281 protein-coding genes, 1 other RNA gene, 20 pseudogenes and 1 riboswitch (2 of these 303 running past the window's edge) are annotated in these 223,261 nt (G+C 39.5%); of the genes and pseudogenes, 218 read left to right on the top strand and 84 right to left on the bottom strand.

Annotated elements, in window-relative coordinates:
* The 18 genes from trpE to RUW00_RS05685 all read left to right on the top strand — a co-directional run.
* A protein-coding gene (gene trpE, locus RUW00_RS05770) for an anthranilate synthase component I (protein ID WP_095272877.1) crosses the window boundary here: on the top strand, window positions 1-670 show its 3' end. The gene continues 878 nt to the left of window position 1, outside the view; only the last 670 of its 1,548 coding nucleotides appear in the window; its start codon lies off the left edge, out of view; the stop codon is at window positions 668-670.
* Window positions 642-1,658: an anthranilate phosphoribosyltransferase gene (trpD, locus tag RUW00_RS05765; RefSeq protein ID WP_017418038.1), complete on the top strand. Its 1,017-nt coding sequence runs from the start codon at window positions 642-644 to the stop codon at window positions 1,656-1,658. The genes trpE and trpD overlap by 29 nt, the downstream gene beginning before the upstream one ends.
* Window positions 1,651-2,403: an indole-3-glycerol phosphate synthase TrpC gene (gene trpC, locus RUW00_RS05760; RefSeq protein ID WP_007612237.1), complete on the top strand. Its 753-nt coding sequence runs from the start codon at window positions 1,651-1,653 to the stop codon at window positions 2,401-2,403. Before trpD ends, trpC begins: the two co-directional genes overlap by 8 nt.
* A gap of 4 nt (window positions 2,404-2,407) precedes the next feature.
* On the top strand, window positions 2,408-3,061 hold the full coding sequence (locus RUW00_RS05755; RefSeq protein ID WP_280145279.1) for a phosphoribosylanthranilate isomerase: 654 nt from the start codon (window positions 2,408-2,410) through the stop codon (window positions 3,059-3,061).
* Window positions 3,042-4,244, top strand: a complete 1,203-nt coding sequence (gene trpB / locus RUW00_RS05750; RefSeq protein WP_095272873.1) for a tryptophan synthase subunit beta — start codon at window positions 3,042-3,044, stop codon at window positions 4,242-4,244. Before RUW00_RS05755 ends, trpB begins: the two co-directional genes overlap by 20 nt.
* Complete coding sequence (gene trpA / locus RUW00_RS05745; protein ID WP_095272871.1) at window positions 4,237-5,034, top strand: tryptophan synthase subunit alpha; 798 nt, start codon at window positions 4,237-4,239, stop codon at window positions 5,032-5,034. Before trpB ends, trpA begins: the two co-directional genes overlap by 8 nt.
* 11 nt (window positions 5,035-5,045) lie before the next feature.
* The gene (gene hisC / locus RUW00_RS05740) at window positions 5,046-6,128 is read left to right on the top strand and encodes a histidinol-phosphate transaminase (protein WP_029973647.1); all 1,083 of its coding nucleotides are present in this window, start codon (window positions 5,046-5,048) and stop codon (window positions 6,126-6,128) included.
* Window positions 6,129-6,179: 51 nt separating this feature from the next.
* Entirely contained in the window at window positions 6,180-7,295 is a 1,116-nt protein-coding gene (locus RUW00_RS05735; RefSeq protein WP_025649795.1) for a prephenate dehydrogenase, read from the top strand.
* A gap of 11 nt (window positions 7,296-7,306) precedes the next feature.
* Complete coding sequence (gene aroA / locus RUW00_RS05730; protein ID WP_060562784.1) at window positions 7,307-8,593, top strand: 3-phosphoshikimate 1-carboxyvinyltransferase; 1,287 nt, start codon at window positions 7,307-7,309, stop codon at window positions 8,591-8,593.
* 317 nt (window positions 8,594-8,910) lie between these two features.
* Window positions 8,911-10,182 carry a tetratricopeptide repeat protein gene (locus RUW00_RS05725; protein ID WP_014418250.1) on the top strand — a complete coding sequence of 424 codons (1,272 nt, stop codon included), beginning with the start codon at window positions 8,911-8,913 and terminating at the stop codon, window positions 10,180-10,182.
* A 73-nt stretch (window positions 10,183-10,255) separates the two neighbouring features.
* Window positions 10,256-10,795: a ReoY family proteolytic degradation factor gene (locus RUW00_RS05720; protein ID WP_003153482.1), complete on the top strand. Its 540-nt coding sequence runs from the start codon at window positions 10,256-10,258 to the stop codon at window positions 10,793-10,795.
* A gap of 54 nt (window positions 10,796-10,849) precedes the next feature.
* Window positions 10,850-11,296 (top strand): YpiF family protein, encoded by a 447-nt coding sequence (locus RUW00_RS05715; RefSeq protein ID WP_003153483.1) that lies wholly within the window; start codon window positions 10,850-10,852, stop codon window positions 11,294-11,296.
* Window positions 11,297-11,433: 137 nt separating this feature from the next.
* Window positions 11,434-11,937, top strand: coding sequence for a Rieske (2Fe-2S) protein (locus RUW00_RS05710; RefSeq protein ID WP_003153484.1), 504 nt, complete (start codon window positions 11,434-11,436; stop codon window positions 11,935-11,937).
* Between the two features lies 1 nt (window position 11,938).
* Complete coding sequence (gene qcrB, locus RUW00_RS05705) at window positions 11,939-12,613, top strand: menaquinol-cytochrome c reductase cytochrome b subunit (RefSeq protein WP_003153485.1); 675 nt, start codon at window positions 11,939-11,941, stop codon at window positions 12,611-12,613.
* A 31-nt stretch (window positions 12,614-12,644) separates the two neighbouring features.
* On the top strand, window positions 12,645-13,412 hold the full coding sequence (locus RUW00_RS05700; protein WP_007409471.1) for a menaquinol-cytochrome c reductase cytochrome b/c subunit: 768 nt from the start codon (window positions 12,645-12,647) through the stop codon (window positions 13,410-13,412).
* A gap of 107 nt (window positions 13,413-13,519) precedes the next feature.
* Window positions 13,520-14,116, top strand: coding sequence for a lipoprotein heptaprenylglyceryl N-acetyltransferase LhaT (gene lhaT, locus RUW00_RS05695; protein ID WP_280145278.1), 597 nt, complete (start codon window positions 13,520-13,522; stop codon window positions 14,114-14,116).
* A 64-nt stretch (window positions 14,117-14,180) separates the two neighbouring features.
* Entirely contained in the window at window positions 14,181-14,963 is a 783-nt protein-coding gene (gene ypjB, locus RUW00_RS05690; protein WP_021494234.1) for a sporulation protein YpjB, read from the top strand.
* 29 nt (window positions 14,964-14,992) lie between these two features.
* Window positions 14,993-16,168: an oxalate decarboxylase family bicupin gene (locus RUW00_RS05685; protein ID WP_022553036.1), complete on the top strand. Its 1,176-nt coding sequence runs from the start codon at window positions 14,993-14,995 to the stop codon at window positions 16,166-16,168.
* Window positions 16,169-16,191: 23 nt separating this feature from the next.
* On the opposite strand, the gene RUW00_RS05680 is transcribed toward RUW00_RS05685, so the two are convergent.
* On the bottom strand, window positions 16,192-17,064 hold the full coding sequence (locus RUW00_RS05680; RefSeq protein ID WP_280145277.1) for a YitT family protein: 873 nt from the start codon (window positions 17,062-17,064) through the stop codon (window positions 16,192-16,194).
* 142 nt (window positions 17,065-17,206) lie between these two features.
* On the opposite strand from RUW00_RS05680, the gene RUW00_RS05675 reads away from it, so the two are divergent.
* The 18 genes from RUW00_RS05675 (at window position 17,207) to RUW00_RS05590 (ending at window position 33,422) form a co-directional block, all read left to right on the top strand.
* The gene (locus RUW00_RS05675) at window positions 17,207-17,542 is read left to right on the top strand and encodes a nucleotide pyrophosphohydrolase (RefSeq protein ID WP_003153495.1); all 336 of its coding nucleotides are present in this window, start codon (window positions 17,207-17,209) and stop codon (window positions 17,540-17,542) included.
* An 8-nt stretch (window positions 17,543-17,550) separates the two neighbouring features.
* Window positions 17,551-18,354 carry a 4-hydroxy-tetrahydrodipicolinate reductase gene (gene dapB, locus RUW00_RS05670; RefSeq protein ID WP_003153497.1) on the top strand — a complete coding sequence of 268 codons (804 nt, stop codon included), beginning with the start codon at window positions 17,551-17,553 and terminating at the stop codon, window positions 18,352-18,354.
* Window positions 18,355-18,377: 23 nt separating this feature from the next.
* Window positions 18,378-18,791, top strand: a complete 414-nt coding sequence (gene mgsA, locus RUW00_RS05665) for a methylglyoxal synthase (protein ID WP_003153499.1) — start codon at window positions 18,378-18,380, stop codon at window positions 18,789-18,791.
* Window positions 18,784-19,497 carry a bacillithiol biosynthesis deacetylase BshB1 gene (bshB1, locus tag RUW00_RS05660; protein WP_280145276.1) on the top strand — a complete coding sequence of 238 codons (714 nt, stop codon included), beginning with the start codon at window positions 18,784-18,786 and terminating at the stop codon, window positions 19,495-19,497. The genes mgsA and bshB1 overlap by 8 nt, the downstream gene beginning before the upstream one ends.
* Window positions 19,494-20,627, top strand: coding sequence for an N-acetyl-alpha-D-glucosaminyl L-malate synthase BshA (gene bshA, locus RUW00_RS05655; protein ID WP_015240093.1), 1,134 nt, complete (start codon window positions 19,494-19,496; stop codon window positions 20,625-20,627). The genes bshB1 and bshA overlap by 4 nt, the downstream gene beginning before the upstream one ends.
* A gap of 4 nt (window positions 20,628-20,631) precedes the next feature.
* The gene (locus RUW00_RS05650; RefSeq protein ID WP_014418242.1) at window positions 20,632-21,822 is read left to right on the top strand and encodes a CCA tRNA nucleotidyltransferase; all 1,191 of its coding nucleotides are present in this window, start codon (window positions 20,632-20,634) and stop codon (window positions 21,820-21,822) included.
* The gene (locus RUW00_RS05645; RefSeq protein WP_017418026.1) at window positions 21,807-22,784 is read left to right on the top strand and encodes a bifunctional biotin--[acetyl-CoA-carboxylase] synthetase/biotin operon repressor; all 978 of its coding nucleotides are present in this window, start codon (window positions 21,807-21,809) and stop codon (window positions 22,782-22,784) included. The genes RUW00_RS05650 and RUW00_RS05645 overlap by 16 nt, the downstream gene beginning before the upstream one ends.
* Window positions 22,785-23,028: 244 nt before the next feature.
* Entirely contained in the window at window positions 23,029-23,862 is an 834-nt protein-coding gene (gene panB, locus RUW00_RS05640) for a 3-methyl-2-oxobutanoate hydroxymethyltransferase (protein WP_280145275.1), read from the top strand.
* Between the two features lie 3 nt (window positions 23,863-23,865).
* On the top strand, window positions 23,866-24,726 hold the full coding sequence (gene panC, locus RUW00_RS05635) for a pantoate--beta-alanine ligase (RefSeq protein ID WP_061862322.1): 861 nt from the start codon (window positions 23,866-23,868) through the stop codon (window positions 24,724-24,726).
* Between the two features lies 1 nt (window position 24,727).
* Complete coding sequence (panD, locus tag RUW00_RS05630) at window positions 24,728-25,111, top strand: aspartate 1-decarboxylase (protein WP_003153510.1); 384 nt, start codon at window positions 24,728-24,730, stop codon at window positions 25,109-25,111.
* Between the two features lie 121 nt (window positions 25,112-25,232).
* Window positions 25,233-28,019 (top strand): ATP-dependent DNA helicase DinG, encoded by a 2,787-nt coding sequence (gene dinG / locus RUW00_RS05625; protein WP_280145274.1) that lies wholly within the window; start codon window positions 25,233-25,235, stop codon window positions 28,017-28,019.
* Between the two features lie 147 nt (window positions 28,020-28,166).
* Window positions 28,167-28,337 (top strand): YpmA family protein, encoded by a 171-nt coding sequence (locus RUW00_RS05620; RefSeq protein WP_003153512.1) that lies wholly within the window; start codon window positions 28,167-28,169, stop codon window positions 28,335-28,337.
* A gap of 9 nt (window positions 28,338-28,346) precedes the next feature.
* Entirely contained in the window at window positions 28,347-28,832 is a 486-nt protein-coding gene (tseB, locus tag RUW00_RS05615; RefSeq protein WP_007409483.1) for a cell wall elongation/penicillin-binding protein regulator TseB, read from the top strand.
* A 22-nt stretch (window positions 28,833-28,854) separates the two neighbouring features.
* Complete coding sequence (locus tag RUW00_RS05610) at window positions 28,855-30,036, top strand: pyridoxal phosphate-dependent aminotransferase (protein ID WP_007612190.1); 1,182 nt, start codon at window positions 28,855-28,857, stop codon at window positions 30,034-30,036.
* 134 nt (window positions 30,037-30,170) lie between these two features.
* Complete coding sequence (asnS, locus tag RUW00_RS05605; RefSeq protein ID WP_003153515.1) at window positions 30,171-31,463, top strand: asparagine--tRNA ligase; 1,293 nt, start codon at window positions 30,171-30,173, stop codon at window positions 31,461-31,463.
* 94 nt (window positions 31,464-31,557) lie between these two features.
* Complete coding sequence (gene dnaD / locus RUW00_RS05600; RefSeq protein WP_003153516.1) at window positions 31,558-32,256, top strand: DNA replication protein DnaD; 699 nt, start codon at window positions 31,558-31,560, stop codon at window positions 32,254-32,256.
* 18 nt (window positions 32,257-32,274) lie between these two features.
* Complete coding sequence (gene nth / locus RUW00_RS05595; RefSeq protein WP_007612187.1) at window positions 32,275-32,934, top strand: endonuclease III; 660 nt, start codon at window positions 32,275-32,277, stop codon at window positions 32,932-32,934.
* A complete protein-coding gene (locus RUW00_RS05590) occupies window positions 32,931-33,422 on the top strand; it encodes a YpoC family protein (RefSeq protein WP_280145273.1) in 492 nt (163 codons plus the stop codon). The genes nth and RUW00_RS05590 overlap by 4 nt, the downstream gene beginning before the upstream one ends.
* Before the next feature lie 79 nt (window positions 33,423-33,501).
* On the opposite strand, the gene RUW00_RS05585 is transcribed toward RUW00_RS05590, so the two are convergent.
* The gene (locus RUW00_RS05585; protein ID WP_280145272.1) at window positions 33,502-36,285 is read right to left on the bottom strand and encodes a PBP1A family penicillin-binding protein; all 2,784 of its coding nucleotides are present in this window, start codon (window positions 36,283-36,285) and stop codon (window positions 33,502-33,504) included.
* Between the two features lie 38 nt (window positions 36,286-36,323).
* Window positions 36,324-36,932, bottom strand: a complete 609-nt coding sequence (gene recU / locus RUW00_RS05580; protein WP_012117837.1) for a Holliday junction resolvase RecU — start codon at window positions 36,930-36,932, stop codon at window positions 36,324-36,326.
* A gap of 41 nt (window positions 36,933-36,973) precedes the next feature.
* On the opposite strand from recU, the gene RUW00_RS05575 reads away from it, so the two are divergent.
* Window positions 36,974-37,936 carry a DUF2515 domain-containing protein gene (locus RUW00_RS05575; protein ID WP_115940592.1) on the top strand — a complete coding sequence of 321 codons (963 nt, stop codon included), beginning with the start codon at window positions 36,974-36,976 and terminating at the stop codon, window positions 37,934-37,936.
* Between the two features lie 43 nt (window positions 37,937-37,979).
* Here RUW00_RS05575 and sspM read toward each other — a convergent pair whose 3' ends face one another.
* Window positions 37,980-38,084, bottom strand: coding sequence for an acid-soluble spore protein SspM (sspM, locus tag RUW00_RS05570; protein ID WP_003153525.1), 105 nt, complete (start codon window positions 38,082-38,084; stop codon window positions 37,980-37,982).
* 205 nt (window positions 38,085-38,289) lie between these two features.
* Here sspM and RUW00_RS05565 point away from each other — a divergent pair, with 205 nt between their 5' ends.
* Both RUW00_RS05565 and RUW00_RS05560 read left to right on the top strand, forming a co-directional pair.
* The gene (locus RUW00_RS05565) at window positions 38,290-38,535 is read left to right on the top strand and encodes a DUF5446 family protein (protein WP_280145271.1); all 246 of its coding nucleotides are present in this window, start codon (window positions 38,290-38,292) and stop codon (window positions 38,533-38,535) included.
* 45 nt (window positions 38,536-38,580) lie between these two features.
* On the top strand, window positions 38,581-38,949 hold the full coding sequence (locus RUW00_RS05560) for a YppE family protein (protein WP_072177164.1): 369 nt from the start codon (window positions 38,581-38,583) through the stop codon (window positions 38,947-38,949).
* 38 nt (window positions 38,950-38,987) lie between these two features.
* On the opposite strand, the gene RUW00_RS05555 is transcribed toward RUW00_RS05560, so the two are convergent.
* Window positions 38,988-39,170: a YppF family protein gene (locus RUW00_RS05555; protein WP_003153532.1), complete on the bottom strand. Its 183-nt coding sequence runs from the start codon at window positions 39,168-39,170 to the stop codon at window positions 38,988-38,990.
* A gap of 186 nt (window positions 39,171-39,356) precedes the next feature.
* Here RUW00_RS05555 and RUW00_RS05550 point away from each other — a divergent pair, with 186 nt between their 5' ends.
* A complete protein-coding gene (locus tag RUW00_RS05550) occupies window positions 39,357-39,824 on the top strand; it encodes a YppG family protein (RefSeq protein ID WP_280145270.1) in 468 nt (155 codons plus the stop codon).
* A 29-nt stretch (window positions 39,825-39,853) separates the two neighbouring features.
* Here RUW00_RS05550 and RUW00_RS05545 read toward each other — a convergent pair whose 3' ends face one another.
* Complete coding sequence (locus RUW00_RS05545) at window positions 39,854-40,267, bottom strand: Hsp20/alpha crystallin family protein (RefSeq protein ID WP_029973660.1); 414 nt, start codon at window positions 40,265-40,267, stop codon at window positions 39,854-39,856.
* A gap of 138 nt (window positions 40,268-40,405) precedes the next feature.
* Here RUW00_RS05545 and RUW00_RS05540 point away from each other — a divergent pair, with 138 nt between their 5' ends.
* The 9 genes and pseudogenes from RUW00_RS05540 (at window position 40,406) to RUW00_RS05500 (ending at window position 47,780) form a co-directional block, all read left to right on the top strand.
* Entirely contained in the window at window positions 40,406-40,912 is a 507-nt protein-coding gene (locus RUW00_RS05540) for a PTS sugar transporter subunit IIA (RefSeq protein ID WP_012117833.1), read from the top strand.
* Window positions 40,913-41,010: 98 nt separating this feature from the next.
* Window positions 41,011-43,257, top strand: a complete 2,247-nt coding sequence (locus RUW00_RS05535) for a DEAD/DEAH box helicase (RefSeq protein ID WP_280145269.1) — start codon at window positions 41,011-41,013, stop codon at window positions 43,255-43,257.
* A 19-nt stretch (window positions 43,258-43,276) separates the two neighbouring features.
* Complete coding sequence (locus RUW00_RS05530; RefSeq protein ID WP_095272851.1) at window positions 43,277-44,515, top strand: ribonuclease H-like domain-containing protein; 1,239 nt, start codon at window positions 43,277-43,279, stop codon at window positions 44,513-44,515.
* Between the two features lie 121 nt (window positions 44,516-44,636).
* Window positions 44,637-44,744: pseudogene (locus RUW00_RS05525) on the top strand (hypothetical protein); the annotation flags it as partial.
* Between the two features lie 83 nt (window positions 44,745-44,827).
* A complete protein-coding gene (gene cotD / locus RUW00_RS05520) occupies window positions 44,828-45,064 on the top strand; it encodes a spore coat protein CotD (protein WP_003153539.1) in 237 nt (78 codons plus the stop codon).
* An 88-nt stretch (window positions 45,065-45,152) separates the two neighbouring features.
* A complete protein-coding gene (locus RUW00_RS05515; RefSeq protein ID WP_007409499.1) occupies window positions 45,153-45,701 on the top strand; it encodes an SLOG family protein in 549 nt (182 codons plus the stop codon).
* 79 nt (window positions 45,702-45,780) lie between these two features.
* Window positions 45,781-46,080, top strand: coding sequence for a cell division regulator GpsB (gpsB, locus tag RUW00_RS05510; RefSeq protein WP_003153541.1), 300 nt, complete (start codon window positions 45,781-45,783; stop codon window positions 46,078-46,080).
* Between the two features lie 55 nt (window positions 46,081-46,135).
* Window positions 46,136-46,517, top strand: an RNA gene (gene rnpB / locus RUW00_RS05505) — RNase P RNA component class B.
* 96 nt (window positions 46,518-46,613) lie between these two features.
* Window positions 46,614-47,780, top strand: a complete 1,167-nt coding sequence (locus RUW00_RS05500) for a THUMP domain-containing class I SAM-dependent RNA methyltransferase (protein ID WP_014418227.1) — start codon at window positions 46,614-46,616, stop codon at window positions 47,778-47,780.
* 40 nt (window positions 47,781-47,820) lie between these two features.
* Here RUW00_RS05500 and RUW00_RS05495 read toward each other — a convergent pair whose 3' ends face one another.
* A complete protein-coding gene (locus tag RUW00_RS05495; protein ID WP_003153548.1) occupies window positions 47,821-47,973 on the bottom strand; it encodes a YpzG family protein in 153 nt (50 codons plus the stop codon).
* 166 nt (window positions 47,974-48,139) lie between these two features.
* Between RUW00_RS05495 and RUW00_RS05490 the strand changes: the two genes are divergently transcribed.
* The 5 genes and pseudogenes from RUW00_RS05490 to RUW00_RS05470 all read left to right on the top strand — a co-directional run.
* Window positions 48,140-48,331 (top strand): hypothetical protein, encoded by a 192-nt coding sequence (locus RUW00_RS05490; protein ID WP_100261871.1) that lies wholly within the window; start codon window positions 48,140-48,142, stop codon window positions 48,329-48,331.
* A gap of 103 nt (window positions 48,332-48,434) precedes the next feature.
* Window positions 48,435-50,354 (top strand): ATP-dependent DNA helicase, encoded by a 1,920-nt coding sequence (locus tag RUW00_RS05485; protein WP_280145268.1) that lies wholly within the window; start codon window positions 48,435-48,437, stop codon window positions 50,352-50,354.
* 111 nt (window positions 50,355-50,465) lie between these two features.
* On the top strand, window positions 50,466-51,968 hold the full coding sequence (locus RUW00_RS05480; RefSeq protein ID WP_280145267.1) for a carboxypeptidase M32: 1,503 nt from the start codon (window positions 50,466-50,468) through the stop codon (window positions 51,966-51,968).
* Window positions 51,969-52,101: 133 nt separating this feature from the next.
* A riboswitch (purine riboswitch) is annotated at window positions 52,102-52,201 on the top strand.
* Between the two features lie 99 nt (window positions 52,202-52,300).
* Entirely contained in the window at window positions 52,301-52,885 is a 585-nt protein-coding gene (xpt, locus tag RUW00_RS05475) for a xanthine phosphoribosyltransferase (RefSeq protein WP_003153553.1), read from the top strand.
* Window positions 52,882-53,280, top strand: a pseudogene (locus RUW00_RS05470) (solute carrier family 23 protein); the annotation flags it as partial. The gene xpt and the pseudogene RUW00_RS05470, both read left to right, overlap by 4 nt.
* Window positions 53,281-53,299: 19 nt before the next feature.
* Here RUW00_RS05470 and RUW00_RS05465 read toward each other — a convergent pair.
* The 3 genes and pseudogenes from RUW00_RS05465 to RUW00_RS22970 all read right to left on the bottom strand — a co-directional run.
* Window positions 53,300-54,841, bottom strand: a complete 1,542-nt coding sequence (locus RUW00_RS05465) for a recombinase family protein (protein WP_280145266.1) — start codon at window positions 54,839-54,841, stop codon at window positions 53,300-53,302.
* 248 nt (window positions 54,842-55,089) lie between these two features.
* A pseudogene (locus tag RUW00_RS22975) lies at window positions 55,090-55,194 on the bottom strand (excalibur calcium-binding domain-containing protein); the annotation flags it as partial.
* A gap of 183 nt (window positions 55,195-55,377) precedes the next feature.
* Window positions 55,378-55,833, bottom strand: a pseudogene (locus RUW00_RS22970) (thermonuclease family protein); the annotation flags it as partial.
* Window positions 55,834-56,246: 413 nt separating this feature from the next.
* Here RUW00_RS22970 and RUW00_RS05455 point away from each other — a divergent pair.
* From RUW00_RS05455 to RUW00_RS05440, 4 genes are read left to right on the top strand one after another with little or no spacing between them, the layout of a single operon-like run.
* Window positions 56,247-58,133 (top strand): T7SS effector LXG polymorphic toxin, encoded by a 1,887-nt coding sequence (locus RUW00_RS05455; RefSeq protein ID WP_280145264.1) that lies wholly within the window; start codon window positions 56,247-56,249, stop codon window positions 58,131-58,133.
* Window positions 58,134-58,145: 12 nt separating this feature from the next.
* Entirely contained in the window at window positions 58,146-58,604 is a 459-nt protein-coding gene (locus RUW00_RS05450) for a YrhA family protein (protein WP_280145263.1), read from the top strand.
* A 25-nt stretch (window positions 58,605-58,629) separates the two neighbouring features.
* Window positions 58,630-59,118 carry an SMI1/KNR4 family protein gene (locus tag RUW00_RS05445; RefSeq protein ID WP_280145262.1) on the top strand — a complete coding sequence of 163 codons (489 nt, stop codon included), beginning with the start codon at window positions 58,630-58,632 and terminating at the stop codon, window positions 59,116-59,118.
* A complete protein-coding gene (locus tag RUW00_RS05440; protein ID WP_280145444.1) occupies window positions 59,108-59,596 on the top strand; it encodes an antitoxin YezG family protein in 489 nt (162 codons plus the stop codon). Before RUW00_RS05445 ends, RUW00_RS05440 begins: the two co-directional genes overlap by 11 nt.
* Before the next feature lie 278 nt (window positions 59,597-59,874).
* On the opposite strand, the gene RUW00_RS05435 is transcribed toward RUW00_RS05440, so the two are convergent.
* Window positions 59,875-59,964, bottom strand: coding sequence for a putative holin-like toxin (locus RUW00_RS05435; RefSeq protein ID WP_072692678.1), 90 nt, complete (start codon window positions 59,962-59,964; stop codon window positions 59,875-59,877).
* Between the two features lie 401 nt (window positions 59,965-60,365).
* On the opposite strand from RUW00_RS05435, the gene RUW00_RS05430 reads away from it, so the two are divergent.
* The 3 genes and pseudogenes from RUW00_RS05430 to RUW00_RS05420 form a co-directional block, all read left to right on the top strand.
* A complete protein-coding gene (locus RUW00_RS05430) occupies window positions 60,366-61,208 on the top strand; it encodes a DUF5677 domain-containing protein (protein WP_280145261.1) in 843 nt (280 codons plus the stop codon).
* A gap of 124 nt (window positions 61,209-61,332) precedes the next feature.
* Window positions 61,333-61,665, top strand: coding sequence for a YolD-like family protein (locus tag RUW00_RS05425; RefSeq protein WP_224988058.1), 333 nt, complete (start codon window positions 61,333-61,335; stop codon window positions 61,663-61,665).
* Window positions 61,658-61,999: pseudogene (locus RUW00_RS05420) on the top strand (Y-family DNA polymerase); the annotation flags it as partial. The gene RUW00_RS05425 and the pseudogene RUW00_RS05420, both read left to right, overlap by 8 nt.
* Here the strand turns inward: RUW00_RS05420 and RUW00_RS05415 are convergent.
* A complete protein-coding gene (locus RUW00_RS05415; protein WP_315956539.1) occupies window positions 61,957-62,484 on the bottom strand; it encodes an ATP-dependent nuclease in 528 nt (175 codons plus the stop codon). The pseudogene RUW00_RS05420 and the gene RUW00_RS05415 sit on opposite strands and share 43 nt — an antisense overlap.
* A 205-nt stretch (window positions 62,485-62,689) precedes the next feature.
* Between RUW00_RS05415 and RUW00_RS05410 the strand changes: the two genes are divergently transcribed.
* Entirely contained in the window at window positions 62,690-63,922 is a 1,233-nt protein-coding gene (locus tag RUW00_RS05410; RefSeq protein ID WP_315956538.1) for a DNA polymerase IV, read from the top strand.
* Window positions 63,923-64,382: 460 nt separating this feature from the next.
* Window positions 64,383-65,330, top strand: coding sequence for a DinB/UmuC family translesion DNA polymerase (locus RUW00_RS05405; RefSeq protein WP_326255204.1), 948 nt, complete (start codon window positions 64,383-64,385; stop codon window positions 65,328-65,330).
* A 33-nt stretch (window positions 65,331-65,363) separates the two neighbouring features.
* Here RUW00_RS05405 and RUW00_RS05400 read toward each other — a convergent pair whose 3' ends face one another.
* The 41 genes and pseudogenes from RUW00_RS05400 to RUW00_RS05210 all read right to left on the bottom strand — a co-directional run bounded on the left by RUW00_RS05400 (window position 65,364) and on the right by RUW00_RS05210 (window position 104,923).
* Entirely contained in the window at window positions 65,364-65,546 is a 183-nt protein-coding gene (locus RUW00_RS05400; RefSeq protein WP_029974898.1) for a hypothetical protein, read from the bottom strand.
* Window positions 65,536-66,672, bottom strand: a complete 1,137-nt coding sequence (locus RUW00_RS05395; protein ID WP_315956537.1) for a response regulator aspartate phosphatase — start codon at window positions 66,670-66,672, stop codon at window positions 65,536-65,538. Before RUW00_RS05395 ends, RUW00_RS05400 begins: the two co-directional genes overlap by 11 nt.
* Window positions 66,673-66,813: 141 nt before the next feature.
* Window positions 66,814-67,065 (bottom strand): hypothetical protein, encoded by a 252-nt coding sequence (locus tag RUW00_RS05390; protein ID WP_315956536.1) that lies wholly within the window; start codon window positions 67,063-67,065, stop codon window positions 66,814-66,816.
* Between the two features lie 339 nt (window positions 67,066-67,404).
* Complete coding sequence (locus RUW00_RS05385) at window positions 67,405-67,656, bottom strand: phage holin (RefSeq protein ID WP_046559825.1); 252 nt, start codon at window positions 67,654-67,656, stop codon at window positions 67,405-67,407.
* Between the two features lie 20 nt (window positions 67,657-67,676).
* The gene (locus RUW00_RS05380) at window positions 67,677-68,069 is read right to left on the bottom strand and encodes a hypothetical protein (protein ID WP_014417852.1); all 393 of its coding nucleotides are present in this window, start codon (window positions 68,067-68,069) and stop codon (window positions 67,677-67,679) included.
* 114 nt (window positions 68,070-68,183) lie between these two features.
* A pseudogene (locus RUW00_RS22965) lies at window positions 68,184-68,453 on the bottom strand (N-acetylmuramoyl-L-alanine amidase family protein); the annotation flags it as partial.
* A 231-nt stretch (window positions 68,454-68,684) separates the two neighbouring features.
* A pseudogene (locus RUW00_RS23095) lies at window positions 68,685-68,987 on the bottom strand (SH3 domain-containing protein); the annotation flags it as partial.
* Between the two features lie 132 nt (window positions 68,988-69,119).
* Window positions 69,120-69,566, bottom strand: a pseudogene (locus tag RUW00_RS22960) (peptidoglycan recognition protein family protein); the annotation flags it as partial.
* A gap of 172 nt (window positions 69,567-69,738) precedes the next feature.
* Window positions 69,739-72,288, bottom strand: coding sequence for a peptidase G2 autoproteolytic cleavage domain-containing protein (locus RUW00_RS05370; RefSeq protein ID WP_315956534.1), 2,550 nt, complete (start codon window positions 72,286-72,288; stop codon window positions 69,739-69,741).
* 13 nt (window positions 72,289-72,301) lie between these two features.
* Window positions 72,302-73,117, bottom strand: a complete 816-nt coding sequence (locus RUW00_RS05365; protein ID WP_315956533.1) for a hypothetical protein — start codon at window positions 73,115-73,117, stop codon at window positions 72,302-72,304.
* A 573-nt stretch (window positions 73,118-73,690) separates the two neighbouring features.
* Window positions 73,691-76,324: a DUF7359 domain-containing protein gene (locus RUW00_RS05360; RefSeq protein ID WP_315956532.1), complete on the bottom strand. Its 2,634-nt coding sequence runs from the start codon at window positions 76,322-76,324 to the stop codon at window positions 73,691-73,693.
* A 14-nt stretch (window positions 76,325-76,338) separates the two neighbouring features.
* A complete protein-coding gene (locus RUW00_RS05355; RefSeq protein WP_315956531.1) occupies window positions 76,339-77,100 on the bottom strand; it encodes a phage tail domain-containing protein in 762 nt (253 codons plus the stop codon).
* Window positions 77,101-77,144: 44 nt separating this feature from the next.
* Window positions 77,145-84,035, bottom strand: a complete 6,891-nt coding sequence (locus tag RUW00_RS05350; RefSeq protein ID WP_315956530.1) for a phage tail tape measure protein — start codon at window positions 84,033-84,035, stop codon at window positions 77,145-77,147.
* Window positions 84,036-84,093: 58 nt separating this feature from the next.
* Entirely contained in the window at window positions 84,094-84,774 is a 681-nt protein-coding gene (locus RUW00_RS05345; RefSeq protein ID WP_315956529.1) for an immunity protein, read from the bottom strand.
* Between the two features lie 73 nt (window positions 84,775-84,847).
* The gene (locus RUW00_RS05340) at window positions 84,848-85,261 is read right to left on the bottom strand and encodes a hypothetical protein (RefSeq protein ID WP_041481759.1); all 414 of its coding nucleotides are present in this window, start codon (window positions 85,259-85,261) and stop codon (window positions 84,848-84,850) included.
* A gap of 112 nt (window positions 85,262-85,373) precedes the next feature.
* Window positions 85,374-86,351 (bottom strand): tyrosine-type recombinase/integrase, encoded by a 978-nt coding sequence (locus RUW00_RS05335; RefSeq protein WP_315956528.1) that lies wholly within the window; start codon window positions 86,349-86,351, stop codon window positions 85,374-85,376.
* Window positions 86,352-86,364: 13 nt separating this feature from the next.
* Entirely contained in the window at window positions 86,365-86,781 is a 417-nt protein-coding gene (locus tag RUW00_RS05330) for a hypothetical protein (RefSeq protein WP_315956527.1), read from the bottom strand.
* Window positions 86,744-87,265, bottom strand: coding sequence for a hypothetical protein (locus RUW00_RS05325; protein WP_315956526.1), 522 nt, complete (start codon window positions 87,263-87,265; stop codon window positions 86,744-86,746). Before RUW00_RS05325 ends, RUW00_RS05330 begins: the two co-directional genes overlap by 38 nt.
* 82 nt (window positions 87,266-87,347) lie before the next feature.
* Window positions 87,348-88,196, bottom strand: coding sequence for a glycerophosphodiester phosphodiesterase family protein (locus RUW00_RS05320; protein ID WP_021493613.1), 849 nt, complete (start codon window positions 88,194-88,196; stop codon window positions 87,348-87,350).
* 18 nt (window positions 88,197-88,214) lie between these two features.
* Entirely contained in the window at window positions 88,215-88,367 is a 153-nt protein-coding gene (locus tag RUW00_RS05315; protein WP_014470095.1) for an XkdX family protein, read from the bottom strand.
* Window positions 88,368-88,643: a hypothetical protein gene (locus tag RUW00_RS05310; RefSeq protein WP_021493612.1), complete on the bottom strand. Its 276-nt coding sequence runs from the start codon at window positions 88,641-88,643 to the stop codon at window positions 88,368-88,370.
* Window positions 88,644-88,656: 13 nt separating this feature from the next.
* Complete coding sequence (locus RUW00_RS05305; protein ID WP_062623493.1) at window positions 88,657-89,988, bottom strand: pyocin knob domain-containing protein; 1,332 nt, start codon at window positions 89,986-89,988, stop codon at window positions 88,657-88,659.
* Window positions 89,988-90,344 (bottom strand): hypothetical protein, encoded by a 357-nt coding sequence (locus RUW00_RS05300; protein ID WP_062623492.1) that lies wholly within the window; start codon window positions 90,342-90,344, stop codon window positions 89,988-89,990. Before RUW00_RS05300 ends, RUW00_RS05305 begins: the two co-directional genes overlap by 1 nt.
* Before the next feature lie 71 nt (window positions 90,345-90,415).
* Window positions 90,416-90,883, bottom strand: coding sequence for a hypothetical protein (locus tag RUW00_RS05295; protein WP_315956523.1), 468 nt, complete (start codon window positions 90,881-90,883; stop codon window positions 90,416-90,418).
* 20 nt (window positions 90,884-90,903) lie between these two features.
* Complete coding sequence (locus tag RUW00_RS05290) at window positions 90,904-91,701, bottom strand: hypothetical protein (protein WP_315956522.1); 798 nt, start codon at window positions 91,699-91,701, stop codon at window positions 90,904-90,906.
* Between the two features lie 39 nt (window positions 91,702-91,740).
* Complete coding sequence (locus tag RUW00_RS05285; RefSeq protein ID WP_169539230.1) at window positions 91,741-92,466, bottom strand: hypothetical protein; 726 nt, start codon at window positions 92,464-92,466, stop codon at window positions 91,741-91,743.
* Entirely contained in the window at window positions 92,463-92,969 is a 507-nt protein-coding gene (locus RUW00_RS05280) for a hypothetical protein (protein ID WP_315956520.1), read from the bottom strand. The genes RUW00_RS05285 and RUW00_RS05280 overlap by 4 nt, the downstream gene beginning before the upstream one ends.
* Complete coding sequence (locus tag RUW00_RS05275; RefSeq protein WP_014417870.1) at window positions 92,966-93,631, bottom strand: hypothetical protein; 666 nt, start codon at window positions 93,629-93,631, stop codon at window positions 92,966-92,968. The genes RUW00_RS05280 and RUW00_RS05275 overlap by 4 nt, the downstream gene beginning before the upstream one ends.
* On the bottom strand, window positions 93,628-93,948 hold the full coding sequence (locus tag RUW00_RS05270) for a hypothetical protein (protein ID WP_041481761.1): 321 nt from the start codon (window positions 93,946-93,948) through the stop codon (window positions 93,628-93,630). Before RUW00_RS05270 ends, RUW00_RS05275 begins: the two co-directional genes overlap by 4 nt.
* Complete coding sequence (locus tag RUW00_RS05265; RefSeq protein ID WP_315956519.1) at window positions 93,945-94,376, bottom strand: hypothetical protein; 432 nt, start codon at window positions 94,374-94,376, stop codon at window positions 93,945-93,947. The genes RUW00_RS05270 and RUW00_RS05265 overlap by 4 nt, the downstream gene beginning before the upstream one ends.
* Window positions 94,377-94,388: 12 nt before the next feature.
* Window positions 94,389-94,922 carry a hypothetical protein gene (locus tag RUW00_RS05260; protein ID WP_197200340.1) on the bottom strand — a complete coding sequence of 178 codons (534 nt, stop codon included), beginning with the start codon at window positions 94,920-94,922 and terminating at the stop codon, window positions 94,389-94,391.
* 52 nt (window positions 94,923-94,974) lie between these two features.
* The gene (locus RUW00_RS05255) at window positions 94,975-95,967 is read right to left on the bottom strand and encodes a hypothetical protein (RefSeq protein WP_014417872.1); all 993 of its coding nucleotides are present in this window, start codon (window positions 95,965-95,967) and stop codon (window positions 94,975-94,977) included.
* A 24-nt stretch (window positions 95,968-95,991) separates the two neighbouring features.
* The gene (locus RUW00_RS05250; RefSeq protein ID WP_014417873.1) at window positions 95,992-96,534 is read right to left on the bottom strand and encodes a hypothetical protein; all 543 of its coding nucleotides are present in this window, start codon (window positions 96,532-96,534) and stop codon (window positions 95,992-95,994) included.
* A 24-nt stretch (window positions 96,535-96,558) separates the two neighbouring features.
* Window positions 96,559-98,040 carry a hypothetical protein gene (locus RUW00_RS05245; protein ID WP_315956518.1) on the bottom strand — a complete coding sequence of 494 codons (1,482 nt, stop codon included), beginning with the start codon at window positions 98,038-98,040 and terminating at the stop codon, window positions 96,559-96,561.
* Window positions 98,041-98,069: 29 nt separating this feature from the next.
* Window positions 98,070-99,512: a hypothetical protein gene (locus RUW00_RS05240; RefSeq protein ID WP_115997305.1), complete on the bottom strand. Its 1,443-nt coding sequence runs from the start codon at window positions 99,510-99,512 to the stop codon at window positions 98,070-98,072.
* A gap of 26 nt (window positions 99,513-99,538) precedes the next feature.
* Entirely contained in the window at window positions 99,539-101,353 is a 1,815-nt protein-coding gene (locus RUW00_RS05235; RefSeq protein ID WP_102421749.1) for a terminase, read from the bottom strand.
* Window positions 101,346-102,395, bottom strand: coding sequence for a hypothetical protein (locus tag RUW00_RS05230; RefSeq protein ID WP_103526806.1), 1,050 nt, complete (start codon window positions 102,393-102,395; stop codon window positions 101,346-101,348). Before RUW00_RS05230 ends, RUW00_RS05235 begins: the two co-directional genes overlap by 8 nt.
* Before the next feature lie 212 nt (window positions 102,396-102,607).
* Entirely contained in the window at window positions 102,608-102,805 is a 198-nt protein-coding gene (locus RUW00_RS05225; protein WP_102421747.1) for a hypothetical protein, read from the bottom strand.
* 38 nt (window positions 102,806-102,843) lie between these two features.
* Window positions 102,844-103,299, bottom strand: coding sequence for a hypothetical protein (locus RUW00_RS05220; protein ID WP_021493596.1), 456 nt, complete (start codon window positions 103,297-103,299; stop codon window positions 102,844-102,846).
* Window positions 103,300-103,514: 215 nt separating this feature from the next.
* Window positions 103,515-104,726: a metallophosphoesterase family protein gene (locus RUW00_RS05215; RefSeq protein ID WP_021493595.1), complete on the bottom strand. Its 1,212-nt coding sequence runs from the start codon at window positions 104,724-104,726 to the stop codon at window positions 103,515-103,517.
* An 11-nt stretch (window positions 104,727-104,737) separates the two neighbouring features.
* On the bottom strand, window positions 104,738-104,923 hold the full coding sequence (locus RUW00_RS05210) for a YonK family protein (RefSeq protein ID WP_019712268.1): 186 nt from the start codon (window positions 104,921-104,923) through the stop codon (window positions 104,738-104,740).
* 159 nt (window positions 104,924-105,082) lie between these two features.
* On the opposite strand from RUW00_RS05210, the gene RUW00_RS05205 reads away from it, so the two are divergent.
* Window positions 105,083-105,205, top strand: a complete 123-nt coding sequence (locus tag RUW00_RS05205) for a hypothetical protein (RefSeq protein WP_268865328.1) — start codon at window positions 105,083-105,085, stop codon at window positions 105,203-105,205.
* Here RUW00_RS05205 and RUW00_RS05200 read toward each other — a convergent pair.
* The 9 genes and pseudogenes from RUW00_RS05200 to RUW00_RS05160 all read right to left on the bottom strand — a co-directional run bounded on the left by RUW00_RS05200 (window position 105,188) and on the right by RUW00_RS05160 (window position 112,070).
* Entirely contained in the window at window positions 105,188-105,418 is a 231-nt protein-coding gene (locus RUW00_RS05200) for a hypothetical protein (protein ID WP_154817522.1), read from the bottom strand. The two genes, RUW00_RS05205 and RUW00_RS05200, sit on opposite strands and share 18 nt — an antisense overlap.
* Before the next feature lie 646 nt (window positions 105,419-106,064).
* Window positions 106,065-106,220 (bottom strand): annotated as a pseudogene (locus RUW00_RS05195) (hypothetical protein); the annotation flags it as partial.
* 187 nt (window positions 106,221-106,407) lie between these two features.
* Window positions 106,408-106,554, bottom strand: a complete 147-nt coding sequence (locus RUW00_RS05190) for a hypothetical protein (RefSeq protein ID WP_180997904.1) — start codon at window positions 106,552-106,554, stop codon at window positions 106,408-106,410.
* Between the two features lie 588 nt (window positions 106,555-107,142).
* Window positions 107,143-107,418, bottom strand: a complete 276-nt coding sequence (locus RUW00_RS05185) for an HU family DNA-binding protein (RefSeq protein ID WP_169061562.1) — start codon at window positions 107,416-107,418, stop codon at window positions 107,143-107,145.
* Window positions 107,419-107,675: 257 nt separating this feature from the next.
* Window positions 107,676-108,305 (bottom strand): hypothetical protein, encoded by a 630-nt coding sequence (locus RUW00_RS05180; RefSeq protein ID WP_396334715.1) that lies wholly within the window; start codon window positions 108,303-108,305, stop codon window positions 107,676-107,678.
* 221 nt (window positions 108,306-108,526) lie between these two features.
* Window positions 108,527-109,429 (bottom strand): NUMOD3 domain-containing DNA-binding protein, encoded by a 903-nt coding sequence (locus RUW00_RS05175; RefSeq protein ID WP_053574268.1) that lies wholly within the window; start codon window positions 109,427-109,429, stop codon window positions 108,527-108,529.
* A gap of 185 nt (window positions 109,430-109,614) precedes the next feature.
* Window positions 109,615-111,489, bottom strand: a pseudogene (locus RUW00_RS05170) (hypothetical protein); the annotation flags it as partial.
* Window positions 111,490-111,534: 45 nt separating this feature from the next.
* A complete protein-coding gene (locus RUW00_RS05165) occupies window positions 111,535-111,714 on the bottom strand; it encodes a hypothetical protein (protein WP_014417885.1) in 180 nt (59 codons plus the stop codon).
* Between the two features lie 119 nt (window positions 111,715-111,833).
* Complete coding sequence (locus RUW00_RS05160) at window positions 111,834-112,070, bottom strand: helix-turn-helix domain-containing protein (protein WP_021493593.1); 237 nt, start codon at window positions 112,068-112,070, stop codon at window positions 111,834-111,836.
* 178 nt (window positions 112,071-112,248) lie between these two features.
* Between RUW00_RS05160 and RUW00_RS05155 the strand changes: the two genes are divergently transcribed.
* The 14 genes and pseudogenes from RUW00_RS05155 (at window position 112,249) to RUW00_RS05090 (ending at window position 123,541) form a co-directional block, all read left to right on the top strand.
* Window positions 112,249-112,533, top strand: a complete 285-nt coding sequence (locus tag RUW00_RS05155) for a hypothetical protein (protein ID WP_021493592.1) — start codon at window positions 112,249-112,251, stop codon at window positions 112,531-112,533.
* Window positions 112,533-113,645, top strand: a complete 1,113-nt coding sequence (locus RUW00_RS05150) for an FtsZ/tubulin family protein (protein WP_280145249.1) — start codon at window positions 112,533-112,535, stop codon at window positions 113,643-113,645. The genes RUW00_RS05155 and RUW00_RS05150 overlap by 1 nt, the downstream gene beginning before the upstream one ends.
* A 982-nt stretch (window positions 113,646-114,627) precedes the next feature.
* Window positions 114,628-114,807: a type I TA system toxin YonT gene (gene yonT, locus RUW00_RS05145; RefSeq protein ID WP_021493591.1), complete on the top strand. Its 180-nt coding sequence runs from the start codon at window positions 114,628-114,630 to the stop codon at window positions 114,805-114,807.
* A gap of 302 nt (window positions 114,808-115,109) precedes the next feature.
* Complete coding sequence (locus RUW00_RS05140; protein ID WP_060964968.1) at window positions 115,110-115,349, top strand: hypothetical protein; 240 nt, start codon at window positions 115,110-115,112, stop codon at window positions 115,347-115,349.
* Between the two features lie 80 nt (window positions 115,350-115,429).
* Complete coding sequence (locus RUW00_RS05135) at window positions 115,430-116,647, top strand: hypothetical protein (RefSeq protein WP_315956517.1); 1,218 nt, start codon at window positions 115,430-115,432, stop codon at window positions 116,645-116,647.
* 340 nt (window positions 116,648-116,987) lie between these two features.
* Window positions 116,988-117,842, top strand: coding sequence for a hypothetical protein (locus RUW00_RS05130; protein WP_315956516.1), 855 nt, complete (start codon window positions 116,988-116,990; stop codon window positions 117,840-117,842).
* 5 nt (window positions 117,843-117,847) lie between these two features.
* Complete coding sequence (locus RUW00_RS05125; RefSeq protein WP_315956515.1) at window positions 117,848-118,765, top strand: hypothetical protein; 918 nt, start codon at window positions 117,848-117,850, stop codon at window positions 118,763-118,765.
* A 1-nt stretch (window position 118,766) separates the two neighbouring features.
* Window positions 118,767-119,369 carry a hypothetical protein gene (locus RUW00_RS05120; RefSeq protein WP_014472015.1) on the top strand — a complete coding sequence of 201 codons (603 nt, stop codon included), beginning with the start codon at window positions 118,767-118,769 and terminating at the stop codon, window positions 119,367-119,369.
* Between the two features lies 1 nt (window position 119,370).
* The gene (locus RUW00_RS05115) at window positions 119,371-121,167 is read left to right on the top strand and encodes an ATP-dependent helicase (RefSeq protein ID WP_315956514.1); all 1,797 of its coding nucleotides are present in this window, start codon (window positions 119,371-119,373) and stop codon (window positions 121,165-121,167) included.
* An 8-nt stretch (window positions 121,168-121,175) separates the two neighbouring features.
* Window positions 121,176-121,463 (top strand): annotated as a pseudogene (locus tag RUW00_RS05110) (hypothetical protein); the annotation flags it as partial.
* A 294-nt stretch (window positions 121,464-121,757) separates the two neighbouring features.
* Window positions 121,758-122,264: a hypothetical protein gene (locus RUW00_RS05105; protein ID WP_033885295.1), complete on the top strand. Its 507-nt coding sequence runs from the start codon at window positions 121,758-121,760 to the stop codon at window positions 122,262-122,264.
* 145 nt (window positions 122,265-122,409) lie between these two features.
* Window positions 122,410-122,583, top strand: coding sequence for a hypothetical protein (locus tag RUW00_RS05100; protein ID WP_224988263.1), 174 nt, complete (start codon window positions 122,410-122,412; stop codon window positions 122,581-122,583).
* Window positions 122,584-122,619: 36 nt separating this feature from the next.
* Window positions 122,620-123,042 carry a hypothetical protein gene (locus RUW00_RS05095; RefSeq protein WP_280145248.1) on the top strand — a complete coding sequence of 141 codons (423 nt, stop codon included), beginning with the start codon at window positions 122,620-122,622 and terminating at the stop codon, window positions 123,040-123,042.
* 349 nt (window positions 123,043-123,391) lie between these two features.
* Complete coding sequence (locus tag RUW00_RS05090; RefSeq protein ID WP_280145247.1) at window positions 123,392-123,541, top strand: hypothetical protein; 150 nt, start codon at window positions 123,392-123,394, stop codon at window positions 123,539-123,541.
* A 79-nt stretch (window positions 123,542-123,620) separates the two neighbouring features.
* Here RUW00_RS05090 and RUW00_RS05085 read toward each other — a convergent pair whose 3' ends face one another.
* Window positions 123,621-124,715: an acyltransferase family protein gene (locus tag RUW00_RS05085; RefSeq protein WP_280145246.1), complete on the bottom strand. Its 1,095-nt coding sequence runs from the start codon at window positions 124,713-124,715 to the stop codon at window positions 123,621-123,623.
* A 304-nt stretch (window positions 124,716-125,019) separates the two neighbouring features.
* Between RUW00_RS05085 and RUW00_RS05080 the strand changes: the two genes are divergently transcribed.
* The 11 genes from RUW00_RS05080 (at window position 125,020) to RUW00_RS05030 (ending at window position 129,201) form a co-directional block, all read left to right on the top strand.
* Complete coding sequence (locus RUW00_RS05080; protein ID WP_021493573.1) at window positions 125,020-125,457, top strand: hypothetical protein; 438 nt, start codon at window positions 125,020-125,022, stop codon at window positions 125,455-125,457.
* Window positions 125,458-125,550: 93 nt separating this feature from the next.
* Entirely contained in the window at window positions 125,551-125,763 is a 213-nt protein-coding gene (locus tag RUW00_RS05075; protein WP_280145245.1) for a helix-turn-helix domain-containing protein, read from the top strand.
* A gap of 59 nt (window positions 125,764-125,822) precedes the next feature.
* Complete coding sequence (locus RUW00_RS05070) at window positions 125,823-126,038, top strand: helix-turn-helix domain-containing protein (protein ID WP_280145244.1); 216 nt, start codon at window positions 125,823-125,825, stop codon at window positions 126,036-126,038.
* 108 nt (window positions 126,039-126,146) lie between these two features.
* Window positions 126,147-126,428, top strand: a complete 282-nt coding sequence (locus RUW00_RS05065) for a hypothetical protein (RefSeq protein ID WP_280145243.1) — start codon at window positions 126,147-126,149, stop codon at window positions 126,426-126,428.
* A 131-nt stretch (window positions 126,429-126,559) separates the two neighbouring features.
* Window positions 126,560-126,982 carry an NUMOD3 domain-containing DNA-binding protein gene (locus RUW00_RS05060; protein ID WP_280145242.1) on the top strand — a complete coding sequence of 141 codons (423 nt, stop codon included), beginning with the start codon at window positions 126,560-126,562 and terminating at the stop codon, window positions 126,980-126,982.
* 70 nt (window positions 126,983-127,052) lie between these two features.
* Window positions 127,053-127,268, top strand: coding sequence for a hypothetical protein (locus RUW00_RS05055; RefSeq protein ID WP_280145241.1), 216 nt, complete (start codon window positions 127,053-127,055; stop codon window positions 127,266-127,268).
* Between the two features lie 87 nt (window positions 127,269-127,355).
* Entirely contained in the window at window positions 127,356-127,730 is a 375-nt protein-coding gene (locus RUW00_RS05050; RefSeq protein WP_280145240.1) for a hypothetical protein, read from the top strand.
* Window positions 127,731-127,758: 28 nt separating this feature from the next.
* Complete coding sequence (locus tag RUW00_RS05045; protein ID WP_045207928.1) at window positions 127,759-128,148, top strand: hypothetical protein; 390 nt, start codon at window positions 127,759-127,761, stop codon at window positions 128,146-128,148.
* Window positions 128,149-128,195: 47 nt separating this feature from the next.
* Window positions 128,196-128,693, top strand: a complete 498-nt coding sequence (locus RUW00_RS05040; protein WP_280145239.1) for a hypothetical protein — start codon at window positions 128,196-128,198, stop codon at window positions 128,691-128,693.
* 31 nt (window positions 128,694-128,724) lie between these two features.
* Entirely contained in the window at window positions 128,725-128,952 is a 228-nt protein-coding gene (locus RUW00_RS05035; protein WP_280145238.1) for a hypothetical protein, read from the top strand.
* Window positions 128,953-128,976: 24 nt separating this feature from the next.
* On the top strand, window positions 128,977-129,201 hold the full coding sequence (locus tag RUW00_RS05030) for a hypothetical protein (RefSeq protein WP_280145237.1): 225 nt from the start codon (window positions 128,977-128,979) through the stop codon (window positions 129,199-129,201).
* A gap of 14 nt (window positions 129,202-129,215) precedes the next feature.
* Here the strand turns inward: RUW00_RS05030 and RUW00_RS05025 are convergent, their stop codons facing one another.
* The gene (locus RUW00_RS05025; protein WP_280145236.1) at window positions 129,216-129,404 is read right to left on the bottom strand and encodes a DUF8096 family protein; all 189 of its coding nucleotides are present in this window, start codon (window positions 129,402-129,404) and stop codon (window positions 129,216-129,218) included.
* A gap of 70 nt (window positions 129,405-129,474) precedes the next feature.
* Here RUW00_RS05025 and RUW00_RS05020 point away from each other — a divergent pair, with 70 nt between their 5' ends.
* The 13 genes from RUW00_RS05020 to RUW00_RS04960 all read left to right on the top strand — a co-directional run bounded on the left by RUW00_RS05020 (window position 129,475) and on the right by RUW00_RS04960 (window position 137,417).
* Window positions 129,475-129,726 (top strand): hypothetical protein, encoded by a 252-nt coding sequence (locus tag RUW00_RS05020; RefSeq protein ID WP_280145235.1) that lies wholly within the window; start codon window positions 129,475-129,477, stop codon window positions 129,724-129,726.
* A 219-nt stretch (window positions 129,727-129,945) separates the two neighbouring features.
* On the top strand, window positions 129,946-130,077 hold the full coding sequence (locus RUW00_RS05015) for a hypothetical protein (RefSeq protein ID WP_222893561.1): 132 nt from the start codon (window positions 129,946-129,948) through the stop codon (window positions 130,075-130,077).
* A gap of 156 nt (window positions 130,078-130,233) precedes the next feature.
* Window positions 130,234-130,842: a hypothetical protein gene (locus RUW00_RS05010; protein WP_280145234.1), complete on the top strand. Its 609-nt coding sequence runs from the start codon at window positions 130,234-130,236 to the stop codon at window positions 130,840-130,842.
* Between the two features lie 103 nt (window positions 130,843-130,945).
* On the top strand, window positions 130,946-131,356 hold the full coding sequence (locus RUW00_RS05005) for a type II toxin-antitoxin system HicB family antitoxin (protein WP_079005080.1): 411 nt from the start codon (window positions 130,946-130,948) through the stop codon (window positions 131,354-131,356).
* 161 nt (window positions 131,357-131,517) lie between these two features.
* Window positions 131,518-132,663: an AimR family lysis-lysogeny pheromone receptor gene (locus RUW00_RS05000; RefSeq protein WP_103527272.1), complete on the top strand. Its 1,146-nt coding sequence runs from the start codon at window positions 131,518-131,520 to the stop codon at window positions 132,661-132,663.
* Between the two features lie 29 nt (window positions 132,664-132,692).
* The gene (locus RUW00_RS04995; RefSeq protein WP_141137945.1) at window positions 132,693-132,824 is read left to right on the top strand and encodes a lysogeny pheromone AimP family peptide; all 132 of its coding nucleotides are present in this window, start codon (window positions 132,693-132,695) and stop codon (window positions 132,822-132,824) included.
* 130 nt (window positions 132,825-132,954) lie between these two features.
* Window positions 132,955-133,110 (top strand): hypothetical protein, encoded by a 156-nt coding sequence (locus tag RUW00_RS04990; protein ID WP_172798707.1) that lies wholly within the window; start codon window positions 132,955-132,957, stop codon window positions 133,108-133,110.
* Between the two features lie 149 nt (window positions 133,111-133,259).
* A complete protein-coding gene (locus tag RUW00_RS04985) occupies window positions 133,260-133,472 on the top strand; it encodes a hypothetical protein (protein ID WP_014472000.1) in 213 nt (70 codons plus the stop codon).
* A 14-nt stretch (window positions 133,473-133,486) separates the two neighbouring features.
* The gene (locus RUW00_RS04980; RefSeq protein WP_014471999.1) at window positions 133,487-133,717 is read left to right on the top strand and encodes a hypothetical protein; all 231 of its coding nucleotides are present in this window, start codon (window positions 133,487-133,489) and stop codon (window positions 133,715-133,717) included.
* Between the two features lie 38 nt (window positions 133,718-133,755).
* Window positions 133,756-133,920, top strand: coding sequence for a hypothetical protein (locus tag RUW00_RS04975; protein ID WP_180997915.1), 165 nt, complete (start codon window positions 133,756-133,758; stop codon window positions 133,918-133,920).
* A gap of 9 nt (window positions 133,921-133,929) precedes the next feature.
* Complete coding sequence (locus RUW00_RS04970) at window positions 133,930-134,988, top strand: tyrosine-type recombinase/integrase (RefSeq protein WP_280145233.1); 1,059 nt, start codon at window positions 133,930-133,932, stop codon at window positions 134,986-134,988.
* 76 nt (window positions 134,989-135,064) lie between these two features.
* Entirely contained in the window at window positions 135,065-136,414 is a 1,350-nt protein-coding gene (locus RUW00_RS04965) for a DNA sulfur modification protein DndB (RefSeq protein WP_280145232.1), read from the top strand.
* A 19-nt stretch (window positions 136,415-136,433) separates the two neighbouring features.
* On the top strand, window positions 136,434-137,417 hold the full coding sequence (locus RUW00_RS04960; RefSeq protein WP_022553113.1) for a phage lytic cycle repressor MrpR family protein: 984 nt from the start codon (window positions 136,434-136,436) through the stop codon (window positions 137,415-137,417).
* Between the two features lie 220 nt (window positions 137,418-137,637).
* Here the strand turns inward: RUW00_RS04960 and RUW00_RS04955 are convergent, their stop codons facing one another.
* Window positions 137,638-137,859 carry a helix-turn-helix domain-containing protein gene (locus RUW00_RS04955; RefSeq protein WP_041482535.1) on the bottom strand — a complete coding sequence of 74 codons (222 nt, stop codon included), beginning with the start codon at window positions 137,857-137,859 and terminating at the stop codon, window positions 137,638-137,640.
* Window positions 137,860-138,024: 165 nt separating this feature from the next.
* On the opposite strand from RUW00_RS04955, the gene RUW00_RS04950 reads away from it, so the two are divergent.
* The 13 genes and pseudogenes from RUW00_RS04950 (at window position 138,025) to RUW00_RS04890 (ending at window position 142,505) form a co-directional block, all read left to right on the top strand.
* Entirely contained in the window at window positions 138,025-138,324 is a 300-nt protein-coding gene (locus tag RUW00_RS04950; RefSeq protein ID WP_022553114.1) for a hypothetical protein, read from the top strand.
* A gap of 74 nt (window positions 138,325-138,398) precedes the next feature.
* The gene (locus tag RUW00_RS04945) at window positions 138,399-138,644 is read left to right on the top strand and encodes a hypothetical protein (RefSeq protein WP_020954128.1); all 246 of its coding nucleotides are present in this window, start codon (window positions 138,399-138,401) and stop codon (window positions 138,642-138,644) included.
* Between the two features lie 109 nt (window positions 138,645-138,753).
* Window positions 138,754-138,978, top strand: coding sequence for a hypothetical protein (locus RUW00_RS04940; protein WP_041482536.1), 225 nt, complete (start codon window positions 138,754-138,756; stop codon window positions 138,976-138,978).
* 32 nt (window positions 138,979-139,010) lie between these two features.
* Complete coding sequence (locus tag RUW00_RS04935; protein ID WP_280145231.1) at window positions 139,011-139,427, top strand: hypothetical protein; 417 nt, start codon at window positions 139,011-139,013, stop codon at window positions 139,425-139,427.
* A complete protein-coding gene (locus RUW00_RS04930) occupies window positions 139,424-139,654 on the top strand; it encodes a hypothetical protein (protein WP_280145230.1) in 231 nt (76 codons plus the stop codon). Before RUW00_RS04935 ends, RUW00_RS04930 begins: the two co-directional genes overlap by 4 nt.
* The gene (locus tag RUW00_RS04925) at window positions 139,651-139,869 is read left to right on the top strand and encodes a hypothetical protein (RefSeq protein ID WP_280145229.1); all 219 of its coding nucleotides are present in this window, start codon (window positions 139,651-139,653) and stop codon (window positions 139,867-139,869) included. The genes RUW00_RS04930 and RUW00_RS04925 overlap by 4 nt, the downstream gene beginning before the upstream one ends.
* Before the next feature lie 172 nt (window positions 139,870-140,041).
* Window positions 140,042-140,448, top strand: a pseudogene (locus tag RUW00_RS04920) (hypothetical protein).
* Between the two features lie 47 nt (window positions 140,449-140,495).
* Complete coding sequence (locus tag RUW00_RS04915) at window positions 140,496-140,732, top strand: hypothetical protein (protein WP_280145228.1); 237 nt, start codon at window positions 140,496-140,498, stop codon at window positions 140,730-140,732.
* A 34-nt stretch (window positions 140,733-140,766) separates the two neighbouring features.
* A complete protein-coding gene (locus RUW00_RS04910; RefSeq protein WP_280145227.1) occupies window positions 140,767-141,015 on the top strand; it encodes a hypothetical protein in 249 nt (82 codons plus the stop codon).
* A 115-nt stretch (window positions 141,016-141,130) separates the two neighbouring features.
* Window positions 141,131-141,328, top strand: a complete 198-nt coding sequence (locus RUW00_RS04905) for a hypothetical protein (RefSeq protein ID WP_280145226.1) — start codon at window positions 141,131-141,133, stop codon at window positions 141,326-141,328.
* A gap of 76 nt (window positions 141,329-141,404) precedes the next feature.
* Complete coding sequence (locus RUW00_RS04900; RefSeq protein ID WP_280145225.1) at window positions 141,405-141,854, top strand: hypothetical protein; 450 nt, start codon at window positions 141,405-141,407, stop codon at window positions 141,852-141,854.
* A gap of 70 nt (window positions 141,855-141,924) precedes the next feature.
* Window positions 141,925-142,104, top strand: coding sequence for a hypothetical protein (locus RUW00_RS04895; protein ID WP_237728753.1), 180 nt, complete (start codon window positions 141,925-141,927; stop codon window positions 142,102-142,104).
* Between the two features lie 185 nt (window positions 142,105-142,289).
* Window positions 142,290-142,505, top strand: coding sequence for a hypothetical protein (locus tag RUW00_RS04890; protein WP_029974429.1), 216 nt, complete (start codon window positions 142,290-142,292; stop codon window positions 142,503-142,505).
* 13 nt (window positions 142,506-142,518) lie between these two features.
* Here the strand turns inward: RUW00_RS04890 and RUW00_RS04885 are convergent, their stop codons facing one another.
* On the bottom strand, window positions 142,519-142,893 hold the full coding sequence (locus RUW00_RS04885) for a YoqO family protein (RefSeq protein ID WP_029974427.1): 375 nt from the start codon (window positions 142,891-142,893) through the stop codon (window positions 142,519-142,521).
* A gap of 114 nt (window positions 142,894-143,007) precedes the next feature.
* Between RUW00_RS04885 and RUW00_RS04880 the strand changes: the two genes are divergently transcribed.
* The 4 genes from RUW00_RS04880 (at window position 143,008) to RUW00_RS04865 (ending at window position 144,606) form a co-directional block, all read left to right on the top strand.
* Window positions 143,008-143,172, top strand: coding sequence for a hypothetical protein (locus tag RUW00_RS04880; protein ID WP_165882051.1), 165 nt, complete (start codon window positions 143,008-143,010; stop codon window positions 143,170-143,172).
* A 342-nt stretch (window positions 143,173-143,514) separates the two neighbouring features.
* Window positions 143,515-143,706, top strand: a complete 192-nt coding sequence (locus RUW00_RS04875; protein WP_029974423.1) for a hypothetical protein — start codon at window positions 143,515-143,517, stop codon at window positions 143,704-143,706.
* A gap of 226 nt (window positions 143,707-143,932) precedes the next feature.
* Window positions 143,933-144,154: a hypothetical protein gene (locus RUW00_RS04870; protein ID WP_315956513.1), complete on the top strand. Its 222-nt coding sequence runs from the start codon at window positions 143,933-143,935 to the stop codon at window positions 144,152-144,154.
* A gap of 41 nt (window positions 144,155-144,195) precedes the next feature.
* Window positions 144,196-144,606, top strand: a complete 411-nt coding sequence (locus RUW00_RS04865) for a hypothetical protein (protein WP_280145221.1) — start codon at window positions 144,196-144,198, stop codon at window positions 144,604-144,606.
* Window positions 144,607-144,693: 87 nt separating this feature from the next.
* Here the strand turns inward: RUW00_RS04865 and RUW00_RS04860 are convergent, their stop codons facing one another.
* Window positions 144,694-144,846, bottom strand: a complete 153-nt coding sequence (locus RUW00_RS04860) for a hypothetical protein (RefSeq protein ID WP_173391191.1) — start codon at window positions 144,844-144,846, stop codon at window positions 144,694-144,696.
* Window positions 144,847-145,515: 669 nt separating this feature from the next.
* On the opposite strand from RUW00_RS04860, the gene RUW00_RS04855 reads away from it, so the two are divergent.
* On the top strand, window positions 145,516-145,923 hold the full coding sequence (locus tag RUW00_RS04855) for a hypothetical protein (protein WP_259429512.1): 408 nt from the start codon (window positions 145,516-145,518) through the stop codon (window positions 145,921-145,923).
* A 73-nt stretch (window positions 145,924-145,996) separates the two neighbouring features.
* On the opposite strand, the gene RUW00_RS04850 is transcribed toward RUW00_RS04855, so the two are convergent.
* Together RUW00_RS04850 and RUW00_RS04845 are read right to left on the bottom strand one after the other, a co-directional pair.
* Complete coding sequence (locus RUW00_RS04850; protein ID WP_259429511.1) at window positions 145,997-146,809, bottom strand: ATP-dependent DNA ligase; 813 nt, start codon at window positions 146,807-146,809, stop codon at window positions 145,997-145,999.
* A 69-nt stretch (window positions 146,810-146,878) separates the two neighbouring features.
* On the bottom strand, window positions 146,879-147,553 hold the full coding sequence (locus RUW00_RS04845; protein ID WP_280145220.1) for an SOS response-associated peptidase: 675 nt from the start codon (window positions 147,551-147,553) through the stop codon (window positions 146,879-146,881).
* Window positions 147,554-147,623: 70 nt separating this feature from the next.
* Here RUW00_RS04845 and RUW00_RS04840 point away from each other — a divergent pair, with 70 nt between their 5' ends.
* The 68 genes and pseudogenes from RUW00_RS04840 to RUW00_RS04505 all read left to right on the top strand — a co-directional run bounded on the left by RUW00_RS04840 (window position 147,624) and on the right by RUW00_RS04505 (window position 189,921).
* The gene (locus tag RUW00_RS04840; protein WP_215601691.1) at window positions 147,624-147,842 is read left to right on the top strand and encodes a hypothetical protein; all 219 of its coding nucleotides are present in this window, start codon (window positions 147,624-147,626) and stop codon (window positions 147,840-147,842) included.
* Between the two features lie 358 nt (window positions 147,843-148,200).
* The gene (locus RUW00_RS04835) at window positions 148,201-149,088 is read left to right on the top strand and encodes a hypothetical protein (RefSeq protein ID WP_280145219.1); all 888 of its coding nucleotides are present in this window, start codon (window positions 148,201-148,203) and stop codon (window positions 149,086-149,088) included.
* Window positions 149,078-149,350, top strand: a complete 273-nt coding sequence (locus RUW00_RS04830; RefSeq protein ID WP_069322676.1) for a hypothetical protein — start codon at window positions 149,078-149,080, stop codon at window positions 149,348-149,350. The genes RUW00_RS04835 and RUW00_RS04830 overlap by 11 nt, the downstream gene beginning before the upstream one ends.
* Window positions 149,351-149,424: 74 nt before the next feature.
* Complete coding sequence (locus RUW00_RS04825) at window positions 149,425-149,643, top strand: hypothetical protein (protein WP_280145218.1); 219 nt, start codon at window positions 149,425-149,427, stop codon at window positions 149,641-149,643.
* Between the two features lie 110 nt (window positions 149,644-149,753).
* Window positions 149,754-150,575, top strand: coding sequence for a poly-gamma-glutamate hydrolase family protein (locus tag RUW00_RS04820; RefSeq protein WP_280145217.1), 822 nt, complete (start codon window positions 149,754-149,756; stop codon window positions 150,573-150,575).
* Window positions 150,572-152,314 carry a right-handed parallel beta-helix repeat-containing protein gene (locus RUW00_RS04815; RefSeq protein WP_280145216.1) on the top strand — a complete coding sequence of 581 codons (1,743 nt, stop codon included), beginning with the start codon at window positions 150,572-150,574 and terminating at the stop codon, window positions 152,312-152,314. The genes RUW00_RS04820 and RUW00_RS04815 overlap by 4 nt, the downstream gene beginning before the upstream one ends.
* Window positions 152,315-152,352: 38 nt before the next feature.
* Window positions 152,353-153,069 carry a metallophosphoesterase family protein gene (locus RUW00_RS04810; RefSeq protein ID WP_280145215.1) on the top strand — a complete coding sequence of 239 codons (717 nt, stop codon included), beginning with the start codon at window positions 152,353-152,355 and terminating at the stop codon, window positions 153,067-153,069.
* Window positions 153,070-153,091: 22 nt separating this feature from the next.
* Window positions 153,092-153,469 carry a hypothetical protein gene (locus tag RUW00_RS04805; protein WP_266055123.1) on the top strand — a complete coding sequence of 126 codons (378 nt, stop codon included), beginning with the start codon at window positions 153,092-153,094 and terminating at the stop codon, window positions 153,467-153,469.
* Window positions 153,470-153,574: 105 nt separating this feature from the next.
* The gene (locus tag RUW00_RS04800; RefSeq protein WP_173363126.1) at window positions 153,575-153,742 is read left to right on the top strand and encodes a hypothetical protein; all 168 of its coding nucleotides are present in this window, start codon (window positions 153,575-153,577) and stop codon (window positions 153,740-153,742) included.
* 256 nt (window positions 153,743-153,998) lie between these two features.
* Entirely contained in the window at window positions 153,999-154,373 is a 375-nt protein-coding gene (locus RUW00_RS04795) for a hypothetical protein (protein ID WP_280145214.1), read from the top strand.
* 19 nt (window positions 154,374-154,392) lie between these two features.
* Window positions 154,393-155,634 (top strand): hypothetical protein, encoded by a 1,242-nt coding sequence (locus RUW00_RS04790; RefSeq protein WP_280145213.1) that lies wholly within the window; start codon window positions 154,393-154,395, stop codon window positions 155,632-155,634.
* Window positions 155,635-155,689: 55 nt separating this feature from the next.
* On the top strand, window positions 155,690-156,805 hold the full coding sequence (locus RUW00_RS04785) for an AAA family ATPase (RefSeq protein ID WP_053574344.1): 1,116 nt from the start codon (window positions 155,690-155,692) through the stop codon (window positions 156,803-156,805).
* 47 nt (window positions 156,806-156,852) lie between these two features.
* Window positions 156,853-157,404, top strand: coding sequence for a hypothetical protein (locus tag RUW00_RS04780; protein WP_079005103.1), 552 nt, complete (start codon window positions 156,853-156,855; stop codon window positions 157,402-157,404).
* Complete coding sequence (locus RUW00_RS04775) at window positions 157,401-158,882, top strand: DnaB-like helicase C-terminal domain-containing protein (RefSeq protein WP_029974388.1); 1,482 nt, start codon at window positions 157,401-157,403, stop codon at window positions 158,880-158,882. The genes RUW00_RS04780 and RUW00_RS04775 overlap by 4 nt, the downstream gene beginning before the upstream one ends.
* A gap of 21 nt (window positions 158,883-158,903) precedes the next feature.
* The gene (locus RUW00_RS04770) at window positions 158,904-159,920 is read left to right on the top strand and encodes a hypothetical protein (RefSeq protein WP_029974386.1); all 1,017 of its coding nucleotides are present in this window, start codon (window positions 158,904-158,906) and stop codon (window positions 159,918-159,920) included.
* A gap of 15 nt (window positions 159,921-159,935) precedes the next feature.
* A complete protein-coding gene (locus RUW00_RS04765; protein WP_280145212.1) occupies window positions 159,936-161,003 on the top strand; it encodes a PD-(D/E)XK nuclease family protein in 1,068 nt (355 codons plus the stop codon).
* 6 nt (window positions 161,004-161,009) lie between these two features.
* A complete protein-coding gene (locus tag RUW00_RS04760; RefSeq protein WP_208557756.1) occupies window positions 161,010-162,734 on the top strand; it encodes a DNA polymerase domain-containing protein in 1,725 nt (574 codons plus the stop codon).
* Entirely contained in the window at window positions 162,731-163,450 is a 720-nt protein-coding gene (locus RUW00_RS04755; protein ID WP_280145211.1) for a 3D domain-containing protein, read from the top strand. The genes RUW00_RS04760 and RUW00_RS04755 overlap by 4 nt, the downstream gene beginning before the upstream one ends.
* A gap of 11 nt (window positions 163,451-163,461) precedes the next feature.
* Entirely contained in the window at window positions 163,462-163,665 is a 204-nt protein-coding gene (locus tag RUW00_RS04750) for a YorP family protein (RefSeq protein WP_014417936.1), read from the top strand.
* Between the two features lie 4 nt (window positions 163,666-163,669).
* The gene (locus tag RUW00_RS04745) at window positions 163,670-163,828 is read left to right on the top strand and encodes a hypothetical protein (protein ID WP_094032728.1); all 159 of its coding nucleotides are present in this window, start codon (window positions 163,670-163,672) and stop codon (window positions 163,826-163,828) included.
* On the top strand, window positions 163,825-164,322 hold the full coding sequence (locus RUW00_RS04740; RefSeq protein WP_110124783.1) for an ATP-binding protein: 498 nt from the start codon (window positions 163,825-163,827) through the stop codon (window positions 164,320-164,322). The genes RUW00_RS04745 and RUW00_RS04740 overlap by 4 nt, the downstream gene beginning before the upstream one ends.
* A gap of 38 nt (window positions 164,323-164,360) precedes the next feature.
* Window positions 164,361-165,200: pseudogene (locus RUW00_RS04735) on the top strand (ribose-phosphate pyrophosphokinase); the annotation flags it as partial.
* Window positions 165,201-165,246: 46 nt separating this feature from the next.
* Window positions 165,247-166,725, top strand: coding sequence for a nicotinate phosphoribosyltransferase (locus RUW00_RS04730; protein ID WP_315956512.1), 1,479 nt, complete (start codon window positions 165,247-165,249; stop codon window positions 166,723-166,725).
* 53 nt (window positions 166,726-166,778) lie between these two features.
* On the top strand, window positions 166,779-166,994 hold the full coding sequence (locus RUW00_RS04725) for a hypothetical protein (protein WP_280145208.1): 216 nt from the start codon (window positions 166,779-166,781) through the stop codon (window positions 166,992-166,994).
* 770 nt (window positions 166,995-167,764) lie between these two features.
* A complete protein-coding gene (locus RUW00_RS04720; RefSeq protein WP_280145207.1) occupies window positions 167,765-167,938 on the top strand; it encodes a hypothetical protein in 174 nt (57 codons plus the stop codon).
* A 98-nt stretch (window positions 167,939-168,036) separates the two neighbouring features.
* Window positions 168,037-168,510 (top strand): hypothetical protein, encoded by a 474-nt coding sequence (locus RUW00_RS04715; RefSeq protein ID WP_079005113.1) that lies wholly within the window; start codon window positions 168,037-168,039, stop codon window positions 168,508-168,510.
* A gap of 31 nt (window positions 168,511-168,541) precedes the next feature.
* A complete protein-coding gene (locus RUW00_RS04710) occupies window positions 168,542-168,667 on the top strand; it encodes a hypothetical protein (RefSeq protein WP_014470220.1) in 126 nt (41 codons plus the stop codon).
* Entirely contained in the window at window positions 168,664-168,984 is a 321-nt protein-coding gene (locus RUW00_RS04705) for a hypothetical protein (protein WP_053574326.1), read from the top strand. Before RUW00_RS04710 ends, RUW00_RS04705 begins: the two co-directional genes overlap by 4 nt.
* A gap of 66 nt (window positions 168,985-169,050) precedes the next feature.
* Entirely contained in the window at window positions 169,051-169,422 is a 372-nt protein-coding gene (locus RUW00_RS04700) for a hypothetical protein (protein ID WP_396334717.1), read from the top strand.
* Complete coding sequence (locus RUW00_RS04695; protein ID WP_017697095.1) at window positions 169,419-169,766, top strand: hypothetical protein; 348 nt, start codon at window positions 169,419-169,421, stop codon at window positions 169,764-169,766. Before RUW00_RS04700 ends, RUW00_RS04695 begins: the two co-directional genes overlap by 4 nt.
* Before the next feature lie 44 nt (window positions 169,767-169,810).
* The gene (locus tag RUW00_RS04690) at window positions 169,811-170,110 is read left to right on the top strand and encodes a hypothetical protein (RefSeq protein WP_017697096.1); all 300 of its coding nucleotides are present in this window, start codon (window positions 169,811-169,813) and stop codon (window positions 170,108-170,110) included.
* A 26-nt stretch (window positions 170,111-170,136) separates the two neighbouring features.
* Window positions 170,137-170,508 carry a YopX family protein gene (locus RUW00_RS04685; RefSeq protein WP_017697097.1) on the top strand — a complete coding sequence of 124 codons (372 nt, stop codon included), beginning with the start codon at window positions 170,137-170,139 and terminating at the stop codon, window positions 170,506-170,508.
* A 39-nt stretch (window positions 170,509-170,547) separates the two neighbouring features.
* Entirely contained in the window at window positions 170,548-170,820 is a 273-nt protein-coding gene (locus RUW00_RS04680; protein WP_038458560.1) for a hypothetical protein, read from the top strand.
* A gap of 36 nt (window positions 170,821-170,856) precedes the next feature.
* The gene (locus RUW00_RS04675; protein WP_280145205.1) at window positions 170,857-171,213 is read left to right on the top strand and encodes a hypothetical protein; all 357 of its coding nucleotides are present in this window, start codon (window positions 170,857-170,859) and stop codon (window positions 171,211-171,213) included.
* Window positions 171,214-171,248: 35 nt separating this feature from the next.
* A complete protein-coding gene (locus RUW00_RS04670) occupies window positions 171,249-171,440 on the top strand; it encodes a hypothetical protein (protein WP_232489662.1) in 192 nt (63 codons plus the stop codon).
* A gap of 15 nt (window positions 171,441-171,455) precedes the next feature.
* Window positions 171,456-171,833 (top strand): hypothetical protein, encoded by a 378-nt coding sequence (locus RUW00_RS04665; RefSeq protein ID WP_232489663.1) that lies wholly within the window; start codon window positions 171,456-171,458, stop codon window positions 171,831-171,833.
* 6 nt (window positions 171,834-171,839) lie between these two features.
* Window positions 171,840-172,052, top strand: coding sequence for a DUF1653 domain-containing protein (locus tag RUW00_RS04660; RefSeq protein WP_232489664.1), 213 nt, complete (start codon window positions 171,840-171,842; stop codon window positions 172,050-172,052).
* Window positions 172,053-172,065: 13 nt separating this feature from the next.
* A complete protein-coding gene (locus tag RUW00_RS04655) occupies window positions 172,066-172,338 on the top strand; it encodes a hypothetical protein (RefSeq protein ID WP_232489665.1) in 273 nt (90 codons plus the stop codon).
* Between the two features lie 46 nt (window positions 172,339-172,384).
* A complete protein-coding gene (locus tag RUW00_RS04650) occupies window positions 172,385-172,534 on the top strand; it encodes a hypothetical protein (RefSeq protein ID WP_156524413.1) in 150 nt (49 codons plus the stop codon).
* Window positions 172,535-172,552: 18 nt separating this feature from the next.
* Entirely contained in the window at window positions 172,553-172,918 is a 366-nt protein-coding gene (locus tag RUW00_RS04645) for a hypothetical protein (RefSeq protein WP_104679053.1), read from the top strand.
* On the top strand, window positions 172,915-173,310 hold the full coding sequence (gene nrdI, locus RUW00_RS04640) for a class Ib ribonucleoside-diphosphate reductase assembly flavoprotein NrdI (protein ID WP_280145204.1): 396 nt from the start codon (window positions 172,915-172,917) through the stop codon (window positions 173,308-173,310). Before RUW00_RS04645 ends, nrdI begins: the two co-directional genes overlap by 4 nt.
* Window positions 173,273-173,992, top strand: a pseudogene (locus tag RUW00_RS04635) (ribonucleotide reductase N-terminal alpha domain-containing protein); the annotation flags it as partial. The gene nrdI and the pseudogene RUW00_RS04635, both read left to right, overlap by 38 nt.
* A 106-nt stretch (window positions 173,993-174,098) precedes the next feature.
* Complete coding sequence (locus RUW00_RS04630) at window positions 174,099-174,782, top strand: HNH endonuclease (RefSeq protein ID WP_280145203.1); 684 nt, start codon at window positions 174,099-174,101, stop codon at window positions 174,780-174,782.
* A 153-nt stretch (window positions 174,783-174,935) separates the two neighbouring features.
* A pseudogene (gene nrdE / locus RUW00_RS04625) lies at window positions 174,936-176,315 on the top strand (class 1b ribonucleoside-diphosphate reductase subunit alpha); the annotation flags it as partial.
* Between the two features lie 230 nt (window positions 176,316-176,545).
* Window positions 176,546-177,154, top strand: a pseudogene (locus RUW00_RS04620) (ribonucleotide-diphosphate reductase subunit beta); the annotation flags it as partial.
* Between the two features lie 125 nt (window positions 177,155-177,279).
* Window positions 177,280-177,918: a GIY-YIG nuclease family protein gene (locus RUW00_RS04615; RefSeq protein ID WP_021493480.1), complete on the top strand. Its 639-nt coding sequence runs from the start codon at window positions 177,280-177,282 to the stop codon at window positions 177,916-177,918.
* A gap of 206 nt (window positions 177,919-178,124) precedes the next feature.
* Window positions 178,125-178,532 (top strand): annotated as a pseudogene (locus RUW00_RS04610) (ribonucleotide-diphosphate reductase subunit beta); the annotation flags it as partial.
* Window positions 178,529-178,768 carry a thioredoxin family protein gene (locus RUW00_RS04605; protein ID WP_021493478.1) on the top strand — a complete coding sequence of 80 codons (240 nt, stop codon included), beginning with the start codon at window positions 178,529-178,531 and terminating at the stop codon, window positions 178,766-178,768. The pseudogene RUW00_RS04610 and the gene RUW00_RS04605, both read left to right, overlap by 4 nt.
* Before the next feature lie 260 nt (window positions 178,769-179,028).
* The gene (locus tag RUW00_RS04600; RefSeq protein WP_021493477.1) at window positions 179,029-179,457 is read left to right on the top strand and encodes a dUTP diphosphatase; all 429 of its coding nucleotides are present in this window, start codon (window positions 179,029-179,031) and stop codon (window positions 179,455-179,457) included.
* A gap of 197 nt (window positions 179,458-179,654) precedes the next feature.
* Entirely contained in the window at window positions 179,655-180,053 is a 399-nt protein-coding gene (locus RUW00_RS04595) for a hypothetical protein (protein WP_280145202.1), read from the top strand.
* A 58-nt stretch (window positions 180,054-180,111) separates the two neighbouring features.
* Window positions 180,112-180,375, top strand: a complete 264-nt coding sequence (locus tag RUW00_RS04590) for a hypothetical protein (RefSeq protein WP_280145201.1) — start codon at window positions 180,112-180,114, stop codon at window positions 180,373-180,375.
* Window positions 180,368-180,667 carry a hypothetical protein gene (locus RUW00_RS04585; RefSeq protein ID WP_280145200.1) on the top strand — a complete coding sequence of 100 codons (300 nt, stop codon included), beginning with the start codon at window positions 180,368-180,370 and terminating at the stop codon, window positions 180,665-180,667. Before RUW00_RS04590 ends, RUW00_RS04585 begins: the two co-directional genes overlap by 8 nt.
* 471 nt (window positions 180,668-181,138) lie before the next feature.
* Window positions 181,139-181,978, top strand: coding sequence for a thymidylate synthase (locus RUW00_RS04580; protein WP_315956508.1), 840 nt, complete (start codon window positions 181,139-181,141; stop codon window positions 181,976-181,978).
* Window positions 181,978-182,484 carry a dihydrofolate reductase gene (locus RUW00_RS04575; protein ID WP_280145198.1) on the top strand — a complete coding sequence of 169 codons (507 nt, stop codon included), beginning with the start codon at window positions 181,978-181,980 and terminating at the stop codon, window positions 182,482-182,484. Before RUW00_RS04580 ends, RUW00_RS04575 begins: the two co-directional genes overlap by 1 nt.
* A gap of 128 nt (window positions 182,485-182,612) precedes the next feature.
* Window positions 182,613-182,978 (top strand): hypothetical protein, encoded by a 366-nt coding sequence (locus tag RUW00_RS04570; protein WP_280145197.1) that lies wholly within the window; start codon window positions 182,613-182,615, stop codon window positions 182,976-182,978.
* Between the two features lie 59 nt (window positions 182,979-183,037).
* Window positions 183,038-183,385, top strand: a complete 348-nt coding sequence (locus RUW00_RS04565) for a hypothetical protein (RefSeq protein ID WP_280145196.1) — start codon at window positions 183,038-183,040, stop codon at window positions 183,383-183,385.
* Window positions 183,382-184,116 carry a hypothetical protein gene (locus tag RUW00_RS04560; RefSeq protein ID WP_280145195.1) on the top strand — a complete coding sequence of 245 codons (735 nt, stop codon included), beginning with the start codon at window positions 183,382-183,384 and terminating at the stop codon, window positions 184,114-184,116. The genes RUW00_RS04565 and RUW00_RS04560 overlap by 4 nt, the downstream gene beginning before the upstream one ends.
* Window positions 184,113-184,406 carry a hypothetical protein gene (locus RUW00_RS04555; RefSeq protein ID WP_280145194.1) on the top strand — a complete coding sequence of 98 codons (294 nt, stop codon included), beginning with the start codon at window positions 184,113-184,115 and terminating at the stop codon, window positions 184,404-184,406. Before RUW00_RS04560 ends, RUW00_RS04555 begins: the two co-directional genes overlap by 4 nt.
* A gap of 656 nt (window positions 184,407-185,062) precedes the next feature.
* Window positions 185,063-185,890 (top strand): HNH endonuclease, encoded by an 828-nt coding sequence (locus tag RUW00_RS04550; protein ID WP_021493462.1) that lies wholly within the window; start codon window positions 185,063-185,065, stop codon window positions 185,888-185,890.
* A gap of 1 nt (window position 185,891) precedes the next feature.
* Window positions 185,892-186,719, top strand: a complete 828-nt coding sequence (locus tag RUW00_RS04545) for a metallophosphoesterase family protein (protein ID WP_315956507.1) — start codon at window positions 185,892-185,894, stop codon at window positions 186,717-186,719.
* A gap of 9 nt (window positions 186,720-186,728) precedes the next feature.
* Window positions 186,729-186,950 carry a hypothetical protein gene (locus RUW00_RS04540; RefSeq protein WP_103526862.1) on the top strand — a complete coding sequence of 74 codons (222 nt, stop codon included), beginning with the start codon at window positions 186,729-186,731 and terminating at the stop codon, window positions 186,948-186,950.
* A 48-nt stretch (window positions 186,951-186,998) separates the two neighbouring features.
* Window positions 186,999-187,187 carry a hypothetical protein gene (locus tag RUW00_RS04535; protein ID WP_280145191.1) on the top strand — a complete coding sequence of 63 codons (189 nt, stop codon included), beginning with the start codon at window positions 186,999-187,001 and terminating at the stop codon, window positions 187,185-187,187.
* A gap of 44 nt (window positions 187,188-187,231) precedes the next feature.
* Window positions 187,232-187,591: a hypothetical protein gene (locus tag RUW00_RS04530; RefSeq protein ID WP_216593169.1), complete on the top strand. Its 360-nt coding sequence runs from the start codon at window positions 187,232-187,234 to the stop codon at window positions 187,589-187,591.
* Between the two features lie 42 nt (window positions 187,592-187,633).
* Window positions 187,634-187,873, top strand: a complete 240-nt coding sequence (locus tag RUW00_RS04525; protein ID WP_045207787.1) for a hypothetical protein — start codon at window positions 187,634-187,636, stop codon at window positions 187,871-187,873.
* A gap of 160 nt (window positions 187,874-188,033) precedes the next feature.
* Entirely contained in the window at window positions 188,034-188,654 is a 621-nt protein-coding gene (locus RUW00_RS04520; RefSeq protein ID WP_045207785.1) for a beta clamp domain-containing protein, read from the top strand.
* Window positions 188,655-188,690: 36 nt separating this feature from the next.
* A pseudogene (locus RUW00_RS04515) lies at window positions 188,691-188,795 on the top strand (hypothetical protein); the annotation flags it as partial.
* A 3-nt stretch (window positions 188,796-188,798) separates the two neighbouring features.
* Window positions 188,799-189,476 carry a hypothetical protein gene (locus tag RUW00_RS04510; RefSeq protein ID WP_280145190.1) on the top strand — a complete coding sequence of 226 codons (678 nt, stop codon included), beginning with the start codon at window positions 188,799-188,801 and terminating at the stop codon, window positions 189,474-189,476.
* Window positions 189,469-189,921: a macro domain-containing protein gene (locus tag RUW00_RS04505; protein ID WP_280145189.1), complete on the top strand. Its 453-nt coding sequence runs from the start codon at window positions 189,469-189,471 to the stop codon at window positions 189,919-189,921. The genes RUW00_RS04510 and RUW00_RS04505 overlap by 8 nt, the downstream gene beginning before the upstream one ends.
* 224 nt (window positions 189,922-190,145) lie before the next feature.
* Here the strand turns inward: RUW00_RS04505 and RUW00_RS04500 are convergent, their stop codons facing one another.
* Window positions 190,146-190,385: a helix-turn-helix domain-containing protein gene (locus tag RUW00_RS04500; RefSeq protein WP_014470254.1), complete on the bottom strand. Its 240-nt coding sequence runs from the start codon at window positions 190,383-190,385 to the stop codon at window positions 190,146-190,148.
* 97 nt (window positions 190,386-190,482) lie between these two features.
* Here RUW00_RS04500 and RUW00_RS04495 point away from each other — a divergent pair, with 97 nt between their 5' ends.
* The 3 genes and pseudogenes from RUW00_RS04495 to pbuX form a co-directional block, all read left to right on the top strand.
* Window positions 190,483-191,037 (top strand): Holliday junction resolvase RecU, encoded by a 555-nt coding sequence (locus RUW00_RS04495; RefSeq protein ID WP_161619930.1) that lies wholly within the window; start codon window positions 190,483-190,485, stop codon window positions 191,035-191,037.
* Window positions 191,034-191,198 (top strand): hypothetical protein, encoded by a 165-nt coding sequence (locus RUW00_RS04490; protein ID WP_020954050.1) that lies wholly within the window; start codon window positions 191,034-191,036, stop codon window positions 191,196-191,198. Before RUW00_RS04495 ends, RUW00_RS04490 begins: the two co-directional genes overlap by 4 nt.
* 36 nt (window positions 191,199-191,234) lie before the next feature.
* Window positions 191,235-192,155 (top strand): annotated as a pseudogene (gene pbuX / locus RUW00_RS04485) (xanthine permease PbuX); the annotation flags it as partial.
* A 236-nt stretch (window positions 192,156-192,391) separates the two neighbouring features.
* Here the strand turns inward: pbuX and RUW00_RS04480 are convergent.
* A complete protein-coding gene (locus RUW00_RS04480; protein ID WP_095272844.1) occupies window positions 192,392-192,667 on the bottom strand; it encodes a hypothetical protein in 276 nt (91 codons plus the stop codon).
* Window positions 192,668-193,013: 346 nt separating this feature from the next.
* Here RUW00_RS04480 and RUW00_RS04475 point away from each other — a divergent pair, with 346 nt between their 5' ends.
* Window positions 193,014-193,577 (top strand): cysteine hydrolase family protein, encoded by a 564-nt coding sequence (locus tag RUW00_RS04475; RefSeq protein ID WP_021494221.1) that lies wholly within the window; start codon window positions 193,014-193,016, stop codon window positions 193,575-193,577.
* A 207-nt stretch (window positions 193,578-193,784) separates the two neighbouring features.
* Here the strand turns inward: RUW00_RS04475 and RUW00_RS04470 are convergent, their stop codons facing one another.
* Both RUW00_RS04470 and RUW00_RS04465 read right to left on the bottom strand, forming a co-directional pair.
* Window positions 193,785-194,369, bottom strand: coding sequence for a DUF421 domain-containing protein (locus tag RUW00_RS04470; protein ID WP_095272842.1), 585 nt, complete (start codon window positions 194,367-194,369; stop codon window positions 193,785-193,787).
* A gap of 474 nt (window positions 194,370-194,843) precedes the next feature.
* Window positions 194,844-195,113 (bottom strand): hypothetical protein, encoded by a 270-nt coding sequence (locus RUW00_RS04465; protein ID WP_007409508.1) that lies wholly within the window; start codon window positions 195,111-195,113, stop codon window positions 194,844-194,846.
* A 231-nt stretch (window positions 195,114-195,344) separates the two neighbouring features.
* Here RUW00_RS04465 and RUW00_RS04460 point away from each other — a divergent pair, with 231 nt between their 5' ends.
* The gene (locus RUW00_RS04460; RefSeq protein ID WP_015417691.1) at window positions 195,345-195,653 is read left to right on the top strand and encodes an MGMT family protein; all 309 of its coding nucleotides are present in this window, start codon (window positions 195,345-195,347) and stop codon (window positions 195,651-195,653) included.
* A gap of 28 nt (window positions 195,654-195,681) precedes the next feature.
* Here RUW00_RS04460 and RUW00_RS04455 read toward each other — a convergent pair whose 3' ends face one another.
* A complete protein-coding gene (locus RUW00_RS04455) occupies window positions 195,682-196,290 on the bottom strand; it encodes a GNAT family N-acetyltransferase (RefSeq protein ID WP_095272839.1) in 609 nt (202 codons plus the stop codon).
* A gap of 166 nt (window positions 196,291-196,456) precedes the next feature.
* Between RUW00_RS04455 and RUW00_RS04450 the strand changes: the two genes are divergently transcribed.
* The 7 genes from RUW00_RS04450 (at window position 196,457) to RUW00_RS04420 (ending at window position 203,519) form a co-directional block, all read left to right on the top strand.
* Window positions 196,457-197,557: a type III polyketide synthase gene (locus tag RUW00_RS04450; RefSeq protein WP_280145188.1), complete on the top strand. Its 1,101-nt coding sequence runs from the start codon at window positions 196,457-196,459 to the stop codon at window positions 197,555-197,557.
* The gene (locus RUW00_RS04445; RefSeq protein WP_003153565.1) at window positions 197,557-198,063 is read left to right on the top strand and encodes an isoprenylcysteine carboxyl methyltransferase family protein; all 507 of its coding nucleotides are present in this window, start codon (window positions 197,557-197,559) and stop codon (window positions 198,061-198,063) included. Before RUW00_RS04450 ends, RUW00_RS04445 begins: the two co-directional genes overlap by 1 nt.
* Before the next feature lie 72 nt (window positions 198,064-198,135).
* A complete protein-coding gene (gene fbpC / locus RUW00_RS04440; protein WP_025284905.1) occupies window positions 198,136-198,231 on the top strand; it encodes a Fur-regulated basic protein FbpC in 96 nt (31 codons plus the stop codon).
* 182 nt (window positions 198,232-198,413) lie between these two features.
* A complete protein-coding gene (gene dynA / locus RUW00_RS04435; protein WP_280145187.1) occupies window positions 198,414-201,992 on the top strand; it encodes a dynamin GTPase in 3,579 nt (1,192 codons plus the stop codon).
* Window positions 201,993-202,060: 68 nt separating this feature from the next.
* Complete coding sequence (locus RUW00_RS04430) at window positions 202,061-202,318, top strand: YpbS family protein (RefSeq protein WP_012117818.1); 258 nt, start codon at window positions 202,061-202,063, stop codon at window positions 202,316-202,318.
* Window positions 202,319-202,394: 76 nt separating this feature from the next.
* Window positions 202,395-202,538 (top strand): hypothetical protein, encoded by a 144-nt coding sequence (locus RUW00_RS04425; RefSeq protein WP_014418168.1) that lies wholly within the window; start codon window positions 202,395-202,397, stop codon window positions 202,536-202,538.
* A 93-nt stretch (window positions 202,539-202,631) separates the two neighbouring features.
* Complete coding sequence (locus RUW00_RS04420; protein ID WP_014418167.1) at window positions 202,632-203,519, top strand: 5'-3' exonuclease; 888 nt, start codon at window positions 202,632-202,634, stop codon at window positions 203,517-203,519.
* Window positions 203,520-203,524: 5 nt separating this feature from the next.
* Here RUW00_RS04420 and sspL read toward each other — a convergent pair whose 3' ends face one another.
* From sspL to RUW00_RS04405, 3 genes are read right to left on the bottom strand one after another with little or no spacing between them, the layout of a single operon-like run.
* Window positions 203,525-203,653 (bottom strand): small, acid-soluble spore protein L, encoded by a 129-nt coding sequence (gene sspL, locus RUW00_RS04415; RefSeq protein WP_003153575.1) that lies wholly within the window; start codon window positions 203,651-203,653, stop codon window positions 203,525-203,527.
* A gap of 51 nt (window positions 203,654-203,704) precedes the next feature.
* Window positions 203,705-204,097 carry a reverse transcriptase-like protein gene (locus RUW00_RS04410; RefSeq protein ID WP_082998882.1) on the bottom strand — a complete coding sequence of 131 codons (393 nt, stop codon included), beginning with the start codon at window positions 204,095-204,097 and terminating at the stop codon, window positions 203,705-203,707.
* A gap of 6 nt (window positions 204,098-204,103) precedes the next feature.
* Window positions 204,104-204,784: a queuosine precursor transporter gene (locus tag RUW00_RS04405; protein WP_012117815.1), complete on the bottom strand. Its 681-nt coding sequence runs from the start codon at window positions 204,782-204,784 to the stop codon at window positions 204,104-204,106.
* Between the two features lie 81 nt (window positions 204,785-204,865).
* Here RUW00_RS04405 and RUW00_RS04400 point away from each other — a divergent pair, with 81 nt between their 5' ends.
* On the top strand, window positions 204,866-205,537 hold the full coding sequence (locus tag RUW00_RS04400) for a ribonuclease H family protein (RefSeq protein ID WP_014418166.1): 672 nt from the start codon (window positions 204,866-204,868) through the stop codon (window positions 205,535-205,537).
* Window positions 205,538-205,539: 2 nt separating this feature from the next.
* Window positions 205,540-205,722: a zinc-finger domain-containing protein gene (locus RUW00_RS04395; protein ID WP_003153581.1), complete on the top strand. Its 183-nt coding sequence runs from the start codon at window positions 205,540-205,542 to the stop codon at window positions 205,720-205,722.
* Between the two features lie 26 nt (window positions 205,723-205,748).
* Here the strand turns inward: RUW00_RS04395 and RUW00_RS04390 are convergent, their stop codons facing one another.
* Complete coding sequence (locus RUW00_RS04390; RefSeq protein ID WP_014418165.1) at window positions 205,749-206,006, bottom strand: DUF2564 family protein; 258 nt, start codon at window positions 206,004-206,006, stop codon at window positions 205,749-205,751.
* Window positions 206,007-206,167: 161 nt separating this feature from the next.
* On the opposite strand from RUW00_RS04390, the gene RUW00_RS04385 reads away from it, so the two are divergent.
* Entirely contained in the window at window positions 206,168-206,350 is a 183-nt protein-coding gene (locus tag RUW00_RS04385; RefSeq protein ID WP_012117812.1) for a hypothetical protein, read from the top strand.
* A gap of 51 nt (window positions 206,351-206,401) precedes the next feature.
* Here the strand turns inward: RUW00_RS04385 and cspD are convergent, their stop codons facing one another.
* The 4 genes and pseudogenes from cspD to metA form a co-directional block, all read right to left on the bottom strand.
* Window positions 206,402-206,602: a cold-shock protein CspD gene (gene cspD, locus RUW00_RS04380; RefSeq protein WP_003153604.1), complete on the bottom strand. Its 201-nt coding sequence runs from the start codon at window positions 206,600-206,602 to the stop codon at window positions 206,402-206,404.
* Window positions 206,603-206,617: 15 nt separating this feature from the next.
* Window positions 206,618-206,729: pseudogene (locus tag RUW00_RS04375) on the bottom strand (hypothetical protein); the annotation flags it as partial.
* Between the two features lie 94 nt (window positions 206,730-206,823).
* Window positions 206,824-207,966 carry a diglucosyl diacylglycerol synthase gene (locus tag RUW00_RS04370; RefSeq protein ID WP_007409520.1) on the bottom strand — a complete coding sequence of 381 codons (1,143 nt, stop codon included), beginning with the start codon at window positions 207,964-207,966 and terminating at the stop codon, window positions 206,824-206,826.
* 224 nt (window positions 207,967-208,190) lie between these two features.
* A complete protein-coding gene (gene metA / locus RUW00_RS04365) occupies window positions 208,191-209,096 on the bottom strand; it encodes a homoserine O-acetyltransferase MetA (RefSeq protein WP_003153608.1) in 906 nt (301 codons plus the stop codon).
* 283 nt (window positions 209,097-209,379) lie between these two features.
* Here metA and RUW00_RS04360 point away from each other — a divergent pair, with 283 nt between their 5' ends.
* The 10 genes from RUW00_RS04360 to RUW00_RS04315 all read left to right on the top strand — a co-directional run bounded on the left by RUW00_RS04360 (window position 209,380) and on the right by RUW00_RS04315 (window position 217,831).
* Window positions 209,380-209,862, top strand: coding sequence for a glutathione peroxidase (locus tag RUW00_RS04360; RefSeq protein WP_095272831.1), 483 nt, complete (start codon window positions 209,380-209,382; stop codon window positions 209,860-209,862).
* Between the two features lie 11 nt (window positions 209,863-209,873).
* Window positions 209,874-210,482: an HD domain-containing protein gene (locus RUW00_RS04355; protein ID WP_021494211.1), complete on the top strand. Its 609-nt coding sequence runs from the start codon at window positions 209,874-209,876 to the stop codon at window positions 210,480-210,482.
* A 68-nt stretch (window positions 210,483-210,550) separates the two neighbouring features.
* Window positions 210,551-211,684, top strand: coding sequence for a conserved virulence factor C family protein (locus RUW00_RS04350; protein ID WP_095272828.1), 1,134 nt, complete (start codon window positions 210,551-210,553; stop codon window positions 211,682-211,684).
* Window positions 211,685-211,936: 252 nt separating this feature from the next.
* On the top strand, window positions 211,937-213,613 hold the full coding sequence (gene ilvD / locus RUW00_RS04345; RefSeq protein ID WP_007409524.1) for a dihydroxy-acid dehydratase: 1,677 nt from the start codon (window positions 211,937-211,939) through the stop codon (window positions 213,611-213,613).
* Between the two features lie 81 nt (window positions 213,614-213,694).
* Window positions 213,695-214,129 carry a BrxA/BrxB family bacilliredoxin gene (locus RUW00_RS04340; protein ID WP_003153619.1) on the top strand — a complete coding sequence of 145 codons (435 nt, stop codon included), beginning with the start codon at window positions 213,695-213,697 and terminating at the stop codon, window positions 214,127-214,129.
* A 39-nt stretch (window positions 214,130-214,168) separates the two neighbouring features.
* Complete coding sequence (locus RUW00_RS04335) at window positions 214,169-214,939, top strand: class I SAM-dependent methyltransferase (protein ID WP_007409525.1); 771 nt, start codon at window positions 214,169-214,171, stop codon at window positions 214,937-214,939.
* 262 nt (window positions 214,940-215,201) lie between these two features.
* On the top strand, window positions 215,202-215,810 hold the full coding sequence (locus tag RUW00_RS04330; protein WP_007409526.1) for a YpjP family protein: 609 nt from the start codon (window positions 215,202-215,204) through the stop codon (window positions 215,808-215,810).
* 99 nt (window positions 215,811-215,909) lie between these two features.
* Window positions 215,910-216,704 carry a thymidylate synthase gene (locus RUW00_RS04325; protein WP_003153622.1) on the top strand — a complete coding sequence of 265 codons (795 nt, stop codon included), beginning with the start codon at window positions 215,910-215,912 and terminating at the stop codon, window positions 216,702-216,704.
* Window positions 216,701-217,186, top strand: a complete 486-nt coding sequence (locus RUW00_RS04320) for a dihydrofolate reductase (RefSeq protein WP_007409527.1) — start codon at window positions 216,701-216,703, stop codon at window positions 217,184-217,186. The genes RUW00_RS04325 and RUW00_RS04320 overlap by 4 nt, the downstream gene beginning before the upstream one ends.
* Before the next feature lie 21 nt (window positions 217,187-217,207).
* Window positions 217,208-217,831, top strand: a complete 624-nt coding sequence (locus RUW00_RS04315) for a lysophospholipid acyltransferase family protein (RefSeq protein ID WP_017418002.1) — start codon at window positions 217,208-217,210, stop codon at window positions 217,829-217,831.
* Between the two features lie 40 nt (window positions 217,832-217,871).
* Here the strand turns inward: RUW00_RS04315 and trhA are convergent, their stop codons facing one another.
* On the bottom strand, window positions 217,872-218,510 hold the full coding sequence (gene trhA, locus RUW00_RS04310; RefSeq protein ID WP_095272824.1) for a PAQR family membrane homeostasis protein TrhA: 639 nt from the start codon (window positions 218,508-218,510) through the stop codon (window positions 217,872-217,874).
* 16 nt (window positions 218,511-218,526) lie between these two features.
* Window positions 218,527-219,519: a sigma-54-dependent transcriptional regulator gene (locus RUW00_RS04305; protein WP_110124213.1), complete on the bottom strand. Its 993-nt coding sequence runs from the start codon at window positions 219,517-219,519 to the stop codon at window positions 218,527-218,529.
* 184 nt (window positions 219,520-219,703) lie between these two features.
* Here RUW00_RS04305 and ilvA point away from each other — a divergent pair, with 184 nt between their 5' ends.
* The 5 genes from ilvA to RUW00_RS04280 form a co-directional block, all read left to right on the top strand.
* Complete coding sequence (gene ilvA, locus RUW00_RS04300; RefSeq protein WP_007612085.1) at window positions 219,704-220,972, top strand: threonine ammonia-lyase IlvA; 1,269 nt, start codon at window positions 219,704-219,706, stop codon at window positions 220,970-220,972.
* 92 nt (window positions 220,973-221,064) lie between these two features.
* A complete protein-coding gene (locus tag RUW00_RS04295) occupies window positions 221,065-221,316 on the top strand; it encodes a DUF2535 family protein (RefSeq protein ID WP_007409532.1) in 252 nt (83 codons plus the stop codon).
* A 98-nt stretch (window positions 221,317-221,414) separates the two neighbouring features.
* Window positions 221,415-221,996 carry an SCO family protein gene (locus tag RUW00_RS04290; protein ID WP_061862632.1) on the top strand — a complete coding sequence of 194 codons (582 nt, stop codon included), beginning with the start codon at window positions 221,415-221,417 and terminating at the stop codon, window positions 221,994-221,996.
* A gap of 77 nt (window positions 221,997-222,073) precedes the next feature.
* The gene (locus RUW00_RS04285; RefSeq protein ID WP_003153635.1) at window positions 222,074-222,829 is read left to right on the top strand and encodes an SGNH/GDSL hydrolase family protein; all 756 of its coding nucleotides are present in this window, start codon (window positions 222,074-222,076) and stop codon (window positions 222,827-222,829) included.
* A 9-nt stretch (window positions 222,830-222,838) separates the two neighbouring features.
* Window positions 222,839-223,261 carry the 5' portion of a YpmS family protein gene (locus tag RUW00_RS04280; RefSeq protein ID WP_280145443.1) on the top strand. The gene runs 141 nt beyond the window's last position, so the window shows 423 of its 564 coding nt (coding positions 1-423); the start codon lies at window positions 222,839-222,841; its stop codon lies beyond the right edge, outside the window.

The raw sequence follows: 223,261 nt of genomic DNA, 5'->3' as shown, positions 1-223,261 counted from the left end.
TGTCGGGAGTTCGCCTGAACGTCTGATCCGCGTGCATGACAGGCACCTGGAAATTCATCCGATTGCCGGAACGAGAAGAAGGGGCGCCGGAAAAAAAGAAGATGAACGCCTGAAAAAAGAGCTGATGAATGACGAAAAAGAAAAAGCTGAACATTACATGCTCGTCGATCTTGCGCGCAATGACATCGGCAGAGTTGCGGAGTACGGTTCCGTAGCCGTTCCGGAATTCACAAAGGTCGTTTCTTTTTCACATGTGATGCACATCATCTCTGTTGTAACCGGCCGTTTAAAACAGGGCGTCCATCCCGTTGACGCGCTGATGTCAGCATTCCCGGCAGGAACACTCACGGGCGCTCCGAAAATCCGCGCGATGCAGCTTTTAAATGAATTAGAACCGACTTCCAGAGAAACCTACGGCGGATGTATCGCTTATATCGGGTTTGACGGGTCAATTGATTCGTGTATTACCATCCGCACCATGAGTGTCAAAAACGGTACGGCGTCGGTGCAGGCGGGCGCGGGAATAGTCGCCGATTCCGTCCCGGAAGCCGAATATGAAGAAAGCTGTAACAAAGCGGGGGCGCTTTTAAAAACGATTCAAATCGCAGAAGACATCTTTTCTGGCGGGGAGGAGAAGACGGATGAACAAATTTCTGCAATCGTGCGTTAATGGCCGTACGCTGAAAATTGGAGAAGCCGAAAAGCTGATGGAGATGATGATGAACGGGGACATGTCGCAGTCTGAGATCGGCGGGATTTTATCGGTATTAGCCCACCGGGGTGAAACGGCGGAGGAGCTTGCCGGATTTGTAAAAGTGATGCGGGCGCGGGCACAGACATCAGGTGGCTTGGCGGATGTCGTTGATACGTGCGGAACAGGCGGAGACGGGATTTCTACGTTTAACATATCCACGGCAGCGGCGATTACAGCTTCTGCCGCCGGAGCTAAAGTTGCCAAGCACGGAAATCGCTCCGTTTCGTCTAAAAGCGGCAGCGCGGATGTGCTGGAAAAGCTGGGGGTTTCCATTCAAGCCACTCCAGAAAGCGTTAAACGCAGCATTGAAATGAAACAAATGGGGTTTTTGTTTGCGCCGCTGTTTCATTCGTCAATGAAGCACGTCGCCGCCGCAAGAAAAGAGCTTGGCTTCCGAACCGTATTTAATCTGCTGGGCCCGCTCAGCAACCCGCTGCAGGTGAAGCGGCAGGTGATCGGCGTCTATTCATTTGATAAAGCGCGCCTGATGGCAAGCGCTTTGGAACAATTTGATGTCAGACACGTCATGCTTGTCTCTGCCCGTGACGGATTAGATGAATTGTCCATCTCAGCACCGACCGATATCATTGAACTGAAAAACGGTGAACGTCTGGAATATTCCGTTTCACCTGAACAATTCGGTTTTGCAGAAGGTTCATTGAAGGATATTCAAGTGAGTTCATCGGAAGAAAGCGCGCTCCTCATTCAGAATATTTTTGCAAATAAAGCTCCGTCATCCGCTCTGCATATTACCGCCTTAAATGCGGGCGCGGCCATTTATACGGCAGGTCTTGCAAACGATCTGAAAGAAGGAACGAAAACCGCCTTAGAAGCGATTCAAAACGGAGATGCCAAAAGGCAGCTCGAACGTCTGAAACAGAAAGAGGAAGAAATGTATGCTTGATCAAATCATTCAGCAGAAAAAAGAAGAAATCAAATCCATCGTGCTGCCGGAAACCTGTCAAATTGAACGGAGATCCTTTAAAAAAGCGCTCCTGAACCCGAACCGTTTTATCGGGCTGATTGCCGAAGTGAAAAAAGCTTCGCCGTCTAAAGGATTGATTAAAGAGCATTTTGTTCCGGAAACGATTGCGGCGGATTATGAAGCGGCTAAAGCCGACGCCCTTTCAGTTCTCACGGATACCCGTTTTTTTCAGGGGAGAAATCAATTTCTGACAGATGTTAAACAAACCGTGTCTCTTCCCGTGCTGAGAAAAGATTTTATTATTGATTCCCTTCAGGTGGAGGAATCGTTCAGGATCGGCGCCGATGCCATTTTGCTGATCGGGGAAGCGCTGGAACCTTCAGAGCTTCATGAGCTTTATCTGGAAGCCCGCGAGAAGGGCATGGACGTTCTCGTTGAAGTCCATGATGAAACTGTGCTTGAACGGATTTTACAAGTGTTTCAGCCGGACATTCTCGGCATAAACAACCGGGACTTAAAAACGTTCCGTACTTCTGTTTCGCAAACGGAAAAAATAGCGCAGCTTGTACCGGACGGCTGCCTGCTGGTCAGCGAAAGCGGCATCGGTTCTTTGGCTGACCTGCAATTCGTCAACAAGCACGGGGCGCAGGCTGTATTGGTCGGAGAATCCTTAATGAGAGAGGATTCGCAGCAAAAGGCGATCCGCGGACTGTTCGGGGAGTGACGATATGAAAAAGCCTGAGTTAAAGTACTGCGGAATACGATCGAAGCGTGATTATGAACTTGCGGCAGCTTCAGAAGCGGATTATCTGGGATTTATTTTTGCCGCAAGCAAACGGAGAGTAACGCCGGATGAGGTCCGGAAATGGAAAGAGCAGGTCCGGACAGACAAGAAACATGTCGGAGTATTTGTAAATGAAACGATAGAAAACATCGCGCAAATCGCCTCTGATCTGGCACTTGACGTCGTCCAGCTTCACGGTGATGAATCGCCTGAGGATGCCCTCCGCCTCCGTCCGCTTGTGCGCTCGGAGATATGGAAAGCGCTCCATCACGGGGAAGGGACGCTCCGTCAGATGGCTCAATTTGCACCTGCTGTCGACGGCTATGTCATTGATTCTTCAGTAAAAGGAATGAGAGGCGGCACGGGAATCGCGTTTTCATGGGCCCGTGTCCCCTTGTACCGAAAGCAGGCTCAAAATGCAAACAAGCGCTGTTTTATCGCGGGCGGCGTTAATCCTGAAACGATTACCGGCTTACTGAGATCGCGTCCGTGCGGTATAGATCTTGCCAGCGGAATTGAAAAAAACGGACAAAAGGATCAAACGCTGATCCGGATTTTAGAAGAAAGGATGAATCACTATGTATCCATATCCAAATGAAATCGGAAGATACGGCGAATTCGGCGGCAAATTTGTCCCTGAAACATTGATGCGGCCCCTTGAGGAAATCGAAACGGCTTTCACAGAATTAAAGAATGATCCCGTTTTTCATGCCGAATATAAAAAACTATTGTTTGATTACTCCGGAAGACCGACCGCATTAACGTTCGCAGACAGGGTGTCAGAGTATTTGGGAGGGGCGAAAATCTATCTGAAAAGAGAAGATTTAAACCATACCGGCTCTCATAAAATTAACAACGCGCTAGGCCAGATTCTGCTTGCCAAAAAGATGGGCAAAACGAAAATCATCGCCGAAACCGGTGCGGGACAGCACGGTGTGGCTGCCGCGACAGCCGCCGCAAAATTCGGTTTTAAGTGTACGGTTTTTATGGGTGAAGAAGACGTTGCGCGCCAGTCGCTGAACGTATTCCGGATGAAACTGCTCGGCGCGGAAGTGGTGCCGGTCACAAGCGGCAACGGCACGCTGAAAGATGCGACGAATGAGGCAATCAGGTATTGGGTCCAGCATTGTGAAGATCATTTCTACCTTATCGGTTCTGTAGTGGGGCCGCACCCGTATCCGTATATCGTTCGCGAATTTCAGAAAATCATCGGCGAGGAAGCGAAAGAACAGCTCCGCCGGGTTGAAGGAACGCTCCCGGATAAGGTTGTTGCATGTGTCGGCGGCGGAAGCAATGCGATGGGCATTTTTCATGCCTTTTTAGACGAAGATACTGAGCTGATCGGCGCCGAGGCGGCCGGAAAAGGAATTGATACGCCGCTGCATGCGGCAACGATCGCAAAAGGGACGCTCGGGGTGATTCACGGTTCAATGACCTATTTAATACAAGATGAATACGGGCAGATAATCGAACCGTACTCCATTTCAGCAGGCCTTGATTACCCGGGGATCGGCCCTGAGCACGCCTATCTGCATAAAAGCGGCCGTGTAACGTACGAAAGCGTGACAGACGATGAAGCGATTGCCGCGTTACGTCTGCTTTCTGAAACAGAGGGTATTCTTCCGGCTATTGAATCTGCCCACGCTCTGGCAAAAGCGTTTGAAATGGCAAAAGACATGGATAAAGATAAAATCATTCTCGTCAGTTTATCGGGAAGAGGAGATAAAGACGTTCATACGCTGATGAATGTTTTGGAAAACGGGGTGGAGACACATGTTTAATCTGCGAGATTCTGAAAAATTATTTATCCCTTTTATTACAGCTGGCGATCCGCTTCCTGACATTTCTATTGAGCTGGCAATATCATTGCAGAATGCAGGCGCTTCTGCCCTTGAAATCGGCGTTCCTTACACAGATCCGCTCGCGGACGGACCCGTCATACAACGGGCTTCAAAACGGGCTCTGGAAAACGGAATGAATATCGTAAAAGCAATTGAACTTGGCGGCAAAATGAAAAAAAACGGCGTTCATATTCCAATTATCCTCTTTACGTATTATAATCCTGTGTTACAATTAGAAAAAGAATACTTTTTCGCTTTACTGCGGGAAAACGACATAGACGGTCTGCTTGTACCCGACCTTCCATTAGAGGAAAGCGCCCTTTTGCAAATGACATGCAAAAAGGAGAACATCGCTTATATCTCACTGGTTGCGCCGACAAGTGAAGACCGTTTGAAAATAATTACTGAACAGGCCTGCGGCTTTGTGTATTGTGTATCCTCTTTAGGAGTGACGGGCGTACGCAGCGAATTCGATCCGTCTGTATACTCTTTCATTCGTAAGGTGAAAGAATTCAGCTCTGTTCCGGTGGCGGTCGGTTTTGGCATTTCAAACCGCAAACAGGTTGACAGGATGAATGAAATATCTGACGGTGTCGTTGTCGGCAGCGCGCTTGTCAAAAAAGTTGAAGAGCTTAAAACAAAGCTTGTGAATCCCGGCACAAGAGCTGATGCGCTTCTTGAATTTGAAGAATACGCAAAGACGTTCGGACGACTGTACAGTGTAAAATGAGGTGACTGGATTTGCAGATTAAAGAACAGCTGCGGCAGCTGAAACCGTATCAGCCGGGCAAACCAATAGAAGAAGTGAAAATGGAATACGGGCTTGAGAAAGTAGTAAAACTCGCTTCTAACGAAAATCCGTTCGGCTGTTCACAGGCCGTTAAAGATGCGCTGCATCAGGAGATTGAGCAGCTTGCGCTGTATCCCGACGGTTACAGTGCCGCTTTGAGAACGCGGCTCAGTGAGCATCTGCAGGTCAGTGAATCTTCGATCATTTTTGGCAACGGCTCTGATGAGCTTGTGCAGATTATCTGCCGTTCTTTATTAAATGATCAGGCAAACACGATTACCGCCGCCCCGACTTTCCCGCAATACAGACACAATGCGGTGATTGAAGGCGCTGAGGTGCGCGAGGTGCCGCTCCGCAGTGACGGCGCTCATGATTTGGACCGGATGCTGGAAGCAATTGACGGCAAGACGAAAGTCATATGGGTATGCAACCCCAATAATCCGACGGGGACATATACTTCTGAGCAAGAGCTAATTGCCTTTTTAAACAGAGTTCCCGAGCATATACTCGTTGTACTTGATGAAGCGTACTACGAGTATGTCACGGCGGAAGATTACCCAGAAAGCATTCCGCTTTTAAAGCAATATGCGAATGTCATGATCCTCCGCACCTTCTCTAAAGCGTACGGACTTGCCGCGCTGCGTGTCGGATACGGCATTGCGGACGAAGCGCTGATCCGCCAGATTGAACCGGCGAGAGAGCCGTTCAATACGAGCAGAATCGGTCAGGCTTCGGCACTGGCAGCGCTTGATGACCAGACATTTATTCAGGAATGCGTCGAGAAAAATAAAGCAGGCCTTAAGCAGTATTATGATTTTGCAGAAACTCACGGATTAACTTGTTATCCTTCACAAACCAACTTTGTGCTCATTGATTTTAACCGCCCGGCGGATGAACTGTTCCAAGCCCTGTTGGAAAAAGGATATATCGTCCGCTCAGGACAGGCGCTCGGATTTCCGACAGCGTTAAGGATTACGGTCGGTACGAAAGAGCAGAATGAGGAAATTCTCACAATTTTAGCTGCAATATTATAAGAGGTGATCAGGCATCACCTCTTTGCTCTATTAAAATAGTTGAAAAAGGAAATGAGTGAAATGAAGGATACTATATTGCTTGCGGGGATCGGGCTGATCGGCGGATCGATCGCATTGGCCATCAAAAAGGAGCATCCGCATAAACGGATTATCGGTGTGGATATTTCGGAAGAACAGCTCACTGCCGCGCTGAAGCTCGGAATTATTGACGAGCGGGCCGGCTCATTTACGGAAGGGGCGCAGCAAGCGTCTGTTGTCATTATCGCCACGCCTGTCGCCCAAACGCTGAAAATGCTCGATGTGCTGGCCGAATCAGACATCACCCATGAACTCCTGATTACGGATGTGGGCAGCACGAAACAGAAAGTCGTCAGCTACGCCGACAAAGTGCTTCCGGCTCACTATCAATTTGTCGGCGGCCATCCGATGGCGGGATCTCATAAATCCGGGGCCGCTGCTGCGAAAGAATTTTTATTCGAAAATGCGTTTTACATTTTAACACCCGGAAAATCAACTTCTAAAGAGTCAGTAACGCATCTGAAGGAACTTTTGAAAGCGGCAAACGCCCACTTTGTGGAGATGACTCCCGAGGAGCATGACGGCGTAACGAGCGTCATCAGCCATTTCCCTCATATCGTTGCTGCAAGCCTCGTACATCAGGCTCATCATGCTGAAGAAGATTATCCGTTTTTGAAACGTTTCGCAGCCGGCGGTTTTCGGGACATCACCAGGATCGCCTCAAGCAGTCCGGCGATGTGGAGGGACATACTTCTTCATAACAAAGATAAGCTGCTTGACCGCTTCAAAGAATGGAAACGGGAGATTGACACGATCGAATCTTATGTAGAAAATGAAGATGCGGACAGCCTGTTCGGATATTTTAAAAAAGCGAAAGATTATCGCGACGGTCTGCCGCTCCGTCAAAAAGGAGCGATCCCGTCCTTTTATGACCTTTATGTCGATGTTCCCGATCATCCGGGGGTCATTTCGGAAATTACGGCGATATTGGCAGAAGAAAAAATCAGTATCACCAACATCCGCATTATCGAAACAAGAGAAGATATTAACGGAATTCTCAGAATCAGTTTCCAGACTGATGATGACAGGAAGCGGGCGGAAACCTGCATTCAATCCCGCGCTAAATATGACACATTTTACGCTGACTGAGGTGGAAAACATTGAAAAGAGAAAAAGTGACGTCTTTAAACGGTGAAATTCATATTCCGGGGGATAAATCCATCTCCCACCGTTCTGTTATGTTCGGAGCGCTTGCGGAAGGAACGACAACGGTAAAAAACTTTTTGCCCGGAGCCGATTGTCTGAGCACCATTGCCTGCTTCAGAAAAATGGGTGTCTCCATTGAACAAAACGGAAGTGATGTAACGATATACGGGAAGGGCATTGACGCACTTTGTGAGCCTGACAGCCTTCTTGATGTCGGAAATTCCGGCACGACCATCCGCCTGATGCTCGGCATTTTAGCCGGACGCCCATTTCACAGTACGGTAGCGGGGGACGAAAGTATTGCAAAGCGCCCGATGAAGAGGGTGACGGAGCCTTTAAAACAGATGGGAGCCGCGATTGACGGAAGAGCGGACGGAGGATTTACGCCTTTATCCGTAAGAGGCGGACAATTGAAAGGCATTGATTACGTCTCCCCTGTTGCAAGCGCGCAGATCAAATCCGCCGTGCTGCTTGCCGGATTGCAGGCTGAAGGGACGACGACCGTCACTGAGCCTCATAAATCAAGAGACCATACGGAACGGATGCTGAACGCTTTTGGCGCCGAGCTTGCGGAAACGGAGACGAGCGCTTCCGTAACGGGCGGTCAGAAGCTTCGGGGAGCTGATATTTTCGTGCCCGGCGATATTTCTTCAGCGGCCTTTTTCCTCGCCGCAGGTGCTGTCGTTCCCGGAAGCCGGATTGTGCTGAAAAATGTCGGCCTGAATCCGACACGCACGGGAATGATTGATGTCTTAAAGCAAATGGGGGCTTCACTTGAAGTGATTCCTTCAGAAGCGGACAGCGCGGAGCCTTACGGAGACCTGGTTATTGAAACTTCAGATCTGAAAGCGGCAGAAATCGGCGGAGAAATCATTCCCCGTTTAATTGACGAGATCCCGATTATCGCCCTTTTGGCAACGCAGGCTGAAGGCACAACTGTCATTAAAGACGCTGCGGAGCTGAAGGTGAAGGAAACGAACCGGATCGACACCGTCGTATCAGAGCTCCGGAAAATCGGTGCAGACATTGAACCGACTGAAGACGGCATGAAAATACACGGCAAAAAAACGCTTGCGGGCGGAGCCGATGTGTCAAGCCACGGCGACCACCGCATCGGCATGATGCTCGGTATCGCTTCATGCCTGACAGAAGAGCCGATTGACATCCGTGATACTGAGGCGATCCATGTCTCATATCCGTCATTTTTTGAGCATTTAGATCAATTAGCCAAAAAAGCCTGAAGACGATTCTTCGGGCTTTTTTCTTCATGAGTCATAAAATCTTGGGCTTTGACATAGCTTGTCTTAAACAGAAAAATAAAAGAAAGGGGGAATGCGTTTTCGTTACAGAAACAGCCGGAACAAATTGCGCTGTTTGCGTATAAAGATGCCGTCCCCTTTTTTGCCGTTTTCCTCTTAACTATTTTCTGATAAACTATAATGCCGGGTGAAGCATCTTATTTGCGGGCAGGCCCTGTCTGAATTATGATAAGAATAACCCGAATAAAAACCCTTTTCATTGGTTGATGAGGTATAGGAAAAGAAAGGACCGGTCTGATTTGAATACATTGATTCAAGAAGCCATAAAATTAGTTGAAGCAGGTGAAACCGAAAAGGGACTCAAAGCGCTTTCAAAAGCTGAAACGCAGCTTCATGACGAAGACAAAGCCATTGCAGCCCAGCTCTACTATGAATGGGGAAACGCCGAAAAAGCGTTAGCGCTGATCAGTGATCTGCATGACCTTTATCCGGATGAGTCTGAGCTGACGAATTTTTACGCCGAATTGTTAATAGATATTGATGAAGAAGAAAAAGCTCTTGAGGTGCTGGAGACGATTTCTCCGGAAGACCCGTCTTACGCGGAAAGCCTTCTTTTAATGGCTGATCTGTATCAGATGCAGGGCTTATTTGAAGTAAGTGAGCAAAAGCTGTTACAGGCGAAAGCGATGTTACAAGATGAACCTGTTATTGATTTCGCTCTGGGGGAATTATACTTCACTCAGGGGTCATACGCAAAAGCCGTTCCGTACTATGAAGAGACGGCAAAAGAACGGCACGAAATCGGCGGCGTAAATGTTCATCAGAGGCTGGCTGAGTCATTGAGCGCGGCGGGTGAATTTGAGGAAGCGATTTCATGGTATGAAAAAGCGGCGGCAGAACATACAGAACCGAATACGATTTTCGGGTACGGGTTCACAGCCTATCAGGCGGGAATGGTCAAAACAGCCATCAAGCAGCTGTCTGATTTAAAAGGGCTTGATCCTTCCTATTCATCGCTTTATATGCCGCTTGCAAAAAGCTACGAGGCAGAAGGCATGTATGAAGATGCATTAAAAACCGCTAAAGAAGGTATTACTTACGATGAATACAATAAAGAGCTTTTTCTCTATGCGGCGAAAATGGCGTTAAAGCTCGGCAACGAAGAGGAAGGCAAAAAGCTTCTTCAGGAAGCGCTGGCGCTCGATCCGGGTTACGTGGAAGCGCTCCATACGCTTTTAGCCGTCTATCATAAAGAAGAAAGCTTTGAAGAGATTATTGATCTGATTCAGGAAGTCCGCGGCTACGGAGAAGAAGATCCGAAATACAATTGGTATTTGGCGGGTGCCTATACAGGCCTTGAGCAATACGCTGAAGCGAAAAAAAGCTTCGAAGCTGCGTATCTCCATTATCAGGATGATCGGGATTTCTTATATGAATACGCTCACTTCTTATTGGAAGAGGGCCTCCAGAAAGAAGCGCTGCCGCTTTTAAAACAAGTGCTTTCAATGGATGGAACAAACGAAGAGCTTGAAGAAACAATCTTACGGATAGAGGATGAATTTTTAAGATAAGCAGGATTTTGGACCATGCTTGCTGAATGTATAAGTGATGTCAGATTATACGATCGATAGAGGAGGGAATTACATGCAGACCCCTGTTTCTGTCAATGAAAAAAAGGATTTTATCCGTTGGTTTTTAAATCATTATCAGCTTAAACGCCGGGAGTGCGTCTGGATTTTAAATTATTTAATGAGTCATGATTCATTAATGGAAAAAGTCCATTTTGTAGAACAAGCCGAATTTTGCCCGAGAGGCATTATCATGTCTACTCATTGCGTTGATGAGGTGCCGTTTAGGTTTTACAAAGAAAATGTCATGACCACGGACGCGGAAAAATCTTTTCACGACATCCGGTTAAATAAACAGCAGGATTTATTTATCCAGCTGAATTTCCGTTCGGCCTACAGCTCACCGGAATATGCCGCTGTTCTTGAATCAAATCCGCATCTGCCGAAAGACCTGTTTGAAAATAAACAGGATCAGGGGATGGCTGAAAAAATATTAGAACATGCCATTTCCACTTTCCAGCGGGAAAAGCTGCTTAAAGATATCGACGAGGCGCTGGACCGCCACGACAAAGAAACATTTGAAAAGCTTTCCCGCCAATTGAATCAGCTCACATAAATGACAGCCTTGCAGAGTATGCAAGGCTTGTTGCGTAAAGAGGAGGAACGAGACATGAGATGGAGGGCCGCTGATGCCGATGCCTATTTACAATCTGCGGATTACATTGATACCGCTGTCATTCCGTTAATTTCCATAACATCTTCAGGAGGCTTAAAAGAGGCCGTTGAACAGGGGGAAAGCACCCAATTGCTTTCTGAAGAGCTTGAGCGCCAATTGAAGGGACGGGTATATTTATTCCCCTCTTATACATATGTTGATATAGATCAATCACAAATCGCCCTGCTTCAAAAACTCAAAGAAGAGGTGATGACCAACTTCCGGCACGCCTTGTTCCTGACGGCAGACGAAAAATGGAAGGATTCTGAAATAGGGTCTGATGTCATATACATACCTGCCGTTCCGTTTGAACATATGAAAGACTCTTTAAAGAGAAAAATAGCGGATGACAAGTGCGGAGAAATTTTGAACGTTTTGTTACAGAAGTGGAACAATTCTTAAAAACTCCATACATCCCGCAAAACACCCGTTTTGCCTCTGTTGACCTTGCTGAAAGATTCATATATTATGAGGGTGTCAAATCTCTGAATTATTTTCTATTTTAGTTAATTTTTGGTCAATCTTTAGGGGGGGAAGAGATGGGCGGAAAACAAGATATATCAAGAAGACAATTTTTAAACTATGCGCTCACCGGCGTGGGGGGATTTATGGCCGCCAGTGCGCTTATGCCCATGGTCCGTTTTGCGCTGGACCCGGTATTAAAACCGACGGGAGATCAAAAAATGGTGCAGGTTGTCAGTGTGGATGAGCTGACGAAGGAGCCGAAGCGGTTTGACTTTAAAATTCATCAAGTCGACGCCTGGTACGAATCGGAAGAATCCAGGTCAGCCTGGGTTTACAAGCACGGGGATGAAATTATAGCGCTTTCTCCGATCTGTAAACATTTGGGCTGCACCGTAAACTGGAACAATGATCCTAAAAATCCGAACAAATTCTTTTGTCCCTGCCATTACGGGCTGTATGAAAAAGACGGCACGAACGTTCCGGGCACGCCGCCGCTCGCGCCTCTTGACCGTTATGAGCAAAAAGTAAAGGACGGCTTTTTGTATCTTGGAAAAGCAAAGCCTAGGGGGGAAGGGTGACATGCTGAATAAAATTTATGACTGGGTGGATGAACGTCTCGATATTACGCCGATGTGGCGGGATATCGCCGACCATGAAGTGCCGGAACATGTAAATCCCGCTCACCATTTCTCGGCTTTTGTCTATTGTTTCGGCGGTTTGACGTTTTTTGTAACCGTTATCCAAGTGCTGTCCGGGATGTTTTTAACGATGTATTATGTGCCGGATATAAAAAACGCGTGGGAATCTGTGTATTATTTGCAGAATGAAGTCGCTTTCGGGCAGATTGTAAGGGGTATGCACCATTGGGGCGCAAGTTTAGTCATTGTGATGATGTTTTTACATACGCTGCGGGTTTTCTTTCAGGGAGCTTATAAAAAGCCTCGGGAATTGAACTGGATCGTCGGTGTTCTGATCTTTTTTGTGATGCTCGGTCTCGGTTTTACAGGGTATCTGCTTCCGTGGGATATGAAGGCGCTGTTTGCGACAAAGGTAGGTCTTCAGATTGCGGAGGCGACGCCATTGATCGGAGCGCAGGTGAAAACTCTTCTTGCCGGCCACCACGATATTGTCGGCGCCCAAACGCTGACGAGATTTTTTGCGATTCACGTATTTTTTCTCCCTGCCGCTTTGTTTGCGCTCATGGGCGCCCACTTTGTCATGATCCGCAAGCAGGGAATTTCAGGACCGCTTTAATACAAATCTGATATAAAAGGGAGGGGATGACATGCACCGGGGGAAAGGAATGAAGTTTGTAGGAGATTCAAGGATACCGGCTGAAAAAAAACCGAATATACCGAAAGACTATTCAGAGTATCCTGGAAAGACAGAGGCGTTTTGGCCGAACTTCCTGCTGAAAGAATGGATGGTCGGGGCCGTTTTCCTCGTCGGATTTCTCGTTTTAACGATTGTGCACGAGCCGCCTTTGGAACGGGTGGCGGACCCGACGGATACAGGGTATATTCCGCTGCCGGATTGGTATTTTCTATTTTTATACCAGCTATTAAAATATGAATATGCCGCAGGGAGCTACACCGTTATCGGCGCGATGATTATACCGGGTCTTGCCTTCGGGTCGCTGCTTTTGGCTCCGTTTCTCGACAGGGGGTCTGAAAGAAGGCCGTGGAAGCGTCCGGTTGCGGTCGGGATGATGCTTTTGGCGCTTTGCGCTACGGTCTTTTTGACGTGGCAGTCAGTCGCGACGCATGACTGGGCGAAGGCGGAGGAGCAAGGGAAAATCAAAAAAGAAGCCGCCATTGATACTGAATCAGACGGTTATAAGGTATTTAAAGAACAAGGCTGTATTTCCTGTCACGGGGATAATCTTCAAGGCGGAAGCGCCGGTCCGTCCCTGGTCGATAACGGGCTGAGCCCGGAAGAAATTAAAAAAATCGCCGTCAAAGGGAAAGGGCAGATGCCAGCCGGCATTTTTAAAGGGAATGACAAACAGCTTGATCAGCTGGCGAAGTTCATTTCTGAAACGACAGCGAAATAACGTATTGTGAAGCAGACAATAGCAGGATATACTTTTATGAAAAGAGCTGACCGGATGTCAGCTTTTTTTGCATGATACATACTTTTTACGGACTGAGAGTTGATGGTATGAGGTGGATTTCTTATCTTTTAGGGTTGCGCGGCATGCTTCTGCTTGTTCTTGCCGTTAATTTTATCGGTACGGTGTACGGCTATTATTGGTATGTGCCGCAGCTTGCGGACACGCCGTTCCGATTTCTGATATTTGTGCCTGACAGCCCGACGGCGACGTTTTTCTTCCTGTTCGTGCTTCTGGCATTTCTCATGAAAAGAAACGCGCCGCTGTTTGAAGCGCTGGCTCTTGTAACCCTTGTAAAATACGGGCTGTGGGCGGTCGGAATGAATGTCTTTGTGCTGGCCAAAATGGGGCAGATGCCTTGGGAAGGGTACATGCTGATTGCTTCACATTTTGCCATGGCCGTTCAAGGCGTTTTATACAGCCCGTATTTTCGGTTCCGGTTATGGCATCTTGCCGCTGCCGCTGTTTGGACGCTTCATAATGATGTCATTGATTATCTTTTCGGCATGATGCCCCGCTACTCAATGCTCAATGACTATATGCAAGAGATCGGCTATGCTACATTCTGGCTGAGCATATTTTCACTCGGCCTTGCATACTATTTGGTGATTTCCAAAAGACGGATAAAGCTTGACTTACACTGGTAGAATCTTGGTCTAACCTTGTCCCGCTCCTCATATTCTGTAAAGAGAAGGAGTGGGAGGGACCTCTATGAAACGAAAGCTGACGATCTGTCTTTTACTTGCTCTTATGTGTTTCATCACAACTGCCAAAGCTGAAGATGAGGGCGGTCTCAAGGAACTGAACGACCTTTCGGATACCGTTTTCCAAATGACGCGGCATTCGCAGTATGATGAGGCTCTGCAAGTGCTTGGCTACTTTAAGAAAAAAATGACACACGTAAACTCACTGAGCGGCGCCGAAGTCAGGCAGGTGACTCTGGGTTTCAATGATTTAGTGCGCGTTCTGAAACAGGCAGACGCCTCAGATAACGAAAAAATCCGGGCAGCCGCCCAGTTCAGGTTGGTAATGGATGCGATGGAAGACCACTCCGATCCGCTGTGGGGTTCGCTTGAAAGACCGATTATGGCGACATTCAGCGCCTTAAAAGAAGATGTCAGCGGAAACGGAAGTGAAAATTTCAATGAAAAGTGGAATGAATTTATATCATTATATGATTTAATTTATCCCAGCCTGACAATGGATGTGTCTGCCGGCCAGCTTGATACGGTGGCGAAACATATCGAGGTGATTGAGCAGGAAGGGTTTCAGCAGATGACAAAAGGAACAAAGCTTGAGCGTCTGACGCTCCTGCAGCAGGATTTAAAGCGGGTTTTTGACAAGGTGGAGCGGGATGACGCTGATCCTTCGCTGCTCTGGGTCATTCTGACAACAGGCGGTATCATTATTACTGCGCTGACATATGTCGGCTACCGAAAATACAGAGCGGAAAAAAAGAAAGAGAAAAAGCGTGAGTATCCTAAGTCTAAATAAACACAAATTGCTGTAAAGGAGCTAAGCCAGTGAAAAAACTCATCCAGCAATTGGCTTCAAAACACCTCCCGCAGCCGATCAGAGGCAGAAAAGGGGCGACTGACGAAGGACCGCGAAACCTCGCGCGTGACTTCCAGAATCCTGACATGCTCGTTCCGCCTTCAACGGATGCAGGAACGGTTCAAAACTTGAAATTCTCATTTTCTGATACGCATATGAGGCTTGAAGACGGCGGATGGTCCAGAGAGGTGACGGTCAGGGAACTGCCGGTATCCAAAAACATCGCGGCGGTGAACATGAGACTGAAGCCGGGAGCTGTGCGGGAGCTTCATTGGCATAAAGAAGCCGAATGGGGATATGTGATTAACGGAGGAGTCCGTTTAACTGCGGTCGATCAAAATGGGCGGAATTTTATTGATAATGTCAGTGAAGGGGATCTTTGGTATTTTCCTTCCGGCATTCCTCATTCCATTCAAGGATTAGAGCAGGGAAGTGAGTTTTTGCTCGTCTTTGATGACGGCTCTTTTTCAGAAAACAGCACCTTTTCAGTAACGGACTGGTTTGCCCACACCCCGCGCAGCGTGCTGGAGGCGAACTTCGGTGTTCCCGGATATGAGTTGGCTTATATTCACAAGAAAGAGCGTTACATGTTCCAGTTGGAACCGCCTCCCCCTATTGAGCAGGCTGCAGTTTCTTCCCCGGAAGGCACCGTTTTGGAGCCGTTCAGCTACAAACTTTCCCGGCAGGAGCCCCTTGTTACCAGCGGGGGAAGAGTAAAGATTGTCGATTCAAAAACGTTTAAGGTGTCAAAAACGATTGCCGCAGCTCTTGTGGAGGTCGAACCCGGGGGCATGAGAGAATTGCATTGGCATCCGAATACGGACGAGTGGCAGTATTATCTTTCAGGAGAAGCGAAAATGACGGTGTTTGCGGCGGAGGGAAGAGCGCGGACATTTAACTATCAAGCGGGTGACGTAGGATATGTTCCTTTTGCAATGGGACATTATGTTCAGAATACCGGTGACACCGTGCTTCGCTTTCTGGAAATCTTCAAAAGCGACCGTTTCGAAGACGTCTCTTTAAACCAATGGCTGGCACTGACGCCGCAGCGCTTCGTCGAGCAGACGCTCAATGTCAGTCCGGCATTCGCCCGCCGATTGAAAAAGAAAAAATCACCGGTTGTCAAATGGAAACACGAACAGTAAAGGCGGCAAAAGCCGCCTTTTTATTATCGTCTGATCGGATTTTTATTTTCATCAAGCGTAAATCCTTCGCCGAGCACATCATGGACGTCGCTTACTGCAACAAAGGCGTGCGGGTCAACGGAAGTGATGACGCTTTTCAAAAGCACAATTTCGTTTTTCGGAACGACGCAGTAAAGAACGTCCCTGTCTTCTTTTGTATATGATCCCTGTCCTTTCAAAACGGTGACGCCGCGCTCCATCTCTTCAATGATTTTTTGCTGGATCAAATCGTTTTTCGAAGAAATAACCGTTGCCCCTTTTGCGGCATAGCCGCCTTCCTGTATAAAATCAATCAATCTCGCAGCGACAAAAACGGCTACAAGCGTGTACATCGCTTCCTTGTAAGAAAGATACGTAAACAAAGAAAGAAGAATGACACAGGCGTCAAAGGCAAACATCGTCCGGCCCATCGGGATTCCGAAAAATTTGTTGATCAGCCTGGCGATGATATCGACCCCGCCCGTCGTGCCGCCGTATTTAAAAATAATGCCGAGACCCGCGCCGATAAATACACCGGCGAACAAGGCGGCCAGCGCTAAATCATGCGACAGCGGCATATGAATTTCGTAGCGCTGAAAAACACTCAGAAAAACAGAAAGAGAGACGGTGCCGATCAGGGTATAGACAAACATCGTCCGGCCGAGCATACGCCAGCCGATGAAAAAGATAGGAATGTTCAATACCAGGTTGGAAATAGAAGGGCTGATGTGGAATAACGCATATAAAAGCAGCGTAATGCCGGTAAATCCGCCTTCCGCCAAATTGTTCTGCATATTAAAGTGAACCAGTCCGAATGAAAAAACAGCGGCGCCGATTAAAATAAAGCAAATGTTTTTGATTCTGATTTCTCCAAGCATTGCATCAAACCCCTTTTCCTTCCATAAGATTGCGTAAATATTATAGTGGATACAAAAGAAAACAGCAAACTGCCGTTTTTAACATTTGTCAAATGTACTTGAATTAGCTAACATGGAAGAGATGACAGGAGGTATTCGCACAGTGAGTGACAAAACGATGAAAGACTTACAAGCTGAGGTCGATGAATATATCGGCCAATTCAAAGAAGGCTATTTCAGCCCGCTTGCCATGATGGCCCGTCTCACGGAAGAACTGGGCGAACTTGCAAGAGAAGTCAACCATTATTATGGGGAAAAGCCGAAGAAAACGACGGAAAATGAGAAAAGCATGGAAGAGGAAATGGGTGATGTGCTGTTCGTCCTGATCTGCCTCGCCAACTCCCTTGATATTTCATTGGAGGAAGCTCATAACCGCGTCATGCATAAATTTAATACACGTGATAAAGACCGCTGGACTAGAAAAGAAGAAGGAAAGTAGGAGAAACCATGTCAAATGAAACCATTAAAGTCGTCATTGCCGGACCGAGAGGCAGAATGGGCCAGGAGGCCGTAAAACTTGCCGTCCGCACGCCTCATTTTGAGCTTGTCGGCGCCATTGACCATACATACGATCAGCAAACATTGCGGGAAGTGATGTCAGCTGATTCAGACGCTCTTATTTATACGGATATCCGCGCATGTTTCCAAGAAACAAAACCGGATGTGCTGATCGATTTGACAACGCCTGAAATCGGCAAAAAACATACGAAAGCCGCTCTTGAACACGGCGTCCGCCCCGTTGTGGGAACGACCGGATTTTCTGAAGCGGATTTAGAGGAGCTTCAAGCTTTGACTGAAGAAAAAGGAATCGGCGCCATCATCGCTCCGAACTTTGCATTGGGCGCGGTGCTGATGATGAAGTTCTCACAAATGGCCGCCAACTATTTTGAAGATGTAGAAATCATTGAGCTTCATCATGATCAAAAGCTGGATGCCCCGAGCGGAACGGCGCTGAAAACAGCGGAAATGATCTCAAGCGTCCGTACAGAAAAGCAGCAGGGCCATCCTGATGAAAAAGAAATTCTGCCGGGCGCCCGCGGTGCTGAATTAAACGGCATCCGCCTTCACAGCGTGCGTCTGCCGGGCCTTATCGCCCACCAGGAAGTCATGTTCGGCATGGACGGCCAGACGCTGAAACTGCGCCATGACTCCTATAACCGGGCTTCCTTTATGTCAGGAGTGAAGCTGTCAGTGGAGCAAGTGATGAAAATCGACCAGCTTGTATACGGACTCGAAAATATTATCGACTGAATCGGCAAGGGGGAGAACATCAAATGAAAATTGCTTTGATTGCTCACGATAAAAAAAAGCAGGATATGGTTCAGTTTACGACCGCATATAAAGATATACTGAGCCATCATGAGTTATACGCGACAGGTACGACGGGCCTGAAAATCCAGGAAGCGACCGGATTGTCTGTTGAACGTTTTCAATCCGGCCCGCTCGGCGGAGATCAGCAAATCGGCGCATTGATTGCAGCAAATGCCCTGGATCTCGTCATTTTTCTGCGCGATCCGTTAACTGCGCAGCCTCACGAACCGGATGTCTCGGCGCTGATCCGGCTGTGTGACGTATACGCGATCCCGCTCGCCACAAATATGGGAACAGCGGAAATCCTCGTCCGGACGCTGGATGGCGGGGCATTTGATTTCCGCAATCTTGTGCGCGGAGGAGAGCCGAATGTCTGAACACGTTGATATTCTGGCGTTCGGCGCCCATAGTGATGATGTCGAGATCGGTATGGGCGGCACGATCGCAAAATTTACGGCTCAAGGAAAAAACGCGGTGATATGCGATTTGACCGAGGCCGAACTATCATCTAACGGAACGGTAGGGATAAGAAAAGAAGAAGCGGCAAAGGCGGCCCGAATTCTCGGCGTAAAAGAGAGAATCCAGCTTACGCTTCCCGACCGCGGGCTTTTGAAAAGTGAGGACGGCATCCGCCGGATTGTCAGTGTCATCAGAGCCTGCCGGCCGAAAACCGTTTTCATGCCTTATCCGAAAGACCGTCATCCTGACCACGGCAATGCGGCGGCTTTGGTCGAAGAAGCGGTGTTCTCGGCGGGAATTCATAAATACAGAGATCACCAGGAACTGCCGGCTCATAAGGCTCAGCGCGTATACTATTATATGATCAACGGGTTTCACCGTCCGGACTTTGTAATCGACATAACGGAAACCATCGATCTGAAAAAAGAAAGCCTGCACGCCTATCAAAGCCAGTTTATTCCTACGGCGCAGTCAGTGAACACACCGCTGACCAACGGTTATATCGAAATGGTGGAAGCGAGGGAAAGACTGTATGGCAAAGAAGCCGGGACGGGGTATGCCGAAGGTTTCTTTTCAAAACAGCTTCCCGTTTTGAATGATGATGTTTTTGGGGGCGGACAATGAGACCATTAAAAATAGGGATTACATGCTACCCGAGTGTCGGAGGCTCGGGTATTATTGCGACGGAACTCGGCAAGCTGCTTGCGGAAAAAGGGCACCAGGTTCATTTCATCACATCAAGCATCCCGTTCAGATTAAATACATATCATCCGAATATTCATTTTCATGAGGTGGAAGTCAACCAATACGCGGTATTTAAATATCCGCCTTATGACCTTACGCTGGCGAGCAAAATCGCCGAGGTTGCCGCGAGGGAAAATCTTGATATCATCCACGCGCATTATGCGCTGCCGCATGCGGTATGCGCTTATCTCGCCAAACAGATGCTCAAGCGTGACATCGGCATCGTGACGACACTTCACGGTACGGACATCACCGTTTTAGGATATGATCCGTCATTAAAGGATTTAATCCGTTTTGCCATCGAAGCGTCCGACAGAGTGACGGCGGTATCAACCGCGCTTGCCGGAGAAACATATGACTTAATCAAGCCGGATAAAAAAATTGAGACCATCTACAACTTTATTGATGAACGTGTTTATCTTAAGAAAAATACAGAGAGTATAAAAGAGAAACATGGCATTTTGCCGGATGAAAAGGTCGTCATCCATGTTTCGAACTTCAGAAAAGTAAAACGTGTTAAAGACGTCATCCGCGTTTTCCGTAATATCGCAGCCAAAACAAAGGCGAAGCTCCTGCTTGTCGGCGACGGGCCGGAAAAGTGCGTCGCTTGGCAGCTTGTCGAAAAATACGGACTGCAGGATCAAGTGCTGCTCCTCGGAAATCAGGACAGAGTGGAAGAGCTGTATTCCATCAGCGATCTTAAGCTTCTTCTGTCTGAAAAAGAAAGTTTCGGACTCGTCCTCCTTGAAGCGATGGCCTGCGGCGTGCCGTGCATCGGAACAAATATCGGCGGAATCCCGGAAGTGATTAAAGATCAAGTAAGCGGTTTTCTGGTGGAAGTCGGAGATATTCAGGCGGCATCTGAAAAAGCGCTTGCCGTTTTAGAAGATAAACAGCTCAGCAAACGATTGACTGACCATGCGCTGAAAATGGTGGAGACCGCCTTTTCTTCGCAAAGAATCGTCAGTCAGTATGAACGGATTTATGACGAATTGGCAGGACCGGAGTGATCTTATGGAACAGGAATTTGTCAAAGCCCTCCCCATCCTTCATCATCTGATGAAGGCGGGCCATCAGGCGTACTTTGTCGGGGGAGCCGTCAGAGACAGCTATATGAAACGGAAAATAGGTGATGTGGACATCGCAACCAGCGCTTCGCCGAATGAGGTGGAGCGCCTCTTTAAGCGGACTGTCGATGTAGGAAAAGAGCACGGCACCGTAATCGTCTTGTGGGAAGATGAAACCTATGAAGTCACCACTTTTCGCGCCGAATCAGAATATAAGGACTACCGGCGCCCTGAAGCTGTGCGGTTCATTACTTCCTTATCAGAAGACTTAAAGCGGAGAGACTTAACGATAAATGCGATGGCGATGTCTGCCGAGGGAGAGCTGCTTGATTATTTCGGAGGCGCGCATGATATCGGTCAAAAGCTGATCCGTACGGTGGGTAATCCTGAAGACCGTTTTCGGGAAGACGCTCTGCGGATGATGAGAGCCGTCCGCTTTATGAGTCAGCTCGGCTTTCTGTTAGAAAAAGAAACAAGAGAGGCCGTCATAAAAGACAGGGAGCTTTTGGCACATGTATCAGTAGAACGAAAGACCGTCGAATTTGAAAAGCTGCTGCAGGGCGCTTCCTCACAAGAAGCGATCCAAACGATGGTGCAAACAGGTCTGATACAAGAGCTGCCCGGCCTTTCCGGTTATGAGCAGCAAATGCTTGAAGCGAGCGGATTTCCGTTTTCTTCTTTAGATGCACGCGAAGAACGCTGGGCAGCGCTGTTATTGTTTCTCGGTCTTTGTCCGAAAAGCGCCGAGGCGTTTTTAAAACAATGGAAACTGCCGGGAAAAGTCATAAAAAAAGCGGTGCAGATCATAAGCGTTTATCCGGCGCAGCTGGAAGCGGAAGCGATGTACCGGGCGGGAGAGGCGCTGTTTTCAGCCGTTAAAATCGGGATGCTGAAAAAGCATAAGACGATTGATGAACAAAAGCTGAAAGAGGTTCAGAGCCTGTATGAGCAGCTGCCGATCAAAAGCCTTCGAGACCTCGACATTTCAGGCGCTGATCTGATGGAGCTCAGAAACCGCCGCGCGGGTAAATGGGTGGCCGAGGAACTTCGCCGGATCGAAGAAGCGGTATTGGCAGGGAAGCTCCCTAACCGAAAACATGACATAAAGGAGTGGCTCGCATCATGGGATCAACATTAAGAACCCGATTAATTGATTTATTTTCTGAGGCGGGTGACGGCTTTATCTCCGGGCAGAAAATAAGTGACGCGCTCGGCTGCTCGAGAACCGCAGTTTGGAAACATATAGAGGAGCTCCGCAAAGAGGGCTATGAGGTTGAGGCGGTCAGACGAAAAGGGTACAGGCTCATTAAAAAACCGGGGAAACTCAGTGAATCCGAAATCCGTTTCGGGCTGAAAACAGAGGTTTTGGGCAAACAGCTTCATTACCGGGACGTCCTGCCGTCCACCCAAAAAACCGCTCATGAACTTGCCAATGACGGTGCGCCGGAAGGGACGCTCGTAGTCGCCGATAAACAAACGGCAGGCAGAGGAAGAATGGCCAGAGTGTGGCATTCACAGGAGGGAAACGGGATTTGGATGAGCCTCATTCTGAGACCCGACGTTCCTTTGCAAAAAACGCCGCAGCTCACCCTGTTATCCGCTGTTGCGGTCGTTCAGGCCATCGAGGCCTTTACAGGAGTACAGCCCGCCATTAAATGGCCGAATGATTTAATGATTCACGGCAAAAAAGCCGTCGGGATTTTAACTGAGCTGCAGGCAGAAGAAAACCATGTCCGTTCGGTTATTCTCGGGATCGGCATCAACGTGAACCAGCAGGAAGCCGATTTTCCCGGCGAGCTTCAGGACATTGCGACGAGCCTGAGCATGGAAGCTGGCGAAAAAATTGACAGAGCGGGTCTGATACAAGAGATTTTGCTGACTTTTGAAAAACGCTATCAGGATTACTTGAACCACGGCTTTACACCGATCAAGCTGCTATGGGAAAGCTATGCGGTCGGACTGGGGAACGAGCTCAGAGCGAGAACGCTGCAAGGAACGTTTTACGGGAAATCGCTCGGCATTGATGATGAGGGAGTTCTTCTCCTGGAAACGAGAGACGGTATAAAGAAGATCTATTCTGCCGATATTGAGCTCAATTAATCTTAGTTGGTACAAGCCTCGTGAATTTGGTATACTTCCTATGGGCAGTATCATAATGAACTGCACCTGATCAGCAGAACAGAGATTACGAAAAGTCTGCCTTGATCCAAAAAAGGACTGGGACAGAGGGATGACATTCGCCGAACGTTAAACAAGTGGGAATCCTTCTTATTTTACAGAAGGCTTTTTTGCTTGCGAAGAATTGGCGGCTCATCTCCTCACCGTTTAGAGGAGGAGAAACAGAATGAAAACAAAACTGGATTTCATGAAAATGAAGGAAAACGGAGAGCCGATCGTGATGCTGACCGCTTACGATTATCCGCAGGCAAAGCTTGCGGAACAGGCGGGAGTCGACATGATTTTAGTCGGGGATTCGCTCGGAATGGTCGTGCTCGGACTCGATTCAACAGTCGGCGTAACGGTCAGTGACATGATTCACCATACAAAAGCGGTAAAACGCGGTGCGAAAAATACGTTTATCGTAACTGACATGCCGTTTATGTCTTACCACCTTTCAAAAGAGGATACATTGAAAAACGCCGCGGCCATTATTCAGGAAAGCGGCGCGGACGCGTTAAAGCTGGAAGGCGGAGACGGCGTTTTCAAATCCATCCGTGCGCTGACTCTCGGCGGAATTCCCGTCGTCAGCCATTTAGGCCTCACACCGCAGTCTGTCGGCGTATTAGGCGGATATAAAGTGCAGGGAAAAGATGAGCAAAGCGCGAAAAAGCTCATTGAAGACAGCATCAAATGCGAGCAGGCGGGAGCGATGATGCTCGTGCTTGAATGCGTGCCTGCTGAACTGACTGCTAAAATAAAAGAAGAAGTATCCATTCCCGTCATCGGAATCGGAGCCGGTTCAAAAGCGGACGGCCAAGTCCTTGTCTATCATGACGTCGTTGGCCACGGCGTGGACAGAACACCGAAGTTCGTGAAGCAATACGCCAAAATCGACGGCACGATTGAGTCGGCCCTCAGCGATTATATCCGTGATGTGAAAGAACGGGTTTTCCCGGAAGAAAAGCATTCCTTTCAGATAAACCAAACTGTGCTGCAAGGCTTGTACGGAGGAAAGTAAGCGATGAAACAACTGACAGAAACTCAACAGCTGAAAGAATTAATTGCACAATACCGCTCAGAAGGCCGGACGATCGGATTCGTCCCGACAATGGGTTTTCTTCATGAAGGACATCTGACGCTGGTTGAAAAAGCAAGCAAAGAAAACGATATTGTCGTGATGAGCATCTTTGTCAATCCGACTCAATTCGGACCGGGCGAGGATTACGAAGCATATCCGCGGGATTTAAAGCGCGATGCCCGGCTTGCAGAACAGGCGGGGGCAAATGTTTTGTTTACGCCGTCTCCAAGTGACATGTATAAAGGCGAGCAAAATGTTGCCGTGCAAGTGAAAAGGAGAACTGACGTGTTGTGCGGCGCCTCCCGCGTCGGCCATTTTGACGGAGTGGCCACTGTCCTGACGAAGTTTTTCAATCTCGTTAAACCGACCCGCGCCTACTTCGGCCTGAAAGATGCCCAGCAGGCAGCGGTTGTGGACGGATTGATTGAGGATTTCTTTATGGATATCGAATTGGTTGCAGTGGACACGGTCAGAGAAGAAGACGGACTTGCCAAAAGCTCTCGCAACGTCTATCTGACAGAGCAGGAACGCAAAGAAGCGCCGATGATCTATAAAGCATTGCAGCAAGGTGCCGAACTGATCAGAGACGGTGAAAGAAATCCGGAAACCGTCATAAAAACCGTCACCGATATCATCGAAAACACAAGCGGCGTCATTGATTATGCCGAACTGTACGCTTATCCGGAGCTGACTCCGCTTAAAACATTAAACGGCAAGGTCATTCTGGCCTGCGCCGTCCAATTTTCTAAAGCCAGACTGATTGATAATATCATTATTGATATTGATGAATGGGAGAGATCATAATATGTACCGCACTATGATGGCCGGAAAACTGCACCGCGCTACCGTGACGGAAGCCAATTTAAACTATGTCGGCAGCATTACGATTGATGAAGATCTTTTAGATGCCGTCGGAATGCTCGCTAATGAAAAAGTTCAGATTGTGAATAATAATAACGGAGCGAGACTTGAAACGTATATTATTCCCGGTAAGCGGGGGAGCGGCGTCATCTGTTTAAATGGAGCTGCCGCCCGTCTCGTCCAAGAAGGAGATAAAGTCATTATTATTTCTTATCAAATGATGTCTGATCAGGAAGCAAAAAGCCATCAGCCGAAGGTGGCCGTTCTGGATGATCAGAATAAAATCGAGCAGATGCTGGGCCAGGAGCCGGCACACACGATTTTGTAAAAGAGCCCCCTTCATGGGGGTTTTCTTTTAAGATTTAGGGGCAAAAGCTGTTTTTCCGCTCCATTTCTCAACAAAACGTGTTACACTTTTCTCGTATGCAAGAATTGAGGTGTCCATTTTAATGAACAAACAACGGTTCGTTGTCATAGATGTCGAAACAACAGGAAATTCGCCGAAAAAGGGCGATAAAATCATTCAAATCGCAGCGGTTGTCATTGAAAATGGACAAATAACTGAGCGGTTTTCAAAATATATCAATCCGAATCAGGCCATCCCGCCGTTTATTGAACAGCTGACCGGAATTTCGTCCGGAATGGTTGAAAATGAACTGCCGTTTGAAGCGGTCGCAGAGGAGATTTTTCATCTGCTTGACGGCGCGTATTTTGTTGCCCACAATATTCATTTCGACCTCGGATTTGTCCGGCATGAACTGAGCGAAGCGGGCTATGAGCTGCCGGATTGTGAAGTGCTTGATACGGTTGAGCTTTCGCGTATTGTTTTCCCGGGGTTTGAAGGATATAAGCTCGGTGAGTTGTGCGCGGAGCTGAATATTGTTCATGACCGCCCTCACCGCGCAGACAGCGATGCGGAGGTTACGGGACTGGTCTTTTTAGACATTTTACATAAACTGAAACATTTGCCTTTACCGACGTTAAAGCAGCTTAGAAGGCTTTCACAGCATTTTATCAGCGATTTGACGCTGCTTTTGGATTCTTTTATACATGAAAGCAGGCCGGCGGAAGAAAAGAGCTGCATTCCATACGCCTCTTTTTCAATTAAAGAGCCCGATCACATTCCGGTTTCCCGTCCGGTGAATGCGGCCATTGACCTTGAAAAGTGGAACGAAGAAAAAGAACAGATCTTATCCGATATCATCCCCCGCTATGAAAAGCGGAAAGGGCAGCTTTCGATGATGGATGAAGTGCTTGGCGCCTTCCGCAATCGGGAGCATGCGCTGATTGAAGCGGCGCCCGGCATCGGAAAAACGATCGGTTATCTCGTTCCGGCTGTTTTATTTGCCAAAGCGGAACAAACTCCCGTCATTATCAGCACGTACTCTACTCTTTTGCAGCAGCAGATCATGTCTAAAGATCTTCCGCTTTTGGAGCATATGTTTCCTTGGCCGGTCAAAGCCGCTATTTTAAAAGGGAAATCACATTATCTGTGCCTGCCTAAGTTTGAACATATTCTGCATGAGGAAGATGACAACTATGATGCGGTTTTGACGAAAGCGCAGCTTCTCGTCTGGCTGACGGAGACTGAAACGGGCGACGCCGCTGAGCTGAATCTTCCATCAGGCGGCAGATTGCTGTGGGAGCGCATGGCTTACGATGAGAATTCTTTTTTGAAAAAAGGGAAGGACTCGGCTGCCGGGTTTTATGAACGGGCTAAAGAAAAAGCGCAGGCCGCAGATCTGATTATCACAAACCATGCTTTGCTGTTTTCAGATCAAAGCAGTGAAACGAAAAAACTGCCTGCAAGCGGAACGGTCATCATTGATGAAGCGCATCATTTCGAACGCGCTGCCAGCGAGCACCTGGGGAAGAGAGCTTCATACATCGGACTGCACACAAAGCTCAGCCGAATCGGAACTTTAAAGGAACACGGACTGTTAAAGCGGATGAGAAAACTGTTTTATACGTATGAACTGCCGGCGGAAAGTTTTTTTGACGCCGATGAGTGGATGAAGCATATTCAATCGGAAAGCGACGCATTTTTCAGTTCAGTGCATTCTTTTGTCAAACGAAGAAAACCTAAAGACGATCTGAACCGTCTCGTCTATAGTCTCAATCATAAAAGCCAGGATAAAGGGTTTCACATGATAACGGACGGAGCGGAGCGGCTTTGTGCGATGCTGGATCAGCTGCTTGACATGTTTTCAGTACAGGAGAAACTGTTACATCAAAAGCTTGAACAGATGAAAAGCGGAGCGGCTTTTTTAGCGGCTGAATATGTAAAGTGTATCAGGGGGCTGAAAGAATATCGCGATACGTTCAGCAGGCTGCTGTTTGAAAATGATGAGAAAGAAGCCGTTTGGGTTGAAATTGACGCGAAAGGCGCAAAAAATGCCGTCAGCATCTATGCGCAGCCTTTGGAGCCCGGTGAAATGCTGGCAGACCAGTTTTTCGCCCGCAAAAAAAGCGTTGTGCTCACATCAGCGACCTTAATGGTGGAGCAGTCTTTTCAATTTATGATTGAAAGGCTCGGACTTGCGGATTTTTATCCGCGCACCAAAAGCATCCCGTCTCCTTTTTCTTATGATGATCAGATGAACGTCATCATTCCGAAAGAGATGAAATCCGTTAAATATGACGGGGAGCGGGAAGTCATTGAGCATATTGCCAAGTATGCAGAAATCATGTCAAAGGGCAAACAGCCGAAGATCCTTGTCCTGTTTACGTCTCATGATATGCTGAAAAAAGTGTATCAGGAACTGAAACTCAGTATGGAGATCTCAGGCATTCAGCTTCTCGCCCAAGGTATTTCGGGCGGGAGTCCCGGTAAATTAATGAAAACCTTTAAAACGGCAAGCCGGGCGATTTTGCTCGGGACGAATCATTTCTGGGAAGGCGTTGATTTTCCGGGGGATGAATTGTCAACCGTCATGATCGCAAGGCTTCCTTTCAGGGCGCCTGATAATCCGCTTCATGCCGCAAAATGCGAATTTGCCAAGAAGCAGGGGAAAAATCCGTTTCAGACGATTTCCCTGCCTGAGGCCGTGTTAACGTTCAGACAGGGGATCGGGCGCCTGCTCCGTACGGCGGGAGACAAGGGAACAATCGTTCTTTTAGATCAGCGTGTAAAGACGGCGGGATACGGACGGCTGTTTCTTGAAGCGCTCCCGACTTCATCCCTTTTGGAGCTGACGGATGCCGAACTCGGGGCTTATGTCAGCCAAACGGAATAAAAGCCGCATAAACGCGGCTTTCGTGGTGTGGGATGAGGAATTGTTTTTATAGTAAAAGCGGGTTCATGCCGCCTTGTGATTTTATTATGCCGCGGGCGCATCCCGTTATGACTAACAAAATTTGTTCGACCGATGGAGGGTATAAAAATGGAAAGCAAAATTGAAATTCTGTCAACGATTAATGTGGAGCATTCAGATGATTTATATAAAATCGTCGATACATTAAACCGGACTTTGAAACGGGATAATCTGATGTTCGGCCTTGCGCTCGACGAAGAAAATCAAAATGAAGCGGTCTTCACCATTTATCGTACATAGGTGAAAAAGATGAGAAAAAAAGCATTAATATTTACAGCCGTATTTGGTATTATTTTTTTAGCAGTTCTTTTATTTTCGGCCAGCATTTTTAAATCTGCAATGGCTCAAAAAGAAGAAGGCCACGAAACAGCTGCCGCAGCGGCTAAAGAAAAAACGGATCTGACAGATGCTGAGAAAGTGGAGACCTTTGTCGGCAAACAGAAATATTATGTTGTTACCGGAACGGATAAACATGGAAAAGATATGTATGTATGGGTTCCGGCCGACAAAAAAGCAAAAATTCTCTCAAAAAAAGCCAGTGACGGCATTTCAAGCGGCAAGGCTGCCAAGATCGTTCGGGACGAAGGGCTTGTTTCCAAGCTGAATGGCGTTCACCCGGCGAGAGAAAACAATGTTCCGTTATGGGAAGTGACCTATATCAACAAAAGCGGGCAGTATAGCTTTAGCTATGTGGACTTTACAAGCGGCAAGATTCTCAAAAACATCACACCGTGAGACGTATTAGGGGGAGTTCAAGTTGAAATTGGCAAAAAGAGTATCCGCATTAACACCGTCTGCAACACTTGCAATTACTGCAAAAGCGAAAGAACTGAAAGCAGAAGGCCATGATGTCATCGGCCTCGGAGCAGGAGAACCGGATTTTAATACGCCTCAGCACATTATAGATGCCGCGGTGCGTTCCATGAATGAAGGCCATACGAAATATACGCCTTCAGGCGGTCTGCCGGCGCTGAAAGACAGTATCGCAAAAAAATTCAAAAACGATCAGGGGATTGAATATAAGCCGTCAGAAATCATTGTCTGCACCGGAGCGAAACACGCTCTGTATACATTATTTCAGGTCATTCTTGATGAAGGGGACGAAGTGATTATACCGACTCCTTACTGGGTCAGCTACCCTGAGCAGGTGAAACTGGCAGGGGGGCGTCCCGTCTATGCAGAAGGGCTGGAATCCAATCAGTTTAAAATTTCACCGGAGCAGCTGAAGCAGGCCATCACCGAGAAAACAAAAGCGCTCATTATCAATTCACCGAGCAACCCGACAGGTGTTATGTATACGAAAGAAGAGCTTGCGGAACTCGGAAAAGTGTGTCTGGAGCATGGCATTCTGATCGTTTCTGACGAGATTTATGAGAAGCTTACATACGGAGGAAAAAAACACGTCTCAATCGCACAGCTTTCAGATGAATTGAAAGAGCAGACGATCATCATTAACGGCGTTTCGAAATCTCACAGCATGACGGGCTGGAGGATCGGCTATGCGGCGGGTTCGGAGACGATTATTAAAGCGATGACGAGCCTTGCGAGCCACAGCACATCAAATCCGACGTCCATCGCTCAATACGGCGCCATTGCGGCCTATAACGGTCCGGCTGAGCCGCTGGAAGAGATGAGACAGGCATTTGAGCACAGACTGAACACCATTTACGCTCAGCTCAGTGAAATTCCCGGATTCACCTGTGTCAAGCCTGAAGGGGCGTTTTACTTGTTCCCTAACGCCAAAGCGGCCGCAGAAAACTGCGGATTCAAAGATGTCGATGAATACGTCAAGGCGCTTCTGGAAGAAGAAAAAGTCGCCATCGTGCCGGGCTCGGGTTTCGGTTCACCGGACAACGTCCGCTTATCTTACGCAACGTCACTTGATCTTTTAGAAGAAGCGGTCGAAAGAATCCGCCGCTTCACGGAAAAACACAGCTGATTCTGAAAAAGCGGCTTTTAAAGCCGCTTTTCACTTGCATTGACCCCGTTAGAGTAGAACGGGTATAATAAAGTGATGAAAAAAGAGATTCAGGCAGATTCCTGAATGTCTTTCTTGTTCTGGAGGGAAAGAGTTTGAAAACAACAATCAACCAAGTGTATAAACACACAGGCGAGGAAGTAACGATTGGAGCTTGGGTCGCTAATAAACGCTCAAGCGGTAAAATCGCATTTTTACAGCTGAGAGACGGTACCGGCTTCATTCAGGGAGTTGTCGTCAAAGCTGAAGTAGAAGAAGACATCTTCCAAATCGCGAAATCAGTGACGCAGGAAACGTCACTTTATGTAAAAGGAATTGTGAAAGAGGACGAGCGTTCACCGCTTGGCTATGAGCTTGCTGTTACATCCATTGAAGTCATTCACGAAGCGACTGATTATCCGATTACGCCTAAAGAGCACGGTACGGAATTCTTAATGGATCACAGACATTTATGGCTCCGTTCGAAACGCCAGCACGCAATTATGAAAATCCGCAACGAAATCATCCGTGCGACTTATGAATTTTTCAACAAAGAAGGCTTCGTGAAAGTTGATCCGCCGATTTTGACGGGAAGCGCTCCGGAAGGCACGACTGAGCTGTTCGCGACGAAATATTTTGATGAAGACGCCTTCTTGTCTCAAAGCGGCCAGCTGTATATGGAAGCAGCTGCAATGGCGCTCGGAAAAGTATTCTCTTTCGGACCGACGTTCAGAGCGGAAAAATCGAAAACGAAACGCCATCTCATCGAATTCTGGATGATTGAGCCTGAAATGGCATTTGTTGAATTTGAAGAAAACCTTGAAGTTCAGGAGAATTATGTTGCATACATCGTGCAAAGCGTGCTGGAACATTGTAAGATCGAGCTGAACACATTAGGAAGAGACACATCGAAGCTTGAACAAATCAAAGCGCCATTCCCGCGCATTACGTACGATAAAGCGATCGAATTCCTGAAAGAAAAAGGCTTTGACGATATTGAGTGGGGAGATGACTTCGGTGCGCCGCATGAAACAGCGATCGCAGAAAGCTATGACAAACCGGTGTTTATCACTCATTACCCGACGTCATTAAAACCATTTTATATGCAGCCTGCCAAAGATCGTGACGATGTCGTGTTATGTGCCGACTTAATCGCTCCGGAAGGCTACGGGGAAATCATCGGCGGTTCAGAACGCGTTCATGATATGGATTTATTGGAAGAAAGATTAAAAGAACACGGTCTGGATTCAGATGCTTACAAATGGTATGCTGAACTCAGACAATACGGTTCTGTTCCGCACTCCGGCTTCGGCCTTGGACTTGAGCGGACAGTGGCTTGGATCAGCGGAGCGCCTCACGTGCGTGAAACGATTCCGTTCCCGAGACTTCTGAACCGTCTGTATCCGTAATAGTTATGAAAAACGAAGTCTCCTGCAAGGGAGACTTTTTCTAAGTAAAGGGGAAAGCTCCCGGAGATAACCTTTTACAGTAAGAGGTGTAAGGATGAAAAAACAGCAATTTATAGATATGCAGGAACTCGGCATTTCAAGCATTCCCAACCTGCTGCTGACACATTACCGGCAGCTCGGGCTGAATGAAACCGAATTGATCCTGCTTTTGAAGATTAAAATGCATTTGGAAAAAGGCTCTTATTTTCCGACGCCGTTTGAACTTCAATCAGGCATGTCCATCTCTGCTGAAGAATGTACAAGCTGCCTGAGAATGTTTATTCAAAAAGGTTTTCTGTTTATTGAAGAATGTGAAGACCATAACGGCATAAAGTTTGAAAAATATTCTCTGCAGCCGTTATGGGCGAAGCTGTATGATTACATGCAGCATTCACAAAACGAAACGCAGGAAAGAACGTCAGAAAGAGAACAAAAAAGCCTGTATACCATCTTTGAAGAAGAGTTCGGAAGACCGCTGTCGCCGCTTGAATGCGAGACGCTGGCCATATGGCAGGATCAGGATCAGCATGATGCGATTTTGATTAAACACGCCTTAAAAGAAGCCGTTTTATCAGGGAAACTCAGTTTTCGCTATATTGACCGGATTTTATTTGAATGGAAAAAGAACGGCTTCAAAACGGTTGAGCAGGCGAAGGCGCACAGCCAAAAATTCCGGCGTGTTCAAACGAAACAAAATGATCCGCAAAAAGAGTATACGAGGCAGGTGCCTTTTTACAATTGGCTGGAACAATAACATGAGAAGGGGAGAAACGTGTTAAATTTAAAGCAGATTGAATATTGTCTTGAAAAAATCGGCGATATGTTTCCGCACGCAGAATGTGAACTTGTCCATTCAAATCCTTTCGAATTGGTTGTGGCAGTCGCATTATCCGCGCAATGTACGGATGCTCTCGTCAACAGAGTGACAAAAACGCTATTTCAAAAATATAAACGGCCCGAAGATTATCTTGCCGTATCGCTGGAAGAACTCCAGCAGGATATTAAATCAATCGGCCTGTACCGTAATAAAGCCAAAAATATTCAAAAGCTGAGCAAAATGATCATCGAAGAGTACGGCGGAGAAGTGCCGAAAGACCGGGATGAGCTTGTGAATCTGCCGGGTGTCGGACGGAAAACGGCAAATGTGGTCGTGTCTGTTGCTTTCGGCGTACCTGCGATTGCAGTAGACACTCATGTGGAGCGGGTCTCTAAACGGCTCGGTATCTGCCGCTGGAAGGACTCTGTTTTGGAAGTAGAGAAAACATTAATGAAAAAAGTGCCGAAAGAGGATTGGTCTGTTACGCACCACAGATTAATATTTTTCGGCAGGTATCATTGTAAAGCGCAATCTCCCCGCTGTGCGGAATGTCCTTTGCTTCCGCTATGCAGAGAAGGGCAGAAGCGTGACAAAAAAGGGCTGGTGAAACGGTGACGGCGATTGACATTCTGGCAGGCTATGAAACATACCTGCGCAGCATTACGGACTTGGAAAGGCTCGAGATCAAAACGGCGCTGCGCCGCCATCCGCTGTATATGGATTTCAGCGGTCAGCCAACAGTGCAGCCATGGAGGGAAAGGGGCGAATATGTCCCGTTTCTGTTTCAGATCTGGAACGAAACGAAAGAAACGCTGCTTCCCGTTTTTCAAACAAGAAAATCGAGATGTGATCAAAATGACATGCTGAAGGGAATTGCCTGTCTGATTGCCGCTTTTCACTGGACGGCAGGGGAGCGGGTTACATCACTCGACTGGACTGTGCTTGAAACAAAGCATTTTCCCGCCGAACCGATCAATTGGGCGGAGCGAATGGCGTTTATTTTAACGAAACCGACTCAATTTCACTCGTTTATTCAGCTGGATGAATTGATGACGGAGATGAAGAAACAATATCATAAATATGAAGCCATGAACAAATGTTAAAAACCTCCTTTTCTCATAAGGAGGTTTTTTTTTGTATGAAAAAAATCCTTCACCTGTTTGAGGTGAAGGATTTCGTCCGCTAATGAGCGGAATTTGACTGGATGGTTGACGAATTGGACTGCCCGTTGATAGTTGAAGATGAGTCTTGGTTTTTGTCCGTTTGACCGCTGTCAGGTTTATTTGTGCCGTCTGAACCGGAATCGGAATCATTATCAGAGCCGTTATCTTGCTGTCCGTTGTTATCCGTCCCGTTACCGGGCTGATTCTGATTGTTGTTATCCGTTTGATCCTTATCGGATTGATCCTGATTTTTATCTGAGTCATCAGTTGGTGTTTGATCCGATCCGTCTGACGTATCTGTTTGATTGTCATCTGTGTTTGAATCATCGGTTTGCGTCTTGTCTTTATCTTTATCTTCATCAGACTTCTGTTCATCGTCAGTCGCTTTATCTTTATCTGCATCGTCTTCTTCATCTTTCGGGACTTTGAAAGATGCTGATGCCGTATCGCTTTTTCCGTCATCGTTTTCCGCTGTCACCTGGAAGCTGTATGTGGAGCCTGGCGTGACATCTGAGACGACGGCTTCTTTTGCCGAACTGTTTTGAATGTCACTGTAGCTTCCGCCGTCAACGGATTGTTTGACATTGAATGTTGCATCACCGTCATAATTCCAGCTTAAGGTTAATGATTTTTTATCTTTGTCGTATTTCACTTGCAATCCTGTCGGTTTATCGGCTTTTTCTTTCGTGTACGTTTTAGAAACGGCAGTTGGCTGCGTTCCTTTCACGAAGTACTCCGTCACCTTTTTATCATCCGGTGTATTCGGTCCGGCTAAAGCGGCAGGATTCGAGCCTTTCTCAACCGTTTCTTTGACGACGCTGTCAGGCTGCTTAAAGCTTCCTTTACCGTCATCAACGTATGAGATCAGCTTTTGGAAAATCCGTTTTGCGACTTGCTGGTCAGCAGAAGACAGTGATTTCTTACCTGCTTTGTTGCCAGACTCAACTCCGGTCCAAACCGCTGCTGTATATTGAGGGGTGTATCCGACAAACCATGAGTCTGGGACTCCGCCTTGTGCGATGTTATATTTTTGAATATCACCTTTAGTAAAGTTTGTCGTACCCGTTTTACCGGCGACTTCCACGTTCGGTACTTGAGCTAGTCTGCCTGTTCCTGACTGCACGACTGTTTTGAGCATATCGGTAATCATGAATGCCGTGTAATCGCTCATAGCACTTTTCGGTTTCGGTGTTAAATCAAGCTTAGTGCCGTCATTAAATTCAATCGATGTGACCGCATGCGGTTCATTGTACGTTCCGTTATTTCCGAAAGCGCTGTAGGCGCCCGCCATTGTCATAGTAGATACACCGCGGTTATCCTGACCAAATCCTCCGATCGAATAAGATTCGGTTACACTCTCTTTGTTTAATCCTAGTCCTAAGTCATTTGCGAAGTCGACGGCATTATCTTTACCGGCTGCTTGATATGCTTTCAGAGCCGGAATATTACGCGAGTCTGAGAGGGCCTCTCGCATTGATATCATATTTCTGTATTTATTGTCATAGTCGTGAATCGGAGTGCCGTCAGAGTACGTATAAGCTGAGTCGTCAATCTGCTCATACGTCGACCATTTTTTATTTTCAATGACCGGGCCGTAATCAAGAATCGGTTTTATCGTTGAACCGGGCTGGGTTTTACCTTGTGTTGCATAATTGAATCCCCCGGTAGTTCTGTTCCGTCCTGCTCCGATGGCGCGGATTTCTCCGTTTGTCGTATCAAGGAGCGTGACGCCGCCCTGCATGCCTTCGGTAAATCCGGCTGTGTCGCCGTTCATCAATTGATCAAGATAATCTTGTGCTTTTGTATCAAGAGTCGTATAAATTTTCAGTCCGTCAGTTGAAATATCGACGTCTTTCTTTTCTTTTGTCTCAATTTCTTTCATAACTTCTTCGACAAAAGCACTGTATTTATTTGTGTCCTTTTTATCGTATTCCTTTTGGCTGACGACGCCTTCATCTTTCATGGACACTTTCTTCGCTTTTTGGTATTCAGAATTTGAAATGAATCCTTGTTTTTCCATTAAGCTGAGAACAATGTTTCGGCGTTTTTCGGAAGCCTTCGGATTTTTAACCGGGTTATATCCGGTCGGGCTTTGCGGCATTCCGGCAAGCGTCGCCGCCTGTTCAACCGTAAGCTTGCTCAAATCTTTTACGCCGAAGAATTCTTCAGCCGCTTTACCGACACCATAGGCGCGCGGTGAGAAATAAATTCTGTTTAAATACATTTCTAAGATTTCATCTTTAGAATAATGGCGCTCCAGCTGCAGTGAAAGCCACACTTCCTGTGCTTTCCGTTTAATCGTTTTCTGATGGGTCAAAAGCGAGTTTTTCACAACCTGCTGGGTGATTGTGCTTCCTCCCTCTGAACCGAATCCATCCGTAAAGTTGGCGACCAAGGCGCCTCCGATCCGGATCGGGTCTATACCGTGGTGCTTATAAAAACGGGCGTCTTCAGTTGCGATAAATGCTTCTTTCACAACATCGGGTATATCCTTAATCGGGACGTAGGTTCGTTTTTCGCCGCCCACTTCCGCGATTTCTTTGCCGTTTTTATCGTAAATCGTTGAAGAGTAAGGCGTTTTCAGCTTGGCTTCGTCCAAAGACGGCGCGCCGGAAACCAAAACGGCAAATGCCGCCGCTCCGCCGACTATGCCAAGGACAAACAGAATAACCAAGGACAGCACAATCTTTTTGAATAAACCGCCTTTACGCTGTTTCTTGCCTTTTTTCGGTGAAGAGGGCTTAGTGCTTTTCGTCTGCCTTGCCTTACGGCGTTCTTCACGGCTCATAAATTGATCTGACATAACATCTCAACCTTTCGTTTATCAACCTTTCGCTCAGTCTACTGTTCCTGCGAAAAATAAAGCTGTTCAATAATACTAATATAATCAATTCTCGGGGAGTATCCAAGGGAAATCGGAAAGGAAGCATCTTCTAATTCGTCTTTGCGAATCGATTTTCTGCCGTTGTTCTCCTTTCTCTCCCAAAAGACAAACAGCTTGTCGGCCTCGAGGAAATAAACCTTTCCGAAAGCGGATATAATAACAAAACAAATGCCGTCTTGCCTGACCACCTGCTTCATATGCTCAATCTGATGATCATGAAAATTCTGCAGGGGAAATGCCGTTTTGTTTTTTGTTTCTTTTGCCTCAAAATCAATGTAGCGTCCTTTATAAATGCCGTTGTAGTCAGTTGTGGAAGACTGTTTAAAATAAGCTTCCTTAATGACTGCGGCGCTTCTTTTCGGATAGTGGACGTTTACAATCTGGACGGGTGTCGGCTTTTTGTGAATGACAGCAATTTGGTTAGCCAGATAATACTTATTCGTTTCATTCAGGTCGTCTTCGAGGGTCATGCCGCGATTACTGTATGAATGGGACCGTTTCTGGCTGTTTTGGGATGAAACCGTTTTGTTCGGCTGAAAAGTTTTTCCATTCGGGTACCGAATCACTTTTTCCATCCTCCTTATCAAACTAATAGTGACGGAAGTGAATGAACGTGCATAAACGACAGACCGTAACCGCCATTCTTCGCCTGATCGAAAAAGAGACCAAAATAAAAAATGCTGATAATATTTCCCGGACGAATGCCTATAAAGCATATTATGACCGCCATCCTGAGATCAAGTGGCCGCTTTTGGCATCCTTTGTGTCCCGCAATGCGGGCTGGTCGATGACTGATTTAAGAGGCGTCCTTTATCAGGAGGGCCTTGACAGCAGTCAGAAAAACTGGTTTTTCCTTTCGTATGAAAGGGCGAATTGGCTGATTTTTTCTGATGCCTATCCTCAGCTTCTGGTCTACCAGTGGTCAAAACAAATCGGCGAACCTCTTTTCCGTCATCTTCCTCATTTCCGCGTCTCGGCTTTTATGCAGGAAGAATGGTTCCGCTTTTGGCGTGACGGAGATACGGAACGGCTCATGTATGCTCTTATTATAAATGAACAAAACACTATCCAAGCACCTATTATACAAAATCCTTCGTTTAAAAAGAATGTTTTTGGCACGATTCCTTTTTATTTAAGTGATTGGTTTCACTTTAATACGGTGATATTCCCTTCATTTGACGGACATTTATACGGAATTTCCGTCAAACGGTTTTCGAAAACCGAAGAAAGAATTACGCTCGGAAAACAGCTGGCCCGTCTTCTGTTCAGCCCTGATCTGCACGCTTCTTTTTACCGTTTTCTTGATACCGTTCCTCATACCGGTTCGCGCTTTGATATGGAGAAAATGATCGGCATCAAAAAAAGAACATCACCGATGCTGAGGACAACCTATCCTATTGTTGCCCACCCATTAGACGGCGAAAGGGCGGATTGGTTTCAAAAAAGGTTAAGAAAAGGGGCTTTCTTACAGGAGGAAATGCCGAAACAGCTTGAACTGACGGACTGGTACTTCCAAAAAAGACGGGAGCTCCATGCGCTCTTCGCGGTGAAAGAGTGGCTGAAGAAATGAAAAAGCCCGAAACCGTTCGCTGGGGTTTCGGGCTGCTGATGTGTTACGTGGAAGGGCGGTTTGGGCCGCCTAATTTTTTATCAAGCGTATCAGTCGTTTTTGCTTCGGTTTTTTGCTGTTTACCTGCATTTTTCGGTCTCGTTTTCATACGGCACCTCCTCAACTGTATCGTTTGCATTAACGTGCCGGTTCATACAAAGTTTGCGGCACTTTTTTGTCGAAAGGCACGCCTTTTAGGATAATCTCTGTTTGTTTGCCGAACTGCTTCTAGTTTTGTCATGTGCAAAGGAGAGCGGTATGAAAACGAGAATTATATTCTAAAGAGACGCAAGTGATAAAAGGGAGGAACATGAATGTCTGTTTACACGAGCAAGGCTGATATTCTCCGTCTGCTTTCTGATATTGAAATCCGGATTTCTGCTGCTGAAAAAACGCTTTCCCAAGCAGTCAGATCCTGTCAGGCGGAAGCTGAAGAAATCAGACAGGAGAAACTTTCCCGCCTTGAGGAGGAGGCGCGGGAGCTTCATGTTTGTATTGATGACCTGTTTTTGGCTGACCGGCGTAAAAAGGATTTGCCGAGAGCATGCCGGATCAGCTGATTTTATGCAAAAACTTTGGTACCATATGTACTGAGGTGAGTCCGTTTGCAGACACAGTCGTTATTGGAGCTGACAGAACAAATGATAGAGGCGGTTCTGGAAGCCGAAAAAAGGTATCAGGATGGAAAAGAGTCAGGCCGTTCATATGATTTTTTTGAGATTATTAAACCCGATGTTGAAAAAAGAGACCGGCTTTGCGCGCTTTGGACAGAAAAAGCGCTTGCGTTTATTCAGGAAAACCGTCCGAAATACGTTCATCACGCACAAATTCAGGCCGTTACAGAAAATTTCGGAGAGCTGATGCTCCAATCATATGTTCATCATATTCATAAAAAAAGATACAGGGATTTAACTGAATCTGTTTTATATACGCTTCGTATATTAAGGGATGAAATTGAAAAAGAAGGCAGCTGAAAACGGCTGCCTTCTTTTATATAAAGGGGTCGGGTATGTTATTCATACGCCGGGTTTTCTGCTCCACTTGCTTCGAGAACCTTCATACTGTTTCGAAATTCGGTTGCGGTGAGATGGCCTTGAATATAGAGGAATTTTGCAAAGTCCATCAGTTTATCTGCACAATCTGTTTCATATTTTTTCACTTCAGCAAAACGCTTTCTTAAGTATGATACGTTCATAATGGTGCATCCCCTCTCATGTATGTTGAGATTATGGTAACATAACGATTCGACTTTTTTCTGTTTTTAAAAAATTAAGACTTTCGACAGCATTTGACAAAGATCAGAATCACCGAAAGCACATAACCACGGCGGAATTCATACATATATAGCAGAAACTTAGTGAGAGACAAGGGGGAATGTCATATGCAATGGAGAGCGCAGCCCTATCAAAATATGTACCAGCAGCCGGCGGGATATTTCTACCCGCAGCAGATACAGCCATTACAGCAGCCGAGTCCGCAGCAGATACAGTCATTACAGCCGCCGTATCCGCAGCAGATACAGCCATTGCAGCCGCCGCCATATCAACAGCAAGGGCAGTACCCGCAGCAATTTTATCCGAATCAGGAATACGGTCATATGCAGCAGCCGTTTGCTCCCCCTCCTCCTCAGGCAGCCATGCCCGGGGGGCAACCGGGGTTTGTGAATCCTTACCCTGTTCCCAGACCGAATCAGCAGCAGTCTTCCCAATTCTCAGGCATACTCTCCCAGTTTAAAAAAACGAACGGACAGTTTGACTTTAATAAAATGATAGATACAACGGGGCAGATGGTAAGCGCCGTAAATCAGGTCGGATCGCTGGTGAAAGGCTTCACCAGTATCTTCAAATAAAAAGCATGAATGATATCCATCATTCATGCTTATTTTTTAGGGAAAAAGAGGGTAAGCGTCTGTTCATTCCAGGATGTTTCCATATCTTCTTCACTCACCTTATACGGGAGGACAACGGTTCTTGTCATGCTTGAAGACACACGGGATGAATGAGCCTGTTTATGATCGTAGCGGATTGTAACGTGAAGGTAGCACCCTTTCGTTTCCACCAGCATATCCCCGTCACGGAACGTCTCGGGAACGCTGATATCAACCGCGAGGCCCGTCGGCTCTTCTCTGACGTCAATCGTCACTTGCGCTTCAGTAAAAGCCGAATTGACAAGGTGCTGAAAACCCTGCATCAATTCTGCGAAGGGACCTGAGTGAAAAAATTGGTCCATCGCATGGCTGATGATGTCCTCATTTCTTTGCGGATCAAGTTTATCGTTTTGTGATTGATCCATATGACCACCGCCTTTTTACAAACAGACTATGCGATGTTATGCCGTATGGTTAAGAATTGAAGGAAAAAAGAAAGTATGGTTAAATAGTGGAGAATAAACTGGTAACGGATTCACATTTAGGAAGGGGAGCACAACACATTGCTGAAAAAATTATTCGGATTGGGAGACAGCCGGAAAAAGCCGGCCGAAGAAGTGATTTTTTCTCCGGCTGACGGAGCGGTGATGGATTTGGCTTCAGTGCCGGATCCTGTATTTTCACAAAAAATGATGGGGGACGGGATCGCCGTCGAGCCTGCAAACGGAGACATTGTTTCACCGGTTGAGGGTGAAGTGATTCAGCTGTTTCATACAAAACATGCTGTCGGCATCCGCACCCTTTCCGGAGCGGAACTTTTGATACATGTCGGTTTGGATACCGTCAATATGAACGGCGAAGGCTTTGAAGCGCATGTAAAAGAAGGCGACAAAGTGAAAACAGGTGATCTGCTTTTAACGTGCCGGCTGGATTTAATAAAAGAAAAAGCAAGCAGCACCGTCATCCCTATGGTGATTATGAATGGCGATGCCGCAGAACCTTTGCAATTTGCAGGCGCAAATGAAGCGAAAAAAGGACAAACAGAGCTTTTTACGATAAAAATGAAGTAGGCAGGGGCTGATTCCCTGCTTTTTTTCTTGTGCAGGATTTTCATCTAGCCAGGCAAACAAATATTCGGTAAACTGTACCTCATAAAGAGGTGTGAACGATGAAGAAAAAATTACTGAGCGAACTGATACAGGAATTAAAAAAACATGAAAATATTGTGCATTGGCATGAAGAGGAACCGCGGGAGGCGAAAACCATGCCGATGCCGGAGCAAGTAGATCCAAAAATTCGGGCGGCTCTCGAAAAGAGGGGGATCGAGCGGCTCTTTACACATCAATACTCCGCTTTTCAGACGGTTCAAAACGGAGAAAGCATTGTGGCTGTCACACCGACGGCCTCCGGAAAAACACTGTGCTATAATCTTCCGGTTCTTCAGTCTATCGCGGAAGATGCCTCAAGCCGCGCGCTTTATTTATTTCCGACAAAGGCGCTCGCACAGGATCAAAAAAGCGAGCTGAACGAAATCATAGACGAGACGGGCATGGACATTAAAAGCTTCACCTATGACGGAGATACGTCTCCGGCCATCAGGCAGAAAGTCAGAAAGGCCGGGCATATTGTGATCACAAATCCCGATATGCTTCACTCAGCCATTCTTCCCCACCATACAAAATGGGTGAGTCTGTTTGAAAACCTGAAATATATCGTCATTGATGAATTACATACGTACCGCGGCGTATTCGGCAGCCATGTGGCGAACGTCATCCGCCGTTTAATGAGAATCTGCGCTTTTTACGGAAGCAAGCCGTCATTTATCTGCACATCCGCCACAATCGCCAATCCGAGGGAGTTGGCGGAGCAGCTGACGGGAAAATCAGTGCGCCTGATTGACGACAACGGCGCCCCGGCCGGAAGAAAGCACTTTGCTTTTTACAATCCTCCGATTATAAATAAACCGCTGCATATTCGAAAAAGCGCCACCGTGGAAGTGAACGAACTTGCCAAAACTTTTTTGAAAAATAAGATCCAGACGATTGTTTTTGCAAGAAGCCGTGTCCGGGTTGAAATTATTTTAAGCCACATTCAGGAGATCGTAAAAAAGGAAATCGGCGCGAAGTCTGTCAGAGGTTATCGCGGCGGATATCTTCCGAAAGAAAGAAGAGAAATAGAGCGGGGGTTAAGAGACGGCAGCATTCTCGGGGTTGTCAGCACAAACGCGCTGGAGCTTGGCGTTGATATCGGCCAGCTTCAGGTCTGCGTGATGACGGGGTACCCGGGCAGTGTCGCGAGCGCATGGCAGCAGGCGGGCCGGGCCGGGCGCCGGCAGGGTGAGGCGCTTATCGTGATGGTGGCGAATTCTGATCCGATTGATCAATATATTGTGCGCCATCCTGATTATTTCTTTAAACGCTCGCCTGAATCTGCAAGGATTAATCCTGATAATCTCATTATATTGGTCGATCACCTGAAATGCGCTGCGTATGAGCTGCCTTTCAGAGCCGATGAAACATTCGGAGAAAATGATGCAAGAGACATTCTCGAGTATTTAGAAGAAGAAGGGGTGCTTCACGAAAACCGCGAACGCTATCACTGGGCGAGCGAATCTTTTCCCGCCTCCAACATCAGTCTCCGTTCGGCGTCACAGGAAAACGTGGTCATCGTTGACCGGTCAGAGACGGCTGATGTAAAAATCATCGGAGAAATGGACCGTTTCAGCGCGATGACGCTTCTTCATGATGAAGCGATTTATCTTCATGAAGGGGTGCAGTACCAGGTTGAAAAGCTTGATTGGGATCATAAAAAAGCGTACGTGCGAAAGGTCGATGTCGAATATTATACAGATGCCAATTTAGCGGTGCAGCTGAAAGTGCTGGACATTGACAGAACGGACAGCAGAAAGAAAACGGCCTTACATTTCGGCGATGTAACCGTGAACGCACTTCCGACAATATTTAAAAAAATTAAAATGACGACATTTGAAAATATAGGATCAGGGCCGATTCATCTTCCAGAAGAAGAACTGCATACCAGTGCTGCCTGGCTTGAATTGAAAGAGACGGATTCGGAGATCGGCGAAAAAACGCTTGAACAGCTGCTTTTAGGCATTGCCCACGTCCTGCAGCATATCGTGCCTGTATACGTCATGTGCGACCGAAATGACGTGCATGTCGTGCCGCAAATCAAAGCCGCACATACCGGACTTCCGACAATCTTTCTGTATGATCATTATCCGGGCGGAATCGGACTAGCTGATGAAGTATATAAGCGATTTGATGAAATCAATGAAGGGGCTGAGCGCCTGATCAGACAATGTCCATGTCAAGACGGATGTCCTTCCTGCATCGGCTCCGAAATAGAAGGAATAGATGCAAAGAAAGCGATACTCCGGCTCTTGAATTACGTGTAAAAGAAAAGGGGGACGAAAGATGTCCTTGAAAAATAAATTAAAGCGGATGAAAAACCACCTGAATGTGCCGGAAGCTGAAAAAAAGCCGGCAGCTTCACAACTTTCGGTCCCGGATATTCAAGTCCCATTTAGAGAAGAATGGGAGGCATTCGGAGTGAAGCCTTTCTTTTTTGAGGATGAATACTGTCTTATCCGCGAAACCGTCTATCCGCTTTCGCACCGTCACGGACGGTACAGCTTCAGTGAACTTGATGACGTCATGGCATTATGGAATAAAGGCGGTTTGACACATACTTTATCAGCAGAAGGATACGAAAAAAGCCAGCTGTTCTTCTTTGATACTGAAACGACCGGCCTCGGCGGCGGGGCCGGCAATATGATCTTTTTGCTCGGTCATGCAAGAGTGTATGAAGACCGTGTCGCGGTTAAACAGCATCTGCTTCCTAAACCGGGAAACGAGGCGGCTCTTTACAAAAGCTTTTTAAGTGAGGTTGACATTACGTCTCTTGTTACGTATAACGGAAAAGCCTTTGACTGGCCGCAGGTAAAAACTAGGCATACATTGCTGCGGGACAGGCTTCCGAAACTTCCTGACTTCGGACACTTTGATCTTCTGCACGGAGCGAGACGGCTTTGGAAACATAAATTAGAGCGTGTATCGCTTTCGGCGGTTGAAAATGAAGAGCTTGCTTTTAAAAGGGACGAAGACACCCCTGGTTATTTGGCGCCGATGCTGTATTTTCAATTTTTAAAGGCGGAGGACCCGGCTCTTTTAAAGGGAGTGCTCTCGCATAATGAACAAGATGTGCTTTCTCTCATCGCTCTTTACATCCATATGTCAAAAAAGATTTTTGCATCTTCTGATCAGACGTCAGAACGTCAGGAAGCATACGCCATGGCGAAATGGTTTATCGCTCATAAAGAAACCGATCGGGCTGTTTCACAGCTGGAAGCGCTGCAAGGCAAAGCCTTTGAAGATTCAGATCGGGCCCTTTTTGACTTAGCAATGCTTTATAAAAAACAAAACCGCAGGCAAGACGCCGTGCCCCTTTGGGAGAAACTGACGGGCTCTGATCTTCACATATGCAGACACCAATCAGCGGTAGAGCTGGCGATCTATTTTGAGCATCACGCAAAAGATTACAAAAAAGCTCTGCAGGCCGCGCAGCAGGCGGCAGAAGACGGGGAAATATCGGAAAAAGAAGCCGAGAAGCTCCATGTGAGAATTGCCCGGCTCAAGAGGAAATATTCCTCTTGAAATATTGCCCGGGAAAGCGCAAAAGCCGAGCTGTTTCGCCAAAAATATTTTTTTCTGAATCCGCATCGATTTTGTTGTAGAATGGTGCCGCATCTTGTAAAATAGCGTTAGTTATTTATAGGGGAGAGTTGGTATGTATAAAGGTGTTTTTTACTTGTTCTTTGTCGTGGTTTTTTTGATTGCGTTTGTATTTTCGAATTTTAAAGACAGCTTGCTGACGCACTTTTAAATTGGGTGATTGAATTAGAACATGCACCCTCTTTTCTTCATAACCTAACAGTGTAATAAAAGTTAATGGAGAGGGGATTTAGCATGTTTCATCATCATTGTTGCAGACCAAACGTGATGCCGCCGATTGTCCATCCGACTCATTGCTGTGAACACCATTGCTTTTCTAACACGGTTGTGCCGCATATTCATCCGCAACATACAACTAACGTAAATCACCACAACTTTGAGCACGTTCATTACTATCCGCACACTTTTTCAAATGTTGACCCGACAACTCACCAGCATTTTCAGTGCGGAAGCCCTTGCTGCGATCATTAGTATTGAACGCTTAAGCAAGATCGGTTAGGATATCAGCAAATCAAAATGGGGCCCGATGGGGAGCCCCATTTTTTAAGCAGGTGATCAATTGAAAGTATTAGCCGTAACAGGATACAAGCCGTTTGAACTCGGGATTTTTAAACAGGATGACCGGGCGCTTGTTTATATAAAAAAGGCGATAGAAACCAGACTCAGAAGCTTTATTGACGAAGGCTTGGAATGGATTCTCATATCAGGACAGCTGGGGACTGAGCTTTGGGCGGCAGAAACGGCGTACGATCTCAGAGAAGAGTATCCGGAATTAAAGGTTGCCGTTATCACGCCTTTCTACGGCCAGGAGGAAAAGTGGAAGGAGCCGAATAAAGAAATGTATGAAGCGGTGCTTGCTCAGGCAGATTATGAGGAGAGCCTGACGCATCGGCCGTACGAAAGTCCGCTTCAATTCCGGCAGAAAAACGCGTTCTTTATTGAAAAGTCAGATGCGCTTTTGCTTTTATATGATCCTGAAATGGAAGGATCGCCGAAATATATGCTGCAGCAGGCAGAAAAACGCCGTGAAACAGACGGATATCCGATTTATTCGATTACAATGGATGATCTCCGTGCCGCCGTTGAAGAAGAAGATTTCTTTACATAACACGTCAGAGAATATTTGACAACGGGACGTGTTTCTGAATAAAATATAACATGATGATTCACGATATGAGGTGAAAAAGATGCTTGCTGATAAAGTAAAGCTTTCTGCGAAAGACATTTTGGAAAAAGAATTTAAAACAGGCGTTAGAGGTTACAGACAAGAAGACGTTGACAAATTTTTAGATATGATTATTAAGGATTATGAAACCTTTCATCAAGAAATTGAAGAACTGCAGCAGGAAAATCTGCAGCTGAAAAAACAGCTTGAAGAAGCAAGTAAAAAACAGCCGGTGCAGTCCAATACGACCAACTTTGACATTCTGAAAAGGCTGTCCAACCTTGAGAAACATGTATTCGGCAGCAAACTTTATGACGAATAAGGCAGATGCACTTGTCAAATGAGACAAGTTGCTTTATAATGAACAAGTGTTCTTAACGTTCGGGTAATCGCTGCAGATCTTTGAATCTGTAGAGGAAAGTCCATGCTCGCACGGTGCTGAGATGCCCGTAGTGTTCGTGCCTAGCGAAGAAATAAGCTAGGGCAGCCTTGATAGGCTGACGGCAGGAAAAAAGCCTACGTCTCCGGATATGGCTGAGTATCCTTGAAAGTGCCACAGTGACGAAGTCTCATCAGAAATGGTGAGAGTGGAACGCGGTAAACCCCTCGAGCGAGAAACCCAAATTTTGGTAGGGGAACCTTCTTGAAGGAACTGAACAGATAGAAGGACAGAATACTTTCTGTAGATAGATGATTGCCGCCTGAGTACGAGGTGATGAGCCGATTGCAGTACGACGGAACAAAACATGGCTTACAGAACGTTAAACATTATTGATATGACAAATTAGAGCTCTCCTTAAAAGGGGAGCTTTTATCTTGAATGAAACGAAAGCTTAAAAGAGACAGGGTGATACGATGAAGAAGTACACACTAATAGCGACGGCGCCGATGGGAATTGAAGCGATCGTCGCCAAAGAAGTGCGTGATTTAGGTTATGAATGCAAAGTAGACAACGGAAAAGTCATTTTTGAAGGAGATGCGCTTGCGATCTGCCGCGCTAACTTATGGCTGCGGACGGCTGACCGCATCAAAGTACAGGTCGCCGAGTTTCAGGCGAAAACGTTTGATGAGCTGTTTGAAAAAACAAAAGCGATTGACTGGCGCGCGTACATTCCGGAAAACGCAAAGTTCCCCGTTATCGGAAAATCCGTGAAATCAGTGCTTGCCAGTGTGCCTGACTGCCAGCGGATCGTCAAAAAGGCGATAGCGGAAAAGCTGAAACTGCAATCAGGAAAACAAAATGAATGGATTGAAGAAACGGGACCCGAGTATAAGGTGGAGATTTCCCTTTTAAAAGATAAAGCCGTACTTACACTGGATTCATCAGGAACAGGCCTTCACAAACGGGGATACAGGGTTGATCAGGGAGGAGCTCCGATTAAAGAGACGCTCGCTGCCGCGTTAATTCAGTTAACCAACTGGACGCCTGACCGTCCGTTCGTCGATCCGTTCTGCGGTTCCGGCACGATCGCCATTGAAGCCGCTTTAATCGGACAAAACATTGCTCCCGGTTTTAACCGTGATTTTGTTTCAGAAGACTGGGAATGGATCGGAAAAGAACTGTGGGACAAGGCGCGTCTTGAAGTGGAAGAAAAGGCGAACTATGATCAGCCGCTGCAGATTTTTGCCAGTGACGTGGATCACCGGATGGTAAACATCGCCAAAGAAAACGCAGAAGAAGCGGGACTTGGTGACCTGATCGAATGCAAGCAAATGCGGGTGCAGGATTTTACGACAAAACTCGAATTCGGCGTAATCGTCGGAAACCCTCCGTACGGCGAACGTCTCGGCGAAAAAAGAGAAGTCGAGCAGATGTATAAAGAAATGGGCCGGGCATTTGAATTTCTTGATACATGGTCTGTCTACATGTTAACGTCAAATGAACAATTTGAAGAGGCCTACGGGAGAAAAGCAACCAAAAAACGGAAGCTCTTTAACGGTTTTATCAAAACGGATTATTATCAGTACTGGGCTAAAGTGCGGCCGCAGCGGAAAAAGCCGCAACAAAGAGAAGACGCCTGAAACAGCGTCTTCTCCGGCATCTTTACGTTTTATTCTGCCATTACCAGCGGTGCGCTTTTGCGTTGCTCCGTAAAATAATGTTGGTCTGGGACATTTCGGTGTGGCCGTTCACTTGTGATTTAGAGCGTTTCGGCCGCGTCCAATTGTGATGAAACAATTCAGAATGCTGATCTAATCGATCTTTATAACTCATGTAACCATCACTCCCGGGTAGAATAAATTTGTCAAGATGGATATTCGATCGAATATCTGTTGTAGTTTGTGCAGGTCAGGTGCGGATCATTCAGAATGGCATGTATAGAAAGTGAAGCATCGGCATAGAATGATGATTATTTCTATTTGAGAGGTGATCTTATTTTATGCTGAACAGCGAGCACTTCAGTAAAATACAAAAGGCGTTAGACGCAACTGCTTTCCGGCTGGAGGAAGCCGGATCGGAGTTCGGTCCTTCCGCCATGACACACGCACAGGAAGAACTTGAAAATGCGGTAAAACATACACATTCAACAGACCATCCGTTCCTATGTACACATATCATTAACCGGAAATGATCATGACAAAAACTTGGCGAGGCCAAGTTTTTTTGTTGTATTGAAGAGGGTTAAATGATATTATAGATGGTCTGAATGCCGAATAGTTAGGGGTTGGAGTTGGGTGACAACATCACGTTTGCCTTTTGCTTTAACAAAAGAAAAGAATTTTTACGAAGAATTGAACAATTGGATTGGTGACGTGTTTTACGATATCCTTCCCGAGAAAGGCTTTGACCTTCGGGATGAGCAGGTATTTATGGCGTTTCAGCTTGAACGGGCATTTAAAGAGAAAAAGGTCATGTTCGCTGAGGCAGGAGTCGGTACGGGGAAAACGCTGGTGTATCTGCTGTTTGCCATCAGCTATGCCAGATATACGGGTAAACCGGCCATTATCGCATGCGCCGATGAAACGTTAATTGAACAGCTTGTTAAAAAAGAAGGCGACATTTCCAAGCTGACAGAACATTTGGATCTGCAGATTGATACACGGCTGTCCAAATCCCATGAGCAGTATCTGTGTCTGAAAAAGCTTGAGAAAACAATGCAGCGTTCTGATGATGAAAAGTGGCTGGATCTTTATGAGTCGCTGCCTTCATTCGTACACGAATCACAAGCGATGCAGCGCTTTTATCCGTACGGCGACCGCAAACAGTACGCTGATTTGACGAATGAAGAGTGGGCAGGCGTCAGCTATGATTCTTTCCAAGATTGTTTAACTTGTGATATGAGACATAGATGCGGTTTAACACTTTCAAGAGATCATTACAGAAAATCAACGGATCTGATTGTTTGCTCCCATGATTTCTACATGGAGCATGTATGGACGGAAGAATCACGCAAAAGGGAAGGACAGCTGCCGCTTTTGCCGGATCACAGCGCCGTCGTGTTTGATGAAGGACATCTGCTGGAATTCGCCGCGCAAAAAGCGTTAACCTATCGTGTGAAGCAGTCGACGCTCGAGCTGTTTTTAGAGCGTCTGCTTCAAAATGACATCAGAGAGGAATTCGCCGAACTGATTGAAGATGCCCTTGCCGCAAACGATGAGTTTTTCTATGTGCTGTCAGAGGAATCGAAGGAAATCGCCGGCTCTCACCGATTGGACATCCAAAACGACCAGCGTGTTAAGCGTGCGGCTGACGAACTGTGCAGTCTGCTCGATAAAATCGGCGAGGCGCTCGTATTTGAATCGGAAATGTATACGATTGATAAGTACGAGCTGTCAGTTGTAGAAGAATACGTCGAACAAATGGCATATTCGCTGTCGCTGTATCAAAAGGATGCCATCAGCTGGCTTGAAACGCGGGATACAGACTCAACGTTTGTCGTTATGCCGAGAACTGTAGCCGAAGTTTTGGGAGAAAAGGTCTTTTCTAAAAAGATTCCTTATATCTTCTCATCGGCCACTCTTTCTGAGGGCGGTTCGTTTGATTATATCGCTGACAGCCTCGGAATCCGTGATCCTTTATCATTCACCGTTGAATCTCCGTACGATTACGAGGAGCAAATGTCTGTTGCGCTTCACGGTGACATGACGTCTGAGCAGAAAACAGCCGAAACGATTGAAACCATTAAGGAGAATGAAGGACGCACCCTCGTTCTTTTCCCTTCCTTTGAAGACATGAAGGAATTTAAAGAACAGGCTGCCGCGTGGGAGCTGCCGTATCCGATATACTACGAAGGTGACGAAGAGATCAGCAGTCTGGTCGAAAAATTCCAGCGGGATGAAGAATCCGTGCTTTGTTCCGTCCACTTATGGGAAGGTCTTGACATTCCCGGTGACTCGCTCCGGAATGTGACCATTTGGGCGTTGCCGTATCCGCCTCATGACCCCGTGTTCACCGCAAAGCGGAACGGAGCGAAAAAAGATCCGTTTGAGGAAGTTGATCTGCCGTACATGCTCTTGAGAGTCAGGCAGGGAATCGGCCGCCTTATCCGTTCTAATCAGGACAGCGGAACCATATCCATTTATGCGGGCGGAGAAAGTGAACGGGTCCTGTCCGAAGTCAAAAAGATCTTGCCTGTTACACCGAAAATCGTATAAAAACAAAAGCTGCAGGATTCTTATCCTGCGGCTTTTTTAGATCCGGGAAGTTGACTTTATCACGGCATTCCATTAGCCTGTAATTGATAGTGAAAAGGGAGGGGAACGGATATGGATTTACATACATATGAAAAAGAGTTTTTTGATCTGTTAAAAAGAGTATCCCACTATGTCGAAGCCATTGCACTTATGCATTGGGACTTAAGAACGGGAGCCCCGAAAAAAGGCTCTGATGACCGGGCGGAAAGCATCGGACAGCTGTCGGCTGACGTTTTTCAAATCCAGACATCCGACCGGATGAAAGAGCTGATCGACATCCTTCTCGCGCATGCAGAAGAGCTCTCTGAAGATACAGTGAAAGCGGCGGAACTTGCGAAAAAAGATTATGATCATAATAAAAAAATTCCTGAAGATGAGTATAAAGAATATGTCATTTTAACATCGAAAGCTGAAACGGCTTGGGAGGATGCAAAGGCTGCCTCTGATTTCTCTATGTTTGCTCCGTACCTTGAGAAGCTGATTAATTTTAATAAGCGGTTTATTTCGTATTGGGGCTATGAAGATCATCCGTACAACGCATTGCTCGATATTTTCGAACCGGGTGTTACGGTAAAGGTGCTGGATCAGCTGTTTTCTGAATTGAAGGAAGCGATCATTCCGCTTATCAAAAAAGTGACGGCATCCGGCAATAAACCGGACACTTCCTTTATAACGAAAACGTTTCCGAAAGAACAACAAAGAGACCTCTCCTTGTATTTCTTAAAAGAGTTCGGGTATGATTTTGACGGCGGCCGCCTAGACGAGACGGTGCATCCGTTTGCGACGACAATCAACCGGGGCGATGTGCGGGTGACGACCAGATATGACGAAAACGATTTCCGCACGGCAATTTTCGGAACGATTCATGAATGCGGGCATGCGATCTACGAGCAGAATATTGACGAAGCGCTGAGCGGAACGAACTTATCTGACGGTGCATCCATGGGAATTCATGAATCCCAATCGTTATTTTATGAAAACTTTATCGCCAGAAATCAACATTTCTGGACCGCCTATTATGAAAAAATGGTTGAGGCTTCGCCTGATCAATTTCAAGATGTGAAAAGAGAAGATTTTGTACGCGCTGTCAACGAGGCGAAACCGACCTTTATCCGAATTGAAGCCGATGAGCTGACATATCCGCTTCATATTATTATCCGTTATGAAATTGAAAAAGCGATCTTCAGTAATGAAGTGACAGTGGAAGAACTGCCTGCATTGTGGAATCAAAAATATCATGATTATTTAGGCATTACACCGCCATCTGACGCAAAAGGCATTTTGCAGGACGTACATTGGGCGGGCGGCGATTTCGGCTATTTCCCTTCCTATGCGCTCGGATATATGTATGCGGCACAGCTGAAGCATACCATGCTTGACGATCTGCCTGAATTTGATCAATTAATAGAACGGGGCGATTTTGAGCCGATCAAACAATGGCTGACAGAAAAGGTTCATCAGCACGGAAGACGCAAAATGCCGCTTGACATCATAAAAGATGCAACGGGAGAAGAGCTGAACGTTCAATATCTCATTGAGTATCTCGTCGGTAAATATTCAAATTTATATTTATAAACGAAACACCCGGTATACACCGGGTGTTTTTCTAAAAATTCTAAAAAGACGAATAATCGAAAACTAATTCTTTGTAAAAGTTCGGAAATATTCAAATTTCACTATGCAAAAGAAGTGTATCTTGTTATAATTTGATTAATATCATACGAACACTCATATAATCGCGTGGATATGGCACGCAAGTTTCTACCGGTCACCGTAAATGTCCGACTATGAGTGAGCAATGGAACGGCTTTATTCGGTCGTTGCGTGTAGATCATTCGGCATTGCTTGCTCTTTTTATTGAGAGCGGGCAATGCTTTTTTTATTTTTTATAAGCGGGGGTAATCATTGTGGAAGCATTAAAACGAAAAATAGCAGAAGACGGAATTGTTCTTTCTGATCAAGTGCTGAAAGTGGATTCTTTTTTAAACCATCAAATTGATCCGGTTCTCATGCAGCAGATCGGCCGGGAATTTGCGCGCCGTTTTGAAAAAGACGAGATAACCAAAATCGTCACAATTGAATCTTCGGGCATTGCCCCTGCGGTGATGGCCGGCCTTGAACTCGGCGTTCCCGTCATCTTTGCGAGAAAAAGGAAGTCTCTCACATTAACGGATGATCTGCTGACGGCATCCGTCTATTCTTTCACGAAAAAAACAGAAAGTCAGATTGCAATCTCCGGAAATCATCTGTCGAAAGAAGACCGCGTGTTAATCATTGACGACTTTTTAGCGAACGGACAGGCGGCAGAAGGGCTTTTATCCATCGTAAAACAAGCAGGCGCAGCGGTTTGCGGGATCGGAATCGTCATTGAAAAGTCATTTCAGCCGGGAAGAGATGAGCTGGTGAAAAAAGGATGCCGGGTCGAATCGCTGGCGAGAATTCAATCGCTTGAAGACGGAAAAGTGACATTTGTACAGGAGGTCCGTTCATGAAAAACGGCTATGCCAAAACACTTTCCCTCGGTATCCAACATGTGCTTGCCATGTATGCCGGCGCCGTCGTCGTTCCTTTAATTGTAGGAGCGGCATTGGGACTGAACGCAGAACAGCTGACATATCTCGTATCAATTGACATTTTTATGTGCGGGGCGGCTACGCTGCTTCAAGTATGGAGGAATAAATTTTTCGGCATCGGCTTGCCCGTTGTGCTCGGCTGTACGTTCACCGCGGTAGCGCCGATTATTTCCATCGGTAAGGAGTACGGGATTTCAGCCATTTATGGAAGCATTTTGGCATCGGGTCTGCTTGTCATTCTGCTGTCGTTTTTCTTCGGTAAGCTCGTATCGTTTTTCCCGCCTGTCGTGACCGGATCTGTCGTAAGAATTATGGATTGAGTACGACAAAAATCTAGTTATAGTAGACCTTGATATTCAAATTCTTCGTACCATCTCCCAAATCCTCGACCGTATACGTTACATGACTTATGAGCATCTTTAGTATTAAGTTTATTTCAGAGTCAGACATCCCGTCAGTAGACTCAATCATCTCCTGCACTTTATGATGACTCCATTTTTCTTTTTTTGTCTCAGCGCTAAGAGCATTTTGAAACTCAGTAGATGCAATTAATTCTGCTAAGTCATTTTCAGCTTTTTGAAGTGTTTCTTGTGAAATTTTCAGCTTTTCTTTATACTCTGTTTTACTGATGTCTCCATCTAAGTACATTTCTTTTATGCGTTCTATTCTTCCTTTTGCCTTTTTAACAGCTTTCTCTCTTAAACCAATAAGCTGAGTTGTGTAAGAGTCATCGTTAACATCTTGCTCAGTGGGGGAGAAGAGAGCTTCATTGTATTTTTTTATTTCCTTCATAATCGACTGGAACAATACTTCTTCATGAATTCCTTTTGTTTGTTCGCATTCTCTTGTTCTTTCAGCAGATTTTCGTAAACACTTTCTAACGTGTTTTCTTCTGCCTTTGGGTTGTTCTATAGCTTGTGCTTTATGACAATAAGGACATCTAACAATACCAGAAAGTCTGTGGGTATTCATATTTAGACGTCTTCCAGCCACTTTATATGTTCTAAGTTTTTCTATTCTATTCAGGATTAGGGCATGTTCTTCATCAGTTTTCATGGTTTCATGATGACCTTTTGCAATCAATACTTCATCTAAACTTTTATTTTGAATAATACTGTTGCTGCTTTTGCTTTTCTTGTATTTACCAAACCATACATAACCCCTATGAAAATCGTTGGACAGAATTTCTGAGACAACTTCTCCGTACCAAATAGAACGGCCGGATGGGGAAGGGACTTTCAGTTCGTTTAACATCTCAGCAATTACTGTGCAAGAATGTTCCTCTTCTAAGAACCATTTAATCATCATTCTATATATTTTTTTCTTTTCCTCAACAACAACTGCAGCTTTAATATTCTTGTCCCACTTATAACCGTATGGAACTGACCCTGAATGAAGTCTGCCTTCTCTTGTGGCATTTTTCTTTCCGTTAATCGTTCTCCGTTTTATTGCTCTATATTCACTTCGAGCAATTATTGATTCAAACTCAGAAAGCATTTCGTCGCCTTCGATTGATAAATCATAGGTTTTTTTGGGTGTAATAAACAATGTCCCACTCTGCTTAAATGCTTCAAGTATACGCCCGGAGTCAATTTGTGATCCCCTGGACAGCCTGTCCATTGCTACAGCACAAACTGCGTCAAACTCGCCATTTTCAATTCTGGGCAACAACACTGAGAACATTGGTCGTTCATCAATAGTCTCACCTGAGACAACTTCCTCAAACCACTGAACATTTTTAAAGTTCTCTCTTTTTATGAGATATTCTAGCTCATTTCTATGTTTGGCGAGTGTATCTTCTGAATCTCTGTCTTCTCTGGATTTTCTTGAATAAACTGCTATTCTTGAATTTTCGTGTAATGCCAAGTATTTCATCCTTTCTTCTTATTGTAAGTGTAGTTAGATTATATCATGTGCATTGGAATTTCTTTATAAAATCCTCATTTTAACGAAACATTTTAGATCAACTTGCTTATTCATCTAAATTAAAGTATCCTAATTGATGTATCATAGGGGTTTAATCAGCCACTATAAACCACAGAGTCCCTCACACGCTCTGTGGTTTTTTGTTTAGATTGAATATACCCAAATGAAAAAAGAAGCCTCAGAGGGCTTCAAAATAATTAATTCTTCTCACATGCAAAATTGTCATTATCGCGATCCATTTTAGATGTATAGGCAGGGTGAGTGCTTGGTACACCGTGCGGATATTTCTTTCTCAGCTCTGTGCAGTTTGCAAAGTGTTCTGTTCCTCCAGCAGAAGGGGAGGCTTGTGCAGAGTTAGAAGAGCTGCTTGATGCTGAACTGCTTGAATTTGAATTGCTAGGGTTCGATTTATGTGTCTCGGATTGGTGTGTTGTAACTGACTTTTGAGCCGGCTTAGATACACTTACTGATTTCTTCGGTTTCGTTACGCAGCCATTAAATCCTTTATCAGTCGCATATCCATGCTTACTCCAAATCTTCAAGTCTTTATCTTTCGCAGCTTGCTCATCTTTCTTATACGTGTCTAAATACTTCGTGTTTGGCTCATATACATAAGCTACTCGTGCTAATCCTTCTTTAAGCAGTGTTTCTTGTACTGATTTGCCATCCACATAAACGTAAGCCAGCAATCTGCCATACTTGTCTGTACGATCTCCTTTATCAAACTCCAGTTGAAGTTTTCCCTTGTTAACCAGCTGTTTGTTTCTTGCTGAAGCATCCTCACCATATGGTTGTACGCAAGAGTTTGGCTTTTTAGTCTCAGGTGTGTCGACAAGTAAATAACGTACTGTTTTGAGTTCGCCTTTATAGTTAACTTTAATCGTGTCTCCGTCAACCGTTCTGTTAAGCGTTACATCGACCAGTTTTTTCTTATTTTCAGATGTCTTTTTATCCGACGAATCCTTCTTTGAAGCATTTTCGGCTTTTTCATTTTTGTCATTATTGCTTTTGTCGTTTGATTGAGAGTCTGTCTTTGTCTCTTTTGTATCCTTTTCTTCTTGCTGCATTGTTTTAGCCTTATCTGAATCTGTTTTATCTGTAGAAGCTGAATCAGACCCACATGCAGCCAAAGAAAAGCTTAGAGATAATGCGCCAATACCTAATAACCATTTCTTCAATGTAATTCCCCCAAATTTGTTTATTCTGTCTTTATATCGGACAAACCTTCCTAATTATAATTATAGAACCAAAGATTGTAAAATTAATTTTAGGTAAACATCTGATTTTGAAAATCGAAGAACCTAAAACTATGGTAAAATTTAGAAAAGATTAATTAAGTGGAAAGGAGACAGATATGAAAGTATTTGAAGCATCCTCGTTAATCTCAGCAGCGGAGAAACGAGCAAAAGAATACGATCAGATTAGAGAACAATTTATCAATCTCAGAAAAGCGTTTCAGGGAATGGCTGACTTAGACGATAGTGAGTTTTCAGGCAAAGGCGCTGACAACATTAAAGCATTCTTCCAAGATCACGCTGGTGTTACAGACAGCTGGCTTGATCTGATCGATATGAAGATTGCTTTTCTTAACAGTATTTCAGGAAAAGTAGCTGATGCCGGATTAGCCGATTCGTTTGTGGAAGAGTCATTTTTAGAACATGAGTTGATTCATGCGAAGAATAAATCAAAAGCCATCATGCAAGAGCAGCGGAATGAAATGAGGGATATTCTTAATGAGATAAGTGATATTGTTCATCTTGATGTTTTCTCTACAGAGGATGTCGATCAAAAGCTGGATTCAGCAGACAAAAAACGGGACGATACTGTACATAAGCTCGGCAAGCTTGATCATGATCTAACGAAAGAATACGCAGAAACCGAAGCAAACGAACAGTTCATCCAAGCCGACTTCCAGCAGCTCCAAAATGCCACGGGCAAAGGGAAAAACGCAACACCACTTCACTATAATGCCGAGGCGTACAGAGAAAGTGACATACATAAGAAAAAAGGCGAGATTGCAAGACACTCAGACACATATTTAACGATTAAGAAGGAAGAAGCGAAAGAGCGGGAAATCAAGGATTTGGAGAAAAAGCTCTCTGATGGAGTAACTGATCCTGATGAATACTTGGGGATTGCCAAGAAGATCGGTTACGAGAACCTTGAACCTTCCCAACAACAATATGTGATGCAGCTTGAACAAGCAAAACAGATGGAAGAAGCCGGAGAAGTGACTTGGGATATTTTAAAAGGTGTAGGCATAGGGGCATATGATATTGTTAAGGATACGGTAGTTGGTACCAAAGACTTGGTAGTTGGTACTTGGGAATTTTCACAGCTTTCTGATGAGCAGAAGCTATTAAAAATAACTGGCGCCATAATTCAAACACCATCTTATGCTAAAATTATATGGAAAGATCTATCCGATTCATGGAATGATAAAATGGTCAATGGTGATGCCTATTCAAGAGCACACTTTATTACTTATGCTGTGGGAAGTCTTGTTGGATTAAAAGGTGGGGGCTCTATTCTTAAAGGGTCAAGTAAGATAGCGGCAACTGGGGCTTCAAAGGTTGATAAGGTTTTTAGGGGTGGAGAAAAAGCAGTTACTAAAAGCGTAAAGACTGGAATTGATAAAGGGAAAGCCTTCAGTAATTCTTTTTCATTAAATAATAGTCAATTAGCATATGCAGGTATCCTTCAGGATATAGAAAACACTCATAATGTTAAAAACACATCAATATTAAAAGAAGCGATAGACGAGAAGAACAGTGTGTTATATAAATCAACTGGTAGCGATGACTTTATAGGAACACTAAAAGGTGAACAGGTTCTTTTAAAAGATGTTAAAGTTAAGAAAATTAGCTACACAAAGAGAAGCCCAGAAGATACAGCCATACTTAGAAGAAAGTTCAACAGTTCTATTAAAAAACAATTTTTAAAAGGTCTATCAAATGATCCTAATAAAGTTAAGAAACTCAAGAAGGCTGGCTTAACGGATAAAGATATAGCCAGAATGAAAGATGGTCTCAACCCTAAGGGATATCAAGTTCACCATAAGCTTCCTTTAGATGACGGTGGCACAAACGATATGGATAACTTGATCTTGATCAAAAACGACCCTTACCATAAAGCAATAACTAATGAGCAAAATTCATTAACAAAAGGTTTAAAACCAGGAGAAACAAAGGAAATTAATTGGCCTATTCCTAATGGTGAAATATATCCAAGTGAGAAATAAGGAGGCAGTTTTATGTGGATGAATTTATTGGAGGAAATTCGAAAAACTGAAGCAAAGTATGGAGATGAATTGAATTCTCCTGTTACAGACAAAGAATTAAGCAATTTTAATGAAGTAGTATTAGGCAAGTTCCCTATAAATGAAATTCCTTCAGGATATAAAAAATTTCTTCAAACCGTTAACGGATTAGATTTTAATGGCTTGGTAATCTATGGGCTGGATAAAATGTTTTTGGAAGAAGAAAATGATGAAGAAGTTTATGGTTTTATTGAAACAAATGAACAATGGCACGAAAATGACGAACAGAAAAAATACCTGTTTTTTGGTGATTCAGATACAGCTTGGTATTGCTTAGATGTGATTGAGAATGAATATTTGGAGCTTGATAAACCCTCTGGAACGTTGATGAACAAATTTGATGATTTTAACACCATGCTAGCTGATGCATTGAAATTTAGCTTAGACAATTAAATAAAAGTAATACAAAGGTGTGGATATGAGTATTGATATGTTAATCAAAAAGATTGCTTCTACATCAGACTGTCGGTTGTTTGAAGCTGATGGTCTCCCAGTAATAGACGAGAAGCATCAACTACCAAGAGATGTTAGTGAATTTTATGAACAATGCGGTGGAGCAGTTTTATATGAAAATGCGGATTATCCAATATATATAGTACGACCAGCTGAGTTTAAATTGGCTAATCCCGTTATTGTTGGGGAACTTTGTGAAGAAGATATTTCATCCGAGTGGTATATTGTTTGTACGGATGGAAAAGGAGAATATCTGACAATTGATTTAAATGAAGATCGTAAAGGTAAGTGTTACGACAGCTTTTTTGATCGACATGGAATTGTTGGTGAAACACAGGTAATAGCCACTTCATTTACTGATTTAATTCCACGGTTGCTTGATAATAAGGGACAGCACTGGTATTGGCTAAGTGATAATTTTAGTACATTGGGCGATGCATATGATGGAGACTGAGCTAAACAATCTATATAAAGAGATTGTAGAAATAGTTAATGAAATGATCCCCGAGCAATGGGAAAAGTTTTGGTTTTATGCGCAAGTTTCGGAAACAGGAGGAGGAACTTGTTTTTATTACAATGCTCCTGACGATCCACAAAATTACAAGTATAGCTTAGAAGTACCTTTTATTTTTGCAATTGATGAAGATGACTTTACTGAGAAAAAGAGAAAGTTGTTTGATTTGAGTGAGAAGCTACGAGAAGTATTCAAGGAGAACGATCAAGAACTATGGTATTCTTTTACGCTAAGCCTTGAAAGAACAGGCAAATTAAATATCAGTTTTGATTACACTGATTGGTTCAGCACAGATTATAGCTTCAGTGATCAACACATCATTTGGAAACATAAGTATCTAGGTGAGGAACCGTCCGATGCGTCTCTAAAAGGGATAATTGAGAAATATAAAGCTGATTATCCTGAAAACCCGATCTAAGCAGATAGGTTGGAATGGAGTACATGTTTAATCAAGTGAAAGTGGTTTAATCCATCAAGCAATAGTATTGCAAATGCCATTTCTATGTGGTTATAATTAGTGTAGGTAATACAGTTATATGATTATTTTGTGCATTTTGATTTATGAAATGCATAAAATAAAAAGACCAGGGTGCTACCAACACCCCGGCTCTGTACAAAAAGCTACCCATCAAAGGGCTTGCTCAGCGGTTATTCGTGATAGACCTATCCCTTCAGGAGTCCAGTCTCAAGGGAGGTCTATTTTTTATTTATATACGTCAACAGGGCGATTATAAATGACCCAAATGCAAGCATTAAAATTAATGCCTGAAATGTTGACATAAGCATCACCCCCTTTCGTAGGGGATGAGCAAGACTCCCTTGAGTGAGCATGCTTTAATGTACAGGAATCATTATACTATACATAAATGTCTTTGTCGTATTAAATTCACAATATATTGACAATATGAAAAGAATTTGTTTAATGCAGGTTCTTTTTCTATATTCAGTTATTAAATCATTGAGTAATTATCGATATTCAACATGTGTAAAAATGGAAAAAGGTGATATACTTATAAAAAACGCTGAAAGGTGTGATTATCTGTGACAATGTTAACTCAAGCGTTCCTATTTGGTATCCAAAATTCTTAACATTTTGTAGCGTGGTGAGTGAATTCTAGAAGTAACTATACATGCTCACTTTCTAGATAGATAATTGCCATTAAAACTCATTCATAGGAGGAAACGTTTTGGGTACTAATAAATTACCTCATGAGGTTAATCACCAAGTACTAAGTGAAGTCATTAAGTTTGGAGACGATTTATTCGAAAAATATAAAGAAAGCGAAGATTACAGTGATACTTATTCCATGGTCATTGTAAGCTTGTTTAGAAAGACAATTGAATTGAGTAATGGTATTTGGGTTTGTTCTGATTATGGATTACGTGCCCCAGCCGATTTGAATTTTAGAGGCCTCATAGAAGCATATTTAGCAATTAAATATATTACTAACGTGCCCAGTCTTTCAAATGTTAGAGCAATAGCATACAAAGTTGGTTACCTTAAACATCAATTAGATAGTTCTAAGCGCTATTTGGATAACCCCATCATGGAAGATGATCAAAAAAACTTTTTAAGAAAATCTATTCAAAAATTCAGTTCCGAATTACAAAATAAAGAATACAAAAAGGTATTAGAAGAGTACAATAAATTACAAAAGAGAAACAAAAGAGGATATATTCCAAAGTGGCATTCTTTATTCGGTGGACCAATAAGTATTAACCAACTTATTGAAGAGCTTGAAAAGAATAGTGAAGATCCAAAATTGTTAAGAGATTTATATAGTTTTCTTTCTATAGATGCACATAATTATATGGCATTGAGAGATATATCCACAGTGCGAAAAGATGAGAATCCACATTTTAATAGTGTATGTTATTCAACTAACTCTAATATAGACTTCCATTTAGATTCAGCAAGGGCTCTGTTGATGCATACAATTGTTCTTTTTACTAAAGAACTTTATCCTGAATATACTAATGAGTGCGCAAAATTTTTTAATAGTATCCTAAAAATATGTCCCAGCACTTGAAATGAAGCTCCTTTTTTAAAGGGAGTTTTTTATTTCCAACAATTACATCGAACTATTGTTCTTGTTTATATTGAATAAAGAACGTTTGTTCTGTTAATATTAGATCAAAAAGGAGTGATTCAATATGCTTAGAGATCGAGGAGCAATCAAATGGACTTCCATGATGCTTCCAGAACATTTAACGCAACTAAAACAGGATTTGTTAGACGTTTCAAAAATAAAGAGACCGTCTTTAGATGAACAACAAATTGAGGAGATTGACATCTTGGTTTCTGAAGCAATGGCGCTGAATAAAGAACTGAAGTTTAAACTCTTTAAAGAAGGAGTTGCCGAGGATTTAATCGGTACAGTTCAATATCTAAATTACGAACAACACAAATTACATGTAAAAGATCATCACGATCAAACCGTATACATCACCATGAATGACATCATAGGAGTTGCTTACAATGATTGATTACTCACAGTTTCCACGTAAAAATATACTTTGTGTAGATATGAAATCCTTTTATGCTTCGGTTTCAGCTGTAACAATGGGATTGAATCCAATGACATGTTATCTCGCTGTAGTCGGAAACACGGATAGACAGGGAAGTGTTGTCTTAGCAGCGTCTCCTGCACTTAAAAAAGATTATGGAATCAAGACTGGCTCCCGGTTATTTGAGATTCCAGATGATCCAAGAATTTACATAGTAAATCCGCAAATGAAACTTTTCATCAGAGTTTCAACTGAAATCACTAAATTGTTTTACAGGTTCGTTCCTGAGACATGTGTACACACGTACTCAATCCCAAACTTACCTAACATGTTAAAATCAAATGCATCAGTTGTTTCAATTTCCCCTCCATAAATCACCCATTCGTACTCGTGTAATGGAAGTTGAATTTCACTGATGGACTTAGACTTTTTTGGAAGTTTGGCAGAAATATTTGATTTAGGCCTAAATTTATAAGTGAGCTTTGCTTCTTCTGGATTTCTAGTTAACCACTTACTAGTCACAGCTAGTTCATCTTCTGTCTTAATGCCTCTCAGTGTTATTTCTATTTTAACCTCTGGCCATTTATCCTCAATGATTAAGCCACTCCAAAAATCTTCTTGCTGCAAAGTCTTTTTAGCTAATGAATAGTTTCTATTAAAAACTAAATTGAGGCTCTCTAAGAAATTTGATTTTCCAACATTATTTTCGCCTATTATTATGGACAATCCTTCATTTAAACTTATTTTAAAATCATTAAAGCTCCTATAATTTTGAATATGAACTTGAGATAAATACATACTTTCCTCCTTGTTTATTGTAATCACATATTTGTTTTGCCCCTTTATCATTATAATCGACATATTTTTCTAAACTTCCATTTTTGAAAAAACTTTGTATACTCCTTATCATTTATAACCATTGAACACTTTATTTACCAGTGTAAATTCAGCAGCATTTCGGTTACAATATCGAAACACAGAACAAATGTTTGGGAGTGGTTTTATGACTGAAAGAAACATTCTTCTTGTCGATATGGAGTCATTCTACGCTTCTGTAGAAAAATCAACAGCTCCTCACCTTAGAAATCAGCCTGTTATCGTATCAGGTGATCCTGAAAGACGCAGCGGTGTTGTGCTAGCTGCTTGTCCCATAGCTAAGCAATTTGGTGTGAAAAATGCCGAACAGCTGTGGGAGGCACAAATAAAATGCCCAGATGCGATTATTTTGCGTCCTCACATGCAACAATACATTGATGTCTCTGTTATGATTACTGAATTATTTGAGCAGTATACAGACTTAGTTGAACCGTTTTCAATCGACGAACAATTCCTTGATATAACTGGAAGCACTAAACTATTTGGTGCTCCTGAAGTTATCGCAAAAAAAATACAAGCCTCTATTAAGAGTAAAACAGGCATTTATGCCCGTGTTGGAATAGGTCCAAATAAAGTATTGGCCAAAATGGCGTGTGATCATTTTGCTAAGAAAAATATATCAGGTATCTATGAACTGAATTTCTCAAATTTAAAGCAAGATTTATGGTCATTACCTGTTGGTAAGCTGTTTGGTGTAGGAAAACGGATGGAAAAACATTTAAACAGAATGGGAATCAGCACAATTGGAGGATTAGCAGTTCATCCCCTAGCACTCCTGAAAAAACGTTGGGGAATTAATGGAGAACTTTTGCAAAGAACCGCCAATGGAATAGACCCTTCCCCTGTAACAGTAAACACACATGACCAACAAAAGGCGATTGGACATAATATGACCCTTCCTTACGACTACAGTACCTTTGAAGATATTAAGGTTGTTTTACTTGAACTAAGTGAAGAGGTGGCTCGCAGAGCTCGTTTTAAGCACTACATTGGACATACAGTATCTGTAAGCATTCGTGGAGCTGATTTTAATTTTATCTCAGGATTTCATCGGCAAAAAAAGCTAGATTCTGCTACCCATTTCGGAATGGACATTTTTAATGCAGCCATAGAATTATTTCAGCAACATTGGGATGGCCAACCTGTCCGGAGTATCGGAATTGCCCTTTCTCAATTACAGTCAGATCGCTATTATCAGCTTAACTTGTTTGAAATTCATCAAAAAAAAGAAAATTTGAGTAAAGTATTTGATGAAATTCACACAAAGTACGGCCCTGCTTCTTTACTTCATGCCTCTTCTTTAACAAAGGCTGGCCAAGCGAACCATCGTGCTGAAAAAATAGGAGGACATTACAAATAATCGAGGTGATATTTATGAATCCCAATAAGTTAACACCAGGCCATAACCTCACTCTAGGTGGTCCAACAATAGGTAACAATGTTGTTACTGTTGCAAGTTCTGTAGTTGCTGAAGATTCACCAGACTTTTGCAGGAAAGCAAGCTAAATTGATTAAGCATCTTAAAATATAAACCAGTTAGGTGTTTGGTTCTCCAAGAAAAGCTTTTTAAAGTTTCATGAAGTGTCTAACCATAAATTTTTTCGTTAAAGTATTTGTCCTATCAGAACATAGAAGAGGAATTCAAAATACAAGAAACAGAGTCATGTAAATATTTAGTTGTTCTTTTCATAATTTTGTCACAAAAAAACATAAGGTGAGAAGATCAAATAACATTGGTTCTCTTAAAATATTTGTTCATAAGATACTAATTCTCTGACAAATTTTACAGAATCGAATTAATAAGAATATATCCTATATTTATGGTTTACAAATGGTTAAAACTGATTGACAACAGAATCGATGAATCTTTTTTAGATGCAGGAAAAGAAAATCCTGAAGTCATGGCAGAAGCAATTCAGAGCAGTATGAAGAGAGAGTTTGGCTTAGTTTGTACTGTTGGTATTGGTGACAATATGCTGCTGAGTAAATTAGCCCTTGATTTAGAGAGCAAGAAAACAAAGACTGGGATTGCACGGTGGAGATATGAAGATGTTCCTAAAAAGCTTTGGCGTGTTCATCCGTTATCTGAAATGTGGGGAATAGGAGGGAGGATGGAGAGGAATTTAAACCGGATGGGGATTTCAACTGTTGGCCAATTAGCTAAATATCCACTAGAGCTGCTTGAAAAACGCTTCGGCATCATGGGCAATCAGCTTTATTATCATGCCCATGGAATCGACCTTTCTGAAATTGGAGCTCCTTTGATGCAAGGGCAAATAAGCTACGGGAAAAGTCAGATATTACTTAGAGACTATACGAAGAAAGAGGATATCAAGGCGGTTCTTTTGGAGATTTGTGAAGAAGTTGCACGAAGAGCACGAACACATAACAAAGTAGGGCGCACAATTAGCTTGGGCATTGGTTACAGTAAAGATGAGTTCGGCGGTGGCTTTCACAGAGCTAAAACAATTGATTTACCTACAAATATCACAATGGATATTTATCGATATTGCTTGATCCTTTTTGATAAATTCTATACAGGCAAAACGGTACGAAGTGTTTCAGTTACCTTATCCAATATTGAAGACGATGTAAATCAACAATTGAGTCTGTTTGAAAAAGATAATGAGAAGAGAAGAAAGCTTGGATTTGTTATGGACGGGATAAGAAATAAATACGGATCTAAAGCGATCTTACGAGCTGTTTCATATACACCTGGTGGAACAGCATTGCATAGAGCAGGTTTGACTGGTGGACATAAGTCATAAAAATACCCCCCATAAAAGGGGGTACCAAAACATTTATGCGGTTTGCCCTCTACGTTCCACTGAGAAGTCACCATAGTGATCAAGAGCAATTTGGATACTGGCTGTGTGGCCTCTTCGAGCTTCCTTTAAAACCTTGTGGTCGTCAAGAAAGTGATGTCCAACAATGCCAAGTAAGATAACTAAAAAGATAAAAGCTGATGCAAATTTAAATTTCATAAAGACAATCCCCTCTCTGAATTTGTTTTCGGGCATAAAGCACTTTCTCATAAAAGGCGGTAGCTACTTTATGGTCTTCATTTACATTATAATACATTGCTGCATCAGTCGCTAGGTCTTCCACATCTGAAAGCATAGTCTTTGATTCTAAGTAATCTAAGATTTTAAAAAGTCGGTCTTTGTCATTCTCAACGAATAAACCCATAAGAAAATCAAACATTTTTCCTAATACGTCATCGTTCAATTCCTTTGATAGCATAAGACCTTGTTTACAAACCTGTTTTCCCTCAACCGTGTTGAACAATTTAAAGTGCGTTTTTGCCAACATTAGAAGTATGTCTAGTAGCCGGCTAGAATTGTGAAGAGAATTACTTTGATAAATTGAGACGCCTTCTTTAAAATAATCCAATGCTTTCTCCATATTTCCTGTTGTAAATGAGCATAAACCGAGATTGTACAAAGAAGAACCTATTAACCGTGGCATATCAATTTCTTGTGCTTGTTTTAATGCATTCATGAAATGCGGTATTGCTTTTTCTGGATACTCCATGTCTAAATAATTCAGACCGATGACGAATGAACATTGGATTACTCTTATTGAGTACGTTTCGTGTGCTTTGTAGGTTTCTATTGCTTGAACGATATGATGCATAGACATGTGGGTTTGCTTCATGTGATAGTACACTTCAGCAACTTTATAGTGAAATTCAGCTCGCTCTATTTCATCTGGGACAACGGCTAACTTCTTTTCAGCTCGGTTGTAAAAACTTATTGCCTTAAGATATTCGTATTGTTCAAATTCATACATCCCATGAAAAAAGTTAAAATAATATTCAAGAATTCCTTTTAGATCACTTTGTTTACTTTCGATCTTTTCTAATAAGTCTGAAACTTTCGGGCGTTCTTCATTCATGGTTTTTGGTTCAAGATAATCAAGCATTAATTGATGTCTAAAACACATGAGCGAATAGTACAACAATAAATCTTGATCTTCTTCCATATGCTCTATTTCTTGTTCAACTTCATCCTTTAGAATTTCTGCATCTGCAACACTGAACAATCTTATGTATTTGTACCATTCATTGATTTTTAAGCCAACTTTTGAAGAAGAGATCAATTGCTCCAAAAAAATCACCCTCCTAGCATTTCGTCTGATTATGTAATATTTTATCATAATGTAATAAGTTGGGAAGGGTGTTTTTTCTTATTTATCAATTTAGATATGAAATGCGAAAAAAATACCCTTCTCGTTAGAGAAGGGATGTGATCAGTTTGCTGTTGCTTTAAGAGAAGCAAGCCACTCATCTAATGTTCCAGTGAATCCTTGTTGAACAGCTAATTCATATGCTGATTTTCCATCTTTACCTGCAGCACCAGTAGCTCCAGTGTTGCCTTTTTCACCTTTTAATGATGCTAGCCATTCCTCTACAGTTCCTGAAAAACCATTGTCCACTGCAATATCATAAGCAGACTTCCCAGTGACAATTGAGACATTAACCATCGGATTGAAGAAACTCATTTATGCGCCCCCAAAAAATTATATGTTATTCCTGACTCAGAAATTTTGAAGCTTGTGATAGGTGAATCGTGAGCGTCCATTTGAAAGCCTTGTCCAGCTCTTAAATAGATAGGATTTCCACCATTGATTGATACGTGGCATTCCTGATCATTCGAAAAGCTGAATTTATAGAAAGAATATTTAATCGTCCAGGTTGCAGGTGGGGAAGGGATTACTTCATGGTTAGACTCTGACTTCTCAAGTATTGGACTCCCGATATATCCAGATCCTATTTGCATGTTCAATAATCATTCCTTTCTTAATTAAAAATGAAAAAAAGGGGAGATGAACTCCCCCGAGTTATTTTGGTTCTGTGTATTCCATTGCTTGATCACTATCTGAGATACCTGTAGTGGTTGGATCCACCACAATTCCCATGGCAGTTAAAAATGTCAGCAGTGCATTAAATTTCTCAGTGAGTTCATCACTAAACACAGAAATATCGTATCCAAAAGCTGATGCAATTGCTTGTGCAAACAAAAGAGTTGCAGAGAAGATTGCAACCAGGAATGTTTTCTTTTTAAGTCTTACTTTCCAGTTAATTTTAGTCATGAAATTCGCTCCTGTTCATTTTATTTAAGGCCAAAATGTATGAGTAACCAGGCTGCGACAATAGTCGCAATTACACTGGGCAGTACCTTAAACACAAGGTCTTTAGTAAACTGAGAGGGATCAATTTTGCGAGTAGAATCAGAGCGTTCCAATATTTCAACTCGATTGTCCAGTTTTTCATATGATTTACTCAGATTTTTTAAACTGTTGCTCATTTCGTTCAGAGTGCTGAACTGTTCTCTCGATTGTGCTTGAGAATCCTTATTAATTTCGACTTGCTGCTCAACGAGCGTAGCAATACGACCAATAACATTTGTTCTTTCTTCAAGAGAGTCAATTTTGTTATCAGTGTGCTTAGCTTTTTCTTCAAGTGCACTTAATCTTGAAATGGTGCTTTGCTCAAAGTTATCCATTTGTCACCAACCTTTGATAAAATAGGAAGGTGACATTACATCACCTCCTAAAATAAGAGGATAATCATTGATATACCTCGATCAACAATCATCCTCAAAGATATTTAAATATATTTAGATTTTTGACCCAAACTGACCTGAGATGTAGCCGCGTTTACCTTTATAGATCACTTCCCAGTAACCCTTAGCATTGTTTGAACCTTTCACTGAGCCAGAAATGCTGAGCGTGTCACCTAACTTTACGGTGCCAAGATTCTTTGCTTTGTTTTTATCGGGTCTGTCCATAACGATTGCAGCGCTTTTTACACCGACAATTTTAATTTTGCCTGCAGATTTGACCCCACTACTATTAGGCTTAGGAGTGGATTTAGACTTTGGGGAAGACGTACCCACAATCTTAGCTCCTGTTGAAGCAGCGGCATAAATATTCACTTTACCAAACTGATCAGTCTTAATTGTGTAAACGTCTGTTTGAGGGTTATCTAAAATGTCGTAGGTTAATCCACCAAATTTTTTTGGATTCAATTGAGTAGAAAGAGCGTTTGCTTTAACTGGGGCTTTGCCAAGAGGATAGATTCTCCAAGAAGAAGCTGAAGCGGGAAGAACTACCTGTTTCTTTGTCACTCCGGTTGATTTAGATGGAGTTGTCTTGGGTTTTGAGCCACCTTTCCCAAGCTCAGCATCACTCTTAATATAACTTACATTGACGTACCCACTATATGTAGCACCTTTGGAGTTTGTATATTTGATATAACCCCAACCATTTTGAGTTGATCCTTTTTGGTATTGAACAGTAGAGTCTTTAGGAAGGGTAAGTACAATAGAGGAGTTTGCATTGCGTTGTGTTCTCACATTAAGACTGTCTGCGATAACTGTGTTCTTAATATATGACTCTCTCGTTTTAACATCAGGGGCTTCAAGATCTTTATTGTTGGCTGGAGTAGGGGTAGGAATTGTGACAGATTCACCAGTTAGAATTTTAGAAGCGTCTTGTACAAATCGAACCCATTCTGATGGATTGTTAGTGTAATATCTATGACAATCTTTCCACCCAACAACCTGATGGTGAGTCCAAAGATTTTCGTGTGTCAGGCCATATTTTTTCAATAGGGAGCAAGCTAGCTCTAATGTTGTTTTGTAAGTTGCGTCTGTAGGCTTACCTGTCATATCGTTATGGCACATTTCAATCCCGATAGTACAGTTATTCGGATACGAGCTTAGATTTCGCAGTGCACTTTGAGTATACACATTTGAGCCTACATGATAAGCCATTTCATTGTTTGGAATACATTGAATAATTGTGTTCTCTTTTACAATGTAGTGTGCTGATCCGTATCCGTTCGTTCCACTTTTTCGGCTTTCGAAGAAATTTCGATTTCCTTCAGCGCTAGAACCAGGATTTGCAACCCAGTGAATTACAACAGCTTTAACTTTATTCAAACCAGTGCGAGGTCTTGAATAACTATTCGGAGTCAAAAGGTTCTGAGTGATATTCATAAAAATTATTCCTCCAATAATCTTAGTTTTAAGAACACAAAAAGAGAGAAGGGGGAATCCCAATCTCTCTTTATCTCACGTATGCTCTTGTTATCTCTGTTTTTGAATGCTGTAAATTGAATAAAATTTATATTTTAACTAGAACATAACCACCTCCTTTAATTTTGAGGGATTACTTAATTAAGCAGATGGCAATGCCATAGCCAAGCTTGTCTGAATATGGGGTTACAATCTCCATAGCCTTCCAAGAGTAAAACCTGTCTTCTGTTTTTGTGCCGATGCCATAATTACCTTCAATACGATCTCCCACAGAAACAGTGCTGTCCACTTTCACATAAACCTGTCCAAGTAAGCCGACTATGTTCCATTCAGGGCGTTCTTCACGGGGGACGTAATCTATTTTTTCAATCCATTCAGGGTTTACTTTAGGCAGTTTCTTAACATCACCGGTTTCTGGGTTGACTACATCTTCATATATGTATCCACCAAATTCATTCTTTAAATATCTACCTTGCCAGTGAATATCAGCTCCGCCTAAAATAGTTCCTGCAGTTTCGGAGATTACTCCGTGTACATCTTCACCTTTTCTCGCTGGGCGAATTTTAGCTCCTTCAAGAGTGACAATTGTTCCTGTCGGAATTGCTTTTCCGTCAAGGCTTTCAAAATATTCAGCGTAATCACTGAAAGTGGCTCCGCCATTCATCTTGCCGGTAGATGTTATATCTCCGTTCATGGAGTTTAGCATCCATTTGATATTCGCTCTTGATGGGGTAGAACCATATCCACCAACCACCATATAGCGATCATTTGTACCGAGTTTGACTCCTCCCGAAGATAAGATAGTTCGTGAGACATTATCGCCTTCAATGTGGGATTCGTTTGAAGACATGACTGTGCTACGCGAACCGCTAACGGAACTTGCTCCGGAAGAGGAAAACACTCCTGTTCTAACACCAGTTGCTTTTGCCCCACCAGTGGTGCCTATAACAGCAGAAGCTTCACCTGATACTTCAGGCTGTCCAGTAGACGCTGCTATTAAGCCGGTGCTAGATTTGGGTACTCCAGAAGAGGTGGCAATCCTTGTCCCGCCTTTTATATTATTTGGTACAAAAGTGTAATCAACTCCTGCAATTCTGGCAGCCTTTTTGTATTTTTCCACTGAAATTCCCATTAGGCTTACCTGAGAATTAGAACAATATACACCAATACTGTCAGCTTTCCCGTCGCCTATCAAACTTGCATTAATAAGCTTTACATTTTCTGTGCCACTGCCAATACGCACACCGATTCTCGCCGATTCAAAACAATTTACATTTGAAATATTTACATTATCTGATTTTTGATCCCCACCGTATACATAAATGTCAGCTCCAGCTGTTTTGAAGTTAGAAATAGAGAGATTGTTTAAATTGATGTTTCTTGATTTAAATTGCGTAGCGATTGCGGGATTTCCTTTGTAATCATAAGAAGGGTCTCCAATTGCGTTAAAGTTTGAAATGTTGACATTTCTGTAAGCTGAGATTACTAGTGCCCGTGGGCTCAACTCTTTATAAAGGTCACTAAAGATTGGAGACTTCGCAGTACAGTTAACAACATTAATGTCGAATGCGCTAGTGGAGATTTTATCAGAAGCACGATGAAAGCCGATGTGTCTAAAATCAAATGCACGAATGTCATTCTCTGAGTAGCAGTTGATTAAATTTACGTTTCTTGCTGCAGGCGCTCTATTGTGGGCTTTAACTTCAAAACCTCTGCAGTTTTTCTGACTGTTGCAGTTCACCAGCCATACGTTTCTAGAACCGTCATCAATTTCAAAACCATTTGAATTTGATGAGCCTTTGTCATGAGCAGACCCATTGGCATTGTATGCGTGACAGTTAGTGAAGTAGATGTATTCAGAATAGTGAGTTGTGAAGCCATCGTCACCGAAATTAGTTGCAGTACAGTTTTCAATCCAAACATATCTACTGCCCTTCGGTTGATAATAATCAGCACCATCTGAAGAAGTGTTCCAAATAGGAGAGCTTACATCAAAACCATGAAGACCGGGATTTCGAGCATTGACGTTTCTAACCCGAACAAATTTAGAGTTAACAATACCCACACAGTTTGCATTTGTTCCATTTGTAATGGTGTTGTCCTTTTTGTCTAAATTCCAATCGAGGTCTAAGTCTTCAATTAAGATATATTCATTTCCGTTTGTGTAGTCGCTATTGGTTAACACACAAGATGTTCCGGTAGCAGTTGGGTGAAGCTTGATAATAGATCCTGATCCAACACCGTAAAGTCTGACATAAGAAGGGATATGTAATCCTTGAACCATATAAATACCTGCGGGTACAAAAACTTCTCGCTTCCCGCTGGAAAAAGCAGCTTTGAAAGCTTCAGTGTCATCAGTAACACCATCACCCTTAGCCCCAAAATCCTGAACATTGACACTTCGTCTGATAAACTCATTTAAGACTTTATCAACAATTGTTGCACCAGCTGCAGGGATTTTTGAAATGTCTCCAATAGTGTTTGTGATATCTGTTAAACCAGAATCGACTGTGCTTATTACGTTTTTAATATCCTTAGAAGCTTTATCAAAAGCCTCTTGAATATCGTCTGCAGTATATCTGATATTATTTGATTTTAACCCTATAGCATCAATGGGTATCCATTGCTCTGTTTCTTCGTCCATATAACCCATTGTGTTTACGGGAATTAAATTGTCGCTCAATATATACTCCTCCTTATCCTTTTCTAATCCAAACCATACTTCCGTCAGGGGGTTCTGCAGAAGGTTTTATCCTCATCTTTTTGGGAGCATTGTTCGTTCTCAACCATACTGATCTGATGTTGTAAGGCTCTACATAGCTAGAAACAATGTTGAAACCGTCATACTTATCTGAGACGCTAATATTTATCCAGTCAAAACCATCCCATCGATATTCAATTCCTGTTTCTTTTACAGTGACAGTCCAACCAATTTGAGGGGAAGGATAAGTGTTTAATAAATCCTGATAGGTGTACACAAACGGCAAGTAAATCTTTCTAGTGTTCTCAACTACATACTCATAATCTGAGGTTGCTTGTCTGCACCAATTTGTTATTTCAACACATCGCTTGGTGACACGTTCACATTCAGCAATACGTTCATTGATGCGAATAATGGCATCTTCCGCATCATCAATTAAACCTTGAAGTGTTTCAATCACCATATTTCCTTGCCGTTTAATCCATATTCTTGAGGCAGGGAAGAAGGATGCGCCTTCTCCTTGATATGTAAAAGTAAGTGATTTGCCTTCATTTGAACCATTGAAAAAGACAACTCCCATAAGGTAATCAACCTTAAAGTAGTTGTCTTCTAATTCACCATTTTCAATTTCTCGCCATTCTTTACTGTCACCACTAACCTCGACTCTGTACTCACGGTTAGGTACTTCTGTAAGTAAGACTCGACCATTGTAAACAGTTAAAGTTTCACTATAGCTTAAATAAGGGTCATCGATTGAACCCTTCCTTTTTTGAGAAAGGGTAGGGTCGTTATAGAGCTGAGGAAAATCCAAACTAAATTCACCGTCCTTTCTTTATGTGTAATTGATTTGAGCAATTCTTCCAAGTGCGCGACTCTCTCTTCTAAACTCTGCAGTCTTTTCTCTCTAAGCCTTTTTCCGTGTACTCCTAACAATTCCCATGATCACTATATATACAATCGCAATACCAACAGTTACACCCTCAATTTTTATAAAAAAACTATTCAAAATTATTAATAAAAACGCTAGTACTGACGCAAACCAGTGTATAGATTCATATTTTTTGTCACTCATTGCTGATCCCCTCACTCTTTCTGTTAAACACTTTATATACCAAAATCCATCATGACACAATTTCTACTATGGGTTCAAGTGGAAAAATGGTTTATAATTTACAAGGTATTTTTAAGTAAAAAAGGGGTATTATCGTATGAAAACGGACAAGTCTTTGCATAAAAGAAGAATTTTATTTAAAAGTCATCTGTTTAGTGGAAAAATAGGGGAGTAAAGACTGAGGTTATCGACGATTTCTTAATGATTGAAAAGGAATCTAATATATAAATAAAGTGGGCTTTAAAACAAAAAGACGTAACCAATAGCGCCTGTTTAGTTTACATGCCTATATGCTTCCCATATATACTTGATGTTTAATTTATTCCCTCTTTGATTGCTGTCTGAGCCTGTTATAAATCCAAATTCGTTCATACTTCCGTATGTAGAGTTTCCCCCAACCAGGTATATTCCCATTTCATTTACCTGATACGTATAACCTCCTGTCTCATCAATTAATAGCATGGAATCATTAGAAGACACTGGCCACACTTTCACATGTGTTGGAGTGAAAGGCAGCAATATTTGTTTACTAATTGTTCCATCGCCTACATACGTTCCTTTTGACATCTGAGGAACATCAGAGGATAGCGCATATTCTGAGTGTAGTTTACCCCCAAGAAACTCAGCGTTGCCATCTATGGAACCTATAATGATTCCTTGGTCATTACGTACAGGTATTGTATTAGGCGTGGATAGCGTTGAAGTCGTGTAACCATTTAATGAATCAGCCGATCCCGCAGAAGACACAATCCACTCTTCGCCATTAAAAAGCTCTTGTTTATTAGTCTTTGGATCGATCCAAATCGTTCCCGATTCTGGCGCAATAGGCTTTGTCTCTGTAGATATTGTATAAAGTCCGTTAACTTTTCCATCGAGACTTCCTTTCACTTCAACGGAATTAGAGGGGAGGTAAGGATTTTCGTTTGGATGAAGAGATTTTACAATGTCAGATCCAATAAACTGAGTTATCTCTATATCTGCATCAACTCTTCGATAGGCTTGAATACCAATTGTGTAGTACATATTGGAGGGGAGTCCTGTAAATGTAGTAGCTCGTTTGTCATACTTTACATTCTTCAGGTCTTCACTTGCCATTTTTGAGCCGAAAACGTACTCTTCATTTTTGCTGCTTCCATGCAGATATATTTCAAAACCATCAATATTGTATTGATCTTCGTCTGATTCAACATAGTCCCATTGGAAAGTTACATCAACAGAACCATCATCATTGGTCGTATGAGAAATGGCAGTTCCGTCCTTTGCAATAATAGGGGAGGCTGGTTTAACAGCAATCCTGTCATTACGTCGGTTGAAGTTTTCAGTAACCTCATCGTACTTGATTTTTCTTTTGTTTGTCTCCGTGCTAACTTTATTTGTTCGATAAACTGTTTTCAGCATGTTCTCAAAATCCGATGAAGCGCGTTTACCGTTTGAAACTGTAACGCTCAAGTTAGACTGTTCAAAATCAATCGAAATAGCTGTTATTGTTGCTTTTACATCGGTATAGAAGCTTTTCTGTTGTACCCTTACGATGTCGCCAAGAGAAAACCTGTCCCAGTTATGTTTTTCACTAATGCAATTGAAAAAGTTCACTAAACCTAATGTAAGATTAACAGCTGGTGCATTTCGGTTTTCAAGTTCTTCGTTTGCAGCGTCATATAATTCATTCTCATCAAAGATACTGTCATTAGACCATTCGGCTGTAATAATGTATTTTGAAAGTTCTTTCTGGAGTTCAGTGCTGAAGTTCTTTTCAAAAGACAGTTTATCTTTAAGGGCGGTAATCTGTGTTGAAATTTGTGTAATAGAAGCTTGTATTGCTTTAATTTCTTCTTTTTTTGATTCAACTTCTTTTGATTTAGCATCTCTTTGCTTTATTAGATCAGTAGTATCATCCCCGGCTTTACTTGCAACTGTAATCCTGTCCAATATCTTTTGGAAATCAAGCTGCAACGTATATAGGTCATTATTCGATGATGTTTCTTTTTCCTCGGCTTTCTTTTTCTCATCTAAAAGCTTGTAGAAAGAGCTGCCTTCTTTATTAACCAGGTCATTGTAATCTAAAATTGCATGACAAAGAGCATCAGACATGTAGTTGCTTCTTTGTATTACATTTCGCTCCTGATCACGCTGAAAATGGTAGAGGAAGTACGAAAAATCGTCTATGTATGATTGCCCTGTTGGGTTTACGGAGTTGATATTCAATCCATCTTTACCTGTAGCGTAAATCCTTGTAACAACATCATCCATATCCTCAATGTCATCCAAAGAAATCATATATTGGGCAGGGGTTATTTTGAGACCCTTATATTTAGACACATCAGATTCTTTGTAAAAATCAACTGTGCAGTCAATTGTATTAAAAACAGGAATCGCTTCGAATTTCTCACAAATCGAATACATAAAATCAAGCTTGTTTGAAGAAGAAATATCAAACTGTCTGTATTTTAAATTGAAGAGGGGATCAATGAAACCGATAGACCATTCAGTATTTTTTAGACAGTCGGTAGCTACCTCTTTAAGATTTTTCGAAGTTTCTTCATACTTAATGACCCCTTGCTTAGAAAGTACATATTGAAGTGATTTGCATTCAACCTGGATAGTGTCCATATCATTGCTGTATGATTTGGTTTTCTTGACTACTGTAAACCAGATTGTAAGTCCATAAAATTCTGATTTTATTAAGTACCAAGGCCTCAGTAAATCAACAATATGATTCCGTTTATTTACACCATCGTAAGTAGCAGTTAAAGGGATTGAGAATGTTAATTCGTGTACATTACTGCCATGATTGAGTGTTACCATAGGATTGATTACTTCATAAATATTTGCGATCTTTGTTTTATTTGGTTTAGCCAGGGAAAGACGAATATCTTTAATTTCCGTGTCTTTACGAATTGTAATCAAATGTCTAACCTCTCCTATAAATACTTGTATCTAAATGAAAATCTTAATTTGCATTTCCCTGTAACCTTTAACCTGTTCCTACCAAAGCCCAATCTCAAGTACTGGTCATTAAAATCGTCATAGCGCTCATTGCCATAAAGAGTAGACTCAATGATTTCTTTTTCGCCGTTTATTTTTAAGAGTTCCTTATCTTTTAAGTTGCTGAATATGAATGGTTCAGAGAAATCACTGAGATTTTCGATTTTTATGTCACCATCGCCAATTTTCAATATTTCTAAAGAGGGGAAGATGTTTACATCGCCTTTATTATGCAACTCAACAATTTCAGAGCCGGAGGATATATCAAATGCATGAGTGATTGAATTTCGGCTATAAGCGTAAGGGGAGTTGCATTTCATAGTTAACCGGACGTAGCCATTACGAGCGGCATTATGAACCAAATCAGATGTATCTACAGGCATTGCATAATAAACGATATCAAGGTTTTGGCTAAACGCAAAAGGCTTGTAATCCTCTACACTTAACCAACGTTTAATTGCTCGTACATTCTTTTCATCAAAGTGATCACCGAGGTAAAAATTCAATGGGAATTGCTTAGGTTCCTGTTTAACACCTTCAGTGTAGGGTTCAGGCCGACCCTTTACATAAGTTTCATTAACTGTTCTTGAGCCTAAAAACGGTTCTTCAACCAAGCCTGAATCAGTGTTAACATTTGTGACGCCATAGTCACTTGATTTTTCGTCATTAAATAAAAAATAGAGGCTTTCTCTAATCAATTTTTATCACCTCAAAAATAAGAAGAGCCAGCATATTTACTGGCTCATGAATTGTTGAAATTTATGCCCTTGTTTTTAAGACCATTTGCAAATTTATTGAATACAAAATCAGCTGTTTTCTGAGGATTTCCTGATTCATTAATGGTGAATTCAACTTTAAAATCATTGTTGTTTACAGTGCCATTTACTGACTTAGCTGCGTCTGGTGGGGAAGAGAGGTTTTGAATACTCGGGATCAAACTATTAGTAAGACTCGATTGATTAATATTCGGAATTATTGATGGGATAGTGGTGATTCCTTTGTTAATCAAAGCTGCTAATTTCCCACCTTGCCCCCATTTAGGTGTCTCTTCACTTGGAGTATTGTTCTCACGTACAGCTTTTACTGTATCCAAGATATTTGCAGTGTCGGTTTTATTAAGGATGAGCTCTTTATCGTGTAGGAAGGCGAGCTTACCTACGCCGAGTCCTGTTCCTGTATATCCACCCGATGCAAAAGAGGATACCTTTTTCCCAGTTTTATTACCCTTGGTCACAGTATTCAGAGCATTGGAGGCTTCTTTAAGCTTATCAATAAGGTTATTAGAGATGCTTTTCCCAATGGACTCCATATTGCTGTTAATGAACTTAGAGAATTCATTCAGTTGCTTGGCAATATCGGTAATTTTCCCATCCATCAGCTTCTTCTCAAGTTCCTTAAATCCACGCTCATCATTAACGAGATCATCATATTTCTTGTTAATTGAATCTTCATCTTTTTGAAGCTGATCTTGTAACGATTCTTTTCGCTTACTGTTTTCACGATCTTTAAGAAACTCATCTAATGCTTCTTGCTGTTCTTGAAGTTGCTTTTCTAAGTCTTTAACCTGTGATTTTGCTTCATCTGAGTCATCAAGGGATAGCTTGTTTAGCTTATCTTTGGTTTCCTGAATAGCCTGATTCTTTTCTTTGAGCTCTTTTTGGTATTTAGCTTCATCATCAGTTTTATCAATCTCATCAATCAAGTCTTGCGTAGCTTTTTGGTGCGCTTTTAATTCAATATCACGCATCTTTTCGTACATCTCTTTGTAGATAGAGACAACTTCATCAGCAAGAGATTTGTACACATCTTTGATTGATTTCTTTGTGTTGTAAAGCTCCAGGTTGTAATCCTTCTGCTTATCTTTCCAATTTTCAATCTCCTCTGTGATTTGTTTCTGAATATCTGGGAACCCTTTAGCAGCTTTCTTTTGTGCTTCCAACTGTTTGATATACTTCTTCGCTTCATTCTGTTGCTGCTGAATAAGCTTAATCTGTTGGCTATAATATTTAACCTTGTCTTTATCTTCCTCGGTCATGGATATTTTGTTGCTAACATCTTTAAGCTTGGATTCAGTTTTCTTAGTTGATTTCTCTATACCGTTAAGCGTTTCATCAACTTTAGATTGGATGAGCTGTCCCTGAAGTTCTCTTACTTCTTCTTGGAAATTGATGAGATCAATCTTAGCTTGTTTTAATTCCTCAGCAAGCTGTGCTCTTTGAGCAGAATTCAGAGTTTTGTTTGTTTTGATTTCTTTTTCAATGAAAGAAACCTTCTGACTCTGAATCTTTTGCTGTTCAGTTAAAGCTTTTTTCTGATCATTTGTATACTTACGGAACTCTTTACTGTCGCTCAGATAATGACTTGCGAGTGCTTTGTCTTTAGCGATTCTTACATCAAAATCACCAATACGCTTGTCATATTCATCAAGCTTCGACTGAACGATTTCATATCTGAGTTCCTGTATCTGATCGTTTACTGAATTAATATCACCTTGGAGGGAGAGAAGATCGGATTTGGCTTGTGCTATTGCTTGTTGTCGTTCTGCTTCGGCTTGGGATGCATCTGAAATTGATGTACCTACACCTTTTAAATACTTCTCGGGGTCAATGGTCTTTCCGTTTTCCTCAATTTGAAGATGAAGGTGATTTCCAGTTGAATTACCCGTACTGCCAACTTTACCGATGGTCTGGCCAGCTTTAACAGTTTGACCGGCTTTAACAGAAGGGGTATCAAGCATATGCATATACTTAGCAACTTTTCCATCATCCTGTTGAATGACAACCCAGTTACCGGCAGTTTTACTATAACCAGCAATTTGAACTTTTCCACTTTGAACCGATTTAATTGCTGTTCCAGCTTTTGCTGCGAAGTCGATACCTTTATGTGGAGTTGATCGGTAAGCGCCATCTTGTGCACCATACTTAGAACTTATTCTAAACGCACTGTTCTTCGTGTAGTAGCTTGCAATGGAGGAATTAGCAGAAGTCATTGACTTGGTGTAATTTGACATGATCTTCTGAACATAATTCTGTGTTTCTTTGAAGGGAGGGACTCCGCCATATTTAATTACATTACCAGGCCCTGCGTTATAAGCAGCGAGTGCTTTCTCAACATTGCCACCAAATTTGCTTAGTTGTTGGGCTAAATATTTTGTGCCGCCCATAATGCTCTGATAAGGGTCATAAACATTGTTTACGCCTAAGCTTTTAGCAGTGGAAGGCATCAACTGCATTAATCCGGCTGCGCCTGCTCCAGAACGAGCTCTTGCATTGAATCCTGATTCTTGTTGGATTACAGCTGCAATTAGAGCTGGATCAACACCATATTTGCTTGCGGCAGAATTAATGTAGCTGGAGTATTTACCGGAGTAAGACCCACCACCAGAAGAATAAGAACCACCGGAAGATGAACCAGAGGAAAGGGAAGAGGTAACAATACCGTATTGGGCAATGTTCCCTGACTTAATTTGATCCTTGAGGAGTTTGGCTTGCTCCTGCATAAGCTTTTTCTTTTGTTGAAGAGCTTTAATTTCTTTTTGCAGGGCATTTCGATAACTTTGAGAATACTTTGGATAGTCGTTTACTTGCTTATTGTACTTTTCGACTTCAGCATTAACTTTCTCCAGAGCTTCCTTGTATTTATCAGCCACATACATGGACGTTTTGGTTTCTTCGTTTGCTTTCTCTTGCTCGTCTGTCCATTTTTCAAGGGAAGTGCCTGATTCTATTAACGCTTGTTTATTAGTTTTCTGGGTAGATGTAGCTTCTTCTGATGCTGAGATATAAGCCTGGATAGCCGACCTTACACTATCCATCTGGGATCTTTCACTATCCGAGTATCCACCAGGCTGTAACATTTGTGTTTCGATCTTATGTAATTCTTTCTTCGCATCAGCTACACTATTAATTGATTTAACTTCAAGTTGAGACAGTTCAGCTTCAGATATGTCGAGCTTACGCTCTCTTCGGAGCTTTCTGAGGCTGTCAATCCTTAATGTATCAGCATTTAAGGCTTTAATAGCGTTGTTGACTTCGGTTTTCATTAGCTGGTTGCTATATTGAACCATGTCATTATATGCATCGAGCTTAACTTTTCGCTGACGAATTACTTCATCTCGGTTAACCTTTATAACACCATTTTCATAACTTATTGCTTTGGCTAATTCTTTATCTTTTTGGATTAGAGCATTAGCTTCATTAGCAGAAATGCTCTTCCCTTCAGCCATCTTTTCTAAAAGTTCATTTAAAGGAGCAACTTGTTCTTTGGTGTTATTAAAAATATCCCCGTTAAGAATGCCTTGAACAGAGTCAAATTGCATTGATTCTGACATGCCTTTGATTACATCTTTAATCTGACTGATATCATTTGCGTCAAGTGCTTCTTTGAGCTTTTGACCAAAATCTTCAGCTTGGTTTCCTGCCTCAGCAAGAGTTTCCCCTAAATCACCAACTTCAGATTTAACAGAAGAAATGGCCTTATCTCCATCTTTAATGTTCTTTTGTGCCTTATCAAAACTTAACTTAAAGACATCAATAGAAGAACCGGATTTCGAATAGGTCTCCAAAAGGGCTTGTAGATCTTTTTTTGCGCTATCAAATGCTTTTTCATCGTTTGAATTCAACGCTGTTTGCATTTTCTCTTGGAGTTTACCCAGTGCAGAAGAGAATTTATCAAGATCATCAGGATTCAAATCATCTTTTAGAGTGAGTTTGCCAACAATATCATTGATACTGGTTTTTAAAGTGTTGCTGATATCTATAGAACTGTATGCTTGGGCGATTGAGAGAACACTGTCTCTAACCTTTGCATTCCCACTTGCTATATCGGACTGCGCTTTAAGCATTCTTTGTTTCGCTTTATCAGCTGCAATTTTATAATCGTCATCATCAGCAAGGAAGTCCCATTTTGGTCTACCTTTATCATTATAATCAGCGATTTGTTTGTACTGCTTCAGTTCATCCTTAGACTTTTTGATTTCTTTAGCAGCGTCTTCGAATGTTTTCTTAGAACTATCTTTAGTTTCCGTCTTTTTAAGTTCAAGATATTCTTTAGTATTTGCAATAGCCTCTTCTAAAGCTTTGTTACTTTTTAAAATTGCATTTCCTTGAGAGTCATAACCTTGAATTAAAGCGGGGAATGTCTGAGCCAATTGCTGAGTAACTTGAAGATATTCTTGCTCTTCATCTGATGAAAGGGTTCTTGAATCTTTTGCTTTTTGAAGCTCTTTATATTGTTTTATTAGTTTGTCTGTGGAGTCTTTGTTGGTTGTAATTGCTTCGACATTGGTCTGTTGACTCTGTTCAAAATCATCTTTAGCTTTTTTTGCATCTGCGAAAGATGAAACTATGCTTTCTAAAGCAAAGCCCAGTGCAACAAATGCAACACCAACCACTGAGGAAACCAGAAGCCCTCTAAGAGCAGTTTTCAAAACCCTTGATGCAACAGCAGCGCGGGTCATACCTGCTTCTAATCCAATGCTAGCTAATGCTTCTTGTCTCATTGCTTTTGAGCCAAATATAAGAGTAGTAGCTAAAGTTCGAGTGTTTTTACTGAGTAACAATGTAGCGGTGCTAATCGTTACAAAAAGAGGGGGGAGGAAACCAACAGTGTTAATTATTCCAGTAGATGCTTTTAACAAAGAACCCAGAGCTTGAGTAAACTCAATCAATCCATCACTAATAAAGGCATCCGATGAAGCTATAGCCAATTCGGTGAAATTGTTTTGAAGTTTATTTAATCTTGCTTGTAAGCTATCTGCGTATTTCTGTTGTTCGCTCCAAGCGCTACCTGCAGAATTAGAAGCAGTTGTTGCGGCATTTTGGGCGATAGAGAAATTGTTCATTAAGGCATTAAATCGAGACAATTGATGGATATTTGCAACGCCAATAGAAGTGTTTTGTCTTTGAGCATCAGTTAATGTGTTCCATTTGGCTGCTACCTCATTAATCAACTCACTCGCAGATTTTGCTTCTCCACCTGCAGTCTTTACAGAAATTCCGATTTCATCCAACGCTTTGATTGCGCTTCGGTTGTTTCCTATCCGGGCAAAAATAGTTTTAAGTGAGTTACCAACAACGTTTCCTGATTCACGAGTGGTACTTGCAATTGCTGTAGTATAACCAATCAGATCGTTTAATTCAACGCCAAAAGTCGAAGCGGTGCTTCCTGCTTTTCGAATAGAATTGGCCAAATCAAGAGTAGTTACTGCGTAATTGTTATCCACTTCATTTAGCTTGTCTGCAATTGAAATTGTATCATTGGCTGCAATATTGAAGTTTAACATTGCGGCAGTTAAAGTGTTAACTGTGTCATCAGGAGTTAAGTCAGAGACGTTTTGTAGAACCTGGGCGGTTTTTGTTAGAGTGGACAATTCACTTTCATCGAAGCCCATACGCCCGAAATCACCGGTCATTTGGAGAATGTCAGTGATTTTGTTTGAAAGTGTGTCACCTAAATCGATTGACTCTTGAAGAAGTTCATTGTACTTGTAATCAGGCTCATTCATCACACGTCTGATGTTTGTCATTAGAGTATCAATTTCAACAGCCTGAGATACCATTTCCTTGAGTCCAGATATAGCGCCGTAGAACAAAGAACCAGAGATTAAATATGTAGACATACTTTTGAAAGCTTGCGTTAGCTCCGCACCAAAAGACGAGGCTTGACTAGCTGCTGCTTGCGCATTTGAAGCCAATTCCCTGTATTGCATGTTCAAGCTTTGCATTTGAGCTCTAATATTGCTTCCGCCGGCACTTACATTAAGGCTATTAACTGCATTGAGGTATTCTTGGATAGCTTGTCTATTTCCAGCGCCCATCGTATCGCCATAACGCGTATTAAGGTTTTGTGCGTTTACCTGCGCTTGGCGTTGATAAAGCTCAATAGTTTTTCGGAGTTCATTATTTTTAGCCACAGCAGCAGACTTATCATCGAGCATTTTAATTCTGTTTTGTAATGCTTCAATTTGTTGAGCGGTTTGAGCAGTGTTTAATTTCCGCCCAAGGGAAGAGAGGGTGGTGTCAGTTACAATTCCTTGCTGTCTAAGTTTTTCTAAATCTATCTTTAGTTGTTCAATTGCTTTTCGTTGCTGATCGTAATTCGTTGTAACTTTTGATGACGTAGCATTTGTCTTTGGATCAGTCGTATATGTTATATCATCGAAGCCATTGCGGTTCTTTTGAGTAACCCTCGTGGTTTGTCCTTGAGAATTCTTCTGTTCTGTTCTTTTCTGTACCTGACCTAGTTTTTCAGTCGCTTGAGCAAGCCTGTTAACTTCTTGCGTTTGTTCACGTAATGATTGATTGCGATTGTCTATGGTCTTTGTTTCACGCTGAATGATTTCGCCATTTTTCTTATACTGCTGCGTTAGTTTTTCAACAGTGCCATCAGCATTTCTGGTAATCGTTGTAGTTTCTTTAACTGTTTGATTGAAGGATTTGAGATGTTTTTGGTAAGTGTCAACTGCAGAGGAGAATTCGTTAAGAGTCTTTAAAGCAGAGGCATCAATATTGGTCTTTAAATTAAGGGAATTAAGCTTTTTCTCTAAAGATTTAATTTGCTGATTTAACTGTTCGACAGTCTTTGAGGAGGTATCAGCTTTTGGGGTCAGTATTATTTTTAAATCTTGACTCAAAAATAAGTCACATCCTTTCAAGTGGGGCTAATCAGAGCAAATAAAAAAGCCACTCAAATTATTGAGCGACTGTACTTGTTTTCTTAATAATTACATCCATAACACTTTGCCAATATTCGGCGCTTTTCAAAGCCTGTTGAATTATATTTCCGTCTTTTTTATAACCTTGAGGTTCATATCCATCATCCTCACGAGAAGGAAGGAAGTGGATATAGTGCATAGGATTTTTAAGGTTTTCGACTGTAATTTTAAGCGTAATTGACTTCACCATTTCTGTTTGAGTAGAGGAGGCTGACAAACCGCCAATTGCTGCACCGATTCCACCACCTAATAATCCTCCAGCAATAATCCCTGATTTGGCAACCTTCGAAATCACCTGATCATCCAGTGAGATTTCAGATTGAATAATTTGGTCAAAGGGGATAACATACTCGTTTATTTCTTCGCCATTAAGCTGATATACCTTAAGGATAGCTTTATCTTCATTGTAAGCAATTTTGGTTTTATAAGTGCTAAAGAAATTATCAGGATTAAATTCGCTATCGTAGACCTTTAGCATTTCAGCATTTTTTTTAATCTTATCTGCAAGCGCTGCGGATTTTATCCTGTACGGTTCAGTAGCTAATATAAGTAAGCCTAGGATTGTCAAGCAAACTCCCAGAGGTTTCCAACCATCCATTAAACAGAAGAAAAGGCTGAATAAAAAATAGCCGCCATAAGCCATAATCTTATAACCCATCCAACCACCACCAGTATTATTTTCCTACATTATATCATGGTTTCCAAAAGGTTAGAACCAGCAAAGGGGAGGGTCACTTTCCTTTTTCGGACTTAATCTGCTCAAGTAATTCTTTAAAGTATGTAGCAGTAATAACAATGTCCCTATCTTTTCGTACAAGGAAAAGTAGGAGAAGGCAAATGGATGTTGCGATTAGAATATACCAAAGCAAATTAAACCTAAATAAAATTCTGAGAGATAGTAAGCATGTTCCTATGAGCACACTTCCAACTGTCCACATTTTTGTATGATCGAAGGACGCTTCAATTCGAGTCATACGGGAAATAGCTAAAGTTAAATCTGATGGATTAAGTGATTTTAGGATTTGAAATTTGCGTTTTTGTTCTGAGTAAGCTTCGCCTGAGTGGGGGAATTCTTTTTGTATGTATTTGATCAGGTCGCGACTATCCATCTGTACTAAATTGTGCTTAAGTATTGTCTTATTCATGTTTTTCACCTCTCCATATTATCGTCAAATATGGAAATATGTTTAAGGTTTTATCCATAAGCAAAACCCCTCAATCGAAGGATTTTGATTCTGCATAAAAGAGGGATTTCATTTACACTTCAAATTTTGCTTTCTTGTCTTGAATAGCATCTTTGTTTACTTCTAGATAGTGATTCTTTGTTACGTCAGTGCCTTTATGGTTCAATAATTGAGACACGTCCTCTAGACTCATGCCACTGTGATAAAGAAGGTTACTACCACTGTGCCTTAAATCATGACAGTGTAATTCAGGAATCTCAATTATTTCTCCGATTCTCTTTATCCAATACCCTTGCAGAGTTCCAGTTTCAGCTTTCTTCCATGTGCCTCCGTACTTTGTTATGAAAAGGTATTCGCATTCAATTCCGTTTTCGGATCTGTACTCCAGCCATTCCTTAACAAGATCAATAGCTCTTTGAGAAGGGAAGAGGGTGACTTTGTATCCTTCTTTTTCAATGACATCTTCCACCCGAAGTCTTTCAAAGTCAATTTGTTCAACTTTAACGTTGCTTATAGCATTAGCTCTGGCCATCGTGGAGAGACCGAATTCAAAGAAGAGCTCTAACTGAATATTTTCCTTCTTTTTAAGTCCTTTTCTGATTTCTTCGACTTGATCTTTTGTTAGGAAGGTCTGTTTAATTTGAAGTTTTTCACCAGTTCCAGCCTTAGGCCTGTCTAAGAAGTCAACGGGATTCTCTTTGATCTTACGTTTTTTCCTTAAAAATAAAAAGAATGAGCTAATACTACTCATTCGTCTCTGAATTCTTCGCTCATTATTGCCTAGAACACTGGTACAGAATGCAACAAAATCTTCAATTAAATCAACCATATCATCAGGATCTTCTTTAATAATATCCACAATGTGTTGATTGTTGTAATTCTCTAAAATGTATACCAGCCATTGATTGAAATCTGATTGATATCCCACTTTACTGGATTCCGAAAGGTTCATGTTTTTAAAGACAAAATACTTTCGGATTAATTCCGCATTTTTGGGGTTAATTTTGTTGACCTTTTCTTTTGTTGCATATGCTATCTTTTTTCTGGCCATTAATACACCACCGTTATTCTGTTTTAATACCACTTGTATTTAAATCTTTTTTCATAGCAGCAACTAATCGTCCATCTTTTAACGATTCAGCGGTATTCTTCATAAATGGGCGAGGTTTTCCATAACCATAATCGTATTTATCTGGATACGTATACCCTTGACCAGTCTCAACAACCGTGGCAACATCCTTATCGTTGTCTTCACGGGTATTGTCTAATGAAACTCCGTTAGATTCGTTTTGAATGACAAAGGAGTCCTTCAAAAGAGACGTACGCTCATATTCAAGGGGATCGTAGGCGTCATATACATCAGATTGCACATGCTCTTGACCCGTTTTAATCATCGTATTTTTTGTGCTGGATTGTTTTTGAACGGCTTGCTTTGCGGCAAATTCAATTAGTGCTGCTATTTCTTTTATGTTCTTGGCCATTTTCAGCCTCTTGTTCATTTTCAATCTCTTCGACCTTATTAAGGATGAGATCATTTATTTCTTCAGGAGATATGTTTGAAAGTTTGTCTAAATTCTCTTGCATCATCTTTGTTGCTTCTCCAAATTTCTTCATGCTTTCTTCAGGGAAGCTACTAATAATCAATGGGAAAAATTCAGAGTCCACAAGCTTAACAAACCACTTAACTTTGTTTTTGATATCACTTGGAATACCCAAGTCTGTAAATTCTTTAATTAGTGAAAAGAATCCCCATTGAACAGGATTTATGCTTTTAAAGTCAATGTTTTTTTCTTGAGCATTTTGTGGATCCGTAATTAATTCAGTAAGCATTTTGGTTAAGCGGGTAGGGGAGAAGTACGGGTAAATAAAAACATGAACGTCATCAGTTAGTTGCACTCGTTCTTTCTTGTCATATTTGCTTACACTTTCTTCGATCAACCCAAGATTTAATTTTTTCGATGCCATTTCAATTCCTCCTTATATATCCTCTGCACACATTAAAAAAGACACCTCAAAAGGGGAGAGGTGTCTAAATAAAACTTGTATTTTATTTATAATCTTCTTTTAGAACTTTCTCTGTATAAGCTGGGTTATTTGTAAATAGTCCATCCACTTTCAACTTAAGCATTTTGGATGTGAGTGCTCTTTCTTTATCAGCGTTAAAAAACACATGTACTTTCATATTGTTTTTGTGGACTAAATCAACAAAACCTTTACCAACAAATTTTGCATTAGGGCCAACAACATTAGAATATTTTTTTATTTCGTTTAGCTTTGATTTGCTCATCGGCTTAATGTCTTCATCTTTCAAAAGTTGAACAAGAGGAACATCACTGTTTAGCTTATGTAACTTCTTTAGACTTTTGTCACTAAATGACTCTAAAACAACTTTGTTATTAGCGATTAGTTTATTTTTAGAAAGTATGTCAATTAACTTTTTCTCCATTACTAATTCGCCTTTGTTGTTTGTTCTAGTCTCGATGTAGTAGTTTGTAGTTTGTCCAAACTTTTTAATGATTTCTTCAATCGCTAAGATCTTTTGTCCTTTTCCAGTACGCAGCTTTTTAATCTGATCTAATGTAAGATCTTCAACTTCCCCTTTACCGTTTGTGGTTCGATCAACAGTCTTGTCATGGTTTGCGACTAGGTGACCGTCTTTGGTTTGTCGTAAATCAATTTCAATGTAGTCTGCTTTGTCTTTTATTGCTCGTTCATAGGAGAGTAGGGTGTGTTCTGGCTCAATTTCCGAGGCGCCTCTGTGTGCAATCATTAGCGGCTCGTATTTTTTACTGCTTCCTTTCCCATAGCCTAAAGCTGATGAATCAACTTCGTTAAATGAACATCCTCCTAGTATGACTAAAGCAATAGTTAATGTTATCAATTTTATTTTTTTCATGATCTAAAATTATCATAATTAGGTAGTTGGTTCAATATATTTCTTTCCAACAATTTCTTCGTACTGTTCTGGTGTAATTTTTCCTTTTACTACAGCTTGCGCTACTCGATATTCATCCCACACGCCATTACCGTCGTTGTAATAATCTTTTATAAGTTCATACCAATTCATTTAAAGTACACCATCCATCATTAGTTGATATGTTAAGTCACTTAATTGTTTTTTAACCTTTTCAGCTTCCGATGGCTCGGGGTCAAGTGGTTTTAAGCTGTCAATGTATTCTTTCGATGCTGACTCAATCCATTTTTTTGTTTTAGGATTGAATTTGGGAATATAAAGACCATCGGATGGAGCTATTATAGTGCAATTATCAGGAATTGGACTATCGTCTTCAAGCACAACAGGGGATTCATAAATATAATTTTCGTCATATTTGTATACTTGCATCATAATATTCTCCCTACACGGCCTTAAAACTAAAGCCGAAACTAATGTAATCATTGGGTTTGGAGGTATTTGTACAACTTTCTATAATAACTCTTCCTTCAGTATCAACAAGCGTTCTGTGAGTCTGAGGTATTCCTGACATTCCTGCTTGGGAAGCTACACCAACCCATTGAAACGCTCTTCCAGGCCTGTATCCTTCAGGCAAAGTGAATGCTGCCACTCCAAAACCAATCGTTCCTTTTGCTATAGCTCCCTCTACAAAAACAGCCCCCGTTGCATCCTTTGTATACCGAGTTTTAAACACTGTTTGGTCTGTTGAGTTAACATCTGTGTAATTAACCCATCCATTCTGTAAAGTAGGAGTGTACCATGTTATTGAGGAAAGCTTGGTATCAGTATAGGTTTTAGCTGAGTTGAGTGCAGCAGTAGCTCGGGTCTGTGCTCCGTCGGTCGTTTCATGTGTTTGCCACGTAGTCCAAGTTAAATCGCTTTTCCTAAATCGGAAATAAGTATGTGTTCCGTAATATGCTTCTAAAGCAAATTGGGCTACTGTATCACCATAATTCATGACAACTAAATAGACATTGGACAAGTTAGCAGGGGAGTGAAGACCCTGGTTGGCGATTAAATAAAACCCGGTGGTAATCAAATCGTTGTATTCGGTTTTTTCGGAACTGTCTTTGTAGATTACCTTCCCATCATCGGCGGTGAGTTTGAAGAGTTGAGCAGCGTTCCATTTATCCCGATCAGATTTGTCGATATGGACATTAGTGTCATTCAGATGATTATCAAAGTCACTTTTAGTAGCTTGTTTTACATTGTCTACATTCTCAAGTCCAACCTGTTCAGCAGTAACCTTGTGAGGGTTTGATTGATCGTTGGTATGTTCAGCTAAAATAGACTTTGACCTTTCATCAGAACTGTTCCAATAACTGCGCTCATCCTTTGTGATATGTCTTTCCAAGTCTGCATCGTGAGCGTCAAAATCAGTTTTTGCTGCTTGCTGAATGTTATCAACTTTAGACAAACCAACCTGGCTTTTTGTAACTGCATGAGGATTTTCCTTATCGTCAAGGTGACTATCAAAATCTACTTTTGAAGCTTGCTCTTCATTTATTACATTTGATAATCCGACTTGTTCTTTAGTCACATGATGTGGATTCTCACTGTTTTGAATATGCATTTTTAAATCAAAATTCTGCTTTTCCATAAACTCATCAACTTTTTCATTCAAGCGTTTTTCATGATCAGACATATGAGATTCAGTTCTGAAAAATTGATCTTTAAGATTATTAATTTGCTCATTGTTTTGTTTGAGCTGACCTACAAATTTACTACTACTCATTAACTCACCGCAATTCCTTTAATCGTTACATCTCCATTTACGGAAACAACCTCAACCATGAATTTGAAAAGCCCTGCAATATCAAAATCCCAGTTTTCATTTGTATTCAATGTGCCCGTACCTAATTGAAAATCAGTTTTGTTTGTTCCAGCAATTTCTGTCTTTTCACCATTTTCATCTACGGCAAAGAATTTTATTTCTCTTGAAGTTGAGGAACCAGAGATCTTAACAGTAATATCCCGATAATGTGATACTACAAATTCTTCACCTTCAGACGGGGCAGTTGTTGCTTCGTGGAATGTAAAGGTTGCTTTATCTGGAATGGTTTTTAAAATATTTTCATCGGTTTCTGTCAACAACTCCACCTCCTAAGTCTGTTTAAAAACTGACTTTTATTTAAAAAGGAGAGGGGAAGGATCCCCTCAATTTATTTAGCTTCAAATACTCTTACGTCTCTGTCAGTACCGTCATTGATCACATAGACATAAAGTGTTTTACCAGCGGCGACAGGCACCGAGAAAGGTTTGTCTCCGGTTGTCAATGGGATACCTGTATCAGCAGTCACAGTGGAGTTTCCAATGTAAATCGTGCCTTCTGCAGGAGGATAAATGGTAAGTGCTGTTCTGTCAGTGATACCTGCTGTAACTTTTTGAGCTGTTGAAGTAACAGTGAATTTATCCGTTTTAAAAGAGGAGAAACCGGGATCTCTTTCATTCAAGGTCACGGAAGGGGATTGTACTTGGATGCCTTTGATAGCATCTAAACCAGCTTGAGGGAAGTCAACTTGTAGAGGCTTTTCTTGTGATTTGAGATGAATGTCAGTTACTAAGCCACCGTTTCCATCATCTCTAGCTGAAGATTTTACACCATCGAAATCATTAAGTTTTGCTGCCATTAAAAATCACTCCTGTAAAATTAATTGCCAACGTCTACGGATTTAGTTTGAGTTTCTGTGTCAGGGTTAGGGTCAGGATCTGGAGTGGCTACATTATCATCTCTGCTCGCTTCAATAACAACAGCCATTTCGTCTGTGTCAGTGTCGGCCAGTGCTTCAAATTTAATTTCTGGAGCTAATGCATTACCGTTTTCGAGAGACATTTCAAACTCACCTGAAGGGGATACGTTAGGGAATTGAATATAGATATCGCTATAGACCTCTTCGGTATCAGGGTTATACGCAATTGTACGGTACTCAACTTCATATCGCTCGGAGAATTTACTTGCTTTAATAGCGAGCCGTCTGCCGATTTTGTTAATCTGATATACGGCTGTTAATTTCTCTTTTGTACTAGCAAATCCAGTAGGGATTAAATACGTGCCATCTGTAGACACAGGCGTCTTATAAGTTAATCCTTTTTTGTTGAAGAAGGTTACATCACTTACCGGTTTACCTTTAAGAGTAACCGCATTTTTATCATCAACAATTAGACCATGTTCACGGTCAAAAACCTGAACTTTTGCTTCTTCCTCAATTGTTTCACCTTGTGTCATTGCCAACCATTCAAGGTCGAAAAATGCATTCTTGACAGTAAGATTGATTTCTTTTTCAGACTTCAAGATATAAAGTGGTTTATTCCCGATACCGCCGCGAAGTTTGTCTTCGGAGATGGCTTGGGAGAATGAAGCTGTTTGTGCTTCTGCTGTAAATACAAGCTGACCATCAGATTTTCTTCTGAAATAAACATCAGCTGTATCTTGAATAACTGTTTTCATCTATAGATTTCCTCCTTAAAATAAAAAAAGGAACAGCTTTTAGCTGCCCTTAGAAAAACCTTTGGTCTCTTTCATAAACTTATCTCGGCTTATGTAATGTTTCTCTTCCTCAAATAAGTCAATGTGTTTATCCCAGTTCACAATGTTTTTACCTGCTTCTGGTGAAACTGTAGCAAAGAGGGTAGAAGTGTCATATTGCTTGAATTGAGCAATCCGGTGATAAGTCATATAAAGTTGAAACAGTGTCATATCATTAATGTCTTTATAAAGATAGCCTGTATAAGTTGACACTGTGCTAATGATATCTGCCATATCAACTGAATCAACATCTTGACTCTTGACTCTTTTGCTTCGCTCATTAGCTTTTTGAATCTCAGGATTGGAGCTTATTTTTTCTTCCTTCAAACAACACATTTTTAATACAAGTTCTCTAATGGAATCGAAGTTGTCTGGAGTAAGCTTATCCAGTATTTCTTCTCCATTGAACATTTTAGAAAACACTGTGCTATAGGCTTCTTGAAAATTAGGAAGGGTACCCGAAATTTCATAAAGAGTCATTTTTTTTAATTCAGCAATAAGCTCATCAAGTTCCCCAAAACGATTAACATCTTCTTTGCTATAAACATAAATGATCTCTTTTTTGGACATTTTGATTAGCCTTAAATAATTGGCTAACTGACCGTACTCTTTAACTTTAATGAATCTGCATTCACCAAGTTCTGTAGAGATAGGCTCTCCAGTAATGAAAAACTCCATATCAATCATTTCATAGCTCCGAAAGTGAATATTAATTTGTATCCCAAGTACCCTTCAGGCGCATTTGATATGAGCAACCTTGTGTATTTAACATTTTTACCGATACCAGAAAAATTTTGATTGAAGAGCATGTCACAAATACGATCAGTAATTTTCAGGTTCCTGAATTCAGTCTCTTCATAGGTGTTAATGTGTGTATAAACATCAATCATCAAATCTTGATCTAGTAGCATCACACTTTGGGTTGAGGGTTTAGGGATTCCATTGCCAAGATAAACACAAAGCCTGCAAATTGGTTGATCGGTTAAATCATCAGTTTTGGGAGCACGTTTAATTATGGAGCTTAATATCGATGGGGAATCATCAACTGGATCATAATAATTTTCCAACGTCTGAACGTCAGGGAGAGAAGAGGAGAGAGGGTCATCTTTATAATATAAAAGACGATTCAATTCAGTATCATTCATAATGGTTCTGAATACAGTTGTCATATGTTCGACCATCATACTCATTCACTATCACCTCCAACTTTCTTTTTGGCTATAAGTCTAATTGTCCCGGTGTCTCCATAGACCTTGGAATAGTCTATATCATCAACACGGAATTCCTCGCCATAAAAAGAAAGAAAAAGACCCTTCCTTAATTTTTCATGTTTTAAAAAGGGGATGGTGACATGTGCTTGTCCTTCGGGAATGTTTATGGCCAATTCGGATCCAATTATTGAGGTTGTGCGCTCAAAGACACAAGGAACTTCAAGCTTTTCACCAGGAACTGTAATCATAATTGGTTTTCCTGTAATTTCATTAATCTTTCCAGATGGAATCTTACGATCAGATGATGTTAGTGAAATAGATGAGTTACATAATTTAGCCTTGGCTATGGGATAAAGTCTGTTTGTATCAAACTCTGTAATAAGAAAAGGGGAATCGTTTATCTCCGCAATAGCTCCCTTATGGGATTCATAATCAGGTCGAAACAGTAATGTTTTATCTTCGGAGGTTTTCCCCTGATTTATTATTACATCGGTTAATTCACCGTTGATCGGAATGCTCTCAGAGAAGAGTGAAGAATCAAAAGACTTATTTATTGTGTCTTTCGTGTTATTAATTATAACTTCATCAGGAGTAGAGCCGTATGCAAGTAACCTCTTTTTATATGTTTCAAAAGAGTTCAATGTTCCATTCTCCCCATTATTTTTTCAATGGTTGCAAGAACTTTAAACACTTCTTTTCTAACGACATGAAAACTGTAGTCATGTGATGAAATATTCAATCGAATGGACTCTAGAGTTGCAAGTATCACAACATAATCAGAGCAATCATGTGCAGATTTAATAGTATCCTGAGCTCCATATAATTCGAAGATTAGTGAACTGACATAATTATCAATACCATAATTACTTTCTTCTAGGAGGGGAATGATTTTAAAGATGCGTGACTTTAAAAAGTTGAAGTATGCTAACTGAGTTTTTGAATCTGTTATCATCTTCATGATCTAAAGCCTCTCATACTTATATTTGAGTATGTATATTGCACCATTAAATCTTCAGCTTCTTTTTTGATTAAATTACGTAGCTCTCTAATCTCCTTAATATGGTTCGCTTGCGAATACAATTTGAAGTCCTTAGAGCTCAGAGTTTGATGTAAAAGATCAGCAGTAACTATTTTGGGAGTGAGATATTCTACAACCATAAAGCAGGCCAGAATTTCTTTTTCTTCATCAGATAGATCTTCGTTGAATTGTTTGAGTTCTTGATCCCTGTCAGTTAAGTCCTTTTTACACCTTCTAAATTTAATAGATGACGACCTTAATAAAGGCTCTAAGGTATCAGCCAAATCTTGGTTGGAAATATTTAAAAATGAGTAATCAGTTAACTTAGGAAGGAAAAACCCGTAGATTTCTTCAAAAGGAGTAGGCAAATTTTACGCCTCCTAATCTGCTAATGAAAGAATGTCCAAATGGAGCTCTTTTTCCAATAGCTTAAGAAGCTGAAGATTATTAAATTCTCCACTTTCAACACCTTTTCTAGCTTTGTCAGCAATCAATTCCTTCATTCCTCTAGGTAATTTAGGTAAGATATCTTTGGCATCTGTGGCTGAAAGATTGAAGAATTCTTCAACTTCATCAATAGGAATAATGTGTTGATAAACCTTGCTTAAACCTAAGTATTGAACAACTTCCTCATCATCGATAAAAATCCAAGGCTCAGTTAGAAACTTAGGCTGAGACGATTTCATTGTTAACAATTCAGATACCTCTATGTATTCTTCATCCCCATACGCACTCCATACAGTTTCTAGCCCAGTTTTTTTTGAGATGTATTTCAAACTTCCACTCGTTACATTGAAACATGACACCAACTGATTACGGTTTATTTGTTTCTTTTTCTTAACTGTTTTCTTTTTTGGTGCTTCTTTTTCAGTAACCACTTCATTAGATTCAATTACAGTTTCTTTTGTTGCCATTTAAAACTCTCCTTTTTCATCAAAAATATATGAGGGCTATTTAGCCCTCATATTATGCAAATTGATACATACCGTACATTACGTTAAATACTGTGTCCACTCCGTATTGAGTAATGAATTTGTACTCCATAGACATATCTTGGTTGGTTGTACCATCGGATACTTCTTTAATAAAAGGAGTCCCTTCTTTGACAACCTTAATAGGTTTGGCGTTGGCTGGTAGAACCATCAAACGATCATTTGCAATTTGGAATTCAAAAGTGTTTGGTTTGTGGCTTTGAGGGATAGGAAGGAGGGAGTATCCGTTCCAAACGGAGAGAACACCGTTTTTGTTAATTTGATCTTTCATATTTTCACTCATGAGAGTAGTAGCACCGGATAGTTTAGACAATGCTGTGCGTGTTCCAGCAATAATGATTTGAGATCCTTGGTTTGCTGCTTGAACATGCTCTGCCTGCTCAATTAGTGTTGCGTCATTATAGGTGCCAGTCTGTTTGAACTCAGCAGGTAAGTATGCCATAGAAGCCATGAATTCAGTATAGATACGTGAATTCAACTCCTGAGTGAATGCTTCACTTACTTTTTTGATGAAAGCGTCCCAATCAATGCGACCGGCTAAGAACCGTTTGAAGTCAGTGTAAATTGCAATAGCATACGGCTCAGTTTGTACAGTAAAGGTATCCCCAATATTCAATTTTTGCCGTCTGATGCTCCAATGGTTACCTGAATGGCGCGCTGCTACCAGCATTGTTCTATCTTCAACATAAAATTCATTGGTGTCACCAAGGGCTAAATCACGGTAATCCACGAATTGTTCGAAGAAAGGGCTGGCAATCATACCATCGGTAATTGTTTGATCAAGTACCTCTTCAATAATTTCGAAGATATCATTCTTATAGCGTCTAAATTGACTAAAGTTTGGTTTGTCAGTACCGATAATCTCTACAAATGCTTTACGGATAACATCATTTGCCTGATTATTTGAGTAATCCGTAACTCTGTTTTTATATAAATCAATACCCAATTTCACAAGATCTTGTTTCATTAATTAACCTCCAAGTTATGATTATTAGTTTTGTTCTACTCTGATAACTACTAAATCAAGCATTCCGCCCACATAACCAGGTTTCCCGGTTACTGTTTGAGTGCCAATCTTTTCGATGGCTTCGATTCGCCCTACAAATCTTTGATCGGCTACATCTGCCTCTGCAATCTCTTTATATTTGAAAGAATTAGCTTGTAAGGTGACCTTATTTCCAATTACAACTTGTTCACCAAGAGCATCAATTAGGTCTGGTGAAACAGAAAAGATGTCGCCTTCAACAAGGTCGTATACTCTAAAAATTTGACCGGCGTCAATTTTGAAATACTTTAAATTGTTTTGTGATCTGCGAGTCTGGTCATACATAATCTCATCTTGTGCTACAATAGCAGCTTTTTCTTTGGCTGGATCTGTAGCTCTTTTAAATAGGCGCAACTCTCGTTCACCTTCATACGGAACTCCAACCACACCAACATTACCATTTTCAACATTAAGTTTTGCTTTTACCGAATGAATATGGGCACCGCCGTATACGGCAGCCAAATTATCTAAACGAACAACTCCTGACATTTAAATGCCTCCTCCAAATGTTATTTAGTTTGAAAACTTTTCGAACAACCCGCCATAAACCAGTTGTGTATCATCATTTTCTTTATTAAAAGGTATTTTCACAGTTGTATCTTTTTCTTTTTTCGAAGATGAAAAATTTGCTTTCTTTTTTCCTAAAAGAGTGAAGAGTTTCTCTTCAATCTGTTGAATAGATAAACCTTCAGAAATCGCTTTAACTGAATTGATATCATCTTCAGATAGTTCAAGATTGAACTTTTCATAAAGCTCTTTTTCTTTTTCCTTACGTTGTGAAGAAAGAGTGTCAGCTTTAAATTGTTTGAGCGCCTCATTTTCTTCTTTAACCGACGCGTAAGCATGTTCAACCTCTTTTTCCTTTGCTTCAAGTTCATCTTTTAGTTTTTCAACAGGCACCACAGAAAATTTTGATTCATTGCCTTCGATAAAATCTACAATTTCAAACTTCTTTCGGTGTTTTGTTGAAAAATCAATTGTCACCTTGTCTTCTGAAATGGAGAATTTGAAGCCATACAGTAATCCGTCTTCTTTGTTATCAAATGCAAAAACTTCATCGTCTTTTTGATCTGCGTAGTAATAGCGAATTCGCTCTTCAGATTCACCCCAACTATAAGTTTTCACAAACTTTTCTTCACTAAGGGCACGTTTTAATTCAGCTTCTAACTGATTAGCTGACAAGGAAAAGCTACTGTCAACTTTGTATGCTGTTTTGAGTTTTTGATTTAACTCTTCATATGAAAGTGCTTCATAATTGATTCCGTTTGCGGCTAACTCTTCTTTAGTAACAGAGAATTGTTTTAAAAGTTCTGTTTTATCCAAAGTCTTTATACCTCCTTTATCAGTGTTGATGGATTTAAACAGTTCCATTTGTTCTTGAATACCTTTGAACATTTTGTCTTCTGAGAATTGAGTTTCGATAGTTGCAGACTGCATAGCAGGGAGGACATCAGTTCCTAATGCACAAGCACCAAAAAAGCTAAATTTAGTGAAATGGAACACTTCATCAATCCATTCCCCTTCGAAATCATCATGGAGTTCCATGGACTGTGACTTCACGCTGTTTCTGTTGAATATTTCGATTGGATCGTCCCATTTTTGCCATATAAGTCCTTCGCAAGTAAGGAATTCTCTTTCTATTCCGTCATCACAAACTCGTTTTTCAAACTTTGCATTGTTCGACTCAGGAATGAGCCCGATAGCTTGTCCGATATACTTAACTTTAAAGTGGCCATCCTCTTTAATTAAAACCATGCGGTGGTCTGAAAAATCAATATTCCCATCAGAGTTCTCTTCTATGTAGGATAAAATAGGAGTATTAGCAAGAGAGGGGATAGCAGCTTGAACTGCTTCTTTATTAAAATAGCTTCCATTTAGGTTTTCCCCTAAATGCATCAGCCAAATTTTCACCTTTAAGAATCGCGTGTCTTCTGTTTCAAATGAATCCAAGCTCTGAAAGAGAAGAGGCACATAATTATCTACCGTTTTGTCCAAATTTTCACCTCCTTTCAAAAATCATTTGATTACTCTCGATTAAGGTTTCCTTCATTTTCCCTTGTTTCAACACCTTTATCGGAAAGAGCATCTTCTTTTTTCTTTGGGGCGCCAGCGGATTTAACGCTTTGTGTGTGAGAGCTGGACAAAGGTATTAAATTATCTGGCAAATTCATAATTTCATTCTCAAGAAATGCCATGTTGTTTAAATTGCTCTGTGTAACACCCAATGTAGAAGCTAATGCAGACTTAACAGGCATTCCATATTGAGCTGCTTGCAACAAACTGTCTCGTACAGTTTCAACATTCAATTTTGTAGTTTCTAATAGCTCAATTCTGAATTTATATTCACTATCCATTTTTTTGAGCTTCCTATTTAGCCATCGTTCCAATTGTTTTAACACTCTAAAAGCGACTTGCTCATCTGTGATTATCGATTTAGATAGGCCTGTTCCACTCATTCCATCACTGTTGAATAATATTTGACTGACTCCGGCCGCATTATAATAATCTCTTTCAGCTTTTGCGACAGCATCCGCATCATTGCTTTTTCTTTCAAGCTTAATTGCTTCAATTTGCATAGGAGAGGTTACTAGACCAACTTCTTCTGGCAGAGCATTCATTGCCATATTGTGAAAATCAATGGCTGTTTCCATGTTCAATAAAAGCTTGTCTGCTTCTCCAGATTTCTCATCCATGGGGATTTTTTGTGTTAGGATCATATAATTGTCCATCTTGTTTTTCACATTGCGAAGTCTTTTGGTTTCATCTATATCAAGAACTGATTCAAAAACTGAAGAGAAGGGGGGAAGTAGATATTCAAGTTCCTCATTTACCTTGATACATATAGTGTTTTCGGAGCTCAGTTCTTGCCACCTTAAGCCTGTTTTGTCTTTGGTGTATTTCAGATACTTGACCCTAAATTCTTTAGGATAATCCTTTAAGATGTCCTTATTAGAATCAAAATAAGCAAAGTCAAAACTGTAGTTGAAAACTCCATCTTCAATGGAACTTATCCTACAATAATCTGGGTCAAGTTTTTGAATGAAATACGAATCAGATGTTGTATGCTCATATCCATAAAAGACGTCTTCTTTAAAGGCAATTAGCAATAGTTTTGTGAATTCGTGCTGAAGATTCATTGTTTCAATAAGTTTTAATATGCTGGAATATTGATCTTTAAAGGGTTTTTCTTTGAATTTGTCTATATTTAAATCGAAAGGTTTGATTATGTAATCAAAGCGGAGCATAGTTGCAAAGTATTGAACCAGGCGTTTATAGTTAGGCGAGGTGTTATATAAAAAACGGCTAACTCTTCTCAATTCTTTTTGGCTTTTTTGAGGGTTTTGAAGGTACATAATGATATTTTCTTTAGTGAATTTTGAGGAAATAGCTGATTTGTTATTATTTAAGCTCATGTCGTTGAGAAGTAGCTTGGACAGCTGCGCAAAACTTATTAATTGTTGATCCATTTGTTACAAATTTCAACTCCTTTCTTTTAAGAAATTTGCGGTTGTTTAAACAGGAACATTTTATTCATATCAATTTTGGGATGCTCTTTTTTTGTTATGTTTTCACGTCTTAGTTGCTTTAAGTACCAAGCAAGCATTGCAATTGTATATGCACGGTCGTCGTGAACTTTACTTTTCTTATCAGGAGGCAAGTCATATCTCACTTTGCTACTACTCCCAGAAGAAAATTTATAGATGCTGACAAGCTCTTCTTTTGCTAAATCAATATTTGTTAAAGACAAAATTTCTTCATCGGTTAGCTTGTACTTTTTTCCTTCACCGTTATCAGTAGGTAAAGTGATTTCTCCCTTATAATCATAGGTTTCAGTAAATGATATTAAGTTTAAATCCATCATCTCAATTAAAGATTCAAACATGTCGCTTTTTAGTTTTTGAGGTGAGAGGAGGGAGAGTTTGTCACTGGCATTTGGATACTTGGAAATGTAAGATTTGTACTCATCGTGTTGTTTATCAATAAGACCCCTGTGCTTAACACCCTTAGTATCTGTCCAGTCCTCCAGTAAACCATCTGCCCAGGCATTCATACCGCCACCGCCAGCACCGGCATCTAAAAGAATCCTTTCGATATTTTCATAATCAGCTGCCTTTGTTCCATTGTAATTTAGAAGCATTCTTTTAAAATCCTTAACTTGATCAGGAGTCTTAATTGGGGTTTTCTTTTTCTTTTCTAGATCAGTCCAAGAAACATTATTAGAAATTTCAAGCCGGTAGCCTACATTCTCATCATTAATTAGCTCTGCAACTGTGCATACTGAGTTGTCATGATTTCTTGCAGGGTCGATAGCCATTAAAAACTTTCTGGAGCCATCATTAGCAAGAACAGGGGGGCGAGTTACAGAATTTCTGATAATCATTGCACGTTTGATGATTTGATTGTCTGATCCCTCGGTGGTGAATATGTTCTTATATTCACGCATAGCTTTTTCTTTGTTATCTCTCATTGCTGCATCCACAGTTTCTTGGGATAGCAAAGACACAGGGTAAAGTTTTCCATTAAAGGTGGCATTTATAACAATGTCTGAACTGATATCTGCGACAAAATATCTTTTGTCTCCTAAGAACATCTTTTTAGCAAAATCGCTATATTTTCGATAGAAGTAGGTATCTGTTGAAGAGGCTGACGAGGCGTAAATCAGTTGATTGGGCATTTGTTTAGGAAATAGAGTGACATCAACATCTCCACCTAGCCTAAAATCACTGTTCTGAACGGCAAACGGTTCAGAAGTCGTAAAAAGCTCATCAGGAGCAAAACCACTTTCATCATAGAAATTTAGATTAGAACGCTTCGAACGGTTGTTGTCAAAGGATCCGTTTAATGAATTTACAATACTTCCGTTATAAAGTTTGTATTGAAATGATGCGGGGTTGTGGGTGAAGCCATCAGTGTTTGCTGCACTCTTAACGGTTTCGTTATAAAAAATGTCTGTAAGGCCGGTAAAGGATGCAATCTCTCTTTTCGCTATTTTTTCAATTTTTAAGAACATCTCTTGCGATTGTGAACCAACACCAGCCAAGATATACGCTTGGAAATTGGGGATCAGAAGACTTTTGGCCATAATAAAAGGGCTCCCCAGTGTTGTTTTTCCTGAGTTTCGCCCCATGCACCAAAGAACATATTGCTTGTACCAACTTTCAGTAAAAGCGTACTTTTGATAATCTAAAAGTTCCATTCCGAAGAATCTTTCTACAAATTTGACCGGGTTTTTTCGTCCCCACTGAATGACTTCAGCAAGCTTAATAAATCCATCTATTTTCCGTTGAGACATATTGGCTTTAGTCATTTGTCAAAGTTCCTTCTGTTTTTCTCAAGCTAAATAATTCTTTCTTAAGCTTCCGATTTTCTTCTTCAAGAGTGATTGTTCTTGCATCTAAGCTCTGAATAATTTCTCTTTGCTCCATGATCATTGAAGTATAATCATTTTCGTCAAATTGCAATTGATCCATAATGCTTTTATTGCTTAAATCAGCTACTTGTCTTATCCCTTGTGCTGTTTCAATATCAAATTGATTAACTTCTCCTTCTTCAAAGCCTTTCTCCTGAAGTGTTTTAATAATTCCTGAAAGAGTCCCGGCACCTTTGCTTTTATTGTTGTTATGGTTTACCGAGATACCATTGTCTTTAGCTAAAGCCAGCATGGATTTGAGAATCTTTTCTTTGGAGTCAATTAAGGATTTAATACCGCCTGCCTGATTAGACATATTAGCTACGTCACTTGTAATTGTCGCAATTGCTCGGTTTATTTTATCAATTTGATTAAATCCTTTTACAATTTCAATTACAGCGGGCAGTTTGAAATTGTCCTCTAATGTTCCTTCGTCAAGGAAGTTGACTAGGTTATTATAAAGAAGACGTTTATCACTCTCAATTTCTCCTTCGAACGGATCATATCCCAACATCCTTAATACATCATTTTTATTGGTATCATCTAACTGAATGCCATGATCTTTAGATGGATGATCTACGTTTATTTCTTGCTGCGTTTTCGTGCCATCTTCGTCGAACTCACTGTCTTGCCATGTTTTCATGCGGTTATGTCTTAGACCTAAATTCTTCATGTAAATTGAAAATAAATGCCTATTTCTATTTGCTGCTTCTTCAATTGAAGAAATCCAGGTAGTGTGTAAGTATGGTTTATCAAGCATTCGTAAAAGATTTTGTATATGGATAGGACTTTCTATGTCTGAGTCAGCAATTTTTAATAAGCATTGTTTACAGACGTGTAGCTTACCTGTTGCAGCGTGAAAAGGGGAGGCAGAGGCGTAATATTGCCCTGCGTCTCTTTCTTTTCCACAACAGGAGCAAACAATTTTTTCAATATTCATCTACTCACCTCCGTTAATTTCTAAAAACACGTTTTATAAAACGCCCAGCAATAGAACGAAAGGGGGATCGTAATCATCACTGGGCGTTCTAAAAAGGTGCTTAAACTAAAGAAGAGAGGACTTCATCGTGATGAAATCCTCTCTTAATTTCAATACCTAGAGGTAATCAAACTCTGTCTTATTCATTTTCATCAATCCTCATCGCATTGTTTTTAATAGTTCGTCCAAACAGTCTCTTTAACTTCATCTTTAGTTAAATGACTAAATTTCTCCCAATCTTTTTCAGGGACATTAAAGCTGAATTTACTGAGCAAAAGCTTTACATCTTCGACTGTTTTAACTTTGTCAAAGTCAATTTCTTTGTATTTGAATTTTTCCGAACGTGCAACTGCAGACATGATCATGCTCATAAAAATCTCCCTTTGATTTGGATAAAATTAAAGTTTTATCAATAGTGAATTTTGAAGAATTCGTTATCTAATGGGTTTACTTTGAAAATCAAATCTAAACCTGATACCTCACCACTAGCACCTTTAAGTTCTGCTCTAGAAATAATTTCGACATTGTTAAATTCTAAAGTAACCTTGTGTGACTTTGTTGTCTCAATATGGCGACCAATTGTTTCAGCTAATAATTTGAATTCAGAGCGAGGAGTCTCTTTTAAAACTGAAATATATTGTTTCTTCCCTAACTTTGATTCAAAGGAGGTAGGGGCTTTATAATCGCCTAAAAATTTAAGTACATCAAAGTTTAACAGAGCGTTCTTTGCAAAAATCAAATACGTTTCATGTTCATCGCTATAAAAGATTTCAACATCTTGAAGAGATGTTAAATCAATTAAAGATTCCTCAGTTGTTTTATCATACAAGTGAAGGTTATAAACTTCGTGCATTGCTAATTCCAAATTTATTCTCTCCTTTGAAACAAAGACTCAGTAATTGTCCTCTTAAATTCTTCCGAAAATTGATCCCAATGAATAGACAATTCGTTAATAAATGAAGCAGCGCTCAATATTTAACCCCCTTTTTTAACGGATTATGCAGTTCCTCAATAAACAAAGTTAATAGGAGCCTACATCGAGGCTCCCTTAGTTGAAAAAATAATGTCCTAATACTTCGATTAGGCTCTGTTGTGTGTATCATTCTTAAAGCGAATTATGTATGTAGCCTCAATACCTGCATCATCAAAAACCATAAATTTTTGAGAAGGTTTTGTTCCGAACCGACCTTGCATAGCATAATCATCCGCACCGACAAGCGCTCCGTTTACTACAACTGTTGTGCTGCCATACTCTTTTTCATAATTGTGATGAATATGACCACCGAATATGTAAGAAGGGATGTAGCCAAGTAATTGAGGCAATCGTGTTACACACTGATCAACACGATCGTAGTGTCCGTGTACAAACACGACTTCCTGATTGTTGATTTTAGCGGGGATGAAACCGTCTTGCTCAGGTTCAATGGAGATGTTCTTTATGTTCTTCAATCTGGCTTCGAGGTACCAATTAATGAGGTATTCAAAGTTTTCTTTAATCCCTACATCATTTTTAGAAGGGGAGAGGCGACCGTGATTTCCTGCCACGTTGTAGAACTTAACCTCTTGAAACTCACTTGCCAACATAGCTAGCACTTCTGCAAGCGTTTCTGATACATATTTAATTTGTTCTACAGCATCTTCATTGGCCTGAACTCTTGTAGACACATGAATAAGACCTCCGATTAAATCACCGAGATTTGCTACGTGCAGTGTGGAAACATGATTCTGTTTACCATACTCAATCACTTTGTTGGTTAGATGTTCTACACGCTCATTGAAGATTTCTTTGTTGAATTTATTAATGCGGTTATCGATTTCCATTCCGAAGTGCCAATCACTGAATAGAGCAAGTCCATGTTTTTCAGCAATAGCGGGGGATGGGAAGGTGAAGCGAAGGGGTCTTTTTGACTCTAGAGATGCAATAGCTTGAACAACATCATCTTTAATTTGTTCAAACCGTGCTTGATTGGCAATGAATTTCCGGAATTCTCTTTTTTGATCTCGTGCTTTGATTGTTTGTTTTTCGGATTCAATGCGAATTTCTTCATGTTTTTGTTGAACTTCTTTGTTCATATTCTTTGAGATAAAGTAATCGTGCCAGCGCTCAAATTGTTTAAAGTCTTTACGCCATTTGCTTTCATCATAGTTGGTTCCCTGATCTTTATTTAATAGTGTAGCAATTGTTTTTGTGTCAATGTGATAAGTATCTTTGTTTTTGAAAAGTCTAATATGATAATCAGTAAATGATTCGTCTTTTTCTCGCTGTAAAACAGTATCTAAAATAGCTGTCATTCAGTCACCACCTACTCATTGATTTGTGGAAGTTCGTCTTCTTCGGTAATAGAAATCTTCACTTTCCGACCGTCAAATGATTTTAAAATTGAATTCAGATCATAACGCTCGATGTCCGTTTTTGTTTCTTCTTCAATAATCCCATCAATGTAAGTATAGTTACCTTTTAAATTTACTGTATGAACTTTCTTAGCCAAATTAAATTCCTCCAATATGTGTTTTATTTTCGTTCAATAAGCTCCTTCGGAAGCCCGATGATCCGAAGCATCGGTAACGTCCGAAAAGGGGATATAAAGGAGATGAAAAGATAAGTCGGATAGGCGTTGGGGAAACGCCCGAAGGAGATTATTGATAACTTGCGTACCGGAAGGCTCGGAAGCGCATTCCGGCTGATCGGTAAAGTGAAACGCAAGCACAAAAAGACCTCCGCCGTAGGGTGCGGAAACCTCGTTCTGATTGCGTTATTTGAGGTTTACTAATTTAAATCCAGGTTCCAGTACGATCCTGCCGTACATGTCGAGAGATCCGACAAATACTTTGCGACCTTTCCGATCCTTTCCAAAATATTCTTCAGTGGCTTCGTTAAGGATAGCATCGATAATCTCGCCGGCATAAGTTTCATTAATAATCTCGCCCCACTTATTATATACCGTGTCATCATACATAACTTTAACGCGAATATTTGTGTCCATCTTTTTCGTCCTCCCTTGAAAATTATACGAAATTAGCGTTTCCTTACATATTATTCATTAACCCAAGTAGGTACGCAAAATCGACAGGGAATACGCTGATTACGGATTCATCGATCGAAATCTTTGTAAGTCGAAAATAACAAAAGACGCCAAATAACGTCTTCAGAAACTCCTTGTACATCAAGGTACATGAGCATAAAAGGCTGGTTATCGCTGTGCGAAATCCAGCTGGCTCCTTCTACACCTGGCAGATGGAGCTATGACAACAAATAATACACACTTTCTGGAATGTGTTTAAAGTTCCTATTGCCAACATCTTATATATCAAGTTTTTATGTTGCTTGCCAACTGCTCAGCAGAGTCTGAGCCCAAGGGAAAAATAATTTGAGAAGGAAAGACCCTAATAAGCCTTCTCAATGGCATTTAAAATGCTCTTGTCGGGTTACACGCCTTATTGAGAAACAAAGCGTCTCAAACGCTCGCCATTTATTTTGCACAGTTTTCTCTGACCCGTGTAAGGAGGTATGTGCATGGGAAAGATAAGTCTCCATACAGAACATTGAAGGAGATGAAGTGAAATTGAAAAGGCAAGACCGAAAATAAGCCTTTTCTGTGAAATGGGAGCGGTGATCAAGCGCTCAAAAGCCATCCCACTTATTTTACGAGGGTATGTAATTACAAAGCCTCACTAACCCGGAAAAATTTTTGATTACCTCTAATAAGCATCAAAGCTTACAAGGGCATTATTTATAGGGAAGGGAGACGCATCTACCTTACCTAAGTGCAAGCCGAAGCAATACACCGCAATTAATTTTTATGCTTATTACTGTGATAGGCATTCTTGCTTTAAAAGCGTTTGAGAATCTCATTCAAAAGATTGTTACAGAAGTAAAGAAAGAATTAAATCAGTAGATTGCCGTCTACTGAGAAAGAGCCATCTATTGCCGTAGGTGGCTTAAAAGCATTAACACTTGCCTCTGGTATTGTAATTATTCAGAGATCAAACCAATACTCCTCATATACTCTTCTTCAGAAGAGATAAACAATTCAATTTGCTCATCATTAATTTCAATTCCATTAGCTTTGGAGTTTTTGAGGATTGTCTTCTTTAATTCATCATAATCAAATTCAACCAAATTTGACCCTCCGTCCTGAAAAGTTTAGAGGCTAAGTTGTTGCCTATAGACATTTTTAGCCCGATAATAGCCATTTACCTATCTCATTAAGATACAGACATCCGAGTTAACCTCGAACCCTCATAAATGACCATTATCCGACTAACCACAATGACCAGTTATAGCTGTAAAGTCGAATTTAATGCTTTTGTTCGTATGAAAGTAGGATAAACATGTTTAGAAAAAGCTTAATCCACGATGGGGCAATACCCCGCTAATATCCACTTATCCGAAACCCTGGCATTCCAAGTCCTCAAACAAATGAATATTAGCGGAGAACTGATATCCCACATATCAGTAAACAGCTTATTATTGACGACACCCCCATGCCATCAATAAAAGAATTCTAATTAATTAACCTGGAGATGAATACGGGAGAGGATTTGCACCTCTCATGAACGGATTTCAACAACCGTTAGCCAAATCGACTATTATGTAGCTCCGTACTACTTCACAGTACCGTCCTTATGTTCGTCTAAGCGTCTACCTATTCCGCCACCACATTCATAGGTTAAAGAGGGGAGAGATACCAATCCTCCACTTTATATATTAAGCTTTCACCGCGTCTTTTAGAGCTGTGGCAGCCTTGAATGCAGGTACCTTTGTAGCCGGAATATCAATTTCCTCACCCGTTTGTGGATTTCTCCCTTTACGAGCTGCACGTTCACGAACTTCAAATTTCCCAACTCCAGGAATCAAAATTGATTCACCTTTTGTAAGTGTTTCAACGATCACATTAAATACTGCTTCTACTTTAGGCGCAGCTTCTTTCTTAGTAACTCCTAATTTTTCTGCAACTTCTCCTACAAATTCTGTTTTGTTCATGTTTTAATTCCTCCTAGTGATATTGTTTATTTTTGTGTTAAAGTATAATTACGGTAACGTTTGTGCTTCTTTTGAAAAATGGGAGACGTACTCACCCTTATATGTAGAAATTAGCTTTCTTTCTCCCTTATGGCGATTATCTCAAAAAGGGCTTTCAGACCAGTCATATCAAGGGTTCAAGGCGCTTTTTTCGTTAAACTTTTTCCGGTAAAGTCGCTGTACCCCTTGGGGGAGTAAGGCTCAAGGCACTTTCTATTTTATCGCTTTTTTGCTTTATACTTTTTATCAGCTATTCTTCTTTGCTCCCTTTTGGCATTTTGAGCACACTTTTCGCAATACTTTTTCTTATTGGACTCACTTCGCAAAATCTTGGAGCATCGAGCACATAATCTAAGTGTGGCTTGGTTTTTAATTAAGTTATTTAAAATAACATTTCCAAAGCACTCCCACAATGTTGATTTGAATTTGCTTTTCTTTTTATATAAATGCTTAACCAAAACATCGGCAACATATTGCTCGTCTTCGTGTATCTTCAGCAATCTGTCTTTGATAACCTTATAAACATAAAGTTTTTGTCCAGGCTTAATGTCTTCATCATTCATGAGCCATTTCTTGTGTTGGTCTAATCGTTTGTACTCACTAATAATTGCCTCGTCCAACTTAATCTCTTTGTTCTTGAGCAGGAAACGATAATCGAACTTTCCTGCAACAGCTGCGAAATTAATTCGGTCAGAAGGGATAATGGAGTCTAACTTATTTACTGTGCTTTCATTAATTAACTCAACGCTATGTTCTTCTTTATCCTTTGCATTTATGAAGAAGTAGGGGACTTTATTTTTTATGTAATCTTTGATTTTTTCATCAACATGATCAGGACGGGTGGGCATGAATAAGGTTTTTGCGAACTTTGATACCCTCGGTTTCCCGATATTTTATTAGGGAATAGACCATATCATCATCTGTGCTAGACAGATGGTCAGCGCTTCATAATAAGGAATTTCACCTTATTATTACTCCATAAAGGATGGTCGTTGCACCTTCATTTACAAGTGCTTCCCAGCATGATGTAAACGCTTGGCACAGGGTTTTCATATAATACATTCTACATTCATTTTACATTTTTATAGGTTCTTCCTTGTTTAATTCCATAGACAACATTGGGTTTTATGTTACACATTTTTGCAACATGGGGTGCTGATAACCCTTTTTTAAGAAGTTCTCTTATGCGAAATACTTCTTTTGGAGTAAGAGTGCTTTTCTTCTTGCTTTTGTATTTAAGAATAAAGTCGTCCCACCCAGTAACATGAATATGATTCCATACTTTACACTCTAATATTGATTTAACGATGGGGTAGGAAACACACATTGACTTTGATACTTCGGACATCTTTTCTCCATTAATCAAACGAACTTTTATCTCGTATGCTTTCGTTTCATTTATTTTTGAGGATTTATTTTTTGACCCTAAATGAGACTGACGCATCTTTAATCTAGATTCTGGCGAATGCCTTTTATTCATTCTAGATTGTAAAAGCTTTTCCTTATGCTGCGGAGAGAGCTTTCTGCCAATTCTCGCTTTACTCATTTTGGCTTTAGTCTCATCACTAAGCTTTCTTCCGGTGTTATTAATCCTATTCTTTTCCCCAATAATTCTTTTGGTGGAGTCAGACATCTTACAATTACTCTTGCCCTCTCCGCCGGTGGTCATGTTAAAGCCATTTAAATAGGCACCTAGTTCATTTATGTAGTGAGTTTCTAATTCGTTCATATCTGAGTTTGGATCAACTGTTTGCAATACATGAAATTGGAAATCGTTTTCTCCATATTTATTCCAGGTATTCTGCAAATGTCGATTACAGTGCGAATTGTTTTTCAGCTTCCAAGTGTGATGCCAGTAACGCTTAATAAATTTCATCTTAGTTTTCCCCACATATATTAAGCCGGTGCTTATCTGCTCAATCTTATATATCCCACTCAAATATTTATGCTCATCCTCATTTATAAACTTCACTTTGTCACCCCCTTGTTTTAAATATCATTGTTCAAAAATGTAAAATGTATTAATTAGAATTCCCCTGTTAGCACACTCATTGACGATCATTTCCTATCGCTACTTTTCGCTGAATGTACACCCTAGATTTCTAGGTTCACTGACTTTTCATCCGCATATCGCTATGCGACGCGACTATAAATTTAATCGATAGTAAAGTTATTTTCCATGCATAACCATTTGATCACATCCAGATTTATATTGTCACTGTTCCATATCTTAGTGATGTTGTTACTGTACTCCCCGATATTGATCCCATAAGCAAGAGTTAGTGCTTCATAGATGTTCCTGCTATTAATCTCTTGTTTCTGAGCTACAGACATTTCATAATACAACGGAACGATGTTTTCCATATTACGTTTGGCAATATTAACGATTAACTCATCAGCAATAATTAAGGCCTTATCCCCGTCATTATCAAACTGTAGCAACTTAGATATCGGATCATGAATGCTTGTGTAAACACCTGGGGTAATGAACCACTTTTCATATTTCTTATCTTTTTTGTTCCACCTAACACCATGCTCTCTGAATAGGTGAGGGGAGCGGAGGATGTCAATATACCCTTCATCATATAAAGAACAATGGACATCATTTCCTGAAAGCAGTCCTTTTGGATTCTGGATATTCAGAAATAATTTTTCGCAGAAAGCATATAGATCAGGGCATAAGTATGTATAACGAGCACCATCAACAAGCAATTTTCCTGATTTGGCATCTTTAATCATGCTTTTCTTTTTATTTTTAATAATTTCTTTCGTGTGATCATCGTTAAGAAGTTCTGGATATAGAAGTAAAGCGTCCTGAAGAGCTGTCCGATGTTTCTTTTTCTCCGTAGCTCCAAGAACTCTTAACATGGTTTCTTTGTCAGTTCCCAATGTGGTAATCTCTTTTACAGTCTTTGAGCTCATTTGAATTAATTCTTCATCGGAGATATCTGTAAGTGTCTGGAGCATTTGATAAGTGAGTTTACCTTCAACAGAAGGATCTTCTTCGTTGAGTTTTGCCCCTAAGCATCCATATTTTTTATAATTGTATTGATATTCTTCCCACGATGAATAATACTTCCACATTTTAAACTGGCTTTTAGTGAAGATAATTTGAACATCATCTTTCACTACGTCCCATTCCTTGCCGTATATATCAGTTACTTTAAAAGCTTTGTTTTCCTCAGCAAATTTACGAAAATCAAAAGGGACTAATAAACCCTTTACCCATGGGAGCCTTACCATGAAGCTTTTACGACTTAGAGTGGGGAGTATCATTCCGCAGCCATCTGTATGTTCAATGGGAATGTTCATTGTTTTTCGTGTGATCTCGTATGTGTCTCGATCAATGTAGTCAACGAGACTCGACACATCAGTTTCTAAGTCGTTGACAACAATAGCTTTATCAATATCAATCTCCCAAGGACTGCTGGCGCTGTTAGATAAGGCCATATAGCTATTCCATTTGTTAATGCTGCTACCACCAAGGGAGTTAATCTTTTCAATACTCAAGCCGCATGTCAAAGCATCCTGATACTTATCGTAGGTGCTTTTTTTAATGAAACATGACTTCTTTGTACGAATTTGACCGGCGCTGCTCGTGAAATAAACGTATTTTTCATTGTTATGTAAAAATCCCTGATCAATAATGTCCTTCAATACTTCAAAATGGTAAGTCTGTACAACCATGATTTCCTCAGAAAGAGTGTTTTCTTTAATTCCTAATGTTCGGGTCAACACTGAATCAAATAAAGAAATCACTTTATTGTCCCTTAAACTGTCAGTTCGAAGTGTTCTTATGTTACTATGTTCTCCGAATGCGGAATAGAGGCATTCTTTAAGGTATGTAATTCTTTGTGATATGTATTTCTTATGTTTATTATTTACATTGTCTAATGTCTTAAGATAATCTCTGTATCTATAAGACTTCAAAATCTTATTATGTAATGAATTTTCTTTGTCATTATAAAATGCTGATGTGTCCACGCTGTATATGTGAACTTGCTTAGACAATCCGTCTTTTTTTCTTTTCAATCAATCCCCTCCATTTATTTTATTTTATTTTTACTCTAAAAGTGCTTAATATTCGCTATTAAGATATTGATTTACTAAACTTCGATATGTAAAGCTTTGCTTATTAATCTTTCCGTACCATTTATAATCCTGATAAAGGTATTCTTCTTCGGGTGTTGCTGTCCCATCGACTACTTTTCCCTCAATAAATCCCATTAAATGACTAAATAAATACTGCTTTTTCATCTTACACCTCCATACTATTTTATTTTTACTCTTAAAGTAATTAAAATAAAGACCACTTCATGTGGTTGTGTCTTTATTATATATTTTATTTTTACTCTTGTAAACATAAAAATCCAAAGTTAATTGGATTTAATTTCGATTAATTCAAAAAGATCGTCAACTTTACAATTTAGAATATGTGCCATCAATAAAAGATTGTATGTACTAGGGAGGACGGTTGCAAATCCCTCGCTGTCATTTTTACACCATCTAGATATACTTGCTCTTTCAGCTTTTATTTGCTCTGCTAACCAGCCTTTTTCAATACCTTTGCTGTTTAGAAATGAATCCAACTTACTTTTAACCCTATATTCCATTTAAATCATCCTTTTGCTGTTTGAATAAATTTTATAAAATGACTGGTTTACATACAAGCAGAGTATGATTATTTGCATTAAGATACAAAAATATTTGCATTTAAATGCAAATAGGCAATATAATAATTGTATATCAACCAAGATACTTCAAAATCATCAGATATTAAGGAGGGGTCACATGGATACTTATTTTGCTTCTGTCATTGACAACTTAACTCGAAATGATCTGTATATTCTAGGCTTATTGAGCGATGAAGGGGCTGATTTAAAGTTTAAATCAATTAGGAAGAAAACCATTCAAGCTAAAACTCAACTAACTGATGCTACTTTTAGAAAGAGCATTGATCGTCTTGAGGCCTTGCAGTTTATTAATATAGTGAAAAACAGTAAAGAGCATACAATTTTTATTACTCAATATGGTCAAGAAGCTTTGAGATATCAATTAGAAGGGGAGAGGGTTTAATGTTTGGATTTATTGGAGTTGGTCAGGCCGGTGGAAGTATAGCGGATGAAGCAATGAAGAGAGGATTTCATTCTGTTGCAATAAATTATTCACTTTCAGACCTTAATTCATTAATCAATATTCAAGATAAGCTTCATCTGGTAGGGACAGAAGGAGTAGGTAAAGACAGAAACGTAGCAGCGAAACATATGAAAAATAACTGGGAGTCCTCTATTGAGTTCATAAAGAACACAATGGAAAAGCCTTCAGTACAAGTTATTTTCGTAGTTTTTTCTGCAGCTGGTGGAACCGGTTCAGGGGTAGCCCCTATATTATTAGAATTGTTAAACGAATGTCTTACTCATAAAACAATAGTTGCTGTACCAATCCTCCCTGACAACAATGAGGTATTGGTTAACCAGATGAATTCACTGGAGTTACTTGATGACTTATCTATGCCAGAGACATGTGTTTTACCTTTGGATAATCAAATGGTTTTACGCAAATATGAAGGGAAGATTTCTGAAAGCAGACTATACAAGGAGACAAACAAGATGTTCCTTGATTTAATCGAAGTCTTACTCAATTACACGGACAGAGGATCAAAGATCAGTACATTAGACAGGAAGGATTTAAATCAGCTTTTTGACACACCAGGAATCATGACTATTGCTCAAACAGACCTCAATGAATTTACAAATGAGGGTAAGTATTTTGATAAGCTGCATGAAGATATACAAAAGTCGTGGAACAATTCGATTTTCACTCCTGTTGAGTTTACAAATGTGATGAGAGCTGGAGTTATTCTGGATGTTCATGAGTTCTTAACGGAACATATATCGTATAATGAGCTGTTTAATGTCTTTGATAACAAGATGCCCCTAGACTTATTTAAAGGGCATTATGATAAAGGTAATAGGGCGATAACGATTCTTAGTGGATTAACCTGGATCAATGAGCGAATGAAGCAGTTAGATGATTTAATTGAAAATGGGAACACTGAAGTTAAAGAAACAACTGTTTATAAAGCGAAGAATCGCCGTAGAGAGGATTTATTTAAACCGAAAAAACTGGAGAACAAGGAATCGAAAAAGACCTCTTATATGGAGGCACTGAAGAGACTAAAGCGCTAATTTTAAAGGGAAGCTGCCTATTTTGGTGGCTTTTTTATTTTGATTTTTTATGACCCCCCTTGGTGATCGTGAGCTAAAAAAGTGCTTATCGTCAATGAAGATCGGAAAGGGTTAATTAGTTGATATAGCAATGTTTTAGAGCTGTCAAAGGGGATAATAGGTGTTTTGTGATCGTAAAACGTAGACAGGAGAGAGGAAAAGTGGTTGTTTATTTAAAAATCCAATGAAAAAGGTGAGAATGAGGGGTAGAAAAACATTGATATTATAGGCTTTTACGATAGCGGCTACGATGCGAAAATAGGCTGAAAAATGGGAAAGTGAAAAAATAAGTTGGGTGTGGAAATGGAAGTGCTAGGGGTACATTTGTTCCTATTTTTTGGTCTTTAGATGTTAATATACCCCCTATATATTGGTATTTAATTCCCTATATAAGATACGTTATGTAGGGTTTTTATGATTTGGCTGATAAATTTGCAAAGCTAACACAATTTCAAATGAAAAACAATATTTATTTTTGAAAAAATAATTAAGCGGTCAATTTAAAAGTGAATATGTATTCATAAAAAATAATCGTGTGTATAACGAGAGGGAGCAAATCGAAGTCTTATTTTTAATCTATCTTATACATTTTCATCCACTCACCTATTTTATATTCACTCTAATAATATTCCTTCTCATCCTTCATCTCATTGCCTATGTTCATCTTACCTAAAACACATTTATCTTCACCACACGTCATCATATATCCATCCTATAACACACTAACCACACATCATCAGAAGCATTCTAATACACCTAGAATCAATTTTAATTTGATCATAGTATCATTGGTATCCAATCCACATACACGCCTTATACAGCCTATAAACACCCATGAATAATAGTCCAAAATAATTTAAAAAATCCATTTTAAGAGTAAAAATAAAATGACTTCGAAGGGAAAATGTGCTATAATAGAGTTATAGGAAAGGAGGTGAACAGAGTGCTTGAGAAAGTGGGTATAACAATTGCTTTCCTTATTCCTATCACGGTTTTAATCATCAACTGTTTAACGATAGCTGAGAAGATTCAAAACCTGATGAAGAATAAAGAAAGCAAAAATAAAAAGCGTACACGCAAGCGCCTCCGTAGCAAGAGACAACGCAAACGTATACGCAGATAACACGCTAAAGGGGATTAATTCCCCTTTAGTCACTACCCATATTATAACACGGACAAGCACATTGTAAATATGAAACGATTCTCATTGTGGTTTACGAACATTACATTTGTTGTTTTATTCTTATTGTTCCTGTTTATCAAAGATTATTTCAGCAGCGGAATACAGTCGCTTATTACGGCTATCTTCATAGTAACGTGTATCATTGTTATTTTGTTATGGATCGCTTACTTTGTATACGCCAAAAGAAGGTAAACAAATCTAGCTAACATCATGCTATACTAAGCTTATTAGAGGTGAGCGGAATGGAAAATCAGATCCTTAAAGCAATACAGCAACTTTCCAAGGATATTAACACAATTAAGCAGGACGTTAAGGATATTAAAGAAACGGTTAAACGGATCGAAGAAAATGAACCTGAAGAGGTTGTATCCATGCTTAAGATTATTAACAAGAATATTGAAAGTGACCACCGATACAATGATAAGAAATTCTCTGGGCTTGAAAGACGTATTCATGATCTTGAAGAAAGAATCAACAATTGAGTTTCATATATGAGAAGGAGCGGTAAAACATTTATCCGTTCCTTTATTTTTAATATTAAAGGGGGAAGTCGGTATATATTATGAATAAAATTAAAATAATTGATTCGGTTATGGGGAGCGGTAAGACATCTGCAGCGATTAACAAAATGAATTCTGCTAGTAAAGAAGAAACCTTTATATTCATCACACCTTATTTAAATGAAGTTGAGCGCATAAAGAAAAGCATAAAGTCCAAACAATTTTTTGAACCTAAAGTAAAGAAGAAAGGTGATAAAACACAGTATAAGTTTGAATCCTTTCACGAACTCTTATCACAGAATAAAAACATTGTGGCAACTCATAACCTTTTTAAAAACGCAAACGACGAGACAAAGGAACTTATACTTGCAGGCAATTACACACTGATATTAGATGAAGTCATGGAAGTAGTGGAACAATTACAGGTAAAGAAACATGATCTAACCACACTGTTTGATTCCAATCTGATTTATATTGAAAACGGTTTTGTCAAATGGAATGAAGAAAAAAAAGACTATGAAACACGATACGATGATATTCGAGATATGGCGTTAAATAACAACCTAATGTATTTCAAAGATAATATATTGATTTGGAACTTTCCTGCCGACGTATTCCAGTTATTCAAGGAAGTTTACATACTTACATATATGTTTGATGCTCAAATACAAAAATATTACTACGATCTGAACAACATTAAGTATCAAAAGTACAGTTCAGCTTACATGGATGGACAGTATAGCTTCATTGATCACCGTCCTGATTATGAAAGGAGCTTTAAGAAAGAGTTAAGAAACAAAATAAAAATATATGAAGGAAATCTAAACACAATAGGACAACTGGAGTTTTCACTGTCTTCTAATTGGTATAAAAATAAATCACCATACACCATCAAAAAGGTGAAGAACAATGTATTCAATTACTTTAATAATATTGTTAAGTCGTCAAGTGATGAAGCTATGTGGACGACTTATTCAGACCATAAGAACAGAATAAAGGGCAATGGGTATACAAAGGGGTTTGTCTCATGTAATGCACGTGCTACAAATGAGTTTAAGCATAAGAAACATTTAGCTTATACAATAAACAGATATACGAATACTGTTCTGTATAATTATTTTAAAGAAAAGTACAGTATTACAATAGACCAGGACGCATTTGCATTGTCTGAGTTAGTGCAATGGGTATGGAGGTCAGCTATTAGGGATGGAGAAGAAATAACTTTGTACATACCTTCTTTAAGAATGAGGAAGCTGCTCACAAACTGGCTCGATACCTGATAAAGAGGACAAACCTCTTAAACTTAAAAAATAAGCCAGTCATATCAAGGGTTTCAGAGCCTAAGTCTTTAGGAGAACCAGAAAAATAATTAAATAAAAAATAATAAATTCGTCCGTAAAGAAAGTGCCTTTACGGCCGTCTCGTTTCAGCAAGCTGAACCTCGATAATATGTTCTTCTTTTTTTAGAATAAAAATAAAATAACTATTGTTAATTTTAAATGCTCATGCTATACTCTAATCAAGTTAAAGCAACAGTGAAGTGAACATACTTTAAGAATAAAAATAAAATGTTTTAAGGACGCATTAAACTTAAAAAATTTAAAGAGGAGAATACATAACATGAAGAATACCAATCTATATTTAATCAAAGAAAGTGAAAGAGAGCAGTACATGGATCGAATTGATGCCTTGGACAAAGTGAAAAAGTTAAAGATGCTAGGTGACAAAAAACATACCTCAATAAAATTCTTGTCAGAGTATTTCGGAATGAAAGTACCTACATTAACTACATACATCCACAGAAATAATGAGGTTTTGGTTGAAGACGGACTGAAGAAACTAGAAGGATTAGAGCTTGAAGGATTTAAGCATAAATATAATATGCCTGGGAAATTCATTAAGCTATATATCGTTCCTAAAAGAGCAGCTTTAAGATTGGCAATGATCCTTAAAAATTCAGATACAGCCATTAAGGTAAGAAAAGAACTCACAAATGAGGAGGACGGTACTCAACAAGAGTTTGTTCCATCGGTTTTTCATGAAAGGAAAGAAGTTGTTGTGCCTGCTTCAGATACAAATGTAATTAAAGAAATGATGAAGTCGAACAATATACAAATTCTACATGAGGTGAAGAACATGTTAACGCCGATTTTTAATATGCAGCAATCTGTGCAAAACATGACAGAAATCTCAACAAAAGAAATCTTTGATCTTAAAAACGAAATTTTGTCTTTGAAACATGAAAAGACTGGAACAAACAAACTAATAGCTGATAAAGACGACAAGATCAATAAACTTAGCAACAAAGTTAAAAGCCAGAAGAAAAGAATAGACAAGCTTCAAGAGCTTATAGCAAGTGAGTTGATTGATCATGATGAAGATGGTTCCAAATCAACAAAAGCGAAAAAAGAGGACAACCCTTTGAAAAACATAAAGTTAAAAATGGATCGGAACGGCAACTTGGAAAGGATGTAAAGACAATGACAAACGAATTATCAACAGAGTTCAAATATGATTTAGTCGATCAATCAACTGCTGACTTTCTTAAACAAAAAGAAGTTAATATGCGTGAGATTGTAGGCAAGGCTTATACAGAGCTGGGAAGAGAACTAAAGGAAGCGCAAGACATACTCGCTAAGAATGGATATGGATGCTTTCAGGAATGGGTTGAGTCTATTGGTTTTAGAAGGCAAACTGCTTACAAATTGATTCAAAGGCATAATTTGATTGTCCATAATGTGGATGAACGAAATTTACTCGAAGACCTGCCAGTATCCTTAACATATGAAATTGCAAAGCCTTCATCAGAATCAACCGACTCAAAGAAACAAGCTAAGGAAGCAGTCTTAAATGGAGAAGTTAAGACATTAAAGCAATACAAAGAACTTGAAGCTAAGTTGAGGAAAGCTGAAGAGGATAATAAGAATCTTAGTTATGAATTAAACCAAGAAAAGAAAAACAAGACAGTTGTTGAAAAAGTCATTGATAACACTGACTACAAACAAATAGACACATTAAAAAAAGAATTAGAGTATAAAAATAAAAAATATGAAAACTTATCAAAACAAAAAATGATCTTAGAGCAACAACTTGAAAGGAGTGATGTGAAAGTAAAGGAATATGAGGAGCTAACAAACAAATTAAAGGCCGTAACAAGAGAGCAGGATGATCTAGGGAGACAAGTTGAGGCCACTTCAGAGCTTTCTGAAATGGTTTGGGAGATTGAAAAAGTGCTAAAAGGTAGTTTGGCGCCTGTAAAGTATGCAAAGGCCATTAGGGATATGAGTGACAATCAAATTATAATGAACAATCTTGATTCTGTAATCGGGCATGTGGAATCCTGGTGCAAAGAAATGAGAAAAATTACGAATAAAAATAATATTATTGAGGTGGTTTAATATGGCGATTAATGAATTGGAATTGAACAAAATGTCAAACGGAGAAATTGATATGCTCATGGACAAGGTATTAAGCTTAAAAGTGAATAGATTAAGTGAAGATTTTATAAAAATGGCTGATAAACAAAAAGAGCTGGAGCTACAAGTTGAGCAGTTGTCTTTAAAAGAAAGTGAAAATGCAGAAGAAATTTCAAAGATGGAAGGCAAATTTAAAGAATATGATGAAACATTCTTTACCTTCCAACATGATAAATCAGGAAAATTTCTGGAGTTTAAAAATGCTGCTAAAAGTAGAGTGTTTGATTATGTAAAGCCAATTGGCAGTCCAGAACACCTTTTATTTTATAGAGGGTTGTTGATGCAATGCTATGGAAAAGTATCTGAAGCTCTAAATGTACCTAATACTTCGAGTATTAACATTAACGACTTTGAAGCTGCTTTGAAAATTGTTAAAAGATGGACACCGAGCAGAAAATATATTGACAAGAAAATTAACGAATACATAGCTATGCATGAAAATAATTCACTTCAACAAGAGAAAGTCAATGCTTTATTTACATATTTAGAAAAAACAGAAGAGGGAACAAAAGGGGGAATTATTTAGAATGACTGTAAAGTTTAACAAACAACAATTAGAAGCGATTAATTTTTATAAAGGAGCTTGCGCAGTCATTGCAGGGGCAGGGAGCGGTAAAAGCACCGTTCTCCTTAACCGTGTTAAAACATTGGTGAGGGATTACGGTGAAGATCAAGAGGATATTTTAGCCATCAGTTTTACGCGTAATACTGCAAATGAGCTTAAGAAGAAATTACATAAGCAGAAATTAACTAGTGTGAATGTAGGTACATTTCATTCAGTATGCCGCAACATTCTTCTCAAAGAGGGAATTGAAATTAACGATAAAAATACGATTAAAGAATGGCAGCGAGAAAACTGTTTTAAATCACTTGAAGAGAAACCAGACATCAAAGACATAACGGGTTTCATCAGCTACCAAAAGAACTTTTTAAGGGGGTGCACAGACGAGTTTTTAATTAAAGAGAGTAAATATACTGAGGAGCAATTACGACTCTTCTATAAGGAGTATGAGGCTTTTAAATCCAAAAACGGACTGTACGATTATGATGATTATTTATTGGAGTGTTACAAGGTGCTAAAAAACAATAAACATAAGTATACGTATGAATTTATTCTTGTAGACGAGCATCAAGATTCTAACTTAGTACAAAATCTCATTTTAAAAGAACTTTGCGCCTCTGGTAACATATTCTGCTTATTCGATTATAGACAAGCTATTTACACATTTAGAGGCGGCAATACTGAGTATTGTATGGAGTTTGAAAAGGATTGGGAAAACGCCACTGTGATTAACCTGGATACAAATTATAGATCAAATAAAAACATAGTTGATAACGCAAACAGCTTTATCAAGGAATACTATGGTGACTATGAACATTACGCAGACTCCATCCCTAATATTCATAACAATGGCGAGATTCAGACACTAACTTATCAGGACAGAGAAGCAGAAGGTCTGAATACAGCTGATAAAATTGAAAAATTGCTAAAAGCCGGTGAAAAACCATCAGAAATTTGTGTCCTTTATAGATTAAACTCTCATTCTAGCTATGTTGAGAATGAACTAAAAAGGCGTGAAATTGAATATGATATTATTAACAATGGGAGCTTTTTCAAGAGAAAAGAGGTAAAAGGGATTGTAGCGTATTTAAGATTAATTCGTGATCCACATGATGATGCAGCCTTTCGAGATATTTTCACACTAAGGAATGATCCATTTCGTTATTTTAGCAATAAGAATTTAAAAGATGTTGAGTCATTTGCCGGACAAACAAATATGTCTTTATATGAGGCCATGTTAAATATGAGATTTGATCGTCCGACTCAAAACGATAATGTCTTGAAATTCCAAAGTATGATTAATAAACTCCAAATGCAAGTGCTTAAAGGGATTGCCGTGGAAGAATTGATCGACAATGTAGTTAAAACTTTCAGAATGAATGATTACATAGAAGAGAAATACCTCGATGAAGATGAGATAACTGACAGAAAAGAATCTCTCAATACCATGAAGAAATTTGTTAAGAATAATAACTTAGAGCAGTTCATTAATTTTGTATACGGCAGCAAGCCAAGTAAAAAGAAAAATGAAAATGCGGTGCGATTAATGAGTATTCACGCAAGCAAGGGTCTAGAATTTAAACATGTGTTCTTAATTGGGGTTGAAGATGGTAAGTTTCCTCATAGAAAAAGCGATCTTTTAGACGAAGCAAGGTTATTTTATGTCGGCGTAACAAGACCTAAGGAGAGCCTGTATCTTAGTCAAATTGGTCACTGTAATATGTTTTTTGATGAGTATAGGCAACATGAACTTGTTTGCTAAGAAACTAAATAAAAGGCAATGGATATACAAAAGGTTTTGTTTCCTGTAATGCACGTGCTACAAATGAGTTTAAGCATAAGAAACATTTAGCTTATACAATAAATAGATACGTTAATACAATCCTTTATAGTTACTTTAAGAATAAATATAATATTACAATTGATCAAAATTTGTTTGTATTATCCGAATTAGTGCAGTGGATATGGAGGTCAGGTATAAGAGATGGTAAAGAAATAACATTATTCATTCCATCTTTAAGGATGAGGAAGCTGCTTTTAGAATGGTTAAATGAATAGGTTAATAGAACAAACCTCTTAAACTTAAAAAATAAGCCAGTCATATCAAGGGTTTCAGAGCCTAAGTCTTTAGGGAAAGGGTATAAAAATAAATTTTAAAAAAGGAGAACATTTTAAGTACATACGTCCGTAAAGAAGGGCGCTTTACGTCCGGTTTTGTTCAGCAAGCTGAACGAAAACTTATTTAAATTTATTAGAATAAAAATAAAATAACCATTGATTATTATAAGTGATCAGGTTATAATACAATTAACAAATACAAAAAAATATATACATAAACAGGAGGCGATTAAAATGAATGCACAACTTTTTAATCTGGAGTCTAGACTTGATGAATTGGAAAATGAAATTAATACACAATACTGTGAGTTAGATACTAATCTTGATGCTCTTAAATTTAATCGTATTGAACTGGAATCACAGCTTGAAAAATTTGAGTTTAGTCTTACAAATAGATTACAAGGAAGCATTTCAAATAACTGCCGAAATGACCTGTTTAATCTAGGATACACGCATTCACAAGTTGATTGCATGTCTGACGAAGAAGTTTACGCTGCACTCGATAAAATTGATGAAGAAATTCATAATACTGATCAAGATTATTCTACGGGATTTGAAGATCTTGAAAAACAAATCATTGAGATGAAGAGGGACTATTTCATTGATCGAAAAGAAAGAGGACTAGGGAATTTCGATGAGGCATGGGAAGGAGAAATCCTTGATTTAGAATATGAGTACACGGTTCTTTGTTTAGAAAAGGGGTTAGAACCACTCAATCATGTTATTACCTGGGAAGGATAGGATTTAGCTTTAACAAGTGATTATGCCGTTTTAAATGAGTCGCAATAGTTCAAAGCAGCGATTCTTTTCTTGAATAAAGAATGTTGAGCTTCAGATATATATCAAAATAAAATGCATATTTTAAACAGAATGGAGAGGTTAAATAATGCTGGAAAATTTATATAAAATTATTAATGGGGAATGGAAGGGTTACTATGGAGTATTCCAAAAAATAGGAGCGAGCGGTCAAATGATCAAATTGAATATTTATGAGACAAACCCTGATACCCCAATAATGATTTCTTGGTTTAACTTGAATGATGTAGAACAGGTCGGATAAAACAACAATACTTTAAATATATAGGAGGGTGCTGTGATGAAAGAAGGAACAATCGATTTATGGGATAGAAAAGACGGAAAAGTTAAAGTGATCATAACTGATTTATTGAAATTGCATCCGTACACAGGAAAATCAAATAGATCGACTGTAAGTCTATTTGATTTTGACGGAAATTATAGATGCCGTATAGACCATATACAGAGTGATAAGAATCTAGTTGGAGATATACTCGAAGCGTTAGAGGTCGACGACAGATTCAAAAATTTCAAACTAGCATTCGATAAGGACATTAAAATGTACGAATTTTCGATAAATGAACATGGGAACATGCCGTATAGGTCATACAATACAAACAGTGTGACGGCAGTTATCAATGCAACTTTCGATGCATTAATCAGTATGAGATACATGCCAAATAACGGAGGGTACGCAGTGACAAAAGATAACGAGAAATATTGAGATTGGAACAATTTCAAGAACTGGTCAGGCTAAGGATATGAAAGACTTAGATTGTTCGGTCTTACATAGTATCGACAACATCTTTAAATATCATAAAATCAGATAGGATGGGCGTGTGTAGTTTGGATAGAGAGAAAATCAATGTCTATAAATCAGAAGAAACCGATTATTGCGATGGATGTGGACACAGAAGAATAAAGGGCGTATACAGCGTATACGTGCCGTATGCAAGAAGTATTGTAAATGTATGTGATGATTGTAAAGAAAAGCTTGTGAATGCCTTGAGTTCTGAATAAAACAGGTACTAAGCTGAGGTGTAAATTTTAAATAGAATGGAGAGCAGTACCAAGTGGAATTTGAAGTCAAGAAAACAAAAGGCGCATTAGATAGTATTATGCTTGAAATCGTAGATAAATCAAAAGAAGAAAGTGATTCGGAGGTAATTGCAGTCCATCAATCTTTTTTTCAAGACCCACTACCTCTCGGATATATTGATTAATAAATTATTAGATCCTATAAAAACACCATTTCATGCTAAACAGGATTCGGGCTGCTCACATGAGAACAGCCCTTTGACATTAGCTCGCAATCCTTGTTTTGACTGGTTTGTTTTTCTTGATATTACGTAATTTAAGAGCGGGTTTTTCCACTATTCTGTACGAAAGAAATGCGGATGCAGCAGTAACAGCGATTAGAACTATGATCAGCGGGTAATCAGACAATATTTTATTAATTCCAGTGTATAAGAAGATGTTGATGATCACCATGTGCCATATGAAAATCCCCATACTGATATCATCTAACCGGTTCAGCTGCCAAAATATCTTCGGCCCATTGTAACCGAACCAAACGATCGCATAGCTTAACGGCACAAACCATAAAAAGTTCCATAGTGTACTGTTTATTGAACTGAGATGCATGGGATCTGCCTTAATGAGTAAAAATAAAATTACCGAAGATGAAAATAAAACAATATGCTGCGGCGGTAACTTGCTCCATGCCTTAGCCCAGAAGATACCCAAAGTGAAATAAAACATCTGCGGCAGGAAAGAATGTAAGTACAGATTACCGAACACACTGCCAGGCACGAACTTTAAAATTATGAAAGAGACTAACACACTGAAAGCGGCAACAGCAAAAGAGCAAAGAATCATTTTTTTGAATCCGAAACGTTTATAAAACCAATAGATTGCGGGTAACACCAGGTAAAAGCTAATTTGAACTGGAATTGTCCAAAGTGAATCGTTAAGGCGACCTGTGCCAATATGATGGAATATGTCAGGGAAGTATTGAGGGTATAGCACAAGATTGCTCAAAAGCCATATCCAGTAATCTTTTGTAGTGAATACTGTTAATGAAAGAGCTCCTAGAACAATTAGCAGTACAGTGGAGGCAAGAGCATAGGTGTATATTGCGGGTGCGATCCTGACAATTCGGCTCCAATAAAAATCGGTTACATTATTTCCTTTAAGCTTGGATCTCTCATAAGAAGTGAAAAGGAAAAATGCGCTTAGAAAAAAGAAGATTGATATGCCGGTGTGAAATATTGCTTTACTCTCTGGGGTATAACCAAAGACAGAAATGTTTATATCTCTTGTAGCATGACCAACTAACACACAAAGAGCAGCAACCAGCCTGATAACAAAGAAACAGTTAGAATGTTTTACGTTCATTAAAAGAACCTCTTTCCTATACCATATGGCGAATAAGCAGTAAGGTTGCCTATAAGCAGTGATGATTATATCATAAAAATGGAAGATTTGTTCTTAAAAATGAACTAAAATAAATATTTTTGTTCTCAATAAGGTATAATTGTGTGGTACAGGGAGGTATAGATACTTATAAATACATGTAGATATTCATAGATACGTGTATATCTAGCTATATCATAGAGAATATAGGGAAATCGAGAAGCTTCTGCCTGTTCTTTCACCTTTATTTCAAATATAGTATAATTTTGGAAAAGGGGGAGAGGGAATGAAAAAGCTAATCTTTTTGGCTGTAATGTGCATTGGTTTTATATTGAGTTTTAACACACCAAGTGCTGAGGCGAAGCTTACATTAGACTACAAAAATGTGGATTTTCACATGAGTGAGGATTCAGAGAGTTTTTCAATGGCAGATTATTTTGATCGGAACTATGATCGCACTTGGCTCTTCTACAAATTCACAATCAGCAATGCAGAAGGGTGTACTCTAAATATGAAAATCAGTAGGATAACTCTTGCTGGCTGGGTATTTCCACGTAGTGAGAAGCAGTTTGTAGGAAACTATGCTGACTATACTGCTACAGATCGAGTAGAGGGAGATGCAAACCGTAATCATGTGTTAGAGATTACAAAGAATCCAGGCTGCGGAGATGTGTGGATTAAAGGTATTTATGGATTTGAACATGAAGATTCATTTGATTGGTAAGCTTAATACATAGTCAAGGTATATCCTTGACCTTTTTTATGCATATGATGATAATTTAAAGTGATCATACATAATGAATGTGGGGTAGTTAAATTGATTAAATCAAATTTAAAGCCGATATTAGACGAAAAGAATATCAGTATTCGAAAACTGTCCAATGATATTGACCATGGTTTTAACACAGTTAGGAAGCTTTATCACGATGAAATGGAGCGGTACCCAAGGGATCTGTTGGATAAAGTCTGTACCTATTTAAATATTGAGTTGCATGAGCTGCTGACATACAAAAGAGATCAAAATGCTTAAATGTTTCTAGTGTGTCGTCTTAAACATTCCTCATTAAAATATAAAGGGAGATTCTAAAAATGATTGAATTCAAATTAAAGCAACTGGCTGAAGAAAAAGGAATAAGCGGTATAAGGGAACTATCTAGGATTCTCGAACACGATTATAAAAGTGTTCGGTTGATGTGGCTGGGTGAAATAAAGCGGGTTCCAACAGATCTAATTGAAAAAGTGTGCTCCTATTTTGACGTCACAATTAATGAGCTAATGGAATTTAAAAAAGATGAAAATATTTAGAAAAAAATATTGATCCGTTTTAAGGATCATGATATACTAAAGTTACAAGTTAAGGGAAAAAGTAACTGCAGACACAAGACGGTGTCGGGTTAGAGGAGAATGATTATAATGACAAACGAAATTTTCATGGTTAATAAAAAAGACAAATCTTTAAACAATATCTCAAGTGTTTTAAACGATTGTCATATGTTGCTTGATTTCAGTGTTTCTGAAAAAGGTAGTAGAGTTGCAATGAATATCGCAACAGACTCAGCAAACGTCGAATATGTGGTTTCATCTAAAAAAGAAATGACTAATTTTCTTATTGAATTAAAAGAGCGTGTGAATTACAACAAAGAAGATATTGAGTCAGTTCTTGAGGAAATTGAGTATCTTGAATTTGCGGTTTAATTTATTAATCCAATTCCATTATAAAAGCACAGTGTGATACATTAACTAATTTCACATTGTGCTCAATCTTTACTGTTAACAAGGAATGCAAATTATATACGAACATTGATACATGGAAGGGGTATGAGGGTATGCCTCCAAAAGGCTTTAAGCATTCTAAAGAAACAAAAGAGAAAATTAGCAAAGCTCTAAAGGGTAGGGAAATTCCTGAAGAAACGAAACAGAATATGAGCCTTTGGAAAATTGGGCATCCCTTTTACGGGAAAAGAGGTTACAAAATGTCTGATGAGGCAAAATCTAATATTAGGAAGGGGATTATTGAAAAAAGACAAACTGCTGAGTATATAGAGAAAATAGCTGAGAAAAAAAAGGGAGAGTTAAATCCAAACTCAAAGCTTAGCCCAGAACAAGTTAAATCAATTAGAAGCGAGTATGAAATGCTGATTAATAATATGAAAAAGACAGAGGCTCAAAATTATCTTGCAGTAAAATATGGTGTGAAGAGACCAACAATTTCAGATATTGTACTATATAAAACCTGGAAACATTTATAGGAATTAAGCAGAGATACTAAAGTTACAAGTTAAGGAAACATTAAAAACAATGGAAAAGAGAGTAGAGAGAATGAATAATTTAGAACAACATTTAAAAGAGCAAACGGATGCCTTTCTAGCAGATTGCTTTAATGAATTAAAAAAGTGGCGAGAAACTGGTGTCCTAGAGCAGGGCAAGGTTAGAAATTTACATGATACTTTTAATACGAATATCACTCAACTACATATGATTAGTGAAGTAATTTACAGGGAGTTAGCATCAAGATTCGTTGAAAAAGTAAAGTAAACTAGGGCAGAATTGCAGGCTATTTTTATAAAATCGTACTTTTAAAAATTAGAGGGTGAAAACCACTAATGAAAGGGGAATATAGAAATGCCAAAATGGAGAAATCAAATTAATATCAAGCAATACCTTACAAACAAAGAAACAAATGATGCTGTACATGAGGTTGCGAAAAATGTGCTTCCTGAATTGAAATACATACTCAGGAAAGAAGAACGACGAATTGAAAAAGGAAACAATAATGCTCTAGATGAATTTTTTCTAGATGACTTTAAAATAGTTGTTGAGAATTTTGAATGGATCAAACAGTCAATTGAAGATGGTGAAGAATCCACTGAATTTGATTTTGATAGCTGGGCAGATGCTTTAAACGAATACCTTAATTGTTTGTATGATATTGGCGATGCCGTAACCATTTTAGGTGATTTAAGGTGCAACAATGAAAAATTTTTATGGCTTTCATAGGGCGTATATTAAAAAGGAGAGATGAAAAATGAGAGAGGAAATTCAAGTGCTACTTGAGGAAATCGAAGAATTAGAAATGGCTTTAAGTAAGTCCGATAACAATACTGTTTCAGTGGTTCTCCAAGAGGCAATCGATAAAAGACGTAATGAAATTGGCGAACTAAAGCCAAATGGGTACGTCATGGCAGATGTAGTCCTTAAAGATGGTACCGAGCTAAAACGGTGCTTAGTTTTTACTGTAACAGATCGAATGGGTTCGCAAGCAGTAACTGAATTAGATGAAGCAAGAGAAATCTTCGAAAAAGATAAAGAGGTTTATTTACAACAGGAACATGAGGGTGGAAACTTTGCAGGGGATATAGGAGTACACGAAATAGCAACATACAACCTTGAATATGAATATGGTGTTACTGAATAAAATCATTCTTTTAAATAAAATAAACAAAGACCTGGTAGGAGGGCAATATGAACGAAAAAGAGCGTATGCAAAAAAACATTGTTGATGGGATAATAACTGCGTTCAATAAACTTAGAGTGTCGATTGGAGATAAATGTGCATATACTTCATATTTAACAAAAGAGTTACTTCAAAAAAAGTATGGTATTAATGCTGAACTAAAAGCAGGTGAATTAATTTTCAATCCTATGATTCTTCCTTTGGTCTATAGATGGGATCCGCCTTATGAATTTCACATGTGGGTGAAATTAGATGATGAAATTATTGACATTGCCCCAGTGGGCCTAACTCAAAGACAAGAGTTTGAAGATGGCGGTGTATATTTTAAATACAGAGACGTGTGCATTCCAGTTGTATGGGAAAAAAATCCATACGATGGTCGTCGTTATAGTGAAGTGGAAAATGGCGTTAAGCAAATTGAACCACCAGTTGATGAAGATATATATCAAAAGCTTTATCAGTGTGCGAGTGATTTTATAGATGAGTGTAATAATAGATTAAAATAAAGTTGTGTTTTTAAGGGAAGTAGGTGAACATATGGCAGCCAAAATGATTACTGTCTGGTACAAATACGATGATAAAGGTACTGAAGCCAAACTGAATCATATTGAAGATGGATGGGTGAACGGAGAATATCCAAAACCTCTAGATCCATCATACACAAATCAAGAAGCATGGGAGAAAAGTGATTGGAAGAGGAAACATGCTTATTTAGATGAACAATATCGAATATTGAGCGTTCCACCAGCAAATTGGATTAAATAATGAACCGGCAGGGGGAGTATGCAAATGATCAAGGTTTATACAAGAGGTCATAAGATACCAGAAAAGATTAAGTCTTGCATCTCTGAATGGGATTATTGGTCTTGGATTGTAGTTACCAATACTGCAAAGAGGAACAAGGATGCGAAACGACTAATAGAGAAGATTGAAGCTGATTCAGACAGAATTGCAGAATATAAAACTGAAGATGGAATTGAAGTTTATGTAAGCTACATGATGCCAGTGAAATAAAGAAGAGCATTAAGCTAAATGCTCTTCTTCATACCACATCTACGACACTCACGTAAAAACACACCACTTTTCACTGAACTCTTGAACAAAGCGTAATCACAGTTGTCACAGCGTCCATATTTAACATCGGGATACTCCTTATAATCATATACAACTGTTACATCGTAGCCATTAGTCTCAAAATCTTTCTCTTTCTCTTCCATTAAATTTCACCTACACAAAGTATTTAACACTACTATAATACCAGACGATGTATATAAGGAGGGCTTTAATTTGATTGGAATAGCATATTTCTTAATACTCTGGCTTGGTGTTGGCTTTCTAACGGGATTTAAGGCCTTGTTTGTTGATCAGGTTTATGATAAAGAGTTTAAGCAGGAACTGATTGATTCATTTTCACCAGGTATGGAGCAGAATATGATTGAACTGTTCTTTAAGAATAAAATAAATATCATGGTGTTTTACATATTGATTGGATTGCTGCCACTCGCCATAAAAATTGCTGGTCTGCTGAAGAGGAGTTAGCTATGCCGGTTATCGATATCTTTTTTGTTATTCAATTTGAAAATGATGATTACTTCAAGTCATTTAAATTAGATGGAAGTGGCTATAAGACATCTAAGGGGCTTCAAAGTTCACTACAATGTCAGAAGCTTTAGTGATCGCAAACGAGCTGCATACAGAGTTTAAAGCCACTTCTGCTATAAGACAAATTGAAGTTATTACTAGGTGAGGAGTGTTCAGGTGTACTGGATTGAATGGATTGAGGATGGGGAGAAGAAAAGCATCGTTGCGGACGGCTGGGTTGAATGGGCCGTAATCCTGGAAGACCTTTATCAGCAGCGGTTTGAGTATGTTGAATGGAAGCGGCTTTAAAAATGTTGACAGAAATAAAAATAATCGACAACTGATGAGACATAAGAACGTGAAAAGTTACTAGGAGGCATTTTTTTGGACAGCAGAAGTAAGATGAGATATATGCCAATTGAAGATTTTCCAAAGAAAGCATATAAATACATGGAAGCGTAATGGTTGAAAAAATTAATGAGGGACAAGAAACTTTTTGTAAATCACCTTAATAACTATCCAGAGTCAAGCTTAGGTGCGGATGTTGGAGATGACCAAGAAGGTGTAGCAAACAGACATTTAAACATTAAAAAATATAAAACAGGAGACCATAATCCACACCTTCACAATGAACTACAAGAATGGTTTCCTGACTCCATAGTTAGACTTGAAGATGTGTCATTTCAAACCTCAATAATAAACAAAAATTTTTATGTTTATTGTTTAACTTTCAATTATGATAAAAATATTATGAGAAAGTTTGGAGGTTCAGTAATGGTAATTAATGATTTTCCAAGTTTCGCATATTGGGTACACAATAAAATGAAAAAAAGAAATTGTGCCTTATATGCTGCGAATAATTGCATATATAGAGATTCAAGGAGCATTACTTTTAATGAGGAAAACACTGATTTTTATTTGGTGCCAGGCCTTATTAAAGATAGTAAGCATTCTGAACAAGAAGAGTTTAGATTTCTTTGGAGGAAAAACGATAATTCTTTAATAAACAGACCAATTAATGATCTTTATGTACCAGAAGCATTAAAGTTTTGCTCCTTTGAAATTAATGAATAAAATTTATATTGTTTTTATGGTTTACATACTACGTTCAATTATACGTATTGAATTTGCAAACTTTTTAAATGTATTTATAATCTTCTTTAAGGAGTTGATTTAAATGAATTGGGTATCTTACCCCTCAATTTTACACTATGCTAATGATGGTATTACAGTAACCTTCCCAGACCTTCCTGGTTGTATAACTTGTGGAGAAAATGATACAGAAGCAATTAGCATGGCTAAAGAAGCTTTAGGTCTTCATCTATACGGGTTGGAAATGGACGGAGAGAAGTATCCTAGTCCCTCACCGTTTTCGGAAATTAAGACAGGGGAAAACGAAGTTGTGTGTTTGATTGATGTGCCTATGCATGCATTTCGTGATGAGTATAGGCGTAAATCAATTAAGAAAACATTAACTATTCCGGCTTGGTTAAATGAAGTAGCTGAAGAAAAGAACATTAATTTTTCCCAGGTGCTGCAGGATGCGTTAAAAGATAAACTAGGACTAAATATCTTTAAGGCACAGTAAGGATTCTTATTGTGCCGGTTCATATAAAATACGAATTTTAAACAGATAAGTATTCCTTAAAAAATAATTAGAATAAAAATAAAATAAATACTTGTAATTCTGACAACTCTAATGTATATTATAAACAAGGGAACATTAGTTGGGAAGGGGTGGAGTAACCAATGAGTCTTAAGCAGATGATAAAGAATGAATGTGAAAAAGACAACCAGCTCGCAGCGAAACTCTCAAAAATAGCAGGGTACGAAAAGGTTAATGGTTTTTACAAATTCATCAACACCCCAGAGAAAGAAATGGACAACTTAGGCGGTTTAATAAATATTGTTAAAAGCTTGTTTCCTGATAATGAAGAGCAGCTTCTAAGTGATTATTTCTTGTCATTGGATCCCAATAAGAAATGTGCTAGACAATCTGTTGAATATGCAGATTTAAATCAGTGGAATGCATTAACTGATAAAATAATTTTAAATTTATGCAATTCAAAAAATGCGACAAGTAAAGAATGGGGTAAGACCTATAATATACATAGAAAGTTAACAGAAAACAAGATATCCTTAACTGAAGCAATCAGGGAAACTGGAAAATGCAAAACAGCAGAAATGATATTCTTCTCAAATGCAATGTTAATGTATGAATACCTTAAAATCGGTGAATTTGGATTAATGAAAAGTACAGCAAAATTGCTGGATTTTCAAGAAATATCAGATGCTTACATAAAAGGCTTGTACACCTCCAGAGTAAGCTTGTTGAAAGCTAATATAAGTTTCAATGAGAACAATTTAATTGAAGCAAGAAAATATTGTTTATATGCCACTGAAACTACAAACATAGACAGGATTTGTTTTTTTGCATATTTAACAATCGGGAACTCTTTTATATTTCAAAATTTTGAAGAGGCTAAGCAGTCATATGTTAAAGGTGCTAAGTATGCAAGTAATACAATTCACAAGGAGATGCTAGACGGAGCATTATGCTTTCTTGCGAGCTTTTGGAATAAAGAGAACTTTTGGGTGAATTATGAATCACAGAATACTAAATACTTGCAATTGAGAGCATACCATTATATACGAAAAGGTGAAGTTGATAAAGCAAATGATATTTTAAATGAGTTATCAATAAGAGAACAAGATGAGAATGAGATGGGATTTTATTTTTATTATAGAGGTTTAATATCTGTAGATAAATCTGATTTTTATAAATCTATACGCTGTTTCAAAAAATCAGATGATAAATATTCAGTTCAACTGCCCTTGATTGAACTTAAAAAAATGGGTGCGGACATAGAACTGTTAAGTCTTATTTCAATTTAGAGCGATGCAATTGAAAGGGGGTGAGGTTGTTGAAAAAAACGATTTTAGGTGTAGCTATTATTGCGGCTCTGGCATTATCATTTGTTGCAGGACAAAAATCAGTAAGCACTGCAGCTCCAAACGATGAAATTAGTGTAGCAAGCATTATTCGTGGGGCTTAAAAATTCACAACAACGATACTACATAATCAATGTTTAGACGTTTGATCCACTGGATCAGGCGTCTTTTCTAATTTTAAGAGAATGTTCCAGAAATTCATAAAATAAAAAACAAGAACATGGGGGAATTAAAATGAAAAAGAATTTTGCACAAGCACTTTCTTATGAGGAAATGGCCAAAGGTTACATGGAAATGGGAGATATTAATTTAGAAATTTCTCAGGAAGATAATCATCTTGAAAATGAAGCAGAAATGATTAGATCAAAATATAAAGCAAAGGTATCCTAATGAGGATTAAATACAAATCAGCAGACATTTTAACACATACATAGGGGATGTGTTATTTGTCGTGAATAAAAATAAAATAAATTATTGCATATTATTGTAGCAACATATATAATGAAGTTACAAGATGAACGTTGTTGGGAGATGAAACAATGGAAACAACCAGTGCCACTCAAAAGGAAGAGTTGAAGATTACATCATTAAGACAATATCAATACATAAAACAACTAAAGAACTTCACACGAGTCAATCTCCACCTAGAGGATCCAGATGTGTTTACACCTAATAATGTAACTACAATGAGAAAAAATCATAAAGAATACAACCTCATTAAAGAACAAAAAAATTCTATAAAATGTATTTAAGGAGTAAAAATAAAATGAATAATAAATATTATACAGAAGAAAACAAGGCTAAAGTTTGGAAAAAGCATATGATCGTTTTAAAGTTTCTAGAGCAGCCTGAGATAGCAGTTGCTTATAATGAGTTCCTACGAAGAGAAGCAACAAGTGATGAATGGGTTGGGTTCGAAGAGGAACTTTATGAGGAACTGACAGGGATGCCAATTATAAACGTCTGTAAGGACGAAAGGGTAAATGTCCTAAACTGAATTTTATTATAGGATAAAAATAAATTAGGTGTGATAAAATGAATACAGACATTTTAATTAACGCTCTTAAAGAATACGACATGCTAAAGCAAATTGAAATCTGTAACGCCAATTTAATGCTGCTGAGTACTATTGAAGGGGAAAATGAATGGATTGTTGCATGGAAAGAATTTGATCAATACTTAATGAAAAAAATGATATGAGGTGTCATTATGGAAGCTCAAAAGAAAGCGTCAACACTAAGGGATTATTCAATATACAATAACATAAATAGGTGGTTTGATGAATTAGATTTAAGAAACAGGGATCGAGAAACTGGAGAAATTGAAAAGTCTAATACTAGAGCCACGTATGAAAGGCATGTAAGGGAGTTTTTCAACCACTATGCTGCCAAGGATATTGAATATTTAACTGAGAGTGACCTGGCGATCAAGAAGAGTGACCTGTATGATTATCGAACTCATTTGGCTAAAAATAAAAGTAACTCCAATTCAACAATTAACAATAAGATTGCCGCACTGAAAAGTATGATTAAGTATCTTGAATCTGAACATGAGTGTGATTCATCTGTATTTAATTTTAGACCTCTTCCAACAGAAAAGAATCCAGCAGGGTCTTTTGAAGGAATATCGGAAGCTGATGAATTTGCTGAGGCAGCTTATGTTACTGAGCGTCAGAACAGATTAATGAAAAAGATGTTTATTTTGTTTAGTGCACGTACTGGAGGGCGTAAATCAGAGGTGCTTAGAGTTGGGTGGGATGATATTACTTATTCAGAAAAGCACCAATGTTATCTCGTCAACTTTAAAAAAACTAAGCAAAAAAAGGCTAGGCCAGTTGGAATTTCCACAGCTTTTTATGAAGAGTTGTTGCTGTTAAAGCAAGAGTATGGGGAACATGAACTGTTATTTCATAAGTTAACGGTTGATTCAATACAGGATATGTGGAATCGCGTATGTAGAGTTATGGGTATTCCCAAAGAAAGAAAGATAACTCCGCATAGTTTACGCAATACTGCAACAAACTTTTCTTACAGCGTTAATGGTGATATTAAAAAAGTGGCAGCTTTCTCTGGCCACAGTAATATCAATACTTTAAATGACCATTATTTAGTCAATGAAAGGGATTATTCTCAAGATCCAGGGGTTTTGGTTGATCAAAAAGAAGACATGTCCTTTTTAGAAGATGTTACCTTAGAGCAATATAAAGAATTCTTTTTAAAATCAGACATGTATATACAGAATAAACTTAAAATGTTTTTGAACAAGTGATACAAATAATCATATAAAAGCTTTACTTGCTTATGAAAATAATGATAAATTTAATATGATTATGTGAGGTGATAATGTGTCTGAAGTTTTGTTGACAACGGATAAACTTTATAAGTTAAAAACTGAAATAGAGGAAAATCTTAATGATATTAAAAATGATCCCAATATGGTGAAGGAATTAAAAGCCACAATGGCGGACAAATACAAGGCACTCCCTGGTTATATCCAAGAAATTTTAAATAATAATGATAACAACGTACAGCGTTTAAACGAAAAAGAAGTGTACATTGTTTCAAAAGAGATGTATTCAATTCTTGGGACGCAAGCCTTAGATCCGTCAAATTATTTTCCAACCAGATTGGCAAAAGAGCTTGAAGGTGGGAGAGTATTCGCCGGTGAAGAAGTAGTTAAGCTCCCATACAAGTTTAAAAATGTGATTAAAATTAAAGAGGATAACTATGTCACTTCCATTACTGCCAAAGAACTGAGTGAGTTATATAATAGCTCCATCCTGCAGTACAATTACAACACTCAGCGTGAAGGAAAGTACATTAAGGGCAGCCTTATCCCTGTACCTAAAACAAATCCTAAATCAGTCGATGAGATCAAAGAATTGTTTATTAAAGGCGATTTAATTGTGTCAATGTTAACTTTTAACGCTCGTCTTGGAACTTCTGATGGTGATGAAGAAGTTGAATATGATCCAAGCGATCAAACCCTCACTGTAACACGAGGAACCTTATTAGATGCTCTAGATGGGTACCATCGAATTTCAGGTATTGTTAAGGCCATTGCTGAAGTCCCTGAATTAGATCAACCATTCATTTTAAATGTGCTCAATTATGATGAAGAAAAGGCTAAGGTTCACTTTGCTCAAATGAATACAATAAACCCAGTTGAAAAATCCAGAATTGAAGAATTAGGACAAAAACGGTATTCTTCAACCGTGGTCGAGCAACTGAAATTTAAAAGTGAACTTAAAAATAAAATAAGCCCACAAAGTGACATTGGTCTTGATAGCAATTTCCTTGTGACATATTACACTTTATCCGAAGCTATAGACGATGCATTTGAGTTGAAATCTCGAAAAGATGCATTAAAAATTTCAAAATACCTGGTTGACTTTTTTGATAACCTTTTTTATGCTTTCCCAGATGAATTTCTTGAAGATGATTTATCGTCCATTAGAAAGCAATCATATATTAATCATAACGTAATGTTTTACGGTTATGTTTATTTGGCCAAGAAGATGAAGGAAAACAATATAGAACTAAACAAGCTTGAAAGTATCCTTAATACAATTGACTTTAGTAAAAGCGGAAGAATGTTTGAAGAATTAGGAAGACAAAATAATGAGATTCAACTAAAGAATGTTATGAAGAAGAAACTAAAGCGAATATTTTATGATGAAATTGCTGTTGTTTAAAGCCTAAAGGAGAATTAATATGAGTGAAATGTATAATGCTGAATTGAAGGAAAAGTTTTTAGAGAAATACGAAAGTGAAGCAACAAGAAACCATTATTGGCTAAGGCTAAGGGATTTCTCAGCTACAGAAAAAATACTTCAAAAAGACATATTTAATTTTTCTTTGGAAGAGCTGCGTACGTTATTTTTCGATTTGGATAGCAAATCTATAGACTCATTAAGAGGAGCACGAGCTGTAATTGGACAATACACAACCTGGGCAATGGAAAATGGCTTGGCAAACAGTAACATCAACAAAGTGTATCAGATACAGGATGGTGACTTAAAGCAGTTTATAGATAAAAACAAAAAAACACTATTCACTAATAAAGAAGTAGAAGAGTATGTTGATTTTATGATTAATTATCAGGATAAGGCCATGATACAGGCTATTTATGAAGGTATAGATGGTTATCAGCATTCAGAGTTACTGAATTTAACAGGTGACGATTTACTCGATGATAACAAGGTAAAGCTAGTAGATGATAAACATGGTGTAAGAATAATTACTGTAAGCGATAAATGTTATGAGTTACTTAAGCGTGCTAATGACCAAAGAACATATCATCTTAGCAATGGTTCGCCAGATAGTAGCCTTAAAAACAAATTTGCCACATTAGTTAAAAGCGAAAATATTTTTAGGCTAAAATATAAGAGCTCTAATCAGAGTATGAAAGCTGACAAATTTTTAGTTCATCGTTCTTTTAGTCAGTTTCAAAAATTTTTAGAAGAACCCTTCTTTACACCTAAAAATCTTATCAATTCAGGAAAGCTCAACATGGCGTATGCGATATATAAAGAGAAGGGTGAATTAAAAGTACCTGATTATAAACAAATAACTCGACAATATGGGTTCTTGAATGAAGACGCGGAGTTTAATTCACAAACACTGAGGAAAGTAGTGAATATGGAGAACTTAGAAAAATATTGTATCAAGTCTGAAGTAATTGAGACTAATTCTTAATCCCTGATACAGGGATTAACTTTACATAACTTTCAGAGTAAAAATAAAACAAATGTGAGTTAACTCGTGGTATTTTTAAAAAAATATCAGGATTTTGTTCATATTTTTCAGAATTCGACAAAGTTAGACAGAGACAAATTTGTACATATGCAGTAAAATAGTTCTATACCCTAAAAAGGGTACAAGGAGGTTCGCTAGGCCAAACTCCCTAGCGATAAAGTCAATGTTTGATTTTCCATTCATAGAGCTCTTCAATCGAACAGTTAAGGGCAATAGCAATGATTTTCGCTGTTTTTATATTCATAGAAGGTCTAAAGCCGTTTGCATAGTCACTTAATCTTTGAGTACTAATGCCTGTTCGCTTTGAAAGTTCTCCTAAGGACATTCCTCTACTTTCAAGGAGAATGGATATCAAACATTGTCCGATTTCAACCTCAAGCATCGGACAACCTCCTGTTATAGTATTGCTTATCATACTATATCAATTCTTTCCAAGTTTTTAAATGAAAGAAAAAAGATTTGCCACTAACTAGGTAAAAGGTTATAATTAAGTCAACAAAAAAGGGAACGTAAGTTCGGTTAATTACTACCAGAGAGAGGGAAACGTATGTCAGAAAAGGATTATTTCATTCAAGGGGAGCTGTGCATTCCTTTTTTCGGCAGAATAAAAGCCAAGAATGAAGAGGAAGCACTATTGTTCGCATATCAATCAATTAAAAAGAAATTAAGAAATAAAACAGGGAAAATGGGGTTTCTTCAAAAAGATCAAGAAAAATATGAGGCACTATTTGATGTAGATATCATGTGTACAGAGGATGCTGAATTAACAACATCTTATGCCGAAGAGATAGACGATTCGTTTGAAAATGAAGGCTATAAATCTTCACAATTGTTATCATCGAAGTAAAAATACATACACATCTTGTCAGTCATCATGAGACATAAAAAATTGGTGACTTTTTAGTCAGACTGGAGCATACAATGGATTTTAATCTTGAAATTGACTTGAAAGACATTATGAGATCAGTTTCCATGAGTGTTGGTTCTAAGAACATCCAAAGTGGAGAGTACTACATAGACATTATTTTTAAAAACAATGGGGATTGTTTGAGGATTAGAATGGATCATGCTTCAGTTTTAGAATTTAGAGACAAAATAAATGAAACTCTTTGGAAACTAGACGGCATGAAGACGTTTATGAAGACAGCAGCTTTACAGTATGAGTAAAGCTGAATTTTTTTGAAATTTTTAAGAGTAAAAATAAAATAATTGTTTACAACATTTGGTTGAGATTATATAATCGAATTAGAATAAGGAAAGGAGATAGCTTTAATTATTGATTAATGAACCAACTAACAATCAAATAAGAAGTATGGTTTTAAGGAAATATGCAAAGCTCTTAGCATCATGTGAAAGATCTTTGCGCAGCATAGAGAACAATGAAATCAGAATGGCAATAGGAGACCTGGACTTTGTTAAAGACAATTTAGAGGAAATACAATACATACTTCGTGATGTTGTGAATCAGCATGAATATATTAAGGATAAAAATAAAATGTAAGTTTTATTGAGATTGAAATAAGGAGGAAGAGCATGGATAAATTAAAGGAAATTATATGTGATTTATCATTGTGGCATTTAGCTTCTGAAGAAGAGTTGAAGCCATTTGATTTAAACGCAGGGCCTTGTTACATCATCGAAAAGAGTTATGTCAAAGACATAATGATCGGCTACATGAGAAAACAGCAGGCAATCATTGAGGAACACCAACGCCAGCAGGAAGTCACGGTAAACCAGTTTCGGCAGGCCCGGGAAGATATCAGCCGGCTACGGGCGGAGAACAATCGCTTTAAAGAGGCTCTGCAAGTATATGCGAATAAGAGAAATTATGAATCAAGGAGACGAAAGGTTCCCGGAACCGCATTAAATGGGGAGAAAATAAGCGCTTCCTTGATCGAAATAGACAAAGGGCAAACAGCCAGAGAAGCATTGGAGGGTGATGCGGAATGAAGACAAAAAAAGTAACGATTCCCGCCCGCGATACCAATGGTTTCCTGATCGGGTTCAGGGAAGTTAATGCACTTTGGGAATGCCCTACTTGTGGCGGGGGAATGGGAAATCCTCAGTTAAGGCAGTATACCGAGGACGGATTCTTTGGACAAATTCATACTTGGGAGAACCCCTGCGGACATGTAGCTCATTATAAAAATCTACAGATTGCAGGTGATGCGGAATGAGTAAGTTCATCGTTTTGAAAATGGATGACGTCAAAGATCATTTAACTTTTGAGGAACAACTTTTTCTTGGGATATTCATTGACAGGATCAACTTGTGTAGAGAAACCGAAGGGAGAGCAATTAATGATTATGTCGTTATCAACCGGGATGAACCCTATATCGATGAGGTAACGGACATCATGAGAAAGCATGGACATAGTGAGAGGGCAGAATGATGAAGATAGTTCCTTGTATCAAATGCGGAAAGATGACGGATGTAGATATGACTATGTGTTGTGATGGCTATATGTGCGGCTGTAAGGGGCTCCCCATTCACCCGCCTTTATGCGAAGAGTGTGGGAAGACATTTTTTAAAGAGGGCGTGAAGTGAGTGAGAATTTAAATCTGCTGGAGGATAATGTGAAATCAAATCAAAGAGAAAAATTCATTGCAAATGGTATTCCCTATGATGAGCTTGATACACAAATGATCAATTTAATTGATATTTTGTGTATCAAGATTGGATTGAAAACACGCCACTGTTGTTTTGGACATAAACCATACGAGGAAATTCAAGTAATGTTTGAAGAAGAAGTGAATTTAAAAGAAGACCAAATTCTCGAATTAGCAGAATTAGCGGGGAGAGAATGGAAAGGTCTTCAGTTAAGCTTTAGCAAATGGGCGAGGTTTTCCCGTTGATGTTCAATTGGTCATTGGTACTATCGAAAAGATTTAGAGATCCGGAAGATACAAATAAATACCGATACCTGAGATCAGTTGAAGAATTCTTTGAAAGCTATGCTGCAAAGAAGTGATTAAAAGATGCATTTCATACTAAATTAGAATGGGAGATCGATTAACAATGGAGACTAAGCACGGATTAAGTCAAGGACGGTTAAATGCAGCGAAAGACTATACTCGGAGTTTTGTGGAGAGGATCAATAAAATTGAGTTGATGTATCAGCTTTCTGTAAACAAAATGGTGGATGGAGAAAAAGCTGAGAATTTTATTGCTGGAAATATTAAAGAAATCGAGCGTGATTGGGAATGCTTTAAGAGCTATATTGCACAAAGAGGCGATATGAGAGAATTAGATTAAAAGTAAAATTTTAAAGAGAAGCGGAGGATTAAAAATGAACTTGCTAAAAGAAATAACAGTATTTGATTTAAATAAAATCAAACCTAGAACAAAGGTTAAGGTAACTTGGTACAAGGGATCAGAAATGGAGTACATACATCATGGCGAAGTCATTATCAATAATGGGGAAAAGTTCTTCTATAATTACGTTGATAAAGAAGGAAATGTAGGTCACTGTCATGTGAACGCACTTGATTTAAAAAACTATCCAGACAGTTTAACAGTTGAAATTAAATCAAAATAAAACTGAAGCTAAAGAAAAGAAATGACTTCGGAGCCGGCAGACGCTATATTAAAATTAAGTTATTAAGGGGCAATAAATAATACAAAACTTTTGAAGTTTAGCAGGAGGCGCAGAGATGAAGATTAGACAAAGGTACGAATGTGGAGCTGATAAAATTGCGATTCAGTATTCCATTGATGAAAAAGGGATGATTACCAGTTTTAAAGAAGTAAGTTGGGATTCAAGTACAGAAGCGGGTGAGCTCTTACTTCCGAGAATCGAAGTTACTGACAACTGCTTTAATAAGATAATTAACAACCCAAATTTGTACTAAAGAGGGTGCAATCAATAAAACTAGTGAGCAAGGCAGCTGGGTAAAATTGAAATTTAAATGGAAAAGGAGAATGAATATGGGAATGTATACTGGCTTAAGGTTTAAAGGAATTATTAAAGAAGAGTTTGCTGAACTAATTAGGAAACTGATGTATGAAGGTCTTACCTGGTTTGACTTAAGTGCATGCTATCCTCAATATGATTTTTTACATACATTTAGTGAAATTCCAAGAGCAAATTTTATTCCTTGTGGCGCATTATCTTATATGCCAAGAAGCTGGGAAGAAGATCATTCAGCTGGCTTTGACAGAAGGTTTGATCAAGATTCTAGATTGTGGTCTTTTCAGTGCAGTTTGAAAAATTATAATCGAGAAATAGAGAAGTTTTTTCAGATCATTGTACCAGAGATTGTCGAGAAGTCAGTCCATATTGAATACTATTACGAAGAAATGGCAAGGAGCGTCTTTTATGAGTTAAAAGATGGGAAGGTTGTTAAAAGTGATAAAGAAGGCATTTTTTATAGCTAGGAGAGGTTAATGAAAATGTTGCTTTCTGAATAAAAAGACTGTTTTATATAGAGAGGGGATGAACTACTTAATGGATGGAAATATTGCTATGGCTGATCACATAGTTTGGGAAACTGAGCTAGGAAATAATATTGGAATGGATATTGTTACATATATGGAGCAGCATGGTGTGTCTAAGGCCGAAGCTGAAAAGGCTATTTTACCTTTGTATGAAGAAGAATTAAAAGCGTTGGAAAATAAATCACAATAAAAGGATTATTTCATTGTAAGGAGGAAGGCACATAGGTTATTTAAAGCACATAATTGATACAGCCTGGTTTAACTTAGTTTGGTTTAGATGGCATCTTGGAGCGGACATAAGCGTATTTGATGGCTGCGGATGGAATACATATAAACTTTTAAAGAATAAAAATAAAATAAGTTGAGGTTATTCGAGTGATAAAGAGGAATCTGCTTAGTAACCACGTTGATGAGATTATTAGTGAATATTACGCTGGTAAAGGATATTCAGTCCATAGCATTGAACGCCAGGAAAATGGACAACTGATTGTTGTTACGGAACGAGTAGCAGAGAAGAAGGAACCGGTAAAGGTTGATATAGCATTTGATTTTGTACATAGAAGACCACATAAGAAGAAGTATTTAGCTTAAAAAAGGCAAAGAGTCAAAGCTCTTTACCATTAGGTGATTTCCTTAACCGATTCGCAATATACTTCATTACGTTTACTGCAATCGACACTAATGCAATAATCAATGCTATTTCAAATAAGAGGATGTATCCAAAATTCATATTAAGCTCTTCAAAGTAATCGCTGACAAATGAAAGAAGTTTATAAATTCCTAGCATAAAAACAATAAAGGAAACTCCTAAAATTACAAGTGACTTTTTAGAATAATCTTTAGCATGTTCAAAATTATAAATCATTATTGATAAAAATAACAAACCAGTAGCAATCTTTTTGGATAGCGAATCATCGGCTGAAAATGATTGCACTACAATGCTGATGATTAATCCAGTAATACCGATTGTTTTATTCAAGGGATCACCCACTCGTATGTAAGTTAGGTATGAGTTTACCAATTAAAGGGGATTTTCTCAAGGCAATACACATTAAAGTTAAATTAAATGCTTTCTCAAGAAAGGGGTGGAAACATGCTTGGTTATCAGATAGGGAAGCGAGTAAGGTGGCATGAAGATGAGGAGATGGGAATTATATTGTGGACGACAAATCAAGGTTCTGTAGGTGTTGAATGGGACTCTGGTGAATACGGTGAATATAATTATGAAGTCGATGAGTTATTAATGTTAGTAGATTAATATGTCTTCCGAAAGTTAAACGAAAGAAGTTCATTAAAGAAAGGGTTTAAACAATGATTAAAACAAGGCTATTCCAAGATGAATATTGCAATGGTGAATGGGTTGAAATTGATAGGCTAATAAACGGTTTCATAAGAGCAGAGTCAAAAAAGATTGAAGTTATTGATATCAAATATAATTCAATAAATACAGGTCGAACTCATAATACAGCGCTGCTTATATATAGAGAAGGGATTTAAGATCATCAGGCAGTGGGACTGAATGAAATCATTTCTTTGAGAACTGCAGCTGGATGGAAGTCGTATATAGCCTGCAAACAATCTAAAAAGGATGGTGAAAGACATGGACAAGTTAATTTTTAAAGAGGATATTGCGTTTGCGGAGGATCCTAACAATCCAATTTTCAAAAAGGACAAGGAATACGAAATTCTAGACGAAGAAAAGGAATACATTTATGTTGGACATAAACCAAATTCAAATGAATGTACTAAAGTTCCAAAGACAGAAGAAGGGACATTGTTTGACTATAAATAACACATATCTTGAGGGAGATAATACATATGAGCAACGTGAAGAAATTGATTAAAGAAAACGTTAAGTTGAAAATGAAGCTGGCAGTAATGAAGAGGACATTTTGAAAGAAAAAGAAGAAATGAGAATTAACAAATTGTTTAAAATCATAATAAATGAGGTTCGCTGTGATTTTAAATGAAATCTTAGTCCAGGTTAAATAAAAAAATATTAGAGGTGGTAAAGCTGCATGAAGATAATTTACAAAGGGTTTGAGATAGTTGCAACAAGAAATGCGTCATTTGGAGGGTGGGAAAACATCTATTATACCGTGATGCACAAAACAGGAGGGTGGTTTTTAGAGGACAGCTTTTGTGAATGTGAAGATAAAATTGAAGATTTCGTAAATGGTTTAACGCTAATGGTAGATGACTATCTTAATAATAACAGTGATGTAAGCTTAACAATTTAGATGAAATCGTGATTTTAAACAGATTGGGAGGAAAATAGATTATGAAATCAATTAAAGAAATTATTGCACAAGACCCAGTATTTTTAAATGATTGGAGCAATAAAGAAGAAGTTTTATCTGATTTTGATGGTGAACAGTGGAATTATGACAGTGACAAAAAAGTTGACAGAAATATAAATATTCTCTTCGCATCATACGGGCAAGAAAATTATAGTGGAGATGCTTGGGTGCTTTTTGAAAAAGATGGAGAGCTATACGAAGTAAATGGGAGTCATTGTTCGTGTTATGGGTTAGAAGGTCAATTTTCGCCTGAAGTTGTAGTATTGGCAGAATTGGAAAACAGACTTGTAAATGGGACATTTGGAGAAGATGACTGGTCGGACAATAATTTCAAAAAAGAACTGTGCCAATTCTTAGGTGTTAGATTTGAATTAAACAGAGAAGAATTTTAAATAAAAGATAGTTTTCAACTAAACATATAAGGATGGATCGTTATCGAAATTATAAGAGCAAATCTGATAACGATCGCAGAGGGGATGTTAATCTCTATAGCGCCTTCTTTCCTCCAAGTCATCGGGATACTCATTCTGCTTTGACTTGGACTTGAATACAAACCAAATTACAGCAGCCAGCATGTAATCCATGACTTTATCAAAAGTCCAATTTGTGAAAAGATCCATAAGAATTTTCATTACCTTTCACCTCCCGAGACAAAAATGTCCTATCTCTTTTAGGTGGCATGTGTATGACACGCTCCTATTAATAAAAGAGTGAAAAGTAATATGAAAATCAAAAAGAATTGAAAAAAACATGAAGAAAATTGAGGTGGAGCATATGGGGCAAATATATGCGTGCTTTTTGAACGGTAAGTTGTACGGATGCGGCGACATCGAGTATATGAACGACCTATTCCGCGATTACGTTGTTTATTGCGAGATGTATGGGAGAGACGACTGTACATTCCGGATAACTACGAAGGAGAAGCTCGTAGAGTATTGATTAACGAAACTATATACGAAAACAATGAAGCATTAAAACGATTGGAGGGTGAATAATTGCGGTTTTGGATTACGTACGGGGCATATGTTTTCTTTTTCGCATATTCGATCACACAGCTTATTACATTTGAGTCGGGTAACTATACCGGCTTGGCAGTATTTTTGATTCCCCTTATACTGTCGTCGTTTATAACAGCATTAGTCGTTTCCCTCGGGTTATTCGGAAGTAGTTCCCATAGCGGATATGGAAATGGAGGAGGAGAATAAATGACGAATATTCTAAATGATTTTGTGGGCTATGATATTTGGTGATTATTAAGGAATAAAAATAAAATAGTTATTTTATAGAAGGGAAGAGTGCCGATGGCATCAGCAGAGCAATTGAAACGAATGAACGACATAAACGATTTGATCAAGCTTATCGCAAGTATTGATAGATGTACTTTCTACTGTAAGTCAAAGAATCGGATAGCGTATTTCAGGTTTAAGAAAAAACTGTTCTTCGTTGATGATTACACGGGGAGTGATGTTTACCCGTATGAAATGGGATATGGGCGTGCAAACGGATTTTCGCATGGGGGCAACATGTGGCAACTAGTCAACAGCTTCAGAAAATTCATCATAACAGGGAAATACGGCGAGCTGCGGGATTATAAAGAAATTTGGGCTTACAGCTATGAAGGATGTATGAAAATCCGTCAGAAGGCGAAGGAGATCGGTTTCATTGACAGTGTTGATTACCCCTACAGTTTTGATGAATGGGCAAGTTAAACTAATTGATCCTTGTGCTAAATTTTCATTAAGATTAATTAACTTTGCGCTAAGGAATTATGTAACGGAGAGATTAGACTCTCCAGGATTCAAAGGAAGGTATGCGGAGTTTACCATGCTTAGTCTTAAATCTGTGCTTAACTTTACATAAGATCGGTTCTACAAATACATATTCATCAGATTCAGACTTTACTTGTTTCATAGAGTGGAACTTACTTCGTTCCGCATTCGGCATGAATTCCATAAATCCAGCTGCAGTACCATCAGGATAAGACAGAAGAAATTTTATATCCTCTTTGGTGTAGCCGGTGATAAGCACATCTGTGTAATCATAGTTAATCACTTTCAGCCAGCTATGGGAACGTTTATTGATTTCATAAGGGGAGTCAGCTTTCTTTAGTACGATACCTTCAAGATGCTTTTCTTTGGCCAGATTAAAATAAGCTAATCCGTTTCCTTGCAGGCCTTCAATAACAAATACATTATCATGGTCAAGGTTTAGGTCTGAAAGCATACTCTTACGTTCAGTGAGTGGCTTAGTAGCGATTGAATGACCATCAATATAAATTACATCAAAGACACAGTAAACAACCTTATGGGCTGATTTCTTAGACATAAAGCGTTCCATTACAGCTTCAAAATCAGGGGCACCGCCTGGGGTAGCTACAATGATTTCGCCATCTAAAACAGTTCCATTGGGAATATCGAGATCCAACAGTTCTGGGAACTTGCTTGTTACCTCATTGTTGTGACGAGTGTAAAGCTTTATCTGATCATTAAACTTGGAGAGGATCAGTCTAATTCCATCAAACTTCAGCTCGGTAATGTAACCATCGTCATCAAATGGTTCTTTGATTGAATGCAATAACATTGGCGATACAAACAAAATATCACCTCCTACTTAGAACATAATAGCTAAGCGAAGGTGATATATAAAGCAAAATGACTGTGGTACTTAATGGGATTCAATCAGTTCCGGTGAGTTGTTTTTAGGTGAGTTAACTAAGGATGAAACTTGATAAGCTTCCATGTCATCAGAGTCATACGGCAGCAGAAGACTTTGAAGATAATCCGGATCGGTGTTTTTGGGATTTAGCCATTCCTTTTCATTCTCATCAGTAAGAATAACAGGCATACGATCATGTATGTTTTCCATAAGCTCATTGGGCTTTGTCGTGATGATTGTACAGGTGTATAACGGATTGCCTTCTGGCGTATTCCACTTTTCATATAAGCCGGCAAATGCAAAGAGATTGGATGATTTAAGCTTAATCCGCATAGGAATCTTAGTCTTCGGATCGAGACGTTTCCATTCATAAAAACTGTCTGCAGGGATAATGCAGCGTTTGCTTACAAGCGGCTTTCTGAAGCTTGCTTTCTCGGCCAATGTTTCAGCACGAGCATTAATCATTTTATAGCCGATCTTTTCATCTTTAGCCCAGGGCGGGATAAGACCCCATCTAAGTTTGCCCAGCCGGTTGTTCGATCCGTCATTAATGATTGTCAGGATGTTTTGTGAAGGAGCAACGTTATAGCTTGGATGGTATTCTTCTTTAGACAAAAATTGATCTATATTGAACTGTTCGATGATGTCATCAAACTCAGAGAATAAAGTGAACCTGCCACACATGTTCATCATCCTTTAGGGTTTTTGAATATTGTACAGGCTTGATACACGAAAATCAAAAAGGAGGAATGTGATGCAGCAGCAAACAGTTGAGGTTAAAGAAGTTGAAGTGTTGATCAGAGGTATATGGACAAAGAAGAAGTTCACGGATATCCAAAAGGGGCAAACCTTTAAAATTGAAGAGAATGGAAGAGCAAAGAAATACATAGCAAGAACAGACCCTTATTGGGATGACATGTATGAGACTTATATAATTGATTTATTAGATAAAAATAAAATTAGTTTAGGGTGATATTTCTGAATTTATTGAGAGATGCGCGGATATTAAGAAGAGAACTTCTTCTTGGAGCTTTAGCGTTAGTAGGTATGAACTTGTTTGTATATTTTCTATTCGGTGGTTTAACAGCCATAGACAATCAGAGGATGATAACACGAAGAATTGGAATGTTTGTTGTAAGTATTGGAATACCATGTTCTTTTATTCTAAAGTACTTGATCATTTGGAGACCTTTAATCCGTAAGGCAATGGAAAAGTTAAAGGAAGAAGATCAGAATGAACGTACGCTCAAGAAATATGAATTTCTAAGAAAGAAATTTGATAAAACAGAGATTTTAAAAAGATAAAAATAAAATTAAAAAGGGGAATTTCTATGAAGCTAATTGGTATTAAAACAAATAACTGTTTTTTGGTGTCTGACAATATTGAGAGTAAGAGATATTTTAATAGTCAATTAGATGAATTACTTTTCGATGGAAAACGAGCAACTGAAACGTATAAGTCAGACTGGTTTAAGCTGGATAAGGAACCGAGTGTTATTGAAAAGCAAATGCCAGCTAAAAAAATCAATCATAGGTATGAATTAAAAGAGGGATTCCAGGAAACTGATCTGACACCACAAGTAATTAAAGTTTCATACATAGATGAAGAAAGTGAATACTACGAAGTAAAAGGTCTATATGAATTGAAATTTGAAGAAGTCCCACAACAAAATGAAAAAATCGAGTTTGAAATGAACGTAATTGAAGAGATTGACGGAGAACTTAAGCTGAAAAGTCATAATTTTAACTTGAATTATAACTTACTGGATAGAATTCAAACTCATCCAATGCTTCTTGAAACAAAGCCGTGTTACTTGTCCCGAGAAGAAAGCTATAAGATTATCAGAAGCCATATAAAAGCCAATATAAACCCTAAATTTGCAAGAATCACGAGTGATTATGATTTCTGTTTAACTGTGGTCAAGGTTCTGGAGCTTTACAAACCTCACGAGTATGTAGTTGATATTAATTTAATGCACAAACGGAGAAAACCTAAACTTGAGAAAAGATTTCAGACAAAACGGGAAGTTGAAATTTACAATGTTGCACCGAAAGCCTATCAGAGCTACTCAATTGTAGAACCGTTTAGTGGCAAAGATGTTGAAGATTTGAAGAGTAATATTAAGAAATTTTTAGATGATCTGATGGCTAAAATCAACGAGCCTTTAGTCGAATGTAAATGTTGCAAAGGAAGAGGGGTTATTTTAAATGAAAATTAAATTAGACAAAGATTACATGGTAAATGAATTGGGACTGCCGGAATCCTCAATTTTAGAAGAAATCACTGACACGTCTAGGTGGAGCATTCACTATAGAATTGTGTTCTCATATCAGGGTCGCTTTTTTGAAACTTTCTATAGCAAAGGCGCAACTGAAAACCAGTATGAAAGCCCTTGGGAATTTGAAGATCAAGTGGATTGTTATGAAGTGGAGTTAAAAGAAGTGAAGGTTAGAAAATGGATAAGAAAAGAATCTCAATAAAAACGATATTTTATAGAGGAATGGAGTGAAGCAATATAGATAGAACAAATCGTACTTTGATAGAGCTTGAATTAATGATTGAGGACGGAACAGTTCCCAAAAGATTGATTAATCAAGTAAAACAGTTTATTCATAGTGTGAAAACACAAGAAATAAACATTGCCGACCTAAGACATTCCTCAGCGAGAAAACAACATGGAGATGAGTTTATAACTTTATTGGAAAAAGCTAATCGTCAGCAATATTTTAAATATTATGATGTAGTATGCGATAAATTCAAAACAAAATTTTGAGATTGTGTTCGTCAAAAGTGATTTTTAACTTAAAAGGAGGTGATTGAAATGTAATTTATTTCAGTTATCTGAAGTTTATAAGAATAAAAATAAAAGGAGTGTTTATTTAATTGAAGATTAAAAACAGAATAGAGGATTTGTTAAAAAAGATTGAAGAGACAGAGAGGGTCAGCTTTGGGCGGCGTCCCCAACTCTGCATGCGTCGTATCACTACGAAGCTATTAAAGTATATCACAGGTAAGAAGACTTTTCCAGTCTTGGTGACTGCTCTGGTTTCATTCCTGAATCCAGTGAGTATTTTAGCTGCGGACAAGTATCGGAACTTTGAAGAGCTTAAAGTGAATGAATCACCGTTCAATTTTAGCGTGTTCTCAAAAGAGCAAGACACTGATGTATTAATTCTTGCTCCCCATGGAGGTGGCATAGAAGGGGGAACAAGCGAGCTTGCAAAGGAATTAAGCGAAACATACTCTACATATCTTTTTGAAGCTTTAAAGACACCAGGAGCATTTGATTTACATTTAACCAGTACGAATTTTGATGAACCACAAGCACTTGAAATGTTGAAGGAACATGAGTTCACACTGTCGCTTCACGGTTATACAAGTAATGACCAACATGTTTTAGTTGGTGGCACAGATCGGGATAAAGCTGAAGCGATAACAAGTACATTAAATAATGCCGGCTACTCTGCAGAGCTTCTTGATGAGGGTACGAGGCTATCCGGTAGCAGTCCAAATAATGTTGCCAATAAAAATAAAACAGGAAAGAGCATTCAACTGGAATTGAGCACTGGACTGCGCAAATCAATGTTTAACACCTTTTCTCTGAAAGGACGCTCTGGTACAAGAAATGAGACCTTTTATAACTTCATTCACACTCTATCAGGGTTTCTCAATGAAAATGTAGAAGGGAAGGGTTTGACAACATGAACATGCAGCAGCCCTTATACTATTTTGTTGATGCTCAGGATTGGGGAATTGATGATAAAGGGTCAAATGCAATTGATACAACAGAAGGATTAAACCGAGCTTTAGAGTATGCAAGCTCTAAATCATTTTATAAAGTACATATTCCAAAAGGTACCTATTTGATCGATGCTGTGAATACAACAAAGCGGTTACCTGAATTTGGTGGAGGTATTAATGTACCATCAAATATTGAGTTAATACTTCATCCAGAGGCAATTTTTAAAGTGTTACCTAATGATTCACAAGGCTACTCCTGTTTTTATATTGGCCAAGTGGGCAATGTTACGATTCGTGGAGGTCAAATTATTGGGGATCGGCATGAGCATGATTATTCGAAAATTACCTCTATTAAGAAGACGCATGAATGGGGCTTTGGTATCCATGTTAATGGAAGTAGCAATGTGCTAATTGAAAATGTACAAGTTTCTGACTGTATTGGAGACAACATTTGGATAGCGGCTAATGGAATGATGAACACTTCAGGAACATATACGCCCTCAAAGAATGTAACCGTTCGAAAGTGTACGCTTTTAAGAGGAAGAAGAAATAATCTGGCTACCAATGGTTGTGAAGGTCTTCTTGTCGATGACTGTGATATAGAAGAAGCTGGGGGAGATACAATTGGGCCACAATTAGGAATTGATTTAGAGGGTTTTGGAGAAAACGGAATTAAATACGATCACCCGTATAAATTAACTGTGCGAAACTGCAGGTTTAAAAACAATGGACGTGGATCCGTTACAGCGCACACAAGCGGCAAGGTAATTATTGAAGGAAACTACAGTGACCATGTTATTTCCTATGGATATAGCACGGATGTCAGTGTTAAGGACAACAAGATTATTAATAAGGGAAAATCCAAGAAATATGGAATTGACTCGGTGGGTGTTTCAAGCACAGAGTCAGGAAATAGAGTACAAATAAGTGGTAACACTGTAAGAGGGTTTGAAATAGGCATTTGTGTAAGAGGTAAAGGGATTGATGTAATGGACAATATACTTGAAAACATAACGGCTTGTCCGATTGCAACACATGAAGCAGAAGATGTTTTTATTTCGAATAATCATATTGAAAACAGCGATTGTATACAAGTTCAAGTGCGAAACTCAAAAGATGTGAGAGTTACAAATAATAAAGGGGGAAATACAACATCTGCTTATGCCATTAAAATCATGGATTCTAACCGTGTAAGTTTTGCCATTAATGAATTTGCAAATGTGCACGGGGGAGTTTACTGTGAGAGGTCTCAATCAGTTCGTTTAAAGTTGAATGACTTATTCTTAAGCGGAAGTGGATACGGCATCTTTTGGGATAAGGATTCTGAAGTGTACTTCAACGGAAATGAAATTCATAATCCAAGAAATGTTGCAATCAAAGGTACATCCGAGAAATACAGCTGTCAGATCAGCAAGAATCAGATTTATTTCTGTAAATCATTAATAGCCATCCAACTGACTGGCGGTTCAGAACATATATTAAAGGATAATGAGATCATGTTTAATCGCTCAACAGACCAAGGATATGGTGTTTATTTAGAGAATACAAATAAGGTACGTCTCGTCAGAAACGATGCGCGTGGAATTGGAGGTAAGTTATTATCTCACCCGTATTGCACAGATAAAGCAAAGAATACAACCTTAATTCATAACACATATGATAGCGGAACGCTGAAGACTGCAGAAGGAGATATTGTAGTCTAAATAAAATTGTAGTTTTAACAAGATTGGGAGATGGTTTATTGAAGTATGAAAGAACATTTGCTGTAAGCGATATTCATGGCGAATATGAAAAGTTTATTGAGCTACTGGGACATTGGGATCCTGATTCAATGAATCTAATTATTATGGGCGATTTAATTGATAGAGGCAACGATTCCCTCAAGGTTGTTCAGAAAGCTATGCAGCTTAGACAGGATTATGGTGAGCAAGTAGTTGTTTTAAAAGGCAACCATGAAGATATGTTAATGATGTTTTTAAAAGAACGTGATTATGAGATAGGCTCCTGGTACTTCAACAATGGTGGTAATAAAACATACGAAAGCTTTATTGAAGAAGCTGACACGTATTTTCACAGTTATGAAGTTAAAGCACATAAAATGTCTCTTAAAACAAATGAGATTGAATTTATTAAAGACTTACCCTTGTTTCAAGAATTCGGGAATGTCCTTTTTGTTCATGCTGGTATCAATCCTTTCATGTCCGATTGGAAACAAGGAGGTGTAAAAGATTTTCTTTGGACAAGAGGTCATTGGAATCACAAAAATGAAACAAATAAACACATTGTGTTTGGACATACTCCCACTCAACTTATGCATAACAGTCAAACAAATAATAATGTTTGGATCAGTAATTGTGGAACGAACATAGCAATTGATGGTGGAGCTGTTTTTGGCGGTCAATTAAATGGTCTTGTCATAGATAAAAACGGAAAAATTCTAAACACAATTAGCGTATAGTCTGAATGATGGAGATGAATATATGGCCAATATTTTAAGTAAAGAACAAGATGAAGCAATCCGGTATTTCAAGAACAAACTGAGCTTATCTGAAAAACTGTACATATCCCTGATTAATTTTAACCTGCTTAGAGATAAACACGAAGACTTTTGTAATAGACTATATGAGCTTTATAAGGTTGATCCCTATCTGTATATCAAAGCGCTCAAAGAAGGTTACGTGGTTGATCAGCCAATTGAATTTAATGAAGCAATTGTGCGGTTCTATGATGGTGAAGAACTTGCTGTAATTCATAAGACCACTGGGAAGAGATATAATGTGAATATAAAAATGAAAAAGCTTCCTGACGGTTTTACGCTACAAACAATGAACATGTGGTCATGGAGTGAAGTTGTTTAATTTTATGAATTTTCACTTGTTTTGATTTGTTATGTCGTAAAGTGGGTACAATTAAGGATTAGCAGTCAAAGGATATCTCATAATAATGTTAAGGAGGTGTTTAATGTGTTGGTGTATGAATATGGCAGAACGAAGCAAGAAGCTCTGTCTAACCTGTGTAGAAAAATGATCCGTGAGTACCCAGATGAAATTTTTACAACGGACTTTGCAAAAGTTTCTGATTACGGTAATGAAGGATCAGATAAGAGGTACGTAGCTGAATTTCGGGTATAGGATAGTTTGTTATACAGAAGCGCCTAAGCAAAGGTGCTTCTTAACTCTCAATATCATTTTATAAAATTACACGCGTTATTGGGGGCGGAAAATAAGAAGATCAATATTCAGAGGCAGCCTGTACCGCAATTGATAAAGACACTCTTACAAGAGAGAACTGTTTATTATTTATTAGAATAAAAATAAAATAGTTATTGACTGTTTCGTTTTAGTGATGTAAGATTAAGTTATCCCGAAGAGAGAAAGGAGGAAAGAGATGAAAAAGGAATTAAAGATACTGAAAGTATCTGTCGAAGCCTTACATACCTACAAAAATGATGTCAAAAGGAATTACGACATTGACGAAGACCAAGCAAGAAGAAAATTAACCAGGAATGTGATGTTGGTAAAGGAATTTAAACCAAGAGGAATCAAAAGAGGTCTTTTTTCTAAAACATATTCATATGGAAACTTAAAGATCACAATCCGGCATGGAACAGTAATAAGGATTGAAAATGTAAAAGGTGATCCTGAACCTTGGGACTTTCCAAAAAAGAGATACATAGAATTAAACAAGCTACTTGGTATCAAGGATTGTAAGTTTAGTAGCAAGCCTCATTATAGGCATTTTAAGAGTAAAAATAAAATATAATATTAACGGAGGCGTTATATTGAGCAAACTTTATAATACATTTGAATTTATCGGTAACCTATTTATTTCAAACAATAAAGAGAAATTCCATGAAATTAAGGAATATGACAGCGGATGGGTTAAGGAAAGATTAAGCTTCGCAGTTCAAGAGTCAAAAACAAACAGTGTTTTTGTTGAGATTGAAGGTGGTTACTCAAAAAGTAAACAAAATAAAGTGTTTTCATTCAGCAAGGGTACAGAAAATGAAAAAGGATCAAGACTCGAAATTCCATGGGAAGATCGGTTGAAAGAAGAAACAGTAAACATGGTTGCTGATTTTTCTAAGATCCTAATTAACTTAAACGATGAGTCAACAAAAGCCAAATTAAATGAATTGAAATTTAAAATTAGAGGGTTGGAAATGAAAGGATCTCTTACTGAAGAAGAAAATAAAACTTTATCTACTCTCAAGGGAGAATATAATGAATTAAACATAAACGGTGCAGAATTCATTCACGAATACGATGCTATTCAGTACTTGTCCCAAAACCTCGAAAAGCATAAAGACAATAAATTTAAAATTACAGGTAATATTGAATACAATTCATGGAATGGACGGAATTTTAGAAAGTTCAAAATCAAAACCATTGAAATTGTAAGTAGTGATACACCATCTCAACTAAGAGCCACAATGGATGTATTTTTCACAAGTGAATCTTTAGATGAATCGTCATTTGAAGAAGAAAAAAGGTACTTTGTTGATGCATATGTGCTTAGCTATGATAATCAGGCAAAAAAAGATCGATTTTTCCCTCAGCAATTAGTCATTAATGCACAAAAATTGGACTTTGAAAATGAATTACATATGAAACGATTAAATCTCTTGAAAAACTTCTTTAAAGTTGAAAATGATGAAGTATATCACCTTCAATGGGTTGTGAATATTTTCAGGGGTGCTGATGAGATTGAGTTTACCGAAGAGGAACTCACGGAAAGTCAAAAGGAAATGATTGCTTTAGGTTTAAACACACTGGATGACTTTAAACCTAAAGGAGGGCTATTGGGCGAAAATCGTGAAGAAAATAGACTTTTAAAACCCATTTTAAAAAAGATTAATGATTCTAATGATTTTACAGAAGGTGCTACAACATCTACATATGAAATTGAAGATCTTACATATATTCAACAACAGATTCAAAATTCTAAACCACCCGTAGAAAAAGAAGAACCTAAAGTGACTGAAGAAGAAAAAGATAATGCATTTGATGAGCTATTTGCTTGATTTGAAATGACCTAACTAACATTTATTCAAAAACAATAAGGAGATGTTTATCCATATGGCAAGAAAATTCGGTAAAAAGAATAAAATTAAAGTTAATCCTCTCGATTATAACACTGGAATTATTGGTGAATCGGGAATCGGTAAAACAACTCTAGCTAAAGAAGTTTGCGAAAAATTAGTCGGAGAAGACGGGTATATAATCTTGAATATTGGCAAAGAGGATGGTATTGATGCCATCCCCAATGCCTCTTATGAAGATGTTCCTGATTGGACAACCTTTGATGAAATTACTAAAGATATTATTAAAAACAGAACAACAGATTATGCTGATTTAAAGGTTTTAGTATATGACACATTTGATGAGCTGATTAAAATTACAGAACCAGAAGTTATTAGACTACACAATAAAGCAAATCCTGAAAAAAGAGTGAATACCATTAAAGCAGCATTCGGTGGTTTCCAGGCAGGAGAGGACAAGGTAATTGAGTTAATTCTTGAAAAGATGTGGAAACTTAAAAAGGTCGGTATTAGCATGTTTATTTTAGGTCATACGAAGAAAAGAACAATGACAGACGTAGTTACGGGTTTGGAATACGACATGCTGACAACCAATATGACACATAAATACTTCAATGCGATTAAAACCAAGCTGCATGTTTTAGGAGTAGCATCTATTAATCGGTCGATTGAAAAGAAAACAGTAAAACAAAAAATTGGGCCTGACAAAACAGTGGGAACAGTTGTTGATGAATCAAGAATCATCACTTTTAGAGATGACAACTTTAATATTGATTCAAAGTCAAGATTCTCAGATATCACACCATCAATTCCTTTAGATCCGAATGAATTTATTAAAGCAATTGAACAAGCTATCCATGTGGCTTTTGATAAACAAAAAAATAACACAAATAACATTGAAGAAGAAAGAAAAGAACAAGAGCAAATTAAAGAAATTCAAATTCACAACGAAGTTAACAACTCATCTTTTATTGATAAAGAAGAGAATGAGAGGTTGGCAGAAGAGATTAAGACACTATTCCCTAATGCAACTGACGAAGCTAAGGGTGAAATGAAGAAAATTATGGATCAATTTAATATGAAAGATTTTAAAGGAGTAGACATTGTACCAACTACAGCATTCGAAAAGATAGTCGAAGCATTATCTAACTAAGGAAAAGAGGGGGAGAGTCTCCCCCTTATCAATAGGAGAGGGTATTCTTGGCCAGAAGATGTGTATGTCAAATATGTAAAGCTAATGGAACTGTTGATACTTTTTTCAGGGTTTCTGATGATAAGGGGAAAAATAAATACTACTGTACTAAGGATGAATATGAAACCTATATCAATGATAAGGTGAAACGAAAAAACCTCTTAAACTACATAGCGAAAGATGTCTTGAATTATAGAGAGGGTCAAGTCATTCCTCCAATTTTTCTAAAAAAGATAGCTGAACTAAAAAGATTTTATGATTATGAAGTGATACAAATTTGCTTTGAGAAGAACCAACAAACAATTCAATATTGGTTAACTAATAAAGAGTTTTACAACGAGTATGGGATGATTAGCTATATTTTTAAGATTGTTGAAAGTAACATCAATGATGTTTATAAGGAATGGCTGCATGAACAAAATCAGAGAATGATTGAAAAAAATCATAATCTTGATATTGCAATTGTAAATCAAACTAATATCGTTGATTCCACATCTTTAAAACAAAACAATTCACCAAAAAATATAACAGAGTTTCTGGATGGGGAGGACGAGTATTGAACAACTTAGATTCTTATCCAAAGGAATTAGTTGAAAACAGGGGACAAATTGAAGGAAGCTTTATATTTTGTTTATGGAAAAACCCTGATTTGTATGAGGATTATAAAGACCACGTGAGGGCGGATAGAGATTTTCTAACAGAAGACGGGAAATTTTATTACTCTCTAGGTTTAGAACTGAGCAACATGAATTATAAGAGCTTTGATGATGCGAGTGTTTTCAGCTACATAGAAGGTAAAGAAACATTAAAAAATGGTTTTATTCGGCGAGGTGGAATGAAAACCATTGATGAACTCAAGCACGTACTAAACGATGAAAATGTTGAGACATACTATGATGAACTAATTAAATTTAACATGATACTAAAGCTTCATGATAAGGGATTCAATGTTTCGAACGAGCTTGATAAATTCAAGAAGATGACGAGTCAACAATTGTACAGTTACTTTGAATTTCAATTAGATAATGTTTTTCTAGGTCGCGGTTCAGGAGTAAAAATTGAGGATCTTGATTTGAATGAAGAGTTTGTCGAATCAATTGAAAACGGGGAAGAAATGGGATTAAGCTATTCAGCTGCATGTCCATTATTGAATTATCACACGCTTGGACTTCATAAATCTAATGTTCAAATTTTTGCTGGATTTAGTGGGACAGGGAAAACAAGTTTTTGTGTTTCTTCTTATATCATGTCAATTTTAGATCAGGGTGAAAAGGTAACAATTATCGCCAATGAAATGAATAAAAGGGCTTGGCAACATATTTTTATGGCAACAATTTTAAGTCATAAACTTGGTTATTATGGTTTGCCAAGAAAGAAACAAAAAATGGGCAACCTAAAGCATGAGCAAAAGGAAATGTTACAAAAGGCAATTGAATATTATGAGAAGCATTACAAGGGGCGTATCAAATTTGCCAAGATATATGATTACAGCATTAATGATGTAAAGAGAATAATGAGAAGAATGGCAAAACAAGGCTTCGGTTATATGCTTTACGATACATTTAAAGCTGAAGATGCGGCTTCAACCAATGTAACAGGTGAGCTAATTGAAGCCTCAAAACAGTTATTGCAAGTTGCGGAAAAAGAGGATATTTGCATCATCATTACAATGCAGTTGGCCATTTATATGGAGAATACGAGATATCTAACAGCGTCTTGTTTATCAAATGCCAAAGCAGTTAAGGAGATTGTTTCAGAGTTAGTTCTAACAAGACCTTTATGGGAGGATGAATTCCCAGGAGGAAAATTCGATGTTAAACCCTATAGATTCAAAAAAGACTCGTCGGGAAAATTTACAAACATTAAAGAAGAAATTCAGTTAGACCCAAATAAGAAGTATAGATTATTCTTTTTGAATAAGACACGGAATGACGAAGGCGATACAGTGTTGTTATACCAATTTGACGGTGCATGGAATAAATGGAATGAGCTCGGTTATTGTACTCCTAAACATCAGAGAACTACAGAGCGGACATGATTACCAAGGGACGGTGAAATCATGGACGTATATGATCTTAAGAATCACATTATTGAAAAGCCAGAGTACATAGTACTTATTTTAGAACAGACGGGGTTTTACAATGTTGATGAACGCGGGAATGAGTACAGATGTGCGAGAAAAAAAGGAAGAAATCCGACTTCAGTAAAAGTAAATAAAACCACTTTAGGTGCAACCTGTTTTTCAACCAACTTAAAAGGTGACTTGATAACACTTGTTCAAAATAAATTGGGTTTATCTTTTCCCAAAACAATCAAAAGGATATCTGAAATAGTTGATTATAAAAGTGAAGAAGAATATAAACCACCTGAGTTACCATTCGGAGGTTTTTATAAGAATATAAGAAGACTAAGTAATCCAATGGATTTGGATCTAGAAACGTATTCCGATGACATTTTAGATCAATTTGTATCTGTTCCAAATAAGTTGTTTTATGAGGATGGAATATTACCTTTAACTCAATCTTTGTTCCAGGTTGGTTACGATAGTGTTTCCGGAAGAATAACGGTGCCATGGAAATCTCTTAGTGGTGAATTGTGTGGTGTAATGGGGCGTCTTAATAAGAAGGAAGTTAATGATGAGGAAACAAAATGGCTGCCTATTATTTCATTTCCCAAGTCCAAAACGCTATACGGGTTTGTTGAAAATTACAGTTCAATTAGAGAAAAGAGCATTGTTATGATCGGGGAATCCGAAAAACATTCAATGGCCTTAGCAAGTAAGGGATTGAATGTTGGAGTTTCTTTAGGAGGCAGCTTTTTAAGTGAAATTCAAGCAAATCACATAAAATCAATGTTTCCGAAAAAGTCATTAGTCATGATGGATGAAGGATTAGGTGAAGAACATAGCGTAGAAATTGCCAACAGCCTTAAGTTTGAAAATTTCTTTGAAAATGAAGTTGGGTACATATTTGATCGTGAAAACAAGTATCTACCTAAGGGATCAAAAATGGCACCATCAGACCTTGATAAAAGCACTCTACACCGTCTAATTAGAGACTGTACAGTTTGGATATGAAAAGGAGATGATTGATTGAAAGAAAAATTAAATGAATTGAGACAACAAGGGAAAAACATTTATTCCTTTTCAAAGCTCGGAACCTTTAATAACTGTGAGTATGAATACTACAATACATACGTTTTGAAAAAGAAAGGCATAGATAATATTTACACCCTTATGGGTTCTGAATTACATAACGGAATTGAACTGATTTATAAAAATGAATTAGACATTGGAGAATTTAAAAAGGGATTTGAAAATAGATTAATTGAATTAGAGCTGAATGGAGTCAACTTTCCGAGTGACTCAATCGGAGAAAGCTGGAAAGCAGACATTGGTCATTTCCTAAACAATTTTAATAAAATTGACAGCAAAATGGTTTTAGAGAAGCTGCTTGTATTTGAAATATCAGATGGGATTTATCTTCAAGGATATGTAGATGCAATCCTTCCCAGTGAAAAAGGAAAACCATACGTTAGTATTTATGACTGGAAGACATCAAGTAAGTTTGCCGGCAAGAAATTAAATGAAGCAGGAAGACAGCTATTGATGTACAAGCTTGCATTGGAGCAAACAACTGACTTAAAAGTAGATAAAATACTATGGTTCATGGTGAAATACGTTTATGTATGTACCCAAGGAAAAACCAAAGTGAAAAAGAAAATGTGTAACAGAGGAAAGTGGGTAAAGGAAATACGAATGCAACTAGAAAAAGAGATGCGCACTTTGGAGTATGATGATTTCGAAATTGAACTATTGTTAGATAACGCAGTAAAAGAAAATAGCATTGACTGCTTACCTGCCGAGATTAAAAATAAGTATTGGCTTGAAGATTGTTTAGTTGAATACGAAGTTACTGAAGAGAAAATTAATGAACTGAAAGATTATATTACTGGTACTGTTAAAAAGATTGAAAATAAAGACCGTGAAGATGAAACCCAATGGGAACCAGTGAAAATAGATAAATACAATTCCTTTTATTGCAGTGTCTTATGTGGTCACCGAAAAACATGCAAGTTTTATAAAGATTTTTTAAATAAATCATCAAATAAATTTAAGAAAAAGGATAAGACCGATTTGTTTGATAACCTATTTTCTTAGGGGGTAATGATGAGGAAGATATTCTATGACTTTGAAGTTTTTAAACATAACTGGATGGTTGTGCTGATCGATTATGATACTAAAAAGGGTAAGGTTATTGTAGATGATGTTGATGAACTGAAACGATTCTATAAGATGTTTAAAGATGATATTTGGATTGGTTACAACTCTAGAATGTACGACCAATACATTTTAAAGGGAATCCTGTTAGGAATGAATCCTTATTATATTAGTTCAAGAATTATTAATGATAATGTAAAGGGATTTAATGTTGTTAGAGAAGGTTATAAAATCCCACTGAATAACTTTGACATAACAACCGGTTTCCACAGCTTAAAGCAGCTAGAGGGCTTTATGGGTTCAAGGATTAAGGAGTCATCAGTACCATTTGATATCTCAAGAGCATTAACAGAAAAAGAAATTAAGGAAGTTGTTGATTATTGTATTCACGATGTGAAACAAACAATTGAAGTGTTTGATAATAAAAAAGAGGAATTCGAAAGTCAATTGGCTTTAATTGAAGCCTTTGATTTAGAAATGTCTATGTTTACAAAGACAAAAGCCCAATTATCTGCATTTATCTTGGGGGCTGAAAAGCAAGGAAACAGGGGAGATGAGTTTGAACTTAGATTTCCTAATACATTAAAAATTGAAAAATACAAACACATTGTTGATTGGTATAGAAATCCTGAAAATTTAGATTATAAAAAAAACTTAAAGGTTGATGTTGCAGGTGTACCTCATATTTTTGCCTGGGGAGGTTTACATGGGGCATTACCAAAGTATAAAGATGAAGGGATAATTTTATGTTGTGATGTTGCATCTCTATATCCTTCAATCATGATTGAATATGATTACATCAGTCGTAACGTGAAAAACCCTTTGAAATATACTGAAATCAGAGATACACGGTTAGAATTAAAACGCAAAAAAGATCCTAAGCAGGCTCCCTACAAGATCGTCCTAAACTCAACGTATGGAGCAATGAAAGATCAGTATAATCCACTTTATGACCCGTTAATGGCCAATAACGTATGTTTAGCCGGGCAGCTGTTGTTATTAGATTTAATCGAGAAAATTGAACCGTATTGTAAACTGATTCAGTCAAATACTGATGGGTTGTTTATGAAAGTTGAAAAGGAATCTGATATTGATTTAATTAAGGAAGTGGCAAAGGAGTGGGAAACCAGAACACGATTAGATTTAGAGTGGGATGTTTATGAGAAGATTTATCAGAAGGATGTAAACAACTATATAATCATTGATAAAGACCAGAAGTATAAATCTAAAGGTGCTTATGTTAAAAAACTAAACAACCTGGATTATGACTTACCAATTGTAAATAAAGCCATGATTGAGTATTTTACAAAAGACATTCCAGTTGAAAAAACCATCAATGAATGTGATCAGTTAAGAGAGTTTCAAAAGATATCAAAGGTTTCAAACAAATATATGTACGCTCTCTATGGAGAAGAGAGGCTACCTGAAAAAGTTTTAAGAGTTTTTGCTTCTAATGATGAAGATGCTAAAGGTGTTTTCAAGGTTAAAACAGAAGAACGAATTGAAAAAATCGGAAATACTCCACCGCGCTGCTTTATAAATAATGATAACGTTATTGATTTAAAAGTTCCTGATTATCTTGATAAGGAATATTACATAGAGATAGCCAAAAAACGAATAAATGATTATTTAGGAATATCGAATAGAAAGAAAACAAAGAAGGAGAAGTGATATGCATCGCAATTAAGAGTAAAAATAAAATCAAAACACACATTTTCAAGTCCGTTTATGGTATGATGATTTTAATTCCCTTAGCCACTTTTTCTTACATAAGTTATGAGCAGCATATACATAAAACAGAGGGAAATGAAGACTCAATAAAAGAATCATTTTATAAGAAGCCTAGACAGATTAGGATCCCATCAAGTGAGAATATTGTCTTACGGCTATTTAAAAAAGCTCAAACGAACAAAGAACAACAATTAAAAAGGCATACAGAGAAGATTATCTCAGCAAAACTCATTAAACCTAAGCAAAGTAAGAAAAGGCACAGGAAGGGAGGTGAGACGGTAAAGTATAAACTTTTTAAGAGTAAAAATAAAATTAGTATTAAAGAAAACAAGCCACCGGCCGCAAAGAAAACCATCCAGGTTAAGCTGAGTGCTTATATTGCCCACTGCCAAGAAGGATGCACAGGAACAACTAGAACAGGTGTTGATGTCACTCAATCAATCTATTACAAAGGGTATCGTGTCATTGCAACCGATCCAAGTGTTATTCCCTTGAATTCAATAGTTGAAGTAAGCATTGGCAGGAAAACGTTCAAAGCAATTGCAATTGATACTGGAGGCGCAATAGTTGGAAATAAAGTGGACTTGCTCGTAGCAACCGAGCGTGACGCAATTAATTTTGGCAAGCAAAATGGGACAATCTCGATTATTAGTTAGGAGGCGGTTAATTGCCGAAGTTTTGGTCTTATCCAGAAGGGTTAAAAGTCATCATAAATGAGAATGCAAAGAACGCTTGTCCTCATCATGTTGGACGGGAAGGGAAAATTATTGAGCTACTACACTCTGCCACATATGATTACGCAGTCAGTGATGAAACAGGTGATATTACATTCTTCAAGGAGCATGAATTAAATCCAGCTAAAGGAGGTTAATTGTATGTTTAAAAAGGGAGAGAAGGTGATTGCTGGTTTCACAGGAGAGATTGGTGTTGTTGCACAAGTGGATAAAGGACATGAGCAATTAGAAGTTGAGTATCCAGACGGCTCATATAGAGTGATTGGCTTCAGCAATGTAAGAAGGGTGGAAGATAAATGACGATGATTATTTTAGAAGGCACTGACTGCTGCTACAAATCAACAGTAGCAGATAAGCTAAGCAAAGAACTCGGATATCCTGTAATAAAAGGATCCAGCTTTGAATTAGCTAAGAGCGGTAATGAGAAGCTGTTTGAACACTTTAATAAGCTAGCCGATGAGGACAATGTAATTATTGATCGATACATATATTCAAATCTGGTTTATGCGAAGAAGTTCAAGGATTACTCAATCTTAACGGAAGAGCAGCAAAGAACAATCGAGGAAAAGATTAGAGATAAAGCAAAAGTGATCTACTTACACGCTGATCCAAAAGTTATTAAGCAGCGCTTACTTGAACGTGGAGATGAATACATAAATGATCGTGATATTGAGCCGGTATTAGAGTTATATAGAGAAGTGATGAGCGATGTAGGGTTACATACATATTCGTGGGATACAGGACAGTGGAACAGTGATGAGATTGCTGAAGGCATTATTCATTTGATTGGATAACTCAAGACAAATGGCTATAAAACAATGCTTTAGAAAGGGGATTAATGAAGATGATTACAGTGAATGGCAAGAAAGTTGAATTTACAGAGTTCCCAAATGGAGAATTAAACTTAAATCACAAAAGCATTGATGTACTGGCGAATTCGGATTCAGCTACTAATGTAGGTTTTAAATTTGAAAATAATACTGACTTGATAAAACTGATGTTTGTTAAAAGATACTTAGACCAACTAAAAATTAAAACTACCAGGTTGAGTATTTCATATATGCCGTACAGCAGAATGGATAGGAGTGAGAACGGTTCACCATTTACTTTGAAATACGTTGCCCAGTTTATTAATGAATTAGGATTTTCAGAGATCGAAGTATACGAACCACATTCTGATGTAACGACTGCACTTTTAAACAGAGTGCAACCAAATTTCATTAATTTTAATTTGATTAATTTAGTTAAAAGAATTGTGAGGTTTGATGAGAACAAAGATTATTTGATGTTTCCAGATGCAGGTGCAAGTAAAAGATACAGTAGGATGAAAGCTAAAAATGTCCTTGTAGGACACAAGCATAGAGATTTTGAAACAGGTGAAATAAAAGGGCTAGAGCTTGTTGGAGACATTAGTGGAGCGAATGGACGCCAAGTAATAATTGTAGATGACCTTTCATCCAGAGGCGGTACGTTTGTCCATAGCTCAAAGAAATTACGTGAACATGGTTTTTCTAATGTGTTCTTATTAGTAGCTCATGCAGAGAACACAATCTTCAAAGGTGAACTATTTAATCACATTGACTCTGTCTTCACTACAGATAGCATTTTAACCGAACAAAACAATTGGGAAAATAAAAAATATGAGTCAAAGCTAAAAGTATACAATATTTGAACAAATAAAAACCAAACCTAATAACACGATAGAGAGGATCGATTCGATGAAAAAAACACCTGCAACATTATTAGCTGACTTTTATAAATTGAGCCATCGTGAACAATACCCTGAGAAAACAGAAAGTGTGTATTCAACTCTAACTCCACGTAGTAATATATTTTTTCCGAGAGCTGATAAAATTATTGTTTTTGGTGTTCAGGGGTTTGTGAAAAAATATCTGATTGAGTACTTTAATAACCATTTCTTCAGAAGGCCTAAACAGGAAATTGTAAATGAGTATATGAGAATTGTTAAAAATGCACTTGGGAAAGAAAATCCTGATACAAATCATATTGAAGAACTACATGATTTAGGTTACTTGCCAATTAAAATTAGAGCACTTAAAGAAGGTTCTCGTGTACCCATGAGAGTTCCAGTTTTAACAATTGAAAACACAGATAAAAGGTTCTTTTGGCTAACAAATTATTTGGAGACAATCCTCTCCACAGAGACTTGGCAGCCTATGACTTCTGCAACTATTGCATATCAGTATAAAAAAATATTAGACAAGTATGCGTTGAAAACAGTGGGAGATACGGAAGCTGTAGGATTTCAGGGACATGATTTTTCAATGCGCGGAATGTCGTCTTTAGAATCCGCCCAAACAAGTGGAGCAGGTCATTTACTAAGCTTTAATGGCACAGACACTATTCCTGCCATTACATATTTAGAAGAATATTATGATGCAGATGTAGAGAAAGAGCTAGTGGGCTCGTCAATAAGTGCAACTGAGCATTCAGTCATGTGCTCCTATGGAGATGAAAATGAGTTTGATTTATTCAAACATCTTATGACCAGTGTATATCCAAGCGGATTCTTTAGTGTGGTATCTGACACCTGGGATTTTTGGAAAGTAATTGGAGAATATCTCCCTAAACTAAAAAAAGAGGTAATGAATCGAGAGGGGAAAGTTGTAATTCGCCCTGATAGTGGAGACCCAGTTTTAATTTTGATTGGTGATCCTAATGGAGAAACAGAACTTGAACGTAAGGGATTAATCGAATGTCTATGGGATATATTTGGAGGGACTATGACCAGGAAGGGTTACAAACTCTTAGATTCGCACATAGGAGCAATATACGGAGACTCAATTACGTTAGATCGTTGTGAGCGAATTGTGGAGGGGTTGGAAGCCAAGGGCTTTGCAAGTGTAAATGTTGTGTTTGGAATTGGCAGCTATACATACCAATACAACACTAGAGATACATTTGGTTTTGCCGTAAAGGCTACTCATGCCATTGTTGACGGGGAAGAAAGAATGTTATTTAAGAATCCAAAGACTGATGACGGGACAAAACGAAGTCAGCGGGGTCGAGTTGCTGTTATCAATGAAAACGATGAACTTACTCTCATTGACGGGTTAACTATCCAAGCTTATAACTCTGAATTTAAAAATCAAGATCAAATGGAGGACGTATTTATCGACGGTAAGCTAGTGAGAGACCAATCTCTTCAAGATATTAGAAAAAGAATCAATGACTAATTAAAATTTGTCTTTTAAAGAGTAAAAATAAAATATAAGAGGTGAACGCTGCGATGAACTATCCAGAAAGCTTAAAAGAGAAGGCAGAAAAAATTAAAGATGAAGTAAGAAGCGGCAAATTAGACGAGGGGAAAATAAAAGCCATTGCTAAGGCTGCAGTTGAGCTTTTAAGATCCGAAGAGAAGAGCCATACATATTATGCAGAAGTTGCTGGTGCGATTGCTGCAAACCTAGATGAGTTTTTCAAGCATTATCTAAAAGAGGATTAATACAACAGGATTAAAAGAAAGGATAAAGGGATGTTTATTGAAAAGGTACTATGTTAGATGTAAAGATCACAAGGACGAAAATACGTCTTTGATAATTGAAGCAACGTCTACAGAAGAGGCTAACCGGAAGGCATTAGACATACATAAGGTAAAGACTGTTTATAACGTGAGCATTGGGGAAAGTAAGGAGACAAATTACCTTCAGAGAAAACATTCGCCGTACATAAAGAATGACAACGGGAAAGCTATAATCATATTCTCGTAGAGGAGGTTTCGGGTAATTAGGGATATTGCCAAGGATATCATTAATAATGACGTAGATGAGATTGAGGAGATACTGGATAAGCTTTGGGTTTACTTAGAGAACAATTTAAGGCCAGAGGATAACCGCATATGGAAAAGGTGTGATTCGGATATTTTGGCGGCAACGGTAAAGTTAAGAAATTTAAAAGAAGCTTTTTGAGGATAAAAATAAAATAGTTGTTGATTATCCGAGAAAATGCGAGTATATTAGAAATATAGGAAGCGAGGTGATGCATTGGAGTGTGTTAAATGCAAGGATCACATAGGCGAGATCGTTTATTACATAAGAATAGCTGACAACAAAGAATATGAGGAATTCGCGGTACATAAAGAATGCGGAGAAGCAATCAAGAAAGAATGCATTGAAAATTGTAAAGACATGAAATTAGAAAAGACATTGGATTACTTGCAGTTACTTTAAGAGTAAAAATAAAATATTCCTTTTATTGAGAATGGAGAGATGTTGTATGAGTAAGTATGTAGTAGAGATTTGGGCTGGAAAAGAATATGTGGGAAAAATGCTAGACAGTGATGGAAAAGTTGCTGAATTTTCATATAGAGATGTAGCTGGTGTAGCTGCTTTAAATTTAAAAAAAGACAGTTCACTAAGAACTTGGTGTGAAGTGGTGGAATTGAAATAGTGAAAGGAAATATAAATGATTTCCTGGGAAAGCGCAGTATGCGACAAATTGGAACAAATGATGTCTTTAGGTGATAAACAAAAAAGGAGCATAGAGCCATGGAAACATTAGATGCACCAATTTATGAGATTAAGCAAGAAAGCAATTGGTATAAAACTGAGAAGAAACGAAGAGAAGATATTAACAAATTCTTTGATGAATTCGAAGCAACATACGGAATTAAGAATGGTTTTTCGTTCTATCATTCCGAGTATTTCGGAGTACGCGCAGGAACAGAAGCATATGACTTCTTTAAAGATGAAGTGGTGAAAAACCCCACAAAAGCTGGCTTCTATGCATTTAAAAAACGTTCTAAGTATTTCACAGACATAAGGTCTATGCTAGAGAAAATAGAAGAGGCAAATCCTTTCAAAGGTCATGATGTGTTCGGGAGAAATAATATAACTGCAAGCCAGTGGGTAGGTGATAGATGGTTTTTTGGCGTAAGAGATGAGAAACGTGTAGAAGGTGAAGAAGCTGTAGCTATTGACTTCAAAGATTATCTTAAAATTATCTTGGAGAAATTAGGTTAAAATTCAATTTTTATCGAGAGGAGCAACTGAAATGCAGGATAAATTAATGTCAGCAGTTCACTTTATTGAGGTCAATCGGGATGAAATGGGTGACAAGAAATCACTAAACATGCTTTTAAAAGCCGTAAAGAAAATCATCAATGAGGGAGAAAAATGAGGTTTCACATACTTGAAGAGAAACAAATGAGAGGCATCGGTTTTACAGATCACGTGAAATCAAAGTGGTACTTCATAAAATCAATTCACCCTAATATTACTTTTAATTTAACAATACATAAAAACAGTCTAAACGGTGAAATTGATGTTCTAAATGAAAGAAGTTTGCAACCATATGATTATCAGTACTACATGAATGCTTATACAAGAGAAAAACTTGAATTTCCACATATCATACATGATAAAGTCCAAGAAATTATGTCTTACTTAATTGAAGAGGGAATTATCTCAGATTACACATTAGGAAGTTACATATAAGGAGGTGGATAAGTGGGACGGCATAAAGCAACATTTGAAGGGAAGGTAATTAAGAAAAGTTGGGGGCTGGATATTCTTTGCGGTATTACTGAAAAGGAAAAAACTGAGTTCAAAGCCTTCTTCGAAGGAATTATTGATTTAGACCCAATTGAAGTCGGAGGGAAAGTGTATATCCCAGGGTTTAACGAATACGTAGTCGTAACAGATAGGCAGCGCAACACAAAAAATGAATGGACATATCAGACCGATAAGATCATTAAGACAATTGAAGACAAAGAAAGTCTTGAAAGAGCAATTAAAGAGCAAACGGAACTTGAAGAGGAATGGCAGCAACATGTCAGACAAGAGAATCATCGAGTTGAAGAACAAAATGAAGTGAGTAAAACTTCCTGGTGGAAAAGGCTAACTAAAAAAGACCAAAGGAGAGATATTTATTGAATAAGGATACAAAAGATATTCGGAACGGTTTCTTTATCGGATCAGGTTCTCTGATTGTAGTTGGGTTACTCATTTTTGTTGAAGCATTGACTATGTCACTAGTTGTTTATTACGGATTGAATCATGTGTTAAACCCATTGCTTATTGATACATACAGTATTCAAAATGTTCATTTCACTTTACCTCATTCATTTGTTATTGGTGTTTTACTCAACGTATTTGTCAAAGGTGTAAAACAGTCAGATCAAGACAAAAACGAAAACATCTTCAAGAAAGCAGGCAAGTCTTTACTGTATTCAGCTTTTGCGTTGATCGTTCTGTATGTGAGCACACTGTTTATCTAACGAGGAGAAATTCGCATGAACTTAAATACATGGAGGGTGATGTTATGGAATTAACAAAAAAGATTACAACAGCTATAGGTACATATGAAATTAAATTATCCGTTGAAGAAGGAACGGGGCTAGGGTGGGACATTCTAGAATGGAAGGTTAAGGATCTTACTACGGAAAGTTTACTGGCTGTGGGTAATGGAGTCCCTGGATTAAGCACAGGTTTAAGAAAATGGAGTCTAATTGAACAAGTTAAAAAAATCATTGAAAGAGTAGAAGCGGATGAATTGCGAAGGAAGAATAAGAACAAAGACATTGAAGAATTCAATGACTGGAACGGAGTTCTGAACGCATAACTGGATAAAGATTGAGGAGAATTGCAATGAGAGAAATAAAGTTCCGTTCTTGGATTAAGGGCAAAAAAGAGATGATTTATGAATTTACTTTAAAGCAGCCAACGACCAGTCATTGTACGAAAAACATCCTCATGCAGTACACGGGGCTTAAGGATAAGAAAGGGCAGGAAATTTATGAAGAGGATTTATTTCAAACACCTTATATGAAAAGCAAAGGCTGCGCATACAGATGTGTTTTCTCAGCAGAGTTCGGTGGATACTTGTTTGATCCTTTTGTAATTGGAGATAAAGATGCTCCTCTAATAGGTGTTGAGGAGTTTTCTCAGCAGTGGGAAGATGTCCAACATGGTGAAGTTATCGGAAATATTTATGAAGATCCAGAGATTTTAAGGAATTGAATAAAAGTTTTATTTTAAACAAAAGAGGAGATGGAAATCATGGATTACGCGAAAGTCAAAGGGAAAAATGTAGTCATTACTCTACCGATCGATTTGTTAGAAGTGGCATTCAACAATAATCCAAACAACTGGGATGAATCAATTAAGGTTAAATTTAAAAGACAATTTGCTAAAGGGTTTGCTGAAAAGATTAATGAAACCTCAACAAATAGTGAAACTGGGTTAACTGTATTTCAGGAAGCAATTGACGAAATATTTGATGAGATGCTAGAGGAAGCTCCAAATTATATTAAAGTCCCTCAAGAGGATTAACCAGAAAAATAGTTTTTTGCAAAAGGAGAGTCAGATATGATTTTAAAAGAAATCTCTGTTTTTAAAGAAAAATTTAATAATTATTTACCGAAGGAAACGAAAATTGTTCTTCACTACCAGAACATTGAAGCTGTTGAGGATGAGGACAGGATTACTATAAACACTGGTAAGAATTCAACAGCATATAAGGTGTTTGATTTGAACGAGGGGATAAAAAGTCCACTTAAAATGAAATTGACAAGTTATGAGGGCGAAACAAAGGTGTTTAAGGTGGACATTAATAAAATTCATTTCAACATGGCAGGAGACTTGGCAGTTAAATTAGAATTCAAAGTGCTCAAAACAATGGCTGGCGGGGCGGTCAGCGAACTGGGATTTTATTCATTACTTTAAAAGGATGATTTTAAAGAGAAAAGGAGGAATAACCAATGGCTTATGATGAGATCAATGGGAAATTAATTAATGCTAAAGTTAGTGATGTAATTAAAGCGTTGCAAGACCAACTTGATTTTAACGGAGATACGCCAATTGAATTCAGAATTAATGGTGAAGAAACAAGCAATGAAATTCAATTAGATCCATATGAAAATGTTTTATTGTTTCATTTAGAGGAGTCTTAAATAAGGAGGCAGGAAATGTACTTTATATCAGAACCGAATGATCTGATCGGCAAAGAAATTGGATTCATTCATGCAAACCGATTTTGTGATAGCACTATAATCGTAACCAAAGATGGTGGGGTGTTGATTGTAAAACAGGTTTTTGATTTGGACGAAGATCAAACAAATACCATTGTATTTAATGAATGCCGGGCAAAAAAAGAGTTATATGAGAACAGATATGCAAAACATGAACTTAATAGACTAAAAATCATTACAAAAAAGGATTGGGCTGATTATGAGCTGAAGCTTAAAAAAGCAGAAGAAGCTCGTCAAATTGAATACCAGAAGAAAAAAGAAGAGCGAGAAAGATTAGAATATGAAAGACTAAAACTGAAATTTGAGGGGAAATAAGTTCAAATGGATACATACGAAGTAATTGGTTGCTGGTTTAGACATTATAAAGGCGGTCTGTATAAGGTTATAGGAGAGGTCATTCACACTGAAACAGAAGAAAAGCTGGTTACATATGAAGACCAATACGCTGTTCTTTGGGCAAGACCTAAAGAAATGTTCTTTGGAAAAGTGATTATTGATGGTAAAGAGATTAAGAGATTCACAAAAATAGATTAGGAGTTGACGAAATATGATGAAATTCTTTGAGGTAAGTGATCCATATTACGCATTAATCAAGGCAAATACAAAAGAAAAGGCAATGAAGCTATATACAGAAGAAGTTGCTGATGATGACGAAGAGAATCTTAGCAAAGAAATGTATGAAGTTTCATTAGATCATGCAGTAAAAGCCTACATTCATAGAACTAGATTTGAACAAGGATTCTTCTTTAAAGATGAGATTACAAACAATTTAAAAGGCAGAGAAGAAGGCATAGTTGTAATGGATGGACATTTATTGTAAGAGATTAATTCTATAAAATCACAGTTTCATAGGAAGGGGAAGTAGTATGAGTGCAGCAAGAAAGTGGAGAGATTTGAGAAGCAAATTAATTGGATATAAGGTCTACGGTAAGTTCAGTGATGTTGTTATTGACCATATTCTAAATGATATGGATAAGTTGGACATAAGACACGAAAAAGATAAAAACAAAAAATAGAGAAAAGGGAGTTGTGGAATGGGAGCTGTTAGACGTATTGATTCAACTCAACCGTATGTAAAAAAGAAAAACATTATTACCTTTACAATAGCCACTGAGAATACTCATATTCATTTAGCTGATGGGCAATCTTTTCCTGTGATCGAAGGAGATATTATTGCCACTGACCAACAGGGTAATCAATTTGTTGAATTAGAAAAAAATCTAGAAGACTATGTTCCTGTTGTTGAAGAAAAGAAGAGCTCGTTATATGAAAGTATGGCTAATGGTTACGTGGAAATGGGAGACATTAATTTAGAAATATCAGAAGCATTCCATCATGCTGAAAATGAAGCAGAAACAACCACGAACAGCGTAGTTAACGGAGTATATAAAGAATATTGATTATTACATATGAAAGCAAGACAGGTAATGTGAAAAGATTTGCTCAAGCATTACAAAGGGAGTTAAACTTCGACATCATTGAAATTACAGATGACTTAATCGTTGAAGAAGAATTCATACATATTACATATACGATAGGCTTTGGGGAAGTACCTGAAAAGACTCTAAATTTTATTGTTAAGAATAAAAATAAAATAAAAGGGGTTGCTGTGAGTGGTAACAAGGTTTGGGGTGATAACTATGGTTTAGCTGGGGATAAGCTTTCAGCAATGTTCCACGTACCATTGTTATTAAAGTTTGAACTAAGTGGAACAAAACAAGACTTACAGAAGATTAATCGGGAGGTACAACTTATTGACAAACACAATACCAAAGTGGATCAAGCTCAATAATGAGATCATGATTCAGAAAGACGGTAAGTTTCAATTTGAGAAGGATAAGGAGGCAGTACACAGCTACTTTGTTGATTACATTAATCAAAATACAGTCTTTTTTCATGACTTAAAAGAGAAACTGGATTATCTGATTAAAAATGATTATTACGAAGAAGAATTCTTAAGCGAGTACACATTTGAGCAGATTAAATCAATTTATAAGATTGCTTATAGTTACAAATTCAGATTCCCTTCCTTCATGAGTGCTTTCAAGTTCTACAATGACTACGCATTGAAGACAAACGATAAAACAAAGATTCTGGAAAGATATGAGGATCGTGTTTCAATTGTAGCTTTGTATTGTGCAAACGGTGATTATGAAAAGGCTGTTGAGGAAGTACACTCTATGATGAAGCAAGAGTATCAACCGGCAACACCTACTTTTCTTAATGCGGGACGTAAGCGAAGAGGCGAAATGGTGAGCTGTTTCTTGCTTGAAGTGGGAGACAGTTTGAATGATATTTCACGGGCAATCGATATTTCCATGCAGCTGTCTAAAGTGGGTGGTGGCGTAGCGCTTAATCTAAACAAATTAAGAGCCAGAGGTGAAGCGATTAAAGATGTGGAAAACGCCACAAAAGGTGTCGTAGGTGTTATGAAGCTATTAGATAATGCTTTTAGATATGCAGATCAGATGGGTTGATTTGGCCCCTTTCGTCAGAAATGGCGATCGAAAACCTCTTTAATTCATGGGAACTCCTCAGATGGTTTGGGTCAATCACAAGCCAAAATAAAGGGGGACAATCATGAGCGAAGCAAGACGACCGCATAACAAGTTCGATATTGATGAGAATTTTATTCGCGAAAATTATAGTTCAATGACTGCCAAAGAAATAGGAGAAAAATTGGGCGTTTCCAGAGAAGCAATCAATCACCGTGTAATAAAGATGGGGCTAAGGAAAACACAAATTCCCTTTGTTTTAATGAAGGGAGAGATAGTTACTCCAATTCCTGATTTCCCTGGGTACGGGATTACAAATCATAGCAGAGTGATTAATTTGAAAAAGAACACTGTTTTAAAGACTAAGATTGATGGTGAAGGATATGTAAAAGTGACCTTATATAAGGAAGGTAAGCAGGTCGGTAAACGAGTACATAGGTTAGTTGCACTCAATTTTATACCTAATCCTGAAAATTTGCCTTATGTAAATCATATCGACGGTAACAAAGCGAATCCAAAGCTCTCAAATTTAGAGTGGGTTACACCAAAAGGAAATGCTCAGCATGCTTTAAAACATGGACTGCTTTTGATTGGAGAAAAAAGCCCAAAGGCTAAAATTACTGAAATTCAAGCACTGTCAATTTTAAATGATTTTAAAAGTGGTAAGTCCATTAAAGAACTCTCTGAAACACATACATATGCGAGTAAAACAATCATTAAAAAAATCTGTTTGCGGCAAAAGTGGAAACACTTAGATCAAACGTCTTGAACGTGCAACGACTAGCCGAAAGGCGTAGGCTGCAAGCTATTGGCAGTCGAAACAGGAGGCACCCTTAGAGGGTGAAGATATAGTCTAACCTTCATGGTAACATGAAGCAGCCGTATGGCGGGGCGTGCTTAGCGAACACGTCTGAATGGTCTGCAAAGGCAAGGGTCTGGAGCAGCTTATCTAAGTGTATTCCATCCAGATATTACAGATTTCCTGGATACCAAAAAAATCTCAGCAGATGAAGATGTCCGAGTTAAAACACTGTCTATTGGTGTAGTTCTTCCTGATAAATTTATTGAATTGGCAAGAGAAGATAAGGATTTTTACATGTTCTATCCTCATTCAGTTTACAAAGAATATGGGCAGTATCTTGATGAGATGGACATCAATAAAATGTATGATGAGCTTGTTGAAAACCCTAGGGTTAGAAAAGCAAAAGGAAATGCTCGAAAGCTGTTGGAGCAATTGGCCATTTTAAGAAGTGAATCTGGATATCCTTATATCATGTTTGCTGACAATGTAAATAAAGTGCATCCAAATGAACATATTTCAAAAGTGAAGTTTTCTAATTTGTGCTCTGAAGTCCTCCAAGCATCACAAGTGTCAGTCTATACAGATTACGATCAGGAAGATGAAATTGGATTAGATATTTCATGTAATCTTGGATCCATGAACATTGTAAATGCAATGAATAATCAATCAGTTGCTTCAACGGTTAGAATAGCAATTGACTCATTGACAACTGTTACAAGAAAAACAAACATTGTTAATGCCCCAGCTGTTGCGAGAGCAAATACACTAATGCGATCAATTGGTCTAGGGCAGATGAACCTGCATGGTTTTCTAGCTCAAAATAAAATTGCTTATGAAAGTGAAGAAGCTAAGGATTTTGCAAATACATACTTTATGATGGTTAACTTCTACTCCCTGCAACGTTCAATGGAAATTGCAAAAGAAACAGGGGAGACGTACTACAAGTTTGACGGATCAACTTACAAATCAGGCGAGTATTTTGATAAGTACGTGACAAACGATTATAGCCCTAAATATGAAAAGGTTAAAAACCTGTTTGGAGATCAACATATTCCTAACATTGAAGATTGGATGAAACTTAAAGAGGATGTTATGAAATATGGCTTGTATCATTCGTATAGGCAGGCTATTGCACCTACAGGAAGCATCTCATACGTTCAATCATCTACGGCCGGCGTAATGCCTATTATGGAGAGAATCGAGGAACGTACATACGGAAACAGTAAGACATATTATCCAATGCCAGGTTTATCGGCTCAGAATTGGTTCTTTTATAAGGAAGCATACGACATGGATATGTTTAAGGTAGTTGATCTTATTGCCACTATTCAGCAGCACGTCGACCAAGGCATTTCGTTTACGCTGTTTTTGAAAGATACGATGACGACGCGCGATCTAAACCGGATTGACTTATACGCGCATCATAAGGGAATCAAGACGCTTTATTATGCACGGACTAAAGATACGACACAGGAGGGGTGTTTGTCATGCGCGGTTTAAGTGAGGAGAGACAGAAGAGTATACGACGTGGAGACATAATTATCTACTACTTCGGGGGTACATTAATTAATGCGAAAGTTATTCAAGCGTATGAAGGTGGGTACCTCGAAGTTCGCCATAAAGACTTCCCGATACTGAACTGCTTATTAGGATACCGGGACGAGATCAAGACATCGGAAGTGTTGGGTGTAGTTAAGCATAAAGGCAAACGGGGAAAGGAGGACGAATAATTGACGAACGCAAACGAAATCCATACGGCGGCCGATTGGTCGCGGCACGAAGACGACTTTACGCAAATGTTTTACAACCAAAACGTAAAGCAGTTCTGGCTACCCGAAGAGATCGCATTAAACGGCGATCTCCTCACTTGGAAATACTTAGGTAAAAATGAGCAGGATACGTATATGAAGGTGCTCGCCAGCCTGACACTGCTTGATACAGAGCAGGGGAACACGGGCATGCCGATTGTGGCCGAGCACGTCGAAGGCCATCAGCGAAAAGCGGTTCTTAATTTCATGGCGATGATGGAAAACGCTGTCCATGCGAAGTCTTACAGCAACATCTTTCTTACATTAGCTCCAACCGAGCAGATCAATGAAGTCTTCGAATGGGTGAAAAACAATAGGTTTCTTCAAAAGAAAGCAAGAACAATTGTTTCAATTTATAAAGCAGTTCAGAAAAACGATGTTATTTCCTTATTCAAAGCAATGGTTGCGTCTGTGTTTCTGGAGAGTTTCCTTTTCTACTCAGGGTTTTATTATCCACTTTACTTTTATGGACAAGGGAAGCTCATGCAGAGCGGGGAAATTGTGAATTTGATTATCCGTGACGAAGCCATTAAGTGCTAGTGGCATTTAGCAGTAATGTTAAATGAAAACCTATCTAAAAAGGGGAAATCTTATAGCTAAGATAATCCTTTGCTAAATTCTAATCATCATTAAATTCAATATTTAGGAGTGTTGCCTTGTATTATGTCTATATGATAATGAATAAACAAAATAAGAAGATTTACATTGGCTTAACCAAAAATGTTAACAACGCTGACGATAGATTTAAACAACATATTCGCTATTTAAAAGGAAACTATCATCATAATCATAAATTGCAAAGAGACTTTAACTTGCATAAATGCACTGATATGTATACACATCACTTATTATGCAAATGTTCTAGCATCAAACTTGCTGAAAAAATGGAGAAGTTTTTCATTGCATACTATAACAGTAAATATTGTGGATTTAACCTAAATGACGGCGGGCTTTCAAATAAAGGATACAAGCAATCTGATTATGCAAAAAAGGTTGCAAGTGAAGTTCACTCTAAGCTAATTGGAGAAAAAAATCCTTTCTTTGGAAGACGACATTCTGAGAAAACAAAAATGATTATTTCTAAAAAGAACAAAGGGAGAAATAAAGGTATCCCTAAGAGCGATAGTCATATAAAGAAAATGATTGAAAACAATGCTAGAGCAAAAAAAGTCTTCGTTGGCGGTCAAATATACAGCAGTTGTTCGCAAGCTCAATTACATACGGGCATAGACAGGAAGAAAATATCAAAGCTTGCATCAGACGATTCAATAACAAACATATACTTTATAAAATAAAAACAATTTTAATGATGATTAGATAAATGCCCAACGACTATTCCATTGGCGGTGGAATTCCGCAACAGAAGTAGGGCGCAAGTGATTGGCGTGGGTGAGAATCCCTTAAATCGAAACGGTAGGAATCCTAAATTAGGATTGTGATATAGTCTGCTCTGCATGGCGACATGCAGCTGTGGTTAGTCCACGCTTTAAGTATAGCGAACTTAAGGGAACATCAAGGACATGGAACATATATCGGTTTATTAGCTCAAGAGATATATAAGAAACAAACGCCTCAGAAGCAAAAAGAACTGTATGAATGGGCTTTATGCTTGCTACAAGAGCTTTATGAAAATGAATTGGAGTATACAGAAGATGTTTATGATCAGGTTGGTTTAGCTCCAGATGTAAAGAAATTCATCAGATACAACGCAAATAAAGCATTAAACAACTTGGGCTTTGATCATCTGTTCGAGGAAGAAGACGTTAACCCAATCGTTATTAATGGATTGAGTACTAAAACTAAGTCGCATGACTTCTTTAGCCAAAAAGGGAATGGGTACAAAAAAGCAACGGTGGAGCCATTAAAGGATTCAGATTTCATTTTTACCGAGAAAGGATGTATTCAATGAGATTAATTAAATTAGAGCAGCCAAATTGCAATCCCTGCAAAATGGTGTCCAATTACTTAAATGATGCAGGAGTCAAATATGAGACAGTTGATGTAACACAGAATCCGGAAGTGGCAGCACAATTTGGTGTCATGGGTGTACCGGTAACTTTCTTGCTTAATGAGCAAGGAGAAGAAGTAAAGCGGAGTATTGGTTTTAAGCCTAATGAACTTGATGAGTTGTTAAAGGAATTATGAAAAAAGGGTGATTTTATTGTAATTAAAAGGGAGGGCTGACCATATTCGGTTGGAATTTTAACAGGCTTTTGTGGTGGAAGTACATATTGTTATTGGTTTTTTTAATCACTATAATACCCTTATGGATAATTGATTGGATAACCTTCTGCAAGATTAAACGTGTAGACTGGATTATTCAACGGTACTCAGATTGGGTTGCTTATTTAATTTTTGGATAATAGATGTTTCACATAAAAAACTAAAGGAGTTAATAAAACATAATGCAAATTAAAATCAAATATTTAGATGATACACAAACAAGGATCAGCAAAATTGAGAAAGGGGATTGGATTGATCTCCGAGCGGCTGAAGATGTAGCAATCAAAAAGGACGAATTTAAACTTATCCCTTTAGGAGTAGCAATGGAGCTACCGGAAGGATATGAGGCTCATGTTGTTCCACGTTCAAGTACATTTAAAAACTTTGGCATCATTGAGACAAACTCAATGGGTGTTATTGATGAGTCCTACAAGGGAGACAATGATTTCTGGTTCTTTCCGGCTTATGCATTACGGGATACAGTAATTAAAAAAGGGGAACGTATCTGTCAGTTCAGAATCATGGAGAAGATGCCTGCAGTTGAATTGATTGAGGTAGATCATTTAGGCAACAATGATCGAGGAGGTCACGGATCGACTGGAACTAAGTAATACAAGCCCTGGCTTTGATCATGATGTTTGTCCAGTGGAGGGTCTCAGCCAGGGTACAACTTAAAATACTCAAAAAGCCCAACAATTATGCCAAACAAAGAGGTTGTTTCCTGAAAAGGTTTTAAAAACAGGGGTGTTGATGGAATGCACATCTCTATAAAAGAAGACTTTTATACAAAACTTTAAGGAGGAAAACCATGAATAAAAGAACTGAATACTTAAATCCAAATGAACAGATTGCCTTCTTTTTTAAAAGAAGCGGTTATTTAGATGATTATCATGGAGACTTAAAGAATCTTAAGCTTGGGCATGTGTCTTATGATAAAAGTGTTAACGAAGAATTTGATTATAAACTGACTGCAAATAGCACACATGATGGGACTCTGTTATTTGAAATTCAAACCATTGAAGAAGCTCTAATTAAATTGATAAATCGAAAAACATATTGCCCAAACACTTTTCCAGTTGATAAAAAAATCGAAGAACTTAAAGACATTAGCTATGTAGTTGGTGACATTGAGCTGGCGAATGATTTTTATAGAGCTAAGCAGAAAACTGCAGTCTCAATCCCAGTTGTGTGCAACTATGTGTTTTAGATAAAATTCCATTGATTAAATGAGATAGAATCAAATTTAAAACAAAAAGGGGACAAATATGGAGAATATTTATCGTTATTATAAATTAAACAAAGGACTACAGGCTGTGAAAGTTGTCTCTGGGTTGTTTCCTAAAGAAAGCGAAGCTTATAGAGAACTGATTAAAATTGAAATTGGAATTTTGGAGGAAAAGAGAGAACTTCTTAATGGCAAAGGAATAATGAACAAACTGGATCATGAACAAACAACAGACCTAGGAAGACAGCTAACAGATAAGATCGCTGAAGTTTTAGAAATTGTTGAAAGGAGCCATCATGAATAATCACATAGAGAAAATAAAAGCTCATCTAAAAGGAATAAACAACCTTGAACAGGGTCTCAAACTTTTCAATGAAGATGAAGAAGAATATATAAGCTTATTAGCTAAGATTCAGGAGCAGTTTTATTTTATATCCGACGAAGCAATGGAGGGCTTTAAAGAACTAACATTACAAATAAGAAATACAGGTCAGAAAAGAATACAACGGGGAATTGATCAGTTGCCTCATGCAATCGAAGAAAGTGTAAGTGAAGAAATCAAAGACATGAAGAGAGCTGGAGAGTTGTTTGATTAATTATAATTATTTATAGAATAAAAATAAAATAAGGAGATGTATTAGGATTACATACTTTACGTTATTACTTGCAGCATACTTATTTGCACTTAACATTAATGAAATTAGATTAATTACACGAGGAGAACAGAATGTATACGCTAAAGTTACGTATATGCTTTCTAACACACCCTATAAAGAACTGAAGAAAAATAAGAACTTAGTGTATGCCATGACATTGTTCAAGGGGATTTCGTTCATTATCCCCTTGGCTACTATTGGACTGATTACGCACGGTAACTTGCTAATGTTAGCTTGGACAGCTTTTGCTTTAATTTATACCGGTTTAACAATGTTTAAAATTCTTGATGTTTTGGACGGTGACTCAAACAACAAACAAAACAAGTTCGTGTACATGCTGTTTGTTTGCGGTAATATTGTCTTCGTGATTAACTTTATTATCAGTTGGTTTAGATAAAGGAGAATAGAAATATGACTCAGTTTGATAAGCAGTACAACACAATCATAAATGACATTATTAATAATGGTGTATCAGACGAAGAATTCGATGTCAGAACCAAATGGGATACTGATGGAACACCAGCAAATACATTAAGTGTACTCAGTAAGCAATTGCGGTTTGATAATTCCGAAGTACCGATTTTAACGACTAAAAAAGTTGCCTGGAAAACAGCAATCAAGGAATTACTTTGGATCTGGCAACTTAAATCAAACAATGTTAACGAATTAAACAAGATGGGCGTGCATATCTGGGATCAATGGAAACAAGAAGACGGTACGATCGGCAATGCCTATGGCTATCAGCTTGGTAAGAAGAACAGAATACTAAACGGTGAAAAGGTTGATCAGGTTGATTATCTTCTTCATCAGTTGAAAAATAATCCATCATCACGCAGACATATTACAACGCTTTGGAATCCTGATGAATTAGACTCGATGGCATTGACTCCCTGTGTCTATGGTACTCAATGGCTTGTAAAAGGCGGGAAGTTGCATTTAGAAGTTTTCTGTCGCAGTAATGATCTCGCACTCGGGAATCCGTTTAATGTGTTTCAGTACAATGTATTGCAGCGTATGATTGCTCAAGTTACTGGCTATGAGCTAGGTGAGTATATCTTCAATATTGGAGACTGTCACGTGTACACTCGTCATATAGACATTTTAAAAATTCAAATGGACAGAGAGCAGTATGAAGCACCTCAGTTATGGATTAATCCAGATGTAAAGGACTTCTGTGATTTCACAATTGACGATTTCAAGCTGATTAATTATAAGCATGGAGACAAGCTTTACTTTGAGGTAGCAGTATAATGCTATCTCTTATTGCTTGCTGCGACAAATCAATGGCCATTGGATATGAAAATAATTTGCTTTACCATATTCCTGAAGACATGAAACGTTTTAAAGAACTCACTACAGGAAAGTTGTGTATACAGGGAAGGCTTACATACGAATCAATCGTAAACATTACAGGAAAACCACTTCAAAACAGAAGGAATATCATATTGACTAAAAATAAAGATTTCAAGCCTGATCACTCTTCATTTGTTTATCATTCGGTTAACGATGTATTAAAGCTTGTACGAGGACAGCTGGATAAAGATGAAGAGGTAATGGTCATTGGAGGAGGCGCTATTTACGAGGCATTCTTGCCACATGCTGATAAGGTTTATTTGACGATTGTTGACTCAGTTGCTGAGAAGGCAGATTCATATTTTCCAAGGTTAAATGATGATTGGAGAATAATTGAAAAGGATCACAGGAAAGCACACAACAATACCACATTTAATTATTCATTTGTGACTTACTCAAAATAATTTAAGAATAAAAATAAAATAGTTATAGACTTTTGGGAAGTTGAATGATAAGATAAAGACAAGTTAAAAGCTTGTCTTTTTTTACATACTTTTAGAATAAAAATAAAATAATAAATAGGAGTGACGATATGAAAACCGCAACAGATTATCTTGTTTCCATTTCCAAACCTCTTGTAGCAATTGAGGAGACTAAACAACGAATTCAAAATGAAATTGACAACCTTTATAAAGAGCTAGGGAAAGTTGATAAAGAGCTCAATGAATTTTATCACAAGTTAGAAGAGGCAAAATTTAATGCTTCAGAGGGATATCATCTTTCGTTAAAAGGTCAAAGGATATTGAGAAAGAGAAGAAACTTAAAACAAGAGCTCCAATTAATGAACACACTTTTCGGGAGTTTGAACAATAACGGTTGGACTCTTGAATCACTAAAAATTGCAGAGTATAAAATTAGCAAAAAGAAAAACAAGCATTTAAAGTATGAATCAGTTTAAAGATATGATCCACATTCACCTTGTGAATACATATTGAATCCTTATAAGGAGGTGATTAATTGCAACAAAAAGAGCGAGAATTGCTGTCAAAGAAAGAACAGCTTGAAGTTGATGTTTTAGAAAAGGAAGCAACTTTACTCCGGCTAGAAGTGGAACAAGAAGATTTCAATCTCCACAAAATTGGGGAGATCGGAGTACTTAAAGATTTTCTTTTATACATAAAGAAATACAGAGCAATGTTTACTGTGCAGCAAGCAGAAGAATTTAGAAATATGGATGGCCGAATAAATGAAATTATCAAAGTCCAAGATGGACGAGTTATGGTTGATCAAGCAGCTTTAGAGGGGTTCATTTATGAAATTGAGGATCAAATTAATTTAATTGAGAGTGGAGGAGTTAAGAAATGAAAAACGTAAATCAAACGGTGATCAATAATGCGAATACAGTATTTGAAAAGAAGGAGGATAAATATTTAGGCTATAAATCTCGTTTTGGAGATGTCGTTATTGGTGGAGCATATTCTTATAGATTCGTAGTTCACTACGCAAAAACGAATCAAGACGTTGTTGTTATATCTAGCGATGTTAATACGGTAACGACTCCGGTCTGTACGACGTTAGAGGAACGTTTATGGAAGCCGAAGAAAAGCGCACAAGCCCGCCGTGATGAAATCGTTGAGCAAGCGAAGGCGGACGTTGAGGAACTGTCTAATTACGGTGATGGTGTGCGATATGAAACAGTTTCGCCAAACTATGCATCTTGTGACATCGATTATGTAGTCAATCGTGAAAAAAGAACGGTTGTTGCATTATTAAAAGGCATCAGAACCGGTAGTGTTTACGCAAAAGGAATCGCCAAAGCCGCACCTTACGATTGTTTCAACGTTCATATCGGAAAGGTGATTGCGCTAAGACGTGCCCTAGGCTTGGCGGTGCCTGACGAATACTTGAACGTTCCGCAGCCGACTGAGGTTCGTGTAGGCGATTTTATATCGGATGATAGCGGGGTTCACAAAGCGCTAGTTATTGAAGACGATAGTTGGCCGCCTTTTTCCGGTTGTGCAGCAATATACTTGAAAGATGATCGTAAATACGGCTATAAAATCATCGACGACTCACGCGAAGGGGTGGGCGAATGAGTATTACTAAAAATGGAAACGCGAAAGTATTTGATAGAAGCAAGATCGGAAAGGGTGACGTAATTGAATTTACCGAATTAGGGTTTCGGCTATTTTGGAAACCTCAATCTTACCGAATTTCAACAAAAACTGTCGGAGTTGTTAAATATGTCTACGATGAGGATGTTGTTGTATATGCGCGAAGTCAATCTGAAAAATGGGAAACGAATCATGTAACGGAAGTATCAGTGCCGATTGGTCTTGCGGATACGATTAAGCTCATACATCGCCATCCGGCAAACGAGAATTAACGAAAGGAGGCGCGTGAGCGACGTACCATAGACGCTTGAAAACAACAGTGTTTAAAAAGTATAGCGGGTACGATTGGACTTGCGATGGAATGTTTCAAACACCAAAAGTTAAGGAAGCAACAAAAGAAAGCGGTCGAAGCATGAGCGAATAATCCGAAAAGTGATGGATAAAAAAGAAATTAGTTATTACGACTAAGTTAATATGAAATCTGTATTTTAAAGAGAAGGTGATACAGTGAAAGAGTCGTTGAAGAATGATTTTCAAGAGTTTATGAGTATTACAAAAAGCTTTCTTGCTGTTTCAGGAGCAGTCTTTTGGCTATTGATAATTTCACTTGTTTTTGCTGGAGGATATTAAAATGAGTCACTCATATGTTCACCAAAGGAGGTGAATAAAATGCCAGTAGTACTTTATGGATTTGGAAGAGGAGCATAAAAAGAGAGGGGACAGACCCCTCTTGATTAATGAAATTGGCCATTCATACTTTGTTGGGCTAGGCGAACTAAACGCTTTGTAATCATGAACAATAAACAAAGGAGTGAAATGTATAGGCATTATTAAAGAACAAAAGGTTGAGGTCAGCTGGAATCCTATGACATCGAGACACTATCAAACACTAGGATATGAATTTACCTTTTGGAGGGATAAATTTCATGTGCCATATTATCATTTACCACTTACTTCTGAAAAAATGGTTTTAGTTTCTTGTGACAAAGAGAAATGCACAAATGTTAAGTCAGTTAAATATAATGAATTTAACCGGTTGTACAAAAATAAAAAATATGAATGTAAAAAACATAGCCATTCTTATTATGAGGATAAAGCGAGGGAAAGAGGGTTTATTTTAACATCAGAATACAAAGGTGTAAAAGGTAAAGTTGATTTGATCTGTTTAAAGAATGGTCATAAATCAACAAAATTGTGGTCTCAAATTAATAATGGATCTAAATGTTTAAAATGTCATCAGGAAAGCCTGAAATTGAGCATTGATTATATTAAAGAAGAATTCTTAAAGAAAAACTTATTGCTTTTATCAAATGAATACGCCAACGAAAAGAGCAAGTTAGCTTTTAAATGTAAGAATGGACACTATGGAGAAATTGCGTGGAACTATTTTCAACAAGGAGGGGGATGCCAGCAGTGCTATAGGAAGAGTCGTTTTAGAGAAGGTAATCCGAGGTGGAATAAGAATAAAACTGATACTCAGAGGATAAATGACAGAAAGTATCGTGAATATTTACAGTGGAGAAAGAAAGTTCTACAGAGGGATGATTACACATGTCAAAAATGCTGGCTTAAAAAGAAAAAATATTTAACTGCTCACCATATCTATAATTATATGGAGCATAAAGATATTCGACTAGAAGTTGATAACGGGTTGACCTTGTGTGATTCTTGCCATGAACATTTTCATAATACATATGGATACACTAACAACAATTATATGCAACTGTTTATGTACTTAAACAAAGAAGGGGGATAATATGAAAATCGATTATGTTTCAGATCTTCATATTAATCACTGGATACCTTGGAACAATAACCAAATCAAATGGGAAAAGCGAACAAGGGAGATTATTAGAAGGTTAATATCGAATGGAAATGGTGAGGTATTAATAATTGCCGGTGATTTTACTGAGTGGAATCAACAGACACTGTGGGTACTTGATGAAGTAGCAAAGCAGTATGAAAAGGTTTACTTCACATATGGTAATCATGATCTTTATTTACTCAGTAAAAATCAGGAGCGAAAATATTCCGATTCATTGGGAAGGGTGCATGATTTAATTCAGAAGGCTGCAGACATCAATAATGTCACTCCATTAATAAAGTCTACGGATACATACAAAGGAAAAGTATTTGCTGGTGATGTCATGTGGTATCTTCCAAAAGGAAATGAAGGATGGAATTTCTTCAAAGGTGTCTCTAATGATTCAAACTATATCAGCCTTAATGGATACAGCAAAGAAGATGGGGTAAGAGCAATGTGGAAAGAATCAATGGACTGGTATGACACTCTTGAAAACTCTGATATTGATGTATTTGTATCTCATGTCCCACCTGTTCACAATCCTTATTCTCCGTTTGAGCCTAACAGCTGCTATATGGTCGATTTGCCATTTATTAATGCTGAACATTGGGTTTGTGGACACGATCATTTGCAAGCTGAGTTTTATAATGAAGGAACGAACTTTCACATGAACTGCATTGGATATCCGTATGACTATGATATGTATCCTAGGGTAAATGAGATACCAGATAAGCAAGTTGATACATATAAAACGTTTGAGTTGAAGACATTTGACATATGAGGTGAATTCGTGAAGAAAAAATTAGATGATGTATGGACAGTCATATATAAAGATCATGATGAAGAACCTATGGCATTTTCATACTATTCCAAAACAGATGCGGAGATTGCAAAACAGACAATTGAAAAATCAAACGGTACTCAGTTAGTCAATGAAAAGGAAGAAGTCGTTGGGCATATTCATTTAGAATGGGTCTATTTAATCCAAGGGAGATTAATTAAAACCGACTAAAAGAGAGAAAATAAAATTCTAATTTTATACAGAAGAGAGGGATTGAATATGAAGAGAATAGAACAGCCAAAAATTAACGATATCAAAACTTTAAAAGAGAATATTAGCAATTTTACAGTGGAGTTGGAGAAGGGGGATAAAGTCCAAATTATTGATATTGGTGAAAGAGATTATGATTTGCGACATGTGGACAGCGGTGAAGTGTTGATGGAATGTGGATGGGATTTGTTTGCTTAAAATACTGGTTTAATATCTAGAGTGATTGAAAAGGGGAGATTAAATTGAATAAGAGAGTAAAGAAGAAGATTCGAAATAGAGTTGAATCATGGATTATTTATAAGAATCCTAATGGGTCATATAATTCATTGGGTGTAAACAAATTTGGAGAAGTACCCTCCCATGCACGCCCTTTGCATCCTGAATATGAAACACTAGGAGAGGTGTTAAATTCATTCCCTAAAGGATTTTGCTTTCCTTTAGTTGAGTTGACAAAAGAAGAAGAAAACATGTTGTTCTTTGATCATCACCCTACAGAGTACGGCGGCTGGCATACAGGAGATAGGGATACATGGGGTATTTGGGGACAGAGATATTTATTGAAAAAGGTATCGGATGGGTGTTGCGAATACGTCTCAAAATAAAATGTTTATTTTCTATTTTATCCAGAGAAAGGGAAATGAATAATGGATTACACAAAGCTGTTAGAAGAAAAGTACCCAATTAGCATTATTCAGTATGTAAGACAGAGAGAAGGCTTAGACAAGGAAGACGACTCCATGGATAAAGAAATTCTAAAAATGTCGAAATCAGAAGTGTTTAGAGATGTTCTAGCGTGGAATGGTTTGCTTGGAGGGTGGGATAGCATAATTAAAAATTGGGTTAAGAGCATTTATGGAATCGATCTTGATGACTTTGAAAAGTGAAACCGTGTCATATGGACAATGCAATGATTGTGACTATGCTTCGACTGGTGATGAAACTGATTTTGATTGTCCAAAATGCTAAGAAAATGATATTGAAGAGATAGATATTTACTAGAGTAGCAAAGAGCCTTTCTAATTTTATTGAGGAGGAAATATAAAAATGAAAATTTCATACACAACTTTTATGAAGCATGCAGAAAAGGTGACGAAAAGTGTTCCAGATTGGCGTCCAGTATTGAAAGGAGTTTATCACTCTGAAGATGGAAATCTGATAGTTACAGATATGCATCGTTTGTACTTTGCCAAAAGCGCGGTTCCCGGTAAAGATCCTATGGTGTTAGATCCCAAAACAGGGGATCAGGTTGACGGAACTTATCCTACTATTGATCATTTAATCCCTGATATTAACAATGCTAGTGCGGAAATCACTTTTGAAACAAAAGAACTTTTGTCGGGGATGAATGCATTACTTAAATGTAATCAAGTAGACAAAAACAAACAGGCATATGTTGAGTTGAATGTGGATGGAGGCAATATTCCTACGATCTTTGCTGAGAATTCTCTTATGTCTTCTAGGTTTAAAAGTGGGTATTCTAAGGGAAACGAAGATGTTCATTTAGTATTTGGAACTCAGTATATAATAGATGCCCTTAACCTTTTTAAGACATGTAAGATAGATAAAATAAAGCTTCGTCATTACGGATCATTTCGACCGTTTACCATTACCCCAGAAAATAGCACGAACTTATTGACGCTTATTTCACCAATTAAAAACGGATAATCAGTTTTAAAACTACATAAAATGTTGATTTCATTTAGATCAACAAGGGTGATAAAAATTCACATTAGTTATGCTGAATGGTTGGTTGCTGAAGTTGAGCGTTTAAACGAGCTATTGAGGAAAGGAGAGGAATTTTCCTAATCAATGGATAGTAAAGAGAAAGAGTCTATTTCTGAGGCGGAATCCTTTTACATAAGCACTCTTGAAATTTCAAGAAGATTGGATAACGATCATAAAGATATATTGAAAAAAGTAAGACTTATAGCTGAAAGAATGCTGATATCACTAAATAGTCCAAATGAATTTATAAAAACATCGTTCTATATTAATTCACAAAATAAACAACAAAAGATGTATGTAGTGTCTAGAGAGGTTGTATTAGAACTTCTTAAGACGTGTACAAGAAAAAATTACATAAAAGCAACTCAAATGCTAGATTACATGAGTGATAATGATAAGGAAAGATATATGCCAAAGACTTTTTCTGAAAATCAGTTTATCACTTTAATGAAAAAATTAATGCCAAGCATAAAAGTTGAACCACAATATAGGGTGTTAAACTATTTTGTTGATTTATTTATACCTGAATTAAAAATATTTATTGAGTACGATGAAGAATATCATAAGCGCAATTCGGTTGCAATAAATGATAATCATAGACAAAATGGCATTTTAGATCATATAAACGACAAGGATATGATGTTTATCCGAGTCAATAACTCAAATATGTATAAGATACTTAGAAAATTAGTTTTCTTAACAGAACTCAAAAAAATAAATTCTCAACTATTTTTAAAAAGAAAGGAATGGTTTTTTGATTAAAGTTGTAAGTGGCAATATTTTAAATGCCTCTGAAGATATTATTTGTCATCAAGTAAATTGTCAAGGAGTTATGGGGGCTGGATTGGCGAAGCAAATCAAAGAAAAGTATCCATCTGCATACAGAGTTTATAAATACATGTGCGACAACGTAGTGTACAAGCCTGACCTGTTGGGAAAGGTTCGAGAAGTAAAAGAGCATGACGGAAAGATTATCGCCCATATCTTTGGACAACTCTCTTATGGAAGAGGAAGGGTATTCACCGACTATGAGGCTTTAAAGTATGGCTTAGAGCTAATTAAAACCTCAGCTATGGCAAATAGAAGATCCATTGCCTTACCTTATGGAATCGCTTGCGGCTTGGCGGGTGGAAATTGGAATGAGGTAAACAAAATGATCGAATCCATCTTCGAGGATTATGAAGTGACAATTTACAAGTTAGATTAAAACTAAATTTAGGATAAAAATAAAATAAGATGATTGAAGGTGTGTAGAAATAGCAGAAGAACACAAGAACATTCAAACGCTGTACAACAAAATGGAAAGGCAAATGAGCACGGTTAAGGAAGCTCTCGAGAACAAAGAATACGAAAGAGCCCACCGTAACCTAATCAACCTTTCAGATAATAATGAAGAATTGATGCAGGAAATCAGATGGGCTCGAAAAGGGATTAAGATTTAACTTTTCTTCTTTCTTCATGGTTCCATTCGTACAGCTCTTCAATTGAGCAACCAATGGCGTCAGCAAAAGTCATGCCCGTAGCTAAGTTCATATTTGCTTTAGCTCCACTTATATAATCATGAATACGTTGTCTGGGGTATCCTGTACGTTTGAAAAGGTCATCAACTGTGAGGTCATATTCAAACATTAATTCATTTAAACGAGGGCGCAGGGGTGTCCATTGCTTCATTTCGAACACTTCTTTCAATATTAATTAACATAAAACAGTGTAGCAAAGGTTTATTCTAATTTCAATTTTGGTTTCAATATTTTAGGAGAGTGATTGATTGGGAGGTACAAACCAAGGTAAGGTTTTTGAATCGAATATAGAAAAATCAGCAAAAGATCAGAAGTTATTCTTCTACAGAATTAAAGATGTTAACCCAATGTTTTTGAAAAGGGGAGCAGCAGTATCAAAAAACAAATATGATTGTTTCCTGCACTTTAAAGGATGCTTATTTCCTTTTGAACTTAAATCAACAAAGAACAAGTCTGTATCCTTCAGTGAAAAGATCATCAAGCCACAACAGATTAAACACTTAAAAGAGGCAGCGCAATATCCAAACATAATTCCTGGTTTTCTATTTCAGTTTAGAGAGCCGGAAAACAAAGTTTATTTCGTACATATTAATGATTTCCTTACATATAAGAACATAGCTGAAAATCAGTTGTCACATACATATAGGAATAAAGTAAACAAATCCAGTATCCCGATCTCCATATGTGAAGAGATCGGCACAGAAGTCCGTTCGATGAAGAAAAAAGTTAACTATACATATTACTTGAATAAGCTTTGCGATGATTTGATTAAAAAAGAACAGCAGAGTGTGAGCGCTGTATGAGTGAATTCGTTAAATCATCTTCAAAGCAATCGTTTGAAATAGAAAAATATCATATAACGATTGAAAGCATGAATCAACCATCTGCTGAAGCAATTAAGAAAGTCAATTTAAAAGTGAATGAAGTAATGTCTAATTTATTAGCAAAAGAAAAGAGCCATTAACCTGGCTCTTTTTATTGTTGTACTTAAACTATAATGCTTGTGACGATTATCGGGATGACCTTAATGCCGGTCGCGATGAATCATATTGCCGGCGGGGAAGGCAGCGAGGATTTCGGTGATCCGTCTAACCTTGCCCTCGGATTTACGGTGCTCGTCATCATCGTGCTGCTTTATCGGTTTACAAAAGGATTTTTGAAATCCATTTCGATTTTAATCGGCATTTTCATCGGGACGGCCATCGCTTATTTTATGGGAAAAGTGCAATTTGACAATGTGGCGAATGCTGACGCAATTCAGATGATTAAACCGTTTTACTTCGGGACGCCGACATTTCATGCGGCACCGATTATTACGATGTCCATCGTTGCCATTGTCAGCCTTGTTGAGTCAACCGGCGTCTATTTCGCTCTCGGTGACCTGACAAACCGGCGCCTGTCTGAACGTGATTTAGCAAAAGGCTACCGCGCGGAAGGCCTGGCGGTATTCATCAGCGGCATTTTTAATGCTTTTCCGTACACGGCTTATTCCCAAAACGTCGGCCTCGTGCAACTGACGGGAATTAAGAAAAACGCGGTCATCGGTGTCACGGGCGCACTTTTAATGCTCTTCGGCCTTTTTCCGAAAATCGCAGCCTTCACGACCATCATCCCGTCTTCGGTGCTGGGAGGCGCGATGGTGGCCATGTTCGGCATGGTCATTTCCTACGGCATTAAAATGCTCAGTCAAATTGACTTTAAAAAGCAGGAAAATCTTCTGATCGTCGCGTGTTCGGTCGGATTGGGACTCGGTGTAACCGTCGTTCCCGATATGTTTAAGCACCTGCCGTCTTACTTAAATCTGCTGACCACAAACGGAATCGTCGCCGGAAGCTTTACCGCCGTGATTTTGAATATTGTTTATAACATGATTCCTAAAACGAAAAAAACCCTTGATGTGACAAGGGTTCAAGAGGGTTAGTTATCCGTTTTTCTTTAAAATAACATCTTATTTTATCCAGATCGAGGATGCTTCCGAAAGTTTGCTGAACTTTTTGTGAGGCATTCTCTTTCATTTTTTGAAAAAGAAACTAAATTGAGTGACGAGGCATCCGCCTTATTTCGCTGAAAAACCGTCCCGGACTATATGTACGTGAACGAGTATCTGGTGCACGGATCCTTACAAATGAGAGTGAAAAGAAGGGAAAGCCCCTTCTTTTAATTAATCCATCCTTCAAAAGTTGCGCGATAGAACCCTTCGATTATCTCTACTTTCTTAAGGTAATAAGTAACACCATTCTTAACAGTTGTATTTGGGATATCCCATCTATGAAGGTAATCCATTGTAAAAGAATCTTTGGTCGCTTGTGTCGAAATTTTTGTTTGAGTTGAGTCGCTATTTGTATTGCCAGGGCTGGATGCAAAAGCAGGGGCAGCGGAAACGAGTAAAGCGAGAGACAAGGCAGAACCAGTTAAAATCTTTTTCAATTTCATTTTAAACACTCCTTTGTTTTTGATACACCTGTATTATTACATAAAATACAAAAATAACCAAGGATTTTTTTGTTAATATTTTGTGAGTGTGAATTTAGTTAGGGGCAATCCTTTCATTCACTGTTGCGGCTTATGTCAGGATATTGATAAGTATATAGAGAAAAAGAGTTGAATATTGCTGGCCTCTGGTGATCTGCAGCTTTTGAGTGAGTGCTTGCTTTAGATATTTCAATGCTTTTCCAACGGGGAAGGTGCGATATGAAATTTAACACTGAAACAATTGTACAAAAGTAAAATCTTTATTTAAAATGTTATAAATAAGAATTTTCATATAGGAGGTTATCTGATGGCAGAAAAGAAAAAAGCTTTAATCATTGTGGATGTACAAAAAGCCTTTGATGATAAAAAGTGGGGAGACCGAAATAACGTAAAGGCGGAAGAAAATATCAGCAAAATACTGAAATTATGGAGAGAAAAAGGATGGACAGTCATATACATACAACATATTTCTGATAAACCTGGTTCTTTATTTTATCCAAAAAATGAGGGGGTTGCTATAAAGGAAATCGTTAAACCTATGGATAAAGAAGTCATTATAACCAAGAAAGTAAACAGCAGCTTTATTGGTACTAATCTAGAAGAGCTTTTAAAAGCAAATGATATAACAACTGTCGTAATCACTGGCTTGACTACGCCGCACTGTGTTTCAACAACCACAAGGATGAGCGGTAATTTAGGATTTGATACATACCTGATTTCAGATGCAACAGCAGCCTTTGGAATGAGAGACCAAAATGATACATATTATGATGCAGAGACTATTCACAATATATCTCTGGCAACATTGCATGATGAATTCGCCACAATATTAACGACTGATCAATTAATCAATGATTTTATAGCCGGCTGAAAAGCATATTCAGGCGCATACAAGGACCTCGTCGGAAAATACGGGGATTACCGACTCTTTTCATCATCGCAATATCGATTGAAAAAAGGCATCTGCTTCAGATGCTTTTTTTGTTTCTTGTAAACCGGTTTCGGTAAAAAATGATCGGCGGTTAACGGTCTGATTCGGCTTCGGTTTTGAATAACAAAAGGCTTACTAATCAGCGAATTATTCAAGATTTTTTGGCTTGTGCTGAGTCTGGTGTTTTTTGATTTCCTCGAATATATTGGCTTGATCATCTTTTTGAGGCCGAGGCTCTTTGTTAAGACATTTTGGATCGATCACATTTTTAAGATCTTTGATGGTTAAAGGCTTACAGTCATCTTTTAATTCGTAGCCTAATTGTCCATTAGCTTCTAAAGTGGCATATTTAATTGTGTTTATATTTGAAATGCCTAGAAGTCTTAAACGCATTTCGAGTTGATCTGCTGTCAGTCTCAGCTTCTTTAAGTTTTCTATATTGAGTTGGCCGTCTTCTATAACGAATTTAGATTTTCCGGTTAAAAAAAATTCAATCCAGTTTACTTTTACTTGAATCCATTCCATCAAAATCAAAGCACTAAAAAGGATAGACGCAGCGATTAATGTTTTCAATAAACTGGTTTCTAAAATGGGATGAACGATAATCGTACCGATTGAAATCATCACCATTGTCTGTGCGATGGTCATTTGTGCAATGGATTTTCTCCCTGAAATTCTCAGTAAAATCATTCCGAATGCAATTATAATTAATTCTTCCCAAGCAAATCTCATGTTATCACCCTGGATTGTGTTTTATCAAAAATAAAAGAGCAAGTAAGAGGTTTTATGGGGTACTTGCTCACGAAGAATTATTGCCCTTACATTCAATTTTATTCCTAACTGGAGAAACTATTCTGCGAGGGTGAATTCATTTCGGAATCTCCAATACAAGAGGCGGCGGTGAATATTGATGGCTGAAAAGCACACCAAGGAGTATTAGGAGTGCGTAAGGCATGAAATAGAAGAACCTTGCCAAGAAATACGAGTTGTCAATTAACACAATTAAGTCATAGGAAAAGCGGCATGGTTGGGAACAAAAAAGGATGCATACTGGAACAATGGTCTGCTCCTGAGACAGAGCTTGAAATACGGTTTCTTGGGATCACCGCACAACGCTCTTCGTTGATCATGGTTTTTAGGAGGTTAGTAGGGAAAACAACTATGAAAAAAGGGATGAGAGAAAAATCTCTTATCCCTTAGATAATCTTAAAACCAACCTTGGTATTCACCAGTCCATGTACCATCACTGTTCTGCTTGGCATCTTTTAAATAGTATTTAACTCCAGCAAATACTGTTACATTAAGAAGTTCTCCACGTGTATTAGCATTGATATATATAGTTTTTAACACTGCCTGAGGAGCTGCAGTTTTATGACTCCCGCCATCTGCGGTCGGGCTTGCTGCAAAAGCAGGAGCAGCAGAAACAAGTAAAGCAAGTGATAGAGCTGAACCGGTTAAAACTTTTTTAAATTTCATTTAAAACACTCCCTTTTTTTATTTGATACAACTGTATTATATAACTGTATGTAAAATTTGTCCATATAAACTTATGTTAACTTTTTGTGAATATAAGAAAGTATTTTCCCCCATGAGTTTTATTAACTCGTACCATCTTATTTTAAGCCTCCAGAGTAAGGCATCATCATATGACGTCAAAACTGTTGTATGATACTAGGGAAATCATTTTTAGTCGAAATGAGGAGTTGCATGACATTTACGGAACGGGCGGTAGCCATTATCAAACAGATTCCTGAAGGAAAAGTGATGACGTATGGTCAAATTGCCGATCTTGCGGGAAGTCCGCGGGGAGCGAGGCAGGTTGTGCGGATTCTTCACTCCATGAGTAAAAAGCATCGTCTTCCTTGGCACAGGGTCATCAATGCAAAGGGCGAAATCGGATTGAGAGATGAAGAGATGTTTTCTGTACAGAAGCTGTCTCTTGAAGCTGAGGGGGTAGCGGTCACGTCAGATGGACGGATCGATCTCAATTTATACGTCTATGATCCGAATATGTAAAAAAACCTGCCGTATATCGGCAGGTTTTTCAGTTATATGCTTTGAGCCGGCCAGAAAGGTTTTGCCGGATATAAGGCCATTCCTCCCGAAGGATGGAGTAGTAGGCGGTATCTCTGAGGCCGCCGTCGACAGCCGGAATGTGTGCGCGGCGGATCCCTTCAAATTGGGCTCCGATCCGCAAAATCGCAGTCCGTGAGCGCTGGTTGCGAACGTCGGTTTTCAGCGTCACCCTGACAGCTTGCCACACGTCAAACGCATGAGTCAGCATCAGAAATTTACATTCCGTATTGACACCGGTCCGCTGCACGGCAGAGGCATACCAAGTGCTGCCGATCTCACACACTTCCGGAGATGCATCTGTCGGCCGCGTAAACACTTCCACATCCATAAACCTCGTGCTCCCGGCGATTCGGTCTGTTTCAAGACTCCGTACTGCAAATGGCAATGCAAGTCCTTTTTCATAATCGGAAAGCGCCCGCTCAATATAACGCTTTGTTTCTTCGATTCCGTCAGGAACATGGGTGTAAACGTAAGTCGTCCTATTTTCTGAAGCAGCGTCACAGAGTGCTTGAGTGTGATCAATCGCCAGCGGCTCTAACTGAACGATTGACCCTTTAAGAATGACAGGCTTCAGCATTCTTATCACAACCTTTTTATTATGAATGGATCAAGTATAGTCGAACGGTTTCTTATTCAAAAGGGCCAATTTCCTATTAAAATGGCATGTCAGTGAAATCCTCGATTCAAACTTATGCATACATTCAGGAAAAAAGCGGAAACCTTTATGTAAAGAGGTGATGGGCATGGCATATGTGTTATCTGTCGGAACGAGCATTCCGAAGTATCATGTCTCGCAAGAAACGGCGGCGGATTTTGCGAGAGGGATGTTTGCCGATTCATTTAAGGATATTGACCGGCTGTTAAAAGCCTTTCAAAACGGCGAAATTGAATCAAGGCAGTTTGTCCGGCCGATTGAATGGTATAAAACGGCACGGGGTTTTTCAGAAAAAAACCGGCTGTATACGGAAGAAACCGTCAAGCACAGTGCGGATGCGGCACTTGATTGTTTAACAAACCCGGATTGTTTAACAAATCCCTTTCCGTATGAAAAAGTGGATGCGATCTTTTTTATTTCCAGCACCGGGCTTTCGACACCCAGCATTGAAGCGAAAGTGATGAATCAGCTTCCGTTTTCTGCGAAAACAAAACGGATACCGATCTGGGGTTTAGGATGCGCGGGCGGAGCGGCCGGCCTGTCCAGGGCATACGAATACTGCCGCGCGTATCCTGAAGCATACGTGCTTGTCATCGCGGCTGAACTCTGCAGCTTAACGTTTCAGCCGAACGACAAGTCAAAAAGCAACTTAATCGGAACTTCCCTGTTTGCGGACGGAATTGCCGCAGTACTAATCGGAGGAGAAAAGGCGAACCGAAACGACGTCAAACAGCCGCTTCTTCCGCGGATATTCGCCACTCAATCGGTGATGATGCCGGATGCGGAAGATGTGATGGGCTGGGAATTCACGGACAGCGGTTTTCAAGTCATTTTTTCAAGAGACATTCCCACCCTGGTTTCACAGTGGCTGAAGGACAATGTTGATGAATTTTTATTTGAATATGGTGTCAGTCCTCACGACATTAAAACCTTTCTTGCCCATCCAGGCGGGAAAAAGGTCATTGACGCCTATTTAACGAGTCTTTCAATGGAGACCGGTCAGCTTGCGGCATCTCGGAAGGTGCTGCAAAAACACGGGAACATGTCTTCCGCAACTATTTTTCATGTGATAAAAGAACAGTTGCTCCACGGACGGCAGAAAGAAAACGAAAAAGGGCTGATCGGCGCTCTCGGGCCGGGATTTTCGTCTGAGCTTTTGCTGTTCAGCTGGGAAAAGGGGGCTTCTTAATGTTTTGGCTGTTTATCATGCTGCTTGCGGCCCAGCGGATTGCGGAGATGATCGTGGCCCGGCGCAATGAGCAAAAGGTGAAAAAGCAAGGCGCAGTCGAATACGGAGAAGGACATTATCCCTTTCTCGTCCTGATGCATGTGCTCTTTTTTGTCTCTCTTACAGCTGAGGTGGCGGCGTTTCAAAAAACGCTTTCTCCAAGGTGGGCCGCCATTATATGTATCATTTTATTTGTACAGGGGATCAGGTATTGGGCGCTATTATCATTAGGACGGTATTGGAATACGAAAATCCTTGTCGTGCCGGATGCGGAGCTTGTCAGAAAGGGGCCGTACAGGTGGATGAAACACCCGAACTACGCGGTCGTCATCTTAGAATTTATTTTTCTGCCGCTGTTATACGGAGCGTATTGGACACTGTTTCTCTTTTCGATTCTCAATGCCTGCATGCTCACTGTGAGGATTCGCGCCGAAGAGAAAGCGCTAGAAGAAAACACCGCAAAATAGAGATTGAAAATCATTCTCACTCATGATAAGATATAAATATGAAAATGATTCTCATTCAAGGTGGTGCCGAAAATGACAATGTTATTTTTATTTGCAGCCGTTTGTACATACAGTGTTTTAATTGGTTTCGTATTGAAAAAAGTTTCGAATAAATCGATGTCTTCTTAAACATCTGCGGTTTTTCCTGCCGCGGGTGTTTTTTCTTTATCAGCTGCCGATATCGGCGGCTTTTTTGCGTTTCCTGAAGAAAAGTGTGCCATTCTTGTGTAAAATGGGGGAGAGGTTTTTTTCAGAGCTTTCTAAAAATGAAAACGTCATTTGATGCGACAGACACAAAGGGGTAAAGACACATGACAGAAGAAGAACGCCATAACAGGGAGATTTTCAGCAGAACGGGTGCCTTATACGCACAATTTTTGGATCATCAGGATAAAAAACGGGCCGATCAGCTCGCGGCCATTATGAAAAAAGCGGCTGATGAAGAGGTTTATATCGCGTTTACCGGGCATTATTCGGCCGGAAAGTCCTCTTTATTAAACACATTGCTCGGTGAAGACATACTGCCGACAAGCCCGATTCCCACAAGCGCCAACCTCGTTGTCATCCGGCACGGTGAAGATAAAGTCGTGCTTCATACGACGGACGGGGCTTATGCAGAAATTAAAGGAAGTTACGATAAAGAACAAGTGCAGCAATTCTGTAAAGATGGTGAGCAAATTGAGACGGTGGAAGTCTATGCCGGCTTTAAGGAGTCAGAGCCTTATGCGGCCTACATCGACACACCGGGAATTGATTCGACGGACGAAGCGCATTTTTTATCTGCGGCTTCGGTTCTCCATCAGGCTGACGCTTTATTTTACGTCGTTCATTATAATCACGTTCATTCAGAAGAAAATATGCTGTTTCTCAGCTCCATCAAAGACCGTATTCCGAATTTGTTTCTGATCGTCAACCAAATTGACAGGCATGATGAAACTGAAACGAAGTTTGAAGCGTACCGCAGGCAGGTGGAAGATATGCTTGAAGACGCGGGAATACCGAAAGAATCGCTTTTCTTTACGTCTGTCACTGAGCCTGACCATCCTTTAAACGGCATGGAACAGCTGAAAAAACATCTGCAGAAGCTGAAACAGCAGGCAAAAACAAATTTATGGTCCTTAACGGAGAGAAAAGTCGCACACTTAGTCACAGAGCATACAGAGATGCTCGTAAAAGAAGATAAAAACGGCAGCGGAGAGCAGTTTGACAAACAAGAAGCACTTGTCCGTTCTGTTGAAGATGAGCTTAAAAAAGCCGTTCAACAGGCTGAAACAGCAGAGAAAGACATCAGAAAAGACGTGCAGAACATATTGCAAAACGCTAATCTGACACCCTTTGAGATGAGGGAGCTTGCATCTGCTTATATTGAATCACAGCAGCCCTCATTTAAAACCGGATTATTCTTTTCAAAAGCGAAAACGGCTTCGGAAAAAGAAAGAAGGCGTGCTGAATTTTTTGCCGATATTAAAAAAAGAACGGAAGGGGAAGCGGATTGGCATATTATCGACACATTTACGAAAGCGGCCAAGCGGTATGAAGCGGATTCGGACGAACTGATCAGGAAAATCCAGGCGTACCGTACACCGCTTTCTGATGATATCACCGCTCAGGCCCTTAAGCAGGGAGCGGCCTTTTCATCTGAATACGTATTAACTTATACGAAAGACCTCGCTGAAATGATCAGAAGGGAAGCCAAAAGACAGACAGCGGAACTCATTGAGGAGCTGACCGCTTATGTTCAGACAAAAAACGGACCGCTCATTGAGAACTTGAAAAACCGGCTCGAAAAAGAAAAGAAAATAAGGGATGAGCTCGCGCAATCGGCAAAAGAAGAACGCAATGCCTTGGAAAAAGCAGCCCGAGTCCGCGCTTTGTGGGAAGAAGAATTGACCTGTGATCCGGAAAGCGGCGACTGGTATACGCGAAAAAAACGCCTTGCAAAAGCGCCCGTCCAAAAGAAACCAAAAGAGGCTGTACAGCATAAAGTAAGCAAGCCCGAAAAAAATGCGATGAAGGAACTTCCTATAAAAGAGCAGACTGATCGGTTCTATGAGCTTGCCGGGATTCTTGAATCCTCGAGCATATTAGGAAAACAGGCAGAAGCCTTTCGAAGCAGGATTGAGCGGCTTGAAAACCGCCAGTTTACCTTGGCGTTATTCGGCGGATTCAGTTCCGGTAAATCATCATTTGCAAATGCGCTTGTCGGTGAATACGTGCTTCCGTCATCTCCGACGCCCACAACGGCTACGATCAATAAAATAACGAAACCGCAAGACGGCAAACCGCATAAAACTGCGGAAATCGTTTTTAAAACGGAAGAGGAGCTGGATGCTGAAATGCTTCAGCTGACTGAGCTGAAAGACGCTGATGTAAAGGGGCGTTCACTGAAAGAGAGATGGAATTATGCCATTAAAAAGGGAAAAGTTCCGGATGAACTTATCCCGGTGATTCAGACGATGCTGCAGGCGTTTGATACGTACGAAGAACAGATCCGTCAAAGGCTGACACTGACTGTGCCGGTTGAAGATGTAAAACCGTACGCAGCCGAAGAAAAAACGGCCTGCTGCGTAAAAGAAGTCACCGTGTATTATGATTCGCCTCTCACGCAAAAAGGCATCACTATTGTTGATACGCCGGGAGCAAGCAGTATAAATAAGCGCCATACGGAGCTTGCCTTTCAATATATAAAAGATGCTGACGCGTTCTTTTATATGACGTACTATCAGCATTCTTTTTCAAAAGGAGACAGGTCTTTTCTGAAGAAACTCGGCCTCGTCAAAGAATCATTCGGCATGGATAAAATGTTTTTTGTCATTAACGCCGCCGATCTGGCCAAAACCAAAAGCGAGCTGGAAACCGTCAAAGACTATGTCCGCTCAGAACTCTCAAAAGAGGGAATTAACCGGCCGAAATTATATCATGTCTCAAGTAAAGAAGAGCTTGCGGGTAAAAAAGAAGCTTTTTATAACAGGTTCTCTGATGTAAGAACCGGGCTTGAGCACTTTATTGAGGAAGATGTAATGAGGGCAAGCTGCGCCCAGCTGAAAACAGAGGCGGACAAACTGTGCGAGATGGTGGAACAGCTTCACGAATCTCTTCACCAGTCGGCAGAAGAAAAAGAGAAAAAGAAACAGCGTCTGGAGTCTTCCTATGAAAAAGCTCTCGCTGACATTTCAAAGCGCCGTACGTCTGAGGTCATCATTCGAAAAGTGATGAAAGATACGGAAGAACAGCTCTATCACATTAAACATCGCCTGACGTTTTATGCGAATGATATGCTGAAAACTGCCTTCCATCCGGGTCTTCAAAACGGTGATTGGAAACAAAATATATCAGCGGCGCTGAATGAAGCGCTCAAGGAATTCCGTTTTGAATATATTCAAGAGCTGAAAACGCTCGATATCCGGATGACCGGTTTTATTGAGCGCCATATGACTGAGGAATGGATGGAAAACTGTCAGAAGAAGCTTATGGAAGACGGAGATTTCTCCATTTATGTGAGCGGTGAAAACGAATTTGCCGTTCAGCTGAAAGAGGTCGCTCCGGTCATTGACGTCTCGGTATTCTCACATCACGTAAAGGAAGTTAAATCGCCGAAGCAGTTTTTTGAACAGAACGGAAAAGCAGCGTTTGTGGAAGGGCTCAGGCTCAGCCTGCAAAAAGTCACAGAAAAGTGGCTTGAGCAGGAGAAAGAAAGCCTTTCAGAGCGATATACTGAGCAGGTGCGCCGTCTGCAAGAAGACATGGCGGATAAAAGCCTGTCCCAGATCCGCGAGCAGCGGGACACTTATTTACAAGGTCTTGCGGAAAATACGAGTGCGAGGGAGATTGAACACCTTTACGAAGCCGAAAAAGCATGGAAAAAGAAAGATGAAATGCTGAAAATTTAAAAATCCGGTTGGCGGGCAGATATCAGTCGTGGTAGACTAAAATGAAAAAAAGCGAGATGAAACCTTTTATGTCAGAAGTCCATAAAGCAATTTCAGCACATTCCGCAAAACAGCATCAGCACGTCAAAACATTTGTACAGCTTGATTATGAGCGTGAACAGGCCATTGAAGAAGCCATTGTAAAATGCAGACAGAATAAACCGTTCACGACAGATGCCATCAATGGCATCACCGCAAAAATGAACCAGCTGGCGAAAAAGGGCATCGTGCCGCAAAGACGATTCGTAAGTGAAGAGATGGTGAAAGAATTCGTCAGCAGACAGTAATGGATGAACCTGCCGCGTGTGTCATCAGCGCTTGCTGTACATACTATCCGTATCTTCTCTAAAGGGGGATATGACCATGGGCAGAACAAAACTGGGAAACAGAAATGCTCAGCAGAACAACAATGCCAAAAAGAAAAACGGCTTCGGACAGAAATTTGATTCTTATGCCGGCCGTGAAGCTGAAAAGCTGATAGCAAGCAATAAAAGACACGGTGAGTAACGTGACGGCAGCATCTTCCAAATGGGGGGATGCTGTTTTTTTACCGCCTTCTTTGGTAAAATAGGAACATTGAATAAAAAGGAGTTTCGATATATGAATAATAAATTACTGCTCGTTGACGGCATGGCGCTTTTGTTCCGCTCGTTTTTCGCGACGGCCGTTCATCGCAATTTTATGATAAATGAAAACGGAATTCCCACAAACGGCGTCAACGGTTTTTTAAAGCATCTTATTACGGCGGTTGATACGTTTCAGCCCACACATGTCGTCTGCTGCTGGGATATGGGAAGCAAAACGTACCGCAATGATTTGTTTCAAGATTATAAGGCCAACAGAAGCGAACCGCCGCTAGAGCTGATTCCGCAATTTGATCTGGCGAAAGAAGCAGCGCGAGAGCTCGGTTTTTTAAACATCGGCATAAAAGGCTATGAGGCGGATGACTGTATCGGTACGCTTTCTGCCCTATTTTCCGGGGAAGCGGAAATTACGATTGTAACGGGTGATAAAGATCTGCTTCAATTGCTGAATCATCAAGTTCAAGTAGCGCTGCTGCAAAAGGGTATCGGCAATTATAAGGTATATACAGATGAGATATTCAGAGAAGAAACGGGAGTTCCGCCAAAAGCGCTGATTGACATTAAGGCGCTGATGGGAGACACGAGCGATAACTATCCAGGCGTTAAAGGGATCGGGGAAAAAACGGCGTACAAGCTGATCCGTGAATATCAAAACATAGACCGGTTATTAGAAAGCCTCGCTCTCTTGCCGAAGGGCCAGCAAACGAAAATTCAGCAAAGCTTGAAAGAATTGGAGCTGTCAAGGCAGCTTGCTGAAATACATTGCGAGGTGCCGTTAGTCTGTACGCTTGAAGAAGCACTTTTTTCATTGAAGATGGAAGAAGCGGCATTAATGCTCAGACGCCATCAGATAAAAGGAATTGAAAGAATGCTCGAAAAGCTGAACGCCAGAGAGATCAGCTGATCCCTCTAGCGTTTTGTATTGCTTTTTTTTGCGTTGTTTTCAAGGGCTGATTTCGGGTCTTTATGCGCGTTTCCTTCCATATTTCCCTGAGGATTCACGCCCCCGGTCAGCCGGCCTTTATTTTCTTTTCTCATAGCTGTTCACCTCATTTGTAGGATGAACAGTGAGACGCAATTTCATTCCGGTTATTTATTCAGCCGAATCGCTTTTTTTGCGAGCTGATCGGCTGTTTGGTTTTGTCTGCCGGGAATCCACTTAATGAAAAACAATGGAAATCCGGCCTTTAAGCGGATGATTTCGTCCACAAACGGTTGAAAGGCCTTGTTTTTAACCGCTTCAAGATCTGCGGCCCGCTCCACGATATCCGAATCCGTCCGGAATGACACGGACTCAAATCCGCGGGCGGCACACAGCTTCATTCCTTCAATTAAAGCGAGAAATTCAGCTTCCTGATTTGAATGTTCGCCGATCGGAATTGAGAAAGATTCTGTTTTCCCGTCATGTTTAATAAAAATACCGATACCGGACGGGCCCGGGTTTCCGGCGCTTGCACCGTCTACATAAATTTCAGCGGGCATCATCCGTCACTCTCCATTCGGTGTCATTCGTTTTGCCGCATACGCATAAGGGACAGAAATGAGTGATACCGCAAATTTAATCAGGTAAGTTGAAATGAAGATGCTGAACCATACTCCCGCGGAATAAACGCCGATAAAGGCCACGGCAGTGAAGATAAATGTATCCAGCAGCTGGCTGAGCGCCGTGCTTCCGCTGTTTCTGAGCCAGAGAAGCCTGTCTGAAGGAAAGATTCTCCGAATGGCTGAATATACATAAACATCTATCGTTTGGCTGAAAATAAAAGCCAAGAGGCTTCCGAGCGCAACACGCGGCAGAAAACCGAAAATCGTCTCAAGGGCCGGCTGTGCGATATCTGACGCAGCCGGTTTATATAAAAGAGCCCCCTGCATGGCGCATGTCAAAGCGAGCAGAGTGGAAAACCCGAGCCAGACGGCTTTGCGCGCTTCCCTGGGACCGTATTTTTCATTCAGCACATCCGTTGCGAAGAAAACGGTGCCGTACATGATATTTCCCAGTGTCGCCGTAAGCCCGAACAGCTCGACTGTTTTGACAACCTGCAAGTTGGCGCACACCGTGGCGAAACCGATCCATACGAATAGGCCCGTTTTGCCAAATCCTTTATAAAACAGAAGAACAATGATAAAATGAATGACCGCAAATAAGATCCATAACACATCGTTAAACAAAACCTGCTGACTTCCTTTCAATTTGAGAATGGTTTGATTATAGCACACGCCCGTCAACTAATGAATGGTAAGGTGATTTCAATGAATCTTAAGCCGTATATCGAAATAGAAGCAAAAGGAACAGGCCCCGTCGCGTTTTTTTCCGAAGATTGGCTGACCGTTCCGAAAGCGCGCATGCTTGCAAGAGAAGTCAGCCGCTTTCCTTATATAAAAGACATTTATTTTGAGGATGAAAAAGGCGCGAGCTGGACGCTTAAAGAATTAGAAAAGCTTACTGAAGAGCTTGCGCACGAACCTGACGACATTACAGTGTATTTCGACGGCGGCTTTGACAAAACAAGCGGACGCGCCGGACTCGGAATTGTCGTGTATTATTCTCTCGGCGGCAAGCGGCACCGCATACGGAAAAACAAAAGCTTAACGCTTCAGACGAACAATGAGGCGGAATATGCCGCTTTGTACGAAGCGCTTAAGGAAGTGCAGGAACTTGGCGCAAGCAGAAATTCAATCACGATAAGAGGGGATTCCCTCGTCGTTTTACATCAGCTTGACGGCAGCTGGCCGTGTTATGATGAAACGCAAAACGAATGGCTGGATAAAATTGAAGCGCTGCTCGAATCCTTAAAGCTGACACCGACATATGAAGCCGTAAACAGAAAGGAAAATCAAGAAGCGGATGACCTTGCCAGAAAAATTCTCTCGGACCGGCAGATTGAAAGCCGCATAACATTAGAAGGTAACGGAGATGACTGATATTGGATAAAAAAAGCATTTATAAAGAATTGACAGAGCTTCAGGATGAATATTGCAAAGACTGTTTCGTAAAAAAGCATTTCCGCAAAGAGTTTGGAAAAACGCACGCTCATTCTTTCTGCATCAACCAATGCACGGTGGGGGAGAAGCTGAAAGCCTACGGCAAGGTGCTGACAAATCAATAAAAAATAAAACCGCAGCTTCTGCGGTTTTATTTTTCGAATTCATCGAGCTGATGCTGGCAATCGTCGAGAAGCATTCGCTGCTTTTGCAGAAAATCCTGGTCGAGAGCCTGCAGTTCACTGGATTGTGACATCGTTCTGGCATCCTGAATCGCCTGGTGCGCAGATTCCACCAAAGTTGAATTTTGGCCCCGGGTAGCCGCTCCCGTTGTTTTCTGGGCCGTTTCCACCGCTAATTCAAGCTGGCGTTTATCCGTCAGTCCGTTTGGAAAAAATTCAGAGTCCATTAAAAAACACCTCCGCAAATAGTTTGGAGATTTTTTTTAGAAATATGTACGGAAAATAGAAAAAAATATAGAAAATAAGCCGATATAACTATTGAACCTGATTAATTAGGGCTAATTTACTATTATTCAGGGTATCTTGGGAGAGAAGGGAAAAACCAGCCGTGAATGATAAAGATTTAAAAACAATCCTTCAGCAGACATTTAAAGAAATATACGGTGATTTGGGAAGTTTAGCGGAAATGGCAAAAAAAGGAATGCCGTCAATGGAGAAACAAATTGAAGAAATCGAGCAGCGCTGCAAGCAGAATCTTGTCGCCATTGAGATTCAGACGGCAATCAAATAGGAGAGGCATACGCCTCTCCTCTATTTGTCATCTGATCAACATGTATTGAGTTTAGAGTTTTACAACATTAGAAGCTTGAGGTCCACGATTACCTTCGACAATTTCAAAAGAAACTTCTTGTCCTTCTTCTAATGATTTGTATCCTTCTCCTTCGATAGCAGTGAAGTGAACAAATACGTCGTCTCCGCCTTCAACTTCGATGAAGCCGAATCCTTTTTCGTTGTTGAACCATTTTACTTTACCGTTTTGCATATTGCTTAATTCCTCCTAGTACTGTAGCACCTTCGTGCTAAAAAAAATTTTGTCATCATCCAACCGTACGTATGTAAACGTTGTTAAATGATGGTTCAACTATACACCATATGGGAGCGGGCGTCAAGCGGCAGCTCCCTATTTTTTATCTTTATTTTTCCAGTAACAAAGCTTAACCGGAAAAAAACAAAAAGCACACGAATCGTTCGTGTGCTTTTCTTTTACGATAATGCCATATCCGCCTTCCCGGCCATCATTTCAGATTCTTTTATAATGTCCTGCAAAATGACTTCAGAAGAGTTGGGGAGGTGAAGGCTTTTAATATTGTCCTTCATCCGGTTCAGCTTCTCCTCATCCGCAAGAAGGGAGGTGACAGACTCTAAAATTTCTTCGTGGCGGTTGACCACGACAGCCGCACCGCGATCTTCAAAGAAAATGGCGTTTTCTTTTTCCTGTCCGGGAACCGGTTTGTACAAAATAACGGGTACTCCGATCGCCGTCGCTTCCGTCAGTGTGATGCCGCCCGGTTTCGTGATCATGCAGTCCGTAATACGGAACAGCTCGTCAATTCTTTCTACATAGCCCAGCACTTTCAGCCGGTCGGCATTGTCACCTTCCAAGCTGCTGAGGGATTCTTTCAGCGAGCTGTTTTTGCCGCATACCACCACAACCTGCACCTGATCGTCATGAACGAGATTTTCGCACAGTTCTTTTACGTTTTTCAGCACACCATGCGCTCCCGCCATAATAAGAAGAACTTTTTTGTCGGGAGAGAGATTGTATTTTTTATAAATCGGCTCTTTCGGCATCGATTCCTCGAATTGAGGCCTGATGGGAATGCCCGTGATCTTTACGTTGTTCGGGTGAGTGCCGATTTCAATCAGTTTTTCCTTCACGTAATCTGTGGCGACATAATATTTATCAACATTTTCATGAACCCAGATTTTGTGAAGGCAGAAATCGGTCATAACGTTGAACGTCGGGATCACTTTTCCGGTTCTCCGTCTGTATTCCGGTACGACAATCATCGGAAATGTATTGATAATAATGTCCGGCTTATGCTCTTCGACGAGCTGGCCTAAACGTTTATTTCCCATTTTAAAATAAATATTGAATTTGCGTTTATTATAGATTTTGTCAACTCCGTAATAAAACAAACGATAAAACTGTTTTCCGATTGAGAAGCTTTTTAAATAAAGGTATTGAGTAACCTCTGAAACAATCGGATTTGACTCTTGATACAAATTGGAAACCGTCACATCTAAGCCGAGACGCAGACATTGTTCGTAGAGCGTTTTGGCCACTTGAACATGCCCGTTTCCGTAATTTGCAGTCAAAATTAATACTTTTTTATTGGTATTCAAGTAAATTCACCTCAATGTAATCAACAACAAGCAAGCTTCATGCATCGTAAGGAGTTATTGTCTATAGATAAACATAACACAAGTGCATCATTTTATAATAAGCGCGGCAACATATTTAAACTAAATTTAATTGATATGTTCCATTATTTTAAAGTTTTGTTATACGCATACTGAATCAAGAGTATTTTATCATATTTTTGTCACCGTATCACTCAAAACAAAAATTAATCCCATTCATACGGGGTTTCCTGATATACGTAATAATTCAGCCAATTCATAAACAATAACGTTGCATGAGCTTTCCAGCGGTTAACAGGTTCTTTCCCGCCGGGCGCAAAATAGTGCTTAGGAGCTTCTACGTTTGAAAGATTTCTCTCTATGTCTCTCTCATACTCCTGAAGTAGCGTATCGGTATCATATTCCGGATGACCGGTTAAGAAAATCTGTTTTTCGTCTTTTGAAACGATTAAACAGACCCCCGCTTCCTCTGAAACGCTGAGCACATCCAGATCCGAAGCCGATTGCAGCTGCTCCGTATTAATATCTGTATGCCGTGAGTGGGGCACATAGTATAGCTCGTCAAATCCTCTTACCAATCTCTCATGTTTTTTAAGAACGGTATGCTCAAACACACCGAAGATTTTTTTCGGCAGCTCCACTTTCTCAATGCCGTAATGATAGTATAAACCGGCTTGAGCGCCCCAGCAGATATGGAGTGTTGAAGTGACGTTCGTTTTGCTCCATTCCATGATTTCCTTCAATTCTTCCCAGTAAGAAACATCTTCAAACGGCAGGTGCTCAATCGGAGCCCCGGTAATAATCATTCCGTCAAACCGTTTGTGGCGGATACTGGAAAAATCCGTATAAAATTCATCCAGATGCTGCCTTGCCGTATTTTTTGGAGTATGTGTGCTCGGAATTAAGAACGTAAAGTGAACTTGTAAAGGTGAATTCCCAAGCATCCTGAGGAGCTGGGTTTCCGTTTGGATTTTTTTCGGCATCAGATTTAAAATCACGATCTTCTGCGGCCGGATATCCTGATGAAAAGCCCGGCTTTCATCCATTACAAAGATGTGTTCACTTTCAAGCACCTGCTTAGCGGGCAGGTGATTTGGTATATTAATAGGCAACATGCCACCTCCGTTATTCCCCGTTAATTTTCTTCATTATAGAAATTTTTAAGCCATTTTTCAATCCATCCCGGCGTAATAAACCGTATTTAACGCATAATGACAGGGATAAAAGCGGCAAATGGGCATAAATTCGGAGCGGCTCTTTATTATGACGGGTAAAGAGCCGTTTGGTTCCTCGAAAAAAACGTTTTCCGTTAAGTGGAAGGAAAAAGCGGTTACCGTTTGTTTTGCAGTGTAAAACAGGTAAAATAAATGAAGAATGTAAAAAGGAGGGCCGCAGATGACAATTTACGATATAAACTTACGGACCATAACAGGCGAAGACATGACACTATCGGCTTACAGAGGCAAGGTGATGATCATTGTGAATACAGCAAGCAAATGCGGGTTCACATCCCAGCTCAAGCAGCTTCAGGAGCTCTATGATACATATCGGGAGGAAGGTCTTGAAATATTAGGATTTCCCTGCAACCAATTCATGAACCAAGAACCTGGAAACGAAGCGGAAATTCAAGAGTTCTGTGTGAAAAACTACGGAGTCACATTCCCGATGTTTGCGAAAGTTGATGTCAATGGAGCAGACGCTCATCCTCTCTTCACATATCTGACGGAGCAGGCGAAGGGGATGCTCGGCACAAAAGCGGTCAAATGGAATTTCACTAAGTTTATCGTGGACCGAAACGGTGAAGTCACCGGGCGTTTTTCACCGAACGTCAACCCAAAAGAGCTTGAAGATACGGTGCAGAGGCTTTTGGCCCGATAAGAGGTGATACGGTGAACGAAAAAGAGCAGCTGGAAAGCGTCAGGAATTGGGTCAGAGACAAGCTTATCAATGAACGAACGGGCCATGACTGGCTTCATATTTCCCGGGTCGCAACACTTTCTGTTTATATGGCAAAAGAAGAAGGCGCCGACTTATTTATCACTGAGACGGCCGCGCTGGTTCATGATCTGATTGACGCCAAGCTCGAAAAAAGCGAAAGGCTGACGGCAGGCGAAGTGACAGAACGGCTGGCTGCTTTCAACATCGCGGATGGCCCCATTCAGGAGATCACGGATATTATCACGAGAATGTCATTCAGACACAGGGAACTGCTGAAAAAGCGGCCGCTTTCATTGGAGGGGAAAGTTGTTCAGGATGCAGACATGCTTGATGCGATCGGCGCAGCGGGCATCGGCAGGGCTTTTATGTTTGCCGGGGCGAAGGGTCATCCGATGTACGGAACTCAAACAAGTGTGCTGGCCCATATAGAGGATAAATTAATCAAGCTTAAAGGCTTAATGAATACAAAAACGGGGGCCGGTTTAGCAGAGGAGCGGCATCAATTTCTTTTGCAGTTCGCCGCCCGTATCCAAAAAGAGGCCGGCATTTGCAAAAGCTAAGCGGCGCAATAGAACGCTTGTGCCGACTATGTTAGAATAAGTGTCAGATTGCGCATAGGAGGACCAATATGAAGATTAAATCAATAGAACCGACGCCGAGTCCGAACACGATGAAAGTGATTTTGACTGAAGAGCTTCCGGCAGGGAAAAGCAACAATTACAAGCCCGATCAGGCAGATGATGCTCCGGCCGTCGTACGTGATATTTTAAACATTGAAGGAGTAAAGGGCGTTTATCACGTTGCCGATTTCCTGGCTGTGGAGAGAAACGCCCGTTTTGACTGGAAGGAAATTCTGCCTCAGGTCCGTTCCGCTTTCGGAATGGAACATACGGAGCAGTCTGAGAGCCGTTCTGAACAGGAATCGTACGGTGAAGTAAAGGTTTTCGTACAAATGTTCAGCGGAATCCCGATGCAGGTCAAATTGACGGACGGCGAACGTGAAGAGCGCTTCGGCCTTCCGGAACGTTTCCAAGAAGCCATTTTAAAGCTGCGTTCCGAAGCTTCAAATGTTGTATTTGAGCGGGCTTGGAAAGAACAAGGCGTGCGCTTCGGGGATTTTACCGAAATCGGACACGATGTCACAGAAGAGCTTCAGGCCGCCTACAGTGATGAACGGCTCAAACGTCTGACAGAAGCAGCCGCACAGCAAAAGGGTGAGGCCAAACCGGCAATGCAGCGGAAAGCTTATAAAGTGACACTGGAGATGCTTGATGATGAAGACTGGAAACAGCGCTATGCCCATCTTGAGCAAATGGATCCGGATGAAGACGATTTACCAGTATTGGAAAAGGCGCTGCATGATCCGAAGACTTCGATCAGAAGGCAAGCCGTCGTTTATTTGGGAATGATCGAAAAGCCGTCTGTGCTTCCGCTGTTATACAAAGCGCTTGAAGACAAAACGGTGACGGTCAGAAGGACGGCGGGTGACTGTCTGTCGGATCTCGGCGATGCGAGCGCCATCCCGGCCATGATGAAATCGCTCAGTGACTCAAGCAAGCTTGTGCGCTGGCGCGCGGCCATGTTTTTATATGAAGTCGGCGATGAAAGCGCGCTGGAAGCATTAAAAGCGGCGGAAGACGATCCGGAATTCGAAGTCAGCCTGCAAGTCAAAATGGCGATTGAACGGATTGAGCACGGAGAAGAGGCGAAAGGTTCAGTCTGGAAACAGATGACTGAAAGCAGAAAAAAAGAACAGTTATAACAAAAAGGTGCGCCATGCACCTTTTTTATTTGAATTCACTTTTTATAAAAATTATTTAGAATATTGTTGAAAAATGATTCAAAACTCTATATAGTAAGTACAATATTAATTGTTGGAGGGTTTTTATCGAAATACAGAAAGAATAGAAAAGCGAGACAGGGCAAAGATACTGTAAAATTTGCAGAACGCGCCCTAGAATAAACTGAAAATTTTAAAAATAATGCACAGTCTAAAAACAGTAGGGGGATCACCATGGCAGAATTACGCAGCAACATGATCACACAGGGAATTGACAGAGCGCCGCACCGCAGCCTTCTTCGCGCTGCCGGCGTAAAAGAAGAAGACTTCGGCAAGCCGTTTATCGCGGTCTGTAATTCATACATCGATATCGTTCCCGGGCATGTTCACCTGCAGGAATTTGGAAAAATCGTAAAAGAAGCAATCAGGGAAGCGGGCGGTGTGCCTTTTGAATTTAACACGATCGGAGTAGATGACGGAATCGCGATGGGGCATATCGGCATGAGATATTCGCTGCCGAGCCGCGAAATCATTGCCGATTCAGTTGAAACGGTCGTCTCGGCGCACTGGTTTGACGGAATGGTCTGCATTCCGAACTGCGACAAAATTACGCCGGGAATGCTGATGGCGGCTATGCGGATTAATATTCCGACCATTTTTGTCAGCGGGGGGCCGATGGCAGCCGGCCGTACAAGCGACGGCCGCAAAATTTCGCTTTCTTCAGTATTTGAAGGCGTCGGCGCATATCAAGCCGGGAAAATCGGTGAAAGCGACCTGCAGGAGCTGGAACAGTTCGGCTGCCCGACGTGCGGTTCTTGTTCGGGCATGTTTACGGCAAACTCCATGAACTGTCTGTCTGAAGCGCTCGGTCTGGCGCTTCCGGGCAACGGAACAATTCTAGCAACTTCACCGGAGAGAAGAGAGTTTGTGAGAAAATCAGCGGCCCAATTGATGGAGACCATCAAAAAAGACATTAAGCCGCGCGATATCGTCACCGAAAAAGCGATTGACAACGCGTTTGCGTTAGACATGGCTCTCGGCGGCTCAACCAACACGGTGCTTCATACGCTTGCGCTTGCCAATGAAGCTGGGGTTGAGTACTCTTTAGAACGCATTAACGAAGTGGCTGAACGAGTGCCTCACTTATCGAAATTGGCGCCGGCCTCGGACGTCTTCATTGAAGATCTGCACGAAGCGGGCGGAGTCTCGGCGGCCCTTAATGAATTGGCGAAAAAAGAAGGGGCGCTTCATCTTGACGCGCTGACTGTAACAGGCCGCACACTCGGAGAAACAATTGCGGGTCATGAAGTAAAGGATTATGACGTGATTCATCCGCTTGACAATCCGTTTACCGAAAAAGGCGGTTTGGCCGTCCTGTTTGGGAATCTGGCTCCGGACGGCGCCATTATCAAAACAGGCGGTGTACAGGACGGGATTACAAGACATGAAGGTCCCGCTGTCGTCTTTGATTCCCAGGATGCCGCGCTTGAAGGCATTATAAACCGCAAAGTAAAAGAAGGAGATGTTGTCATTATCCGTTATGAAGGGCCAAAGGGCGGCCCGGGCATGCCGGAGATGCTTGCTCCGACGTCTCAGATTGTCGGAATGGGGCTTGGCCCGAAAGTGGCGCTTATTACAGACGGGCGTTTTTCAGGAGCGTCCCGGGGCCTTTCAATCGGGCACGTATCGCCTGAAGCGGCTGAAGGCGGCCCGCTCGCATTCGTAGAAAACGGCGACCATGTCATCGTTGACATAGAAAAACGGATTTTGGACGTACAAGTGCCTGAAGAAGAATGGGAAAAACGCAAGGCCGAATGGAAAGGCTTCGAGCCGAAAGTAAAAACAGGATATCTGGCCCGGTATTCCAAACTCGTAACAAGCGCCAATACAGGCGGAATCATGAAAATATAAAACAGAGGCCTGAACAATTGAATTCCGGCCCCCTCTATAGTATCCTTGACTTCATATAAGGATTTTAGAGGGGGCTTTTTTATGTCAATGGCTTATGAAGAATATATGCGCCAGCTGGTCGTGCCGATGCGCCGTGAGCTGACGGGTGCGGGTTTTCAGGAATTAACGACTGCTGAAGAAGTAGAAAGTTTTATGGAACAGGCAGAGGGCACGACATTGGTCGTTGTCAACTCCGTGTGCGGCTGTGCAGCCGGTCTTGCCCGTCCGGCTGCGACTCAGGCTGTTTTACAGCATGAAAAAGCACCTGATCATACGGTTACCGTATTTGCCGGTCAAGATAAAGACGCAACTGCAAAAATGCGTGAATATTTTACGGGACAGGAACCTTCCTCGCCTTCAATGGCGCTGTTAAAAGGGAAAGAGGTCGTTCATTTTATTCCCCGCCACGAAATTGAAGGGCATGACATGGAGGAAATTATGAAAAATCTGACGGATGCCTTCGATGCGCACTGCTGAAATGCCCGATTTCCGGGCATTTTCTTTTTGGAGAAAAAAATGATCACAACGAGTTACAGACCAAGCGAATATACGATACACACAGCGCAGTCACTCAGTGTCAGGCTGGGTGACACTTACTGCAGCCGCAATAAACAGCCCATTGAAAAAATGCTGGAACGAGCGGCTAGTGATCTTTTAGTCATCGGAAAGGAACGGTTCGAACTTTACACGAAGCAAGGGGAAAAGTTCTTTTTTCACCCGAATACAGCGATGTTCCGTGCAAAGCGGTTTTTGAGAGGGGAAGCCGAGCCGTTGTTAAAAGCAGCCGGATTACGCGAGGGGGATTCCTTTTTAGATTGTACGCTCGGCCTGGCATCTGATGCGATTTTGGCAAGCCTGGCAGTCGGAAAAAGCGGACAAGTTATCGGCCTGGAGAAAAACAAGCTTGTCTCATTGCTTGTTGAAACAGGACTTCAAACGTGGGAAACCGGAATGGAGCAGCTCCAAACCGCCATGAAACGCATTCAGGTCAAACATGCCGACTGCGCCGATTATTTGCGGGAGCTTCCTGATTCATCGGTAGATGTCATTTATTTTGACCCGATGTTTCACGAACCTGTTGAAACGTCAGACGGCATTGCACCGCTCCGCGCGCTGGCAGAAGAGGGTTTTAACGAAGAGTGCATCACGCAAGCCGTCCGGGCGGCGAAAAAATGCGTAGTGCTTAAAGACCATTGGAAAAGCCCGCGGTTTGAACGATACGGCTTCAAGGTGCTGAAAAGAAAGACGGCGCTTTTCCACTTCGGTGTCATACATGTAAGCTCATGATATCATGGGCTTCTTTTTCGTTAATCAGTGATTTCCATAACGACAAAATAAAGCAGCGTGAGAAGTGATACAGTCGCAAATAAAGCGTTAATCATCCCATCCCCTCCTTTTTCTCCTTCTTATTGTAAGCGGTTTATCCGCTCGGTCACAGTTACCAATTTCCCATATTGCATGATAATACGCTGCCGGACATGACGCCGCGCTTTCATCTATGCTAAAATAAAGGAAAAGAGGACAATAAAACAGAGGGGAACAATCTGTCATGAAATTGTGGATGAAAAAGACCCTTGTGGTTCTGTTTACCATTGTAACGTTCGGTCTCGTGTCTCCTCCGGCTGCTTTGATGACAGACAAGCCTTCAGGACAGTCGAGCAGTCTTGAGCAGAATGATTACACCGCTTTTTATGATGAACATGCCCTGCCGGGAGAAGAGAAGGCAGGGCGGGAGCCTGAATTACTGTTTCAATCGTATCAGCAGCAGCTTCTCGGTGATGCTGAAAATCAATCATTTTTAAAATTCGGCAGCAAAATCTCTCCGGTCATTGAAGATGATTACAGAAGTGAAATTCTGCCGAAAATCGAAGATGTGATCACAGGACATTTAGCCAAGTTTCAAGATGATGAAGCGTATCAGGATGTGGTTATTTCCAGTAAACCGTCGGCCGGAAAAACCGAAAAAATTTTTCATGTGTATAACAGGCTGACGGGTGAAGATCTTTTAAGGTTCCACGTCCGCCGGGACCATCCTCCGCAAGACGGCTACTGGTTTAATTTTCATTACCATACCGCTGAAGACGGATTTCAATCACATCATGAGCTCGGCAGCATTTACTGGGACCGCAATACGCCGCCTGACTGGATGAGCGTGTAATAGCGAGAAGAAATAAAAAAATCATTTCTGAGAAATTTTGCAGAAATGATTTTTTATTGTGTTACACTACTAAAAGACTACTTTAAAAGGATGAAAAAAATGAAACAATATAAAGATTTGTGCCGTCATGTGTTAGAAAACGGAGAAAAAAAAGGAGACCGTACGGGAACGGGTACGATCAGCACGTTCGGCTACCAAATGCGGTTTAACCTTCAGGAAGGTTTCCCGATGCTTACGACGAAAAAGCTCCATTTTAAATCCATCGCGCATGAGCTGCTTTGGTTTTTAAAAGGAGATACGAATGTCCGCTACCTTCAGGAAAACGGAGTCCGCATCTGGAACGAATGGGCGGATGAAAACGGAGAACTCGGACCGGTTTACGGCTCTCAATGGCGTTCATGGCGCGGAGCGGACGGCGAGACCATTGATCAAATCTCCCGGCTGATTCACGACATCAAGACAAACCCGAATTCCAGACGTTTAATCGTCAGCGCTTGGAATGTCGGCGAAATTGATCATATGGCGCTTCCGCCTTGCCACTGCCTGTTTCAGTTTTATGTCGCGGACGGAAAACTGTCGTGTCAGCTTTATCAGCGCTCAGCGGATGTCTTTCTCGGCGTGCCGTTTAATATTGCGTCTTATGCGCTTTTAACAATGATGATCGCGCATGTGACGGGGCTTGAACCGGGTGAGTTTGTTCATACATTCGGAGACGTCCACATTTACCAAAACCATGTGGAACAGGTGAATTTGCAGCTGACAAGGGATGTCCGTCCGCTGCCGAAACTGCGGTTTGCGCGAAATGTTGATTCTATTTTTGATTTTACGTTTGAAGACTTTATCATTGAGGATTATGACCCGCATCCGCACATCAAAGGAGCTGTCAGCGTATGATTTCGTTTATTTTTGCGATGGATGAAAACCGGCTGATCGGAAAAGATAACGATCTGCCTTGGCATCTTCCCGATGATCTCGCATATTTCAAAAAAGTGACGACGGGTCACACCATTGTAATGGGGCGGAAAACGTTTGAATCAATCGGACGCCCGCTTCCGAACCGGCGTAACATCGTTGTAACCTCACGGGATGAATCTTTATTCCCGGGCTGTATTACCGCCGACTCGGCTGAGGAAGTGCTCAAGCTGATCCCAGCCGATGAAGAATGCTTTGTGATCGGCGGCGCCCAGCTGTACAGTGCGCTCTTTCCTTATGCGGACAGACTCTACATGACAAAAATTCACCATGTCTTTGAAGGAGACCGTTTTTTTCCGGAATTTAATGAAGCTGAATGGGAATTGACATCCCGCAAACAGGGAGTAAAAGATGAAAAAAACCCTTACGATTATGAGTACCTTGTATACGAGAAAAAGAATTGAGTTTAAGCAGGGGGACAAGAATTGATTCGTTACGGCTGCCTTGTGATGTACGTTGTATTTATGTTCATGAAAAATATTCAGGAATATATCAATCAAAAAGAGCTTGACCCGCGGCTTTCTTTTCAAAAACAGATGAGGCTGGTGTATGAGCGGCCGAAAGCCTTTATGAGAGGCTGCATTGACGTGTCGGGATCGGCAATCGGCATTCATCATGATCAGCCGATACCGGACGGCCCCGTATTGTATGTGCATCCCAGATTGCGCCCGGCTGATCTTCTTCTGCTTGCGGGACATCTTGAAGAGCCGGCTGGTTTTATCGCTGGCGAGAAAGCTTTCCGGATGCCGTTTCTCGGAAATTGGCTGCGGCTGATGGGTGTCATTTGTGACGGAGACAGCCAAGATGCCGTGTTTCAGGAGGCGGAAGTCCGTCTGCAAAAAGGGCAAAGTCTGATTCTGTCCGAAGACGGCAAAATCAATCCGGAGGAACTGGCCCTTCGTTTCGATCTCCCGATTGTGCCTGTCAGCACTTCGGGAACAGACCAGCTGCTGCGGGGCAGATTACTGAAACGGCTGAAACCGGCTGACATTGAATTACATATAAAGCCTGCTTATTATCCGGCCGGTCAGAAACGGCTCCGTGCATAAAAAAGCACAGTCTCTATACGAGAGGCTGTGCTTTTTTATTTCAGATAAAGGGAACTTTGACGCAATAAAATAAAATACAGAAAAACATCGAGGCACTGCCGCCTAAAACAAAACTGTGCCAAATGGCGTGATGATACGGAACCTTTCTCCAAATATAAAATATTGTGCCGGCGGAATACAATAAGCCGCCGAAAAGAAGAAGGCCGAAACCGGGGCCTGACAGCGAAGCGTACAGCGGTTTAATGGCGATGATGATCAGCCAGCCCATCATTAAATAGACAAGCGTTGAAAAAATGATAAACCGCTTCACGAAAAAGATTTTAAACACGATGCCTCCGATGGCAAGCGACCAAACAATAATTAAAAGGGTCAGACCGAGTGCCCCTTTAAGGGGTCCTAATAAAAATGGCGTATATGTTCCGGCTATTAATACGTATATCGCGGAATGATCCACAATCTCAAGAATGTCTTTCGTTTTTTTATGCTGAATGCTGTGCAAAAGAGTCGAGCTGAGATACAGCAGCAGCATTGAAGCGCCGAAGATTGAAAAGCTGACGATGTCTGTCGGCGAGCCGTATTTCACCGCGAAGATAACGAGAAAAATAAGCGCCGGAATCGACAGCAATACACCGATTCCGTGTGTGACGGCATTTGCGATTTCTTCTTTTATTGTGAACAATCAAATGTCCTCCTTTTTAAAGGATTTGTTTTTGCAGTGACTGCAAAAAGCTCAACCCTTCTAATGTAATTTTTGTTCCTGCGCGTCCTCGGCCTTTTGTCACATAGTTCATCTTTTCTAAGTAATCAAGCCTGTTTCTGACCTGCTGGGGCGATAATGTCATTGTGCTGTTTTCGCTTAATTCGGATATGCTCCGTCTGCTGGCGGGTTCGCCCTTTGTATTTAAGTCTTTAATTGATTCCAAAATAAACAAAAACTCTTCTTTCTCCATCAATGTCAGCCGTTTTTCTTTTTTCTTAGCTGTTTTCGCTTTCTGGCTGTTTTTGATATACGGCGGGACATCATCGGGATAAATCGTGCTGCCGGATGCTGCCGCGGCCATATAGTACGCCGCATTTTGAAGTTCTCTGATGTTGCCGTTAAAGGTGTGCCGCTCAAACAGCGGATAAACGGACGGATCGATATGAACATGCTGCCCCGTGGCTGTCAGCATATGTTGCAAAAGAAGCGGTATATCGCTTTTTCGTTCAGATAAAGCAGGGAGCGGAAGGCATAACACGTGAAGCCTGTAAAATAAATCTTGGCTGAACGTATTTTCTGCGCCGGTATCGCCAAGATCCGCCGTGCTGCTTGCAATGATGCGGGCGGAAAGCCCGGCGTCCAGCTCGGAAAGAAGGCGGGCCTGTACCGAGAGCGGCATGTCTCCGATTTCATATAAGAATAATGTTCCGCGGCGGGCCCTGTTTAATGCGCCTTCAGCGCCGAACAGTTCATACTCGAGCCGCTCTTCGCTTTGGCTGCAGTGAACGGTAATAAATAGTTCGCTGTTTCTGCGGGATTTATGATGGATCGCTCTGGCCATTTGTTTTTTTCCGGTTCCGACTTCACCTGTTATGAAGACCGGCAAATCAGATAAGGCAAATTGCGAGGCCAATCGTTTCGCTTCTGAAAAGGTGTGATGTTCGCCGGTCAGCTGATAAAAAGGATCAGTTTGTTCAATTACACTCATGAATTGGCTCCTTTTGGTTCTAATTGGTTTAAGTATAACACGTTTGTGCGATCGAAAATATCTTTTTCTCTTGTATCGGTTTATTTATTTTTATTTACGAAATTAAAATAATTATCTTATTGTTTGAATATTCATGTTATAATGGCATATTAAATAGGGATTTAAATAAGAAAGGACTCTGTAAATGAAACCGTTGCTTAAAGAAGACTCTCTCATCCAGGTAAAAGACATTTTAAAAGCGCACCAAAACGTAAAGGACGTTGTGATACATACGCCTTTGCAGAGGAATGACAGACTTTCTGAGAGGTATGGCTGCAATATCTATTTGAAAAGAGAAGACCTGCAGGTGGTCAGGTCATTTAAGCTCAGAGGGGCTTATAATAAAATGAGGCAGCTCTCAAAAGAGCAGACTGAAAACGGAATTGTGTGCGCAAGTGCGGGAAACCATGCGCAGGGGGTTGCGTTTTCATGCAAACACCTCGGCATTCACGGCAAGATTTTTATGCCGTCAACCACACCGAGACAGAAAGTATCCCAAGTGGAACTGTTCGGAAAAGAATTTGTTGAAATCATATTGACGGGTGACACTTTCGATGATGCGTATAAGAGTTCTGCGGAATGCTGTGAAAAAGAAAACCGCACGTTTATTCATCCGTTTGACGATCCCGATGTCATGGCCGGACAGGGAACGGCTGCCATCGAAATTTTAAATGACATTGACGTTGAACCGCATTTTCTTTTTGCAAGCGTAGGGGGAGGGGGACTCCTGTCCGGGCTCGGCACGTACATGAAAAACATCTCGCCGGATACAAAAATCATAGCGGTAGAGCCGAAGGGCGCAGCCTCCTATTTTGAATCGAAAAAAGCCGGACAAGTGGTTGAACTTGAGAAAATTGATAAATTTGTCGATGGGGCGGCCGTAAAAAAAATCGGCGCCGAAACCTTTCAAACGCTCGAAACCGTCGTCGATGACGTTGTGCTTGTCCCGGAAGGAAAAGTGTGCAGCACGATTCTCGAATTATATAATCAATGCGCCATCGTAGCGGAGCCGGCGGGTGCATTGTCCGTATCAGCACTTGATCTGTACAAGGAAGAGATTAAAGGAAAAAACGTCATCTGCATGGTCAGCGGAGGGAATAACGACATCGGCAGAATGCAGGAGATGAAGGAACGCTCCATGATTTATGAGGGGCTGCAGCATTATTTTATCGTTAATTTCCCGCAAAGGGCGGGAGCGCTTCGCGAATACCTTGATGAAGTGCTCGGGCCTGATGATGACATCACCCGGTTTGAATACACGAAAAAAAATAACAAAAGCAGCGGCCCCGCATTGGTCGGCATTGAGCTCAAGCATCGGGAAGATTACGGCGCGCTCATTGCCCGGATGAATCAAAAAGGATTTCATTACGTAGAGGTGAATAAAGATCAGGATCTGTTCCACCTGTTAATCTGACTTTTTTTAGAACGGCCGCGCAAAATGACAGACACGCTTTCTCAGATTGTATATAATAAAAAGAAAACAATCGAAAAAGAAGGATTGATATCTTGTTACTCAAAAGCCTAGAGTTCAAACGACAGGACGGGATTCAGGTAAAAGTGACAGAAATACCGGTTGTCACGGAAGGTGAACATTATTTTTTTCAAATTCATCAGCACCTTGAGCTTTATTTGAGAGAAGTTTTTGCTTCACAAAGTGTGAGAACAGTGTATTCATTCCGACAATATGTCAAGCGCCGTATGAAGTGGAAAGATTACGAGGCCGTTTTCAACCAAGAGATTTTAAAACATAACGCATAACGGTGCATATTCCTTAGCGCCTTCCTTTTGATAAGGGAGGGTGCGGGAATTTTTTTATGATGAATGCTGTAAGCGTTTTATCCATGGGAGGAATGGAAATGAAAAAAATGAAAATCTTCGCTGCCGTCTTTTGTTTGCTGCTCTTGTGCGCCTGCGGGGGGAAAACGATAAAAGACCCGCTGAACTATCAGATTGAACCGTTTTCATTTCAGAACCAAGACGGAAAAACAGTGTCACTGAAAAGCCTGAAGGGGCATGTCTGGATTGCCGATTTTATGTTTACAAACTGTAATACAGTCTGTCCGCCGATGACGGCCCACATGACTGAACTGCAAAAAAAACTGAAGGCTGAGAATCTGGACGTGCGGATTGTGTCGTTCAGTGTAGATCCTGAAAATGATACGCCGAAACAGCTTAAAGCATTTGCTTCCAAATATCCGCTTTCGCTTCGCAACTGGGATTTTCTGACCGGTTACAGCCAAAAGGACATTGAAGATTTTGCGCTGAACAGCTTTAAAGCAATCGTCAAAAAGCCGGAGGGGGAGGACCAGGTCATACATCAAACTTCTTTTTATTTAGTCGGACCTGACGGCAAGGTGCTTAAAGATTATGACGGTGTGCAGAAAGTTCCGTATGATGATATCCTGTCAGATGTCAAAGCGGCTGAGGAGCTCAAGTAAACTGGCAGATTAGACATTTTCAAATCTGAAAAAACATGTTACACTTTCCACTAGTAGACGGGGAAGGAGCAACCAGATTGAAGCTGCGAATGTTCTCATTGATCGCCGGACTGGCTTTGCTTTTATCAGCTTGTTCTGTCCAGCGCACCGGTTCTGACGCTGAAGAACCGAAAACGAAAGATCATATTGTCATAGCTGCGGTCGGTGATTCATTGACTGAAGGAGTAGGAGATCCTGACGGTTCAGGATACGTCGGCAGGGCAGCGGAGTCTCTTAAGAAAAAGGGACATGTGAAAACGGTAGATATTAAAAATTATGCGGTGCAGGGGGACAAAACGTCGGACCTGCTGGAAAAGCTTGATAATAAAAAAGTTCAGAAATCATTAAAGAGCGCCGACTATATCTTTTTTACCATCGGCGGCAATGACTTAATGAAGGTGCTCCGCCAGAATATGATGCAGCTGACGGTTCAGCCGTTCCAAAAGGAAGAGAAACCTTTTGAGAAACGATTCAAGGCGATCGTTTCAAAAATCCGCAAATATAATGAAAACGCAGAGCTGGTGTATGTCAGCATGTATAACCCATTCACGTTTACGCTGCCTGAATTAAAAGAAATTAATGGGGTTGTAACGGATTGGAACAAGATCGCCGCAAAAGAGCTGGAAAAAGATCCCCACGCCGCCGCTGTGAATGTTGAAGACTTGTTCAGTCAAAAAAGCGGCAGCAGACGGATTTCAAAGGATGATGATTTTCATCCGAACGCAAAAGGGTATGCACTCATCGCCGATCGATTGTACGGCATCATTGAAAAACAAGGGTTACCAGCAGAATAGGGTGAAATGATGAAAAAGTGGAAATCGCTGTTTTTTGTTCTTCTCGCACTCAATGTGATTGCCGCCGCGGTAATTGTGACATTATTGGTTATGCCGGGAGAGCAGGCGAAAATACAAGATCAGACAAAAAGTGAGTACGGCTTTCATATTACGAGCTCGAAAGAATCTCTTGCCAGGTTTGTGAATGCGTACTTAAAAGAGAAGGCATCGAATCAGCTTGACTACAAAGTGGACATCAATAACGATGTGCACGTGGCAGGTAAAATCAAAGCATTCTCAACCTCCATTAACGCGGTCGTCACTTTTGAACCGTCCGTACAGGAGAACGGAGATGTGATTTTGAAAGTGACGAAATTTTCATTAGGCGAATTAAGCCTGCCGATCAGCTTTGTGCTGAATTATATGGACAGCTTTTATGAACTCCCGTCATTT

The sequence above is a fragment of the Bacillus sp. IS1 genome (assembly GCF_032461585.1).
Taxonomy (GTDB): Bacteria; Bacillota; Bacilli; order Bacillales; family Bacillaceae; genus Bacillus; species Bacillus velezensis.
The sequence above is the reverse complement of the archived record's forward strand: the minus strand, read 5'-3'. Positions and strand labels throughout refer to the sequence as shown.

What these genes read in the sequence shown, in the direction of transcription:
- trpD (WP_017418038.1), top strand. Translation starts at nt 642, where the DNA reads ATGAACAAATTTCTGCAATCGTGCGTTAATGGCCGTACGCTGAAAATT.
- trpC (WP_007612237.1), top strand. Translation starts at nt 1,651, where the DNA reads ATGCTTGATCAAATCATTCAGCAGAAAAAAGAAGAAATCAAATCCATC.
- RUW00_RS05755 (WP_280145279.1), top strand. Translation starts at nt 2,408, where the DNA reads ATGAAAAAGCCTGAGTTAAAGTACTGCGGAATACGATCGAAGCGTGAT.
- trpB (WP_095272873.1), top strand. Translation starts at nt 3,042, where the DNA reads ATGTATCCATATCCAAATGAAATCGGAAGATACGGCGAATTCGGCGGC.
- trpA (WP_095272871.1), top strand. Translation starts at nt 4,237, where the DNA reads ATGTTTAATCTGCGAGATTCTGAAAAATTATTTATCCCTTTTATTACA.
- RUW00_RS05735 (WP_025649795.1), top strand. Translation starts at nt 6,180, where the DNA reads ATGAGTGAAATGAAGGATACTATATTGCTTGCGGGGATCGGGCTGATC.
- RUW00_RS05720 (WP_003153482.1), top strand. Translation starts at nt 10,256, where the DNA reads ATGCAGACCCCTGTTTCTGTCAATGAAAAAAAGGATTTTATCCGTTGG.
- RUW00_RS05715 (WP_003153483.1), top strand. Translation starts at nt 10,850, where the DNA reads ATGAGATGGAGGGCCGCTGATGCCGATGCCTATTTACAATCTGCGGAT.
- RUW00_RS05710 (WP_003153484.1), top strand. Translation starts at nt 11,434, where the DNA reads ATGGGCGGAAAACAAGATATATCAAGAAGACAATTTTTAAACTATGCG.
- qcrB (WP_003153485.1), top strand. Translation starts at nt 11,939, where the DNA reads ATGCTGAATAAAATTTATGACTGGGTGGATGAACGTCTCGATATTACG.
- RUW00_RS05700 (WP_007409471.1), top strand. Translation starts at nt 12,645, where the DNA reads ATGCACCGGGGGAAAGGAATGAAGTTTGTAGGAGATTCAAGGATACCG.
- lhaT (WP_280145278.1), top strand. Translation starts at nt 13,520, where the DNA reads ATGAGGTGGATTTCTTATCTTTTAGGGTTGCGCGGCATGCTTCTGCTT.
- ypjB (WP_021494234.1), top strand. Translation starts at nt 14,181, where the DNA reads ATGAAACGAAAGCTGACGATCTGTCTTTTACTTGCTCTTATGTGTTTC.
- RUW00_RS05680 (WP_280145277.1), bottom strand. Translation starts at nt 17,064, where the DNA reads ATGCTTGGAGAAATCAGAATCAAAAACATTTGCTTTATTTTAATCGGC.
- dapB (WP_003153497.1), top strand. Translation starts at nt 17,551, where the DNA reads ATGTCAAATGAAACCATTAAAGTCGTCATTGCCGGACCGAGAGGCAGA.
- mgsA (WP_003153499.1), top strand. Translation starts at nt 18,378, where the DNA reads ATGAAAATTGCTTTGATTGCTCACGATAAAAAAAAGCAGGATATGGTT.
- bshB1 (WP_280145276.1), top strand. Translation starts at nt 18,784, where the DNA reads ATGTCTGAACACGTTGATATTCTGGCGTTCGGCGCCCATAGTGATGAT.
- bshA (WP_015240093.1), top strand. Translation starts at nt 19,494, where the DNA reads ATGAGACCATTAAAAATAGGGATTACATGCTACCCGAGTGTCGGAGGC.
- RUW00_RS05650 (WP_014418242.1), top strand. Translation starts at nt 20,632, where the DNA reads ATGGAACAGGAATTTGTCAAAGCCCTCCCCATCCTTCATCATCTGATG.
- RUW00_RS05645 (WP_017418026.1), top strand. Translation starts at nt 21,807, where the DNA reads ATGGGATCAACATTAAGAACCCGATTAATTGATTTATTTTCTGAGGCG.
- panB (WP_280145275.1), top strand. Translation starts at nt 23,029, where the DNA reads ATGAAAACAAAACTGGATTTCATGAAAATGAAGGAAAACGGAGAGCCG.
- panC (WP_061862322.1), top strand. Translation starts at nt 23,866, where the DNA reads ATGAAACAACTGACAGAAACTCAACAGCTGAAAGAATTAATTGCACAA.
- panD (WP_003153510.1), top strand. Translation starts at nt 24,728, where the DNA reads ATGTACCGCACTATGATGGCCGGAAAACTGCACCGCGCTACCGTGACG.
- dinG (WP_280145274.1), top strand. Translation starts at nt 25,233, where the DNA reads ATGAACAAACAACGGTTCGTTGTCATAGATGTCGAAACAACAGGAAAT.
- RUW00_RS05620 (WP_003153512.1), top strand. Translation starts at nt 28,167, where the DNA reads ATGGAAAGCAAAATTGAAATTCTGTCAACGATTAATGTGGAGCATTCA.
- tseB (WP_007409483.1), top strand. Translation starts at nt 28,347, where the DNA reads ATGAGAAAAAAAGCATTAATATTTACAGCCGTATTTGGTATTATTTTT.
- dnaD (WP_003153516.1), top strand. Translation starts at nt 31,558, where the DNA reads ATGAAAAAACAGCAATTTATAGATATGCAGGAACTCGGCATTTCAAGC.
- RUW00_RS05585 (WP_280145272.1), bottom strand. Translation starts at nt 36,285, where the DNA reads ATGTCAGATCAATTTATGAGCCGTGAAGAACGCCGTAAGGCAAGGCAG.
- RUW00_RS05575 (WP_115940592.1), top strand. Translation starts at nt 36,974, where the DNA reads ATGAACGTGCATAAACGACAGACCGTAACCGCCATTCTTCGCCTGATC.
- sspM (WP_003153525.1), bottom strand. Translation starts at nt 38,084, where the DNA reads ATGAAAACGAGACCGAAAAATGCAGGTAAACAGCAAAAAACCGAAGCA.
- RUW00_RS05565 (WP_280145271.1), top strand. Translation starts at nt 38,290, where the DNA reads ATGTCTGTTTACACGAGCAAGGCTGATATTCTCCGTCTGCTTTCTGAT.
- RUW00_RS05555 (WP_003153532.1), bottom strand. Translation starts at nt 39,170, where the DNA reads ATGAACGTATCATACTTAAGAAAGCGTTTTGCTGAAGTGAAAAAATAT.
- RUW00_RS05550 (WP_280145270.1), top strand. Translation starts at nt 39,357, where the DNA reads ATGCAATGGAGAGCGCAGCCCTATCAAAATATGTACCAGCAGCCGGCG.
- RUW00_RS05545 (WP_029973660.1), bottom strand. Translation starts at nt 40,267, where the DNA reads ATGGATCAATCACAAAACGATAAACTTGATCCGCAAAGAAATGAGGAC.
- RUW00_RS05535 (WP_280145269.1), top strand. Translation starts at nt 41,011, where the DNA reads ATGAAGAAAAAATTACTGAGCGAACTGATACAGGAATTAAAAAAACAT.
- RUW00_RS05530 (WP_095272851.1), top strand. Translation starts at nt 43,277, where the DNA reads ATGTCCTTGAAAAATAAATTAAAGCGGATGAAAAACCACCTGAATGTG.
- cotD (WP_003153539.1), top strand. Translation starts at nt 44,828, where the DNA reads ATGTTTCATCATCATTGTTGCAGACCAAACGTGATGCCGCCGATTGTC.
- gpsB (WP_003153541.1), top strand. Translation starts at nt 45,781, where the DNA reads ATGCTTGCTGATAAAGTAAAGCTTTCTGCGAAAGACATTTTGGAAAAA.
- RUW00_RS05500 (WP_014418227.1), top strand. Translation starts at nt 46,614, where the DNA reads ATGAAGAAGTACACACTAATAGCGACGGCGCCGATGGGAATTGAAGCG.
- RUW00_RS05495 (WP_003153548.1), bottom strand. Translation starts at nt 47,973, where the DNA reads ATGAGTTATAAAGATCGATTAGATCAGCATTCTGAATTGTTTCATCAC.
- RUW00_RS05490 (WP_100261871.1), top strand. Translation starts at nt 48,140, where the DNA reads ATGCTGAACAGCGAGCACTTCAGTAAAATACAAAAGGCGTTAGACGCA.
- RUW00_RS05480 (WP_280145267.1), top strand. Translation starts at nt 50,466, where the DNA reads ATGGATTTACATACATATGAAAAAGAGTTTTTTGATCTGTTAAAAAGA.
- RUW00_RS05465 (WP_280145266.1), bottom strand. Translation starts at nt 54,841, where the DNA reads ATGAAATACTTGGCATTACACGAAAATTCAAGAATAGCAGTTTATTCA.
- RUW00_RS05455 (WP_280145264.1), top strand. Translation starts at nt 56,247, where the DNA reads ATGAAAGTATTTGAAGCATCCTCGTTAATCTCAGCAGCGGAGAAACGA.
- RUW00_RS05450 (WP_280145263.1), top strand. Translation starts at nt 58,146, where the DNA reads ATGTGGATGAATTTATTGGAGGAAATTCGAAAAACTGAAGCAAAGTAT.
- RUW00_RS05445 (WP_280145262.1), top strand. Translation starts at nt 58,630, where the DNA reads ATGAGTATTGATATGTTAATCAAAAAGATTGCTTCTACATCAGACTGT.
- RUW00_RS05440 (WP_280145444.1), top strand. Translation starts at nt 59,108, where the DNA reads ATGGAGACTGAGCTAAACAATCTATATAAAGAGATTGTAGAAATAGTT.
- RUW00_RS05435 (WP_072692678.1), bottom strand. Translation starts at nt 59,964, where the DNA reads ATGCTTATGTCAACATTTCAGGCATTAATTTTAATGCTTGCATTTGGG.
- RUW00_RS05425 (WP_224988058.1), top strand. Translation starts at nt 61,333, where the DNA reads ATGCTTAGAGATCGAGGAGCAATCAAATGGACTTCCATGATGCTTCCA.
- RUW00_RS05415 (WP_315956539.1), bottom strand. Translation starts at nt 62,484, where the DNA reads ATGTATTTATCTCAAGTTCATATTCAAAATTATAGGAGCTTTAATGAT.
- RUW00_RS05410 (WP_315956538.1), top strand. Translation starts at nt 62,690, where the DNA reads ATGACTGAAAGAAACATTCTTCTTGTCGATATGGAGTCATTCTACGCT.
- RUW00_RS05405 (WP_326255204.1), top strand. Translation starts at nt 64,383, where the DNA reads ATGGTTTACAAATGGTTAAAACTGATTGACAACAGAATCGATGAATCT.
- RUW00_RS05400 (WP_029974898.1), bottom strand. Translation starts at nt 65,546, where the DNA reads ATGAAATTTAAATTTGCATCAGCTTTTATCTTTTTAGTTATCTTACTT.
- RUW00_RS05390 (WP_315956536.1), bottom strand. Translation starts at nt 67,065, where the DNA reads ATGAGTTTCTTCAATCCGATGGTTAATGTCTCAATTGTCACTGGGAAG.
- RUW00_RS05385 (WP_046559825.1), bottom strand. Translation starts at nt 67,656, where the DNA reads ATGACTAAAATTAACTGGAAAGTAAGACTTAAAAAGAAAACATTCCTG.
- RUW00_RS05380 (WP_014417852.1), bottom strand. Translation starts at nt 68,069, where the DNA reads ATGGATAACTTTGAGCAAAGCACCATTTCAAGATTAAGTGCACTTGAA.
- RUW00_RS05345 (WP_315956529.1), bottom strand. Translation starts at nt 84,774, where the DNA reads ATGGGTTATAAGATTATGGCTTATGGCGGCTATTTTTTATTCAGCCTT.
- RUW00_RS05340 (WP_041481759.1), bottom strand. Translation starts at nt 85,261, where the DNA reads ATGAATAAGACAATACTTAAGCACAATTTAGTACAGATGGATAGTCGC.
- RUW00_RS05335 (WP_315956528.1), bottom strand. Translation starts at nt 86,351, where the DNA reads ATGGCCAGAAAAAAGATAGCATATGCAACAAAAGAAAAGGTCAACAAA.
- RUW00_RS05330 (WP_315956527.1), bottom strand. Translation starts at nt 86,781, where the DNA reads ATGGCCAAGAACATAAAAGAAATAGCAGCACTAATTGAATTTGCCGCA.
- RUW00_RS05325 (WP_315956526.1), bottom strand. Translation starts at nt 87,265, where the DNA reads ATGGCATCGAAAAAATTAAATCTTGGGTTGATCGAAGAAAGTGTAAGC.
- RUW00_RS05320 (WP_021493613.1), bottom strand. Translation starts at nt 88,196, where the DNA reads ATGAAAAAAATAAAATTGATAACATTAACTATTGCTTTAGTCATACTA.
- RUW00_RS05315 (WP_014470095.1), bottom strand. Translation starts at nt 88,367, where the DNA reads ATGAATTGGTATGAACTTATAAAAGATTATTACAACGACGGTAATGGC.
- RUW00_RS05310 (WP_021493612.1), bottom strand. Translation starts at nt 88,643, where the DNA reads ATGCAAGTATACAAATATGACGAAAATTATATTTATGAATCCCCTGTT.
- RUW00_RS05305 (WP_062623493.1), bottom strand. Translation starts at nt 89,988, where the DNA reads ATGAGTAGTAGTAAATTTGTAGGTCAGCTCAAACAAAACAATGAGCAA.
- RUW00_RS05295 (WP_315956523.1), bottom strand. Translation starts at nt 90,883, where the DNA reads ATGGCAGCAAAACTTAATGATTTCGATGGTGTAAAATCTTCAGCTAGA.
- RUW00_RS05290 (WP_315956522.1), bottom strand. Translation starts at nt 91,701, where the DNA reads ATGAAAACAGTTATTCAAGATACAGCTGATGTTTATTTCAGAAGAAAA.
- RUW00_RS05285 (WP_169539230.1), bottom strand. Translation starts at nt 92,466, where the DNA reads ATGATTGATATGGAGTTTTTCATTACTGGAGAGCCTATCTCTACAGAA.
- RUW00_RS05280 (WP_315956520.1), bottom strand. Translation starts at nt 92,969, where the DNA reads ATGAGTATGATGGTCGAACATATGACAACTGTATTCAGAACCATTATG.
- RUW00_RS05270 (WP_041481761.1), bottom strand. Translation starts at nt 93,948, where the DNA reads ATGAAGATGATAACAGATTCAAAAACTCAGTTAGCATACTTCAACTTT.
- RUW00_RS05260 (WP_197200340.1), bottom strand. Translation starts at nt 94,922, where the DNA reads ATGGCAACAAAAGAAACTGTAATTGAATCTAATGAAGTGGTTACTGAA.
- RUW00_RS05255 (WP_014417872.1), bottom strand. Translation starts at nt 95,967, where the DNA reads ATGAAACAAGATCTTGTGAAATTGGGTATTGATTTATATAAAAACAGA.
- RUW00_RS05250 (WP_014417873.1), bottom strand. Translation starts at nt 96,534, where the DNA reads ATGTCAGGAGTTGTTCGTTTAGATAATTTGGCTGCCGTATACGGCGGT.
- RUW00_RS05240 (WP_115997305.1), bottom strand. Translation starts at nt 99,512, where the DNA reads ATGGATCAACAATTAATAAGTTTTGCGCAGCTGTCCAAGCTACTTCTC.
- RUW00_RS05235 (WP_102421749.1), bottom strand. Translation starts at nt 101,353, where the DNA reads ATGACTAAAGCCAATATGTCTCAACGGAAAATAGATGGATTTATTAAG.
- RUW00_RS05230 (WP_103526806.1), bottom strand. Translation starts at nt 102,395, where the DNA reads ATGAATATTGAAAAAATTGTTTGCTCCTGTTGTGGAAAAGAAAGAGAC.
- RUW00_RS05225 (WP_102421747.1), bottom strand. Translation starts at nt 102,805, where the DNA reads ATGAGCATGATCATGTCTGCAGTTGCACGTTCGGAAAAATTCAAATAC.
- RUW00_RS05215 (WP_021493595.1), bottom strand. Translation starts at nt 104,726, where the DNA reads ATGACAGCTATTTTAGATACTGTTTTACAGCGAGAAAAAGACGAATCA.
- RUW00_RS05200 (WP_154817522.1), bottom strand. Translation starts at nt 105,418, where the DNA reads ATGGACACAAATATTCGCGTTAAAGTTATGTATGATGACACGGTATAT.
- RUW00_RS05185 (WP_169061562.1), bottom strand. Translation starts at nt 107,418, where the DNA reads ATGAACAAAACAGAATTTGTAGGAGAAGTTGCAGAAAAATTAGGAGTT.
- RUW00_RS05180 (WP_396334715.1), bottom strand. Translation starts at nt 108,305, where the DNA reads ATGCCCACCCGTCCTGATCATGTTGATGAAAAAATCAAAGATTACATA.
- RUW00_RS05165 (WP_014417885.1), bottom strand. Translation starts at nt 111,714, where the DNA reads ATGAAAAAGCAGTATTTATTTAGTCATTTAATGGGATTTATTGAGGGA.
- RUW00_RS05160 (WP_021493593.1), bottom strand. Translation starts at nt 112,070, where the DNA reads ATGGAATATAGGGTTAAAAGTAAGTTGGATTCATTTCTAAACAGCAAA.
- RUW00_RS05155 (WP_021493592.1), top strand. Translation starts at nt 112,249, where the DNA reads ATGGATACTTATTTTGCTTCTGTCATTGACAACTTAACTCGAAATGAT.
- RUW00_RS05150 (WP_280145249.1), top strand. Translation starts at nt 112,533, where the DNA reads ATGTTTGGATTTATTGGAGTTGGTCAGGCCGGTGGAAGTATAGCGGAT.
- RUW00_RS05140 (WP_060964968.1), top strand. Translation starts at nt 115,110, where the DNA reads ATGGAAAATCAGATCCTTAAAGCAATACAGCAACTTTCCAAGGATATT.
- RUW00_RS05135 (WP_315956517.1), top strand. Translation starts at nt 115,430, where the DNA reads ATGAATAAAATTAAAATAATTGATTCGGTTATGGGGAGCGGTAAGACA.
- RUW00_RS05130 (WP_315956516.1), top strand. Translation starts at nt 116,988, where the DNA reads ATGAAGAATACCAATCTATATTTAATCAAAGAAAGTGAAAGAGAGCAG.
- RUW00_RS05125 (WP_315956515.1), top strand. Translation starts at nt 117,848, where the DNA reads ATGACAAACGAATTATCAACAGAGTTCAAATATGATTTAGTCGATCAA.
- RUW00_RS05120 (WP_014472015.1), top strand. Translation starts at nt 118,767, where the DNA reads ATGGCGATTAATGAATTGGAATTGAACAAAATGTCAAACGGAGAAATT.
- RUW00_RS05115 (WP_315956514.1), top strand. Translation starts at nt 119,371, where the DNA reads ATGACTGTAAAGTTTAACAAACAACAATTAGAAGCGATTAATTTTTAT.
- RUW00_RS05105 (WP_033885295.1), top strand. Translation starts at nt 121,758, where the DNA reads ATGAATGCACAACTTTTTAATCTGGAGTCTAGACTTGATGAATTGGAA.
- RUW00_RS05100 (WP_224988263.1), top strand. Translation starts at nt 122,410, where the DNA reads ATGCTGGAAAATTTATATAAAATTATTAATGGGGAATGGAAGGGTTAC.
- RUW00_RS05095 (WP_280145248.1), top strand. Translation starts at nt 122,620, where the DNA reads ATGAAAGAAGGAACAATCGATTTATGGGATAGAAAAGACGGAAAAGTT.
- RUW00_RS05085 (WP_280145246.1), bottom strand. Translation starts at nt 124,715, where the DNA reads ATGAACGTAAAACATTCTAACTGTTTCTTTGTTATCAGGCTGGTTGCT.
- RUW00_RS05080 (WP_021493573.1), top strand. Translation starts at nt 125,020, where the DNA reads ATGAAAAAGCTAATCTTTTTGGCTGTAATGTGCATTGGTTTTATATTG.
- RUW00_RS05070 (WP_280145244.1), top strand. Translation starts at nt 125,823, where the DNA reads ATGATTGAATTCAAATTAAAGCAACTGGCTGAAGAAAAAGGAATAAGC.
- RUW00_RS05065 (WP_280145243.1), top strand. Translation starts at nt 126,147, where the DNA reads ATGACAAACGAAATTTTCATGGTTAATAAAAAAGACAAATCTTTAAAC.
- RUW00_RS05060 (WP_280145242.1), top strand. Translation starts at nt 126,560, where the DNA reads ATGCCTCCAAAAGGCTTTAAGCATTCTAAAGAAACAAAAGAGAAAATT.
- RUW00_RS05055 (WP_280145241.1), top strand. Translation starts at nt 127,053, where the DNA reads ATGAATAATTTAGAACAACATTTAAAAGAGCAAACGGATGCCTTTCTA.
- RUW00_RS05050 (WP_280145240.1), top strand. Translation starts at nt 127,356, where the DNA reads ATGCCAAAATGGAGAAATCAAATTAATATCAAGCAATACCTTACAAAC.
- RUW00_RS05045 (WP_045207928.1), top strand. Translation starts at nt 127,759, where the DNA reads ATGAGAGAGGAAATTCAAGTGCTACTTGAGGAAATCGAAGAATTAGAA.
- RUW00_RS05040 (WP_280145239.1), top strand. Translation starts at nt 128,196, where the DNA reads ATGAACGAAAAAGAGCGTATGCAAAAAAACATTGTTGATGGGATAATA.
- RUW00_RS05035 (WP_280145238.1), top strand. Translation starts at nt 128,725, where the DNA reads ATGGCAGCCAAAATGATTACTGTCTGGTACAAATACGATGATAAAGGT.
- RUW00_RS05030 (WP_280145237.1), top strand. Translation starts at nt 128,977, where the DNA reads ATGATCAAGGTTTATACAAGAGGTCATAAGATACCAGAAAAGATTAAG.
- RUW00_RS05025 (WP_280145236.1), bottom strand. Translation starts at nt 129,404, where the DNA reads ATGGAAGAGAAAGAGAAAGATTTTGAGACTAATGGCTACGATGTAACA.
- RUW00_RS05005 (WP_079005080.1), top strand. Translation starts at nt 130,946, where the DNA reads ATGAATTGGGTATCTTACCCCTCAATTTTACACTATGCTAATGATGGT.
- RUW00_RS05000 (WP_103527272.1), top strand. Translation starts at nt 131,518, where the DNA reads ATGAGTCTTAAGCAGATGATAAAGAATGAATGTGAAAAAGACAACCAG.
- RUW00_RS04990 (WP_172798707.1), top strand. Translation starts at nt 132,955, where the DNA reads ATGAAAAAGAATTTTGCACAAGCACTTTCTTATGAGGAAATGGCCAAA.
- RUW00_RS04985 (WP_014472000.1), top strand. Translation starts at nt 133,260, where the DNA reads ATGGAAACAACCAGTGCCACTCAAAAGGAAGAGTTGAAGATTACATCA.
- RUW00_RS04980 (WP_014471999.1), top strand. Translation starts at nt 133,487, where the DNA reads ATGAATAATAAATATTATACAGAAGAAAACAAGGCTAAAGTTTGGAAA.
- RUW00_RS04975 (WP_180997915.1), top strand. Translation starts at nt 133,756, where the DNA reads ATGAATACAGACATTTTAATTAACGCTCTTAAAGAATACGACATGCTA.
- RUW00_RS04970 (WP_280145233.1), top strand. Translation starts at nt 133,930, where the DNA reads ATGGAAGCTCAAAAGAAAGCGTCAACACTAAGGGATTATTCAATATAC.
- RUW00_RS04960 (WP_022553113.1), top strand. Translation starts at nt 136,434, where the DNA reads ATGAGTGAAATGTATAATGCTGAATTGAAGGAAAAGTTTTTAGAGAAA.
- RUW00_RS04955 (WP_041482535.1), bottom strand. Translation starts at nt 137,859, where the DNA reads ATGCTTGAGGTTGAAATCGGACAATGTTTGATATCCATTCTCCTTGAA.
- RUW00_RS04950 (WP_022553114.1), top strand. Translation starts at nt 138,025, where the DNA reads ATGTCAGAAAAGGATTATTTCATTCAAGGGGAGCTGTGCATTCCTTTT.
- RUW00_RS04945 (WP_020954128.1), top strand. Translation starts at nt 138,399, where the DNA reads ATGGATTTTAATCTTGAAATTGACTTGAAAGACATTATGAGATCAGTT.
- RUW00_RS04935 (WP_280145231.1), top strand. Translation starts at nt 139,011, where the DNA reads ATGGATAAATTAAAGGAAATTATATGTGATTTATCATTGTGGCATTTA.
- RUW00_RS04930 (WP_280145230.1), top strand. Translation starts at nt 139,424, where the DNA reads ATGAAGACAAAAAAAGTAACGATTCCCGCCCGCGATACCAATGGTTTC.
- RUW00_RS04925 (WP_280145229.1), top strand. Translation starts at nt 139,651, where the DNA reads ATGAGTAAGTTCATCGTTTTGAAAATGGATGACGTCAAAGATCATTTA.
- RUW00_RS04915 (WP_280145228.1), top strand. Translation starts at nt 140,496, where the DNA reads ATGGAGACTAAGCACGGATTAAGTCAAGGACGGTTAAATGCAGCGAAA.
- RUW00_RS04910 (WP_280145227.1), top strand. Translation starts at nt 140,767, where the DNA reads ATGAACTTGCTAAAAGAAATAACAGTATTTGATTTAAATAAAATCAAA.
- RUW00_RS04905 (WP_280145226.1), top strand. Translation starts at nt 141,131, where the DNA reads ATGAAGATTAGACAAAGGTACGAATGTGGAGCTGATAAAATTGCGATT.
- RUW00_RS04900 (WP_280145225.1), top strand. Translation starts at nt 141,405, where the DNA reads ATGGGAATGTATACTGGCTTAAGGTTTAAAGGAATTATTAAAGAAGAG.
- RUW00_RS04895 (WP_237728753.1), top strand. Translation starts at nt 141,925, where the DNA reads ATGGATGGAAATATTGCTATGGCTGATCACATAGTTTGGGAAACTGAG.
- RUW00_RS04880 (WP_165882051.1), top strand. Translation starts at nt 143,008, where the DNA reads ATGCTTGGTTATCAGATAGGGAAGCGAGTAAGGTGGCATGAAGATGAG.
- RUW00_RS04875 (WP_029974423.1), top strand. Translation starts at nt 143,515, where the DNA reads ATGGACAAGTTAATTTTTAAAGAGGATATTGCGTTTGCGGAGGATCCT.
- RUW00_RS04870 (WP_315956513.1), top strand. Translation starts at nt 143,933, where the DNA reads ATGAAGATAATTTACAAAGGGTTTGAGATAGTTGCAACAAGAAATGCG.
- RUW00_RS04865 (WP_280145221.1), top strand. Translation starts at nt 144,196, where the DNA reads ATGAAATCAATTAAAGAAATTATTGCACAAGACCCAGTATTTTTAAAT.
- RUW00_RS04860 (WP_173391191.1), bottom strand. Translation starts at nt 144,846, where the DNA reads ATGAAAATTCTTATGGATCTTTTCACAAATTGGACTTTTGATAAAGTC.
- RUW00_RS04855 (WP_259429512.1), top strand. Translation starts at nt 145,516, where the DNA reads ATGGCATCAGCAGAGCAATTGAAACGAATGAACGACATAAACGATTTG.
- RUW00_RS04845 (WP_280145220.1), bottom strand. Translation starts at nt 147,553, where the DNA reads ATGTGTGGCAGGTTCACTTTATTCTCTGAGTTTGATGACATCATCGAA.
- RUW00_RS04840 (WP_215601691.1), top strand. Translation starts at nt 147,624, where the DNA reads ATGCAGCAGCAAACAGTTGAGGTTAAAGAAGTTGAAGTGTTGATCAGA.
- RUW00_RS04835 (WP_280145219.1), top strand. Translation starts at nt 148,201, where the DNA reads ATGAAGCTAATTGGTATTAAAACAAATAACTGTTTTTTGGTGTCTGAC.
- RUW00_RS04830 (WP_069322676.1), top strand. Translation starts at nt 149,078, where the DNA reads ATGAAAATTAAATTAGACAAAGATTACATGGTAAATGAATTGGGACTG.
- RUW00_RS04825 (WP_280145218.1), top strand. Translation starts at nt 149,425, where the DNA reads ATGATTGAGGACGGAACAGTTCCCAAAAGATTGATTAATCAAGTAAAA.
- RUW00_RS04815 (WP_280145216.1), top strand. Translation starts at nt 150,572, where the DNA reads ATGAACATGCAGCAGCCCTTATACTATTTTGTTGATGCTCAGGATTGG.
- RUW00_RS04805 (WP_266055123.1), top strand. Translation starts at nt 153,092, where the DNA reads ATGGCCAATATTTTAAGTAAAGAACAAGATGAAGCAATCCGGTATTTC.
- RUW00_RS04795 (WP_280145214.1), top strand. Translation starts at nt 153,999, where the DNA reads ATGAAAAAGGAATTAAAGATACTGAAAGTATCTGTCGAAGCCTTACAT.
- RUW00_RS04785 (WP_053574344.1), top strand. Translation starts at nt 155,690, where the DNA reads ATGGCAAGAAAATTCGGTAAAAAGAATAAAATTAAAGTTAATCCTCTC.
- RUW00_RS04770 (WP_029974386.1), top strand. Translation starts at nt 158,904, where the DNA reads ATGGACGTATATGATCTTAAGAATCACATTATTGAAAAGCCAGAGTAC.
- RUW00_RS04760 (WP_208557756.1), top strand. Translation starts at nt 161,010, where the DNA reads ATGATGAGGAAGATATTCTATGACTTTGAAGTTTTTAAACATAACTGG.
- RUW00_RS04745 (WP_094032728.1), top strand. Translation starts at nt 163,670, where the DNA reads ATGTTTAAAAAGGGAGAGAAGGTGATTGCTGGTTTCACAGGAGAGATT.
- RUW00_RS04740 (WP_110124783.1), top strand. Translation starts at nt 163,825, where the DNA reads ATGACGATGATTATTTTAGAAGGCACTGACTGCTGCTACAAATCAACA.
- RUW00_RS04730 (WP_315956512.1), top strand. Translation starts at nt 165,247, where the DNA reads ATGAAAAAAACACCTGCAACATTATTAGCTGACTTTTATAAATTGAGC.
- RUW00_RS04725 (WP_280145208.1), top strand. Translation starts at nt 166,779, where the DNA reads ATGAACTATCCAGAAAGCTTAAAAGAGAAGGCAGAAAAAATTAAAGAT.
- RUW00_RS04720 (WP_280145207.1), top strand. Translation starts at nt 167,765, where the DNA reads ATGAGTAAGTATGTAGTAGAGATTTGGGCTGGAAAAGAATATGTGGGA.
- RUW00_RS04715 (WP_079005113.1), top strand. Translation starts at nt 168,037, where the DNA reads ATGGAAACATTAGATGCACCAATTTATGAGATTAAGCAAGAAAGCAAT.
- RUW00_RS04710 (WP_014470220.1), top strand. Translation starts at nt 168,542, where the DNA reads ATGCAGGATAAATTAATGTCAGCAGTTCACTTTATTGAGGTCAATCGG.
- RUW00_RS04705 (WP_053574326.1), top strand. Translation starts at nt 168,664, where the DNA reads ATGAGGTTTCACATACTTGAAGAGAAACAAATGAGAGGCATCGGTTTT.
- RUW00_RS04690 (WP_017697096.1), top strand. Translation starts at nt 169,811, where the DNA reads ATGGAATTAACAAAAAAGATTACAACAGCTATAGGTACATATGAAATT.
- RUW00_RS04685 (WP_017697097.1), top strand. Translation starts at nt 170,137, where the DNA reads ATGAGAGAAATAAAGTTCCGTTCTTGGATTAAGGGCAAAAAAGAGATG.
- RUW00_RS04680 (WP_038458560.1), top strand. Translation starts at nt 170,548, where the DNA reads ATGGATTACGCGAAAGTCAAAGGGAAAAATGTAGTCATTACTCTACCG.
- RUW00_RS04675 (WP_280145205.1), top strand. Translation starts at nt 170,857, where the DNA reads ATGATTTTAAAAGAAATCTCTGTTTTTAAAGAAAAATTTAATAATTAT.
- RUW00_RS04670 (WP_232489662.1), top strand. Translation starts at nt 171,249, where the DNA reads ATGGCTTATGATGAGATCAATGGGAAATTAATTAATGCTAAAGTTAGT.
- RUW00_RS04665 (WP_232489663.1), top strand. Translation starts at nt 171,456, where the DNA reads ATGTACTTTATATCAGAACCGAATGATCTGATCGGCAAAGAAATTGGA.
- RUW00_RS04660 (WP_232489664.1), top strand. Translation starts at nt 171,840, where the DNA reads ATGGATACATACGAAGTAATTGGTTGCTGGTTTAGACATTATAAAGGC.
- RUW00_RS04655 (WP_232489665.1), top strand. Translation starts at nt 172,066, where the DNA reads ATGATGAAATTCTTTGAGGTAAGTGATCCATATTACGCATTAATCAAG.
- RUW00_RS04650 (WP_156524413.1), top strand. Translation starts at nt 172,385, where the DNA reads ATGAGTGCAGCAAGAAAGTGGAGAGATTTGAGAAGCAAATTAATTGGA.
- RUW00_RS04645 (WP_104679053.1), top strand. Translation starts at nt 172,553, where the DNA reads ATGGGAGCTGTTAGACGTATTGATTCAACTCAACCGTATGTAAAAAAG.
- RUW00_RS04630 (WP_280145203.1), top strand. Translation starts at nt 174,099, where the DNA reads ATGAGCGAAGCAAGACGACCGCATAACAAGTTCGATATTGATGAGAAT.
- RUW00_RS04605 (WP_021493478.1), top strand. Translation starts at nt 178,529, where the DNA reads ATGAGATTAATTAAATTAGAGCAGCCAAATTGCAATCCCTGCAAAATG.
- RUW00_RS04600 (WP_021493477.1), top strand. Translation starts at nt 179,029, where the DNA reads ATGCAAATTAAAATCAAATATTTAGATGATACACAAACAAGGATCAGC.
- RUW00_RS04595 (WP_280145202.1), top strand. Translation starts at nt 179,655, where the DNA reads ATGAATAAAAGAACTGAATACTTAAATCCAAATGAACAGATTGCCTTC.
- RUW00_RS04590 (WP_280145201.1), top strand. Translation starts at nt 180,112, where the DNA reads ATGGAGAATATTTATCGTTATTATAAATTAAACAAAGGACTACAGGCT.
- RUW00_RS04585 (WP_280145200.1), top strand. Translation starts at nt 180,368, where the DNA reads ATGAATAATCACATAGAGAAAATAAAAGCTCATCTAAAAGGAATAAAC.
- RUW00_RS04580 (WP_315956508.1), top strand. Translation starts at nt 181,139, where the DNA reads ATGACTCAGTTTGATAAGCAGTACAACACAATCATAAATGACATTATT.
- RUW00_RS04575 (WP_280145198.1), top strand. Translation starts at nt 181,978, where the DNA reads ATGCTATCTCTTATTGCTTGCTGCGACAAATCAATGGCCATTGGATAT.
- RUW00_RS04570 (WP_280145197.1), top strand. Translation starts at nt 182,613, where the DNA reads ATGAAAACCGCAACAGATTATCTTGTTTCCATTTCCAAACCTCTTGTA.
- RUW00_RS04560 (WP_280145195.1), top strand. Translation starts at nt 183,382, where the DNA reads ATGAAAAACGTAAATCAAACGGTGATCAATAATGCGAATACAGTATTT.
- RUW00_RS04555 (WP_280145194.1), top strand. Translation starts at nt 184,113, where the DNA reads ATGAGTATTACTAAAAATGGAAACGCGAAAGTATTTGATAGAAGCAAG.
- RUW00_RS04545 (WP_315956507.1), top strand. Translation starts at nt 185,892, where the DNA reads ATGAAAATCGATTATGTTTCAGATCTTCATATTAATCACTGGATACCT.
- RUW00_RS04535 (WP_280145191.1), top strand. Translation starts at nt 186,999, where the DNA reads ATGAAGAGAATAGAACAGCCAAAAATTAACGATATCAAAACTTTAAAA.
- RUW00_RS04525 (WP_045207787.1), top strand. Translation starts at nt 187,634, where the DNA reads ATGGATTACACAAAGCTGTTAGAAGAAAAGTACCCAATTAGCATTATT.
- RUW00_RS04520 (WP_045207785.1), top strand. Translation starts at nt 188,034, where the DNA reads ATGAAAATTTCATACACAACTTTTATGAAGCATGCAGAAAAGGTGACG.
- RUW00_RS04510 (WP_280145190.1), top strand. Translation starts at nt 188,799, where the DNA reads ATGGATAGTAAAGAGAAAGAGTCTATTTCTGAGGCGGAATCCTTTTAC.
- RUW00_RS04500 (WP_014470254.1), bottom strand. Translation starts at nt 190,385, where the DNA reads ATGAAGCAATGGACACCCCTGCGCCCTCGTTTAAATGAATTAATGTTT.
- RUW00_RS04490 (WP_020954050.1), top strand. Translation starts at nt 191,034, where the DNA reads ATGAGTGAATTCGTTAAATCATCTTCAAAGCAATCGTTTGAAATAGAA.
- RUW00_RS04480 (WP_095272844.1), bottom strand. Translation starts at nt 192,667, where the DNA reads ATGAAATTGAAAAAGATTTTAACTGGTTCTGCCTTGTCTCTCGCTTTA.
- RUW00_RS04475 (WP_021494221.1), top strand. Translation starts at nt 193,014, where the DNA reads ATGGCAGAAAAGAAAAAAGCTTTAATCATTGTGGATGTACAAAAAGCC.
- RUW00_RS04470 (WP_095272842.1), bottom strand. Translation starts at nt 194,369, where the DNA reads ATGAGATTTGCTTGGGAAGAATTAATTATAATTGCATTCGGAATGATT.
- RUW00_RS04465 (WP_007409508.1), bottom strand. Translation starts at nt 195,113, where the DNA reads ATGAAATTTAAAAAAGTTTTAACCGGTTCAGCTCTATCACTTGCTTTA.
- RUW00_RS04460 (WP_015417691.1), top strand. Translation starts at nt 195,345, where the DNA reads ATGACATTTACGGAACGGGCGGTAGCCATTATCAAACAGATTCCTGAA.
- RUW00_RS04455 (WP_095272839.1), bottom strand. Translation starts at nt 196,290, where the DNA reads ATGCTGAAGCCTGTCATTCTTAAAGGGTCAATCGTTCAGTTAGAGCCG.
- RUW00_RS04450 (WP_280145188.1), top strand. Translation starts at nt 196,457, where the DNA reads ATGGCATATGTGTTATCTGTCGGAACGAGCATTCCGAAGTATCATGTC.
- RUW00_RS04445 (WP_003153565.1), top strand. Translation starts at nt 197,557, where the DNA reads ATGTTTTGGCTGTTTATCATGCTGCTTGCGGCCCAGCGGATTGCGGAG.
- fbpC (WP_025284905.1), top strand. Translation starts at nt 198,136, where the DNA reads ATGACAATGTTATTTTTATTTGCAGCCGTTTGTACATACAGTGTTTTA.
- dynA (WP_280145187.1), top strand. Translation starts at nt 198,414, where the DNA reads ATGACAGAAGAAGAACGCCATAACAGGGAGATTTTCAGCAGAACGGGT.
- RUW00_RS04430 (WP_012117818.1), top strand. Translation starts at nt 202,061, where the DNA reads ATGTCAGAAGTCCATAAAGCAATTTCAGCACATTCCGCAAAACAGCAT.
- RUW00_RS04425 (WP_014418168.1), top strand. Translation starts at nt 202,395, where the DNA reads ATGGGCAGAACAAAACTGGGAAACAGAAATGCTCAGCAGAACAACAAT.
- RUW00_RS04420 (WP_014418167.1), top strand. Translation starts at nt 202,632, where the DNA reads ATGAATAATAAATTACTGCTCGTTGACGGCATGGCGCTTTTGTTCCGC.
- sspL (WP_003153575.1), bottom strand. Translation starts at nt 203,653, where the DNA reads ATGAGAAAAGAAAATAAAGGCCGGCTGACCGGGGGCGTGAATCCTCAG.
- RUW00_RS04410 (WP_082998882.1), bottom strand. Translation starts at nt 204,097, where the DNA reads ATGCCCGCTGAAATTTATGTAGACGGTGCAAGCGCCGGAAACCCGGGC.
- RUW00_RS04400 (WP_014418166.1), top strand. Translation starts at nt 204,866, where the DNA reads ATGAATCTTAAGCCGTATATCGAAATAGAAGCAAAAGGAACAGGCCCC.
- RUW00_RS04390 (WP_014418165.1), bottom strand. Translation starts at nt 206,006, where the DNA reads ATGGACTCTGAATTTTTTCCAAACGGACTGACGGATAAACGCCAGCTT.
- cspD (WP_003153604.1), bottom strand. Translation starts at nt 206,602, where the DNA reads ATGCAAAACGGTAAAGTAAAATGGTTCAACAACGAAAAAGGATTCGGC.
- RUW00_RS04360 (WP_095272831.1), top strand. Translation starts at nt 209,380, where the DNA reads ATGACAATTTACGATATAAACTTACGGACCATAACAGGCGAAGACATG.
- RUW00_RS04350 (WP_095272828.1), top strand. Translation starts at nt 210,551, where the DNA reads ATGAAGATTAAATCAATAGAACCGACGCCGAGTCCGAACACGATGAAA.
- ilvD (WP_007409524.1), top strand. Translation starts at nt 211,937, where the DNA reads ATGGCAGAATTACGCAGCAACATGATCACACAGGGAATTGACAGAGCG.
- RUW00_RS04340 (WP_003153619.1), top strand. Translation starts at nt 213,695, where the DNA reads ATGTCAATGGCTTATGAAGAATATATGCGCCAGCTGGTCGTGCCGATG.
- RUW00_RS04335 (WP_007409525.1), top strand. Translation starts at nt 214,169, where the DNA reads ATGATCACAACGAGTTACAGACCAAGCGAATATACGATACACACAGCG.
- RUW00_RS04330 (WP_007409526.1), top strand. Translation starts at nt 215,202, where the DNA reads ATGAAATTGTGGATGAAAAAGACCCTTGTGGTTCTGTTTACCATTGTA.
- RUW00_RS04325 (WP_003153622.1), top strand. Translation starts at nt 215,910, where the DNA reads ATGAAACAATATAAAGATTTGTGCCGTCATGTGTTAGAAAACGGAGAA.
- RUW00_RS04320 (WP_007409527.1), top strand. Translation starts at nt 216,701, where the DNA reads ATGATTTCGTTTATTTTTGCGATGGATGAAAACCGGCTGATCGGAAAA.
- RUW00_RS04305 (WP_110124213.1), bottom strand. Translation starts at nt 219,519, where the DNA reads ATGAGTGTAATTGAACAAACTGATCCTTTTTATCAGCTGACCGGCGAA.
- ilvA (WP_007612085.1), top strand. Translation starts at nt 219,704, where the DNA reads ATGAAACCGTTGCTTAAAGAAGACTCTCTCATCCAGGTAAAAGACATT.
- RUW00_RS04290 (WP_061862632.1), top strand. Translation starts at nt 221,415, where the DNA reads ATGAAAAAAATGAAAATCTTCGCTGCCGTCTTTTGTTTGCTGCTCTTG.